Source organism: Streptomyces sp. NPDC026301 (assembly GCF_055567935.1).
Window position 1 is genome coordinate 1 of sequence record NZ_JBVHPN010000010.1, and the last position, 230,126, is coordinate 230,126.

Sequence of the window (230,126 nt, forward strand, 5' to 3'; positions counted from 1 at the left end):
CCCCCCCCCCCCCCCCCCCCCCCCCCCCCCCCCCCCCCCCCCCCCCCCCCCCCCCCCCCCCCCCCCCCCCCCCCCCCCCCCCCCCCCCCCCCCGCTCCCGGAAGTCGTCGGATTCGACGGCTACGTACCCGAGCCCTGCGTCATCGCCCCCGAGCAGGTCGTGGAGCACGAATACATCGAACTGCTCGACGTCGACCTGCAAGAGCGCATCGAGGAATGGGAGATGCGGCTTGAGGAGGAAGCCGAGAACGATGAGGAGGACTTCCTCAGCTACCAGGGCGACCTGTCCATCGCCCCAGGGTGGAAGGTCGGAGGCTTCGCGGCGTGGAATGTGACCGGCCCGGCCAAGATCACCTGCTCGTGCGGCAGTCACATGCGGCTCTTCCTCACCATCGCCACCTATGAATGGGGCGGCGTCGTCTCCAGCTGGACCCCGGTGGAGGATCCCCGGGCCCCCACCCCTCAGGACAACAAGCATCCGACGGAGGTCCGCCCTGGTAGGGACGGTGCGCTGAACATCTTCGCATGCGCGGCTGACCCCCGGCACGAACACCAAATCGTCCTGCAGTGACCTGACCGCCACTGCTTTCACCGGCGCCCAGCCTCGCCCGCCGGCATTGCCTTCCACCTACGGCACTCCGGGCACCGGGTCAGCTGGGAGACGCCGTTGCGGTTGCCGCCCGGCCGCGTTCGCGGAGGTCTTGCGCGCGCCGGGCCTGCCCATGACCGACGCGAGGCGGCGTTTGCCGACGGCAACGAACGCGGCGGGTTGTCTGATGCTGACGGGCCTGTTCGAGTGCGCGTGTACCGCAGCCCACCCTCGGCTGCACCGCACCAGCAATCCATACCTCTTCCGCGGCCTGATCACCCACGGGCTGTGCAACCGCCGGATGCAAGCTCAGTGGTCGCACGGCGACGCGTACTACCGCTGCCGGTTCTCCGAGGAGTACGCCCTGGCCAACCGCAAACAGCACCCCCGCAACGTCTATCTGCGCGAAAGCTGGATCACCCCGCCGCTCGACGACTGGCTGGGCAAGGTCTTCGCCCCGCACCGGCTGCACAACACCATCGATCTCATGACCGCCACAGAGGAACTGCCCGACCACGACGACACGGCCATCGCCGCGGCCCGCGTGACCGTCGCCGACTGCGAGGCCAAACCGGCCACCCGCCGCGCCGCACTCGAAGCCGGCGCCGACCCCGCCCTCGTCAGCCAATGGATCACCGAGACCCAGGCCAAACGCGCGGGCGCCGAAGCCGCACTCCGCACCACCACCGGCCGACCAGACACGCGCATGAGCCGAGACGAGATCACCCGGCTCGTACACGCGATCAGCGACCTCGTCGCCGTCGTACGCCAGGCCCGGACCGAAGACAAGGCCGAGATCTACCGGCAGCTGGGGCTTCGGCTCACCTACGACTCCGCACGGATGACGGTGCGGGCCGAGCTCACACCAGGCCCGCAGGGCCCACCCAGCCTCAAGAACGACAAATCCCCACGGTCTCAGAGAATCCGTGGGGAAATGGTCCGTGTCCGAGGACCGACACGCTCCATACACACATGCCGCTACTCAGCGATCGGCTCCAACTCCCCTGATCCGTAGCGTCGGTGTCCGGTGTCCGGCCTCAGCCGCCGACAAAGTCGATCGTGAGCTGACCAGCAGGTACCAAGGTGAACCGCCTCTGTGCCATCGACGCACCGAGTCATAAGCACTCACCCGCTCACAGCACGAGGGGCAGGAGTACGCCCAGGCGCTGCAGTTCCTCGATGTGCTCCGCCGCGCGTCGTGGTGCCTCGCCGCCTTTTATCAGCGCTCCGGCCTCGATATTGCGCCGGGCCGCCGACTCAGTCAGGTTGGCACTGCCCAGAAAGAGCAGGCGCCGGTCGGCTACCGCCAGTTTGGCGTGCTGGCGCGAGTGCGCGGCCGTGGCCGGATCACGTGCCCAGTGCCAAATACGCAGCCCCGGTACCGTGGCGAACGCATCGGCCGGTTCCCGGCCGGAGAGGAGACCGCCGGCCCCTGCCAGTGTCTCGACCACTATGTGGATCTCGACTCCTCTGGCCGCGGCCTCGGCCAGAGCCCGCGTCAGTGCCGGGTACGGGCGAGCTGCGTACGTCATGGCCAGGAGTTCCTCCCGCGCTTCGGCAATGACTTCGACGAGTACCTGAGCGGTCGCACGCACCGGAACGGCCGGCGTCGAGGGGCCGCTCCATACTGTACGAACCTGAACCCTGTCCCGCGCATGGAGCGTGGCAGCCACATAGCCACGGATGTAGGCGGCCGCCTCGGCGTTGGAGACCGACTCGGCCTCCAACGCGTCGTACAGCTTCGCCACCGCCTCGTTGACCCCTGGAGTCACCAGTTCGGTCAGCGCTCTTTCCCTCCGGTCCTCACGTACCAGCAGGCCGGCGAGGTCCTTGCTGCGGGAAAGGCCGAGGGCCACGACCGCGTCCTCGGCGGCGGCCTCGAACTTGGGCCTGCTCACGGCAGCAGACCAACCGGTGTCAGCACCTGCTCTTTATCTCCTGAGAGTGGCACGAGGAAGCGTCGGTCCAAGAACCGGTTACCGCGCTCGCACGTGGTTTCCGATACGAAGAGGCAGACATGGCAGGCCGCTCCGTGGAGGTAATCGGCCGGATCGTGCGGCAGACGCTCCGAGCACAGCGGGTCGGCCGAGCAGTGCGAGGCATCAGCCAGGGAACGGCGCAGGATGCGGTCGAATTCGCGCTCCTCGGCCAGGGACACGAGGCCCCCAAGGGTGCCCTCGGAGTCAGGTACAGCGGTGTAGATGAGGATGCCCGATTTCGGGTTCTGCTCGTCACCCGCGTAGACGCGTTCGGCGAGTGAGGCCGAGTTGTAGCCGCATTCCAGGGCGATCGTGCGGATGAGCAGGTGGGACAGTGTATGCAGGGCGATGTACCGTACTCCGGGCCAACCGTAGTAGGGGTCGAAGTCGCTCGTCTTGCGGTCCGACCTCCGGTTCACGCGGAAACGGCCGAAGGCCTGCCTGTGGGCCTCCATCTGCGGTGACTTTTCCACGCGGGCCACCCAGTCGGCCATGAGGTCGTCCCGTACGCGGAGGAAGATGCCCTCGCCTCGGACCTCGCTGGCCGGCACCCATGTCTGCGCACCGCGGGACAGATCCACCCTCGTGGCGATCTCCGGTGATTCGGGGTCGGGGGCGTCGAGCCGGGTGAAACCGATCAGGGCCCGGGCCTCGCGCAGCCGCTCGACCTGACGGATGTCGGAGAACAGTTCCCCGAGAGTGGACGGGACGGGGACCCTCCTCAGCGCGAAGTCGTCGCTGGGCGGTGGAACAGGGCCGGAGAGGGCGTCCCACTCGGGCCCGAAGAGGTCGGCCTGTACGTCGGGGGCGGAAGGTGCCGGTGCGCTCGTCCCCTCCTTCCGCGCCACGATGGCGGCGACAACCGCATCGGCGTCGAACCCCTTGAGGAAGCCGAACTTGGGGATGCTCGCCACGAAGTCGTACTGGTTTCTTTCCCCGATGACCTGCAGGTCAGGCCAGTGGTCGTCAAGGAGCTTGTCGATGTCACTGCTCTGGCCCTGCGGCAGGGCCAGAGCGCTGAGAGTGAGCGGAAACCACTGATTGGACGCACCGGCCACCATGAGGACCGGGTCCTGCTCACAGCCTCTCGCCGCATACGTGCCCAGATGCGGGTGGCGTCCGCGGCACCGGGGCAGATGACGGCGGCCTCGTTCACCCATCGCCTCGCGGATGTTGCGCTTCTCGCCGCACGCGACGCATTCGATGGTCACGTTGGCGGCCTGGTTGCCGCCGTGGTCCTTCATGCGCAGCTTGGGACGCTCCGCCCGGGAGCAGCTCTGTCCGTGGTGGACGTAGGGCGTGTACGGGAACTCGTCGAGATGTCCGGCGGTGCAGACAAGGGTGAAGCGAGCGGCCACGGCGAGTGGCTTCCCCTTCTTGCAGTCGTGGAGGAATTTGGCCTCGTGCGGTGTCCGCGGATTAGAATTGATGAAGGCGAACTCACCCGAGTCCACGGCGGCCAGCACATTGCAGGCAGTGCAACGCAGCCACTGGGGGAACGGCGTAACCGGCACTCCGATGCCCTGTGCGGCCCAGCCCTTGGGATCGGTGTCCCCGCCTTCCAGCCACGGTGCAGCGCGCAGCTGCTCGATCTGGCCGCGCCCGTAGCGTTGGAGTGATCGGTTGACGGCAGCGCGCAACCGGGGCTCGTCGATATCGTAGTCGGTGATGCCCGAATAGCTCCAGGACTCGAGCCCCTTGACGAGTACCGAGAAGTTCGGCAGGTCGACCAGGGAGCCGATGCCGGCGGTGAACATGAGGTGGCTGGGACGGACCGCGCCGACCCTGCGATTGCCGTTGACGCTCATCGCTGTCCCTTCCTTGCCGTGCCGGAGCTCGTGGGTCCGTACTCGTCACTGTCCACGGTGGCCGCCACGTCAGGATCGGTGCCGGAGTCGGAATCGGATGCGCCGAAGTGCCAGTCCGGCCCACCCCCCGACGAGGACTCCTCGAAAAAGGCTCCGCCACCGGGCAGCAGGAGGTTGATTTCGTTCTCCGTCTCACGCATCGACATGCCAACGGTCAGTTCTGTCCACTGGGACCCGTCCGCCCTGCGGAGAAGGCCGCTGACGACTGTCTTCTTGCGCTTCTCCTTCCGGTACCCGAGGGTCGCTGAGCTCTCCTCGCGCTTTCGCCGCCATTCGTCCTTGAGCCGATCCAGGCGCTCGCTCAGGTATTGGCGGGCCCGGTCACCCGGCGCCACCCGCTCGGCGCGCTCCAGGAGTCGGCGCTCGACGTCCTGGGCAAGCGGCCCGTCGAGGTCGACCCACGAGGCGTCCAGGTTGCGGGACGTTTCGTAGGCCGCCTGACGAAGGGCGGCGACATAGGTGGCGGCCACTCCTCTGTCGAGGGCACGACGGGTGAACGGGGTGACGGACAGCGCTTCGACCTGGCGGTAGAAGGTGGCGTGGTAGTGCTCGAAGTCCTCGTAGTGAGCGAGGTCGCGGGGCCGTGACCAGTTGTAGAGGGTGACGACGAGACCGGGCCGTGCGGCATCACGGCCCACGCGCGACGATGCCTGGATGTACTCGGCAGTGTTTTTGGGCTGGCCGACCACCAGCATCAGGCCGAACCGGGAGACGTCGACGCCCACCTGCAGCATGGAAGTGGCGAGGACGACGTCGACTGCCTGCTTCGCGGTCGGCGTCATGGTGGCGCGGGGCAGGCGCTTCTCCTTGTGGGCGACCGCATACTCGCGCAGAAAGGCACGCCGCCGGTCGGAGGTGTCGCGCTCGGGGTCGAACTCGACCTCCAGGCGCTTGAGGGCCGCACCGACGTCGGCCGAGGAGATGCGCGAAGTCAGTTCCTGGATGCTGAGCATGCCGGCGCGGCCCACGATGCGGTCGGCCAGTGTCTCCTGGCCTCTGCGACTGCCGTTGGAGCGCACTCGGGTGGTGATGTCGTCGTCCATGTACCGCCGCATGCCGGCGAGTTCACGGGTGGCATTGAAGTACCCGACCAGCGTCATGTAGGGATCGGCCGGCTTGCCGTAGTCGTCGAAGAGCTGCTGACCGGCCAGGAGCAGGATCTCGGCGACGCGGATCTCGGCTGCCTTGAGGCGGGTGCCGTGCGCGCACACACCCAGGTAGCGTCGGCCGGGATTCTCCCGGCTCAACTCGACCTGCCGGGAGAAGAAGGTGTCGCCGACGTCGAGCACCTGCGGCGGGAAGACGGCAACCTTGCGGCCGAAGACACCGAGCACCTGGTCGGCGGCCCGTTTGGTGGTCGCGGTGGAGGCGACGATCTTGGGCCCGACTTCGTGACGCTGTCCCTGGCCGTCGGTGAAGCTCCAGCTGCACAGCTGGTCGACGGCGGACTCGAAGAGGCCGACGATGGTGCCGAGCGCCCCGGATATCAGATGCAGCTCGTCCTGGATGATCAAATCCGGGGGACGGAGTCGGGTGACCGGCTGTGCGGTGACGCCGGGCAGGTCCCCCTTGGCGTGGTGGCGACTCCCGCATCCCGTCTTGGCGTCGAGGTCCTCGTGTCGATAGCCGTGCCGGGGGCAGAGCTCCGTGACCCGGCCGAACAGCAGCCCGGCATACCCGTTCCAGGGGAGCTGGGCGAACTTGTCCACCGTGGCGATCAGCAGCGCCGGGGCCAGCCGGTAGATCTCCTCGTCGACGGTGAGGACGGGGATGCCTTCACCGGGTGCTTCACGCCGTGAGAAGGGGCAACGGTCCGTACCCTCCCCTCGCGAACAGTACAAGATGACCCGGCGCCGCCCTTCGTCGTACTCCATGTGGGAACGGGCCGTCAGTCCACTGCCGCACCAGGGACAGGTGAGGACCTGAAGAACGCGTGCGTGCTTGTCACTCGCGCTCTCCCTGGCGTCAGCGATCTGTTCCTTGGCCTCCTCGAACCAGTTGGGCGAGACGGAGGTGCCCACCCAGAGACCGATACGGAAGGGAGTGGCGCCCCAACGGGCATCCCTCGCATACTCCTCACGACGCAGCACTTCGCAGGCGCTGACCAGGGCGGCGGCCCGCTGAAACTGCTGGGCGGTCAGCAGACGCAGGGTGTAGCGCATGAGGACACCGACACCCGCCTCACCGCTGCGCGCCTCTGCTCCCGAGCCGACGGTGCCCTGCAGCCGTCGCAGGGCGAAGGTATAGGCGGCGAGGCCGAGGTACGCCTCGGTCTTGCCACCGCCGGTCGGGAAGAACAGCAGGTCGACGAGTGCTTCGCGGCCGGTGCCGCGATGCGGGTGGCCCGCGCTGGACAAGGAGTCGAGGTTCAGCAGGACGAAGGCGAGCTGGAACGGCCGCCAGCTGGCCGCTTCCTTGCCCCTGGCGTACACCTTGTCGTACGCCTCCTGGTACGAGTCGCGCTCGTCCTCACGGCCTGCACGGGCAGCGGCGATGGCGGTATTGCGGCGTTGCAGTGCCATGGCGCGGTTGGCGAACCGGAACGCTTCCAGGGCGACGTCGTCGGCCACGAGCCGGTCGATGCCCAGCGTGATGCGATCGCAGATGTCCAGCGCCTGCTCGATGGCGGCATTCGCCGATTCACGCAGATCGTCCGGGAGCGAGCGGGCCTTCTGACGCTGCTGATCAAGCCAGGTGCTGTAGCCGTCGGCCAGCGGTGCCAGGGCGGCACTGAGTTCGTTCCTGCGGGCCGGTACCGCGAATGCGGCGAGTTCGTCCATGCCCAGTTCGAGCCCACGGAGCAGGGCCTGCTCATCGACGGTCGGTGCGGTGGTGGACCGTACGTCGTAGTCCGGAAGCCAGGTCGTGATGAGCCGGTGCGCGTTCCGCTCGCCGTCACGTACATGGGCGCGGACGGCGACGTTGCGGCCCTTGGCGTGGCTGAGGCTGTCCCGGTAGAGGAGCCGGAGGCGCCGGTCCTCGGCGTCCTCCGTCGCATTGCCGTGGTGTGCGGGATCGAGCGGGTCATCAACGGGGAGGAACACCGCGGCTTGGTCGTCGGGGAAGGCGGTGACCTCCACCTGGGTCTGGAACAGCCAGTGGGCGTCGCGGGCCTCACGGCTGTCCTGCTGGCGGTTCACCAGAGCAAGTTCGACGACGCGCAGGTCCTCGGTTCCGGCCCGGCGGATGTGCCGACGTATGCGCACCTCCAGGGAGACGGCGCCGCCTTCGAGTTCCACAGTCCGCTCGACTTCGCCGGTCACGTCGATGTCCACGGGGTGCTCGACCTGCTCACGCGACCAGACCCGGCGGGTCGTGCCCCGGTCCGTGGCTTCCTCGGACTGGGTGTAGCGGCCCCAGCGGACGTGGGCGCTCAGCGTGCCGACGGACGCGGGGACGGTGAACGATAACCCCATGGAGGAGGCCCAGATGTGACCGGCCGCCTGCGGGGTCAACCGGTCCTGAGGAGCGGCGTCATCACCCTCCTGTTCGTCGCCCGAGTCGCCGTCCGCGCTCTGGGCCGCCACGAGCGCAAGATCGTCTCCCGTGACGGCTTGGGGCTGCGGTCCGAGCATTCCGACCAGGTAGCGGTCGCGCGGCCCGGAGGAAGCGCTCGACAGGGTCTCGGTCTTACCGTCCCAGGGGCCCAGCAGATCGCGGCGGATATAAGTGACGAGCTTGTCCCGCACGGTGTACGAATCCCCGGCACGGAATGTCTGGGGCACGTCTTCGAGCGGATGCGGGACAGCGGCCTGGAAAGGCTGGGCCGGCATGGAGTGGGTCCTCTCGGACAGGTCCGGTGAAGCACGAACAGATATCGGTCGTAAGGCAGCACCTTAGAGCGTTGACAGAGTTCACACAATAACTTCGTCGGGCTCCATCGCTCTCGGCGGAGTACCTCTCTAGGCTTGGCCTCGACCTTCAGTCCCTCCGTCATCCGAGGACGCCATGCCCCGACTCGCCCTCTCCGACGACTTCGTCGCGGACCTCATCTCACTGCAGAGACCCGTGCAGAAGGACGTCAACGACGCGATCCGGATTTTCCGGAGCATGACCGTGCCCCAACTGCACGCCAACAAGGGCATGCACCTGGAAAAGCTCGAGCGAGCGCGTGATCCCCGGATTCGCACCATACGCATCACCAGGTTCTACCGAGGCGTCCTGCTGGCCCCAGATGACGGGAGTGACCTGTTCACCCTGCTCCGGGTCGCCCCGCACGACGAGGCAATCAACTGGGCCTGCAAGCGGGCCTACTCGGTCAACGGCGCCACCGCGGGGCTCGAGGTGCGCAATGCCGAGGCCCTCGAACAGATGGAAACTTACTTCGGGACCAAGGCGGTCACCACCCCGACCCGCCTCTTCGAGAAGTACTCCGACACCGTGCTGCGCGATCTCGGCATCGACGACCAAGTTCTACGCCTGGCCCGAGTCTGTGTGACGGCCGACGATCTGACGGTCATGGCACCGCCGATGATGCCCGCAGACCAGTACGAGGCGCTGTGGTTCCTGGCGGACGGCCACTCCCCCGAGGACGTATGGGAGCAACTGATCGCCCCGCGAGGGCAGTCGGTGCGCACTGCGGAGAACCGACCAACGGTCACTCTCAGCGAAGCGATCCTCAACACGCCCAATCGCATAGTGGAGGTGACAGGGCCCGGCGAGCTGGAGCGCATTCTCACCGAGGACTTCACCCGCTGGCGGATCTTCCTCCACCCCGCCCAGCGCCGGTACGCCTACCACCCCGGCTTCAACGGTCCCGCGCAGATCACCGGCGGCCCCGGGACCGGTAAGACGGTCGTCGCCCTGCACCGCGTCCGGCATTTACTGCGTACCGGTCGCGAGGGAGATCGCATCCTGCTGACCACCTTCACAAATGCCATGGCATCCGCCTTGCGGGACAGTCTGGCGCTCCTGCTCGGCGACGCCGACACCCATCTGCTGGACCGGGTCGACGTCACGACGGTGGACGCGCTGGCCTCCCGCGTCATTCGAGAAGCACGGGGGAAGTCGCCGAAACCACTGTCGGCCGCCGCGGAGAAGAGCGCCTGGAAGCGCGCCGCGGCTCGTGAGGAACTCCCGTGGACGGAGCAGTTCCTGTCCCAGGAGTTCCGCAAGGTCGTCCTGGCACAAGGGCTCCGCACGCCCGAGGAGTATCTGCGGTGCGTACGGCGGGGGCGCGGCACGCAGGTGGGGCGAGTGCAGAGAGCCCGATTGTGGCGCGTGATGGAAAGGTTCGCGGCAGACGTAATCTCGCGCGACTCGGCGACGTACACCCAGCTGTGCGACCAGGCAGCGAGCTTTCTAACGGCTGGCGCACCGCGCTACCGTCACGTCGTAGTGGATGAGGCTCAGGACCTCCACCCGGCCCAGTGGCGGGTGTTGCGCGCATGCGTGACTCCCCAGACCGACGACATGTTCCTCGTCGGCGACCCCCATCAACGCATCTACGACTCGCGCGTCTCACTGCGCTCACTCGGGATCAGCGTCCGAGGGCGTTCCTCCCAGCTGCGCCTCAACTACCGCAGCACAGAGGAGATCCTCCGCTGGTCCACGTCCCTGCTCGACGGCCGGCCCGTGGGACGGCTCGGTGAGGACGACGAGCAGGACGGCGGCCTGGACTCGCTGCGCGGCTACCGCTCCGAGCTGCACGGCCGCGTGCCGACAGCACACGGGTACGCCGGCCAGGAAGAGGAGCTGCGGGCGTTGGTCCAGCAGATCCGTACCTGGATCGACGAGGATGGCGTCAAGGCCTCCGAGGTGGCCGTGTGCGCCCGGTTCAACACGATGGTGGACGCGGTCATCACGCGTCTGCGGCGGGAGCGTGTACCGGCGGTCGCAGTCAAGGACGATCCGGGTCCGGATGTGTCCGGCGTGCGGGTGGCAACCATGCACGCCATGAAGGGGCTGGAATTCCGATGTGTGGCCGTCGTCGGGGTGACGTCGAGCGTGCTTCCGTTCGCCCCGCATGTGACACCGGCCGAAGTGGATCCCGTGCAGCACCAGTCGGATCTGCTGGCCGAGCACTGTCTCCTTTTCGTGGCATGCACGCGGGCCCGCGATGCGTTGACGCTCTCGTGGAACGGTGAGCGGAGCCGCATGCTGGACCCCGTCGCTGGCTGAGACGTAACTGGCCCGCTGCCCTGGCCCGGACACGACCGGGCGGCGGGTCCGTCGTGGGCCCGGCATCACCGAGCCCCTTCGGCAAGCTTCCGTTCGGTCCCCTCAGAACCGAACCTCCCGGACGACAACAGTACGCGTCCCACCCTGCGGAGCGTGGTACGAGATCTCACGCCCCACCGGCTGCCACATCAGTGCCTGCCCCAGCGGGGACGACGGTGAAACGGTGTCCACCTCATCGGTGGGTAGTTCGGCCACCGCATACAGGGTTCCGTCGTCGACCTGTCCGTCGAACTCGAGGACCAACAACGCACCGGGGATCACCGTCTTCGGACGGTCGCCCTCGCCACCCACACGGATGGCGTCGAGAAAAGTCCGCAGGAAGGCGAGGCGCTTCGTGCAGCGTTCACGCTGATCCGCCTGTGTTTTCCGCAGGAAGACGAGGTTGGCCGCGTCCAGTCCGTCGGGCGCCTCGTCGGGCGCGTCGACCGCGAGTTGCAGTTGCCGCATCTCGTCGACCAGCCGATGGAAGGCCGCCGCAGGAATCTTCCGCACAGGAAGTGAAGCCTGGCCTTCTTGGGAAGTTGCAGGTGCGGCGGTGTCCTCAGCCTGCTCCTGCTCTGGGACCGCGCCTTCCCGGTCCTCTGCCGTCTGAGCACCAGCAGGCTGATCCTGCATCCACACGTCCTGCGCGGGGGCTTCGTCCCCGTGCTGGTCCTCATGCATCGGCTCTATGCCCAGCCGGTCGATCTCCGCCCACAGCGGCGCGAGCGCCTGCTCCCGGTCGAGGTGGAACCGGCTCCCGCGGATGCGGACGAAGGTCCAATCGACACGTTCCAGGTCGCGCTGTCTGGCGGCACCGGTTGATGCGTCCTCGCCCTCGGCAAAGACGTCGCCGTCGCAGGCGACGGCGAGCCTGCGTGTCCCGCCTTCGACGACCAGATCGATCGCGTGGCGTCCGACCCGGTAGCCGGGCCGCACCCGGTAGCCGCGTCCGATGAGCTCCAGGTACACCTGCTGCTGGAAGAGGCTGTCGAACGATTCGTGCCGCACGTCCGGCAGCACCTCGCCCGGGACCGTGACGGTCTCCTCGTCCGTGGGGCGGGTGAGGTGGTCGAGCCACTGCCGACGCAGGTCGTTCTCGTGGAAATGTTCGGGGCGGGCGCTGTGGAACACCCACACCTGGTCCTGGGCACGGGAAGCGGCTACGTTGATGCGCTGCTCGTACGTCTTGCCGGTGAAGCCTCCCGGCACGGTCCCGGCGGCGGTGGTGGCCGAGTTGACGCAGGAGACGAACATAACGTGGCGCTCGTCGCCCTGGAAGTCCTCCGCGTCACCGACCCGGATGCGTCGCTCCTCGCGCTGCTCGTAATCGAGTCGTTCGGCGAGCAGGTTCTCCAGCTCCGTGAGGTGCGCCTTGCTGGCGCGCATGCTGATGACGCCCATGGTCCTTCCGTCGTACGCGGGGTCGGCGCAGCAGCGCGTGATCGCGTCGACAAGCGCCTCGGCCTCGGCGATGTTGACCAGCCGCGTGTTGTTTCCGGAAGCCTCGCCCTTCTCCACGTACACGGTACGGACCGGGGGCAGCCGGTCGGCACCGTACTGTCGCAGCGGCTGCAACTGCCGGTTGTAGCAGAGCTCGTTGGAGAATGAGATGATCTCCGGCATGCACCGGAAGTGCTCCTTGAGCATGAGTGTGCCGCGGCCCGCGGACAGCGCCTCGGTGAGGTCGAAGAAGCTGGACTCGGGTCCGAAGAGGCTGCGCACGTCCGGCTCCAACGCGGTGAGCAGCCGATCTCTGAGATGGAAGTACTCATCCTGCTTGAGGCCGACGTTGGAGGGGCTGACCTGCTTGCTATCACCTACGACGACCATTCGGTCGGCGAGCCAGCTCAGCAGCATGGCCTCTAGGCCGGACTGGCTGGCCTCGTCGACGATGACGACGTCGAATATGCCTGGCCGGTCCATGGGCACGGTCTCCGCCACCGCGTGGACTGGCATGATCCAGGCCGGCACGGCGGTCTGCGCCTTCCGCAGTGCGGCCTGTGCGTCGCGCCGGTAGCGGTGCTGGTACTTGCCTTTGATACGCCGTGCGGCCTGCTGGTACGCGCTGAGTGCGCGGGACTGGTCGCCGGTCAGCAGTCCGAGACAGCGGTGCCAGGCACGGGCGGCGGCGAGTCGCGCGAGCATGATGCGCGCCTCGTCGTCGGCCTCCGTCAAACGCGTGCGCAGCACGCGTTCGGCCTCCGGATCGGTGAGCCGCTCCATGCGGTCCCACCACGCGGACCATGCCCAGGCCTCGGCAAGAAGCGGCAGCCGGACGTCCCAGGCCTCGTCCTCAGCGCTGTCGGTGATCCGCTCGGCGAGCGAGGGGAAGTCTTCCCGCGCTCGTACGAGTGCCGCCTGCTGCTCGGCCCGCAGCCGGACGGCATCGCGGACCTCGGACATCTCGCGGCTGAACTTGCGGTAGCCTTCGGGGTCCTGGGCGCGCACGCTGTCGAGTGCGCGGACGACGGCGGGTGATACGTCCGGCCGCTCGCTCCAGGTGCGCAGCACCTCCTCGGTCTCCTCGATGACCCTACGGGAGCGTTCAGCGGCACGCAGGGTCGTCGCCGCCCGCAGTACGGCTCGTACGGCGTTTTCGACGGCCGGGTCGTGCCAGGTGGCGCCGGTGAGTGCTGGGGAGATAGCAGCGGCGGTCAGCACGTCAGTGCGGGCAGCTGCGACGGTGAGGAGCGCTTCGAGGGCCTCGGCGTCCTGTCGGAGGCGGGCGAGTCGCGGACCGTGGCCCTGCCAGGCAGCGGCGGGACTGCCCCACTCGGACTCGACCTGTGACAGGCGCAGCTCCAGCTGAATGCGTGCCAGCACGAGAGCGGCGGTGCCCGCATCCTCCGGTGCCCGCCCGTCCACCCGAACGGCTTCCGCGAACGCCCCGGCGGTCTTGGCCAGCTTCGACCGCATGCCGAGCGGCCCACGCAGCTTCTGGCCCTGGGCGAGCCCGTCGTGCAGTGCGGTGGCCTGACCGAGTGCCGTGACGGGGTCGAACTGCTCCAGGCCGCTGACCATCGCCGTACCCAATGCGGTGAGCGAGGCGTCCACGGCCGCGAGAGCGTCGGTGACGGCTGCCTGCCGGCTACGGGCCTGCCAGTCTTGCCCCGCAGTGACTTCCCGCAGCAGCTCCTCAGCCCACGGGCCGGCCGCTGCGGCGAGCGACGCTGCGCGGGCCCGCGAGGCGGTGAAGGCGTCGAGAGCGGCTGCGAGCCGCTGCTGTTCGTCTTCTCCGAGGTTTCGCACCGCCGAGTCGTATTCGCCGCTGAGCGGGTCCTGCCGCACTGCGGCGTGTGCCGCCTCCGCAGAGCGCACGACGGTGACGGCTTCCTCGAAGTCGCCGGGGTCGGGCAGCTCCGACAGGCTGGGTACCTCGGCCGCGAGAGCCTGCTGGTGTGGAGTGAACGCGCGGGTCGCATGCAGGAGGCGCAGGGCGTCGTCAGCGCTCAGAGCGGGCTGTTCCTGCGGAACCGGGCCGAGCCAGTCGTACCTCTCCGCCTCGGACGTGAGGCGCTGGGCGATCTCCTGGAGGCTGCCGCTGTAATCGCCGATCTCCGCCTCGAAACGGTGGGTCTCCTGCTCACGCAGGAGGGCCAGATCGCGCAGCATGGCCTGCTGGGCGGAGCGTGCCCTGGCGAGCCGTGACTGGAGCGCACGGATGTCCCGCTCCGAGGCCTTCGGGTCGTAGCCGGCGTACTCGCTGAGGATCCGCTGTACGGACGCCTCCAGCTCGCGCTGGGCGGCCGCCCCGTCCTCGGTGCGGCTCACGCACAGATCACGGATGGACTCCGGCAGCTTGTCCCGCAGTACGCGCAGGGCCCGAGGGGTGTGGCTGGTGATGAGGACACGCTTGCCCTGCGCGAGAAGGTCCGTCACCAGGTTGGCGATGGTGTGCGTCTTGCCGGTACCGGGCGGCCCCTGCACCACGACGAGCCGGTTGCCGCGCAGGCGTTCCGCGATCGTGCGCTGCTCCTCGTTGGCGGGCAGCGCGAAGTACACCTCACCGCTGTCGGCCTCCGCACCATCACCCTCGGCCGCCGCGCGTTCGGCGGCGGTCAGTGCGCCGCCGCGGCCCGCGAGATAGCCGAGCAACTCGGTGGGGGACGTACCGGCATCGATCTGCCGGGCGATGGCCTTCAGGGCATCCATCGTGGAACGGCGGTTGCGCTCGCGCAGGACCAGCGCCGGCGTAAGTGCCACCTGCGGCACATCGAGCCGAAGCGGTTTGACGCGTTCCACCATCGACGAGTAGCCCCCGGCGCTGTGCGCGGCGTTGACCCAGCTGCGCAGCGCCGTGTGGAGGGCTTCCAGGTGCTCTGGGTCGGTGACGTCGGAGGCGTTCTCCAGCACCTCGACGATCTGCTCTCGCACCGGGCCCGGAACGTGCTGGGCCCCTTCCAACATGCCCTCTTCGAGTTCCAACCCGCTGCCGGTCGGGTCGGGTGCCGCGGTGAGCGTGCCGGTCGACGGGTCGAGTCGAAGAGTGGCCCGATGTGTGACCAGGTGTCTTTCGACGCGCTGGCCGACACTTGTCTGCCAGGTGAGCCGGCCGAGCCCGAGTACGAGTTCGTAAGCTTCCCCCAGGTTGGCGGCGTCCTCGTGGATCTTGTGCAGACGGTCGTACAGCTTGACGAGAGGATCGATCGCGCGCCGCCGCTCCGCCCAGGCCAGCCACTCCTCTTCCCAGGCGGCGTAGAGCTTCTCGATCTTCTCCCGCTTTGGGTGCTCGTCCAGCTCGTGGTACGTCTTCTCCAGGGGGATCCCCCCGGACCAGTCCGGGTACTCGGGCTCGATGCGCCGCCTCAAGTGGGGAGCGCGAGTTTGCTGGAAGTCACGAATGCGGGGCTCATCCACCCAGGGCGCGAGCAGCGGTTCCGGGTGCGGGGCCTCTTCGCGTTCGGGACGTACGACCGTCAACCAGGCCCCGCCGTCCGTGGCAAGAGCGTCGTCCAGCATCACTTCGACGCCCGGGGTGTGCGGCAGGTCCTCGAACCACACGACGCCGGCCGCGCCGTCGAGCGTGCGCACGGGCCGCGCCTTCGACTCCTCGGCCTCGGCGAGGAACCGGAAGATCTGGCGGACACGTACGGCGTCGGTTCCTGCACCATAAGAACTGTCGAGGTCGTCCGCAGGCTCAGGCTCGACATTCGTGAACAGGGAGTCCTGCTGGTTACCGAAAAGCGCGCCCTGGTCCGGTAGCGGTGGGGACGTGACGCGTGCGAGGGCCACACGAGGGTCCGCAGAGGCAGGCGGACCTGCATCGGCCGTGGTGAAGGTGACGCTCCCACGCTCGTCCCGGCCGGTGAACCGCACCTCTATGTCCAGCTCGGCGGCGGTACCGGCGGGAATGCTGTAGGCCCAGGTCACCGAGGTCCTGCGCCCCTTGCGCAAGGTTCCTTCGAGCTCGTCGTCGAGCACTTCGGTCTTGTAGTCGTGCACCTGTCGGCCGGTCTTGCCGTACGGTCCGCCACGCACCAGCAGACCCACACCCTCCAGATCGATGGGCCGATCGGTGCCGTTGCTCAAGTAGAGGGTGCATCGCACAAGGTCGTCGCCTCGCCGGTACCCGTACGAGTCTTCGGGATCGACCAGCTCGTACGGCACGACGTCGTCGACCCGCACGTACAGCCCGTCGTCGTACTGATAGACGGAACCGACCGGCTGCACACCGTCGAACGGGCTGCGCTCACTCTGGCTCACTCGCCACCCCACCACTACTGAGGGCCACATGGTGGCCGTTTTGCGAAGTCCCCGCCCTGGCCACAGCAAGATGTTCACCAGCACGCCCCCCGGCGGACTGACTCTCTAGTGTGAACTGAGCACACGAAGAGAGTAGCAGCCATTCCGCTCGCTCGACTCGCCCCGGGAGTCGCACAGTTGACTGGACGGCCACGCCGGATGCGCCGATCACCGACTGCCATAGTCACCGGCGTTAGTTGACTTAGTTCACAGGCGTATGCACTCTATCCCCAGAGCCCTTATCCGATTCCACCCCTAGAGGAGGCTCCGCGCCGTGCGCATGGAAGTGCTTGACATCTCACCCGAGTTGGCAGCCGAATGGCTCACCCGCAACACCAACAACCGACCGCTCAGCAAGAGCACGGTGCAGCAGCTCGCCGGCCAGATCCAGCGCGGCGAGTGGCAGTTGACGCACCAAGGCATCGCCTTCGATGAGGACGGCGTGCTCATCGACGGTCAGCACCGGCTGGCCGCGATCGTGAGAGCCGACGTCACGGTTCCCCTGACCGTCACACACGGGGTACCGCGCACCGCCTTCACGGTCATGGACACGGGGCGCAAGCGCACGGGCCGGGACGCCCTCGCTCTCGCGGGCGAGGCCAACGCGACGCACCTCGCCGCGGCCCTGCGCGGGCTCCACCTCTACCTGAATGCGCCGAACTCCGCATGGAGCGGCGGCTCTTCAGCGACCAGCAACGATCAGCTCCTGGCCATGCTCGACAAGCACCCCGGCCTCCGGGAGGCGCTCCACCACGGCATCGCCCTCAACCGTGCATGCCGTATCACCGTCACAGCCGCGACGATCGGCTGGTACGTCACCAGTGAGGCACGTCCCGACGTCGACCAGTCCTCATGGAAGGACGGCGTCGTCACCGGTGCGCGGCTGGAGTCGGGCGACCCTCGCCTCACCCTGCGCAACACTATGCTCAGCCTGGCCGCGGGCAAGGCGCACCGTCGTCGCGACGACTCACGCGAGCACCTGCTCTACTACATCAAGGCGTGGAATGCCTGGGTGGAGGGCCGGTCCATCAAGCTCTTGCGTCGGTCTCCCAACGAAAGCATGCCCAGGATCTCCATGTACTCGGGGCTGGCGCACGCGTACACGGAAGCCTGACGGGCGACATCTACGGCCGCGCGGTGGAACGGCAGTCGAGCACCCACAACCGATCGGCCTTCTTCATATCTCATGTCGCTCAGCTCACATAGGCGGCAAAGAGCCACGAAAGCCCTCCAGTGTCGACAGAGTTCGCTTATTTTTGAAATGACCGCTGTCCCCAGGGTCGGGCCGCCGGACAGGTCGGCAGGACCTGCGCACCAGCAGGGAAAGGAAGCGCATGCGCGCACAAGAAATCACCTTCCTCAAGCTCGTCCAAGGGGAGAAGCAGTTCCAGGTACCGCTGTACCAACGCACGTACAGTTGGGGCAGGGACCAGCTCAAGCGGCTCTGGGAAGACGTCAGCGAACTCGTCGACCAGCACCTTTCCGGGGAGACCGGGGCGCCGCACTTCCTCGGCTCGGTGGTGCTGGCCCCCGGCCAGCTCCAGGCCGGCGGCGTGCAGAGGTGGCTCGTCGTGGACGGACAACAGCGGCTGACCACGCTGATGCTGGCGTTCACCGCTCTGCGCGACCACCTCAGGGACGTGGGTGACGAGCGCGGTGTGGCCAGGGCGCACCGGCAGGTGCTCGTCAATGAGTTCCAGGAGGGCCTAGACCACTACCGGCTGCTTCCCACGCAGGCGGACCGGGAGGCGTATATCGCCTGTGTCCAGTCCCGGGCGGAGGCCGGCGGCAGCGACAACATCGGTGCGGCCTACCGCTTTTTCCGCGGCGTGCTCGCCGAGGGCCAGGAAACCGGCGGCACAGAGTGGGTCGGCACCGTGGAGACCGCTCTGAAGGATCTGCTCTCGATCGTGGAGATCACCGCCGAGTCCGGCGACAACGTCTACCGCATCTTCGAGTCGATCAACAACACGGGCGTCGGACTCAGCCAGAGCGACCTGCTGCGCAACTATGTGTTCATGCTTCTGCCAAAGCGGGGCGAACGGGTCTACGAGGAACTGTGGCTGCCCATGCAGCAGAGCCTCGGCCCCAAGAACCTCGAATTGCTGGTCTGGCTGGACCTGATCGTCCGCGGTCACCACAAGACGAAACAGAGCGAGATCTACCGGGAACAGCAGAAGCGACTCCAGCCGCTGGCCGGTGACGAGAAGGCATTGCAGCGCGAGATCGAGCAACTGGCTGAACGGGGGAAGCGGTTCCTGCGCATCATCGAACCGCACCGCGAGACCTCGCCTGCATTGCGCGCCGTGCTGGAGCGCCTCACGGCCTGGGGCGGACAGACCCACTATCCGCTTGCCCTCCACCTGCTGGACCTCGTCGACGCCGGCACCACTACCCCCGATGACGCCACACAGGCGCTGCTGTACGTCGAGTCGTACCTGGTGCGCCGTCTCATCTGTCAGACGCCGACCACCGGGCTGAACAGGATCTTCATGGAGGCCCCGAAGGAGCTGGAATCCGACCGTCCGGCCGCCGAGGCCGTCCGGCGGTTCCTGTCCGGCCGACGCCGGAGGTGGCCGAGCGATGAGGAGTTGCGCCAAGCGATCCGCAGCAAGCCGTTCTACTGGAGCGGCCGGCCCTTGCAGCGCAGCTACATCCTGCGCCGCCTGGAGGAGAGCTACCGTCCCGCCGAACCGGTCGACTTCGCCAAGGCGTCCCTCAGCGTAGAACACATCCTGCCCCAGCGACCGGCCCCGAAGTGGTTCGAACTGCTCGCCGAGGAGACCGAGCCGGAGCAGACTCCCCAGGAGCTGCACGACCTTCTGGTGCACACTCTCGGCAACCTCACACTGACCGGCGAGAACTCGAAGCTCTCCAACTACCCCTTCGAGCGCAAGCAGCAGATCCTGGAGTCGAGCGCCCTGCGCATGAACCTGGAGATCGCCGCTGCGCAGCGCTGGGGCAAGGCGGAGATCATCGACCGCGCGGAGCGTCTCACCGAGCGGGCGGTGGATCTGTGGCCCGGACCGATCGGCGGAGTCAAGCCGGCCGGGGAGGAGTGGCCGGGTTGGGCCGACTTGCGAGCGGCGCTGGTGGCGATGCCGAGCGGCGCATGGACGACGTACGGTGACATCGCGGAGCTGATCGGCAGTCACCCGGTGCCTGTCGGCGGATATCTGAGCACCAACACGTCGGTGATCGGTGCATACCGGGTTCTCACAGCGGAAGGGAAAATTTCCACCTCCTTCCGCTGGCCGGACGGCGTCGACAGACAGCCGCCACAAGAGTTGCTGACCAGCGAGGGCGTGAAGTTCGACTCCTCCAATCGGGCGGACCGTTCGCAACGTCTGACCGCTGCAGAACTCGCCACCCTGCTGGGCAAGGACGTCGCACAACCGGTCGCGGACGACCCGCTTCCCGACGCAGCGGACACCGAGGCGGCTGCGAGGTTCCGTGCGCAGTTGGAGGAGCACGCGCCGGGATCCGTCACCGGGGTGCTGGCCGCTCTCGACTACTGGCGCAGCCAGGGCGGTTACCTCAACTACGGCCGATACGAGGAGACCAGCTGCTTCCCGGTGCTGGATGCCGGGACGAGTGAGCGGCCCCACGTGCTGTGGCCGATCGCCATCTACCCAGTGAGCGGAACAGTCGAGGTCGTCTTCCAGCATCTCAAGCACCGCAGCCCTTTCGACGACACAGAACAGCGCCGTGAGCTGCTGCACCGCCTCAACAAGATCGACGGAATCGACCTCCCCGAGGCGAAGCTGGAGCTTCGCCCGTCGTTCCCGGTCCAGGTCCTCGCCGAGCACAGTGACGAGGTCTGCGGAGCGCTGGACTGGTTCGTGCACACGGCGGCGCTGAATCTGGCGCGTAGGGCCTGAGAAGGTTGCTCGGAGGTGGACAACGCACATGCAACTCCCATACGACATCACAATCGGCTACGCATCGGGATCTCTCCCGCCGAGGGGCTCGCGGAACTTCGCATGATGATGTGGCCGGCGTACGTGGCCCCGCAGGGACGTACTCGCATCAAGAAGAGCCTCACCATCGCTGATCTCGCTCAGCTCGCCGCCGCAGCCGCCGAGTTGCAGTTGCAGTTGCAGTTGCAGTTGCACCAGTAGTCGTGGGTGGAGTGGACCCTGCGCTACAGGTCCAGTTGGTACGCGTCCGTCGGCAGGATGACGAGTGGTCGGAGTCCTTGTGACCGATCACGGCCGTCTGCACGAGACAGTGGTGATTCATGCACTGAGTTTACAACGGAATCACTTGAAATCACCGATCCGTCTACCCTTTTGAGGGCATGACGCGTAGTCTCTTGGCGCACGGGTCGACCGCGGGGAGTCGTCTCGTGCACGGGGAGGGAAGGGCACATGCACAAGGGCAGCCTCGAGTACGAGCAGGCCTTGGACACCGTCGTCAACATCCTGCGCACCCGTGCGCGGAGCGGCGCCGGGCCACTGCCGTACGGCGACCTCAGCGCCGCGCTGGAGCGGCTCGGTCACCATGTCCCGCCCCACGAGGGCCCGATGCCGCGCCTCCTGGAGGACGCCTCGGCACGGGACAACCCGGACGGATCGCTTCCGCTGCTGTCCGCCCTCGTCGTGCTGAAGGACAGCCGCTGGCCGGCCGCCGGCTTCTTCAAGCTGGCCCACCGCGCGCCGTACGACCGGCCGGGCGACGACGCGCTGTTGTGGACCCGCGAACTCAAGGCGCTCGCCGAGTACTACGCCGACCACTGACCGAGCGTCGAGCCGGCGACCATCGGCCACATGCTGCGCCTGCGCCTGCGCCTGCGCCTGCGCAAGCCTCCGGCACCGCACGAAGAAGGAACCATCTGTGAGCGAAAACGGCTCCGGCGGAAGAGTCCGGCCGGCGCGACCTGGCGACCCCTCCCGCATAGGTCCGTACCGGATAGTCGGCCGTCTCGGCGCGGGAGGCATGGGCACCGTCCACGCGGGAGTGGCCTCCGGCGGCACGCGCGTGGCGGTGAAGGTCGTCCACCCGCAGCAGGCCCAGGAAGCCGAGTTCAGGGCCCGCTTCAGGCGCGAGGTGGAACTGTCCTCCCGCGTTACCGGCCCGTACCTGGTTCCCGTGCTCACCGCCGACACGGACGCGGAGACCCCCTGGCTGGCCACTCCCTATGTCCCCGGCCCGACCCTGGACCGGCACGTGCTCGACCACGGCCCGCTCACCGAAGGCAGTCTGTACGCGCTCGCGGCGGCCACCGCGCAGGCGCTTGCCGCCGTCCACGCGGCCGGCGTGGTGCACCGCGACGTGAAGCCGCAGAACGTCATTCTCACGCCCGCCGGTCCCCGCGTCCTGGACTTCGGGATCGCCCACGCCGCCGACGGCACCAGCGTCACCCGCACCGGGGTCATGACCGGCACCCCCGGGTGGATCAGCCCGGAGCAGTACCGCACGGGGAACACCGGTCCCGAAAGCGACGTGTTCGCCTGGGGAGCGCTCATGGCCTACGCCGCCACCGGGAGGCTGCCCTTCGGGACCGGCGCGCCCGACGTGGTCGCGTTCCGCGTGATGTCCGGCGAGCCGGACTTGGAGGGCGTTCCCGCGTCCCTGCGCCAGGCCGTGGAACGGGCGCTGGCCAAGGAACGGGAGGGCCGCCCGTCGGCCGCCGAGGCCGCCGAAGAGTGCGCGGCCCTGCTCGCCTCCCAGGCCACGCAGGTGGTGGGAGCCCACGCGATGCCGGCGACGGCCGTGGACATGGTCACGGCCCTGTGGGACGTACCGGCCGGGGACGATCCGGCGTGGCAGCAGCCTCCGCGCCGTTCGGGGAAGCGACCGGCGACCGCCGTCATCCTCGTGGCGGCCGTCATCGGCGGCCTGGCCGCGGGAATGGTGTCTCTGAAGCCCGACGAAACCAAGCCCACCGGGCACGCGGCGCGGTCCTCGGCCTCGACGGCCTCCCCCGCGGCCGGATCCGGGCAGCCGTCCGCGAGCGCCGCGGGAGGGAGCAGGGCGAAGAAGGGGCAGCAGACCGCGAGCGGCGACTCGGCGAGTGCGGAGACCTGGGCCCAGGCGCGCAAGGCGCAGGGCCAGGGCGAGCACGACGTGGCGAGTGCGGTCCTACACGACCAGGGTGTCGAGGCCGGGCATCTAAGCCCAATCGAACTGATCCCGGGGAGTGTGAAGTTCCACGAGGCGCGCCAGGAAGTCTACTTCTCGTACGAACTGTCCTCCGACGAGCAGAGTGAGGTGTACGCGGAGACGCAGACCGCCAACCTGATGTGTGTGACTCTGCACGACCTCGTCCTCCGCGTCCACCCGGACCTGCCGTACCGCACATACGTCCTGGTGCGGGACGAGAAGGGCCAGGACCCCCAGGTGACGTGGCAGGACGACTTCACCGCCGACTCGGCGTGCCGGTCAGCCATCGACGGCGACACCGGGGAGGACCCAGGCACGGCCGCGCCGGACGACTGGAAGCCGGACAATGCCGGTCTCGCGGAGGCGATGAACCCCAGCTCCGACGGCACCGAGATCCGGGTCGCGGACCGCACCGCCGAGAACGTCATCGAGCAGACCAACGCGATGAGCAGAACGCTCGGCACCGACCGCACCCTCGACGGCGACGACATCGCCATCGGCTTCGACCCGGCGGGTTCGGCGATGTACGTGTGGTCGAACTACGTGGAGTGGGACCAGGGCCAGGTCGAGACGTGGGCGGACATGGCCGCCGGCGAGGCCTGCCGGGCCCTGGTGAATAAGCGGGAGAACTCGGGCGACGCATGGCCGTACACCCGTTACGCAGTGGCGGAGACTGGGGCGTCCGGATACCTGATGATCCGCTGGGGTTCGGCAAAGACGGAGGCCGACTGTCCTGCTTGATCAAGGATTGCCGAGGACGACCGCCGGCCGGGAAATCCCGACGTGTTTTCGGTCGTGCGGTTACCCAACCTGCCGTTATTCCTCTGCGTCGGTCTACGGCTCCCCGTACGATCCTCTCGCCGCCCGTACACCGGTGCATACCGAAGCACCGCTCATGGGCGTTCGACAGGGAGGGACCACTTGACCACGTTATCCGGCGCGAGACCGCGCGCCGTCCTCGCCACTCTGGGGATACTCGGCATGGCGCTGGCTGCCGCCGTGTCCCCCGCAAGTGCCGTTGACGTAGCGCCGACCGTACCCACTCAACTGTTCAACGGCAACAGGCACTGCTCGACCGATGCGCAGGAATCCACCCACCTTTCGGCCCGCGACGGTCTGGTGGTCGAGGGCATCCCCGGCACCACCGACAATCACTCGGTGACCGTGCAGTATCAGATCTGGCCGGTCGACGACCCGGCGCAGATCACGACGGTTGCCCGCGAATACGCCACACCGAAGTTCGAGGCTCCTGCCACCGTGCCCGCCACCGCGCTCACCGACGGCCAGGCCTACGCCTGGCGCGCACAGACCGTGGCCGGGAGTGCGGCCTCGAACTGGTCGGCCTCTTGCTACGTCACGGTCGACAACACCCGCCCGGCGCAGGCGCCCACCGTCTCCTCGCCGAACTACCCGCTGGACGAGTGGAGCCAGGGCGGCGAGCCGGTCAGGTTCACGCTGGACGCCAACGGCGACGACGACATCACCGGATTCCAGTTCACCTGGCACCAGAGCTTCCCGGTCATCGGCACCAACATCGGTGAGTACGGCATCCCCGAGCCCGTCGACCCGTACTCGGACTCCAAGTACTTCAAGCGGGCCGACGCCCCCGGTGGTTCGGCGACGCTCAGTCTCGTCCCACCGCACGGCTCCGGTCCGATGACACTGTGGGTGCGAAGCCTCGACCGGACCTTCAACTCTTCGACGATCACCAGCTACAAATTCTTCGTCCGTTCCACGGCACCCACCGTCACCCCGGCCGTCCCGTCCCCCGAGTTCGGCAGCAAGACCACGTTCACGCTCCGGCCCGACGCGGCGCTCCAGTCAACGAGCCCGGTCGTCAGCTACTCCGTGAAGAGCATCGGCGGCCAGGACGGTGACAAGACCGTCGACGTCGTGGCGGAGGCGGACGGAACAGCTCAGGTGGAGATCACGCTCGACGGCCTCTACGGTGGGTTCCTCCAGGTGACCAGCAGGAGCGCGAACGGCTGGGTCAGTGACGCGGCATCGTGGAGCATCAGCTACGACACGACTCCCACCGTCGCTTCGGAGACCTACCTCGAGAACGAATCGAGCGGCGGCGTTGGCATCCCGGGCACTTTCACCTTCGCACCGAAGGTGGGAGACGTCGTGAGCTACACCTACTCCTTCGACGGTGGCCCGGAGACCACGGTCGCCGCGGGCGACGACCACACCGCGAGCACCGACTGGACTCCGGACTCGGACGGCGGCCACTACCTGTCGGTCTCCGCGACAACTCGCTCCGGCATCCAATCGGCTGTCTGCGACCGCTCCTTCACCGTGAACTGATCCCACCGACTGATCTCAGCCCGCACGCCCGGAACCATCGAAGCCGCCGGTGGGTCCGGGCGGTCGCGGTGCCCGTTGTCACCCATGTTGGAGAGAGACCCTCACCGGCGTCGTTGGCAGCAGCACCGCGACGTTGCCCGGCGCTCACAGGCGCAACCGTGCTGCATCGACGCACCCCCTGTGCACCCATGCCATTTCTGTTTTCTCTGCCTCATACTGCGCAGACAGGAGGGTCTCGTGTCATCTACGGGACTGGGGTGCGGGAGCTGGGGGGCTCATGTCCGACGCACGTCTTCAGTGGCTCCAGGAAGCTATTTCCCTCTTCGGCGCCGCGTGCAAGCGCAACCTGGCGGGCCCCGGTGACCGCGAGGCGGCCATCCGCACCCCGCTGGAGCAACTGTTCCGCACCATAGCCGCGCACCATGCCATGGCGGAGGCCAACTGGCACCCGGAGACCCGCATCCCGCATCTCGGAGTGCGGCCCGACTATGCCGTACGCGTCGGCAAGCACGTGACCGGCTACATCGAGGTGAAGCGGCCCGGCAAGGGCATTCACCCCGACTCGTTCACCGGCCACGACAGGAAACAGTGGGAACGTCTGCGTGACCTTCCCAACCTCCTTTACACCAACGGAACCCACTGGCGCGTCTTCCGCCACGGTGTCCAGCTAGGCGACGAGGTAGCGCTCTCCGGACCACTCAAGATCGCCGGCGAGAAGCTGGCAGTCGCTGACCTCGCCTCCTTCGACGCGCTCACACAGGCCGTGCTCGGCTGGAAGCCGCCCAGGACCCGGCGGGTCTCGGTCCTCGTCCAGCACATCGCCCCACTGTGCCGTCTGCTGCGCGAGGCTGTACGGGAGCAGCTCCGGGCCGAGTCCGCACTGGACGCGGACGATCCCACCGTCGACCGGCCTTTCACCGGTCTCCGCGGTGACTGGCGCCGGTACCTCTTTCCCACCGCGGACAACACGACCTTCGCCGACGGATACGCCCGGACGATCACCTTCGCACTGCTCCTCGCCCACACTGAGCGCATTCCGCTCACCGGCACGACCTTTCACGAGATCGGCCGCCGCCTGAACGCGGGCCACGCCCTGATGGGCAAGGCCCTCCAGCTTCTCACCGACAACGTCAACGAACGGTTCGAGGTGACGCTCGACCTCCTCGCCCGCACCATCGAGAATGTCGAATGGGAGACCATCCGGCAGGGCGACCGAGACGCCTACCTCCACCTCTACGAGTCGTTCCTGTCCGTCTATGACGACAGGCTCCGCCAGCGCAGCGGCTCCTACTACACCCCTCACCAGGTGGTGGAGGAGATGACCCGCCTCACCGAAGAAGTGCTGCGCACTCGCCTGGGCAAGACGCACGGCTTCGGAGACGAAAGCGTGCACATCGTCGACCCCGCCATGGGCACCGGCACCTATCTGCACACCATCATCGACCGGGTGGCGCAGCAGGCCGCCGAGCGCCAGGGCAGAGCCATGAAACCCGACGCGATCGGCCGCCTCGCAATCCGCCTGTACGGTTTCGAGCTACAGATGGGCCCCTTCGCCGTCGCCGAACTCCGCACCGCCGACCTGTTGAAGAAGCACGGCGCCGAGTTACCACCGGGCGGCCTCAACCTGTACGTCACGGACACGCTCGACGACCCCTACGTCCAGGAGGAACAACTCGCCTCGACGTACGCGGCCCTTTCGGTGACACGCGCCCGCGCCAACCACGTCAAGGCCAACGTCCCCGTCACCGTGGTCATCGCCAATCCGCCATACGACGACAAGGCCGAGAACCGGGGCGGCTGGATCGAGAAACGGGTGAAGGGCCAGGGCCGCCCTCCCCTGGACGACTTCCGGTATCCGGGGAACGGCCGGTACGAGCACGCGCTCAAGAACCTGTACATCTACTTCTGGCGCTGGGCCACGTGGAAGGTCTTCGACGCTCACGAGGACGACCGGCACGGCGTCGTCTGCTTCATCACCCCGTCCGCGTTCACCAGCGGCCCCGCCGGGCGCGGCATGCGCGACTACCTGCGCCGGACGTGCGACGAGGGGTGGGTCATCAATCTGTCGCCGGAGGGGCAGCGGTCGGACGTGGCCACCCGAGTGTTCCCGCACGTCGCCCAGCCGCTGTCGATATGCATCTTCGTACGGCGGGCAGACCGCGACTCCGACGGGCCGGCGCGCATCCGCTACCGGGCACTCCACGGCAAGCGGGCGGAGAAGTTCGCCCAGCTTCGGGCGTTGCACTTGGACGACGAGGGGTGGCGGTACACACATACGGAGCACATACGGCCTCTTACCCCGGCGTCCTTGTCGGGGTGGGACGACTATCCACCGCTGGAGGCGCTCTTCCCCTGGGGCAGCCCGGGCAGCAAGGCCAACCGGTCCTGGGTCATTTCGCCCTCGAAGTCAGTCCTCCAACGTCGCTGGGCACGCGTCACAGCGGAAGCGGACCCTGAGGTCAAAGCTCTCCTGTTCAAGGAGACGCCGGATCGCCGGCTCAGCATGCGGCTACCCGCCCTGCCAGGCTTCCCACACCGCAACCGAAGCATGGAGCAGGAGGGCGACACGCGCCCTCGGCTCCTTCGGATTGCCATGCGCAGTTTCGACCGCCAGTGGATCGTCGCCGACAATCGGGTACTCGACCGCCCACGGCCTGACCTGTGGGAGTCCTTGCAGCCGGGTCAGGTATTCCTCAATCAGCAGAGCAGCCATGAGATCAGCAGCGGCCCTGCCCTGGTGGCAGCCGCACTGCTGCCGGACACCCACCACTTCAACGGCCGGGGCGGCAGAGTGCACCCCGTCCTCCACCCGGACGGCAGCGCCAACGTACCCACCGGACTGCTCCGGTACCTGGCCTCCATCCTCGGTCTCGACGAAGTGGCGGTGCACGACCTCGCCGCCTATGCCGTGGCCGTCGCCGGGCACAGCGCCTTCACCGAGCGCTTCGCCGAGGAGTTGCTCACTCCCGGCGTCCGGTTACCCCTCACCCGTGACCCGGCGCTGTGGAGCGAAGCAGTCCGCATCGGTCGCGAGTTCCTGTGGGCGGCGACCTACGGTGAGGCCGGCCCACCGGCCGACGCGGTGGCGTCCGCTCAAGACGGTGTCGGCTTCCCATCGGGGGACCCGCGACAGGTGCGGTACGAGACGGGCATCGGCACCGCCGTACCCGACGCCCTCGCCTACGACGAAGAAACCGATACTCTCCACGTGGGCCCGGGTACCTTCACGAGGGTCCCGCCGGAGGTCTGGCGCTACGAGGTCGGCGGCATGCCCGTCGTCAAGAAGTGGTTCGGTTACCGGAAGGCCTCCCCCACCAGCAGGAAGACCAGTCCCCTGGACGACATGCACGTCACGAGCTGGCCGAGCGAGTGGACTCAGGAGCTGATCGACCTGTTGTCCGTGCTGCGTCGGCTGGTCGACCTCGCGCCCGCGCAGCAGGCGCTCACCACGGACATCGTGAACTCACCGGTCATCACCGTCGCCGACCTCACGTCGGCGGGCGTTCTCCCTTTGCGCCCCGGAACGACCCGCGCCCGGCGTCGCGTCGTCCTGGACTTCGGCGAGTCGGACACGTCATGAGCGGTCGTCGCCGAGCCCGCCGTCGCGGACGTAGGCCTGCGCCTGCTCGAGGGTCCATGCCCCTTCGGCGAGCCGTGTCAGGGCGTACCCCGCGGCACGAGGTGCCGCGCCGCGTGACACGGTGTCGGCGAAGGACACCACCGCGCTCAAGCGGGCGGTCAATTCGTCGCACTCCGCGGCGCGTAGAGCCGCCGCTCCGAGCGGGGTGAGCCGAAGCGCGCCCTCGTGATCGCTTCGCTGCTCGACCAGCCCGGCCCACAGCAGGCCGGGCAGAGCGTCCTGAACCTCGTCTGTGTCGAGGTCTCGAGCCGCGTAGGGCTCCGGCGTCGCTGTGGGGAGCGGGAGGTCGCAGAGATCCAGTTCCTGCAACAGGTGTCGCTGGACTAGCGAGAGCGGGCCAGTGGATACGAGCATGGCCCCAGTATGGCCCGCAACGTGCGCCACGCCTTGTTGCCGCCCATGAACCGGCCCCATGGTGGAGACCGGATCGCGGAACGGATCGCAGCGCGACGCGCGGAACTGGACGAGGTGGGAGGTAGCCCGTGACGGCGTCAGACTCGGCGGCAGCGATCTCGAAGCTCGGAGATGACGGCTTTCTCGAGCGCGTTAGCGGTGCCGTCCACAGCGGCCACCCGGTTGGCCACGTCAAGGAGATCGCTCAGGTCCCCTGACTCGGCGTCTAGCCGTCGCCACACTTCAGCGGGCTCGATATCAACAAGGTGAGCGAGCTCTTCATCGACCACCTGATGCCGCTCCCGGACCAGCCTCACCAAGTGCCGCATCAACAGCGCCTCGTCATCGTCAATCTTGTGGTTCGCCTTAATGACGAGCCACGCGACCCACAGCATCAACTGCGGGTGCTGACTCTGCTTGCTCAGATTCTCGGCGAGTTCGATCACCCGCGCCTCGTTACGGAAGACAGCTTGCGCGTGCCGCCCCGCGAGCAGCGTCGTATACCGGTTCAACACCACCGCAAGGGGAACGCCGACCACGGGGATACCAATCTTGATAACGTTGCGCTGCAGGAGGAACTTCCCGACGAAGGGGAGCCCTTTCGCGGCGGTCAGTACCCCTTTGGAGTAGAAGCGCTTGATCACCGGCCGCATTATGGCCGGGATCATCTTGACCACGGGTCCCCGGACCACTTCCCCGCTCTTGATCGTGAAGGCCACTCGAATGAGATTCCACATGTCTTCGGGGTCGGACAGGTCGAGCGGGATCCGATAGAGGACCGCGACGTCGCAGGCCAGGCGAAGTTGAAGCCGGGTGATGAACGTGACATCGACCATCAGGGTTGCGACGGCGGCCGGGAAGGTCGCCGGCGAGGCGCCACCAAGGCTTCCGAGAGTGGCAACGACGGCCGCCGTGTAGGCCCCGGCTGAGAGCCCACCTTCGAGCGCGGCGTACCGAGCCGCCATCTTGATCCGCTGATCGACGATGGCATCCGCGGGTACGCCCTCGTACCGCTCCTGGAAGTACTGCCAGTCGACTTTGTCGGTGTAGGAGCCCATGGCCTGAGCGATGAGCTTGGTGAACCAGTTGCCCGACTTGATATCGTCCGGGCTCAGTCCCTTGACGAAATCCCTTAGCTCGGCCCGCTCATGTTCGACAGCCGCTCTGTCAACGTCGTCGCCGCTGCCGGCATCGACAGCGTCAACCGGAATTTCGGTCATAGCGAGCCCCTCCCAAATGGATCAGCGTAGAGCCAAGTTGTCTGGTTGGGACGCCCTAGCCGACGCTCAACACAGTGGCTCAGTAACAAGCACTTCTATCGACGACCCAGATGTGAAGTCGCGCAGGAGGCACAACTCCCGGCCCGTTACTCCCTGGCCGTGCTCGCCCCCAGGTGACACCAATGCAAACTCGATCAGTATCTGACTCATGCACTCAGTTCACAAGGACAGAGGTTGCATCTCACGCCACTGTGCAGATCAGCTTGGCCGGTCACCACGAGCATGGCTGCCGTTTCAGCGCCTCAGTCTTCTGCTCATGCCAGTGGCGAGGGGTGGCGGCCATTTCGGGATGGCGGCCTGGGGCGATGAGGCCCTAGAACGCCTCCACCGAGTACGACCTGCAGCGCTTGCTCAACAAATGGGACCCGATTGGCTCGCTGACGACGTACAACGCGAGTACGCCTGCAGCCCCAGCGGTTGGCGTACCCCTCGATGAGGAGCAGGCCGCGGCCCGAGGTGGCGTCGGCGGGCAGAGGTGGGCCTTGCCCCCGGGGTGGCGAGGGCCCGGGGGCAAGTGTCGGTCACTTCGACGCGTAACGCCTGGGGCAGGAGGAGCAACGCCAGGTGGAAGTCCCGGTAGGGGATGCGGCCGTACGCGACGGCTTATGACGCCAGCTCGGCCATGACCAGAGCCACCGCCTGCGCGGTGTCCCAGTCGTGCTGTACGCCACACCACTGAGCTGCTGCACGGCGCAGCGTGCGCGCCCGGCCGGGGACCACGCCTCGTACTGCTGAGCAGAAACCTGAATTCAGCGAGGACGGTGGTACGGAGGGGCGCCCGTAGGGGATGGGCGGAGGCGGTCGCCCTTGTTTGTACGGACGTTGTACGGGTCCTGTACGGGCCGGGCGCCGTGTCCCCGAACGGGCGTCCCGCGTTGAACCATGCTCAGTCGCGGTGAGGTTGGGGCAGCCTGCGCATGGGGTGGCGGGGCGGTCTCGGAGAGCGGAAGGACGTGAGGGCTGTGCGGAACACGCGAAACGGCCGCGAGGGGAAGACAAAGGAAGAGCAGGACCTGCCGGGTGTGTGGTCGGCATACGGCAAGTTGCTCCAGCATCTGCGCAAGGGGACGGGGCTGAACCAGCAGGAACTCGGGGATGCCATCGGCTACTCCCAGGAGCAGGTCGCCTCGGTCGAGCAGGGCCGGCGGCCTGCGAAGGAAGCCTTCACGGTGGCGGCGGAACGGGTGCTGGAGGCGCGAGGCGTCCTGGAGGTGCTCCAGGACGAGGTGGACCACGCGAAGCTGCCACGTTTCTTCCGCAATTTCGCGCTCATCGAGGCAGAGGTCGTGAGCCGCTTCTCGTACGACCCGCTGCTGGTACCAGGGTTGTTGCAGACGGAGGCCTACGCGCGAGCGGTATTCGCGGGCCACTGCCCACCGCTGAACGAGGAACTCGTCGACCAGCGCACGGAGGCTCGACTGAGCCGTCAAAAATTGCTGACCCGGGTGCCGTTGGCCGAGCTGTCGTTCATCATCAGCGAGGAAGCTCTCCGTAACCCGGTGAGCGATGCGGAGACCACGCGCGTGCAGTGGCAACACCTGCTGACGGTCGGCACGACGCGGAACGTGCAGGTGCAGATCATGCCTGCTTCACCTGGCTTCCACTCGGGCTTGAACGGTCCGTTCGTAATGCTGGAGACGAAGGAGCACCAGCATCTCGGATACATCGAGTCGCAGGAGGTCGGCTGCGTCGTCCAAGATCCGTCACAGGTCAGCGCCTTCGGGTTGCGGTATGGGAAGCTGCGCTCGCAGGCCCTGAACGGTGTGGAGTCTGCGCGGCTCATCGAACGGCTGGTGGGAGAGACATGAGCGTGGAGCAGGTGACCGACAGCATGGACGGACTGCACTGGTTCAAAAGCAGCTACAGCGGATCGGGCGGCGGCGACTGCGTAGAGGTGGCTGCCGGCGCCGACGTCGTGTACATACGGGACTCGAAGGTTGCTGATGACGGGCCTGTGCTGCGGGTCGGCCGGGACGAGTGGGCCGCGTTCGTGGCACGGGCAGCCAGGTAACACCGTCCCATCGGAGGTCCGAGCAGAACGGCGGGCTGGTTGGTGTCACTTGATGCGTGATGCGAACCAGCCCGCCGTCATGCTGACGGCTCAGAACAGGGCGCCCTCAGCGCCCTCCCCGAAATCCGCCCCACCCCGCGCCGCCAACTGCTCCTTGCGCTTCCGAACAGCCTCCGGAGAGGGCGACGGCATATCGGGATGCTTCTCCCGCGCCTTCTTCTCCGTCACACCCTTATGCAAGCCGAGGTGAACCTCGTCCGCGTACGCCTGGTGATTCAACTGCCGCAGCCGGTCAATGATTTCGGTCCGGGCGAGCAGGCCGATGGTGTAACGGACACCTTGGTCAGTTTCATGGAAGCCATGATGGAGTGGCAGCTTTTCGTGCGTCGGATCAGCAGGTCGAGTTTTCCCGGAGCTATCCAGCAGGTCGTGCCAGCCATACGCCTCGATCGTCGCCTTGTCTATTTCCTCGTGAATCCGACGCAGCTCAACGATGTCCCTGTCCTGATAGTCCGGATCGTGAACCAGGTTGTATGCCGCGGTTAACCCCAGATTGCGAGCGAGCATTAGATTACGACGATAGGAATCGAGGCGGCCCCCAGCGGCGCGCAGACGATTACTGAGCGGCGGGCGGACGAAGGTTTCGAAGACGTCCGTCGGCGTGTAACGGATTCTCGTTTCAAGAGTGGAAGCACGGTCGATCGCCCACCAGTAGTGAGGAGCGCTGCTCAGCACGCCCAGTAGCGCAGGGTCGTCAGACTTGAATACATTCAGCGCGTGCGAGAAGACTTGATTTGTGGGCACCATAACAGGCATCACTATCTTACTCACTGCCGTGATAACGATACACCGCTTGAGCCCACTGAGCGCCCTCACCAGTTCGCTCCTCGGACGCCAATACTGCCACCAGCGATCGATCAAACCAGCGTAAGTTTCCGGATTCTTCCGCTCGCACTCGGGTTTAACATTCGCCAACACCTTGGCGAAAGCTTTCGGATATGCTCGCGCTTCCTCTTCACTCCACTCGCGGAAATTAATTATCCAACGACTGGAACTATGCTCCGGGTGGCTGTTTACATCCTGCCCATTCACGTAAGGGAGGACGACGGCAGCGTATTGAGGGTCTCCAGAGATCCACATTCGAGCCTCCTCTTCCGGTACGATGAATCCTGCACTATCCGGCTTGCAGCCACTGAACGAAATCCCTCCCGCCTTGCCGACCGGTTCAACCCAGGAAGGCTCTCTACTCTCTGGGGTAAGGGACGTCGTAATCCCCTTCGACAATGTCAACCCGCCGAGGACCCGAGCCGCCCGCTCACCGAGAGGGGCCCTACTGGACCAAACGGCACAATATTCCAATGCTGCAGATTTTGACGGCCAACGAGCACTTTTGATTCCGCGGCGGAACTCGACGCCGGCAGCCTCCAGTCGATCCAAGCCACTTTCTCGAGTGTCTCCTTGCGCCAACGTGTTGGTAGCGATCAATCCAGACTGGCCGCGAACATTCAGCAGAGCATGAGCACGCAGCACGAAATACGCTACGATATCCACTTTTCCTCTCGCCCCTCCAGCAAGAGAATCGATCATGCTCTCTCGATACGCTTCTCCCAATGCGGCAGCGAGTTTATGCCCACCCAAGAACGGCGGATTACCCACGATCGCATCGAACCCGCCCCTCAGCGAAAACACCTCGGGGAACACTAACGGCCAATGCACCGGCCGCCGCTCCAACGCCCCCTCCGGCAACTCCGCCGCCAGCCACTCCTCCGCCGTGGCCCGCGCCTCGCGCACCACCTCCGAGTCGTCCTCGACCCCGTCCTCCATGATCCGCTGCACGATCCACGCAGCCCGCGGGAACAGGTCCCTGACCCGCTCGCCGCCCTCCTCCTCGTACCAAGGCACCCGCCCCGAGGCGCACGTCGCCAGCGCGGCGCCCGCCACGAGGTCGCCCACCAGGCGCAGGCGGCGCGAGTGGCGGTTGACCTCGTCCAGGCGTTCTCGCTTCTGCTGGAGGGCGGCCAGGTCCACGCCCTTGATCGCGGTGATTGCCAGGCGTTCGCGTGTGAGTTGGTCGACCAGCTCGCGCGCCTTCTTGGCGAGGATGTCGGTCTGCTGTTTCGGCTTCATGTGCACGGACTGGATCTGTTCCATGCTGTGCACGCCCAGCAGCGAGTCGCCGCAGACCAGGCGGTCGTCCAGGAACGTGAACGGGCGCTCCGGATCCATCGAGACCAGCCACAGCGACAGCTTGGCCATCTCCACGGCCATGGGGTTGATGTCCGCCCCGTACAGGCAGTTCTCGATGATCTGGCGGCGCGCCTCGATGACGACCGGGTCCTGTTCGGCGTCGGCCGCCGTCAGGGCATCGACGGCCCGGCCGGCCCGGTACGCCATCGCGTCGGCCTGGCCATCGTTCTCCCACGCCTCGATCAGCCGGTCCGCCAGGTAGCGGCAGGCCGCCACGAGGAACGCCGCCGATCCCATCGCTATGTCCGCGACCTTCAGAGCGAGGATCTGCTCCGCCGACTTCAGGCGCCACTCCCCCGTGTCCGCCGTCTGGAGCGGACCCGGCTCGTACACCAGGGGCTCCAGTGCGTGCAGGACGACCTCCTCCGCGAGGAAGCGGGGGGTGTAGTGGGTGCCCGTGTTCTTGCGGAGTGAGGATTCGGTGACGTACAGGGTGCCGTTCGGGATGACCATCGGCAGGCCGCGCAGGTCGTCTCGAAGGATGCCGGCGAACGGCAGAAGTCGGTCGGTAAGCGCGGTGTCTTTGGTGACCGCGTTCAGCCGGCGCCGTGCCTCCGCCGCGTCCTCCGCCCCCATCGGGGCCAACCGCTTTTCCAGCTGGCCCGCCGTCGCCGGTGGCTTGGGGTCCTTCCACTTCTCGTGGATGGCCTTCGCCAGCGACTTCACCGAAGCGTCCGGCTTACCCGGCGACGCCGTGGCCGCCTTCGCCGCAAGGGACTCCAGCTCCCGCAGAGGTACCTCGTGCTCCAAGCCCGCGGGCCCGATCAGCCCGACCATGTGCTCGGTCGCCCGGCCGGCGTCGTAGGACAGCAGGCCCTCGTACACGTAGCCGATCTGCTCGACGCTCAGTGCACGGAAGCTCAGCGTGCGGACCTCGCGCTGCTTGCCCTTGCCGACGCGGACCTCCTGCACCGCCTGGAGCATGTGGAGGACGGTGCGGTCGTCGATGGGGAGGAGCGGGGTGGTGCCCTCCAGCCAGGGATACGTCTTCGGGTTGAAGATCGAGCCGTCGTACGCGGGCAGGCGGAAGCCCGAGCCGGGGTGGTCCACTCCCCCGTGGACCGCGTGAAACAGGGCTATCAGCCGGTGCCACGCCGACGTGGTGTGCTCCAGCGAGGGCTCGCCCTCCTCGTCCGCGCGGGCCTTGAGCTCGTCGCGCAGAAAGCGGGCCGAGTACGAGCGCGCGTACACCTCGTTGTCGGCGGGGAGAAGGCCGCGTTCTTCGGCGAAGAGGAGGAAGACGATGCGCATCATCACCGCTACCGCGCCCCGGTAGACCTCGCCCGCGCCGACGCCGGACGCATGCAGGCCAGGCGCACCGTTCTCCATGGCATGGACGTCGGCGCGGCCGATCGCGTCGACGAGGAGTTCCACCGCCTGCCGGACCTGGACGCCCAGCGCCTCGGTGACGTCCTCGCCCGCCGCGAGGCTCGCCTTGAGCAGGCCGACGAGGGTCTCGCCCTCCTCGTACTCGAAGAAGCGGCGGCGGCTCAGCAGGGACACGAACGCACGGACGACGTTGCGCTCGGCCGCCTCGTTCCAGCCGATCGCGTCGAAGACGGCCGTGGTCGTGACACCGCCGAGCGGAGCCCAGACCAGGCACCACCAGCGGCCGTTGGTGACCAGGCCGAGCGGCACACCGTGGTGCCGGAGCAGGCGGGCCAGCCGGTCGGCCGGTGCCGCAGCCCAGTCGCCGCCCCCGCCCGCACGCGCGGTGGGAGCGGTGCCGGCTGGGATCGTCATGCCGAGTAACCGCACCCGCTTGGCGGCCGCCTCGACGCTGGGCTCGGTAGCCAGATCGGTGCCGGGATCGACGAGGGCGAAGTCCGGGCGTACCTCGGTGTTGTGCTCCGCGACGCGGAGGGTGAGACGGTCCAGACCGTGGTGTTCAGCCTCGCCAAGACGGAGGGTCAGGGCGTCGTTCCAGCTCAGAAGCCGGGACAGGATGTACGCCACCCACTCGTCGCGCCCCGCCGTCGTGTTGTTCTGCCAGTCGGCGTGGCGGGCGCGCAGCCGGGCCCGTTCGTCCTTCTCCAGGGTGTCCAACTGGGGCCAGGCCCGCAACAGGACGGGCATGGTCAGGAAGGGACCGGAGATCTCGGTGAGGTCGAGCCACTCCTGGTGCTGCCGGCGTCCGTCGGCGGCCTGTGCCTTGGCGGCTGCTATTCCACGGCTCACGGGGCGGGGGCTCATCGGCGGGCTTCCTTTGCGGGAACGACGAAGACGACGGCGGCGGGGAAGAGGTGGGAGCGGGGTTCGCGGTACCGGGCGGCGATGGCGGCGAGTTCGCGTGTCCGCTCGGCGGGGAGTCCCTCGAGGCGTTCCTGCCAGCGGCGGCGGTCGTCCTCGAACTGGCGGCGCTCGTGACCGGTCAGCTCGTGGGTGGAGAGGAGGGCGAGCTGTTCGCCTTCGCCGTCTCCCTCCTCCTTGAGTTTGGCGCGCAGGGTGGTCTCGAAGCGGTCGAGGGTGGCGGTGATACGGCGCTCTTCCTCGGTCCGGCGGTCTGCGAGCCGGCCCTCCAGCTGGCGGCCGAGTTCGGCGGCGCGGGCCTCCAGCGAGCGGTACAGCGGGTCCCGTAGCCTCGGCCAGGCCGCGGTCAGCTCCTGGCGCAGGTGCGGGGCGGCCTCGGTGCCGTCGGTGAGCGCACGCGACAGGACTCGGCCCTGCTCGTTCACCGACTCCCAGCGGCGGAAGCGACCGGTGTCGCCGAACCAGCCGCCCGCATGAAGGACTTCCTCATGGAGGCGGGTGCCGTCAGTGCCGACAAGGACGTACCGGGCGTAGGCGGAGACCAGTGTCGTGGTGACGGCCGGGTCGTCGGAGACGACGGCGGTGACGCGGCTGAGGCCGACCGAGTCGGCGTTCCAGACGGCGGCGGTCAGCAAGCGTGTGGAGAGGGCGACGAGCGGATGCTTGAGGTGGGCGAGGACTACGTCGTCGCGGGCGTGCGCGGCGACCGCCGGGGAGAAGGTGAGGGGCCGTTGTTCGCCCTCGCGGAGCTTGTGGGCGAGGCCGCGGGTCGCCCGCTCCCAGCTCCCGGAGAGCGGCTGCACGTCGAAGAGGTCGCCCGGCTCGAATTCCTCGGCACGTAACGCGGAGGGGAGGAGTGCGGGCTGATTGTCGAGGGCTAAGGCGGTCTCGACGACGCGCTTGATGTTGGCCGGGGTGAGACCGAGCGTGGAGACGGTGTCCTCGTACTGGTCGGCGAGCCTCTTGGTCTGCGCGGTGACGTTCTGCTCGGGCGCGACGTCGCCGCCGGTGCGGCGGCCCTTGATCGGCCTCGGCCTGGCGTTCTCGATGTCGACAGATGCCATGTCACCGGTCATCCGGCGCTGTACGGCGTCGGCGAGGACGGCGTTGACGGAGCCGAGGTCGTGCTCCATGCGCGCAACCTTCTTGGCTACGCGGGAGAGGAATTCGAGGTCGGCCTCGTAGGAGCCGGCCTGGGCGTCCTGCCATCCGGAGCTGATGAAGTGGGTGATCTCCGGGTCCTGCTTCTGACCCCAACGGTCGATGCGACCTATTCGCTGTTCGAGCTTGTTGGGGTTGAAAGGTATGTCGTAGTTGATCAGGCGGTGGCAGTGGTTCTGCAGGTCGATGCCCTCGCCGGCGGCGTCGGTGGCGAGCAGGATACGGACCTTGCCCTCGGGGAGGGAGGGGTCCGCCTGGAAACCGAGACGGATACGCTCGCGTTCTTCCGCCGACAGTCCGCCGTGCAGGCGCTCGACGCGGCCGCCGTCGGTGAGTCCCTCCTGCTGGAGGAGGTCGTACAGCCACTCCTGGGTGTCGCGGTACTCGGTGAAGACCACGACCCGTTCGTTGGTCCAGTGCTTGCTGTCGGGGCGGCAGACGGCCTTGAGTTCGCGGATGAACGTCTCGGCCTTGGAGTCGGGCGCGGCTTCGTGGGTGAGGGCCCAGCGCTCCATCTTCTGGAGCAGGTCGAGCTCCTGACCGTCCTCCGCCGGCGTGAGGGAGGTGGAGCGGGTGAGGGCGTCGTCCTCCGCGTCGACCAGGCCGGTGTCGTCCAGGTCCGCGACGAGGTCGGCGAACTCCTCCAGCCACTCGGGCACGTCGTCGGCCGCCGCACGGCCGCGCGAGGGGCCGGTGTCCTCCAGGTGGGACAGATAGACCTGAACGGTGTGCAGGAAGCCCGCCGGCGAGGAGAAGAGGCGCTTCTTCAGCAGCAGCGTCACCAGGTCGGCGGCGCGGCGCCCGCCGCGTGCCCTGGGCGTCAGCTTCTTGCGGCGTAACGCGGCGAAGGAGCCGAGCACCTGGTGGATGTCGCGCTCCTGCGGCGTGTAGTCCACAGGCAGTTCGAGCGTCTTGCGGGTGCGGAAGCGGGGCGTACCGTCGGCGTTGGTGACCGTCGACTTCAGCCGCCGTACGACGGTGTCCTTGAGGGCTTCACTGTCCGGCTCGACACCGCGGGCGAAACGCTGGTCGTCGATGAGCTCCAGAAGCGCGGTGTACGACTCGGGGTAGCCGTTGTGCGGGGTGGCGGAGAGGAAGAGCCGGTGCTCGAAGTGCGGGACGAGGCGTCGGATGAGCTTGGTCTGCTGGGAGTCGACGGCGTACACCTGCTTGGGCACGGCAGGTGCGACGTGGTGAGCTTCATCGAGGACGAGTAGGTCGAAGAAGCGCTTGTGTTCGCCGTCGGAGCTTTCCTCGGGGCTGCCGATGACCTCATCTAGGAGACGCTGTGCCTTCTGCCCGCGCAGCCAGGGCAGGGACACGATGGTGAGCGGGTGGACGCGGAAGGGGTTCGCGGCGGTGCCGTGGGTGCGTCGCAGTCGGGCACAGTGTTCGGAGTCGACGATGGTGAATTCCAGACCGAACTTATCGGCCATCTCGTCGCGCCACTTCAGGGTGAGGCCGGCCGGGCAGACGACCATGGTACGGCGGGCGCGGCCGCGCAGGAGCAGTTCCTGCACGACGAGTCCGGCCTCGATGGTCTTGCCCAGACCGACGTCGTCGGCGAGAAGGAGGTTGACGCGGGGGGCGCCTACGGCGCGGGAGACCGGCTCCAGTTGGTACGGCTCGACGGCAACGCCCGAACGGAACGGCGCCTGAAGCGTCTTGGCGTCGGCGGAGGCGACGGCTGACCAGCGGACGGCGTCGAGGAACGCGGCGAGGCGGTTCGGGGAGTCGTACTGGCCGGTGGAGGCGTCGGGGAGGGAACCGGCGGGCAGGATGCGACGGCCGGGCTCGACCTCCCAGATGACGGAGAGCGTGTCGCCGAAACGGCCGTCGGCGACGGACTGGAGATGGATGAGGGTGGCGGGCCTGCGCTGCCCGTCGCCGTCGCCGGCCGGTGACGGCTCGACGCGGGCGACGACCCAGGACTGGCCGCGCACTTCGACGAGATTGCCTTCCTCAGGGAGCTGCTGCGCTCCCGTGCCCCCGATGACGCGCTGAACTGTTGAGGTCATGGCGCTGTTCCCCTTGTGATGTAACTGCCGTCGTGCTGTAGACAGTTCCACTGTCTCCCCGCCAGTACGACGTCGTCGCAGAGTAACACTCATATGCGGGCTGTGAACAGAGCTTTCAGCTGTTTAGTTGTCGCTGAGTCAGGTAATGCGGCGCAGCCGATCCAGCAGAGAGCGACTGCGTCCCTGTCGCGCGTCACTCGCCGGCAGGTCACTTTCCTCGTCGTCTGCCAGGCGCCTCAACAGCTCCGCAGCCGAGTGACGCTGTCCCGTACGGACCAGCAGGACGGCGATCTCGTACCGGGTGTCCAGCAGTGCGGGATCGCCCGGCTCGAGCACGCTCCGCTGTTCGGCCAGCACCGACTTCAGCCCTTCCAGCGCCTCGCGGGTGTGACCGAGCGCGCCCGTACACAGGGCCATGCCCACGCGTGCGGCGAGGGAATCGACACGACCGAGGCCGGGATCGGCAAGGAGGTTCTCGTACTCCTGCATGGCTTGGGCGGGGCGGCCGGACTGCCTCAGGCCGGCGATCTCCGCCAGTCGCGGGTGCGTCGACGCCGCCGAGGCAGCCGGTACTTGCGTGGGGCACCAGGCTGCGAGCAAGGCGGCGACCTCAGCCGCTGTGGCGGGCCTGTCCTCGGGGGCCTTCTCCAGCATTCCCGCCACAAGGTCCCGCAGGCCGCTCGGGACATCGGAACGACGGTCGGCGAGCGGAGGCACGGGCTCGTGCGCGTGCTGGTGGTACAGCATGAATGGGCTGCCGTCGGTGAACGGCGGGGCTCCGGTGAGCAACTCGTAGAGGACACAACCGAGCGAGTAGAGGTCACTGGCAGGCACAGTTCTGCCGACAGCCTGTTCGGGCGCCATGTACACGACCGTGCCGGGAGTGGCGTTGGCAGCGGTGAAACGCGTCTCGCCGGGTCGCGGTTCGAGAGCCGCCGCGACACCGAAGTCGAGGACCTTGATGCCGCCGTCCGGAGTGACCATTACGTTGGACGGCTTGAGGTCCCGGTGCACGATGCTCTGGCTGTGCGCGTAGGCGAGCACGTCGGCGACGCTCCGTGCGACCTCTGCGGCGCGCTCGATCGGGAGCGGGCCGTCACCGGCTAATACGGCATCGAGGGCACGGCCCGGTACGAGGTCCATGACGAGGTACAGCTCACCCTCGTGACTGCCGTGATCATGGACGACGGGGATACCCGGATGCTTCAGGCGGCTGGTGAGCCGTGCCTCCCTCAAGAACCGGCGTTCCAGCGTGGTCGGCTCGGCACCGTGTCCCCTGGATGCCAGCAGCTTGACGGCCACCTCCCGCCCGAGCCGGCGGTCGAACGCCGCCCAGACGACGCCCATGCCGCCCCGGCCCAGCTCATGCGTGAACTCGTATCGTCCAAGGCTTCGCCGCATTGCGCCCGTCCCCAGTTCCGGCGCCTCGGCGCCCGTTCACCGCCGTGCGGCCGGAAGCGGCGCAGCGCGTCCGGCCGACGCGATCATCCTCTCACTGTTCACAGGAGTCTCGGCCCTTGCGGCACGACGAAGGGCCTGCGGGGATCTTCGGGCAGGCTCCGCCGAGTGGCCAGATGAGGGGCCGGCTCCGGGAGGTAGGGCGCGAGGGCGACGTAGACCTCGGCTGCGGAGGAGGGCCGGTCGTCCGGGCGCTTGGCGAGCAGCGCCGTCACCAGTTCCTGAAGCGCTGCGGGAACGCGCACGCCCGCATCGGAGATCCGGGGTGGACGTGAGCTCAGGTGGTGGGAGACCAGGAGCGCCGGCTGATCGGTGGCGAAGGGCACGCTACCGGTGAGCATGTGGTGGAGCAGACAGCCGACGGCGTAGAGATCGCTACGACCGTCGAGCGGTTCTCGGCCGGAGAGCAGTTCGGGTGACGCACAGAGGATGTTGCCGATACTTTCCCCGGTCATCGTCAGGCGCGGGTCGGCGTCACTCAACAGTTTCACCAGCCCGAAGTCCAGGATCTTCACGACGCCGTCCCGCCGGACCATGACGTTCTGCGTCTTGAGGTCGCGGTGCACAAGGTCCGCGGCGTGCGCTGCGGACAACCCTCCGCACAGTTGTGCGGCGACGGCGGCCGCCGAGGTCACGTCGAACCGTCCGTCATCCTGCTGGTCGAAGAGAAACTCCAGCGTGGTGCCCTCGATCAGCTCCATGATCAGGCAACAAGTGTCATCCGTGATGGACGCATCGAAGACTGTGGTGATGTTGGGATGATCCAGACGCGCCGCGGCCTGCGCCTCTCGCTCGAACCGGGCGAGCGCCTCGTCACGGCTCCGCGGGACAGCCAGCAGCTCTGCGGCAATTGTCTTCACCGCGACGGGCCGCTCCAGATTCTGGTCGCATCCCTGCCACACCTGCCCCATTACACCCTTGCCGAGTACCGACCTCAGTCGGTATCGGCCGCCCAGCACCGTTCCAGCCTTTGTGCCGAGACTTTTCCCGTCCTTCACACTTCCCTCACAGCCTGGCGATACTTTCTCTGTGAACAGAGTCAATGAGCGTAGTAGCCTTCCCGCCGATACGGTGGCTGGGTTGCCGACCAGTCCAGCCGGCCAAGCATCTCGGAGACTTCGATGAGTACCCCCAACGCTGCGCCCGTCAGCTTGGCAGAAATCGCCCGGATCGCAGGCGTGGGCCGTGCGGCGGTCAGCAATTGGCGCCGCCGTCACGACTCGTTCCCCACCCGCATCGGTGGCACTGACGTCAGCCCACAGTTTTCGTTGGCCGAGGTCGAACAGTGGCTCAGGGACAACGGAAAACTCAAGGATGTGGGTGGCCGCGAATTCCTGTGGCCACGATTCGAGGCACTGGGCAGCCGGGACGAGTCGGGCCTGGCCATCGCCGAGGCCGCCCGCCGCATGCGGTCCCCCAGGTCCCGGAGTTCGGTCTTCGACCTCTCATCCGAAGCCGAGGAGCTGGTGCGCGAAGCGGCACGTCTCGGGCGCAGCGAAGGGCCTCGGGAAACCTTCGAGTTCCTTCTCCAGCGCTGGCTGGAGACGCACGTGCGACAGCTCAGCACCACGCCACCGCAGTTGGCCACATTGATGACCCGGATTGCTCTCGCCGTCCGGCTCGGCGAAAACGAGGGCGCACTGACGGTCTTCGACCCCGCCTGCGGCACAGGACATCTGATGGCGGCAGCTGCCCAGGAGCACGACAAGTCGGACCTGGCACTGCTCGGCTGCGAACGAGATCCGGCTCTTACCGCTCTCGCCGCTGCCCGACTCGAGTTCCTCACGGAGGGGCGTGGCGTCCGTACGGCGATCACCACAGCTGACGCATTGCGCGAGGACCCTTTTCCCGGGGTGCGCACTGACATTGCGCTCTGCAACCCGCCCTTCAACGAACGCGACTGGGGTTACGAGGAACTCGCCACCGACCAACGCTGGACGCACGGACTGCCACCGAGGACGGAACCGGAACTGGCATGGGTGCAGCACCTGCTCGCCCACCTCAGTCCTGGTGGCACCGCCGTCGTCGTCCTTCCACCCGCCGTCGCCTCACGAAAGGCCGGCCGGCGCATCCGGGCCTCGCTCCTGCGCACCGGCGCGCTGCGGGCGATCGTCGCCCTACCACCGGGCAGCGCACAGCCGCACAGCGTGTCGCTGCAGTTGTGGGTTCTGCGGGCCGCCGTGAGCAGCGTCACCTCGCCTCCCACGCAGGATGCAGTGTTCGTGGACGCCACCCGGTTCGCGAGGCCCGGCACACGGGAGCCGGGCCCCGACTGGCACGCTCTCGACTCCTTCGTCCTGTCCGCTATGCATGTCCTCGACAGCCCGGACGAGGAACTGCCGGAGGGCGCCGCGCGGGTCCCGTTGCTCGACCTGCTGGACGACGAGGTGGATGTCACGCCGGGACGCTACACCGCTCCCAACACAGAGCCCTCCAGCGTCGAAATCGCCGCGTCGTGCGCCGAACTGTCCTCAACTCTGAATACTCTGAAAGGGCACCTGAAGCATCTGTCGAAGCTCGCCTTCGAGGACGATGAGCCCCACACCACGGCGAGTGTGGGTGACCTCATCAAGGCCGGAGTCCTGACCTTGCGATCCGGACAGCAACCGCCGGATGCCGCGGAAACGACTCGCGATGATCACGCAGTGCCGCTCCTCACCGTTTCCGACCTACTGATGGACGGCACTCCCACTCGGGTGGTTGCCCCCGATGCGGCACCCACCATTGCAGAGGAAGGCGACGTCGTGGTCGCGGGAGTGATCCGGGCTTTCCAGGCATGGGTGCACGAAGGCCCGCCGATGGCCCTGGGACCCCAGCTCTATGCCCTGCGCGTGGACCCGGAGAAACTGCACGCCCACTTCCTCGCCGGCTGTCTGCGCGCGCCCGCCAACGGACGCCAGGCAGGCAGCCATGCCTCCAGTTCTTCCCGGGTCGACATCCGGCGCCTTCAGGTACTGCAACTTCCTCTGGAGGAACAGGCGTCATATGCCGAAACCTTCCGCCGCCTCCTGACCTTCGAGACACTAATGGCCCAGGTAGCCCACACGGGGCAAGGTTTGGTGAGCGGGATCAGCGATCGACTGGCGACCGGAGGACTGATCCCCTGATCCGCTGCGGGTAGCGGCTACGGCTACGGTTCGACGCCGAGTGACTCAGCCTCTATGAGCCAATACTGGCCCCCACGGCATCACACTGTGGCTGCGGATGGAGCACCGGGAGAAGACGGCCCCTCAGAATCTGGTCTTTGCAGGAAGCACCGGCATCGGTGCAGAGCCTTCCCGCCGCGGCGCTCCGCACATGGTTCTTGTCCACGTACGGTGCGGCGCTTTTCTGCAGGCTTCCGCAGAGGCATCTCCACGAATGGCCGACCGTCTCGATTCAGCCATTTCATACATTTCCGTGTCCGAGACTCTCCAAGAAGGCCCTCGGTCTATGCCCGATGCGCCATCAGCCAGCCAATCAAGCGACCGTTGTCAGTGGGGCTGCGTAGCCTCGCTGTTACGGACGAACCAGGTGAGTCCCTGCCAGCGGGAAGCAACGATGAAAGGGCGTGGCAGCGGCTGAGCGCGTACGCATATTTCAGCGCGCCTGAGCGACTGGAGTATGTCGCGATCATGCGGGCGTTCTGCCGCACCCTGCTGGCGGGCCTGGCGGTGCTGGATGCGTTGGCGAAACTGGACGACTCCAGCGGACTGCCGTCCTCGCTCGATGCAGAGACGCTCACGTCCCGGCCGGAGCAGCTGGTGCGTTGGGGCAATCTGTCGCGCAGCAGCCACACGGTGAAGGCGTTCGAGCATCACCGAGTACCAGCGGTCCAGGTCCCGCTATCAGTTGTCCAAATTGGGCGAGCGGATCCAGTGGGACGCGGATGAGGTTCTGGCCGGGGCGGATGCGGTACGAGAGGTGAGCAGTGAGCTACTGGCGCTGGTCGAGCGTGGACTGCGGGAGCTGGCCGAGAAGCCCGGCGGTGTCGCGCCACAGGACGCGCTGGAGCGCATCAGCACGCTATTCGTGCAGTTCACCGAGTTCGCGGATTCTGTGCGGGACTTCTACGCGTACCTTGGACAGGTTCTGGCGCGGTACGACCTGGACGGCGCCGAGTACCAGGAGTTCAAAGAGCTACTGCTCGACTACGTTCAGGCGATTGGCTTTCCGCGCGCCTCGGATTAGATCGGCCCTGGAGAGGTAGTGGCCATGGCTGCCTGGTGTGCTAGAAGCAATCGATAGCCACACCGGCGGTCCTATGGGGGCACCGGCAGGCAGCCTGTCCGAGACCCGGGTGCAGCGGACAAGGAAGCCAGGTCGATCAGCTGCGCGACGCCACGCTGCGTGCTCTGCAGTCGCTGCTCGCCAACGCCAAATGGATGCTGCCCTCTGCCTCCGGCGAAATGTCGCGTCGCCCAGGATCTGCTGCGCGTCGCTCGGTGGTTCGACGAGGCGACGCCCGATGACGCACACGACACCGCCGTCGCCGCAATCGGGCTGCACGGTGCGCGACATCTGGGCGTTCCGCCGAGTACAGACGAGGTGGTGCCGGCGTACCCGAGCTGGTGGACGGGGCCCGTGGTAGAAGTACCGGTGGCATTGCGTGAGCGGGGCAGCCGCGCCCAGCGGGGCCGGGCGTCAGCGGACCTCTCGCGGATCGTCCGCGTCCGGTCCCTCACTGCGGAGAGCCGGACACGGACTATTCCTCGTGAGCGCGCCGGCGGAGCGCTTGCCCCTTACCTGCCCCGCACTCGCCGGATCTCGTAGCCGTAATTGCGGTCCGGATTCACATCGAAGTACATCTGCGGACTATCGCCGGCCTGCTGGACTTCGAGCAGTGCCACTTCCGTGTCGGCGAATGAGCCCGCGGCGTCGAAGTGCAGAGTGATGGACCCGGTCCGGTGATCACCGTCCCTCATGTCCCACGTCCCCCTCCCGGAGAGCTTTCCCTTCCCGGACGGAAGATCCATGGAACCGTCGTCGACTGCGCTGCGGGGGACGCTCGTCACCTCGAAGGTCCCCTCCTTGTGGAACTCGACCCGAGCCCCGCCGTCACCCTTCCAAGTACCGACAATCTGCGCGGAGTCGAGCGTTGCGTCACTGGTCTGGCAGCTGGCCAGCGCAAAGAGTCCGAGGACGACCAGCACCGGTACCGCCATACTCGCCAGGCAGCCACCCAGGAGTGCTATAGCAATCTTCACTTGTAGATCGTCTCCTGCCAACGGACGTCGACCCGGAAGCCAGCGGTGAACCCACCCGTATATTTGGGGGCGCCGTTGAAAACTTCTTGCCATGCGGCATGGCCCGGCGCGAAGGACTCGTTATTAATGTCGGTCCAGGCATGATAATCGACCACAAGTGTGTTGCCCTTGCTCTTCTTGATCGTGTACTTCAGCGCATACGAACCAAGGACGCCCTGCGCCTCACGATCTTCCTTTCCGGTCGCCAGTCCGCCGAAGTCGGAGGCGTACACGTTGGCCATCTGCGCCACGTTCAGGTCTCTTCCGTCCTGGTTCTTGGTCACGCTGTAATCCGCACGGTCCTCTTTGGTCCCCAAGTCGACAAACTGAGTGACGACCTTAGTGCGCGCGTCAGCCATGCTCGTGCTCTTGATCAGCGACTGGGTGAGTTCATCGTCCCCGTCGAACGACTGATTGGCGGTCGTGGTCTTTCCCGCCGGCGCCCCCCACAGCCAGCGGAACGCCAGCGACCAGGGCCCACCTTCCTTGACCTTCCCGTCACCTCCGAAGTCGCCATTGGCCAGCTTGCCGGACGGCGTCCTGTTCACGGCCTGCATGTCGAGGAGCATCTTCACAAGGTCCCGAGTCTTGGGGTCGCTGTACATGACCGTCAGCGGATCAGGCCCCTTGAGCAGCGGCGGCGGCTTGGGCAACGGCAAAGAGGGCGTTCCCGTCCAGCCGTTGCTCGTGGTGGGTGCGCTGCCCAGCCATGGGAAGCCACCACCGCCACTGCCACCACCGCTTGCGCCGCTGGAAGAAAATGGCGGCGCCACAACGATGTCCGAGATGATCACGTCGAGCCCGCAGGCCGATCCAGTGCAGGAGATCGACCCCTGACCAGTGGGGTCAGAGAGAGAAACGGGATTGTTCTCGGCGTACCCATAACCGTTAAGAGACTGATGTTTCGCCGTTTCGAGGAGGGGGTCAACGCTGAGGAACCGACCCAGTTCAGCATCGTACTCCCGTGCCCCTATGTGCGTCAGGCCCGTTCCCGTGTCGTGCGTCTTGCCCAGGAAACCTCGGTCATCGACCCAGTCCCCGATGGACCCCTTGGTTCGCACGGCTCCGAAGACCGTTGTGTAGCGCTTCACGACCGCTTTGGAATCGGACGCGACAGCCAGGCTGGACGTGCCGTGATGGTCACCGGCCAAGTAGTAGAGCTTGTTGCTACCGGACTGGTTGGTCCGCAGCGCCACGGTCAGTTCCTCCGTGCCGTAGTACCGCTGCGCCCATGTCTTGCCGTCCTTCTTCAGGTGCAACTCCGTCGAGCCGGCGTACAGGACCCGCTCGCCATCCGTGTCGCTGCGGATGAGCAGGTTGCCGTCAGCGTCGTATACGTAGCCGGTCGATGCGGAACCCTCGGTGACCTTCGCGAGCTTTCCCTCGTCGGACCAGCCGAGCTCCTGAGCGCCGTCCTTGCCCGGACGCTTGGTGGTGTTGCCGGCTTCGTCATAGCCGTAGCTCTTGTCGGGTGCGTCGCAGTCTCCCTTGACGCTCGTCCCAGTCAGTGTGTGTTTCTGGGAACCGATGTAGCAGTACGTCGTCTTTGCGTCACCGCTGGCGGTGTGCTTCGTCTCAGTGGTGCGCTGCCCGGCGTCGTTGTAGGTGTAGCTGTCCCAGTACGGGGCCGGCCCGGTGAGGTTGTCGGCGTTCGGTGCGTCGGAGCACTTCTGTGAAGCCGGCGTCCAGGCGTCGGTCAGGCGCCGGTGCCCGTCGTAGGCAAAACACTGGGTCTCGGCCTTGCCGGTGCCGCCGAGCGTGGCCGAGTCGGCGACCGAGGTGACGTTGCCCGACTCGTCCAGCGTGTAGTGCAGGTCCTGCAGCGTGTAGGGGTGGGTCTGGTCGGTGACGCGGCTGTCCGTCAGCCGTCCTGTGCCTTCCTCGTAGGTCTGGGTGATGTAGGTCTTCCGGTGGTCCTCGGTGTTGGCGGCGCCCAGAACCAGTTGTTGTGGCTGACCCAGCGCTGAGTAGTCGGTGTCCAGCAGGTAGCCGGTGGTTCCGCTGATGGACTTCACCTGGCCGAGGCCGGTGTAGTCCCGCTCGACCGTCTCCGACGGCAGGCCGCCCAGGGCAGGTTCCGTCGTGTTCTTCAGCGTGCCGTTGATGTTGTAATAGCTGGAGAACTTGAGGGTGGCGGATGCGCCGGCCTTGACCAGGGGGTCGTCCTCGGGAAGACGGAGCTCGGTCTCGACGGCCCGGTCGATGCTGTCGTACGAGGTTACCGCCCTGGTGTACGCCTTGCCGCCGGCACCGCCGACATAGCGCGTCGAGGTACTCGGCTTACCCTTGGCGACGGTGTCATAGGTGTGCGCGGTGAGCCGCTTGTCGTCGGTCTTCTCCCCCGCCCAAGTGCCGGTGATCCGGCCGATCTCGTCGTACTCCGTGAGGATCGACTTTCCGCGTGCGTCGGTGGTTCTGATCACCTGGTCGAGCGTGTTGTATGCGGTGCTCGCCTTACCCTTGTCCGGGTCGTCGACGGAGATGCGACGGCCGAACAGGTCGTAGCCGTAACCCCACTTCGCGTCGTCCGGCCCGGTGATCCCGGTTTCCTGGCCGTCCAGCCCGTAGCGCGTCTTCACGGAGGAGTAGGCGGTGCCGTCCGTGTCGCCGAACTGCTTGTCCGCCGGGCTGGTCCCGGCGTACTCACGGGTCTCAACCGCACGCCCACGCGCATCGGTGATGGTGCGTTGTGCAGAGCCTCCCTTGAGCGCTGTCGTGGCGGTGGAGTCACCGGTGTACTTCGTGGTGGTGGACCAGCGTTCCTTGCCGAAGAAGAACACCCTGCGGCTCGTCTCGCGGCCCGCCCCGTCGGTCACGATCGCGGTCTGCGTCGGCGACTCCCCGTATTCGGCCCGGGTGTACGTGCCGGTGGGCGAGCTGGTGTTGTCGAAGATGTCGGCGTACGTCTCGTACACCAGACCTCGCGAGTCGTAGCGGGTATCGGTCAGGATTCGGCCGCCCTGAGGGGTGGGCGACTGGGTCTGCAACGGGCGCAGCAGCGCGTCGTAGAGCTCGTAACGCGTGTTGTAGGTCTTGCCGTCGGACTTCAGGGTCGAGGTCGACACCCACGAAGGAGTCGTGGTGTTGAGCTGGTAGGCGAAGGTGCTGCTCGCGGGCTGGCCCGCGGCCTTGCTCCGGTTCGGCAGCCACACGCTGGTCAGACGTCCGAGTGCGTCGTAGGCGAGCTCGGTCTTCTTCGCGTTCGGGTCATAGGTGCGCAGCTCCAGGCCGCGCCGCGGGTCGATGACGGTGGTCGTCTTGTGCTGCTTCGCATTGCTCCTGGCCACCTGTGTCAGCGGCCCCGAGTCGGCTGGGGTGTACGCAGTCGTCGTAGCCTTCCCCGCGGCGTCCGCTTCGCTGACCGGGCGGCCGAGCGTGTCGTACTCCGTTGTGCTCACCGTCTGCCAACCGGTCGGCAGACGATCACCCGTAGCTCCGGCCGTGGCCGCGTAGCCTGTCGCCCGCCCCGTCCAGGTCGCTTCTCCCCTTGTCGGCTTCTGCCCGGCCGTCCACTCGGTGGCCTTCGGGTCGTCGTACACCGTGGCCGTGTCGGAGAGCACGTCCCCACGCGAAGCGGAGGAAGACGGCAGTGACAGGTCGCTGTCGGCGACGGAACAGGATTTGCCGACAGTACGCACGCGACCGACAGGGGTGCTGATGCCGGCGTCGTCGTTGCGTGCGTACCAGGTCCGGGTGCACGTCTCGTCCCCGCCCTTGCCCTCCTCCCCCGAGTCGTCGACGGCAACTGCCATGCCGTAGTCGTCGTAGGTCTGAGCGACGGTGCGGGACCGCCAGGACTTGGCCGCAGTCAGGTAGGCGTACGTCGTTGTTCTGGCGCTGCGGACGTACCGTGCTGCGTCATCGGTGGCATCCGGTACCGACTGCCGTGCGGTCTCCTTGGACCACAGGTCGTTCCTCGTCGCGGTGACCGCTGTGGTCCCGTCGTACACGACCCGCTCGCGCAGCTGTCCGGCGTACTGATCGCTGTCGGCGACGGACGGTATGCCGAGGTCCGGACCGTCCAGCGGGGACACGCTGACGTCGCGGGCGGCATCACCCTTGGTCTTGTCGCCGTCCATGCCCTGCATGTAGAGCGAGACCGTCTTGGATCGGGTGGTGTTGAGCGCACCGGTGTGCACCGTCACCTTCCGATAGCCGCGCCAGCCCGACCAGGTGCGCTCGTCCTTCGGCACGAAGGGGTCGTCATCGTGGTGCCAGGCCGCACCGGCGTACTCATAGGCGTTCTCGACCGCCTCGTTGTGACCGGCGGGGTCAGAGGTGACCACGGCGAGGACGCGGTACTTGTGGAACCAGTCCACCGACGCCTTCTCGGCACCGTTGATGTTCCAGTACTGGGGATAGCAGGGGCGGGTGTTGGTGTCTTCGGCGGCGTCGATGACCTCACTGCGCCGGCACTCCGGCTGGGACAGCGTCACCGTGGTCAGCGCGCCGGTCTCCGAGGTGACCGTGGAGATGCGCGGCCGGGTGAGCGGCAGGATGTCATCAGTGGCGTCCACCCGGTTCGGGCGCATCTGATACGTGAACGAGATGGGGTGCTCGGTGATCGGTGTGCCCGCCTTGGCCGTGCGGGTGACCGATTCCAGCGTCAGCGTCTGGTCGGTGCTGTCACCGATGTCACCGCCGTCGAGGAACTTCTGCTTGAACTGCCAGGAGTCGACCGGCTGGTACTTCTTGTCGGCGGCCGACCAGGAGAAGGTGTCGATCCCGGTCAGGCGCTTGCGCGTGAAGAAAGAGGGCCCGGCCGCGTCACATTCCTTGTCACCATCCGAACACACCGCGTCGTAAGGAACGTCCGGCCAGTTGTGCGCCGTTTCCTTCGTCAGCTCGGAGCAATCCGAAGCTGTGCAGCGCTCCGCGTGGTCGAAGGTGACTTTCGCGTCGGCGTCATCGGTGAACAGGGCATTCTTGCGAAGCCCGTAGTCGATCTCCTTGAGGTAGCCACCGCGGGTGTAGGAGGCGTTGGCCGTCTCCGCCTTGTTCTTCTTGTAGTGGTTCGTTTCCTTGGCGTACCAGTACGTGGCGGCATTGCCCTGGGCGCTCACCACCAGATCCAGATTCCAGCGCCATGCCTGGGTGACTGCCCGGTCTGCGAACACATCACCCTTGGTGTAGCCGGGATCGCCGGAGTCGTCACCGAACACCGGCACCGTCCAGGTGGAGTTGGTGCGCTGGTCGGTGGCGCCGTCGAGCTTGTTGAGACCGAAGACGTACTTCGTCCCGTTGCCGGTGACGACGGTCCAGTACTCGCCGTTGTCGTCGCCGTTGTCCGCGCCCGTCGACCTGGTCACCCGCGACGCGTCGTCGTTCTTCAGCCGCCAGACACCGGCCTGCTCCGTCTTCACCAGCTGGGAAGACTTTCCGTTGAGCACCAGGCGCGCGTTGTCGTACTTCCAGCACCGGTCGAAAACCTCGTCGTGACCGGCGTCATCGCAACTCTCGTAGGAGCGCTCGATGTAGGAATCAGTCAGCCCGAAGCCCTCCCCTACGGGCGTGCCTTGGTTGTTCGTGTTGGATGTGCGGCCATCGGTGCTGCCGGAGTCGTACGACAACGACAGTGTCGGCGTTGGGTCGCCGGCTGCGGGAGGCAGTGGGAAGTCCTGCTTCCAGGTGAAGGATCCCGCGCTGTTGCCGGCTTGCCACGAGGACGCCGCCGAAAGGTCGGTCGCGGTGTAGTCACCCGCCCCAGACGCCGCCTCGCCCCCGCCTGCTGGTGCGGCGGTCAGGGCCAGTACTGTGCCGCCCGCGGCTGCACTACGCGCTCGGGTCGTTGTCTTCTTTTCCGCGAACGTCAACCGGGACGAGACGGACTGGTGTACCAGGTCGTTCTCGGACTTCAGCGGCGCCTGCCGGCGGCAGGCGTCCTTCTCCGGCGTCGTCAGCGCGCATGCGGGGAGCTTGACCAGCCGCAGCCGTCCGGCCCAGCCGCCGCCGATCGCGCTCGCGAAGTCGCTGTAGTCGATGCTCACCTCGGCGCCGCCCGACAGGTTGGCGGCAGTGGTCAGGAGTACGCCGGTGATACCTGCCTTGTTCGCGGCCTTCTGGTCCAGCACCGTGACCTTTGCTTCGGCCCCCGCCGGGGCAGCCGCCGCGTTCTTGGCCTTCATGGTCACCGGCATCCCGCCCGGCGAGGCGGTGCCACCGTCCTTGGCCTTCGTGTCGAGTGCGACGATCGCCTCGCCGGCCTTCGGCCAGGCAGCCGCTCGCTCCGCCGCGGCTCGCTTCGCCTGCCCAACGTTGGCCGTTCTGTCTTCGGCCGCCTTTTTGCGTGCCTTCCCGGCACCAGGGCCGCCGACCTTCTTGACCTCGCTCACCCGCTGGGCGGGCAGGTCTGGGCGGCCCATGCCGCCCGCGTTGGCTTCAGTGGCCGGGAGGCCCCCTAAAGAGATCAGCAGGGACAACGAGACTGCGCCTGTGACGGCGCGACCGTAGCGGCGCCTCCCCGCCTCACGGCATCTTGAGGTGTTGTTGCCAAATACCATGATTTTCCGCCCCACCGTCCGGAAAGAGAAGTCACCAAGTCAGCGCGCGTTTCCGCGCAGGGTCGGTACGGGCGATGGCCTGCCATCGCCCGTACCGTGGCAGACGTCAGTCGCCCACGCTCGTGTCGATCTGCTCCGAGCCGGCCATCGCACCCGCCCACATCCGCACGTCCGTGATGCGGCCAGACAGATAGTGCTTCCAGGCACCGCTCGTGAACCCGCGGCCGACGGAGAATTCCCCCGTACCCGCCAAGGCCGTGAACGCCTGCTCGTCGCCGTTGCGGTTGTGCCCGAGGTAGAGGCTGATCGTGCCGGCCTGGGCGTCGAAGACGCCGGTCAGCCGGGCGGCACTGTCCACCTCTGCTACCTCGTCGGAGACGACGGAGCTGAACGTGCCACCGGCGGTCAACCGTCCGAAGTGCCACTTGCCCACGGGCACGGTTCGCTCCGCACCTGTCTCTTCGTCGAGCACCGTGTCCTTGCCGGTCAGCTCGTACCAGAAACCCCAGGCCGATCCGTCCGCCGTCCGCTGACCGAGCACCTGCCCGGTATAGCCCGCGCTCTTGCCGGCGAGCACGTCACCACCCAGTTCCACAGCGGTCGTCACCGTGAACGATCCCGTGTCATCGACCAGGGGGCCCTCCGCCGCTGCGGCGTCGTCGGTGCCGTCGAGGGCGATAGCCTCGCCGTCGAGGGAGGCTCCGCCCGTCAGCTTCAGGTCCCTGCCGTAGCCGGAGGTCGTGTCCACGAGGGTGGTGCCGGCGGCGCCCGACGGATTCCAGTCCGCAATCAGTTCCGCGCCCGCATACCCCTCGGAGGTCAGCAGGCGAGCCTCATCGGCGATCTCCGCTTCCCCGAGGGCCCGTTGCCAGACGGCGACCTCGTCCACCGATCCGTCGAACGAGTCGACGGCCTCGCCGCCCCACTTCGCCCTGCCGATCTGCAAGGGCCCACTGGCCGGCCAGGGCGTTCCCGTATCGGCCTCGGACTGCAGGACCCCGTTGAGGTACAACCGCACCTTGTTGTTGTCGGCGTCGTAGGTGGCGGCCACATGCGTCCACACACCCGTGGGGCTCGTCTGCTTGCCACGTGCCTTGGCCCACTTGTTACCGGTCGTGGGGTCCTTGGACAGCATGCGTACGCTCCAATCCTTCACCCCGTCGGCGCCGTACGAGAGGTAGAAGGGGCTGTTCTCACCGCCGTCCACACTGAGCAGGGTCATGATTCCGGTCGCTCCAGGGTTGACCCGCGCCCATGCAGAGACCGTGTAGGAAGACTGGGTTTCGAGCACCTGCCCGCTGGTGGCCGCGTACGCTCCGGCCCCGTTCAATGACATGCCCCTGTCCGTGACGGGTTTCTCCAGCGGCACGCCCGACGCGTCGTGCGTGATCAGGCCCCGACGTCCGCGGTCGTCACGCGTCGCGCCGCCCGAGAGCGTGGCGGCATGACGCGTCGACCCGCCCGCCGTCGCCGAGTCGACCGCAGCGCCACTCGCCTCGTCGAAGTGCCACCTGCCGACGGCGCCCTCGCCCGGGTCGACGAGAAAGTCCAGCACACTCAGCGCACCTGCTCTGCCGATGCCATCGGTGGCCCGGACAAACACCCGGTACGTTCCCGACCTGCCCGGTGTGACCGTCACCGTCGGCTTGGCTGCGGGTACCGCCTTGGACCAGGAGGCCGACGTGCTCAGCTTGTAGGCGTAGCTGACGTTGTTCGTGTCACCACTGGCCGGGGCGAACGTCAGGGTCGCCTTCTGCCCCGGACCGCCATGCGGAACACAGTCCTGCGGAGTGCACGGGGTGTACGGAGAGCCGACCGTGATCTTGGGCGCCTTCGGTGCGGTCGGGTCGACCTTGAAGTAGCACCACCCCGTCGTCGAAGCGTTCGAGGGCCCGGACAGATAGCTGCTCCCGTCGTAGTAGGAGCGCACCCAGGCCCGGTACCGGTACAGCGTGTGCTCCCGGAGTGTCGACCACGGCATCGAGAGCTTGGTGCCGTCCCCCACATAGCCAGTCGAGGGCCGCAAATCCCCATTGCCCGCGTCGGCATCCGACCAGCTCGAGTCGCTGTTCTTACGGTCGACGTCGAAATACACCCGCAGCTGAGCGTCCTTCTCGCCCCCCGACGCGGTCTGCGCCGTGGCAGTCAGGGAGGGCGTCGGGTCCGAGACGACGGCCGGATCGGACTCCTCCTTCTCGCAGACCGTTCCCGACCCCGTGACGAGCCCGATGCCCGTCGGCTTGGCCGGCAACCCGACGAACTTCGCCGAGAGCACGGCGTCGTTCTTGAACCGCTTCCACGCGCCCGTGTCCGACTCGTCGTGCGCCCGGATCTCCAGGGTGAGCCGAGAGAACTTGCCCGCCGCGAAGTTCCGCACTGTCGGAGTCAGATTCTCATTGGATTCGTCAGGGTTGTCATTGAACTCGATAGGCGCGTCCGGGGAGTCCGGATCGCACAGTGACCCACGCCCCGCCGACACACTGCGGTCTCCCATCCAGTCCAGCTCTTTGGGGCGCGAGGACCATGTCGTGGAGGAGGAGATGTTGTTTGTACGCACCAGGTCCACCCAGCGCGGATCGCACTGGAAAGCCCATGGCTCCGTGATCCGGAACGTGGCATCCAGCACCTTCTTGCCCTTGAGACTGGCCGGCGAGAACTCGAAGTAGAGGCGCTGCACGTATCCCGGCCCGCAGGAGTAGTTGTGCCAAGTGCCGCACTTCCCCGCGCCCTTGCCGAGACCGTCGTCGCCGTTGCCCCACCCGTAGCTCTCGTAGCCGTCCGAGCGCAGCAGTGTTCGTTCCGACTCGCTCCACGTCACTGTCGGATCGATGTACAGCGGGAATGCGGCCGCATCGGTCTTCGTGAGCATCTCCGCATCAGGCTTGACCGCCAGAGCGTCCTTGGACACCTCGATGTCCATCGTCGTGACGTGGTCGCCGGGCGCCGGCTCCACACCTTGCGCTGCCCCCTCCGCAGTCGGAGCGGCATTACCCGAGCCAGCTGCGCTGAATAAGCCGCCCTTCACCGCCATCTGCCCCGTCTCAGTGGCCGCGCCCGCCGAGTCCCACATCTGCGCGGGTGGCGCCCTGAAGACCGTGTTGCCGTCCCCGTCGGTAGCCGTCAGGTTTCCGCCCGTCCCTTCGCGGACCTTCAGCTCATGCGTGCGCAGCGTGTAATCGATCTGCTTGAGTTCCGGCCTGGCCGCGGCCTCCGGAGACTTGACCACCAGTACGTGCCGGAAGCCCTCGACCGACGCCGTCACTTTGAGGTCGACATCCGGCAGTACCTCCGGGTAGAGAGCGCTGTCTCCCGCAAGCTGCGGCTTCGGCAGCTTCTCCGGCCATCCGAGCTCCAGCGACCGACCCAGGTCCTCGATCTTCACTAGCGCCGTGTCGCCACCGCCGGAAAACGACATCCGCGTCGCCGCTGCCTTGGGCCCGACGGACCCGTCGGCTCGCTGCTCAAGGGTCGGATCCGGCTTTGCCCAGCCTCCGGCGTCCGCAGCCACCCGGACCGGTACCGCCGACTCTTCAAGCGAAAAGGTGTAGCCGTCAGGGTTGGCATAGACCGTCGTGCGCTCCATGCGCTCCCCCGAAACCTCGACCTGCTGCCCGGTCTCCTTCGCCTGGGCAAGCGCCTTCTGCCCCTCCGAAAGTGCAGCGGGCTCCTCAGCCGCCGCAGAGACGGGAACAGGCACCACGAGCAACGCACCAACCATCGCGCCTGCTGCGAGCACACCTGTCCGAGACGCACCCATGCGTCTTCTCTTGCTCATAACGCCCTGATGGCGCCCCCACCCTAACCCCACGCCCCCCACCCCGTATTCACAAGAACCTCACAAGTAACGCACATCAAATAGGCATTGTTCTGCGCGCGTCAAGAGTGATCATTCACGGCGGTCGGTTTTGGCGGACCAACGGCGATGGGCGGCTATCGGCGCTTCGCGGCTGACGACGAACAGGCTGCCGTCGAAGCACTACTCGCCTTCGCTATCGACTCAGGCTCGCCGAGGAAGCTCGAGGTTCTGTCTGCCGGCCGAGAAGTCTGGTGCCGGAGGCACTTGCCTCCTCTCCGGCACCAACTGTCCACCTGACAACCGCTGCGCGTCCGATTCCGGGTAGGTGCTGATCATGCCTGCAGTCGCCCTACCGTATGTCCGTGAGCTCATGAATTCGGGGCAGGCAGAAGGGACGCGGTCCAGTGGGGACTGCGCGAGCGTGAACTGTCACAGCAGCCTTGAGTGGGCTTCGATGGGGGCCATGAGACGAGGCGCAGACCGGCTCGCTCTGAGCGACCAGCCAGGTCATGTGACAGCCTGATGACCCCCACAGGCAGGAGCACCGCGACGTCGCCGGGACGCCATACCGCTTCGACGAGCAGCTAACCCGCACCCGACCGTCGGTGCCCTTCCGGCGAAACCGAAGGGCCACCTCAGGGCCAATTACTCCGATTCCACACCGCACTCGGAGAACCTCCGCTGGTCCTCCGAGTGAACCCGACACACACCCACACGCCACAGTCACGCAAAAACGCAGGTCAGACCATGGAGCCTGAGCATGCTCCAGGCAGGCAAGGAGGCAAGAAAACACGAAAGCCCTGGTCAAACGACCAGGGCTCCATGGGTGAGTGTGTCCGAGGGGGGACTTGAACCCCCACGCCCGATAAAGGGCACTAGCACCTCAAGCTAGCGCGTCTGCCATTCCGCCACCCGGACTAGGTGTCGTCGGCGCGGGGCTTGCCCGCGGCGACATGGACAACAATACCAAGGTTTCGGAGTGGGTTTCACGCGTGTATGCGGGGAGGCATAAGTGGGGGTTATGTGGGGAGCGGTGTGCGGTCGGCGGGTGGTGGTGGAGGGTGTTTGGGCTGGTCACGAGGGGTGGTGGGTGGGGGCACGGATCGTGATGGAGGGGTGGGGCGGTGGAACGGGGGCTAGGTGAGAGGGGTGGGGGGTTGTGGGGGTGTGAGGTGGTAGTGGGGGAAATTTCCTGGGAGGGGGGTTTCTCCGGGTGGGCCTTCGGTTACGGCGCGGATCAGGAGGGGGCCGCCTACGAAGGCGCCGCGCCAGGAGGTGCCGGTGCCGCCGAAGAGTTCCGCGCGGTCGCCTCGGGAGCGGGGGTGGTTGTGGCCGGTCTTGAAGGCGCGGATCTGGGGAGCCAGCCGGGCGTACGTCGCCGGGTCGTCGGTGGAGAGGGTGGCGACGAGGGCGCCGTTGGAGGCGTTCATCGCGGCCAGGAGCTCCGCCTCGGTGTCGACCAGGACGATCGTGTCGACGGGGCCGAAGGGCTCGGCGTGGTGGAGGGGTGAGGACGGGGGCGGCGCGAGGAGGGTGGTCGGGGGGAGGTAGGCGGCGGTGTCCTGGGACGGGAGGAAGCGGCCCTCGGCGAGAGAGCCCTGGTGGAGGGGTACGGCGCCGCGGGCGATGGCCTCGGTGGTGAGGTCGGCGAGCTCCTTGGCCTTGGCCGCGTTGATCAGTGGGCCGTAGTCGAGGGCGGGGAGCGGGTCGGCGGGGTCAGCGACCGCCAGGGGGTGGCCGAAGCGGACGTCCCGTACGGCCGGGAGGTACGCGGCCAGGAAGTCGGCGAAGGCGGAGCGCTGGACGACGAAGCGGGGGTAAGCGGTGCAGCGCTGCTTGGCGTACTCGAAGGTCTTGGAGAGGAGGGGTGTGAGGGCGGGCCAGTCGGTGTAGTTCCACAGGCCCCAGGTGTTGAGGCCCTCCTGTTCCAGGATGTGGCGTTTACCGAGGTCGGCGACGGCCGTGGCGATGCGCGCGCCGGCGTCGCGGCCGCCCACGAAGGAGACGCAGCCGATCTCCGGCGAGCGGACGAGGGCAGGCGACAGCTCGCTGCCGGACCCGCTGACGAGGGAGAGGGGCACACCCTCACGGCGGGCCAGTGCACAAGCCAGGGTGAGGCAGGCCACGCCGCCGTCGGTCGGGGTCTTGCCGATCACGGCATTGCCTGCGAGTGCTTGTACCAGCATGGCGTGAACGAGCACGCTCATCGGGTAGTTCCAGCTGGCGATGTTGCTCACCGGGCCGGGGAGGGGTGACCGGCCGATGATCATGCCGTCGACCTCGTCGACGTACCAGCGGACGCCGTCGATCGCCCGGTCCACGTCCGCCTGGGCGAGTTTCCAGGGCTTGCCGATCTCCCATACGAGGAGGAGCGCGAGCAGCTCCCGGTGAGCGGCGAGGGCGTCGAGGGTGGCGGCGATGCGGGCCTTGCGTTCGGGCAGCGGTACGTGGCGCCAGGCGCGGTGCTGGTCGAGAGCCGCGCGTACGGCCCGGGCCGCGATGTCGGTGGTCAGGCGGGGCGGTCCCGCGATGGGGGTGGCGTTGTCGATGGGACTGGTCACGGGGAGCGGGGTGCCGTCCGCGTGCCAGGTAGCCGACCAGAGGTTCAGTACGCGGTCGTCGTGGAATCCCTCGGGGGCCGCGGCCAGGCATCGCGCCCAGACGTCGGGCCAGGCTGTGCCCGGTTTGAGGGAGAGGGGGGCGGAGAAGAGGGTGGGGGACGTGGAGGACGCGGGGGTTCGGTGTGCCGGTACCCGCGTCGGTTTCCCTGCCGGAGTCGGTCCCGGAGTCGGTGTCGGATGCGGTCCTGGAGTCGGTGTCGGTGTCATCGCAGGGCCTCCCACTGTTCGCGTACCAGGCGTGCCGTTTCGGTGGGTGTGGTGCCGACGCGTACGCCCGCCGCTTCCAGTGCGCGGCGCTTGCCCGCTGCCGTACCGGAGGAGCCGGAGACGATCGCGCCCGCGTGGCCCATCGTGCGGCCCTCGGGGGCGGTGAAGCCCGCGATGTAGGCGACGACGGGTTTGGTGACGTGGGCGGCGATGAAGTCGGCCGCGCGTTCCTCCGCGTCGCCGCCGATCTCGCCGATGAGGACGATCAGCTCGGTGTCGGGATCGGCTTCGAAGGCGGTGAGGCAGTCGATGTGGCTGGTGCCGATGACCGGATCGCCACCGATGCCGACGCAGGTCGAGAAGCCGGTGCCGCGGAGTTCGTGCATGAGCTGGTACGTGAGGGTGCCCGACTTGGACACCAGGCCGATGGGGCCGGGCTGCGGGGCGATGTCGGCGGGGATGATGCCCGCGTTGGACTGGCCGGGGGTGATCAGGCCGGGGCAGTTCGGGCCGATGACACGGGTGCCGCGGCGGCGGGCATGGTGCTGGAAGGCGACCGCGTCGTGTACGGGGATGCCCTCGGTGATGAGTACGGCCAGGCCGATGCCCGCGTCGGCGGCCTCGGTGACGGCCGCCTTGGCGAACGCCGGCGGCACGAAGATCACGGACACGTCCGCGCCCGTACGGTCGACTGCTTCGCGCACGGTCCCGAAAACGGGCACGGCCCGGTCGTCCAGCTCGACCACGCGGCCCGCCTTGCGCGGGTTCACCCCGCCGACGATCTCGGTGCCGGCGGCGGACATGCGGCGGGTGTGCTTCATGCCTTCCGCGCCGGTCATGCCCTGGACGATGACCTTGCTGTCCTTGGTGAGGAAGATTGCCATGAGTACGCGCCTCCTTGGGGGCGTCAGTACGGGGGCGTTAGTACGGGGGCGACGGTACGAGGGCGTCAGTACGCCGCATTCCGCAGGCGGGGCCTCAGCCCCCAACGCCCCCCGCCAGCTCCGCCGCCCGTTCCGCCGCGGCGTCCATCGTGTCCGCGCGGTGCAGGAGCGGATGGGGGTACTCGTCCAGTACCGCTCGGCCGCGTTCGGCGTTGTTGCCGTCGAGGCGTACGACCAGGGGTTTGGTCAGGCGTACGCGTTCCAGGGCCGCGACGATGCCGTGCGCGACCGCGTCGCAGGCGGTGATGCCGCCGAAGACGTTCACCAGGACCGAGCGCACGGCCGGGTCGGCCAGTACGACGGTTAATCCATCCGTCATGACCTGGGCCGATGCGCCGCCGCCGATGTCGAGGAAGTTCGCCGGGCGCGCGCCGCAGCCGGCGACCACGTCGAGTGTGGACATCACCAGTCCGGCGCCGTTGCCGATGACGCCGACCTCGCCGTCGAGCTTGACGTAGTTCAGGCCCTTGGCGGCAGCCGAGCGTTCGAGCGCGTCCGTCGAAGACTCCCCGGCTGCCCCGAGCGCGGCTGCCCCGAGCGCGACGCCCTCGGGATGCCCTTCCCTGTACTCCTCCCCGTACTCCTCCCCGCGCCCCTCCCCCATGCCCCAACGTGCCTGCCGGTAGCGCGCGTTGTCGTCCAGTGTTACCTTGCCGTCCAGGGCCATGATCAGCCCGTCGGCCGTCCGCACCAGCGGATTGACCTCGACGAGGAGGGCGTCCTCGGCGACCATGACCTGCCACAGGGCGCGCAGGGTCGGTACGACGTCGGGCGGCAGGTGTACCGCATCCGCGATCCGGCGGGCGAGCGCCTCCGTCACACCCTCCCCCGGGTCGATGGGTATGCGGGCCACCGCGTCCGGGCGTGCGGCGGCGACGTCCTCGATCTCCATGCCACCCTCGGCGGACGCGATGGCCAGGAACGTTCCGCCGGCCCGGTCGAGGACGTACGAGATGTAGAACTCCGAGGCCACATCCACCGGTTGGGCCAGCATTACCGCCCGTGCCACATGCCCCTTGATGTTCATTCCGAGGATCTGGCGCGCCGTCAGCTCGGCGGCGGCCGGGTCCGCGGCCATCTTCACGCCGCCCGCCTTGCCCCGGCCGCCCGTCCTGACCTGGGCCTTGACGACCACTCGGCCGCCGAGGCGGGCGGCGGCAGCGCGGGCCTCGGGGGCGCTGCGGGCCACCTCGGCCGGGGGCACCAACACGCCGTAGGAGTCGAAGAGTTCTCGTGCTTGGTGTTCGAACAGGTCCATGCCCGCTCCTTGTGTCGATCGAAGGATCGATCTCTGCACGCCCCCTGGACATCGATCAGCCGATGCGGGATAACAAGGTTCATACAGTATTCGTCGACTGTATGCAATCGACCGGCCAATGACCGAACCTGCCTCCCCGGGACCGGTCTTGGAGCAGTTCGGCCCGGTCGCCGACCCTACGAAGGGACGCGTTTCACATGCCCGACGACAACCAGGACCCCCAGGGCACTCAGGACCTCATCTCCGGCGGGCACTTGGTCGCCAAGGCGCTCAAGGCGGAGGGCGTCGACGTCATCTACACGCTCTGCGGCGGCCACATCATCGACATCTACGACGGCTGCGTGGACGAGGGCATCGACGTCGTCGACGTACGGCACGAGCAGGTCGCGGCGCACGCCGCTGACGGTTACGCGCGGATCACCGGCAAGCCCGGATGTGCCGTGGTCACCGCCGGACCCGGTACGACCGACGCGGTCACCGGCGTCGCGAACGCCTTCCGCGCCGAGTCGCCGATGCTCCTGATCGGCGGGCAGGGCGCCCATACGCAGCACAAGATGGGGTCGCTGCAGGACCTGCCGCACGTGGACATGATGGCGCCGATCACCAAGTTCGCCGCCACCGTGCCGGACACGGCGCGCGCCGCCGACATGGTGTCGATGGCGTTCCGGGAGTGCTTCCACGGCGCGCCCGGGCCGTCCTTCCTGGAGATCCCGCGCGATGTGCTGGACGCGAAGGTGCCGCGTGAGAAGGCCCGGGTGCCGAAGGCCGGGCAGTATCGTGCCTCCACGCGTACGGCGGGTGATCCGGAAGCCGTCGAGCGGCTGGCCGATCTGCTGGCGCACGCGGAGAAGCCGGCGATCCTGCTGGGCAGCCAGGTGTGGACGACGCGCGGCACCGCCGCCGCTGTGGAGCTCGTACGGACGCTGAACGTACCGGCGTACATGAACGGCGCGGGGCGCGGCACGCTGCCGCCCGGCGATCCGCACCACTTCCAGCTCTCCCGGCGGTATGCGTTCGCCAACGCGGATCTGATCGTGATCGTCGGCACGCCTTTCGACTTCCGTATGGGGTATGGGAAGCGTCTGTCGCCCGATGCCACCGTCGTCCAGATTGATCTGGACTACCGGACCGTGGGGAAGAACCGCGACGTCGATCTGGGGATCGTGGGGGACGCCGGGCTCGTGCTGTCGGCCGTCACGCAGGCCGCGTCGGGGCGGCTGAACGGCGGGGCGAGCAAGCGGAAGGAGTGGATCGAGGAGCTGCGGACGGCGGAGCGTACGGCGTTGGAGAAGCGGCTTCCGCAGTTGCGGTCGGACGCCGATCCGATCCATCCGTACCGGCTCGTGAGCGAGATCAACGACTTTCTGACGGAGGACTCGATCTACATCGGGGACGGGGGCGACATCGTCACCTTCTCCGGGCAGGTCGTGCAGCCGAAGTCGCCGGGGCACTGGATGGACCCGGGGCCGCTGGGGACGCTCGGCGTCGGCGTGCCGTTCGTCATGGCGGCGAAGAAAGCGCGGCCGGACAAGGAGGTCGTGGCGCTCTTCGGGGACGGCGCGTTCTCGCTGACGGGGTGGGACTTCGAGACGCTCGTCCGCTTCGACCTGCCGTTCGTCGGGATCGTCGGCAACAACTCCTCGATGAACCAGATCCGTTACGGGCAGCGCGCCAAGTACGGGGACGCGCGGGAGCGGGTCGGCAACACCCTCGGGGACGTGCCGTACGACCAGTTCGCGCGGATGCTCGGCGGTTACGGCGAGGAGGTGCGCGACCCGGCGGACATCGGGCCGGCGCTGCAACGCGCCCGGGAGTCCGGCAAGCCGTCGCTGATCAACGTCTGGGTCGACCCCGACGCGTACGCCCCCGGAACCATGAACCAGACGATGTACAAGTGAGGTGACCGCGCGGTGACAAGTCACGGTGGAACCAAGGCACTTGAAGGCATTCGCGTCCTCGACATGACGCATGTGCAGTCCGGCCCGTCCGCCACGCAGCTGCTCGCCTGGCTGGGTGCCGACGTGGTCAAGCTGGAGGCGCCGAGCGGCGACATCACCCGCCGGCAGCTGCGCGACCTGCCCGACGTCGACTCCCTCTACTTCACGATGCTCAACTGCAACAAGCGGAGCATCACGCTCAACACGAAGACGGAGCGCGGCAAGGAGATCCTGACCGAGCTGATCCGGCGCTCCGATGTGATGGTGGAGAACTTCGGGCCGGGCGCGGTGGACCGTATGGGGTTTACCTGGGACCGCATACAGGAGATCAATCCGCGGATCGTCTACGCCTCCATCAAGGGGTTCGGTGAGGGCCCGTACACCAATTTCAAGGCGTACGAGGTGGTCGCCCAGGCCATGGGCGGGTCGATGTCGACCACGGGCTTCGAGGACGGCCCGCCGCTCGCCACCGGCGCCCAGATAGGCGACTCCGGGACCGGGATCCACGCCGTCGCGGGGATTCTCGCCGCCCTCTTCCAGCGGGAGAACACCGGTCGCGGGCAACGCGTGAACGTGGCGATGCAGCACGCCGTACTGAACCTGTGCCGGGTGAAGCTGCGCGACCAGCAGCGCCTCGCGCTCGGGCCGCTCGCCGAGTATCCGAACGAGGACTTCGGGGACGAAGTGCCGCGCTCCGGGAACGCCTCCGGCGGCGGGCAGCCCGGGTGGGCCGTCAAGTGCGCGCCGGGCGGGCCGAACGACTACGTGTACGTCATCGTGCAGCCCGTGGGCTGGCGGCCGGTCACCGAGCTGATCGGCCGCCCTGAACTCGCCGACGATCCCGACTGGGCGACTCCCGAGGTACGCCTTCCCAAGCTCGGGAAGATGTTCCAGCTGATCGAGGAGTGGTCCTCGACGCTGCCCAAGTGGGACGTCCTGGAGCGGCTGAACGCCCACAACATCCCGTGCGGTCCGATCCTGTCCACCAAGGAGATCATCGAGGACGCCTCGCTGGTCGCCAACGAGATGGTCGTCGAAGTCCCGCACCCCGAGCGCGGCACCTTCACCACCGTCGGCTCGCCCCTGAAGCTGTCCGACTCCCCTGTCGACGTCGAGCGCTCACCGCTGCTCGGCGAGCACAACGAAGCGGTGTACGTCGGCGAACTGGGGCTGGGCGACGAGGAAGTGGCACTGCTCAAGGCGAACGGAGTGATCTGACCGATGGCGCAGGACACGACGACAGAGGCGGCGGCCACAGGCGGTGCCGCGCCCGCGTACGACAAGGACGCGGTGCGGGCCGTGCTGCAGGCCGCGCGCTCCGAGGGGCGGACCGCGCTCACCGCTCCCGAAGGCAAGCTGCTCACGGACGCGTACGGGATTCCGACGCCGGCCGAGGGGCTGGCGGAGTGCGCGGACGACGCGGTCGCGCTGGCGGACCGGATCGGCTTCCCCGTGGCACTCAAGATCGTCTCGCCGGACATCCTGCACAAGACGGATGCGGGCGGGGTGCGGGTGGGCCTGAACTCCGCGGCGGAGGTGCGCGGCGCCTTCACGGCGATCGTGAGCAACGCCCGGGCGTACGCCCCGGCGGCCCGGATCAGCGGCGTGCAGGTGCAGCAGATGGTGCCCGAGGGCGGTCAGGAGGTGATCGTCGGGGCGGTCACCGATCCGACCTTCGGGAAGGTCGTGGCCTTCGGGCTGGGCGGGGTGCTCGTGGAGGTGCTGAAGGACGTCACCTTCCGGCTGGCGCCCGCCTCGCACGCGGACGCGGAGTCGATGCTGGACGGCATCCGGGCGGCGGAGGTGCTGCGTGGCGTACGGGGCCGCCCGGCCGTGGACCGCGCGGCGCTCGCCGACCTGATCGTACGGGCCTCCCGGCTGGCCGCTGACTTCCCGGAGATCGCGGAGGTCGACCTCAATCCGGTGTTCGCCTCGGCGGACGGGGTGGTCGCCGCCGATGTGCGCGTACTGCTCAGCGAAGGTCCCGCCAAGGAGCGCCGGCGCTACTCGCGCGAGGAGATCCTGGGCGCGATGCGGCGGCTGATGCGGCCGCGGTCCGCCGCGGTCATCGGCGCGTCCGGCGAGCCGGGGAAGATCGGCAACTCGGTGATGCGCAACCTCATCGACGGCGGCTTCCCCGGGGACATTTACCCGGTGAACCCCAAGGCCGATGACATCCTCGGCCGCAAGGCGTACAAGACAGTGATGGATGTGCCGGGAGAGGTGGATGTGGCGGTCTTCGCCATACCCGCGAAGTTCGTGCCCGCGGCCCTGGAGGAGGTCGGCCGCAAGGGGATACCGAACGCCGTGCTGATCCCGTCGGGCTTCGCGGAGACCGGCGAGCACGCGCTGCAGGAGCGGATCGTGGCGATCGGCGAGGAGTACGGCGTACGCCTGCTGGGGCCGAACATCTACGGCTACTACTCCACCTGGCAGGATCTGTGCGCGACCTTCTGCACCCCGTACGACGTGAAGGGGTCCGTCGCGCTGACCTCGCAGTCCGGTGGCATCGGCATGGCGATACTGGGCTTCGCCCGGTCCACGAAGACCGGTGTCTCGGCGATCGTCGGGCTCGGCAACAAGTCGGACGTGGACGAGGACGACCTGCTCACCTACTTCGGCGAGGACGAGAACACCAAGTGCATCGCGATGCACCTGGAGGACCTCAAGGACGGCCGTGCCTTCGTCGAGGCGGCGCGGGAGACCGTGCGCAAGAAGCCGATCGTGGTGCTCAAGGCGGGGCGTACGAGCGCGGGGGCGCGGGCCGCGGGCTCGCACACCGGCGCGCTGGCCGGCGACGACGCGGTGTACGACGACATCCTGCGGCAGGCGGGCGTCATCCGGGCCCCGGGCCTGAACGACATGCTCGAGTACGCGCGAGCGCTGCCCGTGCTGCCCACGCCGCAGGGTGACAACGTCGTCATCATCACCGGCGCCGGCGGCTCCGGGGTGCTGCTCTCCGACGCGATCGTGGACAACGGGCTGTCGCTGATGGAGATCCCGGGCGACCTGGACGCGGCCTTCCGGCGCTTCATCCCGCCCTTCGGCGCGGCGGGCAACCCCGTGGACATCACCGGCGGCGAGCCTCCGTCGACCTATGAGGCGACGATCCGGCTGGGCATGGAGGACCCGCGCATCCACGCGCTGGTGCTGGGTTACTGGCATACGATCGTCACCCCTCCCATGGTCTTTGCCGAGCTAACGGCCCGCGTCGTCGCGGAGTTCCGCGACCGGGGCATCGAAAAGCCGGTGGTGGCGTCGCTCGCCGGAGACACCGAGGTCGAGGAAGCCTGCGCGTACCTCTTCGAGCGCGGGGTGGTCGCGTACCCGTACACCACCGAGCGCCCGGTCGCGGTGCTCGGCGCGAAGTACCGCTGGGCACGGGCGGCGGGGCTGCTGGGAGGCGCGTCATGACGTGACCCGGTGGTGCGAGTCCCGCGAGCACGAAGAGAACCGGACAGGGGGCGCTGGCCAGGCTTCTTCGACGCAAGGGGTTCGACATGACAACAACCGATGCCCCAGCGGGTGCCCCGTACCGGGAGGTGCGGGACCGCAACGGACGGGTGTACCGGATCGGCGAGCGCGACCGGGACATCCTGGGCCGGCCCCGCTGGACGATGGTGCTCCTCCCGTGGGTCGGCATGATGGGCATCAGCTCGTCGGAATACGCCTTCACCTCGGCCGAGGACACCCTGCACGACGCGCATCTGTGGAGCAGCGGGCACATCTTCTGGCTGCTGGGTGTGTGGGTGTTCTTCCAGGCGGCGGTGGCGTTCCCGGCGGGGAAGCTGCGCGAGAGCGGCCGGCTGCCGGCCCGTAACGCCATGATGCTGGGCGCCGTGGGGACGTTTCTGGGGTACCTCTCCCTGGCGTACGCCCCGCACGTCGTCGTCGCGTACATCGGCTTCGGCGCGTTCAGCGGGACGGGCGCCGGGCTGGTCTACGCGACCTGCGTGAACATGGTCGGCAAGTGGTATCCGGAGCGCAAGGGCGGCAAGACGGGCCTGGTCAACGGCGGTTTTGCGTACGGCTCCGTGCCATTCGTCTTCCTCTTCACCGCCTATCTGGACCTCAGCAACTACCAAGTGGTGCTGGTCTCCGTCGGCGCGGTGCTGCTGGTGATCGTGGCGAGCGCCGGGTGGTTCTTCAAGGACCCGCCGAAGAACTGGTGGCCGGAGCACGTCGACCCGCTGTCGGTCTCCGACGACCCGCGGATCCGGCGAGCGCTCGCGAAGAACCCGCCGGCGGTCAAGCAGTACACGCCCGCCGAGGCGGCCCGCACGCCCGCCCTGTGGATGATGTGGTTCTGCCTGCTCTGTACGGCCGGCATCAACATCTTCGGCATCGCCTTCCAGGTGCCCTTCGGGAAGGACATGGGCTTCGCGGGCGGCATCGTGGCCACCGCGATGTCCCTGAAGGCGATCGTCAACGGCACCGGGCGCGGCGTCATCGGCTGGATCTCCGACCGGTACGGGCGGCGCAACACGCTCATCTTCGTGTGCCTGGTGCTGGGCAGCGCGCAGATCGGCGTGCTCGTCTCGGGGACGCTGCAGAGCCTGCCCTTCTTCTTGATCTGTTCGATGGTCTCCGGATTCGGCGGCGGCGCGATCTTCCCGCTGTTCGCCGCGATGACCGCCGACTTCTTCGGTGAGAACAACAACGCCACGAACTACGGGATGGTCTACAGCTCCAAGCTCGTCTCCGGGCTGGTCGGCTCGGGCCTGGGCGCGGTCGTGGTGGGTGCCTGGGACTACCGGGGCGCCTTCGTGCTCGCCGGCGGCATCGGCTTCTTCTCGGCCGTGCTGGCCGTGTTCCTGCGCCAGCCGGGCCGGCCGGCCGTGCGCGCCATCCAGCCCAATCCGCGTCCGATCAGCAGGGAGGCGATGTGAGATGACCGCAGAGGACATCACGGCCCCGAGAGCGGGCCGGGTACGTGACCTCACCGACGCGCAGGGCCGGGTCTACCGGGTCGGTGTCACGGACCGGGAGATCCTGGGCTATCCGCGCTGGACCATGGTGCTGCTGCCTTGGGTGGCCATGATGGGCATCAGCGTGTTCGAGTACGCCTACGGGGCCGCCGAATCGACGCTCTCCGAGGCGCACCACTGGAGCCACACCGGAACGTTCTGGGTGCTGAGCGTGTGGGTCTTCTTCCAGGCGACGGTGGCCTTCCCGGCCGGCCGGCTGCGCGAGAAGGGCGTACTGACCAGCCGGGCGGCGATGCTGGCCGGCTCGGGCCTGGCGCTGCTGGGCTTCGTGAGCCTCGCGCACGCGCCGTCCCTGTGGTGGGCGATCGTCGGCTTCGGTGTGCTCGGCGGTACCGGCTCCGGCCTGGTGTACGCGACGTGCATCAATACGGTCGGGAAGTGGTATCCGGAGCGGCGGGGCGGCAAGACGGGTTTCGTCAACGGCGGCTTCGCCTACGGTGCGGTGCCGTTCATCTTCCTCTTCTCGTACGGCTTCGATGCCGGGAACTACCGCGGGGTGCTGGACCTGGTGGGCCTGTACGTGCTGCTGGTGACGGCGGTGGCGGGGATGTTCTTCAAGGACCCGCCGAAGAACTGGTGGCCGGATCACGTCGACCCGCTCGCGCGTCCCCGTACGGGGCGGACGGCGCAGGCGCTGCGCAAGAACCCGCCGGCAGCGGGTCAGTTCACGCCCCGCGAGGCGGTGCGTACCAAGATGCTGCCCCTGATGTGGGCGTGCCTGCTGTGCACCGCGGGTGTGTCGATCTTCGGCATCTCCTTCCAGGTGCCGTTCGCCAAGGACGTCGGCTTCGGCCCACTGGTCGCGGCGTCCTCCATGGGCATCATGTCGGTGGTCAACGGCACCGGGCGCGGCGTCGTGGGCTGGCTCTCGGACCGCCTCGGGCGGCGACTGACGCTGACCTACGTGTGCCTCGTCCTCGGGCTCGCGCAGTTCGGCGTCCTGTGGGCGGGCGAGAGCGCCAACCAGCCGCTGTTCCTGGTCTTCGCCTTCGTGTCCGGCTTCGGCGGCGGCGCGTTCTTCCCGCTCTTCGCCGCCCTCGTACCGGACTACTTCGGCGAGAACAACAACGCCTCCAACTACGGCCTGGTCTACAGCTCGAAGCTGGTCTCCGGGCTGCTGGGCGGCGGCCTGGGCGCCGCGGTGGTGGCCGCCTGGGGCTACGACGGCGCGTACGCCACAGCGGGCTGTGTGGGGCTGCTGGCGGCCGTGCTGTCGCTGTTCCTGAAGCGGCCGGCGGAACGGGCGGGGGTGGCGGGCTGACCCCGTAGGGCGGGGCGCGGCACGGCGGCTGTCAGCCGCCGTGCGCCGCGTCCCCTCCCGCGTTCTGCGCGATCGCTTTGTGGTGCCGGACGACCTCTTCGATGATGAAGTTGAGGAACTTCTCGGCGAATGCCGGATCGAGTTTGGCGTCCTCGGCGAGCCGGCGCAGCCGGTCGATCTGCGTGGCCTCACGGGCCGGGTCGGCGGGCGGCAGGCTGTGCCGGGCCTTGAGCTCGCCGACCTGCTGCGTGCACTTGAAGCGCTCGGCGAGCAGGTGCACCAGGGCGGCGTCGAGGTTGTCGATGGAGCCGCGCAGGTACAGCAGCCGCTCCCGCGCCGCCTCGTCCGATACGGAGGCCGCGTCGGAGCGCGGTTCTCCGCCGGCCGTGGTCGGCGCGGCGGGCGTCCACTCGCTCATGTGGTGTCGCCAATCTGGGTCGGGTAGTGCGTGATCGTGGGGCACATTACCCGGCCCGGACGAGGAGCACGTAAGGGACGGAACCGCCGTCTCACGGAGTGGTTGCCTCAGGCGGCGGCCGGCCGTCCTGCGCCGGAGTCGTGGCTATCCCCGCAGGTGGCGGAGGTGGGACGCGGAGCGGCGGGCCGTGGTGAGGGAGCCGGCGGGGTTGGCGGCGGGGTCGACGGCGTCGTCTCGTTCAACGATCCAGTTGTGGTACTTGCGGTTGGGCAGGCGGCCCACGCGGCTCAGGAAGTGCCGGTAGTCGATGTCGCCGTCGCCCACGTCCACCATGTGGTAGCCGTCGCGTGCCGCCTCGTCGTGCTCGCCGTCCTTGACGTGGAAGAGCGGGTAGCGGGCGGGGTCGGCGAGGACGTAGTCGAGCGGTTCGAAGGGCGCGGGCGTGCCGTCGGGCCGCTTGGAGAAGCGGTACTGGGCGACATAAGCCCAATAGATGTCCATTTCGAGACGCACGAGGCTGGAGTCGGTCTCGGCCAGGAGGACGTCGTAGAGCCGCACCTTCGGGTTGTCCGTGGCGAAGGCGAACTCGTCCGCGTGATTGTGCTGGTAGAAGTGCATGCCGCGGGCCTTGGCCGCCGCCCCGTAGGCGTTGAAGTCCGCGGCCGCGCGCTTCCAGCCGTCGACGGTGTTCCCGTAGCGGTTGGGCCCGGAGGCGGTGCCCACGTACGGCAGGCCGAGGGCCTGGGCGTCGTCGAGCACCTTGGTGAGGTTGGTGGCGAAGGTGTACGCCTTCGGGTCGGACGAGTAGTAGCCGACGTGGCTGCCGATGCCGCGCAGCCCGTTGTCCTTCATGAGGCGCTTGAGCTGCGCCAGGGTGATGGCGCCGGCCGAGCCCTGGGTGTAGCCCGCGAACTCCACCTCGTCGTATCCGTAGCGGGCCAGCTCTTCGAAGACTCTGGCGAAGCCGACGGAGGCCGTCTGGTCGCGGAGCGTGTAGAGCTGGATGCCGAGGCGGCCCGGCGGAACGACGGGGCGGTGGCCGTCGGCCGTGGCGGGGCCGGTGCGCGGGCCGGACTGGGCGGCCTGGGCCGGCTGGGCGCCGAGGACGGCGGCCGCCGTGGCGCCGGCGGCCACGCCGAGGAACCCGCGGCGGGCGAGCCGGCGCGCGAGCTCGGGGTTGCGGGAGGTGCGCGGGTTGGGAACGTCGCTGGTCATTACGGCTCCAAGGTCGATTGTCAGTGCCGTGCGGCAAGCTTGAGGAGCAAGGACTTCACGTCGGTCGCAGCGAGGGGGGTGGTGAGCGTGCCTGCGGTGGAGCAGATCAGGACGGGTCCGTCGTCCTCGTGGTCCGGGATACGCCCGTGACTGCCGCGCACGGGCTCGGGATCGAGGGGGACGACGGCCATGCGGTAGCGCATGCCGGTCTTCTTGCGGGCGAGCGCGGTGGCGGCGCGTAGCCGTACGTAGGGGTCGCGCGGGTCCATGAAGAGCTCGGCGGGGTCGTAGCCGGGCTTGCGGTGGATCTCGACGAGGCGCGCGAAGTCCGGCGCCCGGGCGTCGTCGAGCCAGTAGTAGTACGTGAACCACGCGTCGGGTTCGGCGACGGCGACGAGTTCGCCGGCGCGCGGATGGTCCAGCCCGTGCTGCTTCTTGCCCGCGTCGTCGAGGAGTTCGCCGAGCCCCGGGAGGTCCGCGAGCGCTTCCCGGGTCGCGTCGAGGTCTTCGGGGCGGCGTACGTAGACGTGCGCGATCTGGTGATCCGCGACGGCGAAGGCGCGGGACGCGGTCGGGTCGAGGTACTCCATCCCGTCCTGGGTGTGCACCTCCAGCAGGCCGGCCCGGCGCAGCGCGCGGTTGATGTCGACGGGACGGCGGGCGCGGGTGATGCCGTATTCGGACAGGGCGACGACGGTGACGCCGGCCGCGCGGGCGTCGTCGAGGAGGGGCGCGATGACGGCGTCGAGTGCGGCGGCGGCCGCGTGCGAGCGGGGGTCGTCGGGCCCGTAGCGCTGGAGGTCGTAGTCCAGGTGCGGGAGGTAGGTGAGAGTGAGGTCGGGGTGGCGGGTGCGCAGGATGTGGCGGCTGGCGTCGGTGATCCATTGAGAGGAGGCGATCGAGGCCGTGGGCCCCCAGTAGGTGAAGAGCGGGAAGGGGCCGAGCAGTTCGGTCAGCTCGTCGTGGAGGGCGGGCGGCCGGGTGTAGCAGTCGGGTTCCTTGCGGCCGTCGGCGTAGTAGATGGGCCGGGGCGTGACGGTCCAGTCGACGTCCGCGCCCATGGCGTACCACCAGCAGATGTTGGCGACGGTGTAGCCCGGGTGGGCGCGGCGGGCCGCGTCCCAGAGCTTGTCGCCGCCCACGAGGGCGTTGTGCTGCCGCCAGAGGTGGACCTCGCCGACGTCGCGGAAGTACCAGCCGTTGCCGACGATGCCGTGCTGGGAGGGCGGCGCGCCGGTGAGGAAGGTCGACTGGACGGTGCAGGTGACGGCCGGCAGGACGGTACGCAGCGGGGTGTACGAGCCGGCCGCGGCCAGCGCCTTGAGGTGCGGCATGTGGTCGAGGAGCCGGGGGGTGAGGCCGACGACGTCGAGGACGAGGAGGGGCTGGGGCGGCGCGGCGTCTGTGGACGGCGCCGCGGTGTCTCCGGGGCTGCTCTCGTGCGCGGTCATGGCAGCTCCTTGAGGCCGAGGTCGGTCAGCAGGTCGCGGGCGAGGGCGAGTTCGGCGGCGATGCCGTCGGCGAGCCGGGCGCGGGTGCGCGGCCGCAGCTCGGGCGGCAGCGCCTGCCAGGTGTACGTCTCGACCTCCAGGTGGTGGGTGCGCGGTGGCGCGGCCGGGCCGACGAGATGGGCGAGGGTGTCCTGGAGTACGGGGAGGGTCGAGGTGAGCGGGGGCTGCGGCGGCGCGTGCAGCGGTACGTGGAAGTGGGCGCGCCAGGGGGCGGTGGTGGGAAGCCCCGTCCGCTCCCCCACGCCGTCGCCGAGCACCTCGCCGAGCCCGTCGTCGAGCGCATCGCCGAGCGCCTCGTCCAGGTCGTCCGTGGCGAGAAGGAGGCCGTCGGCGTTCCGGGTGCGGGTCTGGTGCAGGAAGCGGGGCTCGGCGAAGGCGCCGAGCGCGGCGCGGACGTCGGCCCGTTCGGGGTGTTCGGCGTGCAGGGCGGCGGACAGCTGCGTCTTGACGACGGGGATGCCCGCCCGGTGCAGCGCGTCCAGGGCCGGTCCCGGTTCCTCGAAGGAGGTGGCGAGGTGACAGGTGTCGACGCAGACGCCGATGCGGTGGGGCGGGATGCCCGGAATGGCCGGCGCGCCGGTCAGCGCGCCGAGGGCATCGGCCAGGGTCTCGATCGTGCAGCCGGGCTCCGGCTCCAGGCCGACGCGGATGCTGCGGCCGGTGGTGTCCTGGAGCGCGTCCAGGCGCGCGGCGAGAGTGCGGAGCGCGGCCATCGCGGTCGCACGCCGGTGCTCGTCGAAATCCGTACGCCAGGCGAGCGGCAGAGTGGAGATGGTGCCCTCGGCGGCGTCGTCCGGGAGCAGTGCGGTCAGCAGCCGGGCGAGGTCGGCCGTGTACTCCAGCCGGGCCGGCTCGGTCCAGTCCGGCCGGTAGACCCGGTACTTGACGCGGCTGTCACCGAACCCCTCGTACGGGAATCCGTTGAGGGTGACGACCTCGAGGCCGCGCGCGTCCAGCTCCCGGCGCAGCCGGCGGAGCGCCACGGGGTCAGATGTCAGCGCGCGGGCCGCGGCGCGGGCGAGCCAGAGTCCGATGCCGAGCCGGTCCCGGCCCAGCCGTTTGCGTACGGGCTCACAGTGGTCGCGCAGCTGGGCCAGCACGCCGTCGAGCGTCTCGGCGGGGTGGACGTTGGTGCAGTACGCGAGGTGGACGGTGGAACCGTCGGGGTGCCGGAAGCGCATGGGTCCGCCGCCTCCTCATTCCCCGCCGCGGAGGATGGAGTTGCCCTCGTGGAGGGCGCCGGGGTCGGCGATGTCGAGGGAGAGCCGGCCGCTCTGGCCGTAGAAGGCGACGGGGTTGCGCCACAGCACCTGATCCACGTCGTCGTCGGAGAATCCGGCGGCGCGCATCGCCTCGCCGACGTGCCGCGTCTTGAGCGGGTCGCTGCGGCCCCAGTCCGCCGCGGAGTTGACGAGGATCCGCTCCGTGCCGTGCACGCGGAGGATCCGCACCATCCGTTCCGGGTCCATCTTGGTGTCCGGATAGATGGAAAAGCCCAGCCAGCAGCCACTGTCAGTGGCGTCCCCTACCGTTGTCTCATTGAGATGGTCCAGGACGACGTGATCGGGGGGCAGGTCGGATTCGCGCAGGACGTCGAGGGTGCGTTTGAGCCCGGCGGACTTGTCGCGGTGGGGGGTGTGGACGAGGGCCGGGAGGCCGTGGTCCGCGGCCAGTTGGAGCTGGGCGGCCAGGGCGGTGTCCTCGGCCGGGGTCATCGAGTCGTAGCCGATCTCGCCGACGGCGACGACCGAGTCTTTTACGAGGTAGCGGGGCAGGGCGTCGAGGACGGGGGTACAGCGGGGGTCGTTCGCCTCTTTGGGGTTGAGCGCGATGGTGCAGTGATGGGCGATGCCGTGCTGGGCGGCCCGGAAGGGCTCCCAGCCGAGAAGGGAGTCGAAATAGTCGAAGAAGCTCTCCGGTGAGGTCCGCGGCTGCCCCAGCCAGAAGGCCGGTTCGACGAGGGCACGCACGCCGGCCGCGTACATGGCCTCGTAGTCGTCGGTGGTGCGGGAGGTCATGTGGATGTGCGGATCGAAGATACGCATCGGGGTTACGCCTCCTCGGGGGACGGATCAGCGGACGCTCGGCCGGACGAGCCGGCGGCCACGTCGTTGGGCAGGTCGGCGGATGCGTCGGCGGACAGGGGGGACAGCTGGGTGAGAGCGAGCACGCGAGCCAGATCGTCGGGTACGGGACGGCCGGCCGAGGTGCGTTCACGGGCGTAGTCGTCGAGCATCCGGGCGAGTTCGGCATCGCCGCGGGAGCGTTCGGCGAGAGCGGCGACGGCGTCCACCGGCACTCCGGTGAACAGGCACTTGAGTACGGCGTGCCGCCAGGCGTGCGCATCGAGGTGCCGTGCGGCGTACGGGCCCACGGCCGCGGCCACCAGCCGCGTGTCGTTCGTCCGCAGGGCGTCCTCGATGAGCGGCAGGCCGTACGGGTCGTCCGTGCCGGTCGTACTGGTCGAGTCGGCGGTGCTGGTCGTGCCGTCCGTGCGCGGCGGCGGGGCCGGCAGGTGCGGGAGTGCGAGGAGTACGGCCCGGCGTTCGGCGGCCGTGCCGTGCTCGTACAGCCGGGTGACGGTGGCGCCGTCGGCGCGGGCGGCGCACAGGATCAGCACTCGCGCGGCCTCGGCGGCCTCCGGGTCGGCATGATGCGGCGGTTCCCTCCGCACGCAGTGCCTCCCGGCAGCGGCGAAGCGGGTCTCCCAAGTGGGGGCGGCGGCCGACGACGGCGAGCGTCGGGCGGGGGCGGGGGCGGTGGTCCCGGCCTCCGCAGAGCGGGGTCCGTCGGCCTCCGGGGCACTGGGGGTGGCTCCGCCGCCGTGGGTGCCACCGGTGGCGTGGGTGGTGGCTTCGGTCAGGGCCTCGTCGAGCCAGGCGCGGGCGCCGGCGCCGAGGCGGTCGCGGAGTGCCTTGTCGAGACGGGTGATCCAGGGGTCGTCCGGGGTCAGGTCGGAGGTCAGCACGGGTCACCTCCGCTGCGGCTCGCGGCGGACAGCGCCGGGACCGAAAAGGCTGGTTCGGAGAGGTGGGAACGGAGGAAGTGAAGGGAGGTGCGGGCCAGTTCGGGGCCGGCGTGGGAGTGGCGGGGCAGCTCGACGCTGACCAGGCCGCGGTAGGCCGTGTCGCGGAGGGCGGCGAGTACCGGCGGGAAGTCGATCTCGCCGTCACCGAAGGGAAGGTGTTCGTGGACGCCGCGGCGCATGTCTTCCAGCTGGACGTGCCGGGTCCAGGGCGCGGCGGCACGGATGCAGTCGGCGGGCGGGGCCGGTTCCAGGCACTGGCAGTGGCCGATGTCGAGGGTCAGCCCGAGTATGTCCGGGTCGGGGGCGCCCATGACCGTACGGAGGTGGTGGAAGGCAGCGAGGTCGGAGAGGAGGTGGCCGGGTTCCGGTTCCACGGCGAGCGGCAGCCCGGCGTCCGAGGCCGCCGCGGCGACGGGGTCCAGGGCGGCGGCGAGGCGCTGCCATGAGTCGGCGTCCGTGCTGCCGGGGTCGCGTATGCCGCTGAAGCAGTGGACGGCGGTGGCGCCCAGGTCCGCGCCGACGCGTACGGCGGTGCGCAGCAGGTCGGTGCGGGCGGCGCGGGCGTCCGGGTCGGGGTCGATGAGGGTGGGGTGGTGTTTGCGATACGGGTCGAGTACGTAGCGGGCGCCGGTCTCGATCGCGACGGCGAGGCCCGTGTCGCGCAGGGTGTCGGCCACCCGCGCCGTGCGGGCGGCCAGGCCCGGGGCGAGGGGGTCGAGGTGCATGTGGTCGAGGGTGAGCGCGACACCGTCGTAGCCGAGGTCGGAGAGGAGGGCCAGGGCGTCGGTCAGACGGAGGTCGGTGAGGCCGTTGGTTCCGTAGGCGAGGCGGAGGGGCGGCGAAGCCGGGGAGTGCGGTGAGCGGGGCTTGTCCCGTGGTGGGGGTGTTGGGGTCATGTCGGGCTGACCTTTCGGGACAGGCGACGGGCGACGGGGATGAGCGCGAGCACCGCCGCGCCGGTGGCCGGTGCACCGGCTCGTGCGGCGAGGGCCGCCTGCAGCGGGATCATCGCGCGGATGCCGCCGCCGACGGCCCGTTGGAGGAAGTGGGGTGACGGGTTGAGCGCGGCGACGAGGAGGGGGCGGGCGGCGGTGACCGCGTAGCCCGCGGCGAGGAGAGGGGGTGCGAGGGCCCGCGCCGAGGTGGCTGTCAGCCCTCCGCTGCCGGTGGAGACCTTGCCGCCTTGCGCGGGCGGCGGGGCGGTGCTGTCTCGCGCAGGCGGCGGGGCTGCGTTGCCTTGCGCAGGTGGTCGGGGTGCGTTGGCTTGCGCAGGTGATCGGGTTGCGTTGTCACCGGAGGCCGGGCGGGAGGGGAAGCGGCCGGCTGCCGCGTTGGCGAGTGCGGTCACGGCGGCGAGGGCGAGGAGGGGCAGGGACGAGGAGGAGCCCTGGGTTTCGCGGCGGGAGACGGTGGTGACGGTGAAGGTGTGCGCGCCGAGCAGGGCGGCCGAGGGGAGGGCGCGGAGAGCCGCCCCACTCGTACCCGTACCGCGGCCCGCCCCAGTGCCCGTACTCGTACCCGTACCACCGCCCGCCCCAGTGCCCGCACCCGTACCACCGCCCGCACCCGCACTCGCACCACCGCCCCTGCCCGGCGTCGCGACGGCGCCCTGGAGGAGGTCGAGGGCGCGGGCGCAGGCCATGGCGGTGGGGCCGGCGGGGGTGTTCTTGAGGTGCAGGTCGTAGGCCCAGACCGTGGCGGCCAGGGCGGTGGCGGTGGCCAGGGCCGGGCGGCCGGCCGCCGCCGCGCACGCCAGCCCCGCCGCTGTCAGCCCGCCGGCCGCGGCGAGGGCAGCGCCGGGGGTGATGCGGCCGGAGGGGATGGGGCGGTGCGGGCGTTCGAGGGCGTCGATGTCGCGGTCGGCCCAGTCGTTCAGGGCCATGCCGGCTTCGTACAGGCAGAGGGAGGAGCAGGCGGCCAGCGCCGTACGGGCGTTGGGGCGCAGCCCGGCGGCGGCCGCCCCGGCGAGAAGGTCGCCGGGGACGCTGGCCGGAGCGGAGATCCGGAGCAGCTCCGCCCAGGCGCGGAGAGGGCGGCGGACGCCCTCGCCGTCGGAACCGTTGCCTCGGCAGGCGCCCTCGCGGTCGGAACCGTTGCCTCGGCGGGGGCCCTCGCCGTCGAAGCCGTTGCCTCGGCGGGGGCCCTCGCCGTTGCGGAGGAAGCGCGGGAGAGGGATCACCGGTGCGCCTCCCGGAGGCGGGTGGCGAAGGTGGTGGTGAGCGCCGTGTACTGGTCCGACAGGGCGGCCGGGCCGCTGTCCGGGTCCTTGAAGTAGAAGCCGAGTCCGGGGAGCGGGCCACTGAGGCCGGCCGCGTGAGCGGCCGACACCAGGCGGGCCAGGTCCAGGACGAGCGGGGCGGCGAGGGCCGAGTCGCAGCCCTGCCAGATGGTCTGGAGGATCACCCGGCTGCCGAGGAAACCGTCGACCGCGACGTGGTCCCACGCCGTCTTCCAGTCGCCCAGTGCCGGAACGTTGTCGATGTGCAGGTCGCCGGGCGGGAGTTCGCCGAGGGTGTCACGGAGTACGGCGGCCTTGCCCGCGTTCTTCGCGGCAGCGGCGGCCGGGTCGGCGAGTGCGGCGCCGTCTCCCCCGCCGAGCAGGTTCGTACCGGACCAGGCCCGTACGGCCAGCGCGCGCTGCGCCAGCATCGGCGCCAGGGCGGAGCGCAGCAGGGTCTGGCCGGTCTTGCCGTCCCGGCCCGCGTACGGAAGGCCACTGCAGCGGGCCGTATCGCGGAGGAGGGGGTGATGGAGGCCGGTGGAAGGCGTGAAGTTGACGTACGAGCAGCCGGCGCGGAGCGCGGCGAGCGCGTAGAGGGAGCTGGCCGGGAGGCGTTCCGCTGACGGGTCCGCCCCCTCTCCCCCCACGCCCGGTTCCGTCGAAGCGACGTTGATCACGACCACCCGGTCCAGGTGGTGCGTACGGCGGAACGTACGGAGATCCGTGGCGAAGGCGGCGGTCAGGGCCTCGTCGTCCCGGGTGTCTCCCGGTTGCGGGCCGCCGGGGCGGATCTCGGCGTCGGCGGCAGCGAGTTCGGCGTGTACGGAACGGGGCAGGCCGTGCGGCATGACACCACCGGCGGCGAGCTGCTCGGCGCGCTTCGGCAGCGGGCAGGACGTGATGTCGTGGCCGCCGAAGACGAGTGAGGCGAGCGGCGGCAGCGACACGTCGGCGAACGCGGCGGTCTCGGTGACCATGCCGGTCGGCTCGTGCAGCCCGGCGGCGAGTGCCGCGCAGCCCGCGACGACGGTCGTCGCGACCGATCCCCGCGCACCGATCAGCCACACCCCCGTACGACCGGAACCCGAACCCGACCCAGATCCAGACCCCGACCCAGACCCCGACCCAGACCCAGATCCAGAACTCAAACCCCAACCGGAACCCGAACCGGAACCCGAACCCGAACCCGAACCACTTTCCGTACCCATACGCCCTCCCGTCTCCTCATCCGCACTCACAGCACCGCTGTCCCGACCGAACGCAGCTCCCGCGCTGTTCCCCCTCACCCGCGACCGCCCTTCTCCCCCAGTTCCTTGATGCGGATGTGGCGGAAGGCGACCTGGTCGTCGGGGCCGTGGTTCTGGATGCCGACGTAGCCCTGGCGCAGGGAGCGGGCCGGGTCGTGGTTGGTGAAGTCGTTGATCTTGCGGCCGTTGAGGAAGACCTTCAGGCGTTCGCCCTGGACGCGGATCTCATAGGTGTTCCACTCCCCCGGCGGGTTCAGGGCCGCGTCCCGGGCCTTGATGTCCGCGGCCTGGAAGCCGTAGACGGAGCCGGTGGTGTGGTCGGGGGTGTCGGTGGCGTCGATCTGGATCTCGTAGCCGTTGTCGACCGCCGACCAGGGGTCGTCGGAGGCGGGGAAGCCCACGTAGACGCCCGAGTTGTCGTCTCCGGACTCGCTCGCCATCTTCCAGTCCAGCTTCAGGGAGTAGGCGTGCTGCTCCTTGGCCGCGTACCAGAGCATGCCCATGCCGCCCGTGGAGGTGAGCGTGGCGTCGTCCTCGTTCAGGGTGAAGGAGCCGGGGCCCGCCTGCTTCCAGCCCTTCAGGCTCGCCGCACTGCCGTCGAAGAGGGCGGTGTAGCCGGTCTCCGGTCGGCAGTCGGCCTGGGCCTGGCCCGTGGCATACCGGATGCCGCCGAGGAGGTGGGTCCGGAAGGCGGGCTCGGCGTAGGACTCCTTGGTGTGGCCGGCGCCCGTGTAGAAGGCGCGGCCGCCGCGGTACTCCTGGCACCAGGCGAGGGGGTGGTCCCCGCTCATCGTGCCGCCGGTGTACGTCGACTCGTCGAGGGCGGCGAGGACGTGGGCGCGCTCGCGCGGGTTGGTGCGGTAGTTGTACCACTCGTCGGTGCGGTCCCAGGCCGCCGCCAGGTGGGCGGTGGCGGGGTGGGCCCGGTCCTCGACACGTACGGTGGCGGGCTGGATGGCCGGGTGCGACTGGAAGTACGCGCCGGCCAGGCCGCCGTAGAAGGGCCAGTCGTACTCGGTGTCGGCGGCCGCGTGCGCCCCGACGTAGCCGCCGCCCTTGCCGATGTACTTCTCGAAGGCGGTCTGCTGGGCGGGGTCGAGGACGTCGCCGGTCGTGGAGAGGAAGACCACGGCGTCGTAGCGGGCGAGGTTGGCGTCGGTGAAGGCGCCGCCGTCCTCCGTCGCGTCGACGGCGAAGCCGTGCTGCGCGCCGAGGTCCTTGACCGTGGCGATGCCCTGCGGAATCGAGTCGTGGCGGAAGCCGGCGGTCTTGGAGAAGACCAGGACCCGGGCGCCGTCGGCCGCGCCCGCGCCACCCTGGGGTGCGGCGGCGCCGGGCAGCGCCATCGTGGCGAGCAGGGCGGCGGCCGCCGCGGCGGTGATGCCGAGCCGCTGTACGGTCTGCCGTCTGTGCCGCCGTACGGTGCGCTGGTACGCGTGCATGTGCGGAGTCCTTCCTCCAGCAGCGGGGGGTGGCTGGGCAAGGTCGCTCTGAGCAGGTGTGGCGGGGCGAGGAGCGGGCGGGGCGAGGGGCGGGCGGACCCGGTGGCCCGCCCGCCTGATCACCGCGGAGCGGTCACTCCGTCGTGATCTCGAAGTCGTCCACGTCGTACAGCGCCGCCGTGCCGCTCCCCTTGAAGACGAGGTAGAGCGTCGTCGTGCCGGCGGGCGGCTTGGCGATGGCCGTGCTGACGTCGGTGTACGTCTCCCAGCCGCCGGTCACCGGCACCTTCGCCGTGCCGAGCAGCCTGCCGTCGGGCTTGCCCGTACGGATCTCCAGCGTGCCGCCGGCGCCCGCAGAGGCGACCCGAGCGGTCAGCTTCGTGGCGTTGGAGACGATGTAGGGGGTGAAGGCGATCCAGTCGCCGTTGTGAATATTGCCGACGGTCTTCCCGCCGTGGGCCGGCGTGTGGTTCACGGCCGACACGCCCTGGGAGGAGCTGAAGTGCTCGGCCTGGCGGTGCTTCGGCTGGGTGACGCTCTGGGCGTGGGTGGTCAGCGCCGGCTGGCCGTTCGCGCCCTTGTCGGTGTACTCGGCGTCGAAGACCCCGAAGATGTTGGCGTTGGCGTCGTGTTCACCGTCGGCCAGCGTCTGGATGGTGCCCTCGCAGCCGTTCGCCGAGGTGACCGCGTGGCCGTGGCTGTCGTGGCCGAGGATGTGGGTGACGGTGACCTTGGAGCAGTCGATGCGGCCGTCCTCGGGGTCGGTCACCTTGACCTTGAAGGGGACCTTGTCGCCGAAGGTGAAGAGCTGCCCGTTGCCGGGGAGTTCGAGCGTCACCTTGGGCGCGGTGTTGCCGACCGTGAGGTGCACGCTGGCCGAACCGGTGCGGCCCGTGGCTTCCTTGGCGGTGACGGTCGCCGAGTAGGTGCCGTTCTTCTTGTACGTGTGAGTCGGGTTCTGCGCCGTGGACTTGCCACCGTCGCCGAAGTCCCAGGCGTACGTCACCGCGTCGCCGTCCTGGTCGGTCGCGCTCGCGCCGAACTTCGCCTTCAGCGGCGCCTGGCCCGAGGTGCGGTCGACCTTCGCCTCGGCGACCGGTGAGTGGCCGTCGGTGGCGTTCTCGATGCGGTACAGCGCGGAGTGCTCGTCGCCGCCGAACCAGTTCAGCCCGTAGTCCAGTACGTACAGCGCGCCGTCGGGGCCGAAGGCCATGTCCATGATCTGGGTGCCGGTCCAGGGGAAGGCGTTGATGGACTGGACGGTGCCGTCGTCGGTCTTCTCGATCCGCTTGATCCACTGGCGGCCGAACTCACCGGCGAAGAAGTCGCCGTCGTATGCCTCGGGGAACTTCACCTTGGAGTCGAGCGCGCCGTCGTAACGGTAGACCGGGCCGCCCATCGGGGACTCGGAGCCGCTGCCGAACTCCGGTACGGAGGCGTTGTCGTACGGTATCCACGCGGCCTGGGCCGGCGGCAGGTCGGTCAGGCCCGTGTTGTGGACCGAGGTGTTCTTGGGCGCGGCGCAGTCGAAGGCCTCGCCGGACTTCCCGGTGGCGAAGTCGTAGTCGATGTAGGCGTCGTTGTCGCCGGTGCAGTACGGCCAGCCGTAGTTGCCGGCCTTGGTGACGCGGGCGAACTCGACCTGTCCGGCCGGGCCGCGGGTCGGGCTCGCGGCGCCCGCGTCGGGGCCGTAGTCACCGACGTACACAATGCCGGTGGGCTTGTCGACACTCATCCGGAAGGGGTTGCGGAAGCCCATGGCGTAGATCTCGGGCCGGGTCTTCTCGGTGCCGGGCGCGAAGAGGTTGCCCTCGGGGATGTCGTACGAGCCGTCGGCCTTGACCTTGATACGCAGGATCTTGCCGCGCAGGTCGTTGGTGTTGCCCGCGCTGCGCTGGGCGTCGTACGCGGGGTTGCGGTCGGCGCGCTCGTCAATGGGCGTGTAGCCGTCGGAGGCGAACGGGTTGGAGTCGTCGCCGGTGGAGAGGTAGAGGTTGCCCTGCGCGTCGAAGTCGATGTCGCCGCCGACGTGGCAGCAGGTGCCGCGCGAGGTGGGCACCTCCAGGATCTTCTTCTCGCTGGCGGTGTCCAGCGTGCCGTCCGCCTTGAGGACGAAGCGGGAGAGCCGGTTCAGGCCGTCGAACTTGGCGAAGTCGGCGGCGGTGCCGTTGTCGGGCGCGTCACCGGTGGGGGTGTCCAGCGGCGGGGCGTAGAACAGGTAGATGAACCGGTTGTCCTTGAAGCCGGGGTCCACGCCGACGCCCTGCAGGCCCTCCTCGTCGTGTGTGTAGACGGGGAGCTTGCCTGCGACCTTGGTGTAGCCGGTGGCGTCGGTCAGCCGGAGCGTGCCGTCGCGGGACGTGTGCAGGACCGAGCGGTCGGGGAGGACGGCGAGCGTCATCGGCTCGCCCGTCTCGGCCTCACCCTTGGCGAGGGTGACCTGCTGGAAGTCCTCGGCGGCGGCCGCTGGAGCGGCCGGCGTCGCGGAGGTGGGGGTGACGCCGAGCGCGAGCGAGCCTGCGGCGAGCAGGCCGCCCGTGAAAAGGGCTAGGGCGGGGCGGATTCTGAGACGTCTTCTGTGCACGCGGTGCCTCCCGGGCGGGTTGAAGTGCCGTGCGGTGGGCGGTGCTGGGAGTTCAGTGCGCTGTGCGAGCCTCATGTACATGTACGTGACACCAGAGGCGAAGGTAGTCGCGTTTGCTCGCTGCGGATAGACCTTTGACACGAGAGAGCGAGGACTTCTTCCCTCAGAAGGACAAAGGAGTGTGGTGTGTCAGGCGTCAGTGTCAGGCGTCCGCGCTGCCGAACGCCGCGTCGAACGACGCCGTCGGCGGCTCGTAGTCGTACGCCTTGAGCCGGGCCAGCGCCTCGGGGGCGCCCTGCAGCCGGTCCATGCCGGCGTCCTCCCACTCCACCGACACCGGCCCCTCGTACCCGATCGAGCGCAGCATCCGGAAGCAGTCCTCCCAGGGGACGTCGCCGTGCCCGGCCGAGACGAAGTCCCAGCCGCGCCGCGGGTCGCCCCAGGGCAGGTGGGAGCCGAGCCGACCGTTGCGGCCGTCGAGGCGCTTCCTGGCCTCCTTGCAGTCGACGTGGTAGATCCGGTCGCGGAAGTCCCAGAGGAAGCCGACCGGGTCCAGGTCCTGCCAGACGAAGTGGGACGGGTCGAAGTTGAGCCCGAAGGCGGGCCGGTGGTCGACCGCGTCCAGGGCCTGCTGGGTGGTCCAGTAGTCGTACGCGATCTCGCTCGGGTGCACCTCGTGGGCGAACCGCACGCCTTCGGCGTCGAAGACGTCGAGGATGGGGTTCCAGCGCGCGGCGAAGTCCTCGTAACCGCGCTCGATCATCGCCTCGGGGGCCGGTGGGAACATGGCGACCAGGTGCCAGATCGACGAGCCGGTGAAGCCGATGACGGTGTCGACGCCGAACGCGGCGGCCGCGCGGGCCGTGTCCTTCATCTCGGCGGCGGCGCGCTGCCGTACGCCCTCGGCCTCGCCGTCGCCCCAGATGCGGGCGGGCAGGATCGCCTGGTGCCGCTCGTCGATGATGGCATCGCAGACCGCCTGGCCCACCAAGTGGTTGGAGATCGCCCAGCACTTGAGGCCGTACTTGTCGAGCATCGCGTGGCGCGAGTCGAGGTAGGCGGGGTCGGCGAGCGCCTTGTCCACCTCGAAGTGGTCGCCCCAGCAGGCGAGTTCCAGTCCGTCGTAGCCGAAGTCGCGGGCCATGCGACAGACCTCCTCCAGGGGGAGGTCGGCCCATTGACCGGTGAAGAGAGTGAACTGGCGTGGCACGGTAGGGGACCTCCTCAGGCCGATACGGGGGTGTAGACGCAGTTCTTCGCGGCGCTCTCCTCGACGGCGGCCAGTACGCGCTGTACGCGCAGCCCGTCGGCGAAGGACGGCGTGGGGTCGGTGCCCGCCGCGATGGCGTGCACCAGGTCGCGGGCCTGGTGGACGAAGGTGTGCTCGTACCCGAGGCCGTGTCCCGGCGGCCACCACGCCTCCAGGTACGGGTGGTCCGGCTCGGTGACCAGGATGCGGCGGAAGCCCGCCGCCTCGGCCGGTTCGGTGTGGTCGTGGAAGGACAGCTCGTTGAGGCGTTCCAGGTCGAAGGAGAGCGAGCCGCGGTCGCCGTTGGCCTCGATGCGGAGGGAGTTCTTGCGGCCCGCCGCGACCCGGCTGGCTTCGAAGGACGCCAGCGCGCCCGAGGCGAACCGGCCGGTGAACAGCGCCGCGTCGTCCACCGTCACCTCGCCCGTGCCACCGCCCGAGGGCAGCGGCCGCTGCCGTACGAAGGTCTCGGTGACCGCCGAGACGCCCGTCAGCAGCTCCCCCGCCAGGTACTGCGCGAGGTCGACGATATGCGCGCCGAGGTCGCCCAGCGCGCCGGAGCCCGCGCTGTCCTTGCGCAGCCGCCAGCTCATCGGCGCCCGCTCGTCGACCAGCCAGTCCTGCAGGTACGTGGCGCGCAGCTGGCGCAGCGTACCGATGCGGCCCTCCGCGACGAACCGCCGGGCGAGCGCCATCGCGGGCGTGCGGCGGTAGTTGAAGCCGACCATGGCGATCCGGCCGCGGGCCCGTGCCGACTCGGCGGCGGCCGCCATGGCCTCCGCCTCCGCGACGGAGTTGGCCAGCGGCTTCTCGCACAGGACGTGCTTGCCCGCTTCGAGGGCCGCGAGGGCGATCTCGGCGTGGCTGTCGCCGGGCGTGCAGATGTCGACCAGGTCGACGTCGTCGCGGGCGATCAGGGCCCGCCAGTCGGTCTCCGCCGCGGCCCAGCCGAGGCGGTCGGCGGCGGCGCGTACGGCACCGGCGTCCCGGCCGCAGACGGCGTTCATGGCGGGGCGCAGCGGCAGGTCGAAGACCCGGGGCGCGGTGCGCCAGCCCTGGGAGTGCGCGGCGCCCATGAAGGCGTAGCCGACCATGCCGATCCCCAGTGCGGGGCGGCCGTCGGGGGTGGGGTCCTTCTGGTTGTCGTCCATGCATCACCTCATCGGTGGTGGTATGCCGACTGAATGTCGGTTGAGTACGGTCGACCGGTGTCAGTTGAAGCCGCTCGGCAGGTAGTCGTCGACGTTGTCCTTGGTGACGACCGCCGAGTACAGGGTGATCGAGGCGGGGATCTCCAGCTCGGCCATGCCGCTGACCCCCTTGCCCTGGGCGAGCGCGCGGGCCAGGTCGATCGCGGAGGCGGACATCGTCGGCGGGTAGAGCACGGTGGCCTTCAGTACGGAGTTGCCGGCCTTGATGGTGTCCATGACCTTGCGGGAACCGGCGCCGCCGACCATGAGGAAGCCGTCCCGGCCCGCCTGTTCGATGGCCCGCTCGGCGCCCACGCCCTGGTCGTCGTCGTGGTTCCACAGGGCGTCGAAGTCGGGGTGGGCCTGGAGCAGCCCGGCCATCTTGGACTGGCCCGACTCGACGGTGAACTCGGCGGCCTGCCGGCCCACCTTCTCGATGTTGGGGTAGTTCTTCAGGGCGTCGTCGAAGCCCTTGGTGCGCTGCCGGGTCAGCTCCAGGTTGTCGATCCCGGCCAGCTCGACGACCTTGGCGTTCTTCTTGTCCTTCAGCTGCTCGCCGATGTAGTTCCCGGCGTTCAGGCCCATGCCGTAGTTGTCGCCGCCGACCCAGCAGCGGTACGCCTGCTGGGAGGCGAAGACCCGGTCGAGGTTGACGACGGGGATGCCGGCCCGCATGGCCTTCAGGCCGACCTGGGTGAGCGCCTTGCCGTCGGCGGGCAGGATGACCAGCACGTCGACCTTCTTGTTGATCAGGGTCTCGATCTGCCCGATCTGCTGGGCCGTGTCGTTCGAGCCCTCGGTGATCTCCAGGGTGACGTCCTCGTACTGCTTCGCGCGCTCCTTGGCGTTCTGGTTGATCGCGTTCAGCCAGCCGTGGTCGGCCTGCGGTCCGGCGAAGCCGATGGTGACCTTCTTGCCGGGCTTGTCGTCGACCCCGCCGGCCTGCTGCTGCTTGCCGGTGCCGGCCGCGGCGTTGTTCTCGTTGCTGGTGCAGGCGGTGAGGACGGCGCCCGCGGAGACGGCGGCGGCGCCGAAGAGCATGTTCCTGCGGCTGGTCGACGGAACCTTTGGGTTGCGCTCGGTCATGACTTGCGGCCCTTCTGTACCAGTACGGCGGCGACGATGATGGCGCCCTTGGCGATCTGCTGGACGGCGGTCTCCAGGTTGTTCAGGGCGAACAGGTTGGTGATCGTGGTGAAGACGAGGACGCCCAGGACGGAGCCGGTGATGGTGCCGCGGCCGCCGCTGAGGAGGGTGCCGCCGATGATGGCCGCGGCGATGGCGTCGAGTTCGTAGAGGTTCCCGTTGGTGTTCTGGCCCGAGCCGGTCAGCACGATCAGCAGGAAGGCCGCGATCCCGCAGCACAGCCCGGACAGCAGGTACAGCAGCAGCCGCTGGCGGCGGACGTCGATGCCGGCCAGCCGGGCCGCCTCCGGGTTGCCGCCGACCGCGACGGTGCGCCGGCCGAAGGTCGTACGGTTCAGCAGCAGCCAGCCGGCGGCCGTGACGGCGGCGAAGACCAGCACGATGGGCGGGACGCCGAGCAGGTACGCGTCCCGGCGGCCCAGCGCGAGCACCGGCTCGACGGACACCACCTGGGTGCCGCCCTGGCTGATCTGCAGCGCGAGGCCGCGGGCCGAGGCGAGCATGGCGAGGGTGGCGATGAAGGGCACGATGCCGCCGAACGACACCAGCAGCCCGTTGACCAGCCCGCAGCCCAGGGCGACCAGCAGCGAACACAGCAGGATGCCGCCGAGGCCGTACTGCTGGGTGGCCACCGTCGTCGCCCAGACCGTGGCGAGCGCCACCATCGCGCCGACGGACAGGTCGATGCCGCCGCCGATGATGACGAAGGTGACGCCGACGGTGACCACGCCGATCACGGACGCCTGGGTGAGGACGAGCTGGAGGTTCTGCACGCTCAGGAACTGCTCGGGCTTGGTGAGCGCGCCGACCAGTACGAGTGCGGCGAGCACCCCGAGCAGCGAGAGGTTGCGGACGTCGGGGCGGCGGGCGCGGGCGTGCCGGGTGTCGCCGGCGGCCGGTGCGGCCGGGCCCGGGGGCGCGCTGCCCGCCTCGGCCGGGAGGGCGTGTCCTTCGGAGGTGTTCACGGGCGGTCTCCTCGCGGTGTCGGGGCCGGCGGCTCCTCGGGGGCGGACGTCTTGTCGGCGGCGGACGGCTTGTCGGTGGCGGGCGGCTTGTCGGTGGCGGTCGGCTCGTCGGTGGCCGGGCGTCCGGAGGCCGGTACCGTTACGGGCCCGGGGCCGTCGCTCATCACCAGGTCCAGCACCCGGTGCTCGTCCAGTGCCGCCGCCTCGCCCTCGTGCACGACGCGGCCCTCGCGCAGGACGAGCACCCGGTCGGCGAGCCCGAGGACCTCGGGCACCTCGCTGGAAACCAGCAGGACGGCGACGCCGTCGTCCGCGAGCCGCCTGATCAGCGCGTACAGCTCGGCACGCGCGCCGACGTCCACGCCGCGGGTCGGCTCGTCCAGCAGGAGTACGCGGCAGCCGCGGAGCAGCCAGCGGGCCAGTACGGCCTTCTGCTGATTGCCGCCGGAAAGCGTGCGGACCGGGCGGTCGGGGTCGTCGGGGCGCAGCGAGAGACCGCGGGTGGCGGCCAGGGCGCCGGCCCGTTCGGCGGGCCGGTTCAGCCAGCCGGCCCGCGCGAAGTGCGGCAGCGAGGAGAGGGAAACGTTCCGGCTGACGGACTCCAGGAGCAGCAGCGCCTGGGACTTGCGCTCTTCGGGGGCGAGGCCGAGCCCAGCGCGTACGGCGGCGGTGACGCTGCCGGGCCGCAGCGGTCGGCCGCCGACGAGTACGCGGCCGGCGGTGGGCCGCCGCGCACCGTATACGGTCTCCAGTATTTCCGAGCGCCCTGACCCGACGAGTCCGGCGAGCCCGAGGATCTCCCCGGGACGCAGCCGGAAGTCGACCGGCCCGAACTCCCCGTCGCGGGCGAGCCCTTCGACGCTGAGTACGGGGCCGGGGCGGTCCGGAGCCGAGTGCGTCGGGCCGGTAGTACGGTCGGTGGCCGCGCGCCGTTCGGGGAAGACGTACTCGACGTCGCGGCCGGTCATCAGGGCGACGATGTCGCGGGTGGGGGTGGCGTGCGCGTCCAGGCCGCGGGCGGCCGTCCGCCCGTCCTTCAGTACCGTCACGCGGTCGCCGATCCGCCGGATCTCCTCCAGCCGGTGCGAGATGTAGACGACGGCGACGCCGGAGGCGGTGAGCGCGGCGACGATGCGGAAGAGGTTGTCGACCTCGTCGGGGTCGAGCGCGGCGGACGGCTCGTCCATGACGATCAGCCGTACGTCGTGCGAGAGGGCGCGGGCCATGGACGCGATCTGCTGTCCGGCGGCGGAGAGCCGGCCGACGAGCGTGCCGGGGCCGATCTCGGGGTGGCCCAGGCGGGCGAGCAGTTCGGCGGTCCGTTCGCGGGCCTCCCCGGTGCGGATGAAGCCGCCGGTGGCGCGCTCGTGCCCGAGGAAGACGTTCTCCGCGACGGACATGTGCTCCACCAGGTCCAGCTCCTGGTAGATGGTGGCGATGCCGAGCCGCATGGCGGCGATCGGGGACTTGAGGGAGACGGTCTCGCCGCGCCAGCGGATGGTGCCGCCGTCGGGCTGGTGGGCGCCGGCCAGCACCTTGATCAGGGTGGACTTGCCGGCGCCGTTCTGGCCGAGCAGGCAGTGCACCTCGCCCGCGACGACGTCCAGGTCGACGCCGTCCAGCGCGCGGACGCCGGGGAAGGACTTGGTGATGCCGGCCATGGTGAGCAGCGGTCCGGCGGGTTCGTGTGCCGCCGGCGGCGACGGTGGTGGTGCGGGGCGGTGCGCTGGTGCCATGACGGGCCTCCTCGGCGGTACGCCGGTGAGCGGACAGGGCGGGGCGGGGCGCGTGCGGACATGCGTCATCACGGCATGACAAGCCGTCACTCAGCGGTGTACTGGCGGACTTCAGCGGTGCTGGGACGTGAGCGATGCTGGTACTTCAGCTACTTCAGCTACTTCAGCGGTGCTGTGGAGCGCGGTTCCTCAGGGCTTCGGGCCGTCGTCCGGCCCGGCGGGCTCAGGCGGGCTCAGGCGGGCGAGAACAGGTGATCGCTGATCAGTCGGGCCGCACCGGTCACCCCGGCCAGCGGGCCCAACTCCCCCAGTACGATGGGGAGGTTGCCGGTCGCCAGCGGCAGCGACTGGTGGTAGACCTGCGTGCGGATCGCGGCCAGCAGCGTGTGGCCGAGGCCGGTCACGCCGCCGCCGATCACCACGAGGCCCGGGTTGAAGAAGCTGACGAGCCCGGCGATGACCTGCCCGGTGCGGGTGCCGCCGGCCTTGATCAGTTCCAGTGCGGTGGGATCGCCGGAGGCGGCGGCGACCGAGACGTCCGAAGCGGCGAGCGCGCCGGCCGCCTCGAGACGGTCCGCGAGCGTGGCCGAGCGGCCGTCGCGTGCCGCGTCCTCCGCGTCGCGGGCGAGCGCGGCGCCGCCGAAGTACGCTTCCAGGCAGCCGGCGTTGCCGCAGGCGCAGCGGCGGCCGTTCGGCTCGACCTGGATGTGGCCGATGTCGCCGGCGCTGCCGGTCGTACCGCGGTAGACCTCGCCGCCGACGACGATGCCGCAGCCGATGCCCGTACCGATCTTGACGCAGAGGAAGTCCTGCGAGGTACGGGCCACGCCCGCGTGCTGCTCCCCCAGCGCCATGAGGTTCACGTCGTTGTCGACCATGACCGGGCAGCCCAGCTCCTGGCTGAGCGCCTCCCGTACGGGGAAGCCGTCCCAGCCCGGCATGATCGGCGGCGCGACGGGCACGCCCTCGGGGAAGCGGACCGGGCCCGGCACGCCGATGCCCGCCCCGTCGAACCCCTCGGCGAGCCCGCTGTCCTTCAACTTGGCTGCCAGCGCGAGTACTTGGTCGAAGACGGCGACGGGTCCGGCCCGTACGTCCATCGGCTGGGTGAGGTGGCCGAGCACCTCCAGTTCGGCGTTGGTGACCGCCACGTCGACCGAGGTCGCGCCGATGTCGACGCCGAGGAAGCGCAGCGAGGGCGCGAGCCGGATGTTGTGGGAGCGGCGGCCGCCCCGGGAGGCGGCCAGCCCGTCGGCGACGACCAGGCCGGTATCCAGCAGACGGTCGACCTCGACCGCGAGCTTGGAACGCGACAGGTCGACCTGATCGCCCAGCTGGGCACGGGAGTTGGGCCCCTGGTCGCGCAGCAGGCGAAGAAGCCGCGCCTGGTGCGCGTTCGCGGGCCTCGCCGTCATGCGCCTCACGCCGCCCTCCAGCCGTACTCGGCACCCGCCGAGTCCTGGTCGCGTCCGGTGCGTGCGGACGGGCCGTTTTCGGCCGTCCCACCGGGCTTTCGAGGGGAACGTAGCAGCGCTTGTCCGAACGAGGAAGTACTACGGACAGAATCCATACCGACTTTCTCCTGACGCGGGACAAAGTCTTGCGCGCGAGGACGCCGGCGCTGCCACGTCTACGATCACCGCCACGCCTACGATCACCGGAGAGGAAAGGGGGACCGGATGGACCGGCACATACGTACCGTCGACGATGTACTCAGGCTCCTGGACGGCCTGTTCGCGCCGGAGGCGGACCGCTGGACGACGGGCGGGGCCTCCTGGTGGGACGACTTCTACGCGGACCGCACCAGAGAGGTGCCGTTCTTCGTGGCGAAGCCGGACGAGAACCTGGTCTCGTACCTCGAACGCGGGCTGATCACGCCGGGGCGCGCGCTGGACCTGGGCTGCGGGCCGGGTCGCAACGCGCTGCACCTCGCCTCACTGGGCTTCGAAGTGGACGCCGTCGACCTCTCCCCGGCGGCCCTCGCCTGGGCCGAGGACCGCGCCCGCGAGGCCGGGGCCGAGATCGCCTTCCACTGCGGCGACGCCTTCGCCCTCACCGACGGCGCACTCGCCGGTCCGTACGACCTGATCTACGACTCCGGCTGCTTCCATCACCTGCCGCCGCACCGCCGCATCAGTTACCTGGCGCTCCTCGACCGTGCGCTGGCGCCCGGCGGCCACTTCGCGTTGTCCTGCTTCGCGGCCGGCGGGATGGGTTCCGAGGTCCCCGACGGGGACCTCTACCGCCGGTCCGGGCTGCACGGCGGGCTCGCCTACACCGCGGAGTCGCTGCGCTGGATCTTCTCCGACCTGACGGAGGTGGAGCTGCGCCACATGCACGACGAGCCGCCGGAGTCCCCGCGCTTCGGCGAGCCGTTCCTCTGGACGGCACTGTTCCAGCACGCCGGGGCCGCCAGGCCGTAAACGGCCCGTGGCCCATCAACTCCCGCGCCCCGTACGGCCGTTCAGGACTCCTTGGCGCCCGCCCGCTCGTGGTACGTACGGCGGGTGTGCTCGGTGTGTGCGCGCATGATCTTCGTGGCGCGGAGGCCGTCGGCCGCGGCGATCGCCTCGATCAGCTCACGGTGCTCGATCCAGGACTGCTTGCCGCGCTGCCGGGCGACCGGCGTGTAGTACCAGCGCACCCGCCGGCCGACCTGCTCGGCCAGCTCGGCGAGCACGGCGTTGCTGGCCTGCTCCATGATCGTGGCGTGGAACTCCGCGTTGGTGGCGACGGCGAGGTCCACGTTGTCGTCGCGCACCGCCTGCTCGCCCTGCGCGCACAGCGCCAGCAGCTTCTCGATGCCGGCCTCGGTGGCGTGCTGAGCGGCCAGCCCGGCCGCCTCCGCCTCCAGCAGGGTCCGCACGCTCAGCAGCTGATCGGCCTCCTCCTCGGTCGGCTCGTGCACGAACGCGCCTTGCGCGGGGCGCAGATCGACCCAGCCGTCGGTGTTCAGCCGCTGCAGCGCCTCGCGCACCGGCTGCCGGGAGACGCCGAGGTGACCGGCGAGTTCGCTCTCGACCAGATGCTGGCCGGGCTGCAGGGCGCGGGTGGTGATGAGTTCGAGCAGCGCTTCGTAGACACGCTCGCGCAACGGGCCGGGGCGTTCGAGCTTCGGCACGGCCCCTTGCGGCAGCCCAGTGGACAGCATCGCGGTCCCCCTCTACGACTCGGACGCCGGCACTCCAGTACTCGGGTACTCCGCGGCTCCGCGACTCGGAGGCGCCGGGCGGCAATTGGTTATCGTCTACAGTCTACCGAGCGCAACCTACCGCACACAGGCCGCGCCGGTGATCTGTATCACCTCGATGAGCGGAGCCGGTCCGGGTTTCCCTGCGTCGACCCGGAGTTCGCGGGTACGCGGGGAGCCCTGCACGTTCACGAGAGGAGGAGCCCGGACCATGTCGAAGATCGAGGAATCGGTCGAGGTGGCCGTCCCGGTGCCGGTGGCCTACAACCAGTGGACACAGTTCGAGGAGTTCCCCCGGTTCATGGACGGGGTCGAGCGCATCGAGCAGCGCACACCGACACTGACCCATTGGGTCACCAAGGTCGGAGGGGTGACCCGCGAGTTCGACGCGGAGATCACCGAGCAGATCCCCGACGAGCGGGTCGCGTGGACCACCGTGGCCGGTGAGGCGCGCCAGGCCGGCGTGGTGACCTTCCACCGTCTCGACGACCAGCACACCAAGGTGATGCTCCAGCTGGAGCACGACCCGGAGGGCATCGCGGACACGGTCGGCGACAAGCTCGGCTTCGTCCGCCGCAAGGCCAGCACCGACCTCGGCAACTTCAAGAAGTTCATCGAGTCGCGCGGTGAGCCGACCGGCGGCTGGCGCGGGGAGGTCTGAGCCGGGGAGCGGCGCATCCCCTGAATCCGAAGGTGGCGGCCCGGCCGGGGCACTCTCCGGCCGGGCCGCTGCCGCGCGTCGGACATCCGTGGGGCGAGCACATCGCCGAGCCCCTCAGCAACTGACCGGCGGCTGACCGACAACTGACCGACAGCTGAATCCGTGAATCCCGGGCTCGCACGCCCCTTGCTCCCCTGCCAGCGAATACTGTAGACAATATTCTGTCGACTCCGCTGACTGAACGGAGCTCTCCGGTGAAAGTGGCAGTTGTCGGCGCCGGAGCGATCGGTGCCTATGTCGGGGCCGCGCTCCATCGCGGCGGCGCCGAGGTTCATCTCCTCGCCCGTGGGCCGCACTTGGCGGCCATGCGGCGGGACGGCGTACGAGTACTGAGCCCGCGCGGGGACTTCACCGCCCGGGTGCCGGCCACCGACGACCCCGCCGCGATCGGCCCCGTGGACTACGTGTTCCTCGGCCTGAAGGCCAACGCCTATGCCGGCTGCGGCCCGTTGGTGCATCCGCTGCTGCACGAGCGGACCGCCGTGATCGCCGCGCAGAACGGCATCCCGTGGTGGTACTTCCACCGACTGCCCGGGCCGTACACCGGCCGCCGCATCGAGAGCGTCGACCCCGGCGGCGCGGTCAGCGCCGTACTGCCGCCCGAGCGGGCCATCGGCTGCGTCGTCTACGCGGCGACCGAGATCCAGGAGCCGGGCGTGGTACGGCACTTGGAGGGGACGCGGTTTTCCGTCGGGGAGCCCGACGGCAGCATGTCCGCGCGCTGTACGGACTTCGGCGAGGCCATGCGGGCCGGCAGCCTGAAGTGTCCGGTGGAGCCGGCGCTGCGCGAGGACATCTGGATCAAGCTGCTCGGCAACATCTCGTTCAATCCGATCAGCGCGCTGGCCCGGGCCACCATGGCCGAGATCTGCCGGCACGCCGACACCCGCGAACTGGTCGTCGCGATGATGCACGAGGCGCTGGAGGTGGCGGCGGCCGTCGGCTGCCGGCCCGCGATCTCCGTCGAGCGGCGGCTCGCGGGCGCCGAGCGGGTCGGCGACCACAAGACCTCCACCCTCCAGGACCTGGAGCGCGGCCGGCCGCTGGAACTGGACGTCCTGCTGGCGGCCGTGGTCGAGCTGGCCGGTCTCACCAGGACGGAGGTGCCCACGCTGCGCGCCGTGCACGCCCTCGCCGACCTCCTGGCCCGCACGTCGGCCCGTACCACTGCCCGCACCCCCGCCCCTACTTCCGCAGGGAGCGCACCGTGAAGAAGAAGGACCGGCGGCCGGGGACGTACCCGCGGCTCACCCATCCCCTCGTACGGGACGCCCACGGCTCGCTCGTGCGGGCGGACTGGGACGAGGCACTGGACCGCGCGGCGGAGGGGTTCGCGCGGACGCGCGCGGAGCACGGCCCGGACGCATTCGGGATGTTCTCGTGCTCCCGCGCCACCAATGAAATGAACTACGTGGCACAGAAGTTCGCGCGCGTCGTCATGAGTACCAACAACGTCGACTCCTGCAACCGTACGTGTCACGCGCCGAGCGTCGCCGGGCTGTCCGCCGCCTTCGGGTCGGGCGGCGGCACCTCCTCGTACGAAGAGGTCGAGCACACCGACCTGATCGTGATGTGGGGCTCCAACGCCCGCTTCGCGCACCCGATCTTCTTCCAGCACGTGCTGAAGGGCATACACAACGGCGCCAGAATGTATGCGGTCGACCCGCGCCGTACCTCCACCGCCGAGTGGGCGGAGCACTGGCTCGGCCTCGACGTCGGCACCGACATCCCGCTCGCGCACGCCATCGGCCGCGAGATCATCCACGCCGGGCTCGCCAATCGCGCCTTCATCGCGCGGGCGACCAGCGACTTCGAGGCGTACGTCGCGGAGGTCGAGCCGTGGACGCTCAGCGCCGCCGAGCAGGTGACGGGCGTGCCGGCCGCCGCGATCCGCAGCCTGGCGCACGCCTACGCCACCGCCGAACGCGCCCAGTTGTGCTGGACGCTGGGCATCACCGAGCATCACAACGGCACCGACAACGTCCGCGCGCTGATCAATCTGGCGCTGCTGACCGGGCACGTCGGGCGGTACGGCTCCGGGCTGCAGCCGCTGCGCGGCCAGAACAACGTGCAGGGCGGCGGCGACATGGGCGCGATCCCGAACCGGCTGCCCGGCTTCCAGGATCTCCTCGACCCCGGCATCCGCGAGAAGTTCGAGTCGGCGTGGTCGACGGTGATCCGGCCACAGTACGGCCGGACCCTCACCGAGATGTTCGAGGCGATGGACAGCCGCGAGCTGCGGGCCGTGTACTGCGTCGGCGAGAACCCCGCCCAGTCCGAGGCGGACAGCGGCCAGGCGATCCGCCGGCTGAGCGCCCTGGACCACCTCGTCGTGCAGGACATCTTCCTCACGAAGACCGCCGAGCTGGCCGATGTCGTGCTGCCCGCGACCGCGGCGTGGTGCGAGACGGACGGTACGACGACCAACAGTGAGCGGCGCGTGCAGCGGGTACGCAAGGCCGTCGAGCCGCCGGACGAGGCACGTGAGGACATCGACATCATCTGCGCGCTGGCGGCCCGGCTCGGCCACGACTGGACGTTCGCCGATGCCGAGCAGGTCTGGGACGAGCTGCGGTCGGTCTCGCCGGCGCACTACGGCATGACGTACGGGCGGCTCGCCGAGCACCAGGGCATCCAGTGGCCGTGCCCGTCCCTGGACCGCATCGAGCCGTCGTATCTGCACGGCAGGCTGTGGGAGGCGGACCCGGCGCGGCGCGGCCCGCGCGCACCCTTCGGGATCGTCCGGCACGACCCCCCGGTGGACCTGACGGACGAGGAGTACCCGATCCGGCTGACGACCGGCCGTCGGCTGGACTCCTACAACACCGGCGTACAAAGCGGGAGTTACTCCTCTCCGCTGCGGCGCGGCGAGATGGTCGAGCTGTGCCCGGAGGACGCGGACCGGCTGGGTGTGGTGGCCGGCGAGGAGGTGCGGATCGCGTCGCGGCGCGGCGCTGTCGTGGCGCCCGTATGGGTCGATCCCGGACTGCGGCCGGGCCTTGCCTTCATGACGATGCACTTCCCGGACGAGGTGGACACCAACTCGCTGACGATCGAGGCCAATTGCCCGATCGCGGGGACGGCGGAGTTCAAGGCGTCCGCGATACGGGTGGAGAAACTGACAGACGAGCAGCTGACCGGCGGTACGGCAACCGACGACCGCATACCGGCCGCCGTGACCGCCACCACCGCACAGCCCACGGCAGCCCCCGGGCGAGGTGAGTGACCATGGACCTCAAGTACTCCCCCACCGCCCGCCCCACGGACGAGGAACGGGCCGCCGTCGACGATCTGCTGGGACCGCCGGAGAACGGCTGGGACGGCGGGGACGCACGCGACAGCGACGTGCTGCGCTGGGCGCGCGGCGGCCGGGCCGCGCGCGACCGCCGCGACCTGCTCCTCCCGGGCCTGCACGCGCTCAACGACCGGATCGGCTGGCTCAGTCCGGGTGCGCTGGACTACCTGTGCCGACGGCTGACCGCGCCGCCGGCGGAGGCGTACGGCGTGGCCACGTTCTACTCGCTCTTCTCGGTCACCCCGCGCCCCGCCACCGTGCTGCACGTCTGCACGGACCTGGCCTGCGCGGCGAAGGGCTCGGCCGAGGTGTGCGCGGGACTGGAACGGGAGCTGGGCCCGGCGGGTACGCCTGCGGAAGGGGCGGTCTGGCAATCGAGTCCGTGCCTTGGCCTATGCGAACGCGCGCCCGCCGCGCTGACCGTACGGGCGGGCACGCCCGGGCCGACGGCGGCGGTGGTCGCGCCGGCCACGCCCGGCACCGCGGCAGCGGCGGCGCGCGCACCGCGGGACGCGGCGCCGGAACCGTACGCCGAGGAGGCCGTGCCGCAGGCCGGCTCCCCCGATCTGGTCCTGCTGCGTCGCATCGGCACCGTCGACCCGGCCTCGCTGGACGACTACCGGGCGCACGGCGGGTACGCCGCGCTCCGCCGGGCCTTCGCGCTGGGCCCGGCAGCGGTGATCCGCGAGGTGACCGAGGCGGGCCTGGTCGGGCGGGGCGGCGCCGCCTTCCCGACCGGCCGCAAGTGGGACGCCACCGCCCGGCAGCCCGACCACCCGCACTACCTGATCTGCAACGCCGACGAGAGCGAGCCGGGCACCTTCAAGGACCGGGTGCTGATCGAGGGCGATCCGTACGCGCTGGTCGAGGCGATGACGATCGCCGGGTACGCGACCGGGGCGCACCTCGGTTACCTGTATCTGCGCGGCGAGTACCCGCGCGCGCTGGCCCGCATCCAGTACGCGATCGACCAGGCGCGTGCGAGAGGGCTGCTCGGCGACGACGTACTGGGCCAGGGGTACGCCTTCGACATCGAGATCCGGCGGGGCGCCGGCGCGTACATCTGCGGCGAGGAGACCGCGATCTTCAACTCGATCGAGGGGCAGCGCGGGGAGCCGCGCAGCAAGCCGCCGTTCCCGGTCGAGAAGGGCCTGTTCGGCAAGCCGACGGCGGTCAACAACGTCGAGACGCTGGTGAACGTCCTGCCGATCCTGGAGCACGGCGCCGCGGCCTACGCGGCGACCGGCACGGAGGGCTCGACCGGCACCAAGCTGTTCTGCGTCTCGGGGGCGGTGGCCCGGCCCGGGATTTACGAGCTGCCGTTCGGGGTGACGCTGGGCGGGCTGCTGGAGGCGGCGGGCGGCTGTACGGGGACGCCGCGCGCGGTACTGCTCGGCGGCGCGGCCGGCGGCTTCGTACGCCCCGACGAGCTGGACATCCCGCTGACCTTCGAGGGGACGCGGGCCGCCGGGACGACGCTCGGGTCGGGTGTCGTCATGGTCCTGGACGAGACGGTCGACCTGCCGCGGATCCTCCTGCGGATCGCGGAGTTCTTCCGGGACGAGTCGTGCGGGCAGTGCGTGCCGTGCCGGGTCGGGACCGTGCGCCAGGAGGAGGCGCTGGTCCGTATCAGGGACCGTACGGGGGCCGCGGCCGCCGACGACATCGCGCTGCTGCGGGAGGTCGGCCGGGCCATGCGGGACGCCTCGATCTGCGGCCTGGGCCAGACCGCGTGGAACGCCGTGGAATCCGCCATCGACCGTCTGGGGGTCTACCGATGACCGCTGTCCCGCTGCAGCCGCCGCGCCGGCTGATCGAGTTCACCCTCGACGGCGAGGCCGTCCGCGTGCCCGAGGGCGCCACGATCCTGGACGCCTGCCGGGCCGCCGGCAAGGACGTGCCGACCCTCTGCCAGGGCGACACGCTCACCCCGAAGAACGCGTGCCGGGTGTGCGTGGTGGAGGTCGAGGGCGCACGGACACTCGCCCCGGCGTGCTCCCGGCGCGCGGAGCCGGGCATCGCCGTCCGTACGGACACCGAGCGGGCCCGGCACAGCCGCAAGGTGGTGCTGGAGCTGCTGGCGTCCTCGGTCGACTTGTCGACGACTCCGCGCGCGGAGGACTGGATCAAGGAGTACGAGGCGAAGCCGGAGCGCTTCGGCCCGGGCGCGGCGCGTGTGAACGAGGAACCGAAGGTCGACAACGACCTCTATGTCCGCGACTACGACAAGTGCATCCTCTGCTACAAGTGCGTGGACGCGTGCGGCGAGCAGTGGCAGAACACCTTCGCCATCGCGGTCGCCGGGCGCGGCTTCGACGCTCGTATCTCCACCGAGCAGGACGCGCCGCTGACCGACTCGGCGTGTGTGTACTGCGGCAACTGCATCGAGGTGTGCCCGACGGGCGCGCTCAGCTTCAAGTCGGAGTTCGACCTGCGGGCCGCGGGCACGTGGGACGAGGGGCGGCAGACGGAGACGACGACGGTGTGCGCGTACTGCGGGGTGGGCTGCAATCTCACCCTCCATGTGCAGGACAATGAGATCGTCAAGGTCACCTCGCCGCACGACAACCCGGTGACCCATGGCAACCTCTGCATCAAGGGCCGCTTCGGCTACCAACACGTACAGAACCGGGACTGATCAGTATGGGCAGGGTCACCGAGCGACGGCGCGTCATCCGGATCCGCGACGGAGCCGTGAGCACCCGCCCGGACACCCTGGTCGCCGAGGAGCCGCTGGAGATCCGGCTCGGCGGCAAGCCGCTCGCCATCACGATGCGCACACCCGGCGACGACTTCGCGCTCGCGGCCGGCTTCCTGGTCAGCGAGGGTGTGCTGGGCAGCGCGGCGGAGCTGGCGAATATCGTCTACTGCGCGGGGGCGACCGACGACGGCAGCAACACGTACAACGTCGTCGACGTCCAGCTCGCGCCCGGCGTGGCCGTCCCGGACATCACCCTGGAACGCAACGTCTACACGACGTCCTCGTGCGGGCTGTGCGGCAAGGCGAGCCTGGACGCCGTGCGGACCACGGCGCGCTTCGCGCTCAAGGACGACGACGCGATGACCGTCGAGCCGGCCACGCTGTCCGTACTGCCCGACCGGCTGCGCGCCGCCCAGCGGGTGTTCGACCGTACCGGCGGGCTGCACGCGGCCGGACTGTTCACGGTCGACGGTGAACTGCTGGACCTGCGGGAGGACGTCGGTCGGCACAACGCGGTCGACAAAATCATCGGGCGGGCGCTGCAGCAGGGCCGGCTGCCGCTGTCCGACACCGTCCTGATGGTGTCCGGGCGCGCCTCCTTCGAGCTCGCGCAGAAGGCCGTGATGGCGGGCATCCCCATGCTCGCGGCGGTCTCCGCGCCGTCCTCGCTCGCGGTCGACCTGGCCGCCGAGACCGGCCTCACGCTGGTCGGCTTCCTGCGCGGCAGCTCGATGAACGTGTACGCGGGCGAGCACCGCATCGCCCTGAGCTCCCTCGACTGAGAGCGCCCCTCAGGAGTGGGCAGACGGGCCCGGCCGGCGGGGTGCGCCCCCTGCGCCGGCCGGGCCTCCCAACTGCGCGTCGCAAGCCCTGACGGGCCGCCGGAACAGCGGATGCCAGGGCCCGGCTGTCAGCTGCAGCGGTCGTCCAGCCCCGGTGTCGCGATGCGCGTCAGCAGGTCGACGAGCTGGTCGCGCTCGGCCGGACTGAGGGCGGCGGTCAGCTCCGCGTTGGCCGCGTCGCCGAGCTTCTGCGTGCGGCGCAGCGTGCGGCTGCCGGCCGGCGAGATGGTGACGGCGTTCTTGCGGCGGTCGCCCGGATCGGGCGCGCGGGTGACCAGTTCCTCGGCGACCAGGTCGTTGACGATCGTGACCATGTCCTTGGGGTCGATGCTCAGGCTGCGGCCCAGGTCCGCCTGGGAGACCGGGCCCAGTTCGGCCACGGCCGACAGCACGGCGTGGTGCATCATCCGCATGCCCTCGCGGGCCAGCGCTTCGGCGACGAGCCGGTGGCCGCGGGCTGCGGCGCGGCCGAGGAGCCAGCTGGGGAGGGCGCGGATGCGCGTGGGTACATAGGGGGTTTCGGCCATGCCATCAGCCTATCGAGCGAACGCAAAAACCATGGGGGCAACCAACGGTTTCTACAGTACCGTTGGGGCTCCCAACGTTTGGCGACCCCTGGAGGTGCGCGTGCGGCGCGTCCGGTTCCACGAGTACGGCGGTCCCGAGGTACTGCGGATGGAGGAGGCCGAGGCGCCCGTGCCCGGCCCCGGTGAGCTGCTGGTGCGCACGGAGGCGATCGGGGTGACGCTGCCGTCCGTGCGCGCGGTGCGCGGCGACGGCAACGGCGGGGGCCCGCCGCTGCCCGGCGTGCTCGGCGGCGAGGTCGCGGGGGAGGTCGTCGGCACCGGCCCGGACGTCACGGCGTACGCGGTGGGCGACCGGGTCACCGGGCTGCCCTTCACGGGCTCGTACGCCGAACTGGTCACCGTGTCCGTCGCGCTGGCGAGCCGGATTCCGGACGGCGCGAGCGCGGTGGACGCGGTGGCGCTGGTGCGCGGCGGCCAGGTGGCGCTGACCGCGCTGCACACCGCGCGGCCCGTGGCGGGCGCTGCCGTCCTGGTCACGGGCGCGGCGAGCGCGACCGGGCACCTTGCGGTGCAGCTCGCGAAGGTCCGGGGCGCGCGGCGGGTGGTCGCGGCGGTGAGCGGCGCCGCCCGTCCGGCCAAGGCGGCCTTCCTGCACGGGCTGGGCGCCGACGAGGTGGTGACGTACGGGGCGGAGTCCTGGGGCGAGCCGGCCGAGATCGTCCTGGACGGGGTCGGCGGCGAGCTGCTGCCGCGGGCCCTCGCGGCGTGCGCGCCCGGCGGGCGGCTGATCTTCTTCAACTCCGGCGGCGGCACGGTACCGGCGTACGAGCTGCTGGCCGGCGCGAAGACCGTCACCGGCATGACGATGCGCCACTTCGCCGCGCACCAGCCGGAGGTGTACGCGCGGCACGGCGCCGAGCTGTGGGAGCTGGCGCGGGACGGCCGGCTGCGCCCGGCGGTGCACGCGGAGATCCCGCTCGCGGAGGCCGCCCGCGCGCACGCGGTCATCGAGGCGCGCACCAATCTCGGCAAGGTCGTCCTGATCCCCTGAACGGCCGTACTCGGACGGCACCGGCGCTCCCCGGCCAATCCGGGTGACGCACGCTCCTTGCCGGGGCGCCTGCGGGACAAGTACCTTCCTCCGCACGAACATGGGACGTGGGATGTCCATACGTGGGATGTCCAGATGATCCGCCCGGCGGGTCTCCGGGAGGCTTCCCGGGCCCGCCGCGCGGCCGACGCCGATGCCTCGCCGATGCCTCGAAGGGCAGGTCGGACCATGACGTCAGATCCGAGCGAACACCGCAGTCCCGGCCCGAGACCCGTGCGACGCCGCTGGTGGGCCATGCTGGCCACGGCGGCGCTCGCCTTTCTCCCCCCGGCTCCCGCACACGCCCAACCCCCCACCGAGGCGGCCCCGGCCGGCCTCACCCAGCAGGTGCTGTTCAAAGCCGCCCAGGAAAAGGGCTACGCCTGCTTCCGTATCCCCGCGATCGTCACGACCCCGCGCGGCACCCTCCTCGCCTTCGCCGAGGGCCGGGTGCACGACTGTGGGGACGCCGGCGACATAGACCTGGTGCTGAAACGGTCCACCGACGGCGGCCGTACCTGGGGCCCGCTCCAGGTCGTCAACGAGGGCGGCGGCGACACGCACGGCAATCCGGCGCCGGTCGTCGACCGCCGCACCGGCCGCGTGGTCCTCGCCGAGACCTACAACAAGGGCCGCACGGACGGCCGCAACTGCGATATACCGTGCGACCGCACGCCGCACCTGCAGTACAGCGACGACGACGGCCGCACCTGGTCCGCGCCCCGGGACATGACCTCCGCGCTCCGCCCGCCGTCGTGGAACTCCTGGTACGCGACCGGACCTGTGCACGGTATCCAGCTCACCCGCGGGCGGCACGCAGGGCGCCTGGTCTACGCCGTCAACGCCGAGAGCTACGAGGGCGGCCGGATAACGGCCAACCACGCGGCGCTGATGCACAGCGACGACGGCGGCGCCACCTGGCGCACCGGCGCGGTCGACACCTGGCCGACCGCGCCGGACGGCACGTTCCGTCAGAAGCCGTCCGAGATGACGCTCGTGGAGCGCGCGGACGGCGGGATCTACGTCAACGGGCGGGAGCAGGACGGCACGGACCTGGGGCACCGTACGGCGGCGGTCAGCCGGGACGGCGGCCAGTCCTTCGCCGAGCCGTTCCGGGCCATCCCCGACCTGTACTCGCCCATGGTCCAGGGCTCGGTGCTGCGGCTGCGGTCGCGGGGTACCGACGGCTACAGCAGGCTGCTGTTCGCCGCGCCCGCCGACCCCGACCGGCGGCGCACCATGACGATCCGCTCCTCGTACGACGAGGGCCGCACGTGGGAGGGTGCGGAGCGGGGCGCGGTGATCACCACCGACTGGTCCGGCTACTCCGACATGGCGAACATCTCGCACGACGAGGTCGGGCTGCTCTACGAGGGCGGCGCGGTGGACGCGCGGGACGAGATCCGCTTCGCGCGGTTCACCGAGGACTGGCTGGGGCAGCGCCGCGGCCCCGACCCGACGACGCCGGACAGCGGGGCCGGTGCCCGGCCGGCCGCCGTGCTGGGCGGCGCCCGTACGGCCGACGGCCGCTTCGGGCGGGCGCTGGCGTTCGACGGCAGGGACGACGCCGTACGGCTGCCGTTCCGCTCGTCGCTGCCGCTGGGCGACCGCGACTTCACGTGCAGCCTCTGGTTCCGGTACGAGGCGAAGAGCGGCGAGCAGCCGCTGCTGTGGATGGGCGGCGTGGGCAGCAGGGCGCCGCAGGTGGCGCTGCGCGCCGACCCCGCCAAGGACCGGCTCACGGCGGACGTCACGGCGCTCGCGGGCGCAGGGCCCGCGAAGTCCGCGCAGGCCGCCGTGGCCGGCGCGGCCAACGACGGGCGCTGGCACCACCTCGCGCTGCGCCGGTCGGACGACCGCCTGTCGCTCACTGTGGACGGTGTGCACACCACCTCGGTGGCGGACGTGCCCGGCTCGGTCAGCCGGAACGACACGTTCGGGGTGCACCTCGGCCAGAAGCCGGACGCCCGCGCGTACTTCACGGGCGCGCTGGACGAGGTACGCGTCTACGGGCGCGCCCTGAGCGACCGTGAGCTGGCCGCGGTACGGGAGCAGAACGCACCGGCGGCGGCGCCGGCCGTGCTCCGGCTGCCGCTGGACCGGGTGCGCGGCGACTGACGAGGAGGTGGAGCGGCGACCGACGAGGAGGCGCGGCGGGGGCGGCCGGTCAGCGGGTCTGGGTGCGGTGCGCCAGGTCCGGGTAGTCGACGATCAGGCCGTCCCCGTCGCACTCCAGGTCGCGCTGGAAGGTGCCCGAGGAGTACCGCACCCGGGCGCCCTCCTCCGTGCGGGCGAGGTGTTCGTAGCGCTGCCGGGACGGCTGGACCGCCAGCTCCGGCACCGACACCCACGCCATCGTGCACTCGTACGCGCCCGGAGAGCGGTGCAGCCCGTGGCGCAGCAGCGGCATCGTGTTGGTGAGCGGGCACAGCCCGAGGTCGCAGTCGAGCGCGTCCTCCAGGCCCGCCAGCGGCTCGCCGCCCGCGGTCCACCGGCCCTCGTCGTCGCGGCGCAGGTCCAGTTCGCGGCTGCCGGCGGCGCTCTCCGCCCGCACCCGCAGCCGCCGCGTCACGAAGTCCTCGCCGGTCTCCAGCTCGTACGTGATCCAGTACGCCTCCGGTACGGTGCCCACCGCCCGGCCGTGCGCGGACAGCGTCCGCTCGCCGAGGTCGACCCACGCGGTCTCGATGCCCTTGCTCGCGCTGACGTCCCAGGTGAGGACGTGATGGCCCGTCATGCAGGCACCCTAACGGCGCGCTCCTACCGGGTCGGCGGCCGACACGGTGCCGGAGGACCCGGCCTGCCCGGCCCCGTCGGCCGCCGCCTGCTCCGCCGCCTCAGCCCGGCGCGCGTACCGCTTGGCGATCACCGCGCAGACCATCAGCTGCATCTGGTGGAAGAGCATCAGGGGCAGCACCGCGAGGCTGGCCTGCGCGCCGAACAGCACGCTGGCCATCGGAAGCCCGGCCGCCAGGCTCTTCTTCGAGCCCGCGAAGGTGATCGCGACGCGGTCGGCGCGCGGGAAGCCCAGCTTCCGTGAGCCGTACGTGGTCAGCGTCAGCATCACGGCCAGCAGGACGGCCTCGACGGCCACCAGCTCCACCAGCCGCCAGAAGGAGACCCGGCCCCAGATGCCCTGCACCATGCCGGTGCTGAACGCGCTGTAGACGACGAGCAGGATCGAGCCGCGGTCGACGTAGCCGAGCACCTTCTTGTACCGGGTGAGGAAGCCCGAGATCCAGCGGCGCAGCAGCTGTCCGGCGACGAAGGGCACCAGCAGCTGGAAGACGATCGACAGCAGCGAGTCGACGGAGAAGCCGCCGCCGTCACCGCCCAGCAGCAGGGCCGCCAGCAGCGGCGTGATCACGATGCCGACCAGGCTGGAGAAGGAGCCCGCGCAGATCGCCGCCGCGACGTTGCCGCGTGCGATGGAGGTGAACGCGATCGAGGACTGGATCGTGGAGGGCACCAGGCACAGGAAGAGCAGGCCCGTATAGAGCTGCGGCGTCAGCACATACGGGACGAGGCCGCGCGCCGCCAGGCCCAGCAGGGGGAAGACGGCGAAGGTGAACGCCAGGACCGTGAGATGCAGGCGCCAGTGGCGCAGCCCGTCCATCGCTTCTCGGGTGGAGAGCCGGGCTCCGTACAGGAAGAAGAGCAGGGCGACGGCGCCGGTCGAGGCGCCCTCGGCGCCGGTGGCGGCGGCGCCTCTGGCGGGCAGCAGCGCCGCCAGCACGACCGTGCCGATGAGCGCCAGGATGTATCCGTCCACGGGGAGCCAGGAGGGGATCTTGAACTGAGGGCGGCGCATGGTCTCTCTATCGGTCGGCGGCTCGGGCGGGTGCGTGCGGTGTGCCGTACGCACCGGGGCATGGACGGTGCCCTCTCCAGAGTGCGCCTGATCGCGGCAATCGGGAAGCCCTCTTACCGTAGTCACTGTCATGCCGGAACGTGATGGGCGGGGGTAGGGTCGGGGACGTGTTCGATCCGGTACAGCTGCGGACCTTTCTGGCCGTGGCACAGACCCTGAGTTTCACGCAGGCCGCACAGCGCCTCCGTGTGCAGCAGTCGACCGTCAGCCAGCACGTGCGGAAGCTGGAGGCGGCGGCCGGCCGCCGGCTGTTCGCGCGGGACACCCACGGGGTGGAGCTGACCGAGGACGGCGAGGCGATGCTCGGCTTCGCGCGCACGATCCTGGAGGCCAACGAGCGGGCCACGGACTTCTTCGCGGGGACGCGGCTGCGCGGCCGGCTGCGGTTCGGCGCGTCCGAGGATTTCGTACTGACCCGGCTGCCGGAGGTGCTGGAGGGGTTCCGCCGGGACCACCCGGAGGTCGACCTGGAGCTGACGGTCGAGCTGTCGGGGACGCTGCACGAGCGGCTGGCGGCCGGGCGGCTGGATCTCGTACTGGCCAAGCGGCGCCCGGAGGACGGGCGGGGGCGGCTGATCTGGCGGGACAAGCTGGTGTGGATCGGCAGCGAGCGGCTGCGGCTGGATCCGCAGCGACCGGTGCCGCTGGTGCTCTTCCCGCAGCCGGCGCTGACCCGGGCCCGCGCGCTCCAGGCGCTGGAGGCGCAGGGCCGCGAGTGGCGCATCGCCTGTACGAGCGGCAGCCTGAACGGGCTGATCGCGGCGACCCGCGCGGGGCTCGGCGTGATGGCGCACTCGCTCGGCATGATCCCGCCGGGGCTGGTCCGCGTCGGATCCCGGGCGGGCCTGCCGGACCTCGGCGGCGTCGACTTCGTCCTGGTGCACGGCCGCCCGGACGCCCCGGCGAGCCGCCCGGCCGAGGCGCTGGCGGCCGCGATCCTGGCGGGCGGCGACCGGCTGCACCTTCCGTAGGGGCGACCGGCGGCACATGCCGTAAGGGCCGGAACCCGATTCGCTGAACCCCGTTCGCAGAACCCCGTGCTCAGAACCCCGTGTCGTCGAACTGGTCCAGGAGGACGTCGGCCGGGGTCTCGATGGCGGCCGCGGTGGCCCCCGAGAGCTGCTGTTCGGTCCAGATGACCTTGCCGCCGGGGGTGTACCGGGTCCCCCACCGCTGCGACAGGTGCGCGACGAGGAACAGCCCGCGACCGCCCTCGTCCGTGCTCGTCGCCCGGCGCAGATGCGGTGCCGTGCTGCTGCTGTCCGCCACCTCGCAGATCAGACAGCGGCCGCGGAGCAGCCGCAGCCGGACCGGCGGCGCGCCGTACCGGATCGCGTTCGTGATCAGCTCGCTGAGGATCAGCTCGGTACTGAATCCGATGTCCGCCAGGCCCCACTCCTCCAGCTGTGCCCCGCACTCCGCGCGCAGCCGGCCCACCTCCGCCGGGTCCGGCGGCACCTCCCAGTCCGCCACCTTCGCCGGCGCGAGCAGCCGGGTGCGGGCGACGACCAGCGCGATGTCGTCGGAGGGGCGTTCGGGCACCAGCGCGTCGACGGCGGCCTGGCACATCTCCTCCGGGCTGCGGCCCGCGGCCCCCTCCAGCGCCGCGGCCAGCATGTCCAGGCCGACGTCGATGTCGCGTACCCGGTCCTCGACCAGGCCGTCCGTGAACAGCACCAGGGACGAGCCCTCGGTCAGCCGCAGCTCCGTGGTCTCGAAGGGGTGGCCGCCCAGTCCCAGCGGCGGGGAGGGCGGCACGTCCGGGAAGGTGACCGTGCCGTCCGGGCCCATCAGGGCGGGGCCGGGGTGGCCCGCCGTGGCCACCGTGCACACCCCGCTCACCGAGTCGTAGATCGCATACAGGCAGGTCGCGCCCGTCACGCCCTCCCAGCCGCGGGTGCCCTCGCTGTCTTCTTCGCTGTCGATACGGGTGACCAGTTCGTCCAGATGGCCGAGCAGTTCGTCCACCGGCAGGTCCAGCGAGGAGAAGTTGTGCACCGCGGTGCGCAGCCGCCCCATCGTCGCCGCGGCGTGCAGCCCGTGCCCCACCACGTCGCCCACCACCAGCGCGACCCGCGCGCCCGGCAGCGGGATGACGTCGAACCAGTCGCCGCCCACGCCCGCCTGGGCCGGCAGGTACCGCCATGCCACGTCCAGCGCGTCCTGCTCGGGCAGGCCGCGGGGCAGCAGGCTGCGCTGGAGGGTCACGGCCATGGCGTGCTCGCGCGCGTAGCGCCGGGCGTTGTCGATGCAGACCGCGGCGCGCGCGGTGACCTCCTCGGCGAAGGAGAGGTCCTCCTCCTCGAAGGGCGGGGAGTCGCCCATGCGCCAGAAGCTGGCCATGCCCATGACCACGCCGCGGGCCCGCAGCGGCGCCGTCACCAGCGAGTGCATCCCGTAGTCCAGGATCCGTTGTTTCTGGACGGTGTCCTGGTTGGCCCACGCGCTGTCGCGCGTCAGGTCCGACTCCAGCGTGGCGCGGCCCCGCTCCATGGCCGCCACCTGCGGCGTGGTGGGGAAGAAGTCGACCGGTTCGCCGACCGGGTAGAGCGGCGGGGCACCGTGGCCGCCGCGGGCCGCGGTCCGCCGCATCCGCCAGTCGGTGTGCGCCGCCGGTTCGCCCCCCTCGGTCACCGTCTCCAGCAGGTCGACGGTGACGACGTCGGCGAACCGCGGCACCGCCACCTCCGCCAGTTCCTCCGCCGTGCGCACCACGTCCAGGGTCGTGCCGATCCGCACCCCCGACTCGTACAGCAGCTTCAGCCGCTCCCCGGCGATCTCCGCGCGGCCGGTCACGGAGGCGAGTTCGGTGGTGTCGCGGAGCGTCGTGACGCTGCCGCGCGGTCCGCCCGCGCGTGCGGTGGACCGTACGTTGACGGCCAGCAGCCGCTTGCCCACGTGGTGCACCTCGTCGGTGGCCGACCGCCCGGAGCACATCAGCTCCACGAGCCGGTCCGGCAGGCCGACCTCGTCGACGGCGCGCCCGTCGAGGCCGTCGGGCAGCTCCAGCAGGCGCCGTGCCTCGTCGTTGACCAGCAGCAGCCGCCCGTCGCCGCCGAGGATCACCACGCCTTCCCGCACGGCGTGCAGGACGGCGTCGTGGTGCTCGTACATCCGGGTCATCTCGGCCTGGCCCAGGCCGTGCGTCTGGCGGCGGAGCCGCCGGGTCACCAGGGCCGTGCTGCCGGCGGCCAGCACCAGGCACAGCGCGGCGGCGCCGAGCAGTACCGGCATCTGGCGGTCCACCGGGTTCTCCGCGCGCTCCAGGGTGATGCCGGCCGAGACCATGCCCACGAGGGAGCCGTCGGCGCGGGCGATGGGGGCCGTGGTGTCGACGGCCGCGCCCAGCGGACCGTCGATGACCTCGGTGTACGACTGTCCTTTGCGGGCGGCCGCCAGGGCCTGGGGGAAGGCGCCGACCACATGTTTGCCGATCAGCTTCCGGTCGGGATGCGTCACCCGGATGCCGTCCAGGCCGAAGACGACGATGTAGTCCACGCCGGACCGCTTGCGCGTCGCTTCGGCGCGCGGCTGCAGCTCCGCGGTGGGGTGCGGGCCTGCCAGCGCCCCGGCCGCGCCGGAGGAGGCCGCGAAGGTCTCGGCCACGGACAGCGAGCGGCGCTCCGCCGCGGCCTTGCTGTCCCGCTTGGCCTGGAGGGCCAGGGCCGAGACCGCGGCCACCACCAGCAGCAGGACGATGACCACTTGGAGGATGAAGACCTGTCCGGCGAGGCTGCGCGGATTCAGCAGGGAGCGCGGCCCTGCCCGCAAAGGGTGACGAATCCGACGATGTCCCGCCATAACCAATTTCTAACACTGCTGCCTCCCTCCTGCCGCAGAGCCGCGCGACCGGCCTAGGGCGCGCCCTGACCGGACGTCACCCGAGGGAGCGCCGACACCGGCTCGGTGGCCGGGCCGGGGCACAGCAGGCTCAGCCCGAACATCAGTACGCAGTTGAGTGCGACGGCGACCAGGCCGGGGTTGATGCCGCCCAGGTCGGGATCGGTCACGTACAGCACGATGGACGCCGCGACGCCGCCGAGCATCCCAGTCGAGACCGCCCACGGCCGCACCCGGCGGAAGAACATCAGCGCGAGCCAGCCCGGTACGAGCTGGCCGAGCAGGTAGTACGTCAGGTTCAGCACCGTCAGCATCAGCGTCGAGGCGGTGAGGGTGAGCACCGCGGCGGCGACCAGGAAGACCGCGACCACCGCCGTGGTGGTGCGGCGCTGCGCCTCGGGGCGGATGTTCGGCGCGAGGTTGCGGGAGACGATGCCGCCGATGGTCAGCGCGGTGACGGCCAGCACCAGGACGCCCGACAGGCCCGCGCCCGCGGCCACCACGCCCACCAGCCAGTCCGGCAGCCGGTCCTGGACGATCGCCATGAAGACCGTGTTGGGGTCCTTCACGTGCGGGCGGTCGGCGAAGGCGAAGTAGGCGGTGGCGACGAGGAACGGATACATCAGCATGTAGACCGGCATCCACACCGTCGAGGACTTGATCGCCCGCTCGGACTTGGCGGTGAAGATGTACGCGGCGGAGAAGCCCAGGTAGAACGTGACGCTCTGGAAGACGATGGTGGTGAGCGCGAAGACCATCGGCGACCCGCTCATCGTCACCTGCGCGCGCGGCACGGAATCCGGGCCGAAGACCTCCGCCGGGCCGCCGCCCGCCGTCACCGCCACCACCCCCGCGACGACGATGCCGAGCACCATCAGCACGTCCTTCAGGATCGCGACGAAGGCGGGCGAGCGGACCCCGGAGACGGCCAGGTAGAGGAAGGCGATCACGCCCGCCAGGAGCACCGACTGCACGGGGCTGATCGGCAGCCCGAGCGCCTGCAGCACGACCTGCATACCGATGAACTGGTACTGGCCCCACGGCACCAGCGCGACCAGCAGCGCGCCCGCGGTGACCAGCTCCAGGCTCCGGCTGCGGAAGTGCCGCCCGAAGACGTCGGGCACGGTCATCGCGTCGTACCGCACCCCGGCCCGCCAGATCAGCGGTGCGATGTAGTACCCCAGCGGATAGGCCAGCAGGATGTAGCCGAGGAACCAGATGCCGTAGCTCGCGCCGCCCGCGTAGATGCCCGCCGGGAAACCGATCATGGTGCCGATGCTGTAGATCTCGCCGACCGCGAGGAAGTACAGCAGCCAGGGCGGGAAGGACCGGCCGCCGACGAGGTACTCCCCGATCGACATGTTCTTCATCCCGCGCCGGGCGCTGAAGGCGACCAGGACGGAGACCGCCATGACGCCGAAGAAGATCGCCGCGGTCATCTCGCCGCCCCCTCGTCGGTACGCTCGTCCCGGTACCGCGGTTCGTCGATCCGCCAGGCCACCCACAGGCACAGGCTGGTGAGCGGGAACCACGCGAACATCCACGCCCACAGCAGCGGGATGCCGAGGACGTACACGTCCGTGTCCGCGAGCAGCGGCATGACGACGAGGATCGCCAGCGCCGGCAGCCCGAGCCCGATGCCGAGGCTCTTCCGCTTACCGCTCACCGGCCGGCCCCTCCCCCGGCGGGGCCCCCGGCGTCCAGCCCCGCGCCGCCCCAGACGACCTCGCCGCCGATGACCGTCGCGTCCACCTGGAGCGCCCGCACCGCGTCCGGCGCGACCGCGCCCGGATCGGCGGAGAGCACCGCGATGTCGGCCAGCTTGCCCGGCTCCAGGCTGCCCTTGTCGCGCTCCTCGAAGCCGAGGTGGGCGGCCTGGCTGGTGTAGCCGCGCAGCGCCGTGTCCACGTCCACCCGCTGCTCGGGCCCCAGCTCGTGGCCGTCGCGGGTCGTCCGGCGCACCGCGCACCAGATGCCCTCCAGCGGCGGTACGGGGACCACCGGCGTGTCCGAGTGCAGCCCGAAGGTCACCCCGTGCTTGACCGCGGAGGCGAGCGGGTCGATGCGCCGCGCCCGTTCGGGGCCGAGGAACCGGTCCCGGTGCCGGTCGCCCCAGTAGTAGACGTGCTTGATGAAGAAGGACGCGAGGATGCCGGCGCCGGCCATCTGGTCCAGCTGCCGCTCGCTGACCATCTGGCAGTGCTCGATACGGTGCCGCCGGTCGCCCTCCACTGGGTCGAGGCCGAGCTTCGCGTACGCCTCCAGGATCGCCTGGATCGCGGCGTCGCCGTTGCCGTGGATCGCGACCTGCCAGCCGGCCTCGTGCAGCGTGGCCACCCGCCTGCTGAGGTCGTCCTGCGGGAAGATCAGCAGCCCGTTCTTGTCCGGCGCGCAGGCGTACCCCTCCGAGACGCAGCCGGTCAGGCCCTGGAGCGAGCCGTCGGCCCACAGCTTCACGCCGGCCACCCGGAAGAGGTCGTCGCCGAGCCCGGCGACGCCCGCCTCGACCGGGCTGAGCTCGCCGCGCGACAGACCGGGGAAGAGATCCTGTACGAGGTATGCCTGGATCCGGTTGCGCAGCCGTCCGTTGCGGCGCGCCATCCGGTACGCGTCGAGTTCGGCGGGCCCGCCGACCAGCCCGAGCCCGGTGTCGTGGACGGTGGTGACGCCGGCCGCCAGATAGGCGTCACCGGCCAGCCCGATCGCCTCGGCGAGGTCGGCGGTCTCCGGCTTGGGCATGGCCGCGTAGGCGGCGAACGCGGCGGTCTCCGCGAGCACCCCGTCCGGCTCGCCCGCCGCGTCCCGGTGGATCGCGCCGCCCACCGGGTCGGGGGTGTTCCGGTCGATGCCGAGCAGCCGCAGCCCCGCCGAATTCAGTACGCAGAAGTGGCCCGAGACGTGCTGGAGGCAGACCGGCCGGTCCCTGGACACCGGGTCGAGGTCGGCGCGGGTGGGGTGCCGGTCGTCGGCGAGCAGCGTGTCGTCGTACCGGTAGCCGCGCACCCACATGCCCGGCTCGGCGTCGGCGGCGGCCTGCTCCACCCGGGCGACGATGTCGGCGATGGTGGCGTTGGGCGGGCTGCCCGCGTCGACATCGGCGGCGAGCGTCAGCCCGAAGAAGGTGGGGTGGTTGTGGGTCTCGATGAACCCCGGCACCGCGCAGCGGCCCTGGAGGTCCAGTACCCGGGTGCGCGGCCCGATGAGCCCGTGCACCGCGGCGTCGTCGTCGACGGTGAGCACCCGTCCGCCGCGCGCGGCGAGTGCGGTACGGGTCGTACCGGCCCGGTCCATCGTGCGGACCGTGCCGTTGAGCAGGACCAGATCGGCGGCTGTGCATGGATCGGCGGTACGGGGTACCTCGGGCATCGAGCGGTCACCACCTGACGCAGGCCGGCGCCTGCTGATCGGCATGGAATTCCCGACATGCTGCCCGCTGGACGACCGGCGGGACAGGACCAGATGGGGGTGGGTTCCACCGGTCCAGCCACCGGTGACCGCACCGGCCCGGCCCTCTCCGGGGTGCGGGCCGGCGAGGGGTGGGGCAGCGTGGTTGCCGTCCCGCCGACGAGACGAAGGAGTACCGGCATGGGTGACAAGGGCGCCATGGACAAGCTCAAGGGCAAGGCCAAGCAGATGGCCGGCAAGGCCACCGGCGACAGCCGTACGAAGGGCCAGGGCCGCGCCGACGAGGCCAAGGGCAAGGCGAAGAACGCCGTGGACGACGCCAAGGGCCAGACCCGGGGGATGAAGGACTCCCTGACGGACCGCGACGACGAGTCCTGACCCGGCAGCACCCGTGCGGCCCGGCGGCCCGCTCCCCGTGAGCGGCCGCCGGGCCGTCGCACGTGTACCGACGGGCCGTGGCCCGAGGGGGCCGGATCGGCGGCGGTCGTCCTCCAGTTGCGGGTCTGCACGCTGCACGGGTTGTGGGTCTTCACGCTGCACGAGTTGAGGTCTTGACGCTCCACAGGCACCGTGGGAACGTTCTCACACCTCGACGAGAGAACGTTCTCTCGACCCCGGCACGGTTGGAGGAACAATGGCGAAGGTCCGTTCGGTACGGGGGGTGGTCGCCGCGGTCGCCCTGTCGTTGCTCGGGACAGCCGGTTGCGGTACCGGTGCGGCCACCGGCACGGATGCCGCCGCGAAAGCGGCAGGAGTCGCCGAGGCGGGCACGCTGAAGATCGGTACGTCGAACAACATGAAGCCGTACGCCTACGAGGAGAACGGCGAGCTGACCGGGTTCGAGGTCGATCTGATCTCGGCCGCGGCACGCAAGCTCCACCTCAAGCCGCGGATCGTCGCGCTGGAGTTCTCGGGGCTGCTGCCCGCGGTCAACAACCGGCAGTTCGACGTGGCCGCCGCTGCCGTCGGCATCACCGCGCCGCGGAAGAAGACGGTCGACTTCTCCGACGGCTACCTCGCCGGCTACTTCGGGGTGCTCACCGGCCCGAAGAGCGGGATCACCGCCGATGCCGCCAGCACGAAGGGCAAGCGGATCGCGGTACTGCAGGGCTCCATCGCCGACACCAACGCGAACAGGTTCCTCCCGGGCGCGGACATCGTCCGCTTCCCCGACGCCAACTCCGCCGACCTGGCGCTGAAGAACGACCGGGTCGCCGGCTTCTTCAACGACTTCGAACCGAACCTGGCGATCGCCAAGAAGTACCCGAAGCTGCGGCTGAGCCAGCCGGTCACCGTCCCGGCCACCGACTACCCGGCCGGCTGGGCGGTGCGCAAGGGCAACACCGCGCTGGCCGGAAAGCTCAACGGCGCGCTGAGGCAACTGGTCGACGACGGCACGTGGTTGCGGCTCTACAAGAAGTACTTCCCCAAGGCACCGGTATCCCGCACCGGTCAGCTGCCGCCGTACACCGCCAAGGGGCAGCAGTGAACGACCTCCTCAACAACTTCTTCGACTGGCAGCTGATCCGCCACGTACTGCCGGACCTGCTGACCTACGGATTGCGCAACACCCTCGCCCTGGCCGTCTCGTCCGCCCTGCTGGGCAGCGTCATCGGCATGGCGCTGGCGATCATGGGCCTGTCGCGCCACCGATGGCTGCGGGTGCCCGCCCGCGTGTACACCGACGTCTTCCGCGGCCTGCCCGCGGCGCTGACCATCCTGATCGTCGGCGAGGGGGTCTTCTCCGCACAGATCAGCTGGCTCGCCTCGCCGTACCCGGTGGCCGTCCTGGCCATGAGCCTGATGTCCGGCGCGTACATCGGCGAGATCTTCCGATCCGGCATCCAGAGCGTGGACAAGGGGCAGGGCGAGGCGTGCCGTGCCCTGGGACTCAGCCACGGCCAGGCGCTGCGCCTGGTGGTGGTCCCTCAGGGCGTGCGCCGGGTCCTGCCGGCGATGGTCAACCAGTTCATCGCCATCATCAAGGACTCCAGCCTGGTGTACTTCCTGGGCCTGATCACCACGCAGCGCGAGCTGTTCCGGATCGGCCAGGACGACGCGGTGACCGCCGGCAACCTCTCCCCGCTGCTGGCCACCGGCCTGTGTTACCTGCTGCTGACCGTCCCGCTGACCCACCTGGTCAACTCCATCGACCGACGGCTGCGCGAGGGGTCACGCCCGGCCGTGGCGGCCGAGGAGCCGTCGCCCGTCGGACCGAAGAAGGAGGCGCTGGCATGACCACACCCGACCTGACCGTTCCGCCGGCCGCGCCGCGCTCCACCGGCGCCTCGCTGGAGGCGCGCGACATCCGGATGACCTTCGGGTCCGTCGAGGTCCTCCGCGGCGCCGAGCTGGCCGCGCCGGCGGGCGAGGTGGTGTGCGTCATCGGCCCTTCAGGGTCGGGGAAGTCGACGCTGCTGCGCTGCCTGAACGGGATGGAGACCCGCACCTCGGGCGAGGTACTGCTCGACGGCGCCGACACCGCGACGATGGACATCAACCTGCTGCGGCAGCGCATCGGGATGGTGTTCCAGCACTTCAACCTCTTCCCGCACAAGACCGCGCTGCAGAACATCACGCTCGCGCTGACCCATGTGAAGAAGCTGCCCAAGGAGCAGGCCGAGACGATCGCCCGGCAGCGGTTGCGCGAGGTGGGACTGGCCGACCGCAGCGAGCACCGGCCCGGTCAGCTGTCGGGCGGACAGCAGCAACGGGTGGCCATCGCACGGGCGTTGGCGATGGAGCCCCAGGTGATGCTCTTCGACGAGGTCACCAGCGCGCTGGACCCCGAGCTGGTCAAGGGGGTGTTGCAGCTGATGGCCGACCTCGCGGGCGGTGGCATGACGATGATCGTGGTGACGCACGAGATGGGCTTCGCCCGGCAGGTTGCCGATACGGTGGTGTTCATGGACGCCGGAGTCGTGGTGGAGTCGGGACCGCCCGAGCAGATCTTCGACGCGCCACGCTCTCCGCGGTTGCGGAAGTTCCTCTCGCAGGTCCTGTGATGGCGACCGGTGCAGGCGCGGGCGGCGGACGCCGACGCCCCACGGTGGCCGACGTGGCCCGTGCAGCCGGCGTCTCCGTGGCCACGGCCGGCCGGGCGCTCGGCAACTACGGCCGGGTCGGGGACGACCTGCGCGACCGGGTGACGGCGGCGGCGGACCGGCTGGGGTACTCCCCCAACGTCGTCGCGCGCAGCATGCGGTCCGGCAGTACACGCACCATCGGCTTCGTCGGCGCCGACATCTCCAACCCGTACTTCGCCACCGCGGTGCGCGGCGTGTGCGACGTGGCCCGCGCGCAGGGCTACGAGGCGATCCTCACCAACAGCGACGACCGGCTCGACGACGAACGCGCCGCGGTCCAGGTGCTGTTGGACAAGCAGGTCGAGGGCATCGTCGTCGCGCCGACCTCGGTCACCGATGTGCGGCACCTGAAACACGCCCAGGAGCTGGGTGTGCCGATCGTCCTGCTCGACCGGTCGAGCGGTGTGCTCGACGCCGACAGCGTGGTGATCGACAACGCGGCGGCGGCCTACGGGGCGGTCGCGCACCTGCTGACACTGGGCCACCGCAGAATCGGGCTGCTGGCGTGCGTGGACCTCGACGAGGGCCCGGAAGTGGCGGTGCGCGGCAGCACCGGCCGGCTGGCGGCGCGGGGTGCGGCGCGGCCGTCGACCGACCGTATACGCGGCTATCTCGCCGCCGTGGACGAGTACCTCGCGGCCTCCTCGGCCGAGCTGGTCCGGTACGCGGGGATCGGCGAGGTGGCCCGTGCCGAGCAGGAGGCCGACGCGCTGCTGACGCTCCCTCAGCCGCCCACTGCGGTCTTCGCCGCCGACAACGTCTCCACGCAGTGTGTGTTCAAGGCGGCCCGCCGACGCGGCGTGGCCATCCCCGGCGACGTCTCGATGGTCGGTTTCGACGACCTGGACTGGACCACACTCGTCGACCCGCCGCTGACCGTTGTGGCCCAGTCGCCACTGGACATGGGGCGGACCGCCGCGGAGCGGCTCTTCGCCCGCATCAAGGGCGACGACCTGCCCGGTGAGCGGATCGTGCTGCCGACCGAGCTGATCGTCCGCTCCAGCACGGCCGGACCCGGTACGCGGGACCACTCGCGGGACCACTCCGCCTGAGCCGTCCGGAAGACCGGCCGGTGCGTCCTCGGCGTACGGCCCGGCCTGCCCATGCCAAGCCTTCCTCACGTTCATCGACTCATTGACCCATCGCCCCATCGCCCCATCGAAAGGCACTCCCATGCGCACTTCCCCTTCCCGTCCCCGCGTCGCCGTCCTCGGCGGTGGTGTCATCGGTGTGTCGACGGCTGCACAGCTCGCCCGCCGCGGCGCCGACGTCGTCCTGGTCACCGCGGGCGAACTGGCTGACGGTGCGTCAGGCCGGTCGCTGTCCTGGCTCAACTCCTTCGGTGGCAAGCGCTCCGAGGCGTACCACCGGCTCCGACTGCTCGGCATGGACCGGTACCGCACCTTCGCCACCCGCGTCCCCTCGTCCGGCTACCTGAAGTTCGACGGCGGGCTGACCTGGGCGGCGCCCGGTGCGGCCGAGTCGCACCGGGCGGCGTTCGCGCACATGCGGCGCAACGGGTACGACGCCGAGTGGCTGACCCGCGACGAAGTGGCGCAGTGGACGCCCGGGGTGGACCCGGCCGCGATCCCCGACGAGGGCGCGATCTTCAACCCGGGTGAGGGGTGGGTGGACCTCGTCCCCCTCGTCCGGCAGCTCGCCGACGACCTCGTCGCGGCCGGCGGCCGGATCCTCACCGGTGCCGGCCCCGCCTCCGTCGTCGTCGAGGGGGACCGCGTGGCCGCCGTACGGACGGGGGCGGGTGAACGCATCGACGTCGACACGGCCCTGCTGGCGACGGGGGCCGACGTGCCGGGCACGGTGCGGCAATACGGCGTGGAGATCCCGGACGCGACACCCCAGGCGTTGCTCGTGCGCACCACGCCCGTCGACACGGCCCTGCGCGCCACCCTGAACACCCCGCGCGTGGCGCTGCGGCCCACTCCGGACGGTGCGCTGGTGATGGACTCCGACGCCACCGCGCGCGAGGTGGTGGCCCATGCGGACGGCACGTACGAGGTCAAGCACTCCACGGTCGAGAAGCTGCTGCGCGAGGCGTCGGCCGTCCTCGCCGGCCATCCGCGCCTGGAGCTGGACTCCTACGGCGTCGGCCGCAAGCCGATCCCGGGGGACGGCGAGCCGGTACTCGGCGAACTCGACGAAGTACAGGGCCTGTTCGTCGCGTTCACCCACAGCGGCGCGACCCTCGCCCTGATCGCCGGCGAGCTGCTGGCCGACGAAATCACTACCGGGGAACGCAGCCCGCTGCTCGCGGCGTTCCGCCCCGGCCGCTTCCGCTGACCTGCTGAAGGAGCCTCTGCCATGAGCCCGAACGACCCGGTACTGCAGCCGCTGAAGCTGAACAACCTGGTGCTGAAGAACCGCGTCTACAGCACCGGACACGCACCGTCCGGCTATCTCGACGGCGGTGCGCCGGGCCTGCGGTACGAGCTGTACCACGAGGAGAAGGCCAAGGGCGGCATCGCACTGACGATCATCGGAGGGTCGAGCAACGTCGCGGCCGACTCGGCCAATGTCTTCGACCAGCTCGACGCGGGTGACGACGCGATCCTGCCGTTCTACCGTTCGCTCTCCGACCGGCTGCACCGGCACGGTACCGCCGTGATGATCCAGCTGACGCACCTCGGGCGCCGGTCGAAGTGGGACATCGACCGGTGGCTGCCGGCGCTCGGCCCCTCCGCGGTGCGCGAGCGGGCACACCGCAGCTTTCCCAAGGTGATCGAGCGGTTCGACATCGACCGGATCGTCAAGGCGTACGGTGCGGCCGCCCGGCGGGCGCGCGAGGGCGGGCTCGACGGCATAGAGATCGCCGCCATGGCCGGCCATCTGATCGACCAGTTCTGGTCGCCGCGCACCAATCACCGCACCGACGAGTTCGGCGGCAGCCTGGAGAACCGGCTGCGCTTCGGGCGGATGGTGCTGGCGGAGGTCCGCGACCAGGTCGGCGCCGACTTCGTCGTCGGCATGCGCATTCCCGGAGACGAAGGGGTGCCCGACGGACTGACGCCTGCCGAGTGCGTCGACATCGCCACGGCGATGGCCGGCACCGGCATGCTCGACTTCCTGTCCGTCGTGCACGGCTCCGGCAACACCGACCGCGAACTGGCGGAGGTCATACCGGTCTTCGGCCGGCCGCTGGGCGACCGCCTCCCGGTCGCGGGCGCGATCCGCAGGGCAGTCGGCATCCCGGTCTTCCACGCGGGGCGGATCGCCGACCTGCCCACCGCGCGGCACGCGATCGCCGAGGGGCACGCCGACATGGTCGGGATGACCCGTGCCCACATCGCCGACCCGCACATCGTCGCCAAGCTGATCAGCGGGGAGGAGGACCGCATCCGCCCCTGCGTAGGGGCCACCTACTGCGCCTCCCGCGTCGAGACGTTCTGCCTGCACAACCCCGCCACCGGACGGGAAGCGACGATCCCGCACCTGGTCACCCGCGCCGAGGCGGCCAAGCAGGTGGTCGTGGTCGGCGGCGGACCGGCGGGGCTGGAGGCCGCCCGCGTCTGCGCCGAGCGCGGGCACCGCGTCACCCTGCTCGAAGCCGCCGACCGGCTCGGCGGGCAGCTGCTGCTGGCCTCCCGTACCCCGCGCCACGCCGAGAAGGCCGGGATCGTCCACTGGCTGGTCCAGGAGATCCGGCGCCTCGGCGTGACGATCCGGCTCAGCTGCCTCGCCGAGCCCGCCGACGTCCTGGCCACCCGGCCCGACGTCGTAGTACTGGCCACCGGCGGCCTCCCCGACACCGACGTGGTCGAATCCGGCGCGGAACTCACCGACTCCACCTGGGACGTACTGAGCCGGGCGCCCCGGCCAGGGCGCCGCGTACTGATCTTCGACGACCACGGCGGGGAGCAGGCGCTGACCGCCGCCGAGCGGCTGACCGGTACCGGCGCGCAGGTGGAGATCGTCACCCCCGACCGGATGGTCGGCGCGGACGTCACCGGCACGCTCTACCCGGACTACCTGCGCACCCTGTACTCCTCCGGCGTGGTCCTGACTCCCGACCATGTGCTGCGGTCGGTCCGGCGGGAGGGCGGCGCGCTCGTCGCCACCCTCGCCAACGCGTACTCCGACGTGCTCACCGAGCGGACGGTCGACCAGGTCGTCGTCGAGCACGGGACCCTGCCCCTCGACGACCTGTACCACCAACTGCGGCCGGACTCACGCAACTTGGGCGAGTGCGACCTCACCGCACTGACCGAGGGCCGCCCGCAGCACAAGGTGATCCACGAGAACGGTTCCTACCAGTTGTTCCGGATAGGCGACGCGGTCGCCCACCGCAACGTACACGCCGCGATCCTCGATGCCCGGAGACTGTGCATGGCCATGTAATGGCCAAGCGGCAAAGGCCCAAAAGTAAAGGCCCCAAAAGTAAAGGCAAGGAGGTTACCCACTCCTTGCCACTCTCAACGTATAGCGCACTGGGGGCCTTGCGGCAAGGCCCCGGTGATGCCGCAGAATCACCGGCCTGAGCAAGAATCCACGGAAAACGGGGTGTGCGTTGATCGACGTGATCATTGCCGGTGGTGGGCCGACCGGCTTGATGCTGGCCTGCGAGTTGCGGCTGCACGGTGTGCGTGTGGTCGTACTGGAGAAGTCGACCGAGCCGACCAGGCAGTCCCGCGGGCAGGGCCTGCACGCGCGCAGCGTCGAGATGATGGACCAGCGCGGCCTGTTGGACCGGTTCCTCGCGGTCAGTGAGACGTTCCAGGCCGGCGGCCTCTTCGGCAGCATCGTGAAGCCGTGGCCGGACCGGCTGGACACGGCGCACCCGTACGGCGTCGCCACCCCGCAGCCGGTCACCGAGCGGCTGCTCAACGAGCGTGCCCTCGAACTCGGTGCCGAGATCCGGCGCGGCTGCGAAGTGGTCGGGCTGAGCCAGGACGAGGACGGGGTGACCGTCGAACCGGCGGACGGGACACAGCTGCGCTCGCGCTACCTCGTCGGGTGCGACGGCGGCCGCAGTACGGTGCGCAAGCTGCTCGGCGTCGGCTTCCCCGGCGAGCCCGCCAAGGTCGAGACCCTGCTGGGCGAAATGGAGCTGACCGAGGACCCGGCGACGATTGCCGCTGTCGTCGAGGAAGTCCGCAAGGCCCAACTGCGATTCAGCGTCTCCCCCGGCGAGAACGGGGTGTACCGCGTTGTCGTGCCGGCCGACGGGGTGGCCGAGGACCGTACGGCCGAGCCGACCCTCGACGACTTCACGCGGCAGTTGCGGGCGACCGCCGGCACCGACTTCGGCGCGCACTCGCCGCGCTGGCTGTCCCGGTTCGGCGACGCCACCCGGCAGGCCGAGCGCTATCGGGTCGCCCGGGTGCTGCTGGCCGGCGACGCGGCGCACATCCACCCGCCGACCGGCGGGCAGGGCCTCAACCTCGGCGTGCAGGACGCGTTCAACCTCGGCTGGAAGCTGGCCGCCGCGGTGCGTGGCTGGGCCCCGGAGGGGCTGCTGGACAGCTACCACACCGAACGGCACCCGGTGGGCGCCCGCGTGCTGGACAACACCCGCGCGCAGATCACACTGCTGGGGACCGATCCGGGCGCGACCGCGCTGCGCGAGCTGTTCTCCAAGCTGATGGACTTCGAGGAGGTGAACCGGTACGTGACGGGGATCATCACCGCGGTCGACGTGAGCTACGACTTCGGCGAGGGCCACGAACTGCTCGGCCGGCGGATGCGGGACGTGCAGCTGAAACGGGGTCGCCTCTACGAGCTCATGCACGACGGCCGCGGCCTCCTGCTCGACCAGACCGGCCGGCTCTCGGTGGCGGGCTGGGAAGACCGGGTCGACCATGTCATCGACGTCAGCGAGGAACTGGACGTGCCCGCGGTGCTCCTGCGACCGGACGGCCACGTGGCGTGGGCCGGCGAGGACCAGCGGGGGCTGCTCGGCGAGCTGCCGAGGTGGTTCGGCGCTGCTGTCGGCTGAACGCGAGCGGAAGTGGTTCGGCGCCGCCGTCGACTGAGCGCGAGCGGAAGTGGCTCGGCGCTGCCACCGGCTGAGCGCGGCCAGAGGCCCGCAGGGGTTCCGCTGATCAGATGGGTCCGCGGGCGCCGGCGCCGCCGCCCGCGGGGCGCTTGGCGAAGCGGGACGGGGGCGCGCCGAAGGCGCGGGTGAAGGCGGCGGTGAAGGCGGCGGGAGAGGCGTAGCCGAGGTGGCCGGCGACCTCGGTGACCGACGCGGTGCGCAGCAGTGGGACGGCCGCGAGCAGGCGGGCGCGGGCCCGCCAGACGGCGGGGCTGTCACCGGTCTCCGCGCGGAACCGCCGGGTGAAGGCCCGCTCGCTCATGGCCGTCCGCACGGCCCAGTCGGCGTTGCTGACCCCGGCGTCCGGAGCGGCCAGGTACGCGCGGCAGAGCGCCGCGAGCTCGGCCGAGGCGGGAATCCCGACGTGGAACGGGAGCGGGGTGCGCGCGGCGATCTCGTGCAGGAGAAGCGCGGCGATGTGCCCCTCCCGCCCGGAGAGAGGGTATTCGGCCTCGAACTCCACGGCGGCCAGCAGCAGTTCGCGCAGCAGCGGCGGTACGTCCACGACCGTACAGGTGGCGGGCCACCAGGGGACGGCGTCCGGCTCGATGTACAGGCTGCGCGTGCTCACCCCCAGCATGCGGACCCGATGCCGGGTGACGGCCGGAATCAGCACGGCCCGCTCGGGTGGCACGGTCCAGGTGCCCTCATCGGTGTCGACGACCATGACCCCGGTGGCGCCGTACAGGAACTGCGCGCGCCGGTGCTCGTGCCAGTCCAGTACGTGGCCGGCCGGGTAGTCGGTACCGATGGGCAGGACGGCCCGGTCGACGTGGTCGACGCTGTCCAGGGAAACGTTCTTCACCCCGCCACCGTAGCCACGGTACTGGCCGAGCCGCGAAAGAAGAAGACCGACTTTCGCATGCGGGCCGACCGCCGGAGCTGGTGAAGTGGGTCGTGTGGACGTAGTGGACGTAATGGCATTGACCGGGATCGGGCTCCTCACCGGAGTGACGACGGTGTTGTTCGGGTTCGGCGGCGGGTTCGTCGCGGTCCCGGTGGTGGTGTGGGCGGACGCCGCGCTCGGTGCGGACGCGATGCGGGTGGCGACGGCCACCTCGGCCCTGGTGATGGTGGTGAACGCCGGATTCGCGACGGCCGTCACGCCGCGGCGGGTGCTCGGCGCCCTCCGCGGCAGCGGCACGCTCCTCCTCCTGCTGGCGGCCGGCGCCTCGGCCGGCGCGCTCGCCACGCGCGTCGCCCCGCCCGCCCTGGCCCGCTGGGCGTTCGTCGCGTACATCGCCCTCACCATCGCCGACCTGCTCCTGCGCCCCGGCTTCCTCCGCCCGCGGTCGCCGGCCAAGGCGGCCTCCGATGCGCCGCGGCCCCTGCCACCCGTCCTCGGCGCACCGGTCGGCGCGGTCGCGGCCTTCCTGGGCGTGGGCGGCAGCGTCATGACGGTGCCCGCGATGCGCCGGGCCGGGCACACGATGCACGTGGCGACCGCCCTGGCCAACCCCCTCACCCTGGCCATCGCACTCCCGGCCGCCATGGTCTCCCTGAGCGGCTCTGCCCTCCCGGCCGGCACGGACGCACACGTACACCTGGTGGGCCTCGTCGACCCCGGCGCCGCCGCGGCACTGCTCCTCGGCGCCTTGCCGGTGATCGCGGTACTACGCCGCCGCCCACCACGCATACCGGACCGTACGTACGCGTGGTCCTACATCGCCCTGCTCGCGGTGGTGGCGGCCGCGATGCTGCGGTGGGGCTAGGGGGTGTCGTTTGGATCATTCCGGGGCCGCGGCCGATCGGCAGGGGCCGGGGCCAGAGCCGATTAGGCGTAACGGCTCCGGCCGCGTAGAGTCGTATTTACCGACGCGGGGTGGAGCAGCTCGGTAGCTCGCTGGGCTCATAACCCAGAGGTCGCAGGTTCAAATCCTGTCCCCGCTACTGATCCCCGGGCCCAGCGGAATTCCATCCGCCGGGCCCGGGGTTTTTTGCATTTCGGATGACCGTCGAGTCGACCGGCCCCCGGGACTTCCCACCACGCCGTCTCGAAGAACGCTCAGTCGAGACAGAACTCGTTGCCTTCGACGTCCTGCATCACAATGCACGACTCGTTGTAGCCATCGGCAGGCAGTAGTCGCACGCGTACCGCGCCGAGCGCGACCAGCCGTGCGCATTCGGCCTCAAGCGCGGCCAGGCGCTCCGCTCCCACGAGCCCGGTGCCGACCCGCACGTCAAGATGCAGCCGATTCTTGACGACCTTGCCTTCGGGAACGCGCTGAAAGAACAGTCGCGGGCCCACACCTGAGGGATCAATGCATGCGAACGCTGAACCCTGACGCTCAGGCGGCAGTGCGCGATTGAAATCGTCCCAAGTAGCAAACCCCTCCGGAGGCGGCGGTACGACGTACCCCAACACCTCGCACCAAAAGCGAGCGACACGCTCAGGTTCCGCGCAGTCGAAGGTGACTTGGAACTGCTTGATCGATGACATCGGCGCACCATAGCAGGGAGTTCTGCTGCTCATCTCCCAACAGGGACCGGAACGGTAGATTCCAAGAACGCAGTACAGACAAGCCGTCAAGCCCGTCAACAGTCGAAGACCGACCAGCAGATCTCGTTGCGCAACCGCTGGTCATCCAGAACGAGTTCACGAATCGGTTCCGGGAGCTGTTCGCGCTGCCAACGGCACTCGACCCTGCCGGCGCTCTCACCCTGCCGTCCGGGGGCCGCCGCACGCACGGCCTTGATCGCGTAGGCCGCAGCGCCCAGCTCGTGTGCGGCGACATGCGCCACCACCGCCGCCTGGCCGGCAGCATACGCGGCGTGCCGAGCGGCTCCGCTCAACTCTCTTGCCGCAGCCATGGCATGGCCACCCGCCGTTCGGGACTGCGACATCCTGATCTCGCCGCGCGTCCATACCCGAATCCGCTCGATCGCCTCGCGGGGGCGCGGGTCCGAGGGCTGCACCGACTCGAAGAGCGGCAGAACGTGCTCCGCGCACGCGGCAGCCCACAAAGCCAGGAGTCGATGGTCGGAGTCCCTAAGCGTCCCTCCACGGCGGATGGTGATGAAGCGGGGGTCACGATCTTTGGGGAGGATCATGGTGCTCCAAGGGATCTGGCTGTCGCCGCGTGGCGTCGATGGTGCCGAGCAGGGACAGTGCCTGGGCGCTGGGGCTACCGGGTTCGGCGTGGTAGATGACGAGTTGCTGGCCGGGTGCGTCGCGGACGTCGAAGGCTTGGTAGGTGAGGGTGAGCGGACCGACGTCGGGGTGGTTGAGCCGCTTGGCATCCTGGGTCTTGCCGCGCACGGTGTGAGCCTGCCACAGGGCGGAGAATTCAGTGCTCTGTCCGGTCAGTACGTCGATGAGCACATGCAGCCGGGGGTTGTCGGGATCGAGGCCGACTGCCTGGCGCAGGTTGGCCACGACGGCCTGTGCGTTCCATTCCCAGCGGGCGTAGAAATCTCGGCCAGCGGGGTCGAGGAACGTCATGCGGGCGAGGTTGTCCGCGGGGTTGAAAGGTGAGTACAGGGCGTCGGCCAGGGCATTGCCGGCCAGGATGTCCAGGGTGCTGTTGAGGACGAAGGCCGGGGTGTGGGGACAGCCGTCCATGAGCTGGCGCAGTGCCGGGCTGACCACGTCCCGCTGCGGGGCCGGCCGGTCGGTCGGTGCGGTGCCGGCCAGTCGGTAGGCGTGCGCGCGGGCGTCGGTGTCGAGGTGCAACGCGCGGCTGAGGGCGTCCAGGACCTGGGAAGAAGGGTGGCGCTCGCGGCCCTGTTCGAGACGGGTGTAGTAGTCGGCGCTCACTCCGGCCAGCACCGCGACCTCCTCGCGCCGCAGCCCGGCGACTCTGCGTACGCCGTAGCTCGCCATACCGACGTCTTCGGGCCGCAGGCCGGAGCGCCGGGCGCGCAGGAATTCTCCCAGGGCGTTGTCAGACATATCTCCAGGCTAGGCCCGGCCGACGGTGCGCTGCCTGGGTGTGCGGCACCCAGGCAGCGTATGTCCTGGTTGGCGGCCGGTGCGACGCCCAGACTCGGTTGAGGTGAGGCGAGAGGACGGCACGGCACGTAACACCGCTAAGGCACTGCCACCGCCCACCCGCCGACCTCAGCAGTCCCGCCCCCCTGAGCAGGGAGAACAAAGATGACGGCAGGCACCGGACGACACACCACTCCGGGTGATGACGCCTTGCGCGACACGGTGGCGGTGGTGACCGGTGCCGCGCGCGGGGTCGGCAGAGCCACTGTGGCGTGGCTGCACACCCGTGGGGTGCAGGTCCTGGCCGAGGACATCCGGCCCGAGGTGGAGAACCTGACCACAGAGTTCGACGGTGTGGCCACTCTGGTCGGTGACGTCTCCCGGGAGGAGACGGCCCTGCGGGCGGTGGCACTGGCCCGGAAGCGTTTCGGCGGGCTGGACATCCTGGTCAACAACGCGGGGCGGACGCTGAACAGGCCGTTCACCGAGACCACGGCGGAGGACTGGGACGCCCTGATGGCCGTCAATGCCCGCGGCGCGTTCCTTCATGCGCGGGAGGCGTTCCGCACCATGCGCGAGAACGGACGAGGCGGGGCGATCGTCAACGTCGGCTCCTACACCTGCACTGTCGGGCTGCCCGAGGGCTCGGCCTACACTGCGTCGAAGGGCGCCCTGGCCCAGCTGACGAAGGTCATCGCTTTGGAAGGCGGCCCCCACAACATCCGGGCCAACGTCGTGGCACCGGGCGTGATCGAGACCGACCTGCTCGACAACATCCGCGACGACAGCCGCGCCTACCTGCGCTCCTTCGCCGCCGCACACCCGCTGGGCCGCGTCGCGCAGCCTGCGGAGATCGCCGAGATCATCGGGTTCCTCGCCTCGACCCGCTCCAGCTTCATGACCGGCGCAGTGGTCGCCGCCGACGGCGGCTTCACTGCGGCCTGACCGTACACATCACCGGCCGCACCGCATCGCGACCGAGACCACGACCATGACTGCGCCTGCGCCTGCGCCTGCCACCGAGACCACGACCACGACCACGATCAAAGCGGAGAGCACACCACCATGACCGGACAACGACTTGAACGACTTGACGGCAAGGTCGCACTGATCACCGGCGCGACGGGCGGAATAGGCGCGGCGACCGCCGAGCTGTTCGCCCGCGAAGGCGCGCGCCTGGTCCTCACCGATGTGGCCCAGGACCCCCTCAGCGCGCTGGCGCAGCGGATCGAGGAGACGACCGGCGGAGAGGTGGTCACCGCGGTACTGGACGTCTCCTCCGCCCAGGAGTGGGACGACGTGATCAGTACCGTACGCGAGCGGTTCGGCACTCTGGACGTTCTCGTCAACCTCGCGGGCATCGTGGACTGGCCGGGCATCGAGGACACCCGGGAAGACGTGTGGGACCGAGTCATCGACATCAACCAGAAAGGGACCTGGCTAGGGATGAGGGCTGCCATGCCCCTTCTCCGCGCCACCGGCAACGCCTCGGTGATCAACACCTCGTCCGTCCTGGGGATCGTGGGCAGCGGAGCAGCCGCCGCCTACCAGGCGTCCAAGGGCGCCGTGCGCCTGCTGAGCAAGACCGCCGCCGTCGAATACGCCCGTCAGGGCGTACGTATCAACTCCATCCACCCCGGTGTCATCGCCACGCCCATGATCCAGAACCTCCTGGACGAGCAGGGCGACCAGCAACCGGACATCGTGCGCACCCCCATGCGCCGTGCGGGCCGCGCCGAGGAGATCGCCTCGGCCATGCTTTTCCTCGCCGGCGACGAGTCCTCGTTCATCACCGGCTCGGAACTCGTGGTCGACGGCGGCCTCACCGCCCACTGATTCGGCAGGCGGCACCTGCTGTGCGCACGGAGTGTCGGGGTCGGGACGTCGGTGATGCGACACAACAACGCCCGGCCGGCGGTTGGCCGGACCGCTCGCGATTCGGCCTATCCGGGCTGGTGCCGTACAGTTCAGCGTGCCGACGCGGGGTGGAGCAGCTCGGTAGCTCGCTGGGCTCATAACCCAGAGGTCGCAGGTTCAAATCCTGTCCCCGCTACGAGAGTGAAGGCCCGGGTCCTGAGGACCCGGGCCTTCACTGTTGCCGTGCCTTCCCCGAGCGATCGACGAGGCCAAGCAGGACGCCGTCGACCGGCGTCGGCCGGCGTCGACCGCTGCACGGCCCACTGCGACCGGGCATGGCTGCGTACCGCCGGCGGGGCCTGCCGTCCTCGGTGTACGAGACCCACCGCCGAAGGGGCAGCAGGTGCCGTAAGCGCCGGTCAACAGGTGCCGGTCAGGCCAGTCATGCCAGTCATGCCAGTCATGCCAGTCATGCCAGTCATGCCGGTCAGCGGGCGCTGCGCAGCCGCCCGACGATGACGTCCAGCAGGAAGTAGGCCAGACCCGTCACGCCGGCGGTGACGACAAGAATCCCCGTCACACAGCCGATCACCGCGGCCCAGGTACCACCGCGCGGGGCCCCGAGACCGACGATTCCTGGGACGACGAACCAGAAGACCGGCACCTCCGTCCCGATGAAGACCACGGCCGCCACCAGGCGGTATTGACGTAACCGGCGGCGAGAGATCATCCCCGACGGTCCGAAGAACCGCCGCTGCAGCAAGGCGAGCAGAACGAAGGGGGCCACCACCACTACGTAGCCGCCGCACTCGCTGAGGGCCGCGTACATGTCGCTCGGGCCCTCGGCGCGGATGCTGCGCACCGCCGGAACGGCGAGGGAGGCCCCGGCGACCAGCCCCGCGCACACACTGGCTGCGATCAGTACGGGTCTCACTCTGTCGCGCACAGTCACACTCCCCCGCCCTTCGTCCCTCGTCCTACGTCCGCAACGATCCCTTCGGCGTGAGTGCGAGCGCCGGCCCACGCCACCACACCCGTTCCACACCTGCCCCGCCTGCCCCTACAAATGGGGCTCACGCCGGACCCTCGCCGGTCGACCGCGGCCACCGGTGCGGCGGCGGGTCAGTGGTGGAAGGCCAGGAGCTTGGCGATGCCGTTGCGCTGGATCTCGGATGTGCCGGTGAGGACGCGGAACATACGGATCTTGCGGAAGAGGTACTCGATCTCGTTGCCCTGGGTGAGCCCTTCCTTGCCGTGGATCTGCACGGCCTCGTCGAGGATGCGGAAGGCGGACTCGGCGACGAACAGCTTGCACATGAACGCCTCGGCGTGAACCTCGCGCCCCTCGTCAAGGGCCGCGAGCGCGGCGTACGTCATGGAACGCGCGGCGTACAGCTCGGTGGCCATGTCGGCGACCTTGTGCTGGATGGCCTGGAGCATGAGCAGGGGCTGTCCGCCCGCGACCGTGCGCGTCCGGGTGCGGTCCAGGGTCAGGGCGAGGGCGCGGCGGGTGGCACCGAGGACGGTGGGGCAGTGCAGCAGCCGGTTCGTGGTCACCCGGCCGAGCGCGATGCGCATACCCTTGCCCTCCTCGCCGAGGAGGTTGGCGGCGGGGACGTGACAGTTCTCCAGGAGGATGTCGCTCTCGATGTGCTCGCCGGACATCGGCGTCGCTCCGTCCTCGACCCGGCAGCCGGGGCTGTCGAGGTCCACGAGGAACGCGGAGAACAGCGGCTTGTCGCCCTCCTGTTCGCCGGTGCCCGCCATGCGGGCGACGACGATCGCGAAGTCGGCGAAGGGGCCGGCGGAGGAGAACACCTTGTGGCCGGTCAGCCGGTAGCCGTCAGCGTCGGGTACGGCGACGGTGCGCATGGAGCGGACGTCGGAGCCGGCGTCGGTCTCGGTGAGGGAGAAGCAGCAGGCGCGCTCGCCGCGGATCAGCGGCAGGAGGTACGTGTCCAGTTGGTACTGGGTAGCGTGCTTGAGGATGTCGCCGGCGCGCAGGGGGCCGCCCATGTCGCCGAGGACCGAGTGGGCCAGGACGCGTCCGCTGGCGCCGATCTCCTCTTTCAGGGCCGCGAGTTGGGTGTAGGTGAGGTTCTGGCCGCCGTACTCCTCGGGCAGATGGATTCCGTAGAAGCCGAGTTCGCGGCTCCGGCGCCAGATCGGTTCGAGATCGGCGCGGGTGAGGCGGCTTTCGCGGGTGATGCCGCGTTCGCGTTCATGGTCGGCGAGTTCGCCGTCGAGGTAGTCGCGCAGCCGCTCGACCAGTTCGGCGGTGCGCGGATCGCCGCAGGTGGGGCGCAGGGAGAAGGTCACTGCGATAACTCCTTGTGGTGACAGGTCAGTTGACGCGGCGGTCGGCGTTCGCCCAGTACGGTTCGCGTACGGCCTTGCGGTCGAGCTTGCCGTTGCGGTTGTGGGGGAGCTCGGTCGCGAAGTCGACGGAGCGGGGCTTCTTGAAGCGGTCCAGGCGCTCGGCGCAGAAGGCGATCAGGTCGTCGGCGGTGACGTCGGCGATGCCGGGGTTCCGTACGACCACGGCCTTGACGGCCTCGCCCCACTGCTCGTCGGGCACGCCGACCACGCAGGTTTCCTGGACGGCGGGGTGCTCGTACAGGGCGGCCTCGACCTCGGTGCAGTAGATGTTGAAGCCGCCCGAGATGATCATGTCCTTCTTGCGGTCGACGAGGAACAGGTAGCCGTCCTCCCGCATCCATGCCAGGTCGCCGGTGTGCACCCAGCCGTCGCGGAAGGTCTCTGCGGACAGCTCGGGCTCCTGCCAGTACTCGCGTACGCAGTCGGGTCCGCGCACGATGACCTCGCCGACCTCGCGCGGACCGAGCTCCCGGCCCGCCTCGTCGACGACGCGTATCTCGGTGTCGTAGGTCGCCCGTCCGCACGACCGGAGCAGTTCGGGATCCTCCTTCACCGCGTGCGCGATCTCCTGGCCGCTGAGGCCCGCGACCACGCTGGTGGTCTCGCCCAGGCCGTATCCCTGGGCGACGACGGGACCGAAGAATTCCACGGCGTCGCGCAGGCGCTGGGGTGAGATGGGCGCGCCGCCGATCCGCACACTCGTCAGCGAGGACAGGTCGTACGCGGCGGCGCCGGGGTGGGCGAGCACCATGTTCACCATGGCCGGCACGAGGAAGGTGGCGGTGATGCGCTCCCTCTCGACAGCCTCCAAGAAACTCTCCGGGCTCCAGGCCGGCAGGACGTAGGTCGTCGAGCCGCCGAACACGCCGGCCAGCAGGCTCATGCCGGTGGCATGGGTGATGGGGCCGCAGGCGAGGTAGCGGGTGCCCGGACGGGGCCGGGACTCGTCCGACATCAAGAGCTTGCGCATGCTCGCGAGACGGTTGCCGACCGTCTGCACCGCCGCCTTCAGTGCTCCGGTGGAACCGGAGGTGAAGTTCAGGACACAGGGTTCGGTTTCGTCCACCTCGACGAGGAACGGGGCCTCGTCGAGGTGGCGGTCGCCTTCGCCCAGCAGCGCGGAATAGGAGACCTCGCCCGAGCCGGGCTCCTGCGGACCGTCCAGCGGCACGGGAAGGCATTCGGTACCGGCCGCGGCGATCGCCGCCAGGGCGTCCTCGCGATGGGCCGCGTCGAAGAACAGCACCCTCACAGGGGCGTAGCGCAGGATGTGCTCGATCTCCCCTCGCCCAAGACGCGCGTTGATCGGCGCGCGCGTCAAACCCGCCTTGTACAGGGCGAATTCGACCTCCACCAGCTCACCGCGGTTCCAGGCGAGCGAGGCGACCGCGTCGCCGGGCCGCAGGTCCCGGGCGGACAGGGCGGAGGCCAACCGGTCCGTCGCGCGGTCGAGTTCGGTGAAGGTCCAAGAGCGGTCCCCGCATACAAGGGCCGGGGCCTGGGGCCAGTAGCGAGCGCTGCGCGACAGATATGTGCCGAGGTTCATGAAGACCTGCTCCAGAAGGGAGGCGAAGCGGAGTGAGCCGATGGCCCCGGCGGGCCGACGGACTTAGATTACAGCTAGACCAATTACGGACAGCTTGTTCAGTAACCTGTCCGGTGTCAAGAGTCTTCTAGACTGGGCGCCGCACGCATCGCGACGACCGAGGAGGGGCCCGTGGCCGAGGACAGACGGACGAGGCGGTCACGCCGCTCCCTGGGCACGGCCATGGTGGAGCTGGTCCTGGAACGTGGCTTCACCGCGCTGACGGTGGAGGACATCACCGAGCGCGCGGACGTGGCCCGCGCCACCTTCTACGCCCACTTCCGGGACAAGGAAGACCTGTTCGCCCGCGTGACGGCCGACCTCCTGGCCGGGCTCGCCGAGCGCCTGGAGCCCGCGGTCGCGGACAGCGCGATCGGCTTCACGGGCAAGCCGGTCCTGGAAATGCTGCGCCACGCGCGCGAAGAGCGCGATCTGTACCGGATCGTGCTGCGCGGGGAGGGCGACGGCAAGCCGCTGCAGATGTTCGTCGACGCCTGCGCGGCGGCGACGGCCAGCGAGTTCCGCGCCCGCGCCGAACGCAACGCGGTCCAGCCGCGCATCGACCCCGAACTGCTCGCCCGGGTGTGGGTGGGCGAGCAGATCGCCGTTCTGCGCTGGTGGGTCGAGCAGGACACCCCCTCCCTGCCCGCCGAGGAAGTCGTGCGCATGCTGCTCGATCTGGCGATGCACGGCCGGTACTGGGCCAGCGGTTTCGAACCGCCCGCCTGAGGGGGGCATCGACCGTGCCCGGGCAGGGCCGGAGGGGTGGTGGCCGTGCCGCCCGAGAGCTGTCGCTCAGTTGCGGCGACGCGCCGAAGAAGGGCTCACGCCGACGCGGGCGGCCGCAGGGCGCGGCCCGGGCCCTGTCTGGACAAGTCCTAGTCGGCCAGGCCCAGTCGGCGCGCGTCCCGCTCCGGCCGGATGGCGACCAGGGCCACCAGGCCGCAGACCAGCATGACGGCGGCGGTCAGCAGGTAGGCGTGGATGTAGCCGGCGCTCGGTGAGACGGCCGAGTCCAGTAGGTGCCCGGTCAGGGACGGGGCTATCAGCCCGGGCAGTGTGCCGGTGGCGGCGACGATGCCGAACACCGCCCCCCCGCTGGATCGGCGGGACCACGGCGGATGCGGTCATGTAGTACAGCGGGAAAACGATGGCGTGGCCGCCGAACGCCAGGGCTATCAAGACGAGTTGAACTCCGCGCCCGTCGACGAACGGAAAGACGGCCATGGCGAGTCCTGCGACGGCCACGGCGACACCCTGCGGAGCGCCGGTCGACCACCTGCTCGAAAAGCCGCGTCGGCGCAGCCTGTCCATCAGCGGGGGCACCGAAAGGAGCAGCACGAGACTGAAGGCGGAGACAGCGCTGATGAGCGTGGCCGCCTCGCCCGGCGTCATGCCGAGCCGCGTCCGCAGGTAGACGGGCAGCCAGGCGTGACTCAGTGCCAACGCCCAGGAGGCACCGAAAGCCGCGGTGACGCTCCCGAGCACGGTTCCGTCCAGCAGCAGGCGCCGGTACGGCAGTCGCTCCTGCCCTGCAGCGGCGGGCGGAGTGCCGGCGGACGTATCCGCGGTACGGGGCGTGCGCTCCCGGCCGTACGGACCGTCGTGGCCCACCCGCCACCACACCAGGCTCCACACCGCGCTCGTCACCGCGAGAACCACAACCGCCGAGCGCCAGCCGAAGGCCGTGATGAGCCAGGTCACGACCGGCGCCGCGACCAGGATGCCGAGCGAGGCACCGCCGATCTGCAGCGCCGAGGGGAAGCCCCGCCGGTCCGCGGGGAACCACTTGTACAGCGCGTGCAACGACATCGACGCCGCGGGCCCTTCAGCCGCCCCGAGCAACACCCGCCCCGCCACCAGCGTCGGCACTGACGCCACCACGAGGACCGGAAGCTGCGCCACCGCCCACAGGGCGGCCATCGTGAACAGCAGGACCCGGCTGGTGATCCGCGCGGAGGCGAAGCCGACGATCAGGCCCGAGAGGCTGAACAGCAGCGAGAAGGAACTGGAGATCATCCCGTACGCGCTGTTACTGATGCCGAGTTCATCCATGATCGGCACGGCCGCGAGCCCAAGGACGGACTTGTCCGCATAGTTGATCAGCATGAACGTGACGATCATCGCGGCGATCAGCCACGCGCGCCGCCTGTCGAACTCCGGGCGTGGCGGCGCTCCGACGGCATCGAGAGGCGGGGCGGACGAGGACGGTTCGATCACGGGGCACTCCTGCGGCTCGGAGGGAAGGGTGCGGAGGCGGTACGAACGAGGCCGCGCAGGGGTGCGCGCCGATCGAGGGTCGATCCATTCAGAGCAGCCGCACGTCTCGCACAAACTGTCTTCCCGTACACGCTGTCTGCTAATGATCGAACCATTTGGCAACGTAACGCTCGCCGGAGCTCCGGTCAACGGCTGGGGTACTGCGGTGCCGCTACCCGCAGAGCTTCCCTCCTACCCCCTTAACCGTCCTCTTAACTGAACTATTTGTACGTTAATGAGTGCCTCGTATGGAGTACGGCCCCCGGTACCTGCCCGGCAAGCCATCAGACCTCGACACGCTCGACATCGACCTGGGCGGCGGCGCCACGATCACGCCGGCGGACCTCTTCGCCGCCGCGCAGACGAACGCGTTCCTCGTGATGCACCGGGGCTCCGTCGTTTACGAGAGGTACCTTCACAGCACTGAACCGCACACCCCGCACTTCAACGCCTCGGCGGCCAAGTCCTACATCGGCCTCATAGCGGCGGTCCTGGCCCACGAGAAAGCGAACTCCTCTGGTCCTCCTCGGCGCCGAGGAGGACGCCTACTACATCCTCGACAGCGACGGCCTGGAGGCGACGTGCGGCGGCTTCAGCGCCACGGCGCGCGACATCGCTCGCCTCGGCGAGATGATGCGCTGCGGCGGGGCGGTCGGCAGCCGGCAGGTGGTGCCCGAGGAAGTGGCCACGACCCTCGTGAGCGGCGTCCCCGACGGCTACCCCCGCCGTGTACGTTTCCCCACCGCACCCCCCGATTCGCCGGCTGCGCTCTCGTACCACGACCTGTGGTGGGTCCTGAAGGACCCGTACGGCTCCTACCTGGCCAGCGGCATCCATGGCCAGCGGCTCTTCGTCTCACCCGGCCTCGGCCTCGTCGCCGTCCACTTCGGTTCCCAGGTCATCTCCTCCGCCGTACCGGTGGCCCCGTTGGCCCAGGCGTTCCTGCGGATCGGTGAACACCTCGCCCGATCGTGAGCCGATCTTCGACCGCCGGCAGGGTCGTGCCAGCACGCTGCCACACGGGGTGGCCGATGAAGACATCAGCAGCCTGTTGCTCTGCGAGATCAAGACCCCATAACCCACCTGTTGGCCAACGCGCGCGTGCCTGAGCTATCCGGATAGGGTGCTGAGGTCGGTGCCGGTCAGATCACAGCTCGCGTCCCACAACCGCGCCGCGACGGAGGGGTCGGCGAGGTGGTTCCACACCGGTTCGCGTCGGGGCTTGCCGCGCAGGCCGAAGACGCGCGGTCCCCACAACTGGCCTCCACGCACGGCCGGGTCGAGCACCGCTCGGACCGCGGGCCATGCGCCGGCGTGCTTGCCCTGGACGAGGAGGGCCGCAGGGGCCGCGCTCAGCCGTGCGCCGGTAGTTCGCACATGGACCGGTGGCCGTGACGGGGTGAGGGAGTCCAGCGCGCCGCCGGGATGGACCACCACGCTCGCCACCGTACTGCCGGCAGCGCGCAGACGGCGGTCGAGTTCGACGCCGAAGTACATCTGTGCCAACTTGGAGCGTCCGTAGGTGCGCTTGGGCCGGTAGTCCTTCCAGGACTGCAGGTCGTCCAGGTCGAGCCGCTCGGACTTCGCCGCGAAACTGCCCATGGTCACAACGCGGGCCGCCGGCGCAGCCGACAGCAGCGGCATCAGCCACTGGGTCAAAGCGAAGTGCCCGAGGTGGTTCGTGCCGAACATGAGCTCGTGACCGTCCCCGGTCTCCTCGCGCGGTGGGTCGTCAAGCGCGACGCCGGCGTTGTGGACTACCGCGTCAAGGTGCTCCACCTCGAGCAATTCCACCGCTGTTTCGAGCGACGAGAGGTCGGCGAGGTCCAGCCGTACGGCCCGCACCCGCGAACCGGGGACACGCGCACGGATCGAGGCCATGGCGACCTCGGCCTTGACGGGATTCCGGCTGCCGAGTACGACGGTGGCGCCGGTTGCCGACAACTGCTCCGCGACGAAGTACCCGATGCCGGCATTGCCGCCGGTGACCAGGAAGACGCGGCCATCGGCACCGGGTAGCCGTTGGACATTCCAGGGCGGGGTGGAGGACGTGGACGACATGGCGACGAGGTTCCCTTGCTCTTGAAGGCGGCCTTGCTCTTGAAGGCGGCCTTGCTCTTGAAGGCCACCTTGCTCTTGAAGGCGGCTGCGGCTGCTCCCTTGGGCGACTCGACACCCACGGTTCCAACGGCCACCGACACATCGCCTATGGATCACCGACAGTCCCGCCGGACGGCCGACATCCCGCCGACGCGGTGCCGGCCCATCACCGCACCGCGCCGCTGAGGGTAGGGATGGAGGTTCGGTCGCTTGGCAGCGCGCTTCGGCTGGACGGTGAAGGCTTTGATCAGGGCGGCGTGGTGAGCAGACACCAGCCGCAAGGTCACCGGTGGCCTTGAGCGCTTCGAGAGATGATGTCCGGGCCCGCTCGGAGACCGTGGCCCGCTCAGAAGTCGTAGCAGACGTAGGCGCCCTCGGGCCCGCGGGTGATCCGGTCCGAGCCCCAGCAGTGGAGCATCGGCCCAACGCGGTACAGGGCGGCGCCACCGGCCAGCAGGACGAGGACGGCGAGCACGGCGGTCACGATCCGCATGGCCGTCATCCGCCGTACGAGCCACCAGGCCCCGGCGATCGCAAGTGCCCCCAGCCCCAGCATGACGGCCGCTACCGGGGCGGTGTTGTTCTGGATCCCGGGAAAGCGGTCCGGGTGCGCGGCGTGCTGGACGGCGGCGAAGGCGAAGAAGAACAGCAGCAGCCCCAGCAGCAACAGTCCGATGGAGCCGACCCCGCGGCCGACGGCCCGGCCCCGGCTCCGTGGGCTTCCGGGCGCCTCGGCGTCGTCCGCGCGCACGAGCCGCCGGTCGAGGACCGCCCGGAGCCGGTCCACCTCCTCCGGGCCCGCCACGGCCCGCTTGGGCAGGACGACGAAGCCGACGGCGGACTTGTCGGCGCTGAGAAGCACGAACAGCTCCGGCGTCTCGGCATAGCGCGAGTAGAGGTGCCAGTCGAGGCCGGCCGAGCTGTGCGCGGTGGTGAGCCGGAGCCCGGTGTCGTCGACCGTCCCGCGAATGTCCCCCTGCCGTTCGGCGAGCCGGTGGAGGCGGCGCGCCTGCAACCACGGCACCGCAGTCATGAAGACGGCGAAGACCACCACCCCCGCGTACAACGGCCACGGTGTGTCCCGGTGGCCGGAGCCGGCCGCCGACAGCAGGGCACCGACGGTCGTGGCCGCCACCGTCCAGACCAGCGCTCCACGCTGGAAGCGTCCCGCGCCGGTGCTCCTCGCGCGTGCCCGCAGCGCGGACGCCAATTCGCCGACGGTCGGCCGGTAGGCCAGCTCCACCGGTCTCTCGGCGACCGCGTCTGTTTCCCCGCCCTCGGCCATGTCCCCTCCCCGGTTCGGTGTTCAACCGGATCGTAGAGGCTTTCTCAGCCGCTCCGGCGACCTGGCAGTGGTCGGCGCCCTACGCCATCGAGGTCACGTAATGCTCGGAGTGCCGCGGTCGACGGTGTACGGGCAGCCCGACAAGGCCAGGACCGTCCCCGCGGTCCTCATCGCGGTTGTCGCGTGGAGCACGCTTCCGTTACCTGACCTGCGGTGAGACGGTCAGGCCGTGTGCTGGTACGTCGGGTAGGTGAGGTACCCGGCGTCGCCGCCCTGGTAGAAGGTGTTCTCGTCGGCGGGCGCGACGGGCAGGCCGGAGCGCAGGCGTTCGACCAGGTCGGGGTTGGCGAGGAAGCCGCGGCCGAAGGCGATTAGGTCGGCGCCCAGGTCCAGCCAGTGGTCGGCTTCCGCCATCCCGGTCTGCTTCGGGCCGCCGGGCATGGTGGGGCTGACGATCAGGGTGCCCGGCCAGGTCTTGCGCAGTTGGAGGAGAACTTCCTCGTCGGTGGTGGCCTCCAGGTGCACGTAAGCCAGGTCGAGGCGGGCCAGCTCCGTCAGAAGAGCGGTGTTCAGCTCGGCCACGTCGTCCTCGGTCACACCCCAGATGCCGCCGCCGGGCGACAGGCGGATGCCGGTACGGGCTGCGCCCACGGACTCGACCGTGGCGGCGACTGCCTCGACGGCGAAACGCCTTCCGGGTCTTGAAGAGATACAAGCAATCGCTCATTCCATCGGCCCGCGATTGGAACCGGCTCTGTGGCTCATGGCTTGTTGCGGATTGCGTATCGGCGAATCGCTTGGGGTTTTTCCCGAGGACTTCCACGAAGGCACATTGCGCTTGGGGCGGCAGATGGTTCGGTATCGGGGTCCGGATCGATGCTACGTCGCTCGTTATGCTCCGCTCAAACACCGCAAGGAGGGAGAGTGGCGTGACGTTCCGGTGCCTGAAGACCTGCATGCCTTTGCTTCACGTCTGCCCATCCTCAATCAAGCCGGAGGAATGACCTACCCGGGGCTGGTCCGGAAATCGTGGGATCGCGCGATCCAGCGGCTCGGACTGCCCGCATACACTCCACACGATCTTCGGCACAAGTGGGCGACCGTGACCCTGACGAATGGGGTGTCCATCCACGAGGTGTCCCGATGACTCGGGCACCGGTCGATCAAGATCACGGTCGACCGCTACGGCCACCTCACCACCGACGGCCGGGAGCGGTGCCGCCAGGTGGTGGAGACGACCTTCGGGGACTACCTGCCGCTGGAGCCGGGTTCAACGGCTACGGGCAAATCCCCAGCTCGCGCAGAACCCGGTGCTGAGTTGGTGCTGGCTTAGCCGGGAAGTAGAGGTAGCAGACACCACCCGTACCGCTCTTGACCTGGCCGTTTGCGTCCTTGCGCTTCGTGCGGAGCCAGATGTTCTCCATCTGCGCGGCGGCCACTTGGTAGAGAGCGTGATTTTTAACAAACACGCAGGTCAACGAAGTACGCCTCCCCACCCAAAAGCAACGCAACTCGGCCCGTGCTGAGTTCGTGTTGACCTCCGCTGCCGTCCGTTCCGGCCCGTTGGGGCCCAACGGGCCGGATCCGTACTGACTCGGGCAGCTACTCCGTTCGAAGCGCAAACCACGCCTGGCCACTTCGCCTGGACGGCCACCTCAGCCTGAAACTACCTCCGGAACCACGCCCCCTCACCCCGCTTGCCGTTGCCGCCATTCCTCCTTACATTGCCGGGCGAGGACAGCACACCAGTGGAATCGAGTGGACGCGCAGCTGCTGGTGCATGAGCCGCTGCGGCGCCGGATGAGGGCGGATATCCCGGACAGGGCCGTAGTGGCTGCGGCGGTCCATCGGCAAATCACCGAAATCCGCGAACGTGGCTACTGCTTCGACAGGGACACCCTGTTGCCCGGCGTCTCGGGACTGGCGGCGCCGATCCCCTCGGCAACCTCCGATCCGTCCATGGCCATCACCATGTCAGCGATCAACGATCGGCTTCCCCCGGAGCGCATCCGCGAGCTGGCCCCCTTCTCCTCGCGGCAGCCCGGGACATTGCCGACTTCATCCGCTGATCGACGGAGCGGTTCAGCTGCGCCTGCTGCTTATCGTGCGGGCGTCACGGTGGCATGGTGGAGGGCGGCGCTGCGTCACGCTTAAAGCCAATATCATTGCTCTACACTGATTTCATGGCCACCTCAGAGCAGCGGGCCGCGAGCCGCCCTGGCGGCCGCAGCGCTCGCGTCCTCGCAGCAGTGGAGCAGGCTGCCACGGAATTGATCTGTGAGCGCGGCCCCGACCAGGTCTCGATTCCGGCGATCGCCGCGCGGGCGGGTGTCAACCCGACGAGCGTCTACCGGCGCTGGGGCGATGTGCATCAGCTGCTCACCTCGGTCGCCGAGAGCCGTTTGACGTCGGACTCGGTGCCGCCGGACACCGGCAGCCTCCGTGGGGATCTCCGTACGTGGGCGGAGCTCGTGCTGGAACACATCAGCGCGCCCGAAGGCAGTGCCTCGCTCCGTACCGTGGTCAACGCGGTCGGCGACGGCGAGGTACGGGACCGCTGCCTGCGCAGGCGGGCGGACCAGATCGACCTGATCGCCGCCCGTGCCCGCGCCCGCGGTGAGGAGCCGCCGGCCACCGAGAAGGTGATGGACCACGTCGTGGCTCCGCTGCATTTCCGCGTCCTGTTCGGCATCGAACCGACGGACGGTGCCTATGCCCGCGCCCTGGTGGAGGACCTCCTCGCCTGCGCCCCGGCCATGGAAGGGTGAGTACGGTGAGGGAGTCGAACGTGACGGAGCTGCCCGATTGGGTCGAGTCGCAGCTGCCGCGTCTGATCGACGATGTCCTTGCCGGCATTCTCAAGGAAATCGACTTCTACCGGGAGGAAGAAGTCGTGTCCCGCGCCGACCTTCAGCGGTCGGTGGAACAGAACATGCGCTCAATGGTCGCCGCCCTACGTGAACCGGACCACCTCCATGACCTCTCGACGGCAGAACGGACCGGTCGGCAGCGCGCGCGGCAGGGCGCGCCCTTGCCAGAGCTTCTGCGCGCATACCGCATGGGGTTTGGTGCGCTGTGGGAACTGTTGACCGAGTGGAGCCGTGGCACCTCGGACCGGGAGGCGGTCGATACGGTCCTCTCCGCGGCCACCCGGGTGTGGCAGCTCAGTGATGAGTACGCGATTGCGCTCACCGAGGCGTATCGGTCGACCACCGCGGAATTGCTCGTGGAGCGCCAGCAGCGACGCTCGGCCCTGGTCGAGGCGCTGTTCGCGGGAGAGCCGGGCCCCGATGCCCCGCCCTGGGAGGTGCCCAAGCTCCTCGGACTGCCCTCGGACACCGACCACATCGTCATCACCGCGGAGACCCTCGGCCCGGCCGACCCGAGCCTGCCGGGAATCGAGGGGCGGCTGGCGGAACGCGGCATCCCCTCCGCATGGCAGCTGACCTCCGCCGCGCAGATGGGGGTGGTGTCGCTGCGCCCGGAGCAGTTCCGCCAGGTGATCGAGCTGGTACGGGAGAGCGCGTCGGCGCGAACCGGCGTGAGCCCTGTCTTCCGGGCGTGGCGGGAGACTCCGCGGGCGCTGCGCCTGGCCTGCGCCGCGCTGCACCGCCTGCCGGAGGGCCGCGCCGAGGTGAATGTACTGGGCCCCGGCCCCTTGGCCGGTCTCGTGGCCCGGGACCCTGATGAAGGCCACCGCGTCGCCCGTCAGGTCCTCGGCCCCGTCCTGGGCCTGCCCAGTGAGGAGCGTGCCGTGCTGCTGGGCACGTTGCAGGCATGGCTCGACCACGACGGCTCCGCCGAGCGGGCCGCCGAGCGCCTCTACGTGCACGCAAACACCGTCCGCTACCGGCTTCGCCGTCTCCAGGAGCTCACCGGTCGCTCGCTCACCCAGCCCCGCGCGATCGCCGACCTGGTCGTGGCGATGGAAGCCGTACGCAGCGATCGCGCCGGCTGAGCCGCAGCCTGCGGGCGAGGCGCTGCACTCGTACGCGGACGACCTCGCAGGCCGAGGATGTCGTGGGGACTCGGCAAGCCTGCGAGGCCGGTTCGGTGGGCTGTCAGGTGGTTCAGATGGTGACGAGCATCTTTCCGGTGTTCTCGCCCCTGAGCATCCCTAGGAACGCGTCGGGGGCATTGCGCAGACCGTGGACGGTGGTCCGGGATTCGATCAGTCGGCCGTCGCGCAGCCAGGCCCCGACCTCATGGAGAAAGTCGGGCCTGCGCCGGATACTGTCGCCGACGATGAAGCCCTTCATCTCCAACCGCTTGGTGACCACTTGGAACATGTTGCGCGGCCCGGTCGGGGGCTCTGTTGCGTTGTACTGTGCGACCGCGCCACATGCGGCGATCCGGCCGTGGCCGTTGAGCACCTCGATGGCGGCTTCCAGGTGGTCGCCGCCCACGTTGTCGAAATAGACGTCGATGCCGTCCGGCGCGGCAGCCTTCAGCCGATCAAGCACCGGGCCGTCCTTGTAGTTGAATGCCGCGTCGAAGCCCAGCTCTTCGATGAGGTAACGGACCTTCTCCGCCGATCCCGCGCTGCCGATCACGCGTGGGGCGCCGCGTAGCTTGGCCATCTGCCCGACGAGCGAACCCACGGCGCCGGCCGCACCGGAGACGAACACCGTGTCGCGCGGCGCGAAGGACGCCACGTCGAACAGGCCGACATACGCGGTGAGGCCCACCATCCCCAGCACACCGAGGTGTGCGCCGAGCGGGGCGATGTCCGGCGAGACCACCGTGGCCTTCTCCGCCTCCACGACCGCGTATTCGCGCCAGCCGTACGGGTGGACGACCTTCTGCCCGACCGTGAACTGTGCGGAATCACTAGCCACGACCTCACCCACGGCCGCGCCTTGGAGCGCTTCGCCGACCTCGAAGGGCGGGACATAGGACTTGCCCGCGTTCATGCGGCCCCGCATGTACGGGTCGACGCTCATGATCTCGTTGCGGACCAGGATCTGCCCGGGGGCAGGCCGGCCGACCCGGCCCTCGGCGATGTCGAAGGTGTCCGGCGTCGGCCACCCCTGTGGCCGCGATGCCAGCCGCACTTCAAGAGCCTTCTCGGGCAGCGACTGCTGCATCACTGGTCTGTCCTTTGTGTCGGAACTTTTCGCATGCGTCCTGGAGCTCGGCGATCAGGCGATCAGGCGTTCTGACGCGAAGGCTGAGGCCCGGCGGCCTCTGCGGGCTGCAGGGGCGGCTGGGGTGCCATGCGGCGCCTTTGCACGTACAGGCCGAGGAGTGCGAGGAGCGCCAGGGCGATGACCACCACCGCGTATCCGATGGAGGTGAGGGTCAGCCCCAGGCGGGTGGAGAACACCCCTGCGACGATTGCGGGCAGGCCGAACGCCAGGTAGCTGATCAGGAACATGACCGAGAAGACCGCAGCCCGCTCCTCGGGCTCCGCCTGTGCGGCCAGGGTGCGCATGGCGCCGAGGAACGACGCGCCGTAACCGAATCCGGCGAGGGCCGTGCCGAGCAGATAGGCCGCCGGAATGGTTGCCGCCACGCCGATCATGGTGATCAGCATGCCCGCAATCAGCGTCACCGATCCGTACGACAGGATCCGCAGCGGCGTCCTTCGCTGCAGGAACAGCTGCCCGAGGGCGCCGGCGCCGGTCAGTACGGCGATCACCGCACCCACGATCACGGTGTTCCGCTCACCCAGCACGGCGGCGGTCAGCGCCGGGCCCAGCGACAGGTAGAAGCCGCCGACCGCCCAGAGGGCCACGAGGCTGGGCGTGATCACCAGCATGTGCGGGCGCAGCCGGCGGGGGAGCGACGCCCGGGGGAGGAGTGAGGCCAGGGCGCCGGGCCGTCCCGCGGTGGTCTCCGGCATGAACACCACACCGGCGAGGGTGATGGCGAACGCGGCGATGAGTACAAGGTAGATGAGCGTCGTCGGTGCCGGGGCGTACTGCACCAGGACGCCGGCGCCGAGGCCGCCCAGCGCCAGCCCCAGCAGGATGGAGGTGCCGCCGACCAGGGCGCCGAGCCGTGGGTTGTGCGGAGGCTGCAGGTCGACCAGGCCCGCGCCGATGGCGCCCATGGCGGCGCCGGTGGCGAGGCCCTGCACGGCGCGGGCGGCGAGCAGCCAGCCGAGTCCACCGGCCTCGATGAAGATCACCATGGCGGCGATCTCGACCAGCAGGGACACGATGAGCACGGGCCGTCGCCCGATGTGGTCGGAGAGCGAGCCGACCACCAGTAGCGCCGCGAGCAGACCGAAGGCGTACAGGGCGAACACCAGGGTCACCGCGGTGGGCCCGAATCCCCATTCGGCCTGGTAGACGGGGTAGAGCGGGGACGGGGCGCTGGCCGCGAACAGCAGGAACAGCTGGATCGCACCGAGCAGCCAGAACGATATGCCGCGGGACAGCGTCGGCCGCTGGGTGGCGGGGGCGAAGCGGAGGGGAGTGGACATGCGGAGTCTCTTCTCGTGGTGGAGCCGGCGCCGGGTGGGCGTCCACGCGGGCGGGGTGGGGCCGGGGCGGGGCGCTGGCAGGCCGTTGCGGGCGTCGCCCGACGAACGTTAAAGCAAAGAAAACTGCCTTAGCTCGCACGCTAACGCGGCGATCCGCTAAAAGCCAACTTCTTTGCGCTACGGGCTATTCCCTGCTCCGCTGTCGTGGGCAGCAGGGCCTGTGCTCTGGCGAGGGTGATCTGCCATGGAGGATTCCGGCGGTTTGTGGGCCGGAACAGAGTTGGCTGTTACTGCCGCCAACGGGCGAGAAAAGGCCTGGTGGGAGGCGCCTCTAAGGCGCTGCCCGCAGCCGTCCGGTCGCGTCGAGCGGGGGCGCCGGACAGTATGGGGAGCGGTGATCTCGAACGGGGTGCCTCTCGCCTTTGTGTGGTGGTGCTTCCGCACTCGGACCCGTGCAACGGGACAGCATGCCTCGATGAAGGCCCTGGCTCGACGTGCCGGACCGACCTGAGTCGGTAAGGTCACCACAAATCAACCCGAAGCCGGAAAGTGGGTACTCAACATGTCACGTGCCGCAAATGACCTGAGCAGGGACCCCGCGCCGGATGCGGCCGAGGACAACGCGTACTTCCCGTCGCCGTACTCGCTGAGTCAGTACACGTCGTCGAAGACTGACTTCGATGGAGTGCGGCACAAGGGCGCCTACACCCAGGGGAAGTGGAAGGTGCTCATGATCGCGGCCGAGGAGCGCTACGTACTGCTGGAGAACGGCAAAATGTTCTCCACCGGGAATCATCCCGTCGAGATGCTGCTTCCGCTTCATCACATGATGGAGGCGGGCTTCGACGTCGACGTCGCTACGCTGGAGGGCTACCCGGCGAAGCTCGAGCTGTGGGCCATGCCGCACGAAGACGAAGCGGTCATGGCGACGTACGAAGCCCTCAAGCCGAAGCTCAAGCAGCCCAAGAAGCTCTCCGAGGTCGTCGCCAACGACCTTGGAAAGGATTCGGATTACATCGCCGTCTTCATCCCAGGCGGACATGCAGCCGTAGTCGGCCTGCCGGCCAGTGGGGCGGTGAGCCAGACGCTGGACTGGGCTCTGTCGAACGACAAGTTCATCATCACCTTGTGCCATGGCCCGGCTGCGCTGCTTGCTGCCTCGTTGGGTAAGAACGAGTCCCCGTTCAAGGGGTACTCGGTCTGCGTCTTCCCTGACGCACTCGATGAGGGGCCGAACCTCGATATCGGCTATCTCCCCGGCCGCTTGCCTTGGCTGGTCGCCGACCTGCTGAGCAAGCAGGGACTCAACGTCATCAACGATGACATGACCGGAAAGACTCACCGAGATCGGAAGCTGCTCACGGGCGACAGTCCCCTCGCCTCCCACAAGCTCGGTCTGCTCGCAGCCGACACTCTGGTCGAGGCGGTCCAGGGCGCGGGCTAGGTCGTTTCTGATGGCTCTTGCCGGGCTGGGTGGGCCAAGCTCCGGTGCGGGCACGCGTCCGGCATGGTGCGACGACACGAACTGACCACCCAGTGACGGAAGATCGAGCCATTGCTGCCGGTCAACGGCAGGCCGGGCGGGCAGCGGTCGGATCACCGGAAGGTGGTGAACGGGGTGCTGTTCCGGGCCCGTACCGGGGTGCCGTGGCCGGACCTGCCGGAGCGGTACTGTCCCTGGCAGACCGTGTACGAGCGGCATCGCCGTTGGTCGGCGGACGGCACGTGGCAGCGGGTCCTGGCTGAGTTGGTGGATACGGGTCGTCGGGCGGCCGGGCCTGTCGGTTCGGTTTCTTCGCCGCCGGTGGTCGTGAAGTGAGCGCCGAGGCGTGTCACGTTCAAGGCCAGGCCCGGGGCGCTCTGTTGCGGATCCAGCTCACCGCCACTGGAGCACCCGGCCTGGGCCACGTCGTGACCGGCCGGCTCAGTCAGTGGAACACCACTGTCCGACGGGGTCGCGAGGTGGATCGGTACACGCCGCGGCTGACGCGTCGAGGGAGCGCCGGGTTCAGCCGAGTCCGTCGGCGCCGACCTGGACGGCTGATTCGTCGAGGAGGGTGTCGGTGACGGGTTGGGGGGTGCCGTCGAGGTCGAGGACGGGGGTGGCTTCCTTGTACCAGGACTCGATCACGGCGTTGCCCCAGAAGTCGCGGCGGCGGTCGTCGTGGACGTTCCAGCGGTAGGTCTCGTGGTCGGGGTCGCCGGTGTAGTAGTCGGAGGTGTAGATCTCCACGCGGTGGCCGTCGGGGTCGCGCAGGTAGACGTAGAAGGCGTTGGACACGCCGTGCCGGCCGGGGCCGCGCTCGATGTGGTGCTCCTCGTGCAGCGAGCCGAAGATGTCGGCGGTGCGCAGGACCTGGTGGGATTCGTGGGTGGCGAGGCCGAGGTGGTGCAGGCGGGGTCCGGCGCCGCCGGTGAAGGCGACGTCGTGGACGGTCTGCTTGCGGTACATCCAGGCGGCGTAGAGCTCGTGTTCGTCGCCCTCGATGGTCTCCGAGCAGCCGAAGCCCAGCGACTGGTAGTGGGCGTAGGCGGCGGGGATGTCGGGGGTGCAGATGTTGAAGTGGTCCAGGCGGGCGATCTCGGCGCCGCGGCGGAGGTCGTAGCGCTGGATGAGGCGCTCGGCGCGTTCGATGTCGTGGAAGAACTCGACGGGGAAGCCGAGCGAGTCGATGACGCGGACGGCGTCGCCGACACCGCGGGTGCCCTGGCCGGCGGGGATGCGGCGGACGGGCCTGCCGAGGGCAGTGAAGAACTTCTCGGCCTTGTCCACGTCCTCGGGGGTGCGCACCCGGTAGGCGATGTGATCCAGAGCGGCGGTCTCGCCCTGGCGCAGGACGAGGGAGTGGTGGGTGAGCTCGTCGGTGCCGCGCAGGTAGAGCGAGGTGGAGTCCTCGTACTGGATGTGGAAGCCGAGCATGTCGGCCCAGAACCAGCGGGCCCTGGCGAGGTCGGTGACGACCAGTTGGGCGTAGGCGGAGCGGATGACGTCGGGGACGTCCGGGGATGCGGTGGTCATGGTCAGGCTCCGAAGCGGGGGGTGTGCACGTCGTCGAGGGCGAGGTGGACGATCTTGGACTCGGTGTAGAAGTCGATGCTGTGCGCGCCGCCCTCGCGGCCGACGCCGGAGGCCTTGACGCCGCCGAAGGGCGTGCGCAGGTCGCGGACGTTGTGGGAGTTGATCCAGACCATGCCGGAGTCGACGGCGTGCGCGATGCGGTGTCCGCGCTTGAGGTCGTTGGTCCAGACGTAGGCGGCGAGGCCGTACGGCGTGGAGTTTGCGAGGTCGATGGACTCGGCCTCGTCGTCGAAGGGCGCGACGCAGACCACGGGGCCGAAGATCTCTTCCTGGAAGATCCGCGCGTCGCGGGGTACGTCGGCGAGGACGGTGGGCTGGAGGTAATTGCCCTCGGGGAGGTGGGACGGGCGGGTTCCGCCGGCGACGAGCTTCGCCTCCTTCCTGCCGATCTCCACGTAGTTCAGGACCCGCTGGTAGTGCTCGGGGTGGACCAGGGCGCCGACCTCGGTGGCCGGATCGGCGGGGAGCCCGACCTTCACACGGTCGGCGCGCTCGGCGAGGCGGCGGGTGAACTCCTCGTAGATCGGGCGCTCGACCAGCACGCGCGAACCTGCCGTGCAGCGCTCGCCGTTGAGGGAGAACACCCCGAAGACGACGGAGTCCAGGGCGGCGTCGAGATCGGCGTCGGCGAAGACGACGACCGGGGACTTGCCGCCCAGCTCCATCGAGGTGGTCTTCAGGTGCTGCGCGGAGGACCGGATGATGTGCTTGCCCGTGTCGGTCGAGCCGGTGAAGGAGATCAGCGGCACGTCGGGGTGGTCGACGAGGGCCTGGCCGGCCTCCTCGCCGATGCCGTGCACGATGTTCACCACGCCCGCCGGGACTCCGGCCTCGGTGAAGATCTCCGGCCAGAGGGAGGCGGAGAGCGGGGTCCACTCGGCGGGCTTGAGGATCAGGGTGCAGCCGGAGGCCAGCGCCGGGGCGAGCTTCCAGGACTCCAGCATGAATGGGGTGTTCCACGGAGTGATCAGTCCGGCCACCCCGACCGGGGTGCGCACGACATAGCTGATCTGGTCGGTGACCTGACGGAAGGCCTCCTCGCCGAGGGCGACGATGACGTCGGCGAAGTAGCGGAAGTTCTCGGCCGCCCGCCGGGCCTGGCCGCGGGCCTGGGTGATGGGCAGCCCGGAGTCGTAGGACTCGAAGGCGGCCAGCTGCTCGTGTCGTGCCTCGACGGCGTCGGCGATGCGGCCCAGCATGTTCGCGCGTTCCCGGTTGCCGAGCTTCGACCAGGCGGGGAAAGCCGTCCGGGCGGCGGCCACGGCCTTGTCGACGTCGGCCGCGCCGCCGGCGGCGGCCTGCGCGTAGACGATGTTGGACACCGGGTCGGCCACGTCGAAGGTGCGGCCGTCCGTGCTGTCGACCGGCTCGCCGCCGATCCAGTGCCGAATCGTCGAGGGCAGGTTCTCGATCGTCATGGTCAGGCTCCGATCTGCTGGGTGAGGTCGCCGCTCTCGGCGAGCAGCGCGCGGATGGTGGTCAGGCCCGCGTCGGTGGGTTCGGTCAGCGGCGGGCGGACATGGGGCGAGGCGATCCGGCCCTGCCGGTGCAGCACCCACTTCGCCGGCGCCGGGTTGGTCTCCACGAAGAGCAGGTCCACCAGTGGGTGGAGGCGGTAGTGCAGGTCGCGCGCGGCATCGAATTCGCCGGCCTCCCACAGCTCGTACATCCGGGCCACCGCGGTCGGGGCCAGGTTGGCCACCGCGGAGACGAACCCGGCCCCGCCGAGGGCCATCAGCGGCAGGCACAGCAGCTCGATCCCCGACCACACCAGCAGCGAACGGCCGCAGGCGTGCAGCACGCGGGAGAAGTGCTCGAAGTCCTTCGTCGTCTCCTTCACACCGACGAAGTTGTCGAAGTCGGCGAACAGCCGCTTGACCGTCTCCGGGGCGATGTCCACGGCCGTGCGGGACGGCACGTTGTAGGCGACGATCGGCAGGTCGGGGAATTCGCGGGCCACCGTGGCGTACCAGGTGTACAGCGCCTCCTGGGTCGGCCTGGCGTAGTACGGGGTGATCACCAGGGCCGCGTCCGCGCCCAGGTCCCGTGCGGCCGCCGTCAGCTCCAGGGTCTCCTCCAGCTTGGCCGAGCCGGTACCGGGCAGGAACGGCACCCGGTCACCGATCTCCTCCACCGCGGTACGCATCGCAGCGATCCGCTCGGCCACCGTCTGCGCGGACGGCTCACCGGTGGAGCCGCCCAGCGAGATGCCGTGCGAACCGGACTGAAGCTGCCAGCGCACCAGGCCCCGAAGGGACTCGTGGTCCACTGCACCGTCGGCGGTGAAGGGGGTGACGACCGGGGCGATCGAACCCCGGATGGACTGCGGGTCGCTGCGGAACTTCATGCCTGTTCTCCTTCGTTGTCGTTTTTCTCACGCCAGGCCTCGTACGCCTCGCGCCACGTGGGCCCCAGCGGGTACAGCCCGTCTACGCTGGCTCCGGCTGTCACCTGCTCGGTGATGAACCGCTCCTGCCGCTCCTGCTCGGCGCAGTCGGCGATCAGCTCGGAGGCGAGATCGGGGGGTATGACGACCACGCCGTCGTCGTCGCCGACCAGCAGGTCGCCGGGCTGGACCAGCGCTCCGCCGCAGGCGACCGGCACGCCGGTGTCCCACGGCACGTGGCGCCGGCCGAGGACGGAGGGGTGTGCCCCGCCGTGGAAGACCGGCAGCCCGAGGGCGGCGACGGCCGCGCTGTCGCGCAGGCCGCCGTCGGTCACGACACCGGCCGCGCCGCGCGCTTTCGCGCGCAGGGCGAGGATGTCGCCCAGGGTGCCGGCCGTGGTGTCCCGGCGGGCATCCATCACCAGCACGTGCCCTGGCTTGAGCTCCTCGATCGCCCGCTTCTGCGCGTTCATGCCGTTGCCGAACTTCTGGAACAGGTCCTCGCGCAGCGGCAGGTAGCGCAGGGTGTGCGCGATCCCGACCATGCGGGTGCCGGGCGTGGCCGGGTGGACCCCGTCGATCGACATGTGCGGCAGGCCGCGCTTGCGCAGCTGGGCGCTGATCGTCGCGACGGCCACCGACCGCAGTCCGGCCTCCAGTCCGGGCGCGAGCGGGGGCTCCGGGACGAAGGCGCTGCCGTACGCCGACTCCACCTCGGATCGGTCCGCCTTGGGCATGGCGCCCCAGGTCTCCAGGTCGTGGTCGGCCGCTGCGATGGGGTTGCGCAGCCGCCCGGTGGACAGGCCCGACCCGGTGACCTCGACCTCAACGGTGTCACCGGGCGAGGCCACCGAGGCGCCGGCCGGCGTCCCGGTGAGGATCACGTCCCCCGGCTCCAGGGTGACCAGTCGCGACAGGTCCGCGACCAGCTCTCCGAAAGGGAACAGCAGGGTGTCGGTGGTGTCGTCCTGGACCAGCTCGCCGTTGACCCAGGTCCGCAGCCGCAGCGCCGACGGATCCAGCTCACCGGCCTCCAGCAGGCGCGGGCCGATCGGGGTGAAGCCGTCGGCGCCCTTGGAGCGCAGGTTGGAGCCCCGGTCGGCGTAGCGCAGGTCGTACACGCCCGCGTCGTTCGCGGCGGTCACCCACCGCACGTGCCGCCACCCGTCCTCCGGCCGCACCCGCTGCGCCCGCGAGCCGATGACGAGCGCGATCTCGCCCTCGAAGCCCAGCAGTTCGCAGCCCCGCGGCCGGATGATCGCCTCCTGCGTGCCGGCCAGCGAGGACGGCGGCTTCATGAAGTACGACGGCTGGGCAGGGGTCCGTCCCCGCTCCTTCGCCCGGCTCGGGTAGTTCAGATGCACCGCGATGACCTTCGACGGGGAGTTCCCCAGCGGATGCGTCATCGGGCCTCCTTTCCTGTATGTCGGGGCAGATCCACACCGGGACCGGTGCCTGGAACGGTTCACGCTCGCGAGCGCGGGATGTCGGCGGCGACCGCCGCACCGGCATGGCGGACACGCTCGCGGAGCGCCAGGAGTCCGTGCACGGTGTCGAGGGACGGGGAGGGGACACCCGTGCGGCGCGCGAGTTCTCGGACGGCGCCGACAATGGCATCGAGCTCCAATGGGCGGCCGCGGTCGGCGTCCTGCAGCATGGACGTGCGGAACGCGCCCAGCTGCCGGGCGATGTCGAGCCGGTCGTCGGCGGTCATCGAGGTCGGGATGCCCAGTGCGGCTCCGACGGCTGCCGTCTCGTCGAACAGTGCGATGCAGGTCCGTCGTACGTCCGGATCGTCGAGGATCTCCAGAACGGTCGCGCCGGTCAGCGCGCTGAGGGGATTGAGGTTGACGTTGCCCAGGAACTTCTCCCAGATGTCCCGGCGAATGTCCGTGCTGGGCTCCGCGCGGACGCGGCCGGCGGACAGGGCTGCGGCGCACCGTGTGACACGGTCCGACATCCCGCCGGTCGGGTCGCCGATGACCAGCCTGCTGCCGCTGATGTGAGTGACCTGCCCGGCCGTGTCGAGGATGCTGCTGAAGTGCGCGACCCCGGACATCACCCGTGGCGCGGGCAGCAGGTGCAGCAACTCCCCGTCGGGATCGACGGTCCGCAGGATCACGTCACCGCTGGTGTTCTCCACGGTGGACAGCAGCCACCACGGCACGCCGTTGGCGACGATGAGCAGTTCCACACCGCGGTCGATCCACGGCCGGATGCTTCGGGCCGCCGAGAGCAGATGCTGGCTCTTGACGCACACGACGGCCAGTTCCGGGATCGGAAGCCGCGCAGCATCGTGGGCGGTGCGCAGGCGGTGCCGCACCGCTGGGCCGGTTACCGAGCTCCGCAGCCGGATCCCGTTCTCCGCGATGGCGTCGAGGTGCGGTCCGGGCCGGCCGAGCAGGGAGACCTCCGCGCCCGACGTGGCGAACGCCCCGGCGAGAGTGGCGCCGACGGCGCCCGGTCCCACGATGGTGATCCGATGTCCCACCGTACTCAGCTCCACCGGCAGGGGGACGGCTCGAGCGGTGCAGACCGCTCGGTGCCGAACGCGGATGGCCGGGCTGCGGGGTCGACGGGTGCGATGACAAACGGTGGCGTCAAGACCGTCGCACCTCCTTCTCGATAGGCCGTGCATGGGTGGGCCGGTGTGGCCGTCCGCAGTGAGCATGCGATGCGCGGCCCTCCGCAACAATGTCGAGTCCTACACTTGGTGACGCTTGTCGATGTTGATATCGATACCGCCCTGGAGAAGAGGTCCTGTATGACCGCGATCCCGCTCGCTCAACTCGTCGACGCCCTGCAGGACGGGGTGATCACGGTCCTGTCCGAGGGCGATCGCGAACATGACGTCAGGGGCGTGGAGTTGCTGGACTGTCCGGAGGCACTCCAGGCCGCTGAGCCCGGCCGGCTTCTGCTCGGGGTGGGCCTGGACATCGCGAACCACGACGCGGTGGGCGCTGCTCTGCAGACGGCGGCGAGGACCTCGTGTGCGCTCGCGATCAAATGTGCGGCTCCGGCGCCACCGGACCTGGTCGCGCTGGTCCGCGAGACCGGGGTGCCGGTGCTGGGCGTCAATCCGCAAGTGCCGTGGACGCGCGTCCAACGCCTGGCCACCACCCTGCTGGCCGCCCGCGCGGCGGACGCGCCCCCCGGCGGCGGACTGACCGGTGGTGACCTGTTCTCCCTGGCCAACGCGCTCGCGGGCATTGTCGGCGGCGCTGTGGCGATCATGGATACCCAACAGCTACTGGTCGCCTACTCCAGCCTGCCCGACCAGCCCATCGACGAGACCCGCAGGCGTGGCATCCTCGGCCGACGCGTCCCGGACGAGGCGCTTGCCGATCACCTCGACCGTCAGGTGTGGGGCAGCGACACGGTCGTACGTCAGCACCGCCCCGGAGACCTGCCCCGCATGGCCGTGGTCGTCAGGGCGGGCGAGGACGTGCTCGGCTCGCTGTGGGTCGCGTTTCCCGACGAGGGCGCGGTCCCCGACTGCGGACCGACCCTGCAGGAAGCCGCCCGCATCGCGGCGCTGCACATGCTGGCACTTCGGCGCCAGGTCGACGCCGAACAGGAAAGCCGTGACCGCGCACTGCGTGCCGCGCTGGAAGGCCGCACAGGGCAGCAGAACCCGTCCGGCGAAATTCGTTTTCCCGCCGTACTGATCGGCCTGGCCGAAGTCGCGCTGGAACGGGAACAGAAGAAGCCCGCGGAACCAGGAACCGAATCGCGGCGCCGCGCTGCCCTGATGCGGATGCTGGACCTGGCCGTCCTCGATGGCCGTTCCTTCGGACATGAACCGGCTGCGGCGCTGCTCGACGACCGCCTCTACCTGCTGCTGCCGACGGCCGGTTCAGGCTCGGTGTCCGCCGAGTCCCTGCTGGAGCACCTCTTGGACCGGGCCAGGCGCAGCCTGCACCGGCCATTCACCGCGGTCCTTTCCCCAGCTGTCCCCACGGCGCCCGATCTGCTCGTCGCCCGCCGCGACATCGACGCCGCACTCGACCACCTGGAGCAGCATGGCGCAGCCCCCGGCGCCCATCGAGCCGAAGACTTGCGGCCGGAGCTGGTGCTGCGCCGACTGCTCCAGGCCGTACGGCGCGACGCCGAACTGCGCACCGGCATCGCGGAGCGCCTGCGGGCGCACGATGACGAGAACGCCACCGACTACAGCGCCACGCTGCTCACGTACCTGCGGCACTTCGGCGATGTCGCGGCGGCCAGTGCCGAGCTGCACATCCACCAGAACACACTCCGGCTCAGACTGCGCCGGGCCAAGCAGCTGTTCGGGGTGTCACTCTCGGACCCCGCACGGCGCCTGATGCTCACGCTGGAACTGAGTGCTCTGAACGAGCCTGCACGGCACCGGGTCACCGACTGATGCGGCGCGGTGCCATTCACCGCCGCGCGACTGTCGGATACAACACCGGGCGCAGGCATTCGCTATAGGTCTCGACATTGGATATCGAGCGGTCCCGCGCCCATGCTCCTGCACACCGGGCAATGCGCCGTAGTGGCGATACCCATGGAGCACTCGAGGAGTACAACAGTGACCGTTCTGGACACCCCGATGAGCTCGGCGAAGCCGGCGCACATGAGCGAAGCGGAGTGGCATGCGCGGCTCGAACTGGCCGCCTGCTACCGGATCTTCGACCACCTGGGATGGGTGGAGATGATCTTCAACCACATCACCGTGCGGGTGCCCGGCGAGGAGGGACACCTGCTGATCAATCCGTTCGGGCTGATGTACCACGAGGTCACCGCCTCGAACCTGGTGAAGATCGACCTCGACGGCAACGTCCTGTCGGACTCTGACTGGCCCGTCAATGAGGCGGGACTGCTGATCCACTCGGTGATCCACGCCAACCGGCCCGACGCCCACTGCATCATGCACACCCACACCACCGCCGGCACCGGAGTCGCCAGCCTGCGGGGCGGGCTGGACCCGGACAACTTCTACGCCGCCCAGTTGCACGACATGGTCGCCTACCACGACTTCGAGGGCATCACCGTCGACCCCGCCGAAAAGCCCCGGCTGGTGGCCAACCTCGGCGACCGCGACCTGATGATCCTGCGCAACCACGGCCTGCTGGCACTGGGGCCGACCGTGCCTGCCGCGTTCGCCGCCCTGTGGACCCTGCAACGGGCCTGTGAGATCCAGCTTGCCGCCCAGTCGTCCGGACAGCCGCTGACACCGGTCAGCCGGGAGGCAGCCATCCGCTCGACCAAGGAGTCCTTCCAGATGGGCGACCGCACCCAGGCGGGCAGAGGTCTGTTCGAGGCCCTGCGCCGCAAGATCGACCGCATCGACCCCGGCTACGCCGTCTGACGCCGTTCCCCCTCGGGACGAGGCGGGGGCACCCGGCACCCACGTCCCCGCGCACACCATCCATTCCGCCACGTGATGGCTGTGACCTTCGATTCTTTCCCGGGCCAACGACGACCCGACGACGATCGGACTCCCCATGTCCCAATCCACCGCCTCATCCAGCAGGCATCGCACGGTCGCGCTCGCCGCCATGGCGGGCACCACGATCGAGTGGTACGACTTCTTCATCTACGCTCTGTGTACCGGCCTGGTCTTCAACCAGCTGTTCTTCGACGGGCTGGGCGAGGACTCACTGGTCATCTCCTTCGCGACCATCGGCATCAGCTTCTTCTTCCGCCCGGTCGGGGCCGCCCTCGCAGGCCACCTCGGCGACCGGCTCGGCCGCCGCGCCATGCTCATCGCCACCCTGCTGCTCATGGGCGTCTCCACCACCCTGATCGGACTCGTGCCGTCGTCCGGCACCATCGGGACGGGCGCCCCGGTCATCCTCGTCCTCCTGCGGATCCTCCAGGGACTGTCCGCCGGCGGGGAGTGGGGCGGCGCCGCCCTCATCTCCGTGGAACACGCACCCGCCCACCAGCGCGGAAGGTTCGGCGCCTATCCGCAGCTCGGAGCCCCGCTCGGCCTGCTCCTGGCCAACGGTGTCCTGGCCACGATCACCGCCCTCACCACGGACAAGCAGTTCCTCTCCTGGGGATGGCGCGTCCCGTTCCTGCTCAGCGTGGTGCTCGTCGCCGTAGGATTCGTCATCCGGCGGCGAGTGGACGAAAGCCCGGTCTACCGACAGCTGAAGGAGTCCGGGACCCGGCCGGGCACTCCCCTCACGGCCCTGCTCAGGCATCACTGGCCGCTGGTCGTGGCCGGGGCCCTTCTCTTCGCCGCCAACAACGCCGTCGGCTACATGACCACCGGTGGCTATGTGCAGAGCTACTCGGTGAACCATCTGGACATGGACCCGACGCAGATCCTGATCGCCGTGATGGTCGCTGCCGTCGGCTGGCTGGTCAGCACCGTGGCCGCGGGCCGATGGTCGGACCGCCTCGGCCGCATCCGCGTCTTCCGGATCGGCTTCATCGTCCAACTCGCCTGGATGTTCCCCTTCTTCGCCCTGCTCAACACGGCGAACATCGGACTCATCGCGGTGGCCCTCCTCCTCTACAGCGTCGGCCTCGGACTGACCTACGGGCCGCAGGCCGCGCTGTTGGCGGAGCTCTATCCCACCGCTGTCCGATACAGCGGCGCGGCCCTGTCCTACGCCATCGGAGCTGTCCTCGGCGGCGCCTTCGCGCCGATGATCGCCGAAGCCCTGCAGTCCAGCACCCACACCGTGTACTCCGTCGGCGTCTACCTCGCCGTCATGACGGTGATCGGGCTCGCCGTCACCTTCGTTCTGAAAGAACGCCAGGGCGTGTCGCTGAGCGACGCCGCGGCCGGCGAGCGGGACGAGCAGGCGGCCCTGACTGCCTGAAGAACGCTGACCGGCGAGAAAGCCCTCGCTGGTAATCGTCGACCGGTCGTCACGGACACCCCGGGTGCCTCTCCTGCCCTGTACCCGGCGGACAGGGCGGCTCCCTCGGGCACTCCACGGATCCACGGCGAGCCGGGGGGCCCGCAACCCGGCACAGGCCACATCCCCCTCACACGAGACAGGAACCCTGTCCAAACCGATCCCCCAAGGAGCCACCCGTATGAACGAGCCGCAAGCCGCCGCAAGCCGCCCGGCACCGTCCGAGGGACACTCCCACGGCACCCTCACGCGCCGCCGCTTCTGGCAGCTCGGCGCCGCCACGGCGGTCACCGCCGGCGTGACGAGCCTGCTTCCGGAGGCCACCGCCGAGGCCTCGGCGGCCACGAGCAGCACCGCACAGCACTACTTCGACCGGGCTGCCGAACTGGCCGGTGACAACCCGGTCCTCAAGAGCCTCGTCAGCGCGCTCACCGCCGGCTACACCCCGCCGCGGCCCGCCGCACCTGCCCCGCAGCGGATCTTCGACAACGTCGCGGTGTTGGGCGCCGGCTTTGTGTCCGCCACGGCGATCCTCACCTCGGCCGGGATCATCCTCATCGACGCCCTGGAAAACCCGAACGGGGCCGAGCAGCACATCGTCGGGGGTCTGCGCGAGCTCGGAGCCGACCCGTCGACGATCAAGTACGTCGTCGTCACCCACGGCCACGGGGACCACTTCGGCGGCGCCCAGTACCTGGCCGACAAGTACGGCGCCCGGGTGCTGATGTCCCCCGCCGACTGGACCTACATGACGACCACGCCGGGGCCCGACCAACCCCGGCACGACCTCGACATCAGCGACGGCCAGCGGCTCACCCTGGGCCACACCACTGTGGACCTGCACTACACCCCGGGTCATACTCCCGGCAGCGTGTCACCGATCCTTCCCGTATGGGACAGGGGAAGGCGCCATACCGCGATGCTGTGGGGCGGCACCAATCCGCCCGCGGCCACCACCGACAAGGAGACGTACCTCTCCTCCGTCCTCACCTTCACCTCCCGGATGCGGCGGGCCGGGGTCGACGTCGAACTGAGCAATCACCCCTTCTGCGACTACGGCCTGGAGCGCATGCAGGAACTGCGCGACGCACCCAGCGGCCCCAAGAACCCGTTCGTCGTGGGCGCCTCCGGGACACAGCGCTTCATGAAGGTCATGGAGAATATGCTGCGCGGCCGCATCGCCCAGGACCAGGACGCAGCGGGCACCACCGCGTCGGCGACGGTCGCAGCCGCGAACACGCATACGGCAGGCTGCTGCTGACGGCCACGACATCAAGGCAGACGCGGCCGGTGTGTTCCACCGGCCGCGCCGCGGCGAAGGTCGGTAAAGCGCGCCGGGTGCTGAGGGCGGGCTCAGCCGAGGCCCGCGGGTTTCTCGAGGAAGACGGTCGCGGTCAGGTGCCGGGAGTAGAAGTCGAGGACCGCCGACCCTGCTCGGCAGGGCCGTACCCGGATTCCTGCTCGCCGCCGAAGGATGCGTGGAAGTCGGCTCCGGTGGTCGGTCCGTTCACCTTGACCATGCCGCTGTCGAACCAGGAAACGAGCCGCAGCGCCGAGTCCATATCGCCGGTGCAGAGGCCGGTGACCAGGCCGTAGCGGGTGGCGTTCACCAGCTCGCCCGCCGCCTCGGATCGGGAACCCGATGCACACGTGCGGAGGACTGCGCTGTCACGCTCACACGCCTTTCTTTCCACTGCCCGGGCCATGCCCGCGGCGGGTCGCGGCAGAGTGCGGCTCCGCCCGAGTCTCGGAGAAGTCGCGCCACACGTGGAGGGGCCGGCCAGAATTGGGCCCACCGCCGGCCCGCCTCCGAGCCGCATCCGCGCCACGCCTGACCGGCCGCAGCCACTCCGGTGACGAGCGCTGCTCGTATCCGAGGGGCTGCCAAGTGTTGGCATTTCGTCGGCGCCTCTCAGTAATTCGGGCATGCCGACTGACTGTGGGCGCTTCCCAGGCGAGTTCGGCGACCCGTCCGGTGTCCTCGATCGACGTGTGTACGGGACGCCGGCGTCTCCGGAGAAGTCGACGAAGCCGTCATCACTGTCGAAGCGGAGCGTGCCGGACGAGGGAGGAGAGCTGTTCTTGTGCAGAATATTGACTGACGTAAGAGAAACGACGTACGTTCCCTCGCGACGAAGGCAAGAGGCCCCCAACCTGGGCTCGCCGAGCGACGGCCCGGCGCACTTGTGCGGGGGCCGGGGAGTTGCCCGCGAGCAACGCGACGCGACCAAGGCCAAGCGGCGGACCACGGAGCCGCAGCAGCGGACGATCCCGCGATGCCTCCAACCGCGCGGCTGGTGCGGCTACTTGCGGGAGCACCCCACCATCCGCGCCTTCACGGACGCGCACATCCGGACCATCTGCGGCGGCACCACGCGGATCACGAAAGATCGCATCGGACGCGCCCCGGTCCGATGACGCGGACACCTCGCGACAGACAGGGATGGCAGCCATGGCGAATACCGCACCACCGTCTCAGAACAACGTGCAGCTACGTCGCGCAGTCGTCGGCAGCTTCATCGGCAGCGTGATCGAGTACTACGACTTCCTGCTCTACGCCACGGCCTCGGCCGTCGTGTTCAGCAAGATCTTCTTCTCCGGTCTGGATCCGCTGGCCGGCACGGTCGCAAGTTTCGGGACCTTTGCGGCCGGATACCTGGCCCGCCCGCTCGGCGGCATCGTCTTCGGGCACTACGGCGACCGGCTGGGCCGCAAGCGCATGCTGGTCACGACCATGACGTTGATGGGCGTTGTGAGCTTCCTCATCGGTCTGCTGCCGACGGACCGGCAGGTGGGGAGCTGGGCGGCGGTCATGCTGGTGCTGCTCCGTGTGCTGCAGGGCATCGCGGTCGGCGGGGAGTGGGGCGGTGCCGTGCTGATGTCCGCCGAGCATGCCACCTCGCGCCGGGGGCTCTGGGCGAGCTTCACGAACGCCGGAGCACCCTTCGGCATGATTCTCTCCACCTCGGTCCTCACGGCCACCAGCGCCGTCGTCGGCGAACAGGCCTTCCTCTCCTGGGGCTGGCGCGTCCCGTTCCTGCTCAGCATCGTCCTGCTGGTGGTCGGCCTGTTCATCCGACTGCGGGTGGAGGAGACGCCAGTCTTCGCCGCAGCCCATCGTCAGCCGCCGAAGAAGAGCGGGCTCCCGCTCCTCGATGTCCTGCGCCGCCCCCGCAACTTGGTGCTCTCCGTCGGTGTGGGGCTCGCCGCGTTCGTCGCACAGGGAACCCTCACCACGTTCCTCATCGCGTACGGCGTCCAGGTCGGGTACCCACGACAGACCGTGCTCAATGCCTTGACCCTCTCGTCCGCCCTCGCGGTGATCGGCGTCATCGGCTGGTCGGCGCTGTCAGACCGGCTCGGTCGGCGCCCCGTCGTCCTCACCGGTTCGATCACCATGGGTGTGTTCGGCTTTGTGCTCTTCCGAACATCGCCTTCACCGGAGAGCTCCGCAAGCCCCAACTCGACATCCACACCACCGGCGACCCCCTCATCCCCGTTCAGGCGACAAGCGCCCACCGGCGCGCCGTCACCGCCGCCGGCACCACCACCCTGCTCCGCCAGGCGTACGTCGACAACGCCGGCCACTGCACCTTCACCGCCGCCGAACAGGTCGCCGCGCTGCACAAGCTCAACCAGCGGATCACCACAGGCCACTGGGGCGACACCACCCCCCGACGCCCTCAACACCGAGGCCCGAAGGATCGACGCCACCTCCCCCACCCGCTACCTCACCTTCCGGCCAGGCCCCTACCCGAGGCCCTTCGACCTCGCCCACCCCACCAACAGCTCTCAGTAGTCCCAGGACTGACATCCGTTCGCCTGCACCAGTCCCCGCCGGACACGATCCGGGCCCGTCCGCGCGACGCCCGGATGATGTCCGCCTGCGCTCCCACCGGCCGCCATCGACGACAAGGACTCCCCATGACCGACAGCCCCTACCTGCCCAACGCCGCCTCCGACGGCATATCCCGCCGCTTCCTGGGTGGGCTGCTCGGCGGTGGTGTCATCGCCGCCGCCACCGGACTGGCCACCGCCTCCCCCGCCTCCGCGACCCCCTCAGCGGGTAGTGCACAGCAGGCGGAGCAGCCCTTCCGCGCCCGCGCCGACCGCAAGAACCATCGGCGCCCCAACCTCCTGGTGATCCTCGCCGACGACCTGGGCTGGGCCGACCTGTCCTCCTACGGCGCACCCCACATCAAGACCCCGAACCTGGACCGGCTCGCCCGCCAGGGCGTGCGCTTCACCAACGCCTACTCCGGATCGTCGACCTGCTCCCCCACCCGGTTCAGCCTCTATACGGGGCGCTACCCGGGCCGTACCAAGGGCGGGCTGGCCGAGCCGATCGGCAATCGCACCCAGGGGCTGGAGCCCACCCACCCCACGCTGGCCTCCCTACTGAAGGCCGCCGGCTACTCCACCGCGCTGATCGGCAAGTGGCACTGCGGCTGGCTGCCCGACTACAGCCCCACCAAGTCGGGCTGGGACGAATTCTTCGGCAACCTCGGCGGCACACTGGAGTACTTCTCCAAGCTCGGCCAGCTCGGTGAGTACGACCTCTACGAGGGGGACGCGTCCTACCAGGACCTGCGCTACTACACCACCATCCTGACCGAGCGGGCCGTGGAGTACGTCGGCCGCGAGCACGACGCGCCGTGGTTGCTCAACCTCAACTTCACCACTCCGCACTGGCCGTGGCTGACCGAGGGCGATGCCGAGACCGGGGCGGAGATCGCCGCCAAGATCCGGGCTGGGGGCAGTGACGGGGCGCTTCAGGCCCTGCAGCACAAGGACGGCGGCTCGGTGGAGAAGTACGCCGAGATGGTGGAGAGCCTGGACGCCGCCATCGGCCAAGTGATGAACGCGCTCCGCAGGTCCGGCCAGGAGGACGACACCCTGGTGCTGTTCGCCAGCGACAACGGAGGAGAGCGCTTCTCCTACAGCTGGCCGCTCACCGGGGGCAAAGCCGACCTGCTGGAAGGAGGCATCCGGGTCCCGACAATCCTGCGCTGGCCCGCCCGGATCGGCGCCAACCAGGTGAGCCATGAGCCGAACTTCACTCCGGACTGGACCGCCACCCTCCTGGAGGCCGCCGGCGCTCGGCCCGCCCCCGACTACCCGCTGGACGGCACGAGCCTGGCCGGCTACCTGCTGCGCGGCGAGCTTCTGCCCGAGCGCGACCTGTTCTGGCGGGTCCGGGCCAACCGGGCGCTGCGGCGCGGTCACTGGAAGTACTACCAGGACTCCGCCGGTGCCGACCACCTGTACAACCTGGCCCAGGACGCCCGGGAGCAGGCCGACCTGGCCGGCGGCGAGCCCAAACTGCTCGCGGAACTGAAGGCGTCCTGGAAGGAGATCAACACGACCCTCCTGCCCTACCCCGACTGAGACCCGGCCCAGCCGCGTGGCATCGGCCGTGGCGCAGGCACCTGTGGTCTGCGCCCATGTGGGTCATGTCGATGGCGCCGTGCCGGGACCGGCCGCTGCCGGCTCGGCCGCGGTTGTCCGAGGCCGAGCCGACACGCAACCAACCATCAGGGCATGCGACCGGCGCTGACGACGTCGTCGTTGACCGTCTGATCGTTGATGTGGATCAGCCCGCTGGGGATGCGGATACGTACGGGCCGGGAGGCGGAGGCGCCGGCCCCTCACCCCCGCAGGGGCAGCGTCTCCAACAGCTCCTCCGCCAGCGCGCCGGCCGCCGCGTCCACGCGGGCGTTGGCGCGGCGGAAGACGTCCTCCGCCTCGGCGGCGGGCCAGTCGGCGGGGAGGTGTTGGACCGGGAGGTGGGGGTCGGCACGAACGATCTGGAGCCACTCCGTCAGCAGGCCCAGCTTGACTGCGAGTTCGTCGACATCCGAAGCGCTGTCCCCGTCCGCGAACGCAGACCAGCGCCTCCGGAAGGCGGTGTAGCCGGCGGCCGGGGTCGCGAGGTCCCAAGTGTCCTGGACCATGCGGGAGATGTCGGTGGCCGGGTCGACGGTGGAGCGGAACACCGTGACGTAGGGGCCGAGTTCGGGGTTCTCCGTGATCGCGGCGACGTCCGCCCGCCCCGGCGCGATCCACAGGCCGCCGATCAGCGGGCCGAAACCCGCCCAGGTCAGCTGGGAACGCAGGTCGTGGCGCTGACGCTGGCTGGCGTCGGGCAGGGAGAAGGCGAGCAAGGTCCAGGTGCCGTCCCAGTCGTCGTTGACGGCGCCCTGCTTCCAGATGCGGTCCTCACCCTCGCGGAGGATCGCCGTCGCGCGATCGGTGAGGCCGAAGTACATGCGGCGGCCTTCGCGGCGGCGTTGCAGTAGGCCGCGGCCCACCATGCGGGTCAGGGTCGAGCGGGTGGCGTGCTCGCCCACGCCCGTGCGGCCGAAGACCTCGATGATGCTGCCGGAGTAGACGCAGACATCGCCGCCCAGCACGTAGTTGCCGAGGAACGTGAGCATGAGGGACTGGGGGCGGAGGGCCACCTCGAGCCCCGGCTCCGTCCTGGGCTCTTCCGCCCCGCCCCCCGCCGTTGCGGCGTTCCCGCTCGCCCTGCCACCTCGGTCGCCTGCCATATCGCCCTCCCGCGTCGCGTCAGCACGTACAGACCCAATGTGACGCACTCTCTTGACCGCCGCAATCAGAGTGCATAGCGTTGCTCCCCTCTCCGCCGCCTCGGTCGTCGTCAACGACGTGGACGCCGAAGCGGCGGAGGCGGCCGTCAAGCAGATCACCGAGGACGGGGGGCGCGCGGTCGCCGAGGTCGTCGCCGTCGGCACCACTCAGGCCGCCGACACCCTGGTGAACCGGGCCGCGACCGAGTTCGGACGGCTCGACATCATGGTCACCAACGCGGGCGTCCTGCGCGACCGCGTCCTGTGGAAGATGTCCGACGAGGACTTCGACACCGTCCAACAGGTGCAGCTGCGCGCCACGTTCACCTGCGCCCGCGCCGCCGCGATACGGATGCGCGAGCAGGGCGAGGGCGGCCGCATGATCGTCGCGGGCTCCCCGGCCGGACAGCGCGGCAACTTCGGCCAGACCAACTACGCGGCCGCGAAGGCGGGCATCGCCGCGATGGTCCGCACCTGGGCCATGGAGCTGGCGAAGGCCGGCATCACCGCGAACGCCGTGGTTCCCAACGCGGCCACCGAGATGACGAAGACGATGCCGCTGTTCGCGCCGTACATCGAGGAGTACGGGTCGCACTTTGTCGCGCACGGTCACCGCCCCCCACATGCCCGGTCCGCGACCCTAGGCCGGTCGCCCAGCGGCTACCAGGCACCCTCGTCACGCCAGTCGCAGGTCAGCTCGCCGTCCATGTCGGGGGCCGGGGCCGGCGTCGGCAGGACGGGGATGAAGCCCTCCTCACCTTCGTCCGCAACGAGCCCTTTCGGCGTGAGTGCGAGCGCCGCCCCACGCCACACCTGCCGGCTGCACGCGGCACAGAACGGGGCGCCCCCATGGGACACACCGAGGTCTACGTAACCCGCATACCCTCCGCAACCATCACCCCGCCCGCACCCGTACGGTGCCGGTCACCCCGACGGCCTCCACGTACCCGCAGCGCAGCGCCCGGCCGCCGTGCAGCAGCAGCCGTGGCACCGCCGAGGCGTACTCGCTGTGTGTCCCCGAGGTCCTCGTCCACGGGCTGACCTTCGCGGAGAGCTACGCGTACCTCGACGACTGGGTACTCGGGAAAACACCGGCCTGAACGAGCCCAGCGCCCGCCTCAATAAGAAGTTGAGCAGGGGTCTGGCCGACAGCCACTGATCCCGTTCACGGTCATTCCCAGCACAGAGCTCCAGCTGTCCACGGTCGGGGGCCTGCGCTGTTGTCACCTTCCTCACCGAGGCCCATCGATGGGCATGCTGCGTTCGCGTTGGTTGTGTCGGACTGCGGGACGAACAATTGGCCAGGCCAGACTGACGTGATCACCTGCAGGCCGGCTCCGCGGCACAGGAGCCGTCATGACCGACGACGCGTGGCCGCGGATGGCACGCAACACCGCGCTCGTCGGGATGGCCTCCCGGCTGCCTGCCGCCGCGGGCAGCCGCCTGCTCGGTATCCGCCGGCCACAACACCCGGCAAGCCGCCGCGGCACTGGCACGGATCCGGCTGCCCAGAGGGGCCCGACGGCCCAGAACCCGGCCCAGGGCTGTCCTCAGGGACCGCACCTACGCCCGGGCGACGACTCGGAGCCACTGCTGGCGGCAAATCTCGCATCAGCGCAGCAGCCGGATCTATTTCGTACACATCCAAAGTCCAGCGACGGTCCGGCTGCCGCCTAAACGCCACCAAACCCGAGAGTTCGTGCCTCATTTGGTGCGGCCGGGTTTCCGAGCTACAACATCACCCAGTCGAAGTCCTGGACGGATAACGAACCGTCTCAGGGGATTGGGATGAACATTGGCCAAGCTCATGGCCAAGGGCGCCACCGCGGCTGGCAAGCGGTGGGTGGTTCGTTATCGGGAGCCGGGCGGGCGTACCGCGCGGCAGCGTGAGAAGTCGTTCGAGCGTAAGCGGGACGCTCTCGACTTCGCCACGAAAGTCGAGAACGACAAGCATGAGAACACGTATGTCGATCCGACCGCCGGCCGCGTCTCGGTCAGTCAGTACGCGGAGGGCTGGCTCGCGTCGAAGGTGGGCGCCCCCGGCACCCTCGTCGGATACGAACGGATCATGCGTCTGCACGTGCTGCCCCATGTGGGGAACAAGCCGATGGCCAAGGTGACCGCGGCCGACGTCGAAGCGCTCTTCCCTGACGGGGTTCGTCGCGATCCATTTGTGGCGTGCGGCGTGAGAGAAGAGGCCCGAGAGCGCGGTCCGACGGCCAGCGATGGTGTTGGGCTTCGCGCCGTCCTGGCGCCAGCGAGCGATATCCCGGCCCCTGCTCTTCTCGATGCATTTCATGAGTTCTTGCCTGTGCGGAACGCCCGTGGCGGGATGACGCACCCTGGCTTGGTTCGTAAATCCTGGGACGCAGCGATTGCCCGGCTCGGCCTTCCCCCTTACAAGCCGCACGACCTCCGGCACAAGTGGGCGACCATCACGATGAGCAACGGGGCCGCCCTCCGCGAGGGCTCCCGGTGGCTCGGGCACCGGTCCGTCGACGTGACCGCGGATCTCCACGGCCACCTCACTCAGGACGGCCGCGAGCGCTGCCGCCTGATCATCATGTCTAGCTTCGCGCAGCACGTTCCCGCGCAGCCGGCGAGCCCGGCGACACCTGGCGCTGAGTCGGTGCGGGTGGCGCCCGCCGGGCGTTTTGCGCATTCCGTCGCAAGCGACTCAAGAGGCAAGTCGGCCACGCTCAGGCTTGCCGTGGCTGATTCCAATCGGAAAGATTTGGTGCAGATACGGTCCCTGCGGCGTGATCGTTCGGCACGTTACTCACGGGTTCATGTCCGGGGTTCCCCGAAGTAGCCCGTTTTCGTCGGATGACCAGGGCCTATGGCAACGGTTCGGACGTTTGGCAGTCACTGCCGTTCGGCCGCTCTCGTGGGGTACGGTCTCGGCGCTGCAGGAGCACCACGAGGAGCGGGTCATTGCGCGAGTACACCGTCCCCCCACTGGCGACGGCGCCCCGGGTCGGCGGTCTGGCGGACGCCGTCTTCGAGAATGCGGAGTCCGCCCCCGACCGGGTCGCGCTCTGCCGTAAGGACGACGCGGGACACTGGCAGGACGTCAGCGCTGCCCAGTTCCGCGACGAGGTCATGGCCCTCGCCAAGGGGCTGCTGGCCCAGGGCGTGCGGTTCGGCGACCGGGTCGGGATCATGTCGCGGACACGTTACGAGTGGACGCTGTTCGACTTCGCCCTGTGGTCGGTCGGCGCGCAGTCGGTACCGCTGTACCCGACCTCCTCCTCCGAGCAGGTCTTCTGGACGCTGCACGACTCGGCCGTCTCCTCCTGTCTGGTCGAGCACGAGGACCACGCCATGACGATCGGGTCGGTCATCGACCGGCTGCCGCACCTGCGCCTGCTGTGGCAGCTGGACGCGGACCCGGTGGCCGAGCTGGTCGAGGCCGGCCGGCACATCGAGGACGACGTCGTGCACCGGCACCGGATGGCGGTCACCCCGGACGCGCCCGCGACGATCATCTACACCTCCGGCACCACCGGCCGCCCCAAGGGCTGCGTGATCAGCCACGCCAACTTCATGGCCGAGGCCGACAACGTCGTCGAGCGGTACGAGCAGGTCTTCCACTCCAAGGCCGGCGACGAGGCGTCCACCCTGCTCTTCCTGCCGCTGGCGCACGTCTTCGGGCGGATGGTCCAGGTCGCCGCGATCCGCGGCCGGGTGAAGCTCGCCCACCAGCCGAACCTCTCGGCCACCGCGCTCCTCCCCGACCTGCAGTCCTTCAAGCCGAGCTTCATCCTCGCGGTGCCCTACATCTTCGAAAAGGTGTTCGCGGCGGCGCGGCGGAAGGCCGAGGCGGACGGCAAGCTCGGGCCGTTCGACAAGGCCGTCGACGTGGCGCGGCGGTACGCCGAGGCGATGGAGCACAAGGCGTTCGGCACCGGTTCCGGGCCCGGCGCGGGCCTGCGCATGCAGCACCAGCTGTTCGACAAGCTCGTCTACAGCAAGGTCCGCGCGGCGATGGGCGGCCGGGTCCGGCACGCGATGTCGGGCGGCTCGGCCATGGAGCGCCGGCTCGGCCTCTTCTGGGAGGGCGCGGGCGTCACGATCTACGAGGGGTACGGCCTGACGGAGTCCACCGCCGCGGCCACCGCCAACCCGCCCGAGCAGACCCGGTTCGGCACGGTCGGGCTGCCCATCCCCGGTACGACCGTGCACATCGCGGACGACAACGAGGTGTGGGTGCACGGCGGCCAGGTCTTCCAGGGCTACCTCAACGACCCCAAGGCCACCGACGCCGTGCTGCACGACGGCTGGCTGGCCACCGGCGACCTCGGGCAGCTGGACGAGGACGGGTACCTCACGATCATCGGCCGCAAGAAGGAGATCCTGGTGACCTCCGGCGGCAAGACGATCTCGCCGGTACCGCTGGAGGAACGGGTGCGGGCGCACCCGCTGGTCGCCCAGTGCATCGTGATCGGCAACGACCGGCCGTACGTCGCCGCGCTGGTCACGCTGGACGCGGAGGCGGTGACGCACTGGCTGCAGATGCGCGGCAAGCCGTCCCTGCCGGCGACCGACCTGGTGCGCGACCCCGATCTGGAGACCGAGATCCGGCGGGCCGTGGTCGCCGCGAACACGCTCGTCTCGCAGGCCGAGTCGATCCGTACGTTCCGGATACTGGCCAGCCAGTTCAGCGAGGAGCACGGCCTGCTGACGCCGTCGCTCAAGCTGAAGCGAAAGGCGATCGAGACGGCGTACGAGGCCGAGGTGGCGGCGCTGTACGAGCGGTAACTCGGCGCCCCTCGAACGGCTGCACGAGTAAGCGGGATGGCCGCGAACGGCGGCCCCGGGGCGGATCGGGTGACGGCTCAGTCCGTCGGCGTGCGCGGGAATGCGTGCCGACGGATGATCGTTGAGCCTTCTAGAACCTGTACGCCGACCAAAGGACCGATTCGCTCGTGAGCAAGGTTCCCCACATCACCCTCAACAACGGCGTCACCATGCCGCAGCTCGGCTTCGGTGTCTGGCAGATCCCGGACGACGAGGCGTTCACCGCTGTCGGTCACGCCCTGGAGGCCGGATACCGCAGCATCGACACCGCCGCGATCTACGGCAACGAGGAGGGCACGGGGAAGGCCCTCGCCGCATCCGGCATCGCCCGTGACGAGCTGTTCGTGACGACGAAGCTGTGGAACACCGAGCAGGGTTACGACTCCACCCTGCGCGCGTTCGACGCTTCGCTCGCCAAGCTGGGCCTGGACTACGTCGACCTGTACCTGATCCACTGGCCGCTGCCGGCCCGTGACACCTACGTCGACACCTACAGGGCGTTCGAGAAGATCCAGGCGGACGGCCGCGCCAAGGCCATCGGCGTCTCCAACTTCCAGCCGCCGCACCTCCAGCGGCTGCTGAACGAGACCTCGGTCGTCCCCGCGGTCAACCAGATCGAGCTGCACCCCGAGCTCCAGCAGGCCGAGACCCGCGCCTTCCACGCCGAGCACGGCATCGCCACCGAGGCGTGGTCGCCGCTGGGCCAGGGCAAGGGCCTCCTGGAGAACGCCACGATCGGCACGATCGCCGAGAAGCACGGCAAGACCCCCGCCCAGGTCGTACTGCGCTGGCATCTCCAGCTCGGCAACGTCGTCATCCCCAAGTCCGCGACCCCGTCCCGGATCAAGGAGAACTTCGACGTCTTCGGCTTCGAGCTGGACGCCGACGACCTGAAGACGATCGCCGGCCTGAACGCCGACAAGCGCCTGGGCCCGGACCCGGCCACGTTCGACGTGGCCTGAGCCCGAATCCGCCTGAGCGGTTCGCGGGTTTTCCGCTACTGCGCCGCCGTTCGCCTTCGGGCGAGCGGCGGCGCCGTCGTGTCCGGCGCCGTCGTGTCCCTGGCTCCAGTGGCCGGCGCGCTGGAGCCGCACGCTCGCGGCTGCCCGGGGGAGCCGCGTGGTGTACCCGCAAGGACGTGCCGCATGCCCTTACGCCTCTTGTCACGCGCTGCCGATGCCGTCTAGACAGGGAACCGACGGGCCGGGCAACAGGCTTGCGGCGTGCAGTACCGGAGGAGTGAGTACGTGCGGGAGCGGAAGCAGGATGCGAGCGCTGCACAGCGGCAGGGAAGCGAGCTGCGCAGGCCCGCCGTGCTGCCGCCCGCCGAGGCCTCCCGGACGGCGACCGCTTTCGCCGGGCAGCTGCCGGGCGGACACTCCCCGGCGTCCGTCATGGCGCTGCAGCGTTCGGTCGGTAACGCCACGGTCGCCCATCTGCTGGAGGTACAGCGGCACGTTCACGGGGACGGGGCGTCCTGCGGTCATCACGAGGCCCCGGCGAAAGCCCCGGCGGAGGCCCCGGTGAAAGCCCCGGTGGAGGAGGATCAGGTGCAGCGCCGGATGGCCGCGCCGGAAGAGGCGCCCCCGCAGCGCCGGATGGCGGCGCACGACGTGCTGAGCCGTCCCGGCCGACCCCTGCCAGGGCCGGAACTCCACGACATGCAGGAGCGGTTCGGCGGCACCGACTTCAGCGACGTCCGCATTCACAACGACGCGGCCGCGAAGAAGTCGGCGCAGGAGATCGGGGCCCGCGCCTACACCTCCGGCAGCCACGTCGTGCTCGGTGAGGGCGGCGGCGACCGTCACACGCTCGCCCATGAACTCACGCATGTCGTCCAGCAGCGGCAGGGCCCCGTCTCGGGTACGGACAACGGCAACGGGCTGAAGGTCTCCGACCCGTCGGACCGGTATGAGGTCGCCGCCGAGGAGAACGCCCGGCGGGTCACGTCCGGGAGCGCCCCGGCCGCCGAGCAGACGGCCCAGCGGGCGGTGGCGGGCGCCGCGGAGCCCGCGCGCACCGACACAGTGCAACGCCGCAAACCGTCGGCCAACGCACCCACCGAGCACTACGCGGCCAAGGCGCAGGATCACCCCGAGTGGCCCGTATTCCAGAAGATGATGAAGGAGGGCGGCTTTCCGGCAGACGTGACCGAGAGCGCCTGGCAGCTTCTGCTGGGCGGGGTCGCCGAGCAGGAGAAGCTGAACCGGCAGTCAGCGGACGAGTCGATCGACTCCGCGGAGCGGCGCAAGCTCCGGGCTTCGAACACCTGGTACCGGGAGCTCGTCAACCTCGTGGGCGACCATCTGAAGATCACCACTCCCACCCTGGCACTCTGGTCGGGCGGCTTCGACGTGAGCGTCTACGCCCATGGAAAGGGCCACACCTCACTGGAGTTCAGCCGACTCGGCAAGATCATGGACCAGCTGGAGCTGCACGCCAACTGGAAGCTCCAGGCGCCCCTGTGGAATGTCCTCTCCACCGCGTTCGTCGAGCGCGCGACAGGCCCCGTCCACGTGTTCCTGCGGGCCTACAACCCCGACAGCGTCCTGATCGCGCAGGAGATCCCCCAACTGCGCATGATCCAGCGGCTCAATCCCGCCGTGACCCTCGTGTGGCATCCGCTCTACACCATGCCCGACGGAACGATCAAGGAGATCTCCGAGGACATGCAGCTCACCGGGAACGCGGAGTACCGGAGCCGCGACAAATGTGTGGGCGTGATGTACCACTACCTGATGCGTTTCCACGACGAGAGCAACAGCAAGGCGTCGATGGCGTACGGGGAAATGAACGAACTCCTCGCGAAGAATGTCAACCCGAAAGCGGATGCGGTGTAGGAGCACGTTCGGTGCCGCACTGGGCAGCATGACGCGCGACGCACACCTCGACGAGCACCTGGGGCGTGTTGAGTACGCGTACTCAGGCCCGTGGTCGGCAGGGCTGCGCATACTCGCGCCATGCAGATGGAATCACCGGGGTGCCCGGACTGCGGAACGCCTCTGGGGTCACCTCCGCCCGCCCGGTGCACCCGTTGCCGACTGCCCCTGACCGGGCCGGACGCCTTCGCGTTGTGGCAGGTCACAGATGAGTTGAGCGCGCTGGACGCACGCAGGCAGTGGCTGGTGCGGCGGCACGGCGAGTTGCTGGCCGCCTTGCGGGCGCGCCGGGACGCGCCTGCGCGAACGCCGGTGGCCGCATCCGCGGGAATGCCGGCGATCGCGCCCGTCGGCGGGGGCGGCGGCGGTACGGGCGGATCGGGGCGAGAGATCTCCGCGCCGTCCGCCCGTACCGCGTTGCTGATCGTCGGTGGCGTGCTGGTCGTCGTGGCCGCGCTGGTGTTCACCGTGGTGAGCTGGGGACGGCTGGGCATCGGCGGGCGGGCCGCCGTACTGCTCGCGCTGACCGCGTGCGCGCTGGCACTGCCCCGTCCGCTGCGGCGGCGGCAGCTCATGGCCACCGCCGAGGCGTCGGCCGCGGTGGGCCTCGCCCTGGTACTCCTTGACGGCTACGCGGCCCGGCAGGCCGGGCTCGCCGGTCTGGACCGCGTCGGCACGGCGGGCTACTGGGCGGTGCTCACCGCGCTGACGGCGGTGGGCGCGGCGGGCTACGGCTGGTGGCAGCGGCTCCGGCTCCCGCTGCCCGCGGGGTTCTTGATGGCACTGCTGCCCGGCCCCCTGACCGCCGCCGCGTTGGGCGGAACGGCCGAGGACTACGCGACCGCGATGATCGTCACGGCCGCGGTGGACTTCGCGGCCCTGTACGTACTCACGGCGCGCGCCGCCGCCGGGCATACCGGATTCCGCGACCGGCTGGGCGGCGAACGGGCTGCCACCATCCTGGCCACGGGGGCCCGTGCCGTCGGCGGCGGATGGGCGCTGCTGGGCGGGGCGCTCGCGGTGGTGTGCGCGATGGTTGCCCCATCGTCGGCCGAGGTGATGCGGGCCTGGGTGCCGCTGGGTCTGCTGGCGCTGCTGGGTACGGCGCTGTGCCGCGGCTTCCGCGCGCTGCCGTTCGCGCTGCGCTCCGGCGCCGAGGGTGTGGCCGTCGTGGCGTTGATCGTGGCCATCGGCGCCGGCTTGCGGTGCCTGATGCCCTCGGGGTGGGCCGCGGCCGGATACGCGGCACCGGCGGCGCTCATCGCGGTGTGGTCGGCGGCGTCCTGCGCACGGAGCGGCCGGTGGGCGAAGCCGGCCGAAGGTGAGGGACCGGCCGGAGGTGGGGAACCGGCCGGAGGTGAGGGATCGGCCGGAGGTGGGCGGCCTGCCGGAGGTGGGCGGCCGTTCGCAGCGCCGCCCGGAGCCGCGGCTGCGGTGGGAGAGCTGTTCGCCGCCTCAACTGCCCTGCTGCTGACCGGCGTTGCGGTGCTGCCGGAACTTGTACACGCCCTGCTCCTCCCCGCCGCCCACGGCGTGGCGCTCTGGTACGACGGTCACCCGGCACCGTGGAGCTGGCAGCTCGCGCCCGCGCCGCTGGTCGTGCTCTGGTTGTGCGCCGCCGTCCTGGCCGCCATGGCCGTACTGCGTGCCCGTGCCGTCGGCGACCGGCACACGGACCGGCTGGCGCGCGCCCTGCACAACGCCCAGGCACTGGCTGCCGTCCCCGCGCTGCTCCTGGTGCCGGTGGCGCTGGGGCTGCCGTACGGGTGGGTGCTGGCGGCCGCGACCGTGGCGTCCATGGCCGTGGTGGTGGACGTCGTGCGCCGGCCGGAGGCCGCACTCGTACCGCGGATTCTGGTGATGGCTGCCACCGGCACGCTCGCCCTGCTGTGGTCGTCGGCCGACCGGGCCGCCGTGCTCGCGGTATGGGGGACCTTCGCCGCGTCGGCCGGCGTCCTCGCCCACGTTCTTTCCGCGCCGACCGCCCGGCCCACCGTGCGCGCGACGGCGCGTGTCGCGGGTGCCTTCGCCGTCCTCGCCCTGGGGGTCGAGGCGGTCGCGTCCGGCGCCACCGCCGGCCTGCCCAGGCACGTCACCGCGTTCGCGGTACTCGCGGTGGCCCTGGCCTCCGCCGGTGCCGCGGCGGCCTGGCACCGCAGCCCCGGGCGCGATCAGGTCTCCACGGCCGTCGAGAGTACGGGCTATGCCCTTGCGGCAACCGCCCTCGCCCTGACCGTCCCCCACGCCGGCGCGCTGAGCCTCGCCCTCGCCGTGAGCGGGGTCGCGGGCCTGGCCATCGCGCTGCGCCCGGACCGCCGCCGCGCCGCACTCGCCGGAACTGCCCTGCTCATCGCGTCCTCCTGGGTGCGCCTCGCGCTGGCGGACATCACCGCCCCCGAGGCGTACACGCTCCCGGTCACGGCAGCCGCACTGGTCATCGGCCACCGCCGCCGCACGCGCACCCCGGGGACCGGCTCCTGGCCCGCCTACGGGGCGGGGCTGGGCGCAACGATGCTCCCCAGCCTCGCCGCCACGTGGACCGACGAGAACTGGGTACGCCCGCTGCTCCTGGGCGCGACCGCCCTGCTCCTCACCGTCATCGGGGTACGCGCACGCCTGCAGGCACCGCTCATCCTCGGTGGCGCCGTACTCGTACTGGTCGGGCTGCACGAACTCGCCCCCACCGCAGTCCAGGTGCTCGGCCTCGTCCCCCGCTGGGTCCCGCTGGCCGCCGCCGGCCTGCTCCTACTGCTCCTCGGGGCCACCTACGAAAAGCGGATCGCCGAGGCCCGACGCCTACGAGACACGGTGCGCAGCATGGAGTGAGCCTCCGAGATGGGCCTCCGGGAAGGGGCGGGTACGAGCCGGGCTGAAGGGAACAGGGTTCGCCCCCAGGGATGCAGATACGCTTTTCCGTTCGCAACTCACACATTCAGCGGAACCCAAATGCCCCACGCACATGGGTAGTTGACTATCGCCGCACTAGTTACTCCGCGTCGTTGAGCATCACCCCCAGGGGTGATCACCCAAGAAGCCCAGCTGCCACACAATGAATCCGGTCGCTCACTTGGAGTGACCGGTCAACTTCGTTGTGAAGGACGCTACATGCGCACAAAGAAGTTTCTGCTGCTCCTGGGGGCGACGAGCGCCGGGCTCGCCGCCATCGTGGGTGGCACCACAGCGGCCGATGCCGACGACGCGCCCAAGGTTCACGCGCCTTACGCACAGGCCGGCGCAGTGGTCAACGCTGACGGGACGGTCAGGAGATCCAAGGGGGTCGTGAGCGTCGAAAAGGTCAACCCGGGACGTTACTGCCTGAAGGTCGCGCCGGACGTTGACTTCGCGAAGAGCATCCCCGTGGCAACCACCGGCCCCGGCGCCAAGTGGAATGCCGACATCCGGGTCGCTTCGGGGCCGTCGGGGGTCTGTGGAAAGGACCCGCAGAAGCTCGGCGTATACACAGGAGTGAAGGGCGCCTACGCCGACCAGCCCTTCAACGTGATCGTTCCCTGACCGGAGCGACGACGGCTGCCGACCGCGAGCAGCCGTGGGACAGCTCGAACGGGCGCAACGACCACTCCCCTCAATTGCCGCCTTGACCTGATCTCCTGTCCGCATGGCAGTTCGCCTCCAAGCAGCAGCGCCCCGCCCCGGCAAGATCCGGGACGGGGCGCTTTCTGCGTCCTCAGTCGCGCGAGGCGCCGGCAGGCCACACCACGTCGACCGGTACGCCCATGCGCCGGGCGTACCCCACGACGTCCGCCGTCCCTCCGTAATCGCGCGCCGGTTTGCCATCCCACACGGCCACGAGCCGATCAACCAGGCCGACGAGGATTTCACTACCCGCCATGTGTGCCTGCTGTACTTCGGCGGCAAGCCGCTCACGGATCAGTCTTTCGACCAGGTCCGACAGCCCGCGATGCCCTGTGATTCCCAATTTCACGGCCGGTCTCTCCTCTCGCGCCTACCGGTACACGCCGTACAGCCGATCGTCGAACTCGCGCACCATCCGCGGCGGTGTGGCCAGTGTGAACGCACCGTCGAGGCGCCCTGATGACAGGTGCCCCGCCGCCATGTCCAGTAGTAACAACGCTCGTTGCTTGTCGTGGCCGTTCGACATGACGACAGCGGCCGCGTCCTGCGCAGCGGAGATCCACCTCGGCAGTCCAAGGCGCGCGCCACAGGACACGCGAGCGGCAGCGACCCCGGCGCGTACGCCGCCAGTGTGCGCCAACTCGGTTGCACGCCTCCTCCGTCCGAACTGTCGTACGATCGGCGGCAGTCAGAGTCGGGGAACCAGGGGGCACGATGTCGGGGCGGGGGAAGCGGTGGCTGATCGGTGTGTGGGGCGTGTTGGTGATTGGTGGGGGTGGAATGACGTTGTGGCTCAATGGCGGGGGCGGGACGGTGTCGCCTGAGCCGGAGTTCGGATGGTTTCCCATGGACTCCACGCCCGTGGGTTCCACGCCCACTCCGGACGGCGGGCCCTTCTCGCCCTGTCCCACCGTCGCCCCCGACTTCTCCCTCTCCCCCGCCGACGAAGCGAAGCTGGATGAATCGGGGAACGGGATACTGGCGCGCAGCTTTCTCGTGTGCGCGGACGGGTCTCGCGACGAATCCGGCGACTGACGCAACGTCACGTGGTCTTGGTCCTGTACGTCACTCCGCGCGTCCCGCGTGGACCGTGCGGGCCGTGAGGAGGAAGGCGTCGGGGCGGTGGGCGATGGCTGCCTCGTCCTCCGGGTCGGCGAGGCGGGCGAGTGTCGCGCGGTCCGCGTCGTCCAGTAGGTCGCCGTACTGTTCGGCGGCGCGGGAGAGCCGGGCCGCGACGTGGTCGCGCGCGGCGCCGTCCAGCGGTGCCGGCAGGTCGAGCAGGAAGCTGCGGCTGCCGGTGTCGGCGAGGCCCGCGTCCGCCAGCAGCGCGGGCCAGTCCTCGACGGTCTCCCGGTACCCCGGCAGCGCGGCCCGCATCCGCGCGAACCACTCCTCCTGCGCCGCGTCCAGCCTGGCCTGCAGCCCGGGCCTGCCGATACCGATGTCGCGCGGCAGTACCCGGTCGGGCAGCCCGCCCTCGGCCACCGCGAGCACACCGCCGGGCCGCAGCCGTCCGGCCAGCAGGGCCACCGCGGCCCGCTGGTCGCCGACGTGGTGCAGCACCTTGCTGGTCCAGATGAGGTCGGCCGTGCCCAACTCCGTGATGCCGGTGGGCAGTTCCGCTTCGTGGGTGACGACCCGGTCGCCGAGGCCGAGACGGGCGGCGCGGTCCCGGGCGCGGGCCAGCAGTGCCGGCGTCGGGTCCACCGCCACCACCTCGGCGTGCGGGAAGGCCTGCGCCAGCAGGCAGGTGACGACGCCGGGGCCGGAGCCGACGTCCCAGACGCGGCGTACGGACGCCTCCCCCGCGGCCCGTTCCTCGGCCCCGCCGAGCAGCGTGCGCAGCCAGTCGGTGACCTGTTCGTACAGGGGCGTGGCGAGTTCGGCCTCGCGCTCCAGCACCGGAGCCAGGTCTCCCCAGTCGGGGTGGGTGGTGTCGTGTCCATGCCCATCGGAGTGGGAGTGAGGGCCGGAGTGCGCGTGCGGATGTGGTTGCCTATCGCTCATGGGGCGAGCCTCCGTGGCCTCCGTGGTCTCCGTTGCAATGCGCCGTTCACGCCAAGTCCGTCACCGTCACCGTGACGGTGAGCGTCGCGATGCCGTGCTGGTCCGGGCCCTCCGGGGCGAACGCTCGCTGGACCGCGGCCGTCACGTCCGTGCGTACCGCGCGGACCACGTCCAGCGCGCGATGGCCGCGGCGGACGGCGAGGTGGATCCGTAGTCGCCACAGGCCCGGTGCGTCGCCCGGTTCCGCGCGTACGCCCGTGACGCGCGGCCCGTTGGTGGGGGCGAGCAGCGGGACCGCGCCGCGGACCAGGTCGCCGAGGCCGGGGCGGAGGTATGCGACCCCCGACGTGGCCCGGGCGGCCTCGGCCGCGGTCCGCTGCAGCAGTGCTCGCAGCTCGCGTTCCGTCCTGCCGGGACCCTCGGCCCCATGTGCACCGCTCATGCCGGGGCCCTCGGCCCCATGTGCGCCGCTCATGCCGGCTCCTCCCCCGCGTCCGCGTCGATGAGGTCCACTACCGTGACGTCGACCGCGGAGACGGACATGCCGACCACCTCGTCCGCCGCCGCGAGCACCCGTTCCCGGATCCGCTCCGCCAGTTCCGGCAGCGGCCACTCCAGGCCCGCCGCGACCTCCATGTTCACCGTCGCCGGCCCGTCGGGCGCCTGCAGGGTGACCTTGCAGCTGCCCGCGAACACCGCGGGCAGCGCCTCGGCCGCCGCGCGGAACGCTTTCGCGGCCGCCGCCTCGGTGATCCAGGCGTCGTCCGCCGGCTCGCCCAGCGGCAGCGTGCGGCCGGGCCGCAGGTCGGTCCTGACCAGGTCCATCACCCGCGCCGTGATCCGTTCGGCGGCCGCCGCGTCCGCCGCCTCGGCCGCCTCGTCCGCGTCGCCGCCCCGGGCCCGGCGTACGTAGTCGTCCAGTACTCCGAGCTCCGCCACCGCTTCCTGGCAGTGCGGGCAGCCGGCGGTGTGCGGGTCGTCCGGCGTCTCCTCCGCGGCCTCCCAGACCTCCGAGAGCGTGCGGCCGCAGGGCAGTGCCGGATCCTCGCCCTCGTACGCGTCTCCTACCGCCATGAGCTCATCGCCTCCGTCAGATAGCGGCGTGCCCGGAAAACCCTGGCGCGCACCGCCTGGTGCGTGCTGCCGACGATCTCGGCGATCTCGTCGTAGGGCAGCCCCTGCAGTTCGCGCAGGACCCAGCAGGCGCGCTGTTCGGGGGTGAGCCCCTGCATGGCGTCGGTCAGGGCGCGCACCGCCGCCTGCGACTCGGCCGCGCGGACCGGTGACGAGGCGTGTTCGGGCGCGGGCGGTTCGGGGACCGAGCCGAGGTCCTGGGTGGGGCGGCGGGCCCGCAGGATGTTCAGGCAGCGGTTGGTGACGATGCGGTACATCCAGGTCGAGAAGGAAGCATCGCCGCGGAATTCCGGGATGCGGCGCCAGGCGTTGACGAATGCGTCCTGCACCGCGTCCTCCGCGTCCGTCCTGCTGCCCAGGAGCCGGGTCGCCAGGCGCAGCAGCGGCGGGCCGTGCCGTCGTACGAGCACCTCGAACGCCCCCTCGTCCCCCTCTCCGGCCCGTACGGCCAGGAGGGCATCGCCGGGTTCGGGCACCCGTCCGCTCCTCTCGGTCGGCACCGCGGAACATGCGTGCCAGGCATCACTGCCCCGGTACCCATTGGGGCACGCTCCGGTCCCGATGTCCCGGTACGGCACGCGCAAAGCGCGATGGTTTTCCCGTTTTCCGATCATTCGCCGGGCACGGTGGACAAGGGGCCGGTACGGAAGAGGCCGCGGAACGGGGCAGGATGGGGCGCGGGCCGCAAGCGGAACGGTCCGTACGGAAAGGAAGACCAGCACGATGGAGGTCGGCGATGAGCGCCGGGTACCGGGACAGCAGACACCGGAGCGGGCCGGGCCGGTGCGGGGAGCGGTACAGGATGTCGTGCGCTCGCTGCCGGACTGGCGGCAGTGGCGGACCGCGCTGTGCCGTACGCCGCTGTCCGTGTGGCGCGACGACCTGACGGACTGGGCGGCCAGCCTGACGTACTACTCGGTGCTGGCGCTGCTGCCCGCCATGATCGTCACGGTGTCGCTGATCGGGCTGGCGGACCCGCCCGCCACCGGGCAGCTGATCGCGCACATCAGCGCGCTCGCCCCGGCGCAGTCCAGCGGCACGCTGCACCACGCGCTGATCTCCATGTCCCACCAGCGCACCGCCGCCTGGCTGGTGGTGGGCGGCGCGACGGTCAGCGCGGTGTGGTCCTCGTGCAGCTATCTCGCGGTGTTCCGGCGGGCGCTGCACGCCATGCACCGGGTCAAGGACGACCGGCCGCCGTGGCGCAAGGCGCCGCGCATCCTCGGTACGGCTCTGGTGCTGCTCGCCTCACTCATCGGCAGCGCGGTGGCCCTGCTGGCCAGCGGGCCGCTGGCGCGCGCGATGGGGCGCGCCGTGGGGCTGGGCCGGGCCGCCGAGGTGACCTGGAGCGTGGTCAAGTGGCCGCTGCTGCTGTGCCTGGTGACCGTGCTGGTACTGGTGCTGTTCCGCTCGGGGCCGCCGGCCTCGCGCGGGGTGCGGCGCGGGGTGCCCGGCGGTGTCCTCGCGGTCCTGCTGTGGCTGGTCTCCTCGGCGGGCTTCGCGCTGTACGCGTCGTACGTCGGCACCTTCAACCGGCTGTACGGGTCGCTCGCGGGCCCGGTGGTCTTCCTGATCTGGCTGTGGTTCTCCCACCTGTCCCTGCTGACCGGCGCGCAGTTCAACGCGGAGCTGACGCGGGCGGCGGGGCCGCGCGCCGGGCGGGGGCGGGTCAGCGGGCCCCGTGGCCCGCTGCGACGTCTTCGATCCGCCGTGCGAGGGCGAAGTCCTTCTCGGTGACGCGGCCGCCGGCGCTGTGCGTGTTCACCGCGATGGTCAGCTTGTTGTAGCCCAGCGTCTGTTCGGAGTGGTGGCCCAGCTCCTCCTGGATCTGGGCCACGTGGATGACCATCGCGGCCGCCGGGAGGTGGCTGTCGAAGCTGTACGTACGGGTCAGCTTGTCGTCGGCGACCGTCCAGCCGGGCAGCTCCGCCAGCCGGTCCTCGAGCTCCTTGTCGGTGAGCGGATCCACCTGACTGTCCATGTCGCCGCCTCTCAGCCATCGCCTACGGAGCTGGATTCCAGCATTTCCCCCAGCCTCGCACGCCGAACCCGCTTTCGCGCCAATGTGCGGACGGGCGCGCCGCGGGGGTTACTGGTGCGCGGCGGCCACCAGCGTGGCCACGCGGTCGATCGCGAACGCGTAGCCCTGGACGCCGCAGCCCGCGATGACGCCGTCGGCGCGGTGCGAGACGTAGGAGTGGTGCCGGAACTCCTCGCGGTGGTGGATGTTGGAGATGTGCACCTCCAGGACCGGCATCCCGTCGCAGGCGTTGAGCGCGTCGAGGATCGCGACGGAGGTGTGGGAGTACGCGGCCGGGTTGATCACGATGCCCGCGTGGCTGAGCCGGGCCTCGTGGATCCAGTCGACGAGCTGCCCCTCGTGGTTCGACTGCCTGCAGTCGACCGTGCCGCCGTGTACGGCCGCCGCCTTGGCGCACAGCGCCTCGACGTCGGCGAGGGTGTCGGAGCCGTAGATCTCCGGCTGCCGCTGGCCGAGGAGGTTCAGGTTCGGGCCGTTGAGGACGAGGATCGGGGCGGTGGCGAGGCTACGACGGGGCATGGTGCGCTCAACTCTCCTGGCGACGGGATGCTGTCAGGGCTGCAGTATCCCCTCTGACGTCTCCCCGGCCGCCGCGGGGCCCTCGGCCGCCTGGAGGCCCTCCGCCGACTCCCGCTCGCGTACCGTCCGCCGCGCCCGCATCCACGCGTACACCAGGATGCCCGCGAAGAGGAACAGGACGCCCTGGTAGATCGCCGCGTATCCGGCGCCCGCCACCAGCCAGAAGGTGAAGCCGAAGGCGGCCAGCGCGAGGACCAGGTCGCGGGCGAAGCGGCCGGGGCGCACCTCGTCGCGGCGCCCGGTGAGCAGGAAGTACACCTGCGCGCCGGCGGCCAGCAGGTACGGCACGGTGGCCGAGAACGTCGTGATCAGGACCAGGATCTCGAAGACGCCGCCGGCGCCGGAGACGTAGTTGATCACGGTGAGGGCCGTGGCCAGGATCGTCGAGGCCAGTACGCCGACGGTCGGCACGCCGCGCCGCTTCTTCTGGAACGCGGCCGGGAACAGGCCGTCCTGGGCGGCGGCGTACGGGGACTGCGCGCTCATCAGCGTCCAGCCGTTCAGCGCGCCGACGATCGAGATGACGGCGGCCGCGGCGATCAGCGTGCCGCCCCAGGTGCCGCCGAACATCGCGTTCATCGCGTCGGAGAACGGGGCCTGGGACTTCACCAGCTGGTCGTGCGGGACGGTGCCGAAGACCGAGACGGTGCCGAGGAGGTAGACGACGGCCGCGCCGATGACGCCGAGGACCGTGGCCCGGCCGACGTTGCGCTGCGGGTCGCGCACCTCGCCCGCGCTCATCGCGGCGGACTCCACGCCGACGTAGCTGTACAGCAGGATCGCGGCGGCGGCCGAGAGACCGCCGAGCGAGCTGCCGCTGCCCGCGTGGAAGGAGCCGAGGTTGTGCGGGTCGAAGAAGAAGAGGCCCGCGATCGCGATGAAGAGGAGCGGCAGGAACTTGAGGACCGTGGAGACCAGCTGCACGGCGCCGACGTAGCGGGTGCCGGCGAAGTTCGAGATCGCCGGGAGCCAGAGGGCGATCAGCGCGACGGCCAGGTCCATGCCCTTGGAGGCGTGGCCGGGGAAGAGCACGTGGACGTAGCCGACGGCGGCCACGGCGAGCGCCGCGTTGCTGACCCAGGTCATGGTCCAGTACGACCAGGCGGAGAGGAAGCCGGCGAAGTCGCCGAACGCCTCGCGCGCGTAGACGTACGGCCCTCCGGTGTCCGGATGGCGCTGGGCGAGCCGCCCGAAGACCAGCGCGAGCGCGAGGGCGCCCACGGTCAGGACGCCGAAGGCGACGAGGCTGACGGTGCCGTAGGGGGCGACCGAGGCGGGGAGCAGGAAGATCCCGCCGCCGATGATGTTGCCCATCACCAGGGCGGTGGCGGTCCCCAGACCGAAGCGGCGGGTGTGCCGGTCGTGCATGGCGGGTGGTGGCTCTCTCTTGTGCGCTGCGCCCGAGGTCGCCGGGCTCCGTGCGTACCGGGGTCACCGGCACGCGCCGCGCCCGGCCGGGTGGCTGCGGGCGCCCCACCATGGTCCGCGACCCCGGAGGCCGCCTCCAAATCAGCGCCGTTTGTCCTGCGTGGCGCCGTCACCGGACGAAAAAGCTTCGGGCCCGACACCCCCCGGCCGGATTTCGTCCGTACTGGGTCGGGGCGCGGCGGCGGTCGATGCTTCCTCCGTACTGGGGCGGGGCTCGGGGCCCACCGGTACGCCCGGTCCGCCGCCCTCCCCCAGCCACCGCCGGAACACCTGGTGTATCCGCTCGGCGCCGACCAGTTCCGTGCCCTCGGCCGCCGGTGGCGTGAGGTCTTCGGGCCAGAGCAGGAACGGGTGGGACTGCCGGCCGCCGAGGCCACCGTGCGAGCCGATCTGCTCCTCGAAGGCGTGCACCTCGCCCGTCTCCGGGTCGCACGAGGAATTGATCATGATGTCGGCGACGTGCGGGAAGCCGTCGGTACGGCGTACCGCGTCCGCCGCGCCCGGCCCGAACGGCGCCAGCGGGTCCTCGCCGACGACCCGACCGGTATCGAGGTGGTGCGCGCCCCCGCGCGGCCCGAGCACGACCGCGCCGTGCTCCTCGGACCGTACGAGCAGGAAGCCGATGCCCGGATGCTCGGCAAGCGTGCTCAGCAGCGCCGGATTGCGGCGGTCGATCTGCTCGCGGGTCGCCCGGCCCGGTATCGAGGGCAGGGACACCAGGCCGAGGTTCCCGGAGGCCAGCACGATCGGCTCGGCGGCCCGGCGGGCGCGCCGGGTGGTCTCCTCCGGCTCCTCCTCGGGGCGGCGCAGCGCGGCGCGCGCGGTGTTCCGGGCCTCGGCGCCGGTGGGGCTGGAGCGGCGCGCCCGCCGCGACACCGGCAGCCCGCAGCCGGCCCGCACCAGGTCCTCCAGCGTCAGCCCGTACCGCCCGGCGAACGTCTCGCCCGGGCTCTGCCCGTGATCGGAGAGGAGCACGATCCGGTACGGGCGCGGCGCGTGCGGGGCGATCTTGGCGATCAGCGCGAGCGACCGGTCCAGCCGCCGCAGCACCAGCCGCGCGTCCCGGCTCTCCGGCCCGGAGTGGTGCGCGACCTCGTCGTACGCGACCAGGTCGGCGTAGATCGCGGTCCGCCCCACGAGCATGTCGCCGATCACCGCGGCGACCACCACATCCCGCTCGACGACCGTCGCGAAGGCCCGTACGAAGGGGTAGAGGCCGCCGCGCTTGACCCGCGGCCCGTCCTCCCGGAAGCGCGCCCGCAGCGACTGCCCGATCTCCCGGCACACCTCGACCACGAAGGAGGCGGCGGTGCGGGTGGCGTTCGCCGGGTCGGAGAAGTACGCGAAGTAGCCCGCCCGGGAGCGGTTGTACCGGCCCCGGCGGGCGGCCACCGAGAGCACCAGCGCGAGCTGCTCCGCACCGCCACTGAAGAGGTTGCCGCGGCTCGCGCCGTCCACGGCCAGCAGCCCGCCGCTGCCGGTCCTGGCCATCGCGCGGCGCTGCAGCTCGGCGGCGCTGGTCGGCCGGTTGCTGACGATGACCTCGCCGGTCTCCTTCTCGTACCAACGGAAGGCGGGCAGGTCGTGGTTGGTGCCGTGCAGGATGCCGAGCTGGCTGGCGCCGGTCTGGCTGGACCAGTCGGTGCGCCAGGGGGTGAGCGTGTGGGTCGCACCGGCCCAGCCCGCGACCGTGGGCATGAGCGGGTCGGGGCCCGCGAGCGCGTCCACGAGCACGTCGTGCCCGACCCCGTCGAGCTGGAGGAAGACCGTGCCGGGCGGGGCGCCCGCCGGGTCCTGCACCACCGAGGCGCGCCGCCGGAGGGCCAGCCGGGCCAGCCGCCTTCGATACGCGTCGTCGTCCCCCACCGCGAGCGCCGCACCGGTGGCGGAGGAGACCGCCGACATCACGGCGGCGACCACCACGGCCGTCTCCGGGGAGGCCGCGCCGCGCCCGTCGGGGATCAGCCAGAGCGCGACCAGCAGCAGCGAGCCGTTGAGCGCGAAGACCAGCAGGCCGAGTACGAGCGCGGGCACGAGCAGCAGGGCGCGTACGAGCAGCGGCCACACCAGCGCGCCGAGCAGGCCGAAGGCGCCGGCGCCGAGCGCCGCGGTCACCGCGGTCCGAGTGGCGCTGTCGCCGTCCGCCGACTGCAGCCGGAAATCGGGCAGCGCACCGGCCAGCACGAGCATGGCGACGGTCGAGACCGCCCAGACCGCGATCACTCGCAGCAGGGCACGGCCCGCGCTCCGCCATCGGGGTCGCCGCACTCCGCCTCACCTTTCCTCACGCATGTCCGGTACGTGTCACCGGTACGCGCCTCAGCGTGCCACACGCGCCGGAACGGACCGGACCGCGATGGACGACGCATGGCAGGGGTAGGTGGTGGGCGGGAAACAGCTTCCCGCGCGGTGGCGCGGTAGCCGGATTTGGCAGGATGAAGCGTGATCACTTTGCACACGCAGCGGCTCACGTTACGCCGCTGGCTCCCCGGAGACCTTCAGCCGATGGCGGCCGTGAACGCCGACCCCGAAGTGATGCGCTGGATCGGGAGCGGCGCGACCCGCAGCCTGACGCAGACCGCCTCCGGGATCTCCTCCTGGGAACAGGAGTGGGACATCGAGGGCTTCGGCCTGTTCGCGGTGGAGCTGCGCGACTCCCGCGAGCTGGCGGGCTTCGTCGGACTGTCCGTGCCGCACTTCCTGCCGGAGGTGCTGCCCGCCGTGGAGATCGGCTGGCGGCTGGGCCGGCCGTACTGGGGCCGGGGCATCGCCACGGAGGCAGCACGCGCCGCGCTGGACTACGGGTTCCGCGAACGGGGCCTGGAGCGGATCATCAGCATCGCGCAGCGCGGCAACGACGCCTCCGAACGGATCATGCGCAAGCTCGGTATGCGGCTGGACCGCGAGACGGTGGACCCGACGTGCGGCCGGACGGTCCGGGTGTACGTCATCGACGCGCCCGGTTCCGACGTCGGCCGGCGTTAGCGGCCGATCCGCGCCCACACCGTCTTGCCGATCTGCCGGTCCCGCACGCCCCAGGCGACGGCCAGCGCCGCGACGAGCACGAGCCCGCGGCCGGTCTCCGCGTCCTCGGTGGGCCCCCGGAGCGCGGGCCGGGCGTCGCCCGCGTCCGCCACCTCCACGGTGATCTCCTTCTCGCCGTCCAGCCCGATGCGGACCTCGAAGAGCCGCCCGGGTACGCGGCCGTGCCGGACCGCGTTCGCGGCGAGTTCGGACACGACGAGAACGACGGTGTCGGCCGTGTCCGGCGCGACGCCGTGCGCGAGCAGCGCGGTCCGTACGGCCCGCCGGGCCCTGCCCACGGACTGGGGGACGGAAGTGAACCGCTGCCGCCAGGGGTGACTTTCTGCGTTCATGGGTCCACTGTCAGTGGTGGTGGCTACGCTCGGTAGTGGTTGCACGTGGACCGTTGACCGACCGTTGAACCACGTTGAGGGGGGCTGCAATGGCGCAGCCGAAGAAGAAGGCCGGCCTGAGCCCGGCGCAGCAGTACTTGGCGGAGGTACTGCGCCTCCTGCGCACGGCCCGCGGCCTGTCGCAGAGGCGCTGGCGAAGGCACGGATGGAGCGCCGGGCGCTCCTCGACCGCAAACCGGTGTGCTGCATCAGCGTCATCCATGAGGAGGCCGCGCTGCGGCGGCGGCTCGGCGGCCTGGACGTCATGCGGCGCCAGTACGAGCACCTCATCGAGTGCGCTCAGCGGCCCAACGTCGTACTCCAGGTGATGCCGATGAGCCAGGGCGAGCATGCGGGGCTCTACGGCCCCATGACCGTGATCGAGACTCCGGAACAGACGACCCTGGCCTACCTAGAAGGCAACGGGCATAGCACTCTGGTATCGCGACCAGAAGAAGTCGGAGTGCTGGCGCGCCGCTATGCCATGATCGGGCGCCAGGCCCTCCGGCCGGAGGAATCGACAAAGCTGATCAAACAGTTGAGGGATGAGCTATGAGCGATCTGAAGTGGTTCAAGAGCAGCTACAGCGACGCGAGCGGCGGCGAGTGCGTTGAGGTCGCCGTGGCCCCCAGCCGCCCCGCCACCGTCCACATCCGGGACTCCAAGGCCCCCGAGGGCCCCACCCTCGACGTGTGCCCGGACGCGTTTGCCGCGTTCATAGCCTTCGCGGCTCGGGCGTAGGCTCGATGGGCGGGGCATACGCGGCGTACGGAGGTCATCGGTGTCGGTGGAGATCACGTGGTGGGGACATGCCACCGCGACGGTCGAGGACTCCGGGACCCGGCTGCTGACCGACCCGCTGTTCGTGCGGCGCCTGGCGCATCTGCGGCGACGGCGCGGGGCCGTCCCCGACGGCCGCGCCACCGTGGCGGATGCGGTACTGATCTCGCATCTGCACGCTGACCACCTCCACCCGCCCTCGCTCGCGCGCCTCGCGCCCGGTACGCGGCTGATCGTGCCGCCCGGCGCGCCCCGGGCACTGCCCGGGCTGCGCCGGACCGCGGCCGCACACGACCTGCCCGTGACGGAGCTCGGCCCGGGCGAGGAGACCAAGGTCGGCCCGCTCACCGTACGGGCGGTCACCGCCGCGCACGACGGGCGGCGGCTGCCGTACGGTCCGCACCGCGTGCCGGCGCTCGGCTATGTGATCCGGGGCACGGCGACGACGTACTTCGCGGGTGACACCGGGTTGTTCGACGGGATGGCGGACGAGGTCGGGCCGTGCGACGTGGCGCTGCTGCCGGTGGGCGGCTGGGGTCCGTTCCTCGGGCACGGGCATCTGGACGCGCGCCGTGCGGCGGTCGCGGCGGCCCGGCTCGCGCCGCGCGACGCGGTGCCGGTGCACTACGGCACGTACTGGCCGATCGGCATGGACGCCGTGCGGCCGCACGAATTCCACGCGCCGGGGCAGGAGTTCGTACGGCAGTCGGCGCTGGTGGCGCCCGAGGTGACCGTGCACCGGCTGGAGCACGGGGCCACCGTGCGGCTGGCGGCGGGCCGGTGAGCGCTTCCTGGACGCTGGCCCTGGCCACCGTGGTCCCGCCGGAGTCCACGCAGCAGGCTGCCGGTTACCCGTCGCTCTTCGTGCTGGTGGTGCTCGGCTCGCTGGTGCCGGTGGTGCCGACCGGGGCGCTGGTCAGTTCGGCGGCCGCCGTGGCCTTCCACCACACCTCGCCGTTCGCGCTGCTGCTGGTCTTCCTCGTCGCGTCGGCCGCCGCGTTCCTCGGCGACATGGGGCTGTACTGGCTGGGCGCGCGCGGGGTGCGGTCGAAGAACGGCTCGCGGTGGCTGGAGCGGCTGCGCGACCGGTCGGCGCCGGAGCGGCTGGCGCAGGCCCGGACGCGGCTGGACGAGCACGGCGTGCTGGTGCTCGTGCTCTCCCGGCTGGTGCCGGCCGGGCGCATCCCGATCATGCTGGCGTGCCTGCTGGCGAAGCTGCCGGTCCGCTGGTTCGCCCGCGGCGACCTGCCGGCCTGCCTGGCCTGGGCGGCGACGTACCAGCTCATCGGCATACTGGGCGGCTCGCTCTTCAGCAAGCCGTGGCAGGGCGTGGTCGCGGCGGTGGGCCTGACGGTCGTGCTCAGCGCGGCCCCGGCGGCCTGGCGCCGCGTCCGCCACCTCCGCCGCCCGCACGATCACTCGATCTGACGTACGTCCTCACGTAGCCCTTGACGCACCCGACCACCGGGCACGCACTCGACCAGCGGGCTGACGGGCCGTCAGCCCTCCGTCCCCCTCGCTGTTCCCAACGCTTCGCCCAGGGCCGCGAGTTCCTCCGCCACTCCGGGGATTTCCAGCGGGTCGGGGGCGGCCAGCAGGCGTCTGCGGCGGTCGGGGTCCGGGTCGAACAGGGCCTCCGTGCTGAGGCGGACGCGCAGGGCCTTGGGATCGTCGCCGAAGCGGTGGCCGCCGCGGGCGGCCCAGCGGGCCAGTGCCCGTTCCAGCGCGGCCGGTCCCGTGACGCCGCGGGCGGCGAAGGCGGGGCGGAGCGGTTCGAGGTCGGCGTAGAGGTGGCTGCCGGCGTGCGGCGGGCGGCAGACCGCACCGGCGGCGGTGAGCGTCTCCTGCAGCCCGGCGGCGAGCCGGCCGTGCAGCCGGGCCGCGGCGGCGATCCGCTCCCGTACGGTGGCGGGCTCGCCCAGCGCGTGGCCGACGGCGGCGGCGAGCGGCCCCGGCAGCGGGGTGGCGAGGCCGGTCAGCGCATCGAGCGCGGCGGCGCGCAGCACCTCGCCCGGGTCGGTGGCGGGGAAGCGGGCGAGCGCGGCGGGCCAGGAGGCCGGTACGAGCGTGGCCCGCAGGTCGGCGAGGACGACGACGTTGCCGGGCAGCATCTCGGCGGGGCTCAGTACGACCGTGTCGTGCGGGTCGTGCAGCAGGTCGCGGCGAGTCTCGTCGCTGATGATCCACAGCCCCTCGTCGGCCGCCACCTCGCACACCTCGTGCAGCAGCTCGGGCGGCGGGCAAGTGCCGGTGGGGTCGTCGGCGACGGACACCAGCAGCACCCGCGGGTCGCCGCCGGTGTCCCGGGCGCGGCGCACGGCCTCCAGGAGGGTGAACGGGTCCGGCAGGCCGCCGGACTCGGCCGGTACCGGCGCCGGGTGCACGGTGCGGCCCAGCAGCCGGGCCTGCGGGGCGTACCACGCGGCGCACGGGCGGGGCAGTACGACGTCGCCGCCGGTCGCGGCGAGCAGCGCGAGCAGCAGGGCGGGGGCGCCGGGCCCGGCCAGCACGCGTTCGGCGGCGGTCCCCAGGCCGCGGCGCTCGAAGTAGCCGCAGGCGACGGCGCGCAGGGGCAGGCCGCCGCCGGGCGGTTCGGGGTCAGTGCGGTCGGCCGCCGCGGCGAGGTGCGCGGCCAGCTCCGGGAGGATGGGCAGCCCCATGGGCGGGTCCGGATCCGGGTGCGGCTCCAGGGCGCTCGGCTGCATCCGTACCTCCACTCTCCACGGCAGGTGGTCGGGGCCCGCGCGGCGACGGGCCCCGACCACCCTTGCAGATCACGGAGGTGCCGCGCGCGGCGACACGTCACCGCTCGGCGCCGCGGGCCTCCCGGGCGCGTCCGCCGTTCTCCTCACGGGCGCGTCCGCCGTTCTCGTCGCGCAGGCCGCGCAGCTCCCGCTCCAGGCCGCGGCCGCGGGTCTCGACGACGGCGGCGGCGAGGTCGTGGAGCTTGCGGTTGGTGTGCTGGGAGAGCCGGCGCAGCATGCCGAACGCCTCGTCGGCGTCGCAGCCCAGTACGTACATCATGATTCCGCACGCCTGGTCGACGACCGGGCGTGAGCGGAGCGCGGCGTCCAGCCGGCCGACCTCCGCCAGCGCCCGGCGGTAGTTCCGGTCGCGGGCCAGGCCGGTGGCGGCGAGGTCGCCGAGCGCGGCGGCCGCGCAGTCGCCGGGGTCCGCGGTGAGTCCGGGGCGGAAGCTGTAGACGGTGACGGTGACCGCCAGTCCGTCGCGCAGGTACGGCAGCGTCGTACTGGAGCGTACGCCGGCCTCCAGCGCCTCGGTGCGGTAAGCGGGCCACCGGTCGTCGTGCAACAGGTCGTCGGAGGTGACGGGGTGTCCGGAGGCCAGGGCGGCCTGGATGGGCCCTTCGCCGGACTCCCACTGGACGCTGACCAGTGAGGTCAGGTCGGGATGGGTGACGGCGGCGGGCGGGTCGGCGGCCGCTTCGCCGGTGGTGACGGTGGCGGTGGCGCCGCAGCTGTCCGGGGTGCACCGCGCGGCCACGTCCGCGAGGTTCACCAGGCTCCGGGCGGACGAGCCCCGCGCGTCGCCGGGTTCGTCCACCGGGCAGAGGGTGTGGGTCGCCATTGCTTGTCAGTCCCTCGGTCCTTGTCGGTCCTCGGTCGGTGCCCCCGGGCCGGCGGTGCGGCAGTGCAGTTCAGCAGAGGCTGTGCCGCGGCCGGCCCGCATATGTCGGAGGCCCGGCCCGTAGGGAGTCGGATGCCCGGCGGGCGGGCGCGGAAAACGCCGGTATCCCGTCGTTCGGGAGGCGGTTTCCCGGGACCGGCCCGCACGTCCCGTCCCGCACAGAACGACCTCCGTTCATTGCGGTATGACCTCTGCTCTTTCCGGACGTCATGGGGCTCTTCCGGACGTGATGGCTTCCGGGCGGAGCCGGTAGCGGCGGGTCCGGATACGGTGTGGGCATGGCCGGGGTAGAGCAGTCAGCGGGCGGAGATCTCGCGGATTTCCGCAAGCGCGTGGAGGAGTTGCGGAGCGCGCGGGCGCTGCCGTCGCAGGAGCAGCAGCCGATGCTGGACGCTGCCCTTTTCGAGTTGCAGCACGTCGTCGACGTGCTGCTGCCGCGGTACGAGGGGCTGGCGGTGGCCGGCCGCAACAACGGCTCGCGGGCGGGGACGGAGGAGCAGCAGCTGCTGCGGGCGCTGTTCCAGCGGACGCCCTGCGTGGTCGCGCTGCTGGATCCGGACACCGTCGTGCGGCGGCTGAACTTCGCCGGGACGATCCTCTTCGGGATGCGCGCGGGGTACGCGACGGGGCGGCCGCTCACCGGCTCGCTGGCCCCCGAGGTGCGCGCGGCCTTCCGGTCCCAGGTCGCCGCCGTGGCCCGTAACGAAGGCGATCGCAGCATGATCGTCCGGCTGCTCCGCACGCCCGACGGGCCCGGCGAGCCGCTGCGCGTGACGATGACGGCGCTGCGCCCGCCGCAGGAGCCGGGCACGGCCGTGCTCACGGTCTTCCACACCGGGCGCGGCGCGTTCCCTTCGCACGAAATACCATCAATTAACGGGATATGGCTCGGCGATGAACAGCAGGGGGACAGCGGGGAGGGGCAGCGCGCGCACCTCGCGGAGGTGAAGCAGGGCGCCGAGCTGATGGACCTCCTCGACGACACGACCACCGCGCTGCTGTCCGGGCCGCCGGTGGGTCCGGCGCCGGACCCGGGCCTTCCCCCGGCGGCGGTGGAGCGGGCCGTGCGGGAGCTGACCGGCCGGTTCGCCGACTGGGTGGTACTGGACGAGACGGTGCCGGCGGAGGGGAACGGGCCGGACGGGCCCGGCGCCCTGCGCCGCACCCTGGTACTCGGCCCGGACGACAGCGAGGACCTCACCGCGGCGCTCACCGGGCAGGACCCGGCGCGGTGTCCGCTCGTCGAGGACGCGGCCCGCACCGGCGGCTCCTCCCTCCAGGTGCGGCCCGACGACGTGGCGGACTTCGGGCACGACGCACAGGGCGCGCCGCTGCTGGTACGCGCCTCGGTCACCTCCCTGTTGTGCGTGCCGCTGCGGGAAGCGGGCGGCCCCGTACGGGGTGTGCTCACGCTCTTCCGTACGGGGGCCCGCCGGGCCTTCAGCCTCGCGGAGGCCGGTGTCGTGGACCGGGTGTCGCGACACCTGGCACTGGCGCTGCGCGACACCCGGCCGTGAGCACGGCGCCCGTCCTGTGAGAGCAGGTGAGAACGGTACGGGCGCCGGTCCCGGCGTCAGGCGTCAGGCGTCAGGTGGCCGCGTACTCCTCCGGGCGGCCGCCGACCTGGTCGGCGAGGCGGCGGCAGGTCCGGCTGATGATCCGCGAGACGTGCATCTGGGAGATGCCGAGCCGGTCGGCGATCCGGCTCTGCGTCATGTCGCAGAAGAACCGCATGTAGAGGATCTCCCGCTCGCGCTCCGGCAGATTGCGCAGCTTGGGCTTGACCGACTCCCGGTCCAGCACGAGGTCGAAGCCGGACTCGGGGGCGCCGAGCGTGTCGGCGAGCGAGTAACCGTCGTCGGCGCCCGGCAGTTCGGCGTCCAGGGACAGCGTCGTAAAGCTCTCCAGCGCCTGGCTGCCGAGCAGCACCTCTTCCAGCGACATGCCGGTGTGGTCGGCGATCTCCTCGGGGCTGGGTCCGCGGTCGTCCACGCTGCGGGTCAGTTCCTGGCGCGCGGTACGGACGCGGTTGCGCAACTCCTGTACGCGGCGCGGTACATGCAGTCCCCACATGTGATCGCGGAAGTGCCGCTTGACCTCGCCCACGATGGTGGGCACGGCGAAGCTCTCGAACGCGCAGCCGCGCTCGGGGTCGTACCGGTCCACGGCCTTCACGAGGCCGAGCGCCGCCACCTGCTGGAGGTCCTCGGCGGACTCGCCGCGGTTGCGGAAACGGAGCGCGAGCCGCTCGGACATGGGCAGCCAGGCGCAGACGACGCGGCGCCGCAGCTCGTCCCGTTCGGGGCCTTCGGGGAGGGCGGACAGCCGCTCGAAGTCCGCCGCGGTGTCGGGTGCGTCGTGGTGGGAGTGGCGCCCCCGCTGCCGGCTGCCGCCACCCGGCGGGGCCTTGCCCGCCGTGACCCGACGCGGCTTCGTGCGGCGTACGGGCTTGCCGGGCGGCCGGCTCGGTGCCTGGTCGGGCCGCCGGCGCGCGGCGCGCTGCTCGGGCGTGGGTTCTATCGCGGTGTGCTGTTCTTCGGCCTGGGATGTCATGGGCATGGTCTGGGCTCCCTGATCCGTCGACTCAGAGTCCGTCAGATCCCGTGGAAGCGCGGCCAGGCAGGCGCGCCCGAGAAGCGTGAAAGGTCTTCCACGGGCGTGCCTCCGGTCCGAAGCACGGTTAGTCGCGTGCCCGGACGCCCCCTACGTAAACCCTTCCCCCTTCAAGTCCGTTGGGGCCGAGCGGTCCCGCGCCCGGACCGGAGGGGCCGCCGACCGGCCGTGCCTGGCGCCCAGGTAACCGCCCGCGCGCACCGCACACCACTCACTCCGTACGAATTCCGCCCGCCGGCCGCTCCACCGCCGGGCCGAGCCGCTTTTCAGCCCACCGTCCGGCGACCGGTCGTGGGTGCTTCGTAGTGGTGCTTCTCAGCGCCGTGGGGCTTCGTAGTGCCGTGGGGCTTCGTAGTGCCGTACGGTGACCGGCTCCGGCCCGCCCCAGTCCTGGCGTTCGGTGCGCACCGGCCGCCAGCCCCGCCGTTCGTACAGCGCGATCGCGGCGGAGTCCGTGGCGTTGACGGCCAGTACGGGCCGCAGCCCGCGCGCCGCCGCCTCGTCCGTCACGTGGCCCAGCAGGCGGTCGCCCAGGCCCCGGCCGCGCGCCGCCGGCGCGACGTAGAGCCGGTTCACCTCGCCCCCGCACAGCGCGGCGTGCCCCACGACGCGGCCGTCCGCGTCCTCGGCGACCCAGGCGCCGGTCAGCCCCTCCGGAGTCAGCCAGCCCGCCGGGTCGGCGGGCCAGGCGTACGGATAGCCGCTGTGCAGGTGCACCGCGCGCAGGATGCGTACACACGCGGGCAGGTCCCGCGCGCTGCGCCGTCTGATCATCGCGCCACGTCTGATCACCGGCCCATCGAACCACGCGAGGGGCATGGCCGGGAGCGTCTTGGGTACTGCTGCCAGCACTCCCCCTGCAGGAGGCCGGCCGTGAGAGCAGGAGAAGGAAGAAGGCGATCAGGCAATGGCACAGTTGGTACGGGAAGTCATGACGCCGGCCGTCACAGCCGTACATCCCGACGCTTCGCTGGTGGAGGCGGCTCAGCTCATGCGCGCGCACGACATCGGAGACGTCCTGGTGGCGGAGGGCGGCAAGCTGGTGGGCGTGGTCACAGACCGGGACATCGTGCTGCGCGCGGTGGCGGACGGGGTGGACCCGCTCAGCGTGCCCTGCCACTCGGTGTGCACCCCGGAACCGGTCACGGTCGGCCCCGAGGAGCCGGTCTCGGCGGCGGTGACGCTGCTGCGCCGGAACGCGGTGCGGCGGCTGCCGGTCGTCCAGGACGGCACGCCGGTGGGCATGGTCAGCATCGGTGACCTGGCGCGGGACCAGGACCCCGACTCGGCCCTGGCGGACATCAGCCGGGCCGCGCCGGACGGATCGCCGGGTCGGTGGTGATCCGTCCGGACGACGGGCCGTTACCGTCCGCACCGCCTGTGCCGTCTGTGCCACCTGTGCCGTCTGTGTGGTCTGTGGGGTCTGCGGTGACTCCTCCGGCAGACAGGCGCATACCGTCTGCGGTGGTCCCGCTGGGGTACATGTGGCTCATGCGCACTGTACTGAGTACGTGGGACCGCAGGACGTTCAACGGGGTCGCGACCCGGCACTGGCCCGGCGCCGAGCGGGTGCTGCCCAAACTGAGCCGCGCCGCCGACCACGGGCTGCTGTGGCTGGGCGCGGCGGCGGGAGCGGCGGCGCTGGGCGGGCGGCCCGCGCGCCGGGCCGCGCTGCGCGGCGTCGCCTCGCTGGCGGTGGCGTCCCTGACCGTGAACACCCTGGGCAAGCGCTCGGTACGCCGCGAGCGGCCGATCCTGGACGCCGTGCCGGTGATACGGCAGCTCGCGCGGCAGCCCTTCACCACGTCCTTCCCCTCCGGGCATGCGGCCTCGGCCACGGCGTTCGCGACGGGCGTGGCCTTCGAGAACAAGTGGTGGGGCCTGGCACTGGCACCGCTGGCCGCCTCGGTCGCCTTCTCCCGTGTCTACACCGGCGTGCACTATCCGGGCGACGTGCTGGCGGGCGCCGCGCTCGGCGCGGGCGCGGCCTTCGCCGTGCGCGGCTTCGCGCCGACCCGCGCGCAGATGGCGCCGCCCGCCCGGCCGCGCGCCGACGCGCCCGCGCTGCCGGACGGCGACGGGCTGTTCGTCGTCACCAACCAGGGCTCGGGCCAGCGCACCGGCGCGCACAGCGACCAGACCCCGGTCATCCACGACGTGCTGCCGCGGGCCGAGGTGACCGAGTGCGGCCACCAGGGCGCGGAGCCGCTGGACAAGGCGCTGCGGGCCGCGGCCGAGCGGGCCGCAGAACGCGGGGGCGCGCTCGGCGTGCTGGGCGGGGACGGCACGATCAACGCGGCGGCGGCGGTCGCGGCACGGCACGGCGTACCGCTGGCGGTACTGCCCGGCGGCACGCACAACCACTTCGCGTACGACCTGGGCGTGGAGACCGTGGCCGAGGCGGCCCGGGCGGTGCAGACCGGTGAGGCCGTCGCGGTGGACCTCGCGCGGTTCCGCACGGGGCCGCGGCAGGAGCCGACGCACTTCCTGAACACCTTCTCGATCGGCGCCTACCCGGAGCTGGTGCGGATCAGGGAGGAGTGGGCCGGAAAGATCGGCGCCTGGCCGGCCGGAGTGCTGGCCGCGTGGCAGGTGCTGCGCACCGCGGAGCCGGTGACCGTGGAGGTCAACGGCCGACGGCGCGAGCTGTGGACGCTGTTCGTGGGCAACTGCTCTTACCGGGGGCTCGGTTCGGCCCCGGTACGGCGGCACGACCTGGCGGACGGCGTGCTGGACGTACGGATGGTGCACGGCGGCCGGCTGGCCCGCACCCGACTGCTCACCGCGGCGCTGACGGGCGCACTGCGGCACTCCCCCGTCCTGAGCGAGGCACGGCTGCGGACGCTGCGGATCGGCGGCCTCGCACCCGGCACGGACCTCGCGTACGACGGCGAAGTAACCGCAGCAGCGCAGGAGTTGACGATCGACAAGGAGAACGAGGCGCTGGTGGTGTATCGGCTGCTTCCGGAGTGAGCCGATCACATCCTGAGACGGGGCTCTCATAATCCGAGATAGCGGCGTACGGTGTGATCACGGCGCGACCCCCGCGCCGTGACCGCATCGACGACCGCATTGACGACCGCATCGAGCATGCGAAGGAGCAGCCATGTCGCAGGAGTCCGCCGTCTACACCCACGGTCACCACGAGTCCGTACTGCGCTCGCACACCTGGCGCACAGCCGCCAACTCCGCGGCCTACCTGCTGGATTCACTCAAGCCGCACATGAAGATCCTGGACATCGGCTGCGGTCCCGGCACCATCACCGCCGACCTGGCGGCACTGGTGCCGGACGGCTCGGTGACCGGCCTGGAGCACGCGCCGGGCGTACTGGAGCAGGCCCGGGCCGTCGCGGACGACCGCGGCCTGACCAACGTCCACTTCGCGGTCGGCGATGTCCACGCACTGGACTACCCGGACGACACCTTCTGCGTCGTCCACGCCCACCAGGTCCTGCAGCACGTCGGCGACCCCGTACAGGCGCTGCGCGAGATGCGCCGGGTCACCAAGCCGGGCGGGATCGTCGCGGTACGGGACGGCGACTACGCCACCATGACCTGGTACCCGTCGGTCTCCGGCATGGACGAGTGGCTCGACCTGTACGAGCGGGTGGCCCGCGCCAACGGCGGGGAGCCGGACGCCGGGCGGCGGCTGCGCTCCTGGGCGCTGGCGGCGGGGTTCGCCCCGGAGGCCGTCACGGCGACGGCGAGCGCGTGGTGCTACGCGACGCCGGAGGAACGCGCCTGGTGGAGCGACCTGTGGGCGGAGCGCACGCTGTCCTCGTCGTACGCACGGCGGGCGACCGAAGGCGGGCACGCCACCGAGGCGGAGCTGCGGGCGATCAGCGCCGCCTGGCGCGAGTGGGGCGCCCGGGAGGACGGCTGGTTCTCCATGCTGCACGGAGAAATCCTGTGCCGCGTGTGAGGACCTTCCGGAGGTCCTTTTGGCGGCTTCGTCGGATGATCGCGCTGTCCGGCCACGCCAACTAGGCTCCTCCGCATGGACATTCTCGGTACCTCACTGCGCGTGTGCGTCGACGACCTGGACACCGCGATTCCCGTGTACGAACGGCTGACGGGCGCGCAGGCGCAGCGCTTCCAGCGCGGTGGCGTGTCCGTCGCCGCGGTCGGCTGCTTCTTCCTGATGAGCGGCCCCGAGGCGGAGCTGTCCGTACTCCGCAAGATCACCGCGACGATCGCGGTGTCGAACGTGGACCAGGCGGTGGACGACCTGAAGGCGGTCGGCGGACAGGTCATCGCGGGCCCGCTCGCCGGCCCCGCCGGCCGCAACATGGTGGCCCGCCACCCGGACGGCTCGATCTTCGAGTACGTGGACCGGGTGGCGATCACCTGACGGCGCCTCAGAGCCCGTGTTGTGTACGAGCTCGTTGTGTACGGGCTCGGCTTACACGGGCTCTCGGGGCAGGTCGTGATTTCAGGACACGTCGAGGACGATCTTGCCGCGGGCGCGGCCGGACTGGCTGCGGCGGAACGCCTCGGCGGCCTGGTCCAGCGGCAGTGCCGTGTCGATGGTGACGGTGAGCTTCCCGGCGTCGGCGAGCTCGGCGAGCGCGGTGAGGTCGGCGCTGTCCGGCCGCACCCACACGAGGTGGCCGCCCTTGCCGGTGACCTCGTTGTCGACGACCGACGCCACCCGTGCCGGGTCCTTCAGTACCTGCTGGGAGACGTCGACCGCGTCGCCGCCGACGAAGTCCGCCGCCGCGTCCACGCCGTCCGGGGCCAGCTCGCGCACCCGGTCGGCGAGGCCCTCCCCATAGGTCACCGGCTCGGCGCCCAGCGAGCGCAGGAAGTCGTGGTTGCGCTCGCTCGCCGTGCCGATGACCCGGGCGCCCTGTGCGACCGCGATCTGCACGGCGAACGCCCCGACGCCGCCCGCCGCCGCGTGCACCAGCACCGTGTCGCCGCGCCCCACGCCCAGCCGCTTGAGCGCCTGGTACGCGGTGAGCCCGGCCAGCGGGAGGCCGGCCGCCTGCCGCCAGTCCAGCGCGGCCGGCTTGCGCGCGAGGGTCCGCACGGGCGCGGCGACCAGCTCGGCGAAGGTGCCGTGCTGGACCTCGTCCTTGCGCACGTACCCCATGACCTCGTCGCCGACCTCGTATTCGGTGGCGTCCGCGCCGACCGCCTCGACGACGCCCGCCACGTCCCACCCGGGGATCAGCGGGAAGTGCACGTGCATGATCGGGTCGAGGTAGCCGGCGAGGATCTTCCAGTCGACCGGATTGACGCCGGCCGCCTTGACCCGGATCAGGACCGAGTCGGGCGCCACCTTCGGGTCGGGCTGGTCGGTGAGGGCGAGGACATCGGGGTCGCCATAGCTGTCGGTGGTGATTGCCTTCATGTTGCTGTGCAACGAGTGTCCCCGCCTGATCATTCCGTTCGCCGCGCGTACGGGTGACGAACGGCCCCGGGCGCCCTCTTTCAGGCCAGGCGCATACGGTACTCGTACCGCTCGGGGAGCGGATGATCCGCGCGGGCCCGGGCGCGTACCTCATCCATGACCGGGCCGTCGCCGGCGACGAGCCGTTCGGCGATCGCGTACCAGGTGTCACTCAGCGTCTCGTCGCCCTCCCGGAGGTCCGCGACCTCGAAGCCCTCGTCGAAGACCGCGCGGGCGCCGGCCACGTCGCCCTGTGCGAGCAGGACCTGAGCCGTCAGCAGGCGGAAGCGGCCGCGTGCGCGGTCCGCCGGGCTCAGCCGGGCGAGGACGGACGCCGCGTCGTCGGCGCGGTCCGCCGCGATCAGCGCGGGCACCGCCTCCCGGGCGAGCGCGGGCAGTACGGTGCGCCGCACCTCCGCGGTGTCCTCGGCCGCGCACGCGACGGCTTCGGCGTACCGCTGCGCCGCCCGGGCCGTCTCGCCCGCCGCGGCCTCCGCGACCGCCAGGCAGTACAGCGGCCAGCAGCTGCGGCCGCGGGAGAGCGCGCGTTCCCAGCTGCGGACGGCCTGGGCGCGGTCGCCCGCGTGCCATTGGGCGACGCCCAGGTGGTAGTCGGAAGCGGGGCTCGGGCGCGCGGATTCGAGAAGGTCGCGCCAGGGTGGGGCGACCAGCGACGCGCCCGGCAGACCCGGCCCTTCCGGGTGCCCGTCCGGGTGCCCGCCCCGGTGTCCCTCCGGGTTTCCCTGCGGGAGATCGCCGGTGCGCAGCAGTTCCAGCCAGGGCCGTTGTTCCTCGCCCAGGGTGTCCTCGGTGAACGGCGTGCCCGGCAGGTCGTACCCGGCGCGGGCCACCTCCAGCGCGCCCCAGCCGGAGCCGGTGGCGAGCCGCTCCTTCGGTTCGAGGTCGGCGTACGGCCGCCAGGCGGCGTACGCGGCTTCCACGTCGGCGCGCGGCAGCGCCGTTTCGAGCCGGTCCGCGACCTCACCACGGGCCGCGCTCCAATCCGCCCCGTGCACCGCTTCCGGGTCGGCGGCCAGCGGCCCGTACGCCTCCAGCCACGCGAACTCCGCGCCCGCGTCGAGGGGTACGTGCTCCAGCTGGGTGCGCGCGAGCCCGGCCTGGATCTCCGCGTACCCGGGGGTGCCCGGCTCGGTCAGCCACTCCTGCCAGTGCCGCCCGGCCCGGCCCGCGCCCCACAGGAACAGCTTGCGGCCGCGCAGGGTGTCGGTGGAGGTGTGCACGAGGCCGTGGCCGTCGGCGTCGAGGGAGGCGATCCAGCGGCGGTCGCCGGGCGCGATCTCGTAGAAGTAGTCGGCGGGGTACTCGCTGCGCAGCGGGTACGTGCGGTCGGCGCCGCCGGACTCGGGGACCGGGACGCGGCGCAGCGTGCGCTCGTACCCGAAGTGCCACGCCTCGTCGGCGGGGGCGAGAACGCGGGTGCGCGTGTCCTCGGGGACGGCGATGTTGGACCACCAGTAGACGGGCGCGGTGTGGTGGTGGGGGTTGAGAATGCGCACACCGACGTACAGGAAGTCGGAGCCGTCCGGGAGCCAGAGGTCGACCTGGAAGGGCAGGTCGCGCAGCCGCTCCCACTCCCACAGGCGCAGCATCTCGCCGCCGTCCGGTGCCGGCACCCGCGCGGCGTGCACGGGAGCGCAGGAGAGCGTGGTGTGCCCGGTCGCGCCGATGTTCCATTCGATGCCGCCGGAGAACCACGCGCCGTTGAGCGCGAAGTCGGCGGGCTGGAACACCGGGTTGCGGTAGAGCAGTTCGCGTCCTGTGGGCTTGTGGTGCAGCGAGTGGACGCGGCCGCCGAGGCCCGGCAGGACGGTGGCGCGCAGCCGGTCGTTCTCGATCACGAGCGCGTCGAGGTCGGTAGGGGTGCGGTCGCGGCCGTAACCGTCCCTGCGGCGTACGGGCAAGAGGGAGTCCAGCGGCCGGTAGGAGAGCTGCCGGGCCATGTCGGCGGGCACGCCCGCGTCCTGGGGGACGGTGATGCGGTGCACGTCACGGGGGCCGGCCAGCGCGGGCAGCGGGTTGTCGGGGCCGACGGCCGCCGCGGGCAGGGAGAGGGTGGTGCGTCGCACACTCGTGGCCACAGTGCCTCGCAGTCGGACGGGGCCGCCCTGGTCACGGCGGCCGTCTGGTGACCATGGAACCTGCTCCCGGCCGTACTGAACAGGGCGTCCTCCGGTCAGGGTTGCGCAAAAAACAGTTCGCGAACAACCCGAACAATTCGCGCGACACGGCGCCGGTGGATGATGGATGCTGGCCCCGTACACCGTATGACGCAGCCCGTATGCCGCTGGCGTGCGGCACGGCGAAGGCGAGGACGGACGAGATGGCCACGAGGACGGACGAGATGGCCGCCGAGCACACCTACCGCGTGATCGTGCGCGGCAAGTGGGACGGGCTGACCGAGGAGGCCGGAGCGCGGCTGCGGGCCGAGGCCGACGAGCAGGGCCTGGCGCAGCTGCAGTTCACGCCCGAAGGGGCACTCGCGTGCGACCCCTCGATGACATCCTTCGCCTACCGGTACGTCATCGTCTCGGACGCGGCGGACGGCGAAGAGATGGCGGCCGCGCTCGCCGAGGAGAAGGCCGAGAACGCGCTGCGCGCTGCCGGGTACGGCTACCGCGACCTGCGCTCCTCGGCCACGGACATGGACACGATGAAGATCAACCGGAAACGGCGCTGAGAGAGCGGGCCGGCGATGCGGGGATCACGGGCCTTCCGGGGGCATCATCTCGCTGGTGATGGCCCAGCGCTCGTGGTCCCGCCAGGCCCCGTCGATGAAGAGGAAGTCGGGCGAATAGCCCTCCTTCCGGAAGCCGTTGCGGCGGGCGAGCGCGATCGAGGCGGTGTTCTCCGGCTGGACGTTGACCTCGATGCGGTGCAGGCCGAGCGGCCCGAAGGAGTACCGCAGGATCAGCTGCAGCCCCTCGCTCATCAGCCCGCGGCCCGCGGCGTGCGCGAAGGCGCCGTAGCCGGCCGCGCCGCAGCGGAAGCCGCCCTGCACGATGTTGTTGATCGTGAGGTAGCCCGCGATCCGGCCGCCGTCCTGGAGGCCGCAGATCAGGAAGCCCGCGCGCGAGGGCTCCTGCAGCCGGGCGTAGTACGCGTCGTAGGACGACTCGTCGGCGGGCGGGAAGAGCCAGGGCCGGTGCAGCTCCGCGCTCTCCCGCGCCCGGGCGGTGAACTCCGCGCGGTCCGCCCGCCGGAACGGCCGGATGCCCACGCGGTGGCCGCGGGCGAGGTACGGGTCGGGCTGCCCCGCGGCGACGGACGCGGGCGCGGGGTGTCGGTCGTCGGCCATCATCGGATGATATCGGTCAGGTGTGCGGGGTGCGCTGTGCGTCCGGGGGGTGTGTCCCCGGAGCGCGTGCCCCCGGGGCCGACCGGGCCGGAAGCCCGGCTGTCCCCGAGGTCGGCAGCGGGGCCCGATCCCCGGTACTCACCACCACGTCGGCGCGTCGCTGCCCCAATTACTCGGCGGGCGCGACCAGTTGACCGGGCCATTGGCGAAGGAGACCGGCGGCAGGGCGTGCCGCAGCCGGCCCAGGGGGCTGTCGGCGTCGGCGAGCCGGGCCTCCGGGTCGAACGCGTCGGCGGTGCCGGGCGCGCGCCGCGGCAGGACGTCGGTGAGCAGCGCGGCGGTCTGCGTGAGGGCGAGTGTCGCCAGCCGCGAACCGCCCGTACGGGACCGCTCGGTGAGCGCCCGCAGCACCGCGGCGGCCAGCAGGTAGCCGGTGCCGTGGTCCAGCGCCTGGGCGGGCAGCACGCCGGGCATGCCGTCGGCCGCCGCCTCGGTCACGGCGATGCCGGTGGCGGCCTGGACGAGGCTGTCGAAGCCGCGGCGGCCGCCCCACGGGCCGTAGTCGCCCCATGCGGACAGCCGCGCGACAACGATGCCGGGGCGGCGCTCGGCGAGCGCTTCCGGGGCCAGCCCGAAGCGGTCCAGGGCGCCAGGGCGGTAGCCGGTGACGACCACGTCGGCGAGCGCGAGCAGCTCCTCGAAGGACGCCCGCCCGGCCCGCGCGCCGAGATCCAGTACGGCGGAACGCTTCCCGAAGCCGGTGTCGCCGTGCGTGTCCCGGCTCTCCGGCAGCCCTGGCGCGTCGATGCGCAGTACGTCGGCGCCGAGCAGCGCGAGCGTACGGGTGGCGACCGGCCCGGCGAGCACCCGCGTCAGGTCCAGTACGCGCAGCCCGGCGGCGGGCAGCAGGGGGTCGCCGGCCAGGCCCGGCGGCCGGACCGGCGGCGTGGCGGCGCCGAGCGGCGCGAGGGTGAGCAGCGGGCGGCGGGCCACGGCGGCGCCCTGCGGGTGGGCGGCCCACTCCTTGGCGTCCCGTACGGCGATGGCCAGGCCGCCCGCCGCGTACACGGTCTCCTCGACCTCCTCGGCGCTCCGCCCCGCGAGCTCGGCCGCGAGCGCCTCGGGTCCCGCGTCGCCGGGCAGACCGAGGGCGGCGAGCAGGCGGTCGCGGTGGTGCGGGTAGTTGGCGTGGGTACGCAGTCGGCCGTCGGCGGTGTGCCAGAAGCCGGAGAGCGGCGCGAAGGCCGTGGGCGCCCGGCCGTCGATGCGCAGGTGGCGTTCGCTGAGGAAGGCGGTGGCCACGGCGCCGTCGTCGACGGTCACGGCGGGCACGGGGCCGCCGGTGTGGGCCGCGGCGAGTTCCGCGCCGGCCAGTGCGCAGACCGCGACGGTCGTCCTGGCCAGGTCCATGACCGGCAGCCGCGCGGGCAGCAGCCCGCGCGCACCGGCGTAGCGCACCCGTCCGGTCAGTCCGGCCGGGCCGCCGAGCGCGGCCCAGACCGGGTCCGTCGCGTCACCTCGGTATCCCACGTCGTCGTTCATCCCGCCAGTGTGGCACTGAGTGCCATCTACGAGAAGAGTGCCGCTTCGGGTGGTGCGCGCGTCCGGAACGGCGCGAACCGCTCGCCGTATGCGACGCATCTCGGCCACGCCCGGCCCGTAGGCGCGGCCCCGCGGAGGGGTCGGCACCCCTTCCCCGCACCCCGCAAGGTGGCCGGCACCCGGGCCCCCTCCCGTACCCGCTGCTCAGCCGCCCCCTACCAGACGAGACCGCCAACTCGCGGCAATACCAACCCGCTTGGCCGAACTTCACGTAGCGACATCTACCGACATCGCATGAAATGAGAAGCAGCACATCCGAGTCACTGCACCGGAGGTACGCCGTGTCGGAAGCAATATCGGAAGCGGTGGCGGAAACGGTCGCGTTTCCGCAGGACCGCGCCTGTCCCTATCACCCGCCCACCGCCTATGAGCCCCTGCGCGAACAGGGGCCGCTCGCCCGTGTCCACCTCTACGACGGCCGGGAAGTGTGGGTCGTGACAGGGCACGCGGAGGCGCGCGCCCTGCTCACCGACCAGCGCCTGTCGTCGGACCGGCTCAACCCGGACTTCCCGATGCCCAACGCCCGCTTCGAGGCGCTGCGCAAGGAGCCGCGGAGCCGCGCCACGCTCCTCGGCGTCGACGACCCCGAGCACAACGTCCAACGCCGGATGCTGATCCCCAGCTTCGGGCTGAAGCGGATCGCGGCGATGCGACCGCGTATCCAGGAGATCGTCGACCGGCTGCTCGATGACATGGTGGCCGCCGGGCAGCCGGCCGAGCTGGTCTCGGCGTTCGCCCTGCCCGTGCCGTCCATGGTCATCTGCGAGCTGCTCGGCGTTCCGTACGCCGACCACGAGTTCTTCGAGGACGCGTCGCGGCGCCTGCTGCGCGGCCCGGCCGCGAGCGACTCCATGAAAGCCAGGAACGACCTGGAGGCGTACTTCGGCGGCCTGATCGCCCAGAAGGAGGCCGAGCCGGGCGACGGGCTGCTCGACGAGCTGATCGCCGACCGGCTGCGCACCGGCGACCTGCCGCGCGACGAGCTGGTCAACATGGCGATGATCCTGCTGGTGGCCGGGCACGAGACGACCGCCAACATGATCTCGCTGGGCACGTTCACGCTGCTCCAGCACCCGGAGCAGCTGGCGGCGCTGCGCGCCGACCCGTCGCTCATGCCCACCGCGGTCGAGGAGCTGCTGCGGTACCTGTCCATCGCGGACGGGATGCTGCGGGTGGCGACCGAGGACATCGAGGTCGGCGGCGTGACCGTGAAGGCCGGCGATGGCGTGGTGCTGTCCACCTCGCTCGTCAACCGTGACGAGACGGCGTACGACGCGCCGAACGAGCTGGACTGGGACCGCTCCGCCCGGCACCACGTCGCCTTCGGCTTCGGCATCCACCAATGCCTGGGCCAGAACCTCGCCCGTGCCGAGCTGGAGATCGCGCTGCACTCGCTCTTCGCCCGGTTCCCCGGCCTGCGCCTCGCGGCACCCGCCGAGGAGATCCCGTTCAAGCCCGGCGACACCCTCCAGGGCATGGTGGAACTCCCCGTCGCCTGGTAGTCGTTGACCCCGTAGAACCGCTCACCGCGCAGTACCGCAGACCCGCGTAGTACCGCTCACCGCTCCACCGGCCGGCCCCGTCCCCGACACGGCAGCACCACCACCGCGCCGGGCCGGCCCCTCCCCCACAAGCCACCCACGGACTCCAGGGACCGACCATGCCGACGACCCAGCACATCAGCATCGACAAGGACATCTGTATCGGCGCGGGCCAGTGCGCCCTCACCGCGCCCAAGACCTTCACCCAGGACGACGACGGCTTCAGTGCGCTGCTGCCGCGCGCCGAGGACGCCCCGGCCGACCCCCTCGTGCACGAGGCAGCCCGCGCCTGCCCGGTACAGGCGATCACGGTGGCGGAGGACTGACCCGCCCGCCTACTGGCTGCCGGCTACCGGCTACTGGCCCGCCAGCGGGAGTTCGAGCGTCCCCGTGTCGTTCGGCGCACTGGTGACCGTGACCGGCTTGATGCCGCGGTTGCCGTAGTACGCCGTGTCGCTCGCCGCGATGACGAACTGCAGGCGGTGGCCCGGCTGGTAGCGGTGCACGATGGCGGGCAGCTCGACGGTGAAAGGGCGGGTCGCGTCCGGCACCCGCGCGGGCGCCACGAGCCGGTGCACGAGCGTCTTGGAGCCGTCCGGCGCGATGTCGTACAGCTTGGCGAAGAGGACCAGCTTGTCGGCCGCGTCGCCGGAGTTCTGCACCCGCTCGGTGCGCGGCGAGACGACCTTCAGGGTCGCCTTCGGGGCGCCCACCACGTCGACGGGCGCGCCCTCGACCGGCTCGGAGGTCCACCCCAGGTAGCTGCCCTTGAGGTCGTACGGCTCGGGGTCCTTCAGCCCGATGAGCCCCGCCAGCGAGCTCTCCGAGTGGCTGGTGGGCAGTAGCCCGTTGCGGTATTCGCGGCTGCCGCGCGCCACCTTCGACCGGTTGTCGACGAGCTTGCCGTCGCCGGAGAGGTACAGCTTCCAGGCGTCGCCGCTCGCGGGGAAGGCGGCCGACGTGCCGTACGTCTGCCCGACCGGCATCCAGTCCCGGTAGTAGGCGAACGCGGGCCCGGTGTCGGTGCCCTTCTTGTGCTGGAGGTAGCGGTCGAACCAGGCCAGGATGCGCTGCCCGACGTAGCTGGTGTCCAAGTTGCCTTCGGCGAGATTCAGTTCGCCGGAGGCCGGGTCGGTCATGCCGCCGCTGTGGCCCCAGGACTGCCAGATCATCTTGGCCTCGGTGCCCTGCGCCGTGAGCGTCCGGTAGGTGGCCGCCGCCTCGTTGAGGTTGAACAGGCTGTCCGCCTGGCCCTGGACCAGCAGCGTCGGTGCCTTGACGGACTTCAGGTACGAGACGGGGCTGACGCTGCGCGCGTAGTCGAGGATCGACTGCTTACTGTCGTCGGTATACCGGCCCGAGTCCAGCCAGCGCTTGGTCTCGCACGCCTTGGCGACGAAGTGCAGACAGCCGGCGCCGCCGAGCCGGGACGGGTCCAGGCTCGGGTTCAGCAGCCCCTGCGCCTCGCCGATGAGGAAGAACCCGTTGGTCCACTGGTGCTTGTACGCACCGGGTACGTCGTTGCTGACGCTGCCCGCCGGCTGGTCGGCGTTGTTGGGGTCCAAGGCGTAGGCCAGGTCGTTCCAGGTGATCAGGGGGACGAGCGCGTCCACGCGGTGATCGACGGAGGCGGTGGCCAGCTGGATCGCGCCGCCGTACGACCCGCCGATCATCCCGACGCGCGGATCGGCACTCTTTCCGGCGCCGCTGTCCTTCGTGACGTAGTCGACGCGGGTGCCGTCGTCCGCCGTGCGCGTACCGGCGAGGAAGTCGATGAGCTGACTTGCCGCCTGACCGTCGATCCGCGGGTCGTCGAGCGAGACCGGGCAGCCGGACTTGCCGAAGCCCAGGCCGGAGTAGGCCAGGCCGACGTAGCCGCGCTCGGCGAAGGCCTTGGCGGTGGCGGCGGTCGAGCCGTCCGCCTTGCTGCCGCCGAAGCCGTTGGTGGTCAGCACGGCGGGCGCGGGGTGCGCCGCGTCGACGCCGGCCGGGCGGTAGAGATCGGCGTCCACCGTGCAGTCGCGGTCGCCGGCCCGCACGGTCAGCTTCAGGGCGGTGACGTCGTACGGATCGGCGACCGCGGCCGCCGGCGCCGCGAGCGCGAGGGGGCTTGCCAGAGAGACGGCTGCCAACAGGGCGAGGGACGTGCGCAGAACGGGGCGGGACACTGCTGGGTACACGCTGACCTCCACAGAGACACGCCATACCTACCAGTCAGTACGGCGCGCTCATGGTCCGGCATGCATTTCGGACATGTCAACGGTGGTGACAGAAGATATTACTTGCCAGTCAGTTACCGCTGGTCACGGGGGAGTTGACGGGCTCGGCAAGAGTGACCGGCGCGGGGAGAGCGCCGAGGAACTTTCGGACGTGCCGCAGCCACGTCGCGCGGTCGGCCTCGTTCAGGATGTGGGCCGCGCCGGGCAGCTCGATCAGCTCGGCGCCCGCGATGCCGGCCGCCAAGCGGTACGAGCTGTCCGGGAGGACCAGCCTGTCGCCCATCGGCGCCACCACCAGCGCGGGCGCGGACACCTTTCCGAGGTCCGCCCGGACGTCCACGCGGGACACCAGGTCGAAGTGGTCCACCATCCCCGGCGGCATCCCGTCCAGGGTCCGGTCCACCAGCGCGTCGAGATCGGACGGCGCCAGGTCCGCCAGGTCCGCCCGCGACAAGCACGACACGCAGGCGAGTCGGGCCACCTCTTCCCAACGGCCCGCATCTGCCAGGGACTTGATGAGGTTCGCGGCCAGCGCCAGAACCGGGTCCGCGACCGGGAACCCGGCGGTGAGGACGAGCGCCCTGACCCGTGCGGGATGCCGGGTGGCGACCCGGACGGCCACGGCGCTCCCGAGCGATTCGCCGAGTACGGCGAACGACTCCTGCCCCGCCGCGACAGCGGCGGCGACCAGCTGGTCGGCGAGTACGTCCAGATCCAGCGGCTCGGTGGCCACAGGCGAGCCGCCCGCACCCGGGTAGTGAGGGCCGATGAGGGTGTGGTCGCGGGCGAGATCGTCGAGGACCAGACCGAAGTTGCCCGCGATGCCACCACCGGCACCGTGCGCGAGCAGCAGCGCGGGACCGCTGCCCTGGACGACGACGTCGAGGTGAGGGGTGGGAAGGGCGTGCTGTGAGTGCTGTGAGTGCTCAGCGTTCATGGCGACGACGCTAAACTCTGACACCAATGTCAGAGTCAAGTAGCAGCGCCGGGAGGCGAACCACGTGCGGATGAAGGAGATGGTCCGGCGTACGGGAGTCCACGAGCGGCTGCTGCGCTACTACGAGCAGCAGGGCCTGCTGGCACCGCGGCGACTGCCGAGTGGTTACCGGGTCTACGACGAGGCGGACGTGGAAACGGTGCGCCGTATCCGATGCCTGCTGGCGGCGGGGCTCACGACCTCGCTGATCGCAGAGGTACTGCCCTGCGTCCGTACGGACGACGGCCGTCTCCTGCCCACCTGTCCGGATCTCGTCGCCCGGCTGGAGCAGGAACGGGAGCGGATCAGCCGCGCCATCGGCGAGCTGCAGGCGTCCCGCGCGATGCTCGACACGGTCATCGCCGCCAAGCCCGGCTGACGGCCCGCGCCGGCGGAGTCGTCAGGTCAGTGGTGGTACGTCGAACGTCAGGGTGCACGCGTCCGCGTCGAGTGTGGCCGGTACGCCCAGGGGTACCGTCAGTGCCGAGTCGCCGTGGCCGAAGCCGAATTCCTCGACGACCGGTACCCCGAGGCCGCCCAGCCGGTCCGTCAGTACCGCACGGACCCGCTCGTACGGGCCGCAGCGTGCCCAGGAACCGAGCAGGACGCCGGTCACGCCGGTCAGCGTGCCGGAGCGGAGCAGTTGGGTCAGCGCGCGGTCGATGGCGTACGGCGCCTCGCCCACGTCCTCCAGCAGCAACAGGCCACCCGCCGCGTCCGGCCGGGCGCCCGGCGTGCCCGTCTCGCTCGCGAGCAGCGCCAGGCAGCCGCCGAAGGTGACGCCGCGCGCCCGGCCCGGTATCAGCGTGCGCGCCGTGCCGGGGGCCAGGGTCGTGACGGCCGGGTCCTCGGGGGTGAAGAGCGTGCGTCGCAGGTGGTCCCGGGTCGGCTCGTCCTTGAGGAAGATCTCGCCGGCCACCGCCGGGCCGTGCAGGGTCGCCACCCCGGCACGCAGCGCGAACGCCTCGTGCAGGACGGTCACATCGCTGAAGCCGATCAGCGGCTTGGGCGGCGCCGCCCGTATCGCCTCCCAGTCCAGCAGGTCGACCATGCGCTGGGCTCCGTACCCGCCGCGCGCCGCGAACACCGCCGCCACCGCCGGGTCGCACCAGGCGTCCTGGAGGTCGCGCGCGCGGCGCTCGTCCGGCGCCGCGAGGTACGTCAACTCCCCGTGTCCGGCGCGGACATGCGGCACCAGTACCGGGTCGAGGTCCCAGCCGCGCAGGATGTCGAGGCCGGCGTCCAGCCGCTCGGAGGCGACCGGGCCGCTCGGCGCGACGACGGCCACCCGGTCGCCGGGCCGGAGCCGGGGCGGCCGGATCCCCCGCAGCACGGTCATTTGCCCAGTTCCAGCGTCGGCACGTCCGTACGCGCGATGCCGAAGGTCTGCGCGTACAGGGACAGTTCGGCCTCGACGGCGCGCACGATGGTGTCCTCTCGGCGGAAGCCGTGGCCCTCGCCCTCGAAGGACAGATACGCGTGCGGGATGCCGCAGCGGGCGACCTCGGCGAGGAACCGCTCGGCCTGCGCGGGCGGGCAGATCACGTCGTCCAGGCCCTGGAGCAGCAGGAACGGCGCGGAGATCCGGTCCGCCTGATGCAGCGGCGAGCGGTCGCGGTACCGGTCGGGGACCTCGGCGAGCGGGCCGACCAGCGACTCCAGATACTGCGACTCGAAGTCGTGGGTCTCGCCGCCGGCCCAGGCCGCCAGGTCCAGTACCGGATAGCTGATCGTGCCGCAGGCGTAGAGGTCGGTGCCGGTCAGCGAGGCCGCGGTGGTCCAGCCGCCGGCGCTGCCGCCCCGGATCGCGAGCCGGGAGCGGTCGGCGGTGCCCTCGTCGGCCAGCGCCCGGGCGACCGCGGCGCAGTCCTCGACGTCCACCACGCCCCACTGCTCGCGCAGCCGCTCGCGGTACTCCCTGCCGTACCCCGTCGAGCCGCCGTAGTTGACCTCCGCCACGCCGAAGCCGCGCGAGGTGAAGTAGGCAATCTCCAGGTCGAGGACGAGCGGGGCGTGGCCGGTGGGGCCGCCGTGCGCCCACACCACGAAGGGGGCCGGCTCGCCGTCCGGCGGAGCGTGGGTGGGGCTGTGCGGCGGGTGGACGTGGGCGTGGATGTCCCGGCCGTCGGGGCCGGTGAACGTGCGGATCTGCGGCTCGGGGTAGTACGCGGGGTCCAGCGCGTCGACGTGCCGGGCGGCGATCACCCGCGAGCGGCCCGTCAGCGTGTCCAGCTCGACGATCTCGTACGCGCTGCGCGGACTGGCGGCGATGCCGATGACGCGGGTGCCGTGCACGGCGAGCGAGGGGGCCCACTCCGTCCACGGCCCGACCGCGTCGACCAGCTCGCCGGCGACCGGGTCCAGTATGCCGAGGCAGTTCGTGCCGTGGCCGTGGAGCGTGGCGATGGTGCCGCCCTCCAGCGGCAGGAACCAGCGCAGCCCGACCTTCCACAGCGGCCCGCCGAACTCCTCCCGCTGGACCGGATACAGGCGCCGGCCGGTCACCGTGCCGTCCCCCGCTCCCGCTCGTACCGCCGCCGGGTCCGGGTCGGCGCTCCGCAGCTCCCACCAGCCGTCGGTGTCCGAGACGTACAGCAGTGAGCCGTCCGCCGCCCACTCGATCTGCGCGACGGACTCGTCCTCGCCGCCGACCAGGGCGCGGGCGCCGGTGAACGCGCCGTCCTCCGTCACCTCGGCGACCATGACGACCGTGCCGTCCCACGGCATACGGGGGTGGTCCCAGGCGATCCAGGCGGCGCGGCGGCCGTCCGGGGAGAGCCGCGGCCCGGTGACGAAGCGGTGCCGGTCGTCACTCAACTCCCGTATGGCGCCCCGGTCTTGTGCGGCCGAGCCGTCCAGCGGCACGGCGGCGATCACCCGGCGCACGTCGGTCGGCCCCTCGCCCGTGAACTCCTCCAGCACGCACCACACTTCGCCGCGCTCCGGCAGCACGACCGGGTCCACCCACCGCAGGCCGCCGCCGACGGCGGAGACCGGAGTGAGCGGGCGCGGCTCGCCGCCGCCGTCCGGCGCGTACGCGTACAGCCGCTGGTCGGCGAAGTGGACGAAGACGACGAGGGGCGCGCCGTCCGCGTCCGGGGCGCCGGCCCAGGGCTGGCCGCCGTACTCGATGACCCGGCTGCGGACGTTCCACGGCGGGGGCAGCACCGACTCCTCCGCGCCCTCCGGCGTGCGCCGGACGAGCGCCCGGCGGCCGCCCTCCTCGGGGCGCGGCTCGGTCCACCACACCTCGTCGCCCACGACGCCGAGGTACTCGGGGCGGCCGTCGTGGGCGGCGACCAGCCGGGCGTCGATGGGCGACGGCCAGGCTCCGTAGGGCGCCGTGGTCACCATGGCGGTGTTCCTCTCAGTCCGTTCGGTCAGTCCGGTCCATGTCAGCGGCGCCCGGGCCGGGGCGCTCACCCCCGGTCCGGCCCGACGCGGTCACCCCGTGCTGCGCACCAGGAAGTCGTCCAGTACCCGCACGCCGAAGTGCAGTGCCTCCACCGGCACCCGCTCGTCGACGCCGTGGAAGAGCGCCTGGTAGTCGAAGCCCTCGGGCAGCTTGAGGGGCGAGAAGCCGTACCCCATGATGCCCAGCCGGGAGAACTGCTTGGCGTCCGTGCCCCCCGACATGCAGTACGGCACGACCTTTGCCTGCGGGTCGAAGCGCTCGATCGAGGCCCGCATCGCGGCGTACGTCGGCGCGTCCACCGGGGCCTGCAGCGCCACCTCGCCGTGGTGGAACTCCCACTCCACATGGGGGCCCGTGAGCCGGTCGAGGGTGGTGCGGAACTCCTCCTCGCCGCCGGGCAGCACCCGCCCGTCCACGAAGGCGGTGGCGCTTCCCGGGATCACATTGACCTTGTAACCGGCGTCCAGCATCGTCGGGTTGGCGCTGTTGCGCACGGTCGGCGCGACCAGATCGGCGGCCGGGCCGAGCGCGGCGAGCAGCGCGTCGACGTCGCGCGCGAGGTCGTGCGGATCGGTGGCGTCCAGCCGGGCCTCGACGCCGTGCAGCGCGGCCAGCTCGCGCAGCGCGGCGCGGACGGTGGGGGTGAGCCGCACCGGCCACTCGTGCTCGCCGATGCGGGCGATGGCGGCGGCGAGCCGGCTCACCGCGTTCGCGCCGTTCACCTTGGAGCCGTGGCCCGCCGTGCCCGTCGCCGTCAGCTTCAGCCAGGCCGTGCCCCGCTCCCCCGCCGCGATGGGGTACAGCTGCATCCCGTCGCCCGCGTGGAAGGTGAAGGCGCCCGACTCGCTGATGCCTTCGGTGCACCCTTCGAAGAGGCCCGGATGCTCGTCGGCGAGGAAGCCGGAGCCGTCCTCGGCGCTGGCCTCCTCGTCCGCGGTGAAGGCCAGCACGATGTCCCGCCGAGGCCGGACGCCGGCCCGCGCCCAGGCCCGCACGGCGGCCAGCACCATCGCGTCCATGTTCTTCATGTCGATCGCGCCGCGGCCCCAGACGACGCCGTCCCGAATCTCGCCGGAGAACGGGTGCACGCTCCAGTCGTGCGGCGCGGCGGGCACCACGTCCAGATGGCCGTGCACCAGCAGCGCGTCGGCGCCCGGATCGCTGCCCTCGATACGCGCCACGACGTTCGTCCGGCCCGGGCTGCGCTCCAGCAGGGTGGGCTCGATCCCGGCCTCGGCCAGCCGCTCCGCGACGTACTCGGCGGCCGGGCGCTCCTGGCAGTCCCCGCTCCCGCGGTTCGTGGTGTCGATGCGGATCAGCTCGGAGGTGAAGCGGACCACTTCGTCCAGCGCCTGGGCATCCACCGCGCTGTCCCGGCGGATGCCCGGCGCGGGTCTTTCGCCCGCGATCGCGTCCTCCACATCGATCATCTGCTCAGCCATACTGCTCCTCCACGGCGGACGAGACGAGGGTGGTGACCGCCTTGAAGCAGCGGATACCTTCGTACATGGTCGGGCTTTCGTAGCTGACGCGGCGGGTGCCGCTGCGCTCCACGCCCGGCACGCAGGTGGCGGCGCCCACCAAGTGCTCGGCGTCGAACTCCACTTCCACGGTGAACGGACCACGCCGCACGGGCTCGTGCCGCCGCGCCAGCGCCGCCGCTTCCCGGGCCGCGGCCCGGATGTCCGCGGCCGTGCGCGCGGGCGGCCGACAGACCGCCGCATACCGCGACACATAGTCCTTCACTGCGATGCCCCGCGCCCCGGGTGCGTACCCCTTGGCGTCCTCGCACGTCCGGTCGTCGCCGGTCACCAGGACCACCGGCACGCCGTACTCCGCGACCACGAGCGCGTTCAGATAGCCCTCGCTCGCCGGGGTCCCGTCGACCCATACGCCCGTGATCGAATTGGCGAGGTAGGTGTGCGCCAGCACGCCTTCCGTACCGGCGCCCGTGTGATAGCCGACGAAGGCTATGCCGTCCACGTCGCCGTGCTGCACGCCCTCGACCATGCTCAGCGACTTGTGCCGCCCGGTCAGCATCTGCGCCCGCTCGTCCAGCTGCTCCAGCAGCAGATTGCGCATCGTCCAATGCGCCTCATTGACGAGCACGTCGTCGGCGCCGCCGTCGAAGAATCCGGCGATCGCCGCATTGACGTCGGAGGTGAACAGGTGACGGCAGCGCTCCCACTGACTCGTCCCCGGCAGCACATCCGCAGGCCAGGTCACGCCGGTGGCGCCTTCCATGTCCGCGGAAATGAGGATCTTCATGAGCCGCACGTTACGCGACCGCGCAGGCTCCGACCATGCCTGTGGATAACTCCGGAGGTCCAGACCGATGGCGGTCCCCGGAGCCGTGCGGCGAAGGCCGCGAGCACCGCCCGCGGGGCGACTCGCGCCAGTACGGTGAGTGGGTGAACGAGACGTGGAGCGAGGGCGGTCCAGGGGTGCTGCGGCTGCCGTCAGGGCGGCTGGTGCGGGGGCGCGGGCTGCGGCGGCCGATGCCGGCGGGGCCGGTGCCGTCGTACGCCGTGTATCTGCTCGGCAAGGAGCCGCCCGAGGTGCCCTGGGAGGCGCGGTGGCTGCGCTGGCCGGACTTCTGGCTGCCCAGCGACGGACGGCAGCTCCGCGCGACGCTCGGCGAGGCGTGGGACCGGGCCGGGGCCGAACGGGTCGAGTTCGCCTGCGGCGGCGGCCGGGGGCGCACGGGGACGGCGCTGGCGTGCCTCGCCGTACTGGACGGCGTACCGCCGGAGCGTGCGGTGGAGTTCGTCCGCCGGAACTATGACCGCCATGCGGTCGAGACGCCGTGGCAGAAGCGGTACGTCCGGCGCTTCACGGCCTGACGGTGGCCGATGCGCGCCTCGCTCAGGCGGTCAGGCGGTCAGTCGCTCCACCAGCAGCAGGGCGCCGATCGCGAGCATGGCGACGCCCGAGACGCGGGTGACAGCGCGGGCGACGACCGGCCGGGCGCGCAGGACGGTACGGGCCAGCACGCCGACGCCCGTGTAGACCGCTCCGCAGTTGGCCATGTGCACCAGACCCAGTACGGCGATCTGCGCCGCCAGCGGCCAGCCGTTGCCGCTGTCGTGGGCGGCGGCGAACTGCGGGAGCAGCGCCACGAAGAGCAGCAGCGCCTTGGGGTTGAGTCCGCTGATGCCGGCGCCCTTGAGGAGCCTGGCTCCGGGGGCCGCGTCGGCGGGGACGTCGGCCGACGCGGGCGCCGCGGGCCGGACCAGTGTCATGACGCCGAGCCACATCAGGTACAGGGCGCCGAGCACCGTCAGGGCGGTGAGTACCGCCGGATTGCTCGCGACCACGGCTGCCAGGCCGGCGACCACCACCAGGGTGAGTCCCACATAGCCGAGCAGCAGGCCGCCGACCGCCGGGAGGACGGACCGGTCACGGAGACCGGCGGTGATCGCGTACGCCCAGTCCGCGCCCGGTACGAGGACGAGGAGAGCGGACACGGCCCAGAAGGCGGCTATGGAGCTGGCGGCCATGGAGCGGTTCTCTCAGTTCTTTGCTGTCGTGCGGCTTTCCCTGAGAAGAATAGTCGCGATGTGTCAGAAAGTGTTTCCAAACATTGCTGCTCAGCGGGCTTCCTGTGGAAGGATTCTCCCCATGGACGACATGGACCGGAAGATCCTTTCCGAGCTGCAGGAGGACGGGCGGCTGACCCTCACGGAGCTGGCGGGCCGGGTGGGGCTCAGCCTCTCGCCGTGCCACCGCCGGCTGCGGGAGCTGGAGCGCAGCGGCGCGATCCACGGCTACCGCGCGGTCGTGGACGCCGAGGCGGTCGGGCTGAAGTTCGAGGCGCTCGTCTTCGTGACCATGCGCCAGGAGGACCGCAGTACCGTCTCCGCCTTCGAGGAGGCCGTCGCGGACATCCCCCAGGTGCTGCAGGCGCAGCGCCTCTTCGGCGACCCCGACTACCTGCTGCGCATCGTCAGCGCCGACCTGCCGGCCTTCCAGCGGCTCTACGACGAGAAGCTGGCGACGCTCCCGGGCGTGCAGCGGCTCAGCTCCACGCTCGTGATGAAGCACGTCGTGTACGAACGTCCGCTGCCCGCGTGACGTACGCACACCACGTACGCGGCCGCGCGGCCCGAAGGCGCGCGGCCGCGTACGAAGGCGGGCTCTCAGCCGGACGTGTCGGCTCCCGTGGGGAGCGGCGGCTCGGCGTCGATGTGCGCCAGCTCCTCGTCGGTGAGCAGCCGGGAGCGGATGAGGAAGCGGACCCCCTCGGGGGCCTCCAGCGAGAAGCCGCTGCCCCTGCCCGGCACCACGTCGACGGTGAGGTGGGTGTGCCGCCAGTAGGTGTACTGGTCGGCGCTCATCCAGAAGGGCACGTCGTCGCCGAAGACGTGACCGAGGAGGACGTCGGCGCCGCCGACCCGGAACTCACCGCGCGGGTAGCACATCGGGGCGCTGCCGTCGCAGCAGCCGCCGGACTGGTGGAACATCACCGGACCGTGGGTCTCCGTCAGCCGGCGCACGAGATCCTCGGCGGCCGGCGTCAGGTCGACGCGTCGGGTGAGGCCGCCCATCAGAAGAACCCGAGCTTCTTCGCCGAGTAGCTGACCAGCAGATTCTTGGTCTGCTGGTAGTGGTCGAGCATCATCTTGTGGTTCTCGCGGCCGATGCCGGAATTCTTGTACCCGCCGAACGCCGCGTGCGCCGGGTACGCGTGGTAGCAGTTGGTCCACACCCGGCCCGCCTTGATCTCGCGGCCGAGGCGGTAGGCGGTGTTGCCGTCCCGGGACCAGACGCCGGCGCCCAGGCCGTACAGCGTGTCGTTGGCGATCTTCAGGGCCTCGTCGACCGAGTCGTACGTGGTGACCGAGACGACCGGGCCGAAGATCTCCTCCTGGAAGATCCGCATGTCGTTGGTGCCGCGGAAGATGGTCGGCTCGATGTAGTAGCCGCCCTCGTGGCCGGGCACGGTGCGCGAGGAGCCGCCGGTGACCAGCTCGGCGCCCTCCTTCTTGCCGATGTCGATGTAGGAGAGGATCTTCTCGAACTGGTCGTTGCTGGCCTGCGCGCCGATCATGGTCGCCGGGTCGAGCGGGCTGCCGCTGGTGATGGCCTTCGTCCGCTCCACGCAGCGGGCCATGAACTCGTCGTAGATCGAGGCGTGGATCAGGGCGCGGGACGGACAGGTGCAGACCTCGCCCTGATTCAGCGCGAACATCACGAAGCCCTCGACGGCCTTGTCCAGGAAGTCGTCGTCGGCGGCCATCACATCGGGCAGGAAGATGTTCGGGCTCTTGCCGCCCAGCTCCAGCGTGACCGGGATGATGTTCTCGCTGGCGTACTGCATGATCAGGCGCCCGGTCGTGGTCTCGCCGGTGAACGCCACCTTGGCGATCCGCGGGCTGGACGCCAGCGGCTTGCCGGCTTCCACGCCGAAGCCGTTGACGACGTTGACCACGCCCGGCGGCAGCAGGTCGGCGATCAGCTCCATGAGGACCAGGATGCTGGCGGGGGTCTGCTCGGCGGGCTTGATGACCACGCAGTTGCCGGCCGCGAGGGCGGGCGCGAGCTTCCAGGTGGCCATCAGCAGCGGGAAGTTCCACGGGATGATCTGGCCGACCACGCCGAGCGGCTCGTGGAAGTGGTACGCGACGGTGTCGGCGTCGATCTCCGAGATCGACCCTTCCTGGCCGCGCACGGCGCCCGCGAAGTAGCGGAAGTGGTCCACGGCCAGCGGCAGGTCGGCGGCCAGGGTCTCGCGGACCGGCTTGCCGTTCTCCCAGGTCTCGGCGACCGCGAGCTTCTCGAGATGCTCCTCGATGCGGTCGGCGATCTTGTTGAGGATGTTGGCCCGCTCCGTGGTCGAGGTGCGGCTCCACTTCGCGGCCGCCGCGTGCGCGGCGTCCAGCGCGAGGTCGACGTCGGCCGCCGTGGACCGCGCGACCTGGGTGAACGTCCGGCCGTCCACCGGCGAGGGGTTGTCGAAGTACTGGCCCTTGACCGGGGCGACCCAGTCGCCGCCGATGAAATTGTCGTAACGCTGCTTGAAGCTGACGATGCTGCCTTCTGTACCGGGCTGCGCGTACACCATTGTCGGCGCTCCTCGGGGAGTACGGATGCGGGTGCGGCACACCCTCACGCGGTGAGGTTGGCGAAAGGTTGGCGTCAGTCGCGGAGTGCTGTGCTCAGGCGGCCTGCCGCGAGGGCGCGGCGGGGGTCGTGCGGGGGCAGGACGCGCAGCGCGTGCTGGTGGATCTCGGCGTCGTGCGGGGCGCGTGCGCCGTAGGTGAGGGCGTGCTCCGGTACGGGGCTGGTCAGGACGGCCTCGCGGACGGCGACCTCCAGGTGCTCGCGCCAGGCGAGGATGCCCGGCGCCTCGGAGTGCGGCAGCAGCGGGCCCCGGTAGCGGGCGAGTGCGGCGTCGGTGTCGCCCGCCTCCAGTGCCCGCAGTACCTGGACGGCGTCACAGGCGAGCGGGGTGGTCAGGGTGTACGTGCGGGTGGTGATCGCGCCGCCGAGGGCGCGGCGCAGGTGGGAGACCTCCGCTTTGAAGGTGGAGGCGGTCACCGGGCGTTCGCCGTACAGCGCGTCCCGCAGCCGTTCGGGGGTGTAGCCCGCGGGTTCCAGCGCGAGCAGGGTGAGGATCTCCAGCTGGCGGGGGCGCAGCCGCAGCCGGGCGCCGGCGCGCACGGCCTCCTCGGCGCCGAGGCAGGTCAGCCGTACGCCGGCCGCGCTGTTCGCATCCGTACCGCTTCGCTGCCGCCCGCCGAGATCGGCCCGGAGCCGGGTCTCGATCGTGGACACCAGACTGCGGACGGTCGACATGGCCAGCGGATGCGAGCGGTCCCAGGTGGTGGAGAGGTCCAGGACGCCGAGGATGCGGCCGTCGGGGGCGTGGATCGGGGCGCAGTAACAGGCCCAGCCGTGCAGCGCGGCGACCAGGTGCTCGGCGGAGAAGACGGCGCTGGGGCGGCCGGTGCGCAGCGCGAGGGAGAGGGCGTTGGTGCCCATGGCGGTCTCGTCCCAGCGGCCGCCGGGCGCGAAGTTGACCTGCTCGGCGCGGCGTCGCATGACGCGGCCGCCGCAGGTCCACAGCAGCGTGCCGGACTCGTCGGTGACGCCCGCGACGAAGCCCGCGTCGTCCGCGATGCTGTTCAGCTCGTCCGCGAGATCGCTGACCGGGCGGCGCAGCGGGGAGTCGGCCCAGCGGGGGCGTACCTCGCCGCCGTCGGTGACCGGGGCGCTGCCGACGCCGGGGTCCACCGTGTGCAGCGAGCGGACCCAGGAGTCGGTCACCTCGGGGCGCAGCGGCGCCTTCCCGTCCAGCGCCCGCCGGGCCGCGCGCAGCTCCGGAACCCAGCGGGACCATTCGCTCTCCAGCGCGGCTCTGCGCTGCCGGAGGTCACTGCGCACTGATGACATGGGCGTCCCGAACCTCGTCGTCTCCAGTAGGACCACCGATCCACCGGCTCACCGGCCACCGGCCCACCGATCCACCGATCCACCGTAGGAAGCTGTGCCCAAAAGTAGTGCGTGTCGTGCGCGGGGCACAGACCCCGGGCCGAGGAGACGCGCGTGCCGCCGCCCGGCGGAGGCGGCCTCTCACGCCACCCGCGGTCTCGCCACCAGCCAGTTGGTGGGGACCTCGACCGGGGTGCCGTCGGGACGGATCTCGGTGGTGATCAGCGGGAGGCGGCCGGAGCCGGCCGTCTCCAGGCCCTGGCCGGCCAGCAGCTCCGGGATGACGCCGTCGGGCATCTCGGCGGGCGCGATGCCGTGGGAGAAGATCGCGCGGATCCTGGCCGGGGGCCCCTCGGGGCGCTGTGCCAGGGCCATCAGGACGTCCTTGGCGTCCTCGGACAGCTCGACGAGGAAGAGCCGGCCGTGCTTGCCGAGGAGGCGGGCGATGTTCTCGACGATGCGCGGCCGGTCCTCGGGGGCGCACTGGTGCAGGACGCCGCGCATGTAGACGTTCGCCTCGCCCACGTCCTCGTGCAGCGCCCGTATCTGCCCGGCGTCCGCCGCGTCCACCTGGCGAAATTCGGCCACCCGGTCAGGGTCCTCCCTACGGGCCCGATCAATTGCGGACGCCGAGACGTCAATACCGATCGCGCGTGGGTACTGTCCGGCCAGGAAGCGGGTCTGCGTACCATTCCCGCAGCCCAGATCGATCACCGGCAGCGCCGGGTCGAAGTGCTCGGCGAAGAGCGGGAGATGGCGGGCGACCGCCAGGGACGGTGCGGTGTCCCAGAAGACCTCGCCCTCGCCCGTCGGCGCATCGCGCCAGAAGCCTTCCCATGCCGTCGGATCGTGGCTCGATGCGCTCATGGCCAATTGCTACTGCCGACGCTCGGCAGGCCGCAAGAGTGGTAACGGTTCTTTCAGGAGTGATAGCCGCTGTTTCACCCAATGTTCGAACGTGATGCGCGTCGCACCCGCTAGCGTGATGCGCGTCGCACGCGCGGCAGCGACTGTTCGAACCACACCGTCTTGCCCGTGGACGTCCGGCTCGTACCCCACTCATGGGCCAGCCGGCTCACCACCCGCAGCCCGCGCCCGAATTCGTCCTCGTCACCCACGCTCAGCAGCTGCGGCAGGCTGTGGTCGTCGTCCGACACCTCGCACAGCAGCGCGTCCGTACGCACCAGGCGCAACACGACGTGCTGGGTGTGGGCGTGCCGTACGGCATTGGTCACGACCTCGCTGACCAGCAGCTCGGCGGTGTCTGCCGCGGACTCCAGGCCCCAGGCGGCCAGTTGGCCGCGGACCAGCCTCCGGGCCCGGGAGACCTCCTCGGCCGCTATCGGCAGCCGCCACTCCGCGACGTCCGCGCGCTCGATGCCGTTCAGCCGGGCCATCAGCAGCGCCACGTCGTCCTTGCGGCCGCCCCGGCCCTGGTTCAACGTCGTCGCGAGCGCGCGGATGATCGTGTCGCAGGCTTCGTCCATGGAGGCGGCCGGGTGCGCCGCGGACTCCGCGAGCGCCGCGAGCCCGACGCCGATGTCCTCGCCCCGCACCTCGACCAGCCCGTCCGTGCACAGCACCAGCCGGTCGCCGGGCGCGACGGGCACGGTCACCGCGTCGAACGGCACGCCGCCGACGCCGATCGGCGCGCCCGTCGGCAGGTCGAGCAGCTCGCTGCGGCCGTCGGCGGCGCGCACGATCACCGGTGGGATGTGCCCGGCGTTGGCGATGGTCAGCCGGGACTCGATCGGGTCGTAGACGACGTACAGACACGTCGCGAGGTAGTTGTCGCCGAGGCGCTGGGCGAGGTCGTCCAGGCTGCGCAGCAGCTGCGCCGGCTGCATGTCGATGGCGGCCATCGTCTGCACGGCCGTACGCAACTGGCCCATCATCGCGGCGGAGTTGAGGCCGTGCCCCATGACGTCGCCGACCACCAGCGCCGTACGGGAGCCGGGCAGCTTGATCGTGTCGAACCAGTCGCCGCCGACCCGGCCGAGGCGGGTGCCGGGCAGATAGCGGGTGGCGGTGTCGCAGCCCGCCATCCGGGGCTCGATGTGCGGGAGCATGCTGTCCTGCAGCGTCTCCGCGACGTTCTCCTGGTACGTGTACATGCGGGCGTTGTCGAGCACGAGGCCCGCGCGGGCGGCCAGTTCGGCGCCCGTGACCCGGTCCATGTCGTTGAATTCCGTACGCTCCGGGTGGCGCAGCAGGATCATGAAGCCCAGTACGACGTTCCGCGCCTTCAGGGGCACGACCAGCATGGAGCGCAGGTTGATCAGCGGGCTGATGTCGCGCTTCTCGAACTGCGCCGCGATGGCGTTGCCCATCTCCTCGCTGATCCGCGGGATCAGCACGGGCTGGCCGCTGGTCATGCACTGGAAGAACGGCGTGTGGGCGGGGAACGGCATGGACTCGCCGACCGGCACCACGTCGTCCCAGCGGCCCGGCTCGTCGTTGTGCTCCACCGCGACGCGGTGCCACATGGTCGTGCTGTCCGGCGGACCGTCGGGGAAGCCCTCGCCGGCGATGACCTGCTCGCGCAGATACGTGCCGGCGACGTCGGTGAAGCGCGGTACGACCGCCTCGCTGACCTCCTGGATCGTGCGGGCCAGGTCGAGGGAGGAACCGATGCGGCCCGAGACCTCGTTCAGGAACTCCAGGCGCTCGCGGACCGCGGCGTATTCGAGGTCGGACTCCAGCTCGGCGGCGGCCGCCGCGGCGGTCTGCGGGTCGGCGGCCTCGGCGGCGGTGCGCAGCAGCCGCGCCCGCCGCTCGACGCGCCGGGGCACGCCCCAGTCGGGCGTGACCGGAAAGCGCTCCTGCTGGCTGATCTCCAGTACGGGATAGCCCAGTTCGAGTACCTGGGAGACGATGCGGGCGCTCTCCTGCGGGCTCATGCTCGGCAGGATCTCGGGCAGCCGCCGGGCCAGGTCGTGGGAGCCGGGGAAGTCCGTGTGCAGCGCGAAACCTGGCGCGAATCGCTCGCGGTCCCGCGCGTCCTGTTCCGCGCTCTCGCCGTGCAGCTGACCGGCGTCGGCCGCCAGCACGAGCAGCCGCTCGTCCCCCGGTCCGACCAGGGGATACGCCCACCACAGCAGGTCGACGCGGCCGCGCTCCGGGTCCGTCGTACGGGCCCGTCCGGCGCGTGGATACGACGTCTCGCCGCCGAGCGCGGACTCCAGGTCGGGGCCGTGCGGGTCCTCGGCGCCGTCCGCGCTGTGCCATTCGTCCGAACCGAGCGCGCCCGAGACGGGCATCAGGTCCACGGCGGGCGCGCCCACCGCCTCCTCGCGCGAGGGGCCGAAGAGCCGGCGTGCGCCCCGGCTCCAGTGGGACACCAGACCGCGGGCGTCGACCACGACGACGGCCAGGGGGATCCGGCCGGGCTCGGGGTCCCGCGGCGCGGGCACCCCTGGTGCCGCGCTCACCATGTCGTCGCCGTGCGACGGGCCACGCTCCATGGGCGGTTGCTCCTTCGTACGCGTACGCATGATCTGCGTCCCGCTACCACGGTACGGCCACACGCTGCCCGGCGGGGCGCATTCCACGAAGTGCGGCACCCGGGGCACAGGCCGTGCTGCCTCGCATTACTCCCGGACGAACGTGCTCGCTCAGCACTGCGCAGCCCTCCCTGTGGCCCCATGGACGACGGTCGTCCATGGGCACGGGACCGTAGCGGAAAGGAGCGCCGCGCGGTGGCCGCGGACGCACGAGGGTGCATATTTCCGCCTCGTGCGCGCCGCGGATGCGCGTGCACTCCGGGAGTACGCGCGGCCGTGAGCGCACCCGGCCGCGCCCTCAGAAGCGCCCATCGGCCCAGGGGTCAGTCCTCGTGCCCCAGTTGGAGATCGCGTTCCGTGCGGCCGCCGCCCGCGACCTGGAGGACCGTGGCGACCGGCGGATAGCCCGCGGCGATGACGGTGTACTCGCCGGCCGCCAGGTCCACGAACCGGAACAGGCCGTCAGGCCCCGTGGTCGCGGTGTCCACGACATTGCCGCCCGCGTCCAGGAGCGTGACCCGGGCGTCCTCAACGGGCCGCCCGCCACCGGCCCGTACGGTACCGCGCAGCACGGCGCCGCCTGCCAGCTCGACATCCTGCCGGGTCTCGCGGGACGCCTGGACGGTCACCGGGAGCGCGGCGGGCCGGAACGCGGGGGCGCTGGAGGCGAGCGTGTACTCCCCCGCCACCAGCTCGCCGATCACGTACCCGCCCTCGCGCCCGCTGCGCGTCGTCGCCACGACCTCGCCGCGCACGTCCGTCAGCGTCACCATGGCGTCGCGCACGGGCGTGCCGTCGGCCGTGGTGACCGTGCCCGCGAGCCGTCCCGCGCCGCCCAGCACCACGTCCAGGTCGACGGGCCGGTCCCCGACCGTGACGCTGACGGCCTGCGGCTGGTGGCCGCCGGCCGACGCGATCAGTACGTAGGCGCCGGTGCCCGGGGTGCTCAGCGCGTACCGACCGTCCTCGCCGGTCGCGCCGCGTCCGATCTGCCGGCCGGAGACGTCGATGAGGGTGAGCGCGGCGCGCGGGACGACGGAGCCGTCGTGGTGCTGCACGGTGCCGCAGACCGGGACGCCGGCCGGGGTGTACGGCGCCGCGGCGGGCGCGGTGCGGGCGGCGGGGACGGTCGCGACGGCCTCCGCGCTCCCCTCACCGAGTGTGCTGTGCGGGCCGTGCGGGGAGTGGGGAGCGTGGGTCACCAGGGGGTTCTCCTTGAGGAAGAAGGCGAGCAGGAGCCCGATGAGGAGCACGGGCACGAGGTAACGGAAGGTGCCGGGCACGGCCTGGAGGTACGCGGCGACGGGGCCGTCGTGCAGCGGGCCCGGCACGGTGAGGGGGCGGGCCGCGCGCTCGGCCAGGACGGCGGCCAGGACGGCCACCAGGACGGCTACGCCGGCGCTGCCGCCGAGCTGCCGGACGTAGGCGCCGGGGGTGGTGGTGCGGCCGGTACGCCGTGCGGAGCGCCGTACGGCGTGCGCGAGGACGGCCAGGACGAAGCCGAGACCGAGGCCGAGGATGCCCGTCCAGAGGCCGTACGTGGCGCGGCCGGTGTCGGCGCGCAGATGGGACAGCAGCCACATGCCCTCGGCGGCCAGCGCGCAGCCCAGTACGGCGAAGACCCGGTGGTGTCCGGTACGGCCGATGAGGCGGGCCGCGACGGCGGCGGCGAGCACGGCGGCGCAGGTCATGGGCAGCATGAGCAGCCCCGCCCCGGTGGCCGAGGCGCCGCCGGCCGCGTGCGGGAAGGCCGGGATGTGGCCTGCGGCCCCGTGGAGGGCGATGCCGAGGACGGCGCCGACCGGGCCGGTGACGCGGAAGACCGGGTCGCGGAGGAGGCCGAGCGGCAGGATCGGTTCGGCGGCGAAGTGTTCGACGGCCACGAAGAGCAGGGCGCTGCCGAGCGCGCCGCAGCCGAGCCCGAGGACGACGCGCGAGTCCCAGGCGTACGACGTACCGCCCCAACTGACCAGCAGGGCAAGGCAGGCGGCGAGGACGGCGAGCAGCAGGACGCCGAGGATGTCCGGCCGCGGGCGGCGGGCCGCCCGGGGCAGCCTCAGCGCGACGGCGAGGACGAGGAAGACGGCTGCCCCTACAGGGACGTTGAGGGTGAAGCACCAGCGCCAGGAGGCGTGGTCGGCGAGGAGGCCGCCGAGCACCGGGCCCGCGACGGCGGCGAGCCCGAAGACGGCAGCGGCCAGCCCGAGGGCGCGACCGCGTGCGCGCGGTGGCACGAGTGCGGCGAGGGCGGCCTGTACGCCGGCCATGACGCCACCGGCGCCGAAGCCCTGGACCGCGCGGAAGGCGGTCAGTTCGCCCATCGTGCGCGCCTGGCCGGCCGACGCAGCGCCGGCGATGAAGACCAGGAGCGCGAGGAGGAGGGCCGGCTTGCGGCCCAGGTGGTCGCCCAGCCTGCCGAGGAGCGGCAGGCCGACGGCCGCGGCGAGGAGGTACGACGTCACCGCCCAGGACATCCGGTCCGGCGCGCGCAGTGCGCCCGCGATCTCCGGGAGCGGGGCGGCGACGATCGTCTGGCCGAGCGCCGCGAGCAGCAGCGCGGGGAGCAGGCCGAGGAGCAGTACCGGGCGGAAGCGGCGGGGTCCGGGCCGCTCAGGCGCGTGACCGGGCTCCGGAGGGCCGCCGGTGTCCGGTACGGCCGTCACCGCTCCGGACGCCGGCGGACCCGACCTCTCGTCCGGCTCCGCCAGGATGGTCCCGCCCACGTGCTGCTCCCCTCGTCACGCCTGTGCCGCGCCCTGTTCTCGCATCGGGCGACAACTGCGATCAAGCGTGAGGAATCGGAGCGTTCGGGGCGGGACCGCCTTCAACGGCCTTACGGGAGCGCCGTATCAGGCCCTCATCAGGGCTTTAGCTCCCGGACCACGGGCGTCCCACGTCATGCGGGCACGACGGAAAACCACCCGATCCGGTGAGCCCTCCAGAGCCTTTGGGAGCGTCACTTCTCCACGTGCGCCGCGAGGTTGGCGAGGATCGCGTCGTAGATCCGGCCGAGGCCCTTGGGCGCGAAGGTCCGCTCGAAGAAGCCGCCGACGCCGCCCGCGCCCTGCCAGGTGGTGGTGACGGTGACCCGGGCGCGGTTCTCGCCCGCGGGGGTGACGGTCCAGGTGGTCACCATCGAGGAGTTGCGGTCCTTCTCGACGAGCTGCCCGTCGGCCGGCTCGTCGACCTCCAGCAGGCAGTCGCGGACGCGCTTGCTGGTCGCCTGGAGCTTCCAGTGCACCAGGGTGCCCTTGCCGTCGCCGCCCTCGCGGACCTCGTACTCGCTGAAGTGCTCGGGCAGCAGCTTCGGGCGGGTGCCGGAGTAGTCCGCGAGCGCGTCGAAGACGTCCTCCGGCTTCGCCGCGATCTCCCGCTGCGTGGTGGCTTCGACCTGGCCCATGTGTGCTGCCCTCCGGTGCTCGCTCGCTGCTCGTGCGCTGTGCGGGGCAAGCCAACCACTCCGGCGCGGCGCGCCCAAATCCGGGTTGACAGCAATAAAGGGAACGCTTGTTCTATTATCTCGAGCGGGGGCCGGCACCACCCAAGAGGAGGCGCGATGCGCTGGGAGAATCTGAGCGAGCACACGGCGGACCCGTCGGGCCCGCCGCGCACGGCCGCGCTCTTCGGTACGGACGTGGTCAGCCGGACCATCGACACCCCGGAGTTCCGCGGGGTGACCTTCCATGAGGTACGCGCCCGTTCGATCGTGAACCGCGTGCCGGGCGCCTCCCGTATGCCGTTCGAATGGACGGTAAACCCGTACAGAGGGTGCACTCACGCCTGCGTGTACTGCTTCGCCAGGCGTACGCACAGCTACCTCGACCTGGACACCGGCCTCGGCTTCGACAGCCAGATCGTGGTGAAGGTCAACGCGCCCGACCTGCTGAGACGCGAGCTGTCCGGCAGACGCTGGCGCGGCGACCACATCGCCATGGGCACGAACGTCGACTGCTACCAGCGGGCGGAGGGCCGGTATCAACTGATGCCCGGCATCATCGAGACCCTCCGGGAGCACGCGAACCCCTTCTCCATCCTCACCAAGGGCACGCTGATCCTCCGCGACCTGGACCTGCTGCGCTCGGCCGCCGAGGTCACCGATGTCGGCATCTCGATGTCGGTCGGCTTCCTGGACCGCGAGCTGTGGCGCACGGTCGAGCCCGGCACGCCGTCCCCGGAGCGCCGCCTGGACACGGTGCGCACCCTGACCGGGCACGGCATCGGATGCGGCGTCCTGATGGCCCCGGTCATCCCCTTCCTGGGCGACCATCCCGACCAGCTGCGCGCCACCGTACGGGCCGTCGCGGCGGCCGGCGCGTCCTCCGTGACGCCGCTGGTGCTGCACCTCCGGCCGGGCGCCCGCGAGTGGTTCATGGCCTGGCTGGGCGAGCACCACCCGCACCTGGTGCGGCGGTACGAGCAGCTGTACGCGGGCGGCGCGTACGCCCCCAAGTGGTACCAACGGCGGATCACCCGCCAGGTCCACGAGCTGGCCACCGAGTACGGCATCGGCCCGTCCCACGCCGCCGCCCACCGCCGCGTCCCGCCCCAGCGCACCCCGGCCGCCACTGACACGCCCACGCAGCTCACCCTCCTGTGAGCCCGCGCCCCGGCCCCGGCTCAGCCGGCCCCGGTGTCCAGTCGCGCGAGGGACGCCGCCGCCGCGGCCGCCAGGCGGGGGTGGTCCAGGGCCGCGGTGAGGGCCGGGACGGCGCGCGGGTCGCCGAGGGCGCCGAGGCCCTCCACGCAGGCCAGGGCGACGCGCCAGTACGGGGTGTGCGGGGTGAGGAGGCGTTCGAGAGTGGCGATCAGGGCCGGGACGGACTCCGGGGCGCGGAGGTCGGCGAGGAGGCGTACGGGGTGCAGGGCATAGGCCGTGCGGAGGGGGTTGGTGGCGAGGGCGGCGGCGGCGCGGGCCGTACGGGGGTCGCCGAGGCGGGCCAGGGCGTGCGCGGCGGTGGCGCAGCGGACCGGGTCGCGGTAGTTCAGCAGCAGGACGAGCGTCTCGAAGGCGCGACGGTCGCCGGCGCAACCGAGGGAGAAGGCGGCGATCTCGCGTGTCCAGAGCGGGCGCTCGACCGCCGTGAGCATCCTGGCCAGCTCTTCTCTGCCCGCGGGGGTGTTCTTGCGGGCGAGGGCCAGCAGGCGTTCGTAGGTGACGAGATCGGCCGGCGACCGCAGCTCGCCCCGTACTCGGTCGGTCAACTCGTGGAATCGGTCTTCCATTTGCGGTGCTCCTCCCCCGCTGCCTCGGCGTGGCCCGCGCCACAGATTAATTCCCCCTTTTCCCCCTGGCGCTTGCCGTTACCCGCGAGTTAATCTGCTGGCACGAGCAGCACCCCTGCTCCGGCGGCCTGGTGACGCAGCCGCCATGAGTGAAGTCGGTTCGGCACCGCACAGCACGACACACAGCCGAGTGACCGGCAGTGACCCCGGGACAGGGTCCGCCGCGCAGCTCCCTCCGTACGCGCCCCTCGACCGCGTCGACCGCGTGTGCGCTCCCCTCAGTCGTCACTTCTCCCCTGCCCGCAGGGGAACACCCTCAGGAGTCTCGCGATGGGCCTCTCGTCCACCCCTGATTCGACCCTGTCCCCCGCCACCGCCGCATCCGGCATCGCCACCGTCGCCGTCGTCGGTCTCGGCACGATGGGTACCGGCATCGCCGAGGTGCTCGCCCGCGCCGGCCGCGAGGTCATCGGCATCGACATCGACGACGCCGCGGTCCGCCGCTCGGTCACCGCGCTGGAGGCCTCCACCGCCCGTGCCGTGCGCCGCGAGCGGATCACCGAGCGCGAGCGGGCCGACGTGCTGGCCCGCTTCCGCACCTTCTCCGATCTGCAGGCCGCCGCGGAGGCCGACCTCGTCATCGAGGTGGTGCCGGAGGACTACGAGCTCAAGCGGCAGATCATCACGGCCCTGGACGGCATCGTCCGCCCGGACACCGTGCTGGCCACCGGCACCAACTCCCTCTCGGTGACCCGGCTGGCCGCCGACTCCCAGCACCCCGAGCGCGTGCTCGGTCTGCACTTCTTCAACCCCGCGCCGGCCATGAAGCTGGTCGAGGTGGCCTCCTCCGTGCTGACCGCGCCCACGGCCGTGGCCGCCGTCACCGAGCTGGCCCGCGAGCTGGGCAAGGACCCGATCGCGGTGGGCGACCGCCCCGGCTTCGTCGCCGACGGCCTGCTCTTCGGATACCTGAACCAGGCCGCCGCGATGTACGAGTCGAAGTACGCGACCCGTGAGGACATCGACGCGGCGATGCGCCTGGGCTGCGGGCTGCCCATGGGGCCGCTCGCGCTGCTGGACCTCATTGGCATCGACACCGCCCGTACCGTCCTGCAGGCGATGTACGCGGCCTCGCACGACCGGCTGCACGCGCCGGCGCCCATCCTCGGCCAGCTCGCCGAGGCGGGGCTGACGGGCCGCAAGGCGGGCCGCGGCTTCTACACGTACGAGACGCCCGGCAGCGACGCCGTCGTGCCGGACGCCGAGACCCCCGCCGACCAGCACGAGCAGGCCGGCTCGCGCACCGTGCGCAGCGTCGGCGTGGCCGGTTCCGGGACGATGGCGAGCGGCATCGCGGAGGTCTTCGCGAAGTCCGGCTTCCAGGTCGTGCTGGCCGCGCGCAGCCAGGAGAAGGCGGAGAAGGCCAAGGCCCGGATCGAGAAGTCGCTGGGCCGGTCGGTGGCCAAGGGCCGGATGACCGAGGAGGCCCGGGACGCGGCGCTCGCGGCGATCACGCCGGCGGACTCGCTGGACGCCTTCGCCGAGGTGGACCTGGCCGTCGAGGCGGTGGCCGAGGACCTGGAGATCAAGCAGCAGCTGTTCGGGACGCTGGACAAGATCTGCAAGCCGGGCGCGGTGCTGGCCACCACGACCTCCTCGCTGCCGGTCGTGGCCTGTGCGCGGGCCACCTCGCGCCCGCAGGACGTCATCGGGATGCACTTCTTCAACCCGGCGCCCGCCATGAAGCTGGTGGAGGTCGTGCGGACGGTCCTGACGGCCGACGACGTGCACGCGACGGTGCGCGCGGTGTGCGCCAAGGTCCGCAAGCACCCGGTGGACTGCGGCGACCGGGCGGGCTTCATCGTGAACGCGCTGCTGTTCCCGTACCTGAACAACGCGGTGAAGATGGTCCAGGAGCACTACGCCTCGCCGGACGACATCGACGCCGCGATGAAGCTGGGCGGCGGCTATCCGATGGGCCCGTTCGAACTGCTCGACGTGGTGGGCCTGGACGTCTCGCTGGCCATCGAGAAGGTGCTGCACCAGGAGTTCCGCGACCCGGGCCTGGCCCCCGCGACGCTCCTGGAGCACCTCGTCGCCGCGGGCTGCCTCGGCCGCAAGACCGGCCGCGGCTTCCGTGAGTACGCCAAGCGCTGACGCCGGGGGCGGCTGGGGCGGGCTGCTCGAACCGGGAGGCGGCCCGTCGGCGGCCTCCCGGCCGCCCGCCCCCCGGGCGAATGGCGCAGGCCGCGGGATTATGAAGTACCGTCCCCACATGTCCCAGCCCGCTCGTACGCAGCCTTCAGACGGTCCCGACACCCCCACGCCCGGCTCGCGCCGCGCGGCCGCCCAGCGGCTCAAGATGCGCCGCGAATTGGCGGCGGCGGCGATGGAGCTGTTCGCGACCAAGGGCTACGAAGCGACGACCGTCGACGAGATCGCCGCGGCGGCGGGCGTCGCGCGGCGGACGTTCTTCCGCCACTTCCGCTCCAAGGAAGAGGCGATCTTCCCCGACCACGACGACACCCTCGTACGGGCCGAGGCGGTGCTGGACGCGGCGCCCGCGCACGAGAACCCGCTGGACACGGTGTGCCGCGGCATCAAAGAGGTCATGCGGATGTACGCGGCCTCGCCGGCCGTGGCGGTGGCCCGCTACCGCCTGACCCGCGAGGTGCCCACGCTGCGCGAGGCGGAGATCGCCTCGGTGGCCCGGTACGAACGCCTCTTCACGCGCTACCTGCTGGGTCACTTCGACGAGGGCGCGCACCGCGAGGGCAACGACGACCCGCTGCTCGCCGAGGTCGCCGCTTCCGCGGTGGTCACCGCGCACAACCACGTACTGCGGCGCTGGCTGCGGGCCGGCGCGCAGGGGGACGTGGAGACGCAGCTCGACCACGCTTTCGCGATCGTCCGCGAGACGTTCGGCACGGGCATCGGCGCAGGGCGTACGCCCGCGACCCCGCCGCCCGCCGCGACGGCGGACCGGGAGGGCGAGGTGCTGGTGACGGTGGCCCGTACGGACGCCCCGCTCAGCGAGGTCATGCGCACGATCCAGAAGGCGCTGCGCGAGCACAAGAACTGAACAGCGGGTCGCACAGCAAGGCGCCGTCATGTCCTGGACATGGCGGCGCCTTGCTGTGCGACCCACGAGTAACAAACGTCACGTGCCACCCTCAACCGCGGCGGATCGTCCGCTTTCGCGGTGATTTATGTTGCTCATGCGTGCCGCATGGATGACATCTGAGAGAAATTGTTGGCACCGAGTGCCTTGTCGGCTGGCACGCGGTGTCATACGTTGATGTTGTCCGGGCGGCCGGTACACCCGATCTTCGGCGTACCGGTTG

178 protein-coding genes, 3 tRNA genes and 3 pseudogenes are annotated in these 230,126 nt (G+C 70.5%); 87 read left to right on the forward strand and 97 right to left on the reverse strand.

Going from position 1 to position 230,126, the window contains the following annotated elements; genetic code table 11:
• The first annotated feature begins 160 nt into the window (after positions 1-160).
• Both ACZ4MH_RS18815 and ACZ4MH_RS18820 read left to right on the forward strand, forming a co-directional pair.
• A complete protein-coding gene (locus ACZ4MH_RS18815) occupies positions 161-571 on the forward strand; it encodes a hypothetical protein (RefSeq protein ID WP_351587845.1) in 411 nt (136 codons plus the stop codon).
• A 151-nt stretch (positions 572-722) separates the two neighbouring features.
• Positions 723-1,604, forward strand: a complete 882-nt coding sequence (locus ACZ4MH_RS18820) for a recombinase zinc ribbon domain-containing protein (RefSeq protein WP_351587848.1) — start codon at positions 723-725, stop codon at positions 1,602-1,604.
• A 118-nt stretch (positions 1,605-1,722) separates the two neighbouring features.
• Here ACZ4MH_RS18820 and drmC read toward each other — a convergent pair whose 3' ends face one another.
• The 3 genes from drmC to drmA are packed head-to-tail and all read right to left on the reverse strand — an operon-like array spanning position 1,723 to position 8,161.
• Positions 1,723-2,487, reverse strand: coding sequence for a DISARM system phospholipase D-like protein DrmC (gene drmC / locus ACZ4MH_RS18825; RefSeq protein WP_351587851.1), 765 nt, complete (start codon positions 2,485-2,487; stop codon positions 1,723-1,725).
• Positions 2,484-4,376 (reverse strand): DUF1998 domain-containing protein, encoded by a 1,893-nt coding sequence (locus tag ACZ4MH_RS18830; protein ID WP_351587854.1) that lies wholly within the window; start codon positions 4,374-4,376, stop codon positions 2,484-2,486. Before ACZ4MH_RS18830 ends, drmC begins: the two co-directional genes overlap by 4 nt.
• Complete coding sequence (drmA, locus tag ACZ4MH_RS18835; protein ID WP_351587857.1) at positions 4,373-8,161, reverse strand: DISARM system helicase DrmA; 3,789 nt, start codon at positions 8,159-8,161, stop codon at positions 4,373-4,375. Before drmA ends, ACZ4MH_RS18830 begins: the two co-directional genes overlap by 4 nt.
• Positions 8,162-8,384: 223 nt before the next feature.
• On the opposite strand from drmA, the gene ACZ4MH_RS18840 reads away from it, so the two are divergent.
• Positions 8,385-10,556: a UvrD-helicase domain-containing protein gene (locus tag ACZ4MH_RS18840; RefSeq protein WP_351587860.1), complete on the forward strand. Its 2,172-nt coding sequence runs from the start codon at positions 8,385-8,387 to the stop codon at positions 10,554-10,556.
• Between the two features lie 102 nt (positions 10,557-10,658).
• Here the strand turns inward: ACZ4MH_RS18840 and ACZ4MH_RS18845 are convergent, their stop codons facing one another.
• A complete protein-coding gene (locus tag ACZ4MH_RS18845; protein ID WP_351587863.1) occupies positions 10,659-16,301 on the reverse strand; it encodes an AAA domain-containing protein in 5,643 nt (1,880 codons plus the stop codon).
• Positions 16,302-16,620: 319 nt separating this feature from the next.
• Here ACZ4MH_RS18845 and ACZ4MH_RS18850 point away from each other — a divergent pair, with 319 nt between their 5' ends.
• From ACZ4MH_RS18850 to ACZ4MH_RS18880, 7 genes are all read left to right on the forward strand, one after another.
• A complete protein-coding gene (locus tag ACZ4MH_RS18850; RefSeq protein ID WP_351587962.1) occupies positions 16,621-17,454 on the forward strand; it encodes a hypothetical protein in 834 nt (277 codons plus the stop codon).
• A gap of 220 nt (positions 17,455-17,674) precedes the next feature.
• Entirely contained in the window at positions 17,675-20,221 is a 2,547-nt protein-coding gene (locus ACZ4MH_RS18855; protein WP_351587866.1) for a GmrSD restriction endonuclease domain-containing protein, read from the forward strand.
• A 15-nt stretch (positions 20,222-20,236) separates the two neighbouring features.
• Positions 20,237-20,461 (forward strand): hypothetical protein, encoded by a 225-nt coding sequence (locus ACZ4MH_RS18860; RefSeq protein ID WP_351587869.1) that lies wholly within the window; start codon positions 20,237-20,239, stop codon positions 20,459-20,461.
• Positions 20,462-20,710: 249 nt separating this feature from the next.
• Entirely contained in the window at positions 20,711-21,079 is a 369-nt protein-coding gene (locus ACZ4MH_RS18865) for a hypothetical protein (RefSeq protein WP_351587872.1), read from the forward strand.
• 97 nt (positions 21,080-21,176) lie between these two features.
• Positions 21,177-23,186: a serine/threonine-protein kinase gene (locus ACZ4MH_RS18870; RefSeq protein ID WP_351587875.1), complete on the forward strand. Its 2,010-nt coding sequence runs from the start codon at positions 21,177-21,179 to the stop codon at positions 23,184-23,186.
• A 180-nt stretch (positions 23,187-23,366) separates the two neighbouring features.
• The gene (locus ACZ4MH_RS18875) at positions 23,367-24,752 is read left to right on the forward strand and encodes a phage tail tube protein (protein ID WP_351587878.1); all 1,386 of its coding nucleotides are present in this window, start codon (positions 23,367-23,369) and stop codon (positions 24,750-24,752) included.
• Positions 24,753-25,029: 277 nt separating this feature from the next.
• The gene (locus tag ACZ4MH_RS18880) at positions 25,030-28,332 is read left to right on the forward strand and encodes a type ISP restriction/modification enzyme (RefSeq protein WP_351587881.1); all 3,303 of its coding nucleotides are present in this window, start codon (positions 25,030-25,032) and stop codon (positions 28,330-28,332) included.
• Here ACZ4MH_RS18880 and ACZ4MH_RS18885 read toward each other — a convergent pair.
• Together ACZ4MH_RS18885 and ACZ4MH_RS18890 are read right to left on the reverse strand one after the other, a co-directional pair.
• A complete protein-coding gene (locus ACZ4MH_RS18885) occupies positions 28,327-28,746 on the reverse strand; it encodes a hypothetical protein (RefSeq protein ID WP_351587884.1) in 420 nt (139 codons plus the stop codon). The genes ACZ4MH_RS18880 and ACZ4MH_RS18885 overlap by 6 nt on opposite strands.
• Before the next feature lie 137 nt (positions 28,747-28,883).
• Positions 28,884-30,005 carry a hypothetical protein gene (locus ACZ4MH_RS18890; protein WP_351587887.1) on the reverse strand — a complete coding sequence of 374 codons (1,122 nt, stop codon included), beginning with the start codon at positions 30,003-30,005 and terminating at the stop codon, positions 28,884-28,886.
• A 1,022-nt stretch (positions 30,006-31,027) separates the two neighbouring features.
• Here ACZ4MH_RS18890 and ACZ4MH_RS18895 point away from each other — a divergent pair.
• Both ACZ4MH_RS18895 and ACZ4MH_RS18900 read left to right on the forward strand, forming a co-directional pair.
• Positions 31,028-31,873, forward strand: coding sequence for a helix-turn-helix domain-containing protein (locus tag ACZ4MH_RS18895; protein ID WP_351587890.1), 846 nt, complete (start codon positions 31,028-31,030; stop codon positions 31,871-31,873).
• The gene (locus ACZ4MH_RS18900) at positions 31,870-32,076 is read left to right on the forward strand and encodes a DUF397 domain-containing protein (protein ID WP_351587893.1); all 207 of its coding nucleotides are present in this window, start codon (positions 31,870-31,872) and stop codon (positions 32,074-32,076) included. Before ACZ4MH_RS18895 ends, ACZ4MH_RS18900 begins: the two co-directional genes overlap by 4 nt.
• A gap of 90 nt (positions 32,077-32,166) precedes the next feature.
• Here the strand turns inward: ACZ4MH_RS18900 and ACZ4MH_RS18905 are convergent, their stop codons facing one another.
• From ACZ4MH_RS18905 to ACZ4MH_RS18920, 4 genes are all read right to left on the reverse strand, one after another.
• Positions 32,167-36,516 (reverse strand): Eco57I restriction-modification methylase domain-containing protein, encoded by a 4,350-nt coding sequence (locus tag ACZ4MH_RS18905; protein WP_467754582.1) that lies wholly within the window; start codon positions 36,514-36,516, stop codon positions 32,167-32,169.
• Positions 36,513-39,752 carry a DISARM system SNF2-like helicase DrmD gene (drmD, locus tag ACZ4MH_RS18910; protein ID WP_351587899.1) on the reverse strand — a complete coding sequence of 1,080 codons (3,240 nt, stop codon included), beginning with the start codon at positions 39,750-39,752 and terminating at the stop codon, positions 36,513-36,515. Before drmD ends, ACZ4MH_RS18905 begins: the two co-directional genes overlap by 4 nt.
• 138 nt (positions 39,753-39,890) lie before the next feature.
• Positions 39,891-41,153 carry a serine/threonine-protein kinase gene (locus ACZ4MH_RS18915; protein WP_351587902.1) on the reverse strand — a complete coding sequence of 421 codons (1,263 nt, stop codon included), beginning with the start codon at positions 41,151-41,153 and terminating at the stop codon, positions 39,891-39,893.
• 98 nt (positions 41,154-41,251) lie between these two features.
• Positions 41,252-42,208: a serine/threonine-protein kinase gene (locus tag ACZ4MH_RS18920; RefSeq protein ID WP_351587905.1), complete on the reverse strand. Its 957-nt coding sequence runs from the start codon at positions 42,206-42,208 to the stop codon at positions 41,252-41,254.
• 123 nt (positions 42,209-42,331) lie between these two features.
• On the opposite strand from ACZ4MH_RS18920, the gene ACZ4MH_RS18925 reads away from it, so the two are divergent.
• The 4 genes from ACZ4MH_RS18925 (at position 42,332) to ACZ4MH_RS18940 (ending at position 45,962) form a co-directional block, all read left to right on the forward strand.
• A complete protein-coding gene (locus tag ACZ4MH_RS18925) occupies positions 42,332-44,317 on the forward strand; it encodes an N-6 DNA methylase (RefSeq protein ID WP_351587908.1) in 1,986 nt (661 codons plus the stop codon).
• Positions 44,318-44,824: 507 nt separating this feature from the next.
• Positions 44,825-45,082, forward strand: coding sequence for a hypothetical protein (locus tag ACZ4MH_RS18930; protein WP_351587965.1), 258 nt, complete (start codon positions 44,825-44,827; stop codon positions 45,080-45,082).
• On the forward strand, positions 45,051-45,380 hold the full coding sequence (locus tag ACZ4MH_RS18935) for a DUF2397 family protein (RefSeq protein WP_351587911.1): 330 nt from the start codon (positions 45,051-45,053) through the stop codon (positions 45,378-45,380). The genes ACZ4MH_RS18930 and ACZ4MH_RS18935 overlap by 32 nt, the downstream gene beginning before the upstream one ends.
• Positions 45,381-45,539: 159 nt before the next feature.
• Positions 45,540-45,962 (forward strand): DUF2397 family protein, encoded by a 423-nt coding sequence (locus ACZ4MH_RS18940; protein WP_351587914.1) that lies wholly within the window; start codon positions 45,540-45,542, stop codon positions 45,960-45,962.
• Here ACZ4MH_RS18940 and ACZ4MH_RS18945 read toward each other — a convergent pair.
• The 7 genes from ACZ4MH_RS18945 to ACZ4MH_RS18975 all read right to left on the reverse strand — a co-directional run bounded on the left by ACZ4MH_RS18945 (position 45,932) and on the right by ACZ4MH_RS18975 (position 61,761).
• Positions 45,932-46,396 carry a hypothetical protein gene (locus tag ACZ4MH_RS18945; RefSeq protein WP_351587917.1) on the reverse strand — a complete coding sequence of 155 codons (465 nt, stop codon included), beginning with the start codon at positions 46,394-46,396 and terminating at the stop codon, positions 45,932-45,934. The genes ACZ4MH_RS18940 and ACZ4MH_RS18945 overlap by 31 nt on opposite strands.
• Positions 46,393-52,935, reverse strand: coding sequence for an RHS repeat-associated core domain-containing protein (locus tag ACZ4MH_RS18950; protein ID WP_351587920.1), 6,543 nt, complete (start codon positions 52,933-52,935; stop codon positions 46,393-46,395). Before ACZ4MH_RS18950 ends, ACZ4MH_RS18945 begins: the two co-directional genes overlap by 4 nt.
• A gap of 106 nt (positions 52,936-53,041) precedes the next feature.
• Complete coding sequence (locus ACZ4MH_RS18955) at positions 53,042-56,653, reverse strand: LamG-like jellyroll fold domain-containing protein (RefSeq protein ID WP_467754606.1); 3,612 nt, start codon at positions 56,651-56,653, stop codon at positions 53,042-53,044.
• Positions 56,654-57,564: 911 nt separating this feature from the next.
• Positions 57,565-57,649: transfer RNA gene (locus ACZ4MH_RS18960), tRNA-Leu, on the reverse strand.
• 218 nt (positions 57,650-57,867) lie between these two features.
• On the reverse strand, positions 57,868-59,559 hold the full coding sequence (locus tag ACZ4MH_RS18965; RefSeq protein WP_351587927.1) for an aldehyde dehydrogenase family protein: 1,692 nt from the start codon (positions 59,557-59,559) through the stop codon (positions 57,868-57,870).
• Positions 59,556-60,443, reverse strand: a complete 888-nt coding sequence (gene sucD / locus ACZ4MH_RS18970; protein ID WP_351587930.1) for a succinate--CoA ligase subunit alpha — start codon at positions 60,441-60,443, stop codon at positions 59,556-59,558. Before sucD ends, ACZ4MH_RS18965 begins: the two co-directional genes overlap by 4 nt.
• 94 nt (positions 60,444-60,537) lie before the next feature.
• Positions 60,538-61,761: an ATP-grasp domain-containing protein gene (locus tag ACZ4MH_RS18975; protein ID WP_351587933.1), complete on the reverse strand. Its 1,224-nt coding sequence runs from the start codon at positions 61,759-61,761 to the stop codon at positions 60,538-60,540.
• A 197-nt stretch (positions 61,762-61,958) separates the two neighbouring features.
• Between ACZ4MH_RS18975 and ACZ4MH_RS18980 the strand changes: the two genes are divergently transcribed.
• The 5 genes from ACZ4MH_RS18980 to ACZ4MH_RS19000 all read left to right on the forward strand — a co-directional run bounded on the left by ACZ4MH_RS18980 (position 61,959) and on the right by ACZ4MH_RS19000 (position 69,947).
• Positions 61,959-63,659, forward strand: a complete 1,701-nt coding sequence (locus ACZ4MH_RS18980; protein WP_351587936.1) for a thiamine pyrophosphate-binding protein — start codon at positions 61,959-61,961, stop codon at positions 63,657-63,659.
• Positions 63,660-63,671: 12 nt separating this feature from the next.
• Entirely contained in the window at positions 63,672-64,916 is a 1,245-nt protein-coding gene (frc, locus tag ACZ4MH_RS18985) for a formyl-CoA transferase (protein ID WP_351587939.1), read from the forward strand.
• A gap of 3 nt (positions 64,917-64,919) precedes the next feature.
• Positions 64,920-67,112, forward strand: coding sequence for an acetate--CoA ligase family protein (locus tag ACZ4MH_RS18990; protein WP_351587942.1), 2,193 nt, complete (start codon positions 64,920-64,922; stop codon positions 67,110-67,112).
• An 86-nt stretch (positions 67,113-67,198) separates the two neighbouring features.
• Positions 67,199-68,587: an OFA family MFS transporter gene (locus ACZ4MH_RS18995; RefSeq protein WP_351587944.1), complete on the forward strand. Its 1,389-nt coding sequence runs from the start codon at positions 67,199-67,201 to the stop codon at positions 68,585-68,587.
• A gap of 1 nt (position 68,588) precedes the next feature.
• Positions 68,589-69,947: an OFA family MFS transporter gene (locus ACZ4MH_RS19000; protein ID WP_351587947.1), complete on the forward strand. Its 1,359-nt coding sequence runs from the start codon at positions 68,589-68,591 to the stop codon at positions 69,945-69,947.
• Positions 69,948-69,978: 31 nt separating this feature from the next.
• On the opposite strand, the gene ACZ4MH_RS19005 is transcribed toward ACZ4MH_RS19000, so the two are convergent.
• The 17 genes from ACZ4MH_RS19005 to ACZ4MH_RS19085 form a co-directional block, all read right to left on the reverse strand.
• A complete protein-coding gene (locus tag ACZ4MH_RS19005) occupies positions 69,979-70,365 on the reverse strand; it encodes a chorismate mutase (protein WP_351587950.1) in 387 nt (128 codons plus the stop codon).
• 144 nt (positions 70,366-70,509) lie between these two features.
• Positions 70,510-71,580, reverse strand: coding sequence for a sugar phosphate isomerase/epimerase family protein (locus ACZ4MH_RS19010; RefSeq protein WP_467754583.1), 1,071 nt, complete (start codon positions 71,578-71,580; stop codon positions 70,510-70,512).
• Between the two features lie 20 nt (positions 71,581-71,600).
• Positions 71,601-73,031 carry an alkaline phosphatase family protein gene (locus ACZ4MH_RS19015; RefSeq protein ID WP_351598637.1) on the reverse strand — a complete coding sequence of 477 codons (1,431 nt, stop codon included), beginning with the start codon at positions 73,029-73,031 and terminating at the stop codon, positions 71,601-71,603.
• On the reverse strand, positions 73,028-74,272 hold the full coding sequence (gene eboE, locus ACZ4MH_RS19020; RefSeq protein ID WP_351598635.1) for a metabolite traffic protein EboE: 1,245 nt from the start codon (positions 74,270-74,272) through the stop codon (positions 73,028-73,030). Before eboE ends, ACZ4MH_RS19015 begins: the two co-directional genes overlap by 4 nt.
• Positions 74,273-74,287: 15 nt before the next feature.
• On the reverse strand, positions 74,288-75,136 hold the full coding sequence (locus ACZ4MH_RS19025; RefSeq protein ID WP_351598633.1) for a TatD family hydrolase: 849 nt from the start codon (positions 75,134-75,136) through the stop codon (positions 74,288-74,290).
• Between the two features lie 5 nt (positions 75,137-75,141).
• Positions 75,142-76,059 (reverse strand): EboA domain-containing protein, encoded by a 918-nt coding sequence (locus tag ACZ4MH_RS19030; protein ID WP_467754584.1) that lies wholly within the window; start codon positions 76,057-76,059, stop codon positions 75,142-75,144.
• Entirely contained in the window at positions 76,053-77,015 is a 963-nt protein-coding gene (locus ACZ4MH_RS19035; protein WP_351598630.1) for a sugar phosphate isomerase/epimerase family protein, read from the reverse strand. The genes ACZ4MH_RS19030 and ACZ4MH_RS19035 overlap by 7 nt, the downstream gene beginning before the upstream one ends.
• Positions 77,012-78,298 carry an SCO3242 family prenyltransferase gene (locus tag ACZ4MH_RS19040; protein WP_351598628.1) on the reverse strand — a complete coding sequence of 429 codons (1,287 nt, stop codon included), beginning with the start codon at positions 78,296-78,298 and terminating at the stop codon, positions 77,012-77,014. The genes ACZ4MH_RS19035 and ACZ4MH_RS19040 overlap by 4 nt, the downstream gene beginning before the upstream one ends.
• Positions 78,295-79,407: an inositol-3-phosphate synthase gene (locus ACZ4MH_RS19045; protein WP_351598626.1), complete on the reverse strand. Its 1,113-nt coding sequence runs from the start codon at positions 79,405-79,407 to the stop codon at positions 78,295-78,297. Before ACZ4MH_RS19045 ends, ACZ4MH_RS19040 begins: the two co-directional genes overlap by 4 nt.
• Positions 79,408-79,622: 215 nt before the next feature.
• A complete protein-coding gene (locus ACZ4MH_RS19050; RefSeq protein WP_467754585.1) occupies positions 79,623-81,029 on the reverse strand; it encodes a ThuA domain-containing protein in 1,407 nt (468 codons plus the stop codon).
• A 133-nt stretch (positions 81,030-81,162) separates the two neighbouring features.
• Positions 81,163-83,613, reverse strand: a complete 2,451-nt coding sequence (locus ACZ4MH_RS19055) for a PQQ-dependent sugar dehydrogenase (protein WP_351598624.1) — start codon at positions 83,611-83,613, stop codon at positions 81,163-81,165.
• A gap of 202 nt (positions 83,614-83,815) precedes the next feature.
• Complete coding sequence (locus tag ACZ4MH_RS19060) at positions 83,816-84,823, reverse strand: sugar phosphate isomerase/epimerase family protein (protein WP_351598622.1); 1,008 nt, start codon at positions 84,821-84,823, stop codon at positions 83,816-83,818.
• 14 nt (positions 84,824-84,837) lie between these two features.
• Entirely contained in the window at positions 84,838-86,013 is a 1,176-nt protein-coding gene (locus ACZ4MH_RS19065; RefSeq protein WP_351598620.1) for a Gfo/Idh/MocA family protein, read from the reverse strand.
• A gap of 60 nt (positions 86,014-86,073) precedes the next feature.
• The gene (locus ACZ4MH_RS19070; protein WP_351598618.1) at positions 86,074-87,138 is read right to left on the reverse strand and encodes a substrate-binding domain-containing protein; all 1,065 of its coding nucleotides are present in this window, start codon (positions 87,136-87,138) and stop codon (positions 86,074-86,076) included.
• Entirely contained in the window at positions 87,135-88,163 is a 1,029-nt protein-coding gene (locus ACZ4MH_RS19075) for an ABC transporter permease (RefSeq protein WP_351598616.1), read from the reverse strand. The genes ACZ4MH_RS19070 and ACZ4MH_RS19075 overlap by 4 nt, the downstream gene beginning before the upstream one ends.
• A complete protein-coding gene (locus ACZ4MH_RS19080) occupies positions 88,160-89,899 on the reverse strand; it encodes a sugar ABC transporter ATP-binding protein (protein ID WP_467754586.1) in 1,740 nt (579 codons plus the stop codon). The genes ACZ4MH_RS19075 and ACZ4MH_RS19080 overlap by 4 nt, the downstream gene beginning before the upstream one ends.
• 233 nt (positions 89,900-90,132) lie before the next feature.
• Positions 90,133-91,314, reverse strand: a complete 1,182-nt coding sequence (locus ACZ4MH_RS19085; protein WP_351598614.1) for an ROK family transcriptional regulator — start codon at positions 91,312-91,314, stop codon at positions 90,133-90,135.
• Between the two features lie 264 nt (positions 91,315-91,578).
• Here ACZ4MH_RS19085 and ACZ4MH_RS19090 point away from each other — a divergent pair, with 264 nt between their 5' ends.
• Positions 91,579-92,322 (forward strand): class I SAM-dependent methyltransferase, encoded by a 744-nt coding sequence (locus tag ACZ4MH_RS19090; RefSeq protein ID WP_351598612.1) that lies wholly within the window; start codon positions 91,579-91,581, stop codon positions 92,320-92,322.
• A 41-nt stretch (positions 92,323-92,363) separates the two neighbouring features.
• Here the strand turns inward: ACZ4MH_RS19090 and ACZ4MH_RS19095 are convergent, their stop codons facing one another.
• Positions 92,364-93,050, reverse strand: a complete 687-nt coding sequence (locus ACZ4MH_RS19095; protein WP_351598610.1) for a GntR family transcriptional regulator — start codon at positions 93,048-93,050, stop codon at positions 92,364-92,366.
• Between the two features lie 250 nt (positions 93,051-93,300).
• Here ACZ4MH_RS19095 and ACZ4MH_RS19100 point away from each other — a divergent pair, with 250 nt between their 5' ends.
• From ACZ4MH_RS19100 to fdhD, 6 genes are all read left to right on the forward strand, one after another.
• Positions 93,301-93,750: an SRPBCC family protein gene (locus tag ACZ4MH_RS19100; RefSeq protein ID WP_351598608.1), complete on the forward strand. Its 450-nt coding sequence runs from the start codon at positions 93,301-93,303 to the stop codon at positions 93,748-93,750.
• Between the two features lie 254 nt (positions 93,751-94,004).
• The gene (locus ACZ4MH_RS19105) at positions 94,005-95,021 is read left to right on the forward strand and encodes a 2-dehydropantoate 2-reductase (protein WP_351598606.1); all 1,017 of its coding nucleotides are present in this window, start codon (positions 94,005-94,007) and stop codon (positions 95,019-95,021) included.
• Positions 95,018-97,036: a molybdopterin oxidoreductase family protein gene (locus ACZ4MH_RS19110; protein ID WP_351598604.1), complete on the forward strand. Its 2,019-nt coding sequence runs from the start codon at positions 95,018-95,020 to the stop codon at positions 97,034-97,036. Before ACZ4MH_RS19105 ends, ACZ4MH_RS19110 begins: the two co-directional genes overlap by 4 nt.
• A gap of 2 nt (positions 97,037-97,038) precedes the next feature.
• Positions 97,039-98,886: an NAD(P)H-dependent oxidoreductase subunit E gene (locus ACZ4MH_RS19115; RefSeq protein ID WP_467754587.1), complete on the forward strand. Its 1,848-nt coding sequence runs from the start codon at positions 97,039-97,041 to the stop codon at positions 98,884-98,886.
• The gene (locus ACZ4MH_RS19120) at positions 98,883-99,743 is read left to right on the forward strand and encodes a 2Fe-2S iron-sulfur cluster-binding protein (protein WP_351587973.1); all 861 of its coding nucleotides are present in this window, start codon (positions 98,883-98,885) and stop codon (positions 99,741-99,743) included. The genes ACZ4MH_RS19115 and ACZ4MH_RS19120 overlap by 4 nt, the downstream gene beginning before the upstream one ends.
• 5 nt (positions 99,744-99,748) lie before the next feature.
• Complete coding sequence (gene fdhD / locus ACZ4MH_RS19125) at positions 99,749-100,588, forward strand: formate dehydrogenase accessory sulfurtransferase FdhD (protein ID WP_351587976.1); 840 nt, start codon at positions 99,749-99,751, stop codon at positions 100,586-100,588.
• Between the two features lie 128 nt (positions 100,589-100,716).
• Here fdhD and ACZ4MH_RS19130 read toward each other — a convergent pair whose 3' ends face one another.
• The gene (locus ACZ4MH_RS19130; RefSeq protein ID WP_351587979.1) at positions 100,717-101,175 is read right to left on the reverse strand and encodes a MarR family winged helix-turn-helix transcriptional regulator; all 459 of its coding nucleotides are present in this window, start codon (positions 101,173-101,175) and stop codon (positions 100,717-100,719) included.
• 100 nt (positions 101,176-101,275) lie between these two features.
• On the opposite strand from ACZ4MH_RS19130, the gene ACZ4MH_RS19135 reads away from it, so the two are divergent.
• Together ACZ4MH_RS19135 and ACZ4MH_RS19140 are read left to right on the forward strand one after the other, a co-directional pair.
• A complete protein-coding gene (locus tag ACZ4MH_RS19135; protein ID WP_351587981.1) occupies positions 101,276-102,226 on the forward strand; it encodes a quinone oxidoreductase family protein in 951 nt (316 codons plus the stop codon).
• A gap of 228 nt (positions 102,227-102,454) precedes the next feature.
• On the forward strand, positions 102,455-104,383 hold the full coding sequence (locus tag ACZ4MH_RS19140; RefSeq protein WP_467754588.1) for an exo-alpha-sialidase: 1,929 nt from the start codon (positions 102,455-102,457) through the stop codon (positions 104,381-104,383).
• Between the two features lie 49 nt (positions 104,384-104,432).
• On the opposite strand, the gene ACZ4MH_RS19145 is transcribed toward ACZ4MH_RS19140, so the two are convergent.
• Both ACZ4MH_RS19145 and ACZ4MH_RS19150 read right to left on the reverse strand, forming a co-directional pair.
• Positions 104,433-105,002, reverse strand: a complete 570-nt coding sequence (locus ACZ4MH_RS19145; RefSeq protein ID WP_351587986.1) for a putative glycolipid-binding domain-containing protein — start codon at positions 105,000-105,002, stop codon at positions 104,433-104,435.
• 9 nt (positions 105,003-105,011) lie between these two features.
• Positions 105,012-106,076, reverse strand: a complete 1,065-nt coding sequence (locus tag ACZ4MH_RS19150) for a bile acid:sodium symporter family protein (RefSeq protein WP_351587988.1) — start codon at positions 106,074-106,076, stop codon at positions 105,012-105,014.
• A 167-nt stretch (positions 106,077-106,243) separates the two neighbouring features.
• Between ACZ4MH_RS19150 and ACZ4MH_RS19155 the strand changes: the two genes are divergently transcribed.
• Positions 106,244-107,107, forward strand: coding sequence for a LysR substrate-binding domain-containing protein (locus tag ACZ4MH_RS19155; RefSeq protein ID WP_351587990.1), 864 nt, complete (start codon positions 106,244-106,246; stop codon positions 107,105-107,107).
• Positions 107,108-107,177: 70 nt separating this feature from the next.
• Here the strand turns inward: ACZ4MH_RS19155 and ACZ4MH_RS19160 are convergent, their stop codons facing one another.
• Genes ACZ4MH_RS19160 through ACZ4MH_RS19175 form a run of 4 tightly spaced genes read right to left on the reverse strand, consistent with a single transcriptional unit; the run spans position 107,178 to position 113,342 of the window.
• On the reverse strand, positions 107,178-109,937 hold the full coding sequence (locus tag ACZ4MH_RS19160) for a SpoIIE family protein phosphatase (RefSeq protein ID WP_351587993.1): 2,760 nt from the start codon (positions 109,935-109,937) through the stop codon (positions 107,178-107,180).
• Positions 109,938-109,990: 53 nt separating this feature from the next.
• Positions 109,991-111,415 (reverse strand): sodium:solute symporter family protein, encoded by a 1,425-nt coding sequence (locus ACZ4MH_RS19165; RefSeq protein WP_351587995.1) that lies wholly within the window; start codon positions 111,413-111,415, stop codon positions 109,991-109,993.
• Positions 111,412-111,642: a DUF3311 domain-containing protein gene (locus ACZ4MH_RS19170; protein WP_351587997.1), complete on the reverse strand. Its 231-nt coding sequence runs from the start codon at positions 111,640-111,642 to the stop codon at positions 111,412-111,414. The genes ACZ4MH_RS19165 and ACZ4MH_RS19170 overlap by 4 nt, the downstream gene beginning before the upstream one ends.
• On the reverse strand, positions 111,639-113,342 hold the full coding sequence (locus ACZ4MH_RS19175; protein ID WP_351587999.1) for an amidohydrolase: 1,704 nt from the start codon (positions 113,340-113,342) through the stop codon (positions 111,639-111,641). Before ACZ4MH_RS19175 ends, ACZ4MH_RS19170 begins: the two co-directional genes overlap by 4 nt.
• 219 nt (positions 113,343-113,561) lie before the next feature.
• Here ACZ4MH_RS19175 and ACZ4MH_RS19180 point away from each other — a divergent pair, with 219 nt between their 5' ends.
• The 8 genes from ACZ4MH_RS19180 (at position 113,562) to rox (ending at position 122,420) form a co-directional block, all read left to right on the forward strand.
• Positions 113,562-113,759 (forward strand): CsbD family protein, encoded by a 198-nt coding sequence (locus ACZ4MH_RS19180; protein WP_351588002.1) that lies wholly within the window; start codon positions 113,562-113,564, stop codon positions 113,757-113,759.
• A 256-nt stretch (positions 113,760-114,015) separates the two neighbouring features.
• Positions 114,016-114,870, forward strand: a complete 855-nt coding sequence (locus tag ACZ4MH_RS19185; protein ID WP_351588005.1) for an ABC transporter substrate-binding protein — start codon at positions 114,016-114,018, stop codon at positions 114,868-114,870.
• Positions 114,867-115,619, forward strand: a complete 753-nt coding sequence (locus ACZ4MH_RS19190; RefSeq protein WP_351588009.1) for an amino acid ABC transporter permease — start codon at positions 114,867-114,869, stop codon at positions 115,617-115,619. Before ACZ4MH_RS19185 ends, ACZ4MH_RS19190 begins: the two co-directional genes overlap by 4 nt.
• Positions 115,616-116,386, forward strand: a complete 771-nt coding sequence (locus ACZ4MH_RS19195) for an amino acid ABC transporter ATP-binding protein (RefSeq protein ID WP_351588012.1) — start codon at positions 115,616-115,618, stop codon at positions 116,384-116,386. The genes ACZ4MH_RS19190 and ACZ4MH_RS19195 overlap by 4 nt, the downstream gene beginning before the upstream one ends.
• A 53-nt stretch (positions 116,387-116,439) precedes the next feature.
• Positions 116,440-117,519: a LacI family DNA-binding transcriptional regulator gene (locus tag ACZ4MH_RS19200; protein WP_351588015.1), complete on the forward strand. Its 1,080-nt coding sequence runs from the start codon at positions 116,440-116,442 to the stop codon at positions 117,517-117,519.
• A 121-nt stretch (positions 117,520-117,640) separates the two neighbouring features.
• The gene (locus ACZ4MH_RS19205) at positions 117,641-118,768 is read left to right on the forward strand and encodes an NAD(P)/FAD-dependent oxidoreductase (protein ID WP_351588018.1); all 1,128 of its coding nucleotides are present in this window, start codon (positions 117,641-117,643) and stop codon (positions 118,766-118,768) included.
• 21 nt (positions 118,769-118,789) lie between these two features.
• On the forward strand, positions 118,790-120,823 hold the full coding sequence (locus tag ACZ4MH_RS19210) for an NADH:flavin oxidoreductase (RefSeq protein ID WP_351588021.1): 2,034 nt from the start codon (positions 118,790-118,792) through the stop codon (positions 120,821-120,823).
• Positions 120,824-120,992: 169 nt separating this feature from the next.
• Positions 120,993-122,420 carry a rifampin monooxygenase gene (gene rox / locus ACZ4MH_RS19215; RefSeq protein WP_351588024.1) on the forward strand — a complete coding sequence of 476 codons (1,428 nt, stop codon included), beginning with the start codon at positions 120,993-120,995 and terminating at the stop codon, positions 122,418-122,420.
• A gap of 106 nt (positions 122,421-122,526) precedes the next feature.
• Here rox and ACZ4MH_RS19220 read toward each other — a convergent pair whose 3' ends face one another.
• Positions 122,527-123,324: an AraC family transcriptional regulator gene (locus ACZ4MH_RS19220; protein WP_351588027.1), complete on the reverse strand. Its 798-nt coding sequence runs from the start codon at positions 123,322-123,324 to the stop codon at positions 122,527-122,529.
• Between the two features lie 112 nt (positions 123,325-123,436).
• Between ACZ4MH_RS19220 and ACZ4MH_RS19225 the strand changes: the two genes are divergently transcribed.
• Both ACZ4MH_RS19225 and ACZ4MH_RS19230 read left to right on the forward strand, forming a co-directional pair.
• Positions 123,437-124,231 carry a sulfite exporter TauE/SafE family protein gene (locus ACZ4MH_RS19225; protein ID WP_467754589.1) on the forward strand — a complete coding sequence of 265 codons (795 nt, stop codon included), beginning with the start codon at positions 123,437-123,439 and terminating at the stop codon, positions 124,229-124,231.
• A 104-nt stretch (positions 124,232-124,335) separates the two neighbouring features.
• A tRNA-Met gene (locus ACZ4MH_RS19230) sits at positions 124,336-124,409 on the forward strand.
• A 115-nt stretch (positions 124,410-124,524) separates the two neighbouring features.
• Here the strand turns inward: ACZ4MH_RS19230 and ACZ4MH_RS19235 are convergent.
• The 3 genes from ACZ4MH_RS19235 to ACZ4MH_RS19245 form a co-directional block, all read right to left on the reverse strand.
• A complete protein-coding gene (locus ACZ4MH_RS19235; RefSeq protein ID WP_351588030.1) occupies positions 124,525-124,959 on the reverse strand; it encodes a VOC family protein in 435 nt (144 codons plus the stop codon).
• Between the two features lie 95 nt (positions 124,960-125,054).
• Complete coding sequence (locus tag ACZ4MH_RS19240) at positions 125,055-125,570, reverse strand: putative immunity protein (protein ID WP_351588033.1); 516 nt, start codon at positions 125,568-125,570, stop codon at positions 125,055-125,057.
• On the reverse strand, positions 125,548-126,411 hold the full coding sequence (locus tag ACZ4MH_RS19245) for a helix-turn-helix transcriptional regulator (RefSeq protein ID WP_467754590.1): 864 nt from the start codon (positions 126,409-126,411) through the stop codon (positions 125,548-125,550). The genes ACZ4MH_RS19240 and ACZ4MH_RS19245 overlap by 23 nt, the downstream gene beginning before the upstream one ends.
• 204 nt (positions 126,412-126,615) lie before the next feature.
• On the opposite strand from ACZ4MH_RS19245, the gene ACZ4MH_RS19250 reads away from it, so the two are divergent.
• The 3 genes from ACZ4MH_RS19250 (at position 126,616) to ACZ4MH_RS19260 (ending at position 128,503) form a co-directional block, all read left to right on the forward strand.
• Entirely contained in the window at positions 126,616-127,395 is a 780-nt protein-coding gene (locus ACZ4MH_RS19250; protein WP_351588036.1) for an SDR family NAD(P)-dependent oxidoreductase, read from the forward strand.
• A gap of 120 nt (positions 127,396-127,515) precedes the next feature.
• Entirely contained in the window at positions 127,516-128,286 is a 771-nt protein-coding gene (locus tag ACZ4MH_RS19255) for an SDR family NAD(P)-dependent oxidoreductase (protein WP_351588038.1), read from the forward strand.
• Positions 128,287-128,429: 143 nt separating this feature from the next.
• Positions 128,430-128,503: transfer RNA gene (locus tag ACZ4MH_RS19260), tRNA-Met, on the forward strand.
• 291 nt (positions 128,504-128,794) lie between these two features.
• Here the strand turns inward: ACZ4MH_RS19260 and ACZ4MH_RS19265 are convergent.
• The 3 genes from ACZ4MH_RS19265 to ACZ4MH_RS19275 all read right to left on the reverse strand — a co-directional run bounded on the left by ACZ4MH_RS19265 (position 128,795) and on the right by ACZ4MH_RS19275 (position 132,232).
• Positions 128,795-129,253: a hypothetical protein gene (locus ACZ4MH_RS19265; RefSeq protein WP_351588041.1), complete on the reverse strand. Its 459-nt coding sequence runs from the start codon at positions 129,251-129,253 to the stop codon at positions 128,795-128,797.
• Positions 129,254-129,429: 176 nt separating this feature from the next.
• Complete coding sequence (locus ACZ4MH_RS19270; protein WP_351588044.1) at positions 129,430-130,626, reverse strand: acyl-CoA dehydrogenase family protein; 1,197 nt, start codon at positions 130,624-130,626, stop codon at positions 129,430-129,432.
• A gap of 25 nt (positions 130,627-130,651) precedes the next feature.
• Positions 130,652-132,232, reverse strand: coding sequence for a class I adenylate-forming enzyme family protein (locus ACZ4MH_RS19275; protein ID WP_351588047.1), 1,581 nt, complete (start codon positions 132,230-132,232; stop codon positions 130,652-130,654).
• A gap of 171 nt (positions 132,233-132,403) precedes the next feature.
• Here ACZ4MH_RS19275 and ACZ4MH_RS19280 point away from each other — a divergent pair, with 171 nt between their 5' ends.
• Positions 132,404-133,000, forward strand: a complete 597-nt coding sequence (locus ACZ4MH_RS19280) for a TetR/AcrR family transcriptional regulator (RefSeq protein WP_351588050.1) — start codon at positions 132,404-132,406, stop codon at positions 132,998-133,000.
• A gap of 66 nt (positions 133,001-133,066) precedes the next feature.
• Here the strand turns inward: ACZ4MH_RS19280 and ACZ4MH_RS19285 are convergent, their stop codons facing one another.
• Positions 133,067-134,491, reverse strand: coding sequence for an MFS transporter (locus ACZ4MH_RS19285; RefSeq protein ID WP_351588053.1), 1,425 nt, complete (start codon positions 134,489-134,491; stop codon positions 133,067-133,069).
• A gap of 669 nt (positions 134,492-135,160) precedes the next feature.
• On the opposite strand from ACZ4MH_RS19285, the gene ACZ4MH_RS19290 reads away from it, so the two are divergent.
• Entirely contained in the window at positions 135,161-135,505 is a 345-nt protein-coding gene (locus ACZ4MH_RS19290; RefSeq protein WP_351588056.1) for a hypothetical protein, read from the forward strand.
• 135 nt (positions 135,506-135,640) lie between these two features.
• Here ACZ4MH_RS19290 and ACZ4MH_RS19295 read toward each other — a convergent pair whose 3' ends face one another.
• The 4 genes and pseudogenes from ACZ4MH_RS19295 to ACZ4MH_RS19310 form a co-directional block, all read right to left on the reverse strand.
• Complete coding sequence (locus ACZ4MH_RS19295; protein WP_351588059.1) at positions 135,641-136,591, reverse strand: SDR family NAD(P)-dependent oxidoreductase; 951 nt, start codon at positions 136,589-136,591, stop codon at positions 135,641-135,643.
• A gap of 385 nt (positions 136,592-136,976) precedes the next feature.
• A complete protein-coding gene (locus ACZ4MH_RS19300) occupies positions 136,977-137,915 on the reverse strand; it encodes a YcxB family protein (RefSeq protein ID WP_351588062.1) in 939 nt (312 codons plus the stop codon).
• Between the two features lie 222 nt (positions 137,916-138,137).
• Positions 138,138-138,605, reverse strand: a pseudogene (locus ACZ4MH_RS19305) (oxidoreductase); the annotation flags it as partial.
• A 587-nt stretch (positions 138,606-139,192) separates the two neighbouring features.
• Positions 139,193-139,342, reverse strand: a pseudogene (locus ACZ4MH_RS19310) (peptidase C39 family protein); the annotation flags it as partial.
• Between the two features lie 331 nt (positions 139,343-139,673).
• Here ACZ4MH_RS19310 and ACZ4MH_RS19315 point away from each other — a divergent pair.
• The 3 genes from ACZ4MH_RS19315 to ACZ4MH_RS19325 are packed head-to-tail and all read left to right on the forward strand — an operon-like array spanning position 139,674 to position 141,873.
• Entirely contained in the window at positions 139,674-140,069 is a 396-nt protein-coding gene (locus tag ACZ4MH_RS19315) for an IclR family transcriptional regulator domain-containing protein (RefSeq protein ID WP_351588065.1), read from the forward strand.
• Between the two features lie 29 nt (positions 140,070-140,098).
• On the forward strand, positions 140,099-140,683 hold the full coding sequence (locus ACZ4MH_RS19320; RefSeq protein ID WP_351588068.1) for a TetR/AcrR family transcriptional regulator: 585 nt from the start codon (positions 140,099-140,101) through the stop codon (positions 140,681-140,683).
• Between the two features lie 20 nt (positions 140,684-140,703).
• Positions 140,704-141,873, forward strand: a complete 1,170-nt coding sequence (locus tag ACZ4MH_RS19325) for a PucR family transcriptional regulator (protein ID WP_351588071.1) — start codon at positions 140,704-140,706, stop codon at positions 141,871-141,873.
• A 112-nt stretch (positions 141,874-141,985) separates the two neighbouring features.
• Here ACZ4MH_RS19325 and ACZ4MH_RS19330 read toward each other — a convergent pair whose 3' ends face one another.
• Positions 141,986-143,002 (reverse strand): NADP-dependent oxidoreductase, encoded by a 1,017-nt coding sequence (locus tag ACZ4MH_RS19330; RefSeq protein WP_351588074.1) that lies wholly within the window; start codon positions 143,000-143,002, stop codon positions 141,986-141,988.
• A gap of 62 nt (positions 143,003-143,064) precedes the next feature.
• Positions 143,065-144,345 carry an MFS transporter gene (locus tag ACZ4MH_RS19335; RefSeq protein WP_351588076.1) on the reverse strand — a complete coding sequence of 427 codons (1,281 nt, stop codon included), beginning with the start codon at positions 144,343-144,345 and terminating at the stop codon, positions 143,065-143,067.
• 562 nt (positions 144,346-144,907) lie between these two features.
• Between ACZ4MH_RS19335 and hchA the strand changes: the two genes are divergently transcribed.
• Positions 144,908-145,789, forward strand: a complete 882-nt coding sequence (hchA, locus tag ACZ4MH_RS19340) for a glyoxalase III HchA (protein ID WP_351588079.1) — start codon at positions 144,908-144,910, stop codon at positions 145,787-145,789.
• Positions 145,790-145,900: 111 nt separating this feature from the next.
• A pseudogene (locus ACZ4MH_RS19345) lies at positions 145,901-146,095 on the forward strand (transposase); the annotation flags it as partial.
• Positions 146,096-146,353: 258 nt separating this feature from the next.
• Here ACZ4MH_RS19345 and hpaD read toward each other — a convergent pair.
• The 5 genes from hpaD to ACZ4MH_RS19370 are packed head-to-tail and all read right to left on the reverse strand — an operon-like array spanning position 146,354 to position 152,301.
• A complete protein-coding gene (gene hpaD / locus ACZ4MH_RS19350; RefSeq protein ID WP_351588082.1) occupies positions 146,354-147,364 on the reverse strand; it encodes a 3,4-dihydroxyphenylacetate 2,3-dioxygenase in 1,011 nt (336 codons plus the stop codon).
• Between the two features lie 2 nt (positions 147,365-147,366).
• The gene (gene hpaE / locus ACZ4MH_RS19355; RefSeq protein WP_351588085.1) at positions 147,367-148,842 is read right to left on the reverse strand and encodes a 5-carboxymethyl-2-hydroxymuconate semialdehyde dehydrogenase; all 1,476 of its coding nucleotides are present in this window, start codon (positions 148,840-148,842) and stop codon (positions 147,367-147,369) included.
• A 2-nt stretch (positions 148,843-148,844) separates the two neighbouring features.
• Positions 148,845-149,771 carry a 4-hydroxy-tetrahydrodipicolinate synthase gene (dapA, locus tag ACZ4MH_RS19360; protein WP_351588088.1) on the reverse strand — a complete coding sequence of 309 codons (927 nt, stop codon included), beginning with the start codon at positions 149,769-149,771 and terminating at the stop codon, positions 148,845-148,847.
• A complete protein-coding gene (locus ACZ4MH_RS19365; protein ID WP_351588090.1) occupies positions 149,768-151,216 on the reverse strand; it encodes a fumarylacetoacetate hydrolase family protein in 1,449 nt (482 codons plus the stop codon). The genes dapA and ACZ4MH_RS19365 overlap by 4 nt, the downstream gene beginning before the upstream one ends.
• Before the next feature lie 59 nt (positions 151,217-151,275).
• A complete protein-coding gene (locus ACZ4MH_RS19370; RefSeq protein WP_351588093.1) occupies positions 151,276-152,301 on the reverse strand; it encodes a ketopantoate reductase family protein in 1,026 nt (341 codons plus the stop codon).
• 222 nt (positions 152,302-152,523) lie between these two features.
• Between ACZ4MH_RS19370 and ACZ4MH_RS19375 the strand changes: the two genes are divergently transcribed.
• The 4 genes from ACZ4MH_RS19375 to ACZ4MH_RS19390 all read left to right on the forward strand — a co-directional run bounded on the left by ACZ4MH_RS19375 (position 152,524) and on the right by ACZ4MH_RS19390 (position 157,910).
• Positions 152,524-154,194: a helix-turn-helix domain-containing protein gene (locus ACZ4MH_RS19375; protein ID WP_351588202.1), complete on the forward strand. Its 1,671-nt coding sequence runs from the start codon at positions 152,524-152,526 to the stop codon at positions 154,192-154,194.
• 168 nt (positions 154,195-154,362) lie between these two features.
• Positions 154,363-155,142 (forward strand): class II aldolase/adducin family protein, encoded by a 780-nt coding sequence (locus ACZ4MH_RS19380; protein WP_351588096.1) that lies wholly within the window; start codon positions 154,363-154,365, stop codon positions 155,140-155,142.
• 136 nt (positions 155,143-155,278) lie between these two features.
• Entirely contained in the window at positions 155,279-156,610 is a 1,332-nt protein-coding gene (locus ACZ4MH_RS19385) for an MFS transporter (protein ID WP_351588099.1), read from the forward strand.
• Between the two features lie 220 nt (positions 156,611-156,830).
• The gene (locus ACZ4MH_RS19390) at positions 156,831-157,910 is read left to right on the forward strand and encodes an MBL fold metallo-hydrolase (RefSeq protein WP_351588101.1); all 1,080 of its coding nucleotides are present in this window, start codon (positions 156,831-156,833) and stop codon (positions 157,908-157,910) included.
• 133 nt (positions 157,911-158,043) lie between these two features.
• On the opposite strand, the gene ACZ4MH_RS19395 is transcribed toward ACZ4MH_RS19390, so the two are convergent.
• Positions 158,044-158,577, reverse strand: coding sequence for an aldehyde dehydrogenase family protein (locus tag ACZ4MH_RS19395; RefSeq protein ID WP_351588104.1), 534 nt, complete (start codon positions 158,575-158,577; stop codon positions 158,044-158,046).
• Here ACZ4MH_RS19395 and ACZ4MH_RS19400 point away from each other — a divergent pair.
• From ACZ4MH_RS19400 to ACZ4MH_RS19410, 3 genes are all read left to right on the forward strand, one after another.
• Positions 158,576-159,067, forward strand: coding sequence for an acyl-CoA dehydrogenase family protein (locus ACZ4MH_RS19400; RefSeq protein ID WP_351588107.1), 492 nt, complete (start codon positions 158,576-158,578; stop codon positions 159,065-159,067). The two genes, ACZ4MH_RS19395 and ACZ4MH_RS19400, sit on opposite strands and share 2 nt — an antisense overlap.
• Before the next feature lie 34 nt (positions 159,068-159,101).
• The gene (locus ACZ4MH_RS19405; protein ID WP_351588110.1) at positions 159,102-160,448 is read left to right on the forward strand and encodes an MFS transporter; all 1,347 of its coding nucleotides are present in this window, start codon (positions 159,102-159,104) and stop codon (positions 160,446-160,448) included.
• A 125-nt stretch (positions 160,449-160,573) separates the two neighbouring features.
• Positions 160,574-162,037, forward strand: a complete 1,464-nt coding sequence (locus tag ACZ4MH_RS19410) for a sulfatase family protein (RefSeq protein WP_351588114.1) — start codon at positions 160,574-160,576, stop codon at positions 162,035-162,037.
• A 260-nt stretch (positions 162,038-162,297) separates the two neighbouring features.
• On the opposite strand, the gene ACZ4MH_RS19415 is transcribed toward ACZ4MH_RS19410, so the two are convergent.
• Positions 162,298-163,110: a PaaX family transcriptional regulator gene (locus ACZ4MH_RS19415; protein WP_351588117.1), complete on the reverse strand. Its 813-nt coding sequence runs from the start codon at positions 163,108-163,110 to the stop codon at positions 162,298-162,300.
• Positions 163,111-163,270: 160 nt separating this feature from the next.
• On the opposite strand from ACZ4MH_RS19415, the gene ACZ4MH_RS19420 reads away from it, so the two are divergent.
• The 8 genes from ACZ4MH_RS19420 to ACZ4MH_RS19455 all read left to right on the forward strand — a co-directional run bounded on the left by ACZ4MH_RS19420 (position 163,271) and on the right by ACZ4MH_RS19455 (position 174,431).
• A complete protein-coding gene (locus ACZ4MH_RS19420) occupies positions 163,271-164,113 on the forward strand; it encodes an SDR family NAD(P)-dependent oxidoreductase (RefSeq protein WP_351588120.1) in 843 nt (280 codons plus the stop codon).
• Between the two features lie 43 nt (positions 164,114-164,156).
• Positions 164,157-164,339, forward strand: coding sequence for a hypothetical protein (locus ACZ4MH_RS19425; protein WP_351588208.1), 183 nt, complete (start codon positions 164,157-164,159; stop codon positions 164,337-164,339).
• A gap of 695 nt (positions 164,340-165,034) precedes the next feature.
• Positions 165,035-166,051: a tyrosine-type recombinase/integrase gene (locus tag ACZ4MH_RS19430; RefSeq protein ID WP_351588123.1), complete on the forward strand. Its 1,017-nt coding sequence runs from the start codon at positions 165,035-165,037 to the stop codon at positions 166,049-166,051.
• Positions 166,052-166,173: 122 nt separating this feature from the next.
• Entirely contained in the window at positions 166,174-168,000 is a 1,827-nt protein-coding gene (locus ACZ4MH_RS19435; RefSeq protein ID WP_351588126.1) for an AMP-dependent synthetase/ligase, read from the forward strand.
• 167 nt (positions 168,001-168,167) lie between these two features.
• The gene (locus tag ACZ4MH_RS19440; protein WP_351588129.1) at positions 168,168-169,001 is read left to right on the forward strand and encodes an aldo/keto reductase; all 834 of its coding nucleotides are present in this window, start codon (positions 168,168-168,170) and stop codon (positions 168,999-169,001) included.
• 285 nt (positions 169,002-169,286) lie between these two features.
• The gene (locus ACZ4MH_RS19445) at positions 169,287-170,879 is read left to right on the forward strand and encodes an eCIS core domain-containing protein (RefSeq protein ID WP_467754591.1); all 1,593 of its coding nucleotides are present in this window, start codon (positions 169,287-169,289) and stop codon (positions 170,877-170,879) included.
• A 252-nt stretch (positions 170,880-171,131) separates the two neighbouring features.
• The gene (locus ACZ4MH_RS19450; protein ID WP_351588132.1) at positions 171,132-173,744 is read left to right on the forward strand and encodes an SCO7613 C-terminal domain-containing membrane protein; all 2,613 of its coding nucleotides are present in this window, start codon (positions 171,132-171,134) and stop codon (positions 173,742-173,744) included.
• Positions 173,745-174,023: 279 nt separating this feature from the next.
• Positions 174,024-174,431 carry a hypothetical protein gene (locus tag ACZ4MH_RS19455; protein WP_351588135.1) on the forward strand — a complete coding sequence of 136 codons (408 nt, stop codon included), beginning with the start codon at positions 174,024-174,026 and terminating at the stop codon, positions 174,429-174,431.
• A gap of 172 nt (positions 174,432-174,603) precedes the next feature.
• Here the strand turns inward: ACZ4MH_RS19455 and ACZ4MH_RS19460 are convergent, their stop codons facing one another.
• Positions 174,604-174,861, reverse strand: coding sequence for a hypothetical protein (locus ACZ4MH_RS19460; protein ID WP_351588211.1), 258 nt, complete (start codon positions 174,859-174,861; stop codon positions 174,604-174,606).
• A gap of 21 nt (positions 174,862-174,882) precedes the next feature.
• Positions 174,883-175,038 (reverse strand): hypothetical protein, encoded by a 156-nt coding sequence (locus tag ACZ4MH_RS19465; protein ID WP_351588138.1) that lies wholly within the window; start codon positions 175,036-175,038, stop codon positions 174,883-174,885.
• Positions 175,039-175,358: 320 nt separating this feature from the next.
• Here ACZ4MH_RS19465 and ACZ4MH_RS19470 point away from each other — a divergent pair, with 320 nt between their 5' ends.
• Positions 175,359-175,547 carry a hypothetical protein gene (locus tag ACZ4MH_RS19470; protein WP_351588141.1) on the forward strand — a complete coding sequence of 63 codons (189 nt, stop codon included), beginning with the start codon at positions 175,359-175,361 and terminating at the stop codon, positions 175,545-175,547.
• A 30-nt stretch (positions 175,548-175,577) separates the two neighbouring features.
• Here ACZ4MH_RS19470 and ACZ4MH_RS19475 read toward each other — a convergent pair whose 3' ends face one another.
• The 4 genes from ACZ4MH_RS19475 to ACZ4MH_RS19490 are packed head-to-tail and all read right to left on the reverse strand — an operon-like array spanning position 175,578 to position 178,129.
• Positions 175,578-176,519: a methyltransferase gene (locus tag ACZ4MH_RS19475; protein WP_351588144.1), complete on the reverse strand. Its 942-nt coding sequence runs from the start codon at positions 176,517-176,519 to the stop codon at positions 175,578-175,580.
• Positions 176,520-176,565: 46 nt separating this feature from the next.
• Positions 176,566-176,994 carry a hypothetical protein gene (locus ACZ4MH_RS19480; protein WP_351588147.1) on the reverse strand — a complete coding sequence of 143 codons (429 nt, stop codon included), beginning with the start codon at positions 176,992-176,994 and terminating at the stop codon, positions 176,566-176,568.
• The gene (locus ACZ4MH_RS19485) at positions 176,991-177,593 is read right to left on the reverse strand and encodes an Asp23/Gls24 family envelope stress response protein (protein WP_351588150.1); all 603 of its coding nucleotides are present in this window, start codon (positions 177,591-177,593) and stop codon (positions 176,991-176,993) included. The genes ACZ4MH_RS19480 and ACZ4MH_RS19485 overlap by 4 nt, the downstream gene beginning before the upstream one ends.
• On the reverse strand, positions 177,584-178,129 hold the full coding sequence (locus ACZ4MH_RS19490) for an RNA polymerase sigma factor (protein ID WP_351588153.1): 546 nt from the start codon (positions 178,127-178,129) through the stop codon (positions 177,584-177,586). Before ACZ4MH_RS19490 ends, ACZ4MH_RS19485 begins: the two co-directional genes overlap by 10 nt.
• Before the next feature lie 247 nt (positions 178,130-178,376).
• On the opposite strand from ACZ4MH_RS19490, the gene ACZ4MH_RS19495 reads away from it, so the two are divergent.
• Positions 178,377-179,390 (forward strand): YihY/virulence factor BrkB family protein, encoded by a 1,014-nt coding sequence (locus tag ACZ4MH_RS19495; protein WP_351588156.1) that lies wholly within the window; start codon positions 178,377-178,379, stop codon positions 179,388-179,390.
• Here ACZ4MH_RS19495 and ACZ4MH_RS19500 read toward each other — a convergent pair.
• The 4 genes from ACZ4MH_RS19500 to ACZ4MH_RS19515 all read right to left on the reverse strand — a co-directional run bounded on the left by ACZ4MH_RS19500 (position 179,323) and on the right by ACZ4MH_RS19515 (position 183,969).
• Complete coding sequence (locus tag ACZ4MH_RS19500; RefSeq protein ID WP_351588159.1) at positions 179,323-179,634, reverse strand: 4a-hydroxytetrahydrobiopterin dehydratase; 312 nt, start codon at positions 179,632-179,634, stop codon at positions 179,323-179,325. The two genes, ACZ4MH_RS19495 and ACZ4MH_RS19500, sit on opposite strands and share 68 nt — an antisense overlap.
• A gap of 108 nt (positions 179,635-179,742) precedes the next feature.
• Positions 179,743-180,213 (reverse strand): type II 3-dehydroquinate dehydratase, encoded by a 471-nt coding sequence (gene aroQ / locus ACZ4MH_RS19505; protein ID WP_351588161.1) that lies wholly within the window; start codon positions 180,211-180,213, stop codon positions 179,743-179,745.
• Between the two features lie 33 nt (positions 180,214-180,246).
• Positions 180,247-181,641, reverse strand: coding sequence for an amino acid permease (locus ACZ4MH_RS19510; RefSeq protein ID WP_351588163.1), 1,395 nt, complete (start codon positions 181,639-181,641; stop codon positions 180,247-180,249).
• 141 nt (positions 181,642-181,782) lie between these two features.
• On the reverse strand, positions 181,783-183,969 hold the full coding sequence (locus ACZ4MH_RS19515) for a phage holin family protein (protein ID WP_351588165.1): 2,187 nt from the start codon (positions 183,967-183,969) through the stop codon (positions 181,783-181,785).
• A gap of 174 nt (positions 183,970-184,143) precedes the next feature.
• Between ACZ4MH_RS19515 and ACZ4MH_RS19520 the strand changes: the two genes are divergently transcribed.
• Positions 184,144-184,686, forward strand: a complete 543-nt coding sequence (locus ACZ4MH_RS19520) for a GNAT family N-acetyltransferase (RefSeq protein WP_351588167.1) — start codon at positions 184,144-184,146, stop codon at positions 184,684-184,686.
• On the opposite strand, the gene ACZ4MH_RS19525 is transcribed toward ACZ4MH_RS19520, so the two are convergent.
• On the reverse strand, positions 184,683-185,078 hold the full coding sequence (locus ACZ4MH_RS19525) for an ATP-binding protein (protein WP_351588169.1): 396 nt from the start codon (positions 185,076-185,078) through the stop codon (positions 184,683-184,685). The two genes, ACZ4MH_RS19520 and ACZ4MH_RS19525, sit on opposite strands and share 4 nt — an antisense overlap.
• On the opposite strand from ACZ4MH_RS19525, the gene ACZ4MH_RS19530 reads away from it, so the two are divergent.
• From ACZ4MH_RS19530 to ACZ4MH_RS19545, 4 genes are read left to right on the forward strand one after another with little or no spacing between them, the layout of a single operon-like run.
• The gene (locus tag ACZ4MH_RS19530; RefSeq protein ID WP_467754592.1) at positions 185,077-185,673 is read left to right on the forward strand and encodes a DUF5753 domain-containing protein; all 597 of its coding nucleotides are present in this window, start codon (positions 185,077-185,079) and stop codon (positions 185,671-185,673) included. The genes ACZ4MH_RS19525 and ACZ4MH_RS19530 overlap by 2 nt on opposite strands.
• Positions 185,670-185,858, forward strand: a complete 189-nt coding sequence (locus ACZ4MH_RS19535; RefSeq protein WP_351588174.1) for a DUF397 domain-containing protein — start codon at positions 185,670-185,672, stop codon at positions 185,856-185,858. The genes ACZ4MH_RS19530 and ACZ4MH_RS19535 overlap by 4 nt, the downstream gene beginning before the upstream one ends.
• A gap of 40 nt (positions 185,859-185,898) precedes the next feature.
• Positions 185,899-186,681, forward strand: coding sequence for an MBL fold metallo-hydrolase (locus ACZ4MH_RS19540; protein WP_351588177.1), 783 nt, complete (start codon positions 185,899-185,901; stop codon positions 186,679-186,681).
• Complete coding sequence (locus ACZ4MH_RS19545; protein WP_351588180.1) at positions 186,678-187,325, forward strand: DedA family protein; 648 nt, start codon at positions 186,678-186,680, stop codon at positions 187,323-187,325. The genes ACZ4MH_RS19540 and ACZ4MH_RS19545 overlap by 4 nt, the downstream gene beginning before the upstream one ends.
• Before the next feature lie 71 nt (positions 187,326-187,396).
• Here ACZ4MH_RS19545 and ACZ4MH_RS19550 read toward each other — a convergent pair whose 3' ends face one another.
• Positions 187,397-188,602 carry an aminotransferase class I/II-fold pyridoxal phosphate-dependent enzyme gene (locus ACZ4MH_RS19550; protein WP_351588183.1) on the reverse strand — a complete coding sequence of 402 codons (1,206 nt, stop codon included), beginning with the start codon at positions 188,600-188,602 and terminating at the stop codon, positions 187,397-187,399.
• Positions 188,603-188,699: 97 nt separating this feature from the next.
• Positions 188,700-189,485 carry an ANTAR domain-containing response regulator gene (locus ACZ4MH_RS19555; RefSeq protein WP_351588186.1) on the reverse strand — a complete coding sequence of 262 codons (786 nt, stop codon included), beginning with the start codon at positions 189,483-189,485 and terminating at the stop codon, positions 188,700-188,702.
• Between the two features lie 338 nt (positions 189,486-189,823).
• Between ACZ4MH_RS19555 and ACZ4MH_RS19560 the strand changes: the two genes are divergently transcribed.
• On the forward strand, positions 189,824-191,062 hold the full coding sequence (locus tag ACZ4MH_RS19560) for a PAS domain-containing protein (RefSeq protein WP_351588188.1): 1,239 nt from the start codon (positions 189,824-189,826) through the stop codon (positions 191,060-191,062).
• Positions 191,063-191,132: 70 nt separating this feature from the next.
• Here the strand turns inward: ACZ4MH_RS19560 and ACZ4MH_RS19565 are convergent, their stop codons facing one another.
• Together ACZ4MH_RS19565 and ACZ4MH_RS19570 are read right to left on the reverse strand one after the other, a co-directional pair.
• Entirely contained in the window at positions 191,133-192,098 is a 966-nt protein-coding gene (locus ACZ4MH_RS19565) for a SigB/SigF/SigG family RNA polymerase sigma factor (RefSeq protein WP_467754607.1), read from the reverse strand.
• A gap of 375 nt (positions 192,099-192,473) precedes the next feature.
• Positions 192,474-192,950 carry a GNAT family N-acetyltransferase gene (locus ACZ4MH_RS19570; protein WP_351588193.1) on the reverse strand — a complete coding sequence of 159 codons (477 nt, stop codon included), beginning with the start codon at positions 192,948-192,950 and terminating at the stop codon, positions 192,474-192,476.
• A gap of 115 nt (positions 192,951-193,065) precedes the next feature.
• Here ACZ4MH_RS19570 and ACZ4MH_RS19575 point away from each other — a divergent pair, with 115 nt between their 5' ends.
• The 4 genes from ACZ4MH_RS19575 to ACZ4MH_RS19590 all read left to right on the forward strand — a co-directional run bounded on the left by ACZ4MH_RS19575 (position 193,066) and on the right by ACZ4MH_RS19590 (position 196,509).
• Positions 193,066-193,500 (forward strand): CBS domain-containing protein, encoded by a 435-nt coding sequence (locus tag ACZ4MH_RS19575; protein ID WP_351588196.1) that lies wholly within the window; start codon positions 193,066-193,068, stop codon positions 193,498-193,500.
• Between the two features lie 149 nt (positions 193,501-193,649).
• The gene (locus ACZ4MH_RS19580; RefSeq protein WP_467754593.1) at positions 193,650-195,131 is read left to right on the forward strand and encodes a phosphatase PAP2 family protein; all 1,482 of its coding nucleotides are present in this window, start codon (positions 193,650-193,652) and stop codon (positions 195,129-195,131) included.
• Positions 195,132-195,264: 133 nt separating this feature from the next.
• Positions 195,265-196,080 (forward strand): class I SAM-dependent methyltransferase, encoded by an 816-nt coding sequence (locus tag ACZ4MH_RS19585; RefSeq protein ID WP_351596678.1) that lies wholly within the window; start codon positions 195,265-195,267, stop codon positions 196,078-196,080.
• 75 nt (positions 196,081-196,155) lie between these two features.
• A complete protein-coding gene (locus ACZ4MH_RS19590) occupies positions 196,156-196,509 on the forward strand; it encodes a VOC family protein (RefSeq protein WP_351596675.1) in 354 nt (117 codons plus the stop codon).
• 81 nt (positions 196,510-196,590) lie between these two features.
• Here ACZ4MH_RS19590 and ACZ4MH_RS19595 read toward each other — a convergent pair whose 3' ends face one another.
• Entirely contained in the window at positions 196,591-197,514 is a 924-nt protein-coding gene (locus tag ACZ4MH_RS19595; protein WP_351596673.1) for an NADP-dependent oxidoreductase, read from the reverse strand.
• 80 nt (positions 197,515-197,594) lie between these two features.
• Entirely contained in the window at positions 197,595-199,652 is a 2,058-nt protein-coding gene (locus ACZ4MH_RS19600; RefSeq protein WP_351596670.1) for a DUF5107 domain-containing protein, read from the reverse strand.
• Positions 199,653-199,915: 263 nt separating this feature from the next.
• Between ACZ4MH_RS19600 and ACZ4MH_RS19605 the strand changes: the two genes are divergently transcribed.
• A complete protein-coding gene (locus ACZ4MH_RS19605; RefSeq protein WP_351596690.1) occupies positions 199,916-200,251 on the forward strand; it encodes a DUF6204 family protein in 336 nt (111 codons plus the stop codon).
• A gap of 24 nt (positions 200,252-200,275) precedes the next feature.
• Here the strand turns inward: ACZ4MH_RS19605 and ACZ4MH_RS19610 are convergent, their stop codons facing one another.
• Positions 200,276-200,869 carry a GNAT family N-acetyltransferase gene (locus ACZ4MH_RS19610; RefSeq protein ID WP_351596668.1) on the reverse strand — a complete coding sequence of 198 codons (594 nt, stop codon included), beginning with the start codon at positions 200,867-200,869 and terminating at the stop codon, positions 200,276-200,278.
• Positions 200,870-201,007: 138 nt separating this feature from the next.
• A complete protein-coding gene (locus ACZ4MH_RS19615) occupies positions 201,008-202,411 on the reverse strand; it encodes a CoA transferase (protein ID WP_351596665.1) in 1,404 nt (467 codons plus the stop codon).
• 299 nt (positions 202,412-202,710) lie between these two features.
• Between ACZ4MH_RS19615 and ACZ4MH_RS19620 the strand changes: the two genes are divergently transcribed.
• Positions 202,711-203,973, forward strand: a complete 1,263-nt coding sequence (locus tag ACZ4MH_RS19620) for a cytochrome P450 (RefSeq protein ID WP_467754594.1) — start codon at positions 202,711-202,713, stop codon at positions 203,971-203,973.
• A gap of 158 nt (positions 203,974-204,131) precedes the next feature.
• Positions 204,132-204,338, forward strand: coding sequence for a ferredoxin (locus ACZ4MH_RS19625; protein WP_351596662.1), 207 nt, complete (start codon positions 204,132-204,134; stop codon positions 204,336-204,338).
• 30 nt (positions 204,339-204,368) lie between these two features.
• Here ACZ4MH_RS19625 and ACZ4MH_RS19630 read toward each other — a convergent pair whose 3' ends face one another.
• On the reverse strand, positions 204,369-206,165 hold the full coding sequence (locus ACZ4MH_RS19630) for a CocE/NonD family hydrolase (RefSeq protein WP_467754608.1): 1,797 nt from the start codon (positions 206,163-206,165) through the stop codon (positions 204,369-204,371).
• 136 nt (positions 206,166-206,301) lie between these two features.
• Positions 206,302-207,168, reverse strand: a complete 867-nt coding sequence (locus ACZ4MH_RS19635; protein WP_351596656.1) for an alpha/beta fold hydrolase — start codon at positions 207,166-207,168, stop codon at positions 206,302-206,304.
• A 64-nt stretch (positions 207,169-207,232) separates the two neighbouring features.
• Here ACZ4MH_RS19635 and ACZ4MH_RS19640 point away from each other — a divergent pair, with 64 nt between their 5' ends.
• Entirely contained in the window at positions 207,233-207,586 is a 354-nt protein-coding gene (locus ACZ4MH_RS19640) for a MerR family transcriptional regulator (protein ID WP_351596653.1), read from the forward strand.
• A 21-nt stretch (positions 207,587-207,607) separates the two neighbouring features.
• Here the strand turns inward: ACZ4MH_RS19640 and ACZ4MH_RS19645 are convergent, their stop codons facing one another.
• The 4 genes from ACZ4MH_RS19645 to ACZ4MH_RS19660 all read right to left on the reverse strand — a co-directional run bounded on the left by ACZ4MH_RS19645 (position 207,608) and on the right by ACZ4MH_RS19660 (position 212,890).
• Positions 207,608-208,546, reverse strand: a complete 939-nt coding sequence (locus ACZ4MH_RS19645; protein ID WP_351596650.1) for a S66 peptidase family protein — start codon at positions 208,544-208,546, stop codon at positions 207,608-207,610.
• Entirely contained in the window at positions 208,543-210,561 is a 2,019-nt protein-coding gene (locus tag ACZ4MH_RS19650) for a S9 family peptidase (protein WP_351596647.1), read from the reverse strand. The genes ACZ4MH_RS19645 and ACZ4MH_RS19650 overlap by 4 nt, the downstream gene beginning before the upstream one ends.
• 90 nt (positions 210,562-210,651) lie before the next feature.
• Positions 210,652-212,052: a M20/M25/M40 family metallo-hydrolase gene (locus tag ACZ4MH_RS19655; RefSeq protein ID WP_467754609.1), complete on the reverse strand. Its 1,401-nt coding sequence runs from the start codon at positions 212,050-212,052 to the stop codon at positions 210,652-210,654.
• Between the two features lie 4 nt (positions 212,053-212,056).
• On the reverse strand, positions 212,057-212,890 hold the full coding sequence (locus tag ACZ4MH_RS19660) for a M55 family metallopeptidase (RefSeq protein WP_351596641.1): 834 nt from the start codon (positions 212,888-212,890) through the stop codon (positions 212,057-212,059).
• A gap of 143 nt (positions 212,891-213,033) precedes the next feature.
• On the opposite strand from ACZ4MH_RS19660, the gene ACZ4MH_RS19665 reads away from it, so the two are divergent.
• The gene (locus ACZ4MH_RS19665; RefSeq protein ID WP_351596639.1) at positions 213,034-213,465 is read left to right on the forward strand and encodes a phosphatase domain-containing protein; all 432 of its coding nucleotides are present in this window, start codon (positions 213,034-213,036) and stop codon (positions 213,463-213,465) included.
• A gap of 30 nt (positions 213,466-213,495) precedes the next feature.
• On the opposite strand, the gene ACZ4MH_RS19670 is transcribed toward ACZ4MH_RS19665, so the two are convergent.
• Positions 213,496-214,122: a LysE family translocator gene (locus ACZ4MH_RS19670; protein WP_351596637.1), complete on the reverse strand. Its 627-nt coding sequence runs from the start codon at positions 214,120-214,122 to the stop codon at positions 213,496-213,498.
• A gap of 121 nt (positions 214,123-214,243) precedes the next feature.
• Here ACZ4MH_RS19670 and ACZ4MH_RS19675 point away from each other — a divergent pair, with 121 nt between their 5' ends.
• Complete coding sequence (locus ACZ4MH_RS19675) at positions 214,244-214,696, forward strand: Lrp/AsnC family transcriptional regulator (protein ID WP_351596635.1); 453 nt, start codon at positions 214,244-214,246, stop codon at positions 214,694-214,696.
• Positions 214,697-214,761: 65 nt separating this feature from the next.
• Here ACZ4MH_RS19675 and ACZ4MH_RS19680 read toward each other — a convergent pair whose 3' ends face one another.
• The 7 genes from ACZ4MH_RS19680 to ACZ4MH_RS19710 all read right to left on the reverse strand — a co-directional run bounded on the left by ACZ4MH_RS19680 (position 214,762) and on the right by ACZ4MH_RS19710 (position 224,959).
• The gene (locus tag ACZ4MH_RS19680) at positions 214,762-215,169 is read right to left on the reverse strand and encodes a DUF779 domain-containing protein (RefSeq protein ID WP_351596632.1); all 408 of its coding nucleotides are present in this window, start codon (positions 215,167-215,169) and stop codon (positions 214,762-214,764) included.
• Positions 215,169-216,686 carry an aldehyde dehydrogenase gene (gene adh / locus ACZ4MH_RS19685; protein WP_351596629.1) on the reverse strand — a complete coding sequence of 506 codons (1,518 nt, stop codon included), beginning with the start codon at positions 216,684-216,686 and terminating at the stop codon, positions 215,169-215,171. Before adh ends, ACZ4MH_RS19680 begins: the two co-directional genes overlap by 1 nt.
• A gap of 74 nt (positions 216,687-216,760) precedes the next feature.
• Positions 216,761-218,017, reverse strand: coding sequence for a GAF domain-containing protein (locus ACZ4MH_RS19690; RefSeq protein ID WP_351596626.1), 1,257 nt, complete (start codon positions 218,015-218,017; stop codon positions 216,761-216,763).
• Between the two features lie 180 nt (positions 218,018-218,197).
• Positions 218,198-218,923, reverse strand: a complete 726-nt coding sequence (locus tag ACZ4MH_RS19695; protein WP_351596623.1) for a class I SAM-dependent methyltransferase — start codon at positions 218,921-218,923, stop codon at positions 218,198-218,200.
• A gap of 110 nt (positions 218,924-219,033) precedes the next feature.
• A complete protein-coding gene (locus ACZ4MH_RS19700) occupies positions 219,034-221,520 on the reverse strand; it encodes an ATP-binding SpoIIE family protein phosphatase (RefSeq protein ID WP_467754595.1) in 2,487 nt (828 codons plus the stop codon).
• Positions 221,521-221,882: 362 nt separating this feature from the next.
• Positions 221,883-224,282 (reverse strand): MFS transporter, encoded by a 2,400-nt coding sequence (locus tag ACZ4MH_RS19705; protein ID WP_351596620.1) that lies wholly within the window; start codon positions 224,280-224,282, stop codon positions 221,883-221,885.
• Between the two features lie 233 nt (positions 224,283-224,515).
• Positions 224,516-224,959, reverse strand: a complete 444-nt coding sequence (locus ACZ4MH_RS19710) for an SRPBCC family protein (protein ID WP_351596617.1) — start codon at positions 224,957-224,959, stop codon at positions 224,516-224,518.
• Between the two features lie 156 nt (positions 224,960-225,115).
• Between ACZ4MH_RS19710 and ACZ4MH_RS19715 the strand changes: the two genes are divergently transcribed.
• Positions 225,116-226,156 (forward strand): Rv2578c family radical SAM protein, encoded by a 1,041-nt coding sequence (locus ACZ4MH_RS19715; RefSeq protein ID WP_351596614.1) that lies wholly within the window; start codon positions 225,116-225,118, stop codon positions 226,154-226,156.
• A 20-nt stretch (positions 226,157-226,176) separates the two neighbouring features.
• On the opposite strand, the gene ACZ4MH_RS19720 is transcribed toward ACZ4MH_RS19715, so the two are convergent.
• The gene (locus ACZ4MH_RS19720) at positions 226,177-226,782 is read right to left on the reverse strand and encodes a HEAT repeat domain-containing protein (protein ID WP_351597291.1); all 606 of its coding nucleotides are present in this window, start codon (positions 226,780-226,782) and stop codon (positions 226,177-226,179) included.
• Between the two features lie 330 nt (positions 226,783-227,112).
• Here ACZ4MH_RS19720 and ACZ4MH_RS19725 point away from each other — a divergent pair, with 330 nt between their 5' ends.
• Both ACZ4MH_RS19725 and ACZ4MH_RS19730 read left to right on the forward strand, forming a co-directional pair.
• A complete protein-coding gene (locus ACZ4MH_RS19725; RefSeq protein WP_351597294.1) occupies positions 227,113-228,939 on the forward strand; it encodes a 3-hydroxyacyl-CoA dehydrogenase family protein in 1,827 nt (608 codons plus the stop codon).
• 118 nt (positions 228,940-229,057) lie between these two features.
• Positions 229,058-229,864, forward strand: a complete 807-nt coding sequence (locus ACZ4MH_RS19730; RefSeq protein ID WP_351597297.1) for a TetR family transcriptional regulator — start codon at positions 229,058-229,060, stop codon at positions 229,862-229,864.
• Positions 229,865-230,126: the final 262 nt, after the last annotated feature.

What these genes read in the sequence shown, in the direction of transcription:
- ACZ4MH_RS19400 (WP_351588107.1), top strand. Translation starts at nt 158,576, where the DNA reads ATGCCGACTGACTGTGGGCGCTTCCCAGGCGAGTTCGGCGACCCGTCC.
- ACZ4MH_RS19645 (WP_351596650.1), bottom strand. Translation starts at nt 208,546, where the DNA reads ATGACCGTGCTGCGGGGGATCCGGCCGCCCCGGCTCCGGCCCGGCGAC.
- ACZ4MH_RS19620 (WP_467754594.1), top strand. Translation starts at nt 202,711, where the DNA reads ATGAGAAGCAGCACATCCGAGTCACTGCACCGGAGGTACGCCGTGTCG.
- ACZ4MH_RS19245 (WP_467754590.1), bottom strand. Translation starts at nt 126,411, where the DNA reads ATGTCTGACAACGCCCTGGGAGAATTCCTGCGCGCCCGGCGCTCCGGC.
- ACZ4MH_RS19405 (WP_351588110.1), top strand. Translation starts at nt 159,102, where the DNA reads ATGGCGAATACCGCACCACCGTCTCAGAACAACGTGCAGCTACGTCGC.
- ACZ4MH_RS19690 (WP_351596626.1), bottom strand. Translation starts at nt 218,017, where the DNA reads ATGTCATCAGTGCGCAGTGACCTCCGGCAGCGCAGAGCCGCGCTGGAG.
- ACZ4MH_RS19730 (WP_351597297.1), top strand. Translation starts at nt 229,058, where the DNA reads ATGTCCCAGCCCGCTCGTACGCAGCCTTCAGACGGTCCCGACACCCCC.
- ACZ4MH_RS19080 (WP_467754586.1), bottom strand. Translation starts at nt 89,899, where the DNA reads ATGGCACCAGCGCACCGCCCCGCACCACCACCGTCGCCGCCGGCGGCA.
- ACZ4MH_RS18830 (WP_351587854.1), bottom strand. Translation starts at nt 4,376, where the DNA reads ATGAGCGTCAACGGCAATCGCAGGGTCGGCGCGGTCCGTCCCAGCCAC.
- ACZ4MH_RS19560 (WP_351588188.1), top strand. Translation starts at nt 189,824, where the DNA reads ATGGCCGGGGTAGAGCAGTCAGCGGGCGGAGATCTCGCGGATTTCCGC.
- ACZ4MH_RS19050 (WP_467754585.1), bottom strand. Translation starts at nt 81,029, where the DNA reads ATGCACGCGTACCAGCGCACCGTACGGCGGCACAGACGGCAGACCGTA.
- ACZ4MH_RS19205 (WP_351588018.1), top strand. Translation starts at nt 117,641, where the DNA reads ATGCGCACTTCCCCTTCCCGTCCCCGCGTCGCCGTCCTCGGCGGTGGT.
- ACZ4MH_RS19465 (WP_351588138.1), bottom strand. Translation starts at nt 175,038, where the DNA reads ATGTCGAACGGCCACGACAAGCAACGAGCGTTGTTACTACTGGACATG.
- ACZ4MH_RS19510 (WP_351588163.1), bottom strand. Translation starts at nt 181,641, where the DNA reads ATGCACGACCGGCACACCCGCCGCTTCGGTCTGGGGACCGCCACCGCC.
- ACZ4MH_RS19615 (WP_351596665.1), bottom strand. Translation starts at nt 202,411, where the DNA reads ATGAACGACGACGTGGGATACCGAGGTGACGCGACGGACCCGGTCTGG.
- ACZ4MH_RS18850 (WP_351587962.1), top strand. Translation starts at nt 16,621, where the DNA reads ATGGAAGTGCTTGACATCTCACCCGAGTTGGCAGCCGAATGGCTCACC.
- ACZ4MH_RS19100 (WP_351598608.1), top strand. Translation starts at nt 93,301, where the DNA reads ATGTCGAAGATCGAGGAATCGGTCGAGGTGGCCGTCCCGGTGCCGGTG.
- ACZ4MH_RS18855 (WP_351587866.1), top strand. Translation starts at nt 17,675, where the DNA reads ATGCGCGCACAAGAAATCACCTTCCTCAAGCTCGTCCAAGGGGAGAAG.
- ACZ4MH_RS18915 (WP_351587902.1), bottom strand. Translation starts at nt 41,153, where the DNA reads ATGCGGCGAAGCCTTGGACGATACGAGTTCACGCATGAGCTGGGCCGG.
- ACZ4MH_RS19680 (WP_351596632.1), bottom strand. Translation starts at nt 215,169, where the DNA reads ATGGGCGGCCTCACCCGACGCGTCGACCTGACGCCGGCCGCCGAGGAT.
- ACZ4MH_RS19120 (WP_351587973.1), top strand. Translation starts at nt 98,883, where the DNA reads ATGACCGCTGTCCCGCTGCAGCCGCCGCGCCGGCTGATCGAGTTCACC.
- ACZ4MH_RS19725 (WP_351597294.1), top strand. Translation starts at nt 227,113, where the DNA reads ATGGGCCTCTCGTCCACCCCTGATTCGACCCTGTCCCCCGCCACCGCC.
- ACZ4MH_RS19150 (WP_351587988.1), bottom strand. Translation starts at nt 106,076, where the DNA reads ATGCGCCGCCCTCAGTTCAAGATCCCCTCCTGGCTCCCCGTGGACGGA.
- ACZ4MH_RS19655 (WP_467754609.1), bottom strand. Translation starts at nt 212,052, where the DNA reads ATGATCGATGTGGAGGACGCGATCGCGGGCGAAAGACCCGCGCCGGGC.
- ACZ4MH_RS18975 (WP_351587933.1), bottom strand. Translation starts at nt 61,761, where the DNA reads ATGGACCTGTTCGAACACCAAGCACGAGAACTCTTCGACTCCTACGGC.
- ACZ4MH_RS19485 (WP_351588150.1), bottom strand. Translation starts at nt 177,593, where the DNA reads ATGGCGGTAGGAGACGCGTACGAGGGCGAGGATCCGGCACTGCCCTGC.
- hpaD (WP_351588082.1), bottom strand. Translation starts at nt 147,364, where the DNA reads ATGACCACCGCATCCCCGGACGTCCCCGACGTCATCCGCTCCGCCTAC.
- ACZ4MH_RS19635 (WP_351596656.1), bottom strand. Translation starts at nt 207,168, where the DNA reads ATGAACGCTGAGCACTCACAGCACTCACAGCACGCCCTTCCCACCCCT.
- ACZ4MH_RS19720 (WP_351597291.1), bottom strand. Translation starts at nt 226,782, where the DNA reads ATGGAAGACCGATTCCACGAGTTGACCGACCGAGTACGGGGCGAGCTG.
- ACZ4MH_RS19210 (WP_351588021.1), top strand. Translation starts at nt 118,790, where the DNA reads ATGAGCCCGAACGACCCGGTACTGCAGCCGCTGAAGCTGAACAACCTG.
- ACZ4MH_RS19115 (WP_467754587.1), top strand. Translation starts at nt 97,039, where the DNA reads ATGGACCTCAAGTACTCCCCCACCGCCCGCCCCACGGACGAGGAACGG.
- ACZ4MH_RS19320 (WP_351588068.1), top strand. Translation starts at nt 140,099, where the DNA reads ATGGCCACCTCAGAGCAGCGGGCCGCGAGCCGCCCTGGCGGCCGCAGC.
- adh (WP_351596629.1), bottom strand. Translation starts at nt 216,686, where the DNA reads ATGGTGTACGCGCAGCCCGGTACAGAAGGCAGCATCGTCAGCTTCAAG.
- ACZ4MH_RS19145 (WP_351587986.1), bottom strand. Translation starts at nt 105,002, where the DNA reads ATGACGGGCCATCACGTCCTCACCTGGGACGTCAGCGCGAGCAAGGGC.
- ACZ4MH_RS19385 (WP_351588099.1), top strand. Translation starts at nt 155,279, where the DNA reads ATGTCCCAATCCACCGCCTCATCCAGCAGGCATCGCACGGTCGCGCTC.
- dapA (WP_351588088.1), bottom strand. Translation starts at nt 149,771, where the DNA reads ATGAAGTTCCGCAGCGACCCGCAGTCCATCCGGGGTTCGATCGCCCCG.
- hpaE (WP_351588085.1), bottom strand. Translation starts at nt 148,842, where the DNA reads ATGACGATCGAGAACCTGCCCTCGACGATTCGGCACTGGATCGGCGGC.
- ACZ4MH_RS19495 (WP_351588156.1), top strand. Translation starts at nt 178,377, where the DNA reads ATGGAGGTCGGCGATGAGCGCCGGGTACCGGGACAGCAGACACCGGAG.
- ACZ4MH_RS19650 (WP_351596647.1), bottom strand. Translation starts at nt 210,561, where the DNA reads ATGGTGACCACGGCGCCCTACGGAGCCTGGCCGTCGCCCATCGACGCC.
- hchA (WP_351588079.1), top strand. Translation starts at nt 144,908, where the DNA reads ATGTCACGTGCCGCAAATGACCTGAGCAGGGACCCCGCGCCGGATGCG.
- eboE (WP_351598635.1), bottom strand. Translation starts at nt 74,272, where the DNA reads ATGCGCTTCCGGCACCCCGACGGTTCCACCGTCCACCTCGCGTACTGC.
- ACZ4MH_RS19455 (WP_351588135.1), top strand. Translation starts at nt 174,024, where the DNA reads ATGCGCACAAAGAAGTTTCTGCTGCTCCTGGGGGCGACGAGCGCCGGG.
- ACZ4MH_RS19700 (WP_467754595.1), bottom strand. Translation starts at nt 221,520, where the DNA reads ATGGAGCGTGGCCCGTCGCACGGCGACGACATGGTGAGCGCGGCACCA.
- ACZ4MH_RS19550 (WP_351588183.1), bottom strand. Translation starts at nt 188,602, where the DNA reads ATGCAGCCGAGCGCCCTGGAGCCGCACCCGGATCCGGACCCGCCCATG.
- ACZ4MH_RS19365 (WP_351588090.1), bottom strand. Translation starts at nt 151,216, where the DNA reads ATGACGCATCCGCTGGGGAACTCCCCGTCGAAGGTCATCGCGGTGCAT.
- aroQ (WP_351588161.1), bottom strand. Translation starts at nt 180,213, where the DNA reads ATGCCCCGTCGTAGCCTCGCCACCGCCCCGATCCTCGTCCTCAACGGC.
- ACZ4MH_RS19275 (WP_351588047.1), bottom strand. Translation starts at nt 132,232, where the DNA reads ATGAACCTCGGCACATATCTGTCGCGCAGCGCTCGCTACTGGCCCCAG.
- ACZ4MH_RS19085 (WP_351598614.1), bottom strand. Translation starts at nt 91,314, where the DNA reads ATGACGGCGAGGCCCGCGAACGCGCACCAGGCGCGGCTTCTTCGCCTG.
- ACZ4MH_RS19525 (WP_351588169.1), bottom strand. Translation starts at nt 185,078, where the DNA reads ATGAACGCAGAAAGTCACCCCTGGCGGCAGCGGTTCACTTCCGTCCCC.
- ACZ4MH_RS19565 (WP_467754607.1), bottom strand. Translation starts at nt 192,098, where the DNA reads ATGACATCCCAGGCCGAAGAACAGCACACCGCGATAGAACCCACGCCC.
- ACZ4MH_RS19175 (WP_351587999.1), bottom strand. Translation starts at nt 113,342, where the DNA reads ATGCCCGAGGTACCCCGTACCGCCGATCCATGCACAGCCGCCGATCTG.
- ACZ4MH_RS19185 (WP_351588005.1), top strand. Translation starts at nt 114,016, where the DNA reads ATGGCGAAGGTCCGTTCGGTACGGGGGGTGGTCGCCGCGGTCGCCCTG.
- ACZ4MH_RS19070 (WP_351598618.1), bottom strand. Translation starts at nt 87,138, where the DNA reads ATGACCGAGCGCAACCCAAAGGTTCCGTCGACCAGCCGCAGGAACATG.
- ACZ4MH_RS19165 (WP_351587995.1), bottom strand. Translation starts at nt 111,415, where the DNA reads ATGACCGCGGCGATCTTCTTCGGCGTCATGGCGGTCTCCGTCCTGGTC.
- ACZ4MH_RS19585 (WP_351596678.1), top strand. Translation starts at nt 195,265, where the DNA reads ATGTCGCAGGAGTCCGCCGTCTACACCCACGGTCACCACGAGTCCGTA.
- ACZ4MH_RS19555 (WP_351588186.1), bottom strand. Translation starts at nt 189,485, where the DNA reads ATGGCGACCCACACCCTCTGCCCGGTGGACGAACCCGGCGACGCGCGG.
- ACZ4MH_RS18885 (WP_351587884.1), bottom strand. Translation starts at nt 28,746, where the DNA reads ATGCTCGTATCCACTGGCCCGCTCTCGCTAGTCCAGCGACACCTGTTG.
- ACZ4MH_RS18990 (WP_351587942.1), top strand. Translation starts at nt 64,920, where the DNA reads ATGGCGCAGGACACGACGACAGAGGCGGCGGCCACAGGCGGTGCCGCG.
- ACZ4MH_RS19390 (WP_351588101.1), top strand. Translation starts at nt 156,831, where the DNA reads ATGAACGAGCCGCAAGCCGCCGCAAGCCGCCCGGCACCGTCCGAGGGA.
- ACZ4MH_RS18965 (WP_351587927.1), bottom strand. Translation starts at nt 59,559, where the DNA reads ATGACACCGACACCGACTCCAGGACCGCATCCGACACCGACTCCGGGA.
- ACZ4MH_RS19235 (WP_351588030.1), bottom strand. Translation starts at nt 124,959, where the DNA reads ATGTCATCGATCAAGCAGTTCCAAGTCACCTTCGACTGCGCGGAACCT.
- ACZ4MH_RS19590 (WP_351596675.1), top strand. Translation starts at nt 196,156, where the DNA reads ATGGACATTCTCGGTACCTCACTGCGCGTGTGCGTCGACGACCTGGAC.
- ACZ4MH_RS18955 (WP_467754606.1), bottom strand. Translation starts at nt 56,653, where the DNA reads ATGGTTGGTGCGTTGCTCGTGGTGCCTGTTCCCGTCTCTGCGGCGGCT.
- ACZ4MH_RS19180 (WP_351588002.1), top strand. Translation starts at nt 113,562, where the DNA reads ATGGGTGACAAGGGCGCCATGGACAAGCTCAAGGGCAAGGCCAAGCAG.
- ACZ4MH_RS18930 (WP_351587965.1), top strand. Translation starts at nt 44,825, where the DNA reads ATGCGGGCGTTCTGCCGCACCCTGCTGGCGGGCCTGGCGGTGCTGGAT.
- ACZ4MH_RS19670 (WP_351596637.1), bottom strand. Translation starts at nt 214,122, where the DNA reads ATGGCCGCCAGCTCCATAGCCGCCTTCTGGGCCGTGTCCGCTCTCCTC.
- ACZ4MH_RS19500 (WP_351588159.1), bottom strand. Translation starts at nt 179,634, where the DNA reads ATGGACAGTCAGGTGGATCCGCTCACCGACAAGGAGCTCGAGGACCGG.
- ACZ4MH_RS19625 (WP_351596662.1), top strand. Translation starts at nt 204,132, where the DNA reads ATGCCGACGACCCAGCACATCAGCATCGACAAGGACATCTGTATCGGC.
- ACZ4MH_RS18950 (WP_351587920.1), bottom strand. Translation starts at nt 52,935, where the DNA reads ATGGTATTTGGCAACAACACCTCAAGATGCCGTGAGGCGGGGAGGCGC.
- ACZ4MH_RS19065 (WP_351598620.1), bottom strand. Translation starts at nt 86,013, where the DNA reads ATGGACGACAACCAGAAGGACCCCACCCCCGACGGCCGCCCCGCACTG.
- ACZ4MH_RS19250 (WP_351588036.1), top strand. Translation starts at nt 126,616, where the DNA reads ATGACGGCAGGCACCGGACGACACACCACTCCGGGTGATGACGCCTTG.
- ACZ4MH_RS19295 (WP_351588059.1), bottom strand. Translation starts at nt 136,591, where the DNA reads ATGTCGTCCACGTCCTCCACCCCGCCCTGGAATGTCCAACGGCTACCC.
- ACZ4MH_RS19335 (WP_351588076.1), bottom strand. Translation starts at nt 144,345, where the DNA reads ATGTCCACTCCCCTCCGCTTCGCCCCCGCCACCCAGCGGCCGACGCTG.
- ACZ4MH_RS19660 (WP_351596641.1), bottom strand. Translation starts at nt 212,890, where the DNA reads ATGAAGATCCTCATTTCCGCGGACATGGAAGGCGCCACCGGCGTGACC.
- ACZ4MH_RS19580 (WP_467754593.1), top strand. Translation starts at nt 193,650, where the DNA reads ATGCGCACTGTACTGAGTACGTGGGACCGCAGGACGTTCAACGGGGTC.
- ACZ4MH_RS19255 (WP_351588038.1), top strand. Translation starts at nt 127,516, where the DNA reads ATGACCGGACAACGACTTGAACGACTTGACGGCAAGGTCGCACTGATC.
- ACZ4MH_RS19535 (WP_351588174.1), top strand. Translation starts at nt 185,670, where the DNA reads ATGAGCGATCTGAAGTGGTTCAAGAGCAGCTACAGCGACGCGAGCGGC.
- ACZ4MH_RS19130 (WP_351587979.1), bottom strand. Translation starts at nt 101,175, where the DNA reads ATGGCCGAAACCCCCTATGTACCCACGCGCATCCGCGCCCTCCCCAGC.
- ACZ4MH_RS19290 (WP_351588056.1), top strand. Translation starts at nt 135,161, where the DNA reads ATGATGCGCTGCGGCGGGGCGGTCGGCAGCCGGCAGGTGGTGCCCGAG.
- drmD (WP_351587899.1), bottom strand. Translation starts at nt 39,752, where the DNA reads ATGACCTCAACAGTTCAGCGCGTCATCGGGGGCACGGGAGCGCAGCAG.
- ACZ4MH_RS18925 (WP_351587908.1), top strand. Translation starts at nt 42,332, where the DNA reads ATGAGTACCCCCAACGCTGCGCCCGTCAGCTTGGCAGAAATCGCCCGG.
- ACZ4MH_RS19475 (WP_351588144.1), bottom strand. Translation starts at nt 176,519, where the DNA reads ATGAGCGATAGGCAACCACATCCGCACGCGCACTCCGGCCCTCACTCC.
- ACZ4MH_RS19000 (WP_351587947.1), top strand. Translation starts at nt 68,589, where the DNA reads ATGACCGCAGAGGACATCACGGCCCCGAGAGCGGGCCGGGTACGTGAC.
- ACZ4MH_RS19090 (WP_351598612.1), top strand. Translation starts at nt 91,579, where the DNA reads ATGGACCGGCACATACGTACCGTCGACGATGTACTCAGGCTCCTGGAC.
- ACZ4MH_RS19330 (WP_351588074.1), bottom strand. Translation starts at nt 143,002, where the DNA reads ATGCAGCAGTCGCTGCCCGAGAAGGCTCTTGAAGTGCGGCTGGCATCG.
- ACZ4MH_RS19695 (WP_351596623.1), bottom strand. Translation starts at nt 218,923, where the DNA reads ATGAGCGCATCGAGCCACGATCCGACGGCATGGGAAGGCTTCTGGCGC.
- ACZ4MH_RS18980 (WP_351587936.1), top strand. Translation starts at nt 61,959, where the DNA reads ATGCCCGACGACAACCAGGACCCCCAGGGCACTCAGGACCTCATCTCC.
- sucD (WP_351587930.1), bottom strand. Translation starts at nt 60,443, where the DNA reads ATGGCAATCTTCCTCACCAAGGACAGCAAGGTCATCGTCCAGGGCATG.
- ACZ4MH_RS19025 (WP_351598633.1), bottom strand. Translation starts at nt 75,136, where the DNA reads ATGCGTATCTTCGATCCGCACATCCACATGACCTCCCGCACCACCGAC.
- ACZ4MH_RS18890 (WP_351587887.1), bottom strand. Translation starts at nt 30,005, where the DNA reads ATGACCGAAATTCCGGTTGACGCTGTCGATGCCGGCAGCGGCGACGAC.
- ACZ4MH_RS19160 (WP_351587993.1), bottom strand. Translation starts at nt 109,937, where the DNA reads ATGGCGGGACATCGTCGGATTCGTCACCCTTTGCGGGCAGGGCCGCGC.
- ACZ4MH_RS19095 (WP_351598610.1), bottom strand. Translation starts at nt 93,050, where the DNA reads ATGCTGTCCACTGGGCTGCCGCAAGGGGCCGTGCCGAAGCTCGAACGC.
- ACZ4MH_RS19610 (WP_351596668.1), bottom strand. Translation starts at nt 200,869, where the DNA reads ATGGCCGACGACCGACACCCCGCGCCCGCGTCCGTCGCCGCGGGGCAG.
- ACZ4MH_RS19240 (WP_351588033.1), bottom strand. Translation starts at nt 125,570, where the DNA reads ATGATCCTCCCCAAAGATCGTGACCCCCGCTTCATCACCATCCGCCGT.
- ACZ4MH_RS19015 (WP_351598637.1), bottom strand. Translation starts at nt 73,031, where the DNA reads ATGACCGCGCACGAGAGCAGCCCCGGAGACACCGCGGCGCCGTCCACA.
- ACZ4MH_RS19575 (WP_351588196.1), top strand. Translation starts at nt 193,066, where the DNA reads ATGGCACAGTTGGTACGGGAAGTCATGACGCCGGCCGTCACAGCCGTA.
- ACZ4MH_RS19530 (WP_467754592.1), top strand. Translation starts at nt 185,077, where the DNA reads ATGGGTCCACTGTCAGTGGTGGTGGCTACGCTCGGTAGTGGTTGCACG.
- ACZ4MH_RS19300 (WP_351588062.1), bottom strand. Translation starts at nt 137,915, where the DNA reads ATGGCCGAGGGCGGGGAAACAGACGCGGTCGCCGAGAGACCGGTGGAG.
- ACZ4MH_RS18880 (WP_351587881.1), top strand. Translation starts at nt 25,030, where the DNA reads ATGTCCGACGCACGTCTTCAGTGGCTCCAGGAAGCTATTTCCCTCTTC.
- fdhD (WP_351587976.1), top strand. Translation starts at nt 99,749, where the DNA reads ATGGGCAGGGTCACCGAGCGACGGCGCGTCATCCGGATCCGCGACGGA.
- ACZ4MH_RS19010 (WP_467754583.1), bottom strand. Translation starts at nt 71,580, where the DNA reads ATGACCAGCGACGTTCCCAACCCGCGCACCTCCCGCAACCCCGAGCTC.
- ACZ4MH_RS19395 (WP_351588104.1), bottom strand. Translation starts at nt 158,577, where the DNA reads ATGCCCGAATTACTGAGAGGCGCCGACGAAATGCCAACACTTGGCAGC.
- ACZ4MH_RS19005 (WP_351587950.1), bottom strand. Translation starts at nt 70,365, where the DNA reads ATGAGCGAGTGGACGCCCGCCGCGCCGACCACGGCCGGCGGAGAACCG.
- ACZ4MH_RS19410 (WP_351588114.1), top strand. Translation starts at nt 160,574, where the DNA reads ATGACCGACAGCCCCTACCTGCCCAACGCCGCCTCCGACGGCATATCC.
- ACZ4MH_RS18995 (WP_351587944.1), top strand. Translation starts at nt 67,199, where the DNA reads ATGACAACAACCGATGCCCCAGCGGGTGCCCCGTACCGGGAGGTGCGG.
- ACZ4MH_RS18865 (WP_351587872.1), top strand. Translation starts at nt 20,711, where the DNA reads ATGCACAAGGGCAGCCTCGAGTACGAGCAGGCCTTGGACACCGTCGTC.
- ACZ4MH_RS19675 (WP_351596635.1), top strand. Translation starts at nt 214,244, where the DNA reads ATGGACGACATGGACCGGAAGATCCTTTCCGAGCTGCAGGAGGACGGG.
- ACZ4MH_RS19480 (WP_351588147.1), bottom strand. Translation starts at nt 176,994, where the DNA reads ATGAGCGGCGCACATGGGGCCGAGGGCCCCGGCATGAGCGGTGCACAT.
- ACZ4MH_RS18840 (WP_351587860.1), top strand. Translation starts at nt 8,385, where the DNA reads ATGCCCCGACTCGCCCTCTCCGACGACTTCGTCGCGGACCTCATCTCA.
- ACZ4MH_RS19715 (WP_351596614.1), top strand. Translation starts at nt 225,116, where the DNA reads ATGCGCTGGGAGAATCTGAGCGAGCACACGGCGGACCCGTCGGGCCCG.
- ACZ4MH_RS19225 (WP_467754589.1), top strand. Translation starts at nt 123,437, where the DNA reads ATGGCATTGACCGGGATCGGGCTCCTCACCGGAGTGACGACGGTGTTG.
- ACZ4MH_RS19710 (WP_351596617.1), bottom strand. Translation starts at nt 224,959, where the DNA reads ATGGGCCAGGTCGAAGCCACCACGCAGCGGGAGATCGCGGCGAAGCCG.
- ACZ4MH_RS19605 (WP_351596690.1), top strand. Translation starts at nt 199,916, where the DNA reads ATGGCCGCCGAGCACACCTACCGCGTGATCGTGCGCGGCAAGTGGGAC.
- ACZ4MH_RS19195 (WP_351588012.1), top strand. Translation starts at nt 115,616, where the DNA reads ATGACCACACCCGACCTGACCGTTCCGCCGGCCGCGCCGCGCTCCACC.
- ACZ4MH_RS18900 (WP_351587893.1), top strand. Translation starts at nt 31,870, where the DNA reads ATGAGCGTGGAGCAGGTGACCGACAGCATGGACGGACTGCACTGGTTC.
- ACZ4MH_RS18820 (WP_351587848.1), top strand. Translation starts at nt 723, where the DNA reads ATGACCGACGCGAGGCGGCGTTTGCCGACGGCAACGAACGCGGCGGGT.
- ACZ4MH_RS19035 (WP_351598630.1), bottom strand. Translation starts at nt 77,015, where the DNA reads ATGACCCCAACACCCCCACCACGGGACAAGCCCCGCTCACCGCACTCC.
- ACZ4MH_RS19140 (WP_467754588.1), top strand. Translation starts at nt 102,455, where the DNA reads ATGACGTCAGATCCGAGCGAACACCGCAGTCCCGGCCCGAGACCCGTG.
- ACZ4MH_RS19595 (WP_351596673.1), bottom strand. Translation starts at nt 197,514, where the DNA reads ATGAAGGCAATCACCACCGACAGCTATGGCGACCCCGATGTCCTCGCC.
- ACZ4MH_RS19470 (WP_351588141.1), top strand. Translation starts at nt 175,359, where the DNA reads ATGGACTCCACGCCCGTGGGTTCCACGCCCACTCCGGACGGCGGGCCC.
- ACZ4MH_RS18905 (WP_467754582.1), bottom strand. Translation starts at nt 36,516, where the DNA reads ATGAGCCCCCGCCCCGTGAGCCGTGGAATAGCAGCCGCCAAGGCACAG.